This window comes from Streptomyces sp. NPDC002742, from assembly GCF_042888885.1.
Classification (GTDB): Bacteria; Actinomycetota; Actinomycetes; order Streptomycetales; family Streptomycetaceae; genus Streptomyces.
On sequence record NZ_JBIAQF010000009.1, the window covers coordinates 115,344 to 341,053 of the forward strand.

General features: G+C 71.3%; 203 protein-coding genes, 7 tRNA genes and 2 pseudogenes (2 of these 212 cut by a window edge). 64 read left to right on the plus strand and 148 right to left on the minus strand.

Going from position 1 to position 225,710, the window contains the following annotated elements:
- On the plus strand, window positions 1-65 hold the end of the coding sequence (locus ACFYW8_RS17855; RefSeq protein ID WP_389075490.1) for a GntR family transcriptional regulator. The gene continues 676 nt to the left of window position 1, outside the view; the window shows 65 of its 741 coding nt (coding positions 677-741); its start codon lies off the left edge, out of view; it ends in the stop codon at window positions 63-65.
- Window positions 66-196: 131 nt separating this feature from the next.
- On the opposite strand, the gene ACFYW8_RS17860 is transcribed toward ACFYW8_RS17855, so the two are convergent.
- The 8 genes and pseudogenes from ACFYW8_RS17860 to rpe all read right to left on the minus strand — a co-directional run bounded on the left by ACFYW8_RS17860 (window position 197) and on the right by rpe (window position 5,761).
- On the minus strand, window positions 197-649 hold the full coding sequence (locus tag ACFYW8_RS17860) for an Lrp/AsnC family transcriptional regulator (protein ID WP_015661832.1): 453 nt from the start codon (window positions 647-649) through the stop codon (window positions 197-199).
- Window positions 650-679: 30 nt separating this feature from the next.
- A pseudogene (locus ACFYW8_RS17865) lies at window positions 680-937 on the minus strand (amino acid permease C-terminal domain-containing protein); the annotation flags it as partial.
- Window positions 938-952: 15 nt separating this feature from the next.
- A complete protein-coding gene (locus tag ACFYW8_RS17870) occupies window positions 953-1,351 on the minus strand; it encodes a hypothetical protein (protein ID WP_365878836.1) in 399 nt (132 codons plus the stop codon).
- 178 nt (window positions 1,352-1,529) lie between these two features.
- The gene (locus ACFYW8_RS17875) at window positions 1,530-2,972 is read right to left on the minus strand and encodes a GuaB1 family IMP dehydrogenase-related protein (RefSeq protein ID WP_389076202.1); all 1,443 of its coding nucleotides are present in this window, start codon (window positions 2,970-2,972) and stop codon (window positions 1,530-1,532) included.
- A 107-nt stretch (window positions 2,973-3,079) separates the two neighbouring features.
- On the minus strand, window positions 3,080-3,457 hold the full coding sequence (locus tag ACFYW8_RS17880; protein ID WP_365878840.1) for a barstar family protein: 378 nt from the start codon (window positions 3,455-3,457) through the stop codon (window positions 3,080-3,082).
- Complete coding sequence (locus ACFYW8_RS17885; RefSeq protein WP_365878842.1) at window positions 3,454-3,900, minus strand: ribonuclease domain-containing protein; 447 nt, start codon at window positions 3,898-3,900, stop codon at window positions 3,454-3,456. The genes ACFYW8_RS17880 and ACFYW8_RS17885 overlap by 4 nt, the downstream gene beginning before the upstream one ends.
- A 52-nt stretch (window positions 3,901-3,952) precedes the next feature.
- Window positions 3,953-4,996, minus strand: coding sequence for a sugar-binding transcriptional regulator (locus ACFYW8_RS17890; RefSeq protein WP_261702744.1), 1,044 nt, complete (start codon window positions 4,994-4,996; stop codon window positions 3,953-3,955).
- A gap of 78 nt (window positions 4,997-5,074) precedes the next feature.
- Window positions 5,075-5,761 carry a ribulose-phosphate 3-epimerase gene (gene rpe, locus ACFYW8_RS17895; protein WP_389075506.1) on the minus strand — a complete coding sequence of 229 codons (687 nt, stop codon included), beginning with the start codon at window positions 5,759-5,761 and terminating at the stop codon, window positions 5,075-5,077.
- 134 nt (window positions 5,762-5,895) lie between these two features.
- On the opposite strand from rpe, the gene ACFYW8_RS17900 reads away from it, so the two are divergent.
- On the plus strand, window positions 5,896-8,175 hold the full coding sequence (locus tag ACFYW8_RS17900) for an MMPL family transporter (protein ID WP_389076207.1): 2,280 nt from the start codon (window positions 5,896-5,898) through the stop codon (window positions 8,173-8,175).
- 278 nt (window positions 8,176-8,453) lie between these two features.
- Here the strand turns inward: ACFYW8_RS17900 and ACFYW8_RS17905 are convergent, their stop codons facing one another.
- Together ACFYW8_RS17905 and fmt are read right to left on the minus strand one after the other, a co-directional pair.
- Window positions 8,454-9,887 carry a transcription antitermination factor NusB gene (locus ACFYW8_RS17905; protein ID WP_365878846.1) on the minus strand — a complete coding sequence of 478 codons (1,434 nt, stop codon included), beginning with the start codon at window positions 9,885-9,887 and terminating at the stop codon, window positions 8,454-8,456.
- A gap of 63 nt (window positions 9,888-9,950) precedes the next feature.
- Entirely contained in the window at window positions 9,951-10,883 is a 933-nt protein-coding gene (fmt, locus tag ACFYW8_RS17910; protein ID WP_365878848.1) for a methionyl-tRNA formyltransferase, read from the minus strand.
- 409 nt (window positions 10,884-11,292) lie between these two features.
- On the opposite strand from fmt, the gene ACFYW8_RS17915 reads away from it, so the two are divergent.
- Window positions 11,293-11,835 (plus strand): hypothetical protein, encoded by a 543-nt coding sequence (locus tag ACFYW8_RS17915; RefSeq protein ID WP_389075515.1) that lies wholly within the window; start codon window positions 11,293-11,295, stop codon window positions 11,833-11,835.
- A 258-nt stretch (window positions 11,836-12,093) separates the two neighbouring features.
- On the opposite strand, the gene ACFYW8_RS17920 is transcribed toward ACFYW8_RS17915, so the two are convergent.
- From ACFYW8_RS17920 to pyrR, 14 genes are all read right to left on the minus strand, one after another.
- On the minus strand, window positions 12,094-14,259 hold the full coding sequence (locus ACFYW8_RS17920; protein WP_389075520.1) for a primosomal protein N': 2,166 nt from the start codon (window positions 14,257-14,259) through the stop codon (window positions 12,094-12,096).
- A gap of 441 nt (window positions 14,260-14,700) precedes the next feature.
- On the minus strand, window positions 14,701-15,909 hold the full coding sequence (gene metK / locus ACFYW8_RS17925; protein WP_365879440.1) for a methionine adenosyltransferase: 1,209 nt from the start codon (window positions 15,907-15,909) through the stop codon (window positions 14,701-14,703).
- Window positions 15,910-16,147: 238 nt separating this feature from the next.
- Entirely contained in the window at window positions 16,148-17,350 is a 1,203-nt protein-coding gene (gene coaBC / locus ACFYW8_RS17930; RefSeq protein WP_389075528.1) for a bifunctional phosphopantothenoylcysteine decarboxylase/phosphopantothenate--cysteine ligase CoaBC, read from the minus strand.
- Window positions 17,351-17,441: 91 nt separating this feature from the next.
- Complete coding sequence (gene rpoZ / locus ACFYW8_RS17935; RefSeq protein WP_003982715.1) at window positions 17,442-17,714, minus strand: DNA-directed RNA polymerase subunit omega; 273 nt, start codon at window positions 17,712-17,714, stop codon at window positions 17,442-17,444.
- A 37-nt stretch (window positions 17,715-17,751) separates the two neighbouring features.
- Window positions 17,752-18,309 carry a guanylate kinase gene (gmk, locus tag ACFYW8_RS17940; protein WP_365879436.1) on the minus strand — a complete coding sequence of 186 codons (558 nt, stop codon included), beginning with the start codon at window positions 18,307-18,309 and terminating at the stop codon, window positions 17,752-17,754.
- Between the two features lie 37 nt (window positions 18,310-18,346).
- A complete protein-coding gene (locus ACFYW8_RS17945) occupies window positions 18,347-18,670 on the minus strand; it encodes an integration host factor (RefSeq protein ID WP_016638838.1) in 324 nt (107 codons plus the stop codon).
- Window positions 18,671-18,980: 310 nt separating this feature from the next.
- Window positions 18,981-19,823, minus strand: a complete 843-nt coding sequence (pyrF, locus tag ACFYW8_RS17950) for an orotidine-5'-phosphate decarboxylase (RefSeq protein ID WP_365879434.1) — start codon at window positions 19,821-19,823, stop codon at window positions 18,981-18,983.
- The gene (locus tag ACFYW8_RS17955) at window positions 19,820-20,926 is read right to left on the minus strand and encodes a quinone-dependent dihydroorotate dehydrogenase (protein ID WP_389075542.1); all 1,107 of its coding nucleotides are present in this window, start codon (window positions 20,924-20,926) and stop codon (window positions 19,820-19,822) included. Before ACFYW8_RS17955 ends, pyrF begins: the two co-directional genes overlap by 4 nt.
- A 99-nt stretch (window positions 20,927-21,025) precedes the next feature.
- Complete coding sequence (gene carB / locus ACFYW8_RS17960) at window positions 21,026-24,334, minus strand: carbamoyl-phosphate synthase large subunit (protein ID WP_389075548.1); 3,309 nt, start codon at window positions 24,332-24,334, stop codon at window positions 21,026-21,028.
- A complete protein-coding gene (carA, locus tag ACFYW8_RS17965; RefSeq protein ID WP_389075553.1) occupies window positions 24,327-25,499 on the minus strand; it encodes a glutamine-hydrolyzing carbamoyl-phosphate synthase small subunit in 1,173 nt (390 codons plus the stop codon). Before carA ends, carB begins: the two co-directional genes overlap by 8 nt.
- Window positions 25,496-26,062, minus strand: coding sequence for a hypothetical protein (locus ACFYW8_RS17970; RefSeq protein WP_365879426.1), 567 nt, complete (start codon window positions 26,060-26,062; stop codon window positions 25,496-25,498). Before ACFYW8_RS17970 ends, carA begins: the two co-directional genes overlap by 4 nt.
- Entirely contained in the window at window positions 26,059-27,372 is a 1,314-nt protein-coding gene (locus ACFYW8_RS17975) for a dihydroorotase (RefSeq protein ID WP_389075563.1), read from the minus strand. The genes ACFYW8_RS17970 and ACFYW8_RS17975 overlap by 4 nt, the downstream gene beginning before the upstream one ends.
- A 4-nt stretch (window positions 27,373-27,376) precedes the next feature.
- Entirely contained in the window at window positions 27,377-28,354 is a 978-nt protein-coding gene (locus ACFYW8_RS17980) for an aspartate carbamoyltransferase catalytic subunit (protein ID WP_389075567.1), read from the minus strand.
- A gap of 82 nt (window positions 28,355-28,436) precedes the next feature.
- Complete coding sequence (pyrR, locus tag ACFYW8_RS17985) at window positions 28,437-29,027, minus strand: bifunctional pyr operon transcriptional regulator/uracil phosphoribosyltransferase PyrR (RefSeq protein WP_261702761.1); 591 nt, start codon at window positions 29,025-29,027, stop codon at window positions 28,437-28,439.
- Window positions 29,028-29,272: 245 nt separating this feature from the next.
- Here pyrR and bldD point away from each other — a divergent pair, with 245 nt between their 5' ends.
- The gene (gene bldD, locus ACFYW8_RS17990) at window positions 29,273-29,773 is read left to right on the plus strand and encodes a transcriptional regulator BldD (RefSeq protein ID WP_037621142.1); all 501 of its coding nucleotides are present in this window, start codon (window positions 29,273-29,275) and stop codon (window positions 29,771-29,773) included.
- Window positions 29,774-30,022: 249 nt separating this feature from the next.
- On the opposite strand, the gene nusB is transcribed toward bldD, so the two are convergent.
- From nusB to ACFYW8_RS18055, 13 genes are all read right to left on the minus strand, one after another.
- Entirely contained in the window at window positions 30,023-30,457 is a 435-nt protein-coding gene (gene nusB, locus ACFYW8_RS17995) for a transcription antitermination factor NusB (RefSeq protein WP_365879419.1), read from the minus strand.
- Window positions 30,458-30,459: 2 nt separating this feature from the next.
- On the minus strand, window positions 30,460-31,026 hold the full coding sequence (gene efp, locus ACFYW8_RS18000) for an elongation factor P (protein ID WP_261702763.1): 567 nt from the start codon (window positions 31,024-31,026) through the stop codon (window positions 30,460-30,462).
- A 59-nt stretch (window positions 31,027-31,085) separates the two neighbouring features.
- Window positions 31,086-32,192 carry an aminopeptidase P family protein gene (locus tag ACFYW8_RS18005; protein ID WP_389075577.1) on the minus strand — a complete coding sequence of 369 codons (1,107 nt, stop codon included), beginning with the start codon at window positions 32,190-32,192 and terminating at the stop codon, window positions 31,086-31,088.
- Between the two features lie 174 nt (window positions 32,193-32,366).
- Window positions 32,367-33,272 carry a Pro-rich N-terminal domain-containing protein gene (locus tag ACFYW8_RS18010; protein ID WP_365879415.1) on the minus strand — a complete coding sequence of 302 codons (906 nt, stop codon included), beginning with the start codon at window positions 33,270-33,272 and terminating at the stop codon, window positions 32,367-32,369.
- A gap of 193 nt (window positions 33,273-33,465) precedes the next feature.
- On the minus strand, window positions 33,466-34,557 hold the full coding sequence (aroB, locus tag ACFYW8_RS18015; protein ID WP_365879413.1) for a 3-dehydroquinate synthase: 1,092 nt from the start codon (window positions 34,555-34,557) through the stop codon (window positions 33,466-33,468).
- Complete coding sequence (locus ACFYW8_RS18020) at window positions 34,554-35,036, minus strand: shikimate kinase (RefSeq protein ID WP_389076211.1); 483 nt, start codon at window positions 35,034-35,036, stop codon at window positions 34,554-34,556. The genes aroB and ACFYW8_RS18020 overlap by 4 nt, the downstream gene beginning before the upstream one ends.
- A gap of 29 nt (window positions 35,037-35,065) precedes the next feature.
- Window positions 35,066-36,250: a chorismate synthase gene (gene aroC / locus ACFYW8_RS18025; protein WP_389075586.1), complete on the minus strand. Its 1,185-nt coding sequence runs from the start codon at window positions 36,248-36,250 to the stop codon at window positions 35,066-35,068.
- 249 nt (window positions 36,251-36,499) lie between these two features.
- Window positions 36,500-37,339: a shikimate dehydrogenase gene (locus ACFYW8_RS18030; RefSeq protein WP_389075590.1), complete on the minus strand. Its 840-nt coding sequence runs from the start codon at window positions 37,337-37,339 to the stop codon at window positions 36,500-36,502.
- Window positions 37,320-39,206 carry an endolytic transglycosylase MltG gene (mltG, locus tag ACFYW8_RS18035; protein WP_389075594.1) on the minus strand — a complete coding sequence of 629 codons (1,887 nt, stop codon included), beginning with the start codon at window positions 39,204-39,206 and terminating at the stop codon, window positions 37,320-37,322. The genes ACFYW8_RS18030 and mltG overlap by 20 nt, the downstream gene beginning before the upstream one ends.
- A gap of 124 nt (window positions 39,207-39,330) precedes the next feature.
- Window positions 39,331-39,795 carry a Holliday junction resolvase RuvX gene (gene ruvX, locus ACFYW8_RS18040; RefSeq protein WP_365879405.1) on the minus strand — a complete coding sequence of 155 codons (465 nt, stop codon included), beginning with the start codon at window positions 39,793-39,795 and terminating at the stop codon, window positions 39,331-39,333.
- Window positions 39,796-39,806: 11 nt separating this feature from the next.
- Window positions 39,807-42,479 carry an alanine--tRNA ligase gene (alaS, locus tag ACFYW8_RS18045; protein WP_389075598.1) on the minus strand — a complete coding sequence of 891 codons (2,673 nt, stop codon included), beginning with the start codon at window positions 42,477-42,479 and terminating at the stop codon, window positions 39,807-39,809.
- A complete protein-coding gene (locus ACFYW8_RS18050; RefSeq protein ID WP_365879401.1) occupies window positions 42,479-42,850 on the minus strand; it encodes a DUF6167 family protein in 372 nt (123 codons plus the stop codon). Before ACFYW8_RS18050 ends, alaS begins: the two co-directional genes overlap by 1 nt.
- 7 nt (window positions 42,851-42,857) lie before the next feature.
- Window positions 42,858-43,292: a DUF948 domain-containing protein gene (locus ACFYW8_RS18055; RefSeq protein WP_261702773.1), complete on the minus strand. Its 435-nt coding sequence runs from the start codon at window positions 43,290-43,292 to the stop codon at window positions 42,858-42,860.
- A 162-nt stretch (window positions 43,293-43,454) separates the two neighbouring features.
- On the opposite strand from ACFYW8_RS18055, the gene ACFYW8_RS18060 reads away from it, so the two are divergent.
- Window positions 43,455-45,623: an ATP-binding protein gene (locus ACFYW8_RS18060; protein WP_389075607.1), complete on the plus strand. Its 2,169-nt coding sequence runs from the start codon at window positions 43,455-43,457 to the stop codon at window positions 45,621-45,623.
- A 39-nt stretch (window positions 45,624-45,662) separates the two neighbouring features.
- Here ACFYW8_RS18060 and rpsD read toward each other — a convergent pair whose 3' ends face one another.
- The 3 genes from rpsD to ACFYW8_RS18075 all read right to left on the minus strand — a co-directional run bounded on the left by rpsD (window position 45,663) and on the right by ACFYW8_RS18075 (window position 48,670).
- Entirely contained in the window at window positions 45,663-46,277 is a 615-nt protein-coding gene (gene rpsD / locus ACFYW8_RS18065) for a 30S ribosomal protein S4 (protein WP_054233962.1), read from the minus strand.
- Window positions 46,278-46,601: 324 nt separating this feature from the next.
- The gene (locus ACFYW8_RS18070) at window positions 46,602-47,957 is read right to left on the minus strand and encodes a replication-associated recombination protein A (RefSeq protein ID WP_389075615.1); all 1,356 of its coding nucleotides are present in this window, start codon (window positions 47,955-47,957) and stop codon (window positions 46,602-46,604) included.
- A gap of 77 nt (window positions 47,958-48,034) precedes the next feature.
- Window positions 48,035-48,670, minus strand: coding sequence for a vitamin K epoxide reductase family protein (locus ACFYW8_RS18075; protein WP_389075620.1), 636 nt, complete (start codon window positions 48,668-48,670; stop codon window positions 48,035-48,037).
- A gap of 139 nt (window positions 48,671-48,809) precedes the next feature.
- Between ACFYW8_RS18075 and ACFYW8_RS18080 the strand changes: the two genes are divergently transcribed.
- Genes ACFYW8_RS18080 through ACFYW8_RS18095 form a run of 4 tightly spaced genes read left to right on the plus strand, consistent with a single transcriptional unit; the run spans window position 48,810 to window position 52,433 of the window.
- Complete coding sequence (locus tag ACFYW8_RS18080) at window positions 48,810-49,676, plus strand: ABC transporter ATP-binding protein (protein ID WP_389075625.1); 867 nt, start codon at window positions 48,810-48,812, stop codon at window positions 49,674-49,676.
- On the plus strand, window positions 49,673-50,518 hold the full coding sequence (locus ACFYW8_RS18085) for an ABC transporter permease (RefSeq protein ID WP_365879391.1): 846 nt from the start codon (window positions 49,673-49,675) through the stop codon (window positions 50,516-50,518). Before ACFYW8_RS18080 ends, ACFYW8_RS18085 begins: the two co-directional genes overlap by 4 nt.
- A complete protein-coding gene (locus tag ACFYW8_RS18090; RefSeq protein ID WP_389075631.1) occupies window positions 50,515-51,813 on the plus strand; it encodes a sensor histidine kinase in 1,299 nt (432 codons plus the stop codon). The genes ACFYW8_RS18085 and ACFYW8_RS18090 overlap by 4 nt, the downstream gene beginning before the upstream one ends.
- The gene (locus ACFYW8_RS18095; RefSeq protein WP_389075635.1) at window positions 51,810-52,433 is read left to right on the plus strand and encodes a response regulator; all 624 of its coding nucleotides are present in this window, start codon (window positions 51,810-51,812) and stop codon (window positions 52,431-52,433) included. The genes ACFYW8_RS18090 and ACFYW8_RS18095 overlap by 4 nt, the downstream gene beginning before the upstream one ends.
- 279 nt (window positions 52,434-52,712) lie before the next feature.
- On the opposite strand, the gene hisS is transcribed toward ACFYW8_RS18095, so the two are convergent.
- Together hisS and ACFYW8_RS18105 are read right to left on the minus strand one after the other, a co-directional pair.
- Window positions 52,713-53,975: a histidine--tRNA ligase gene (hisS, locus tag ACFYW8_RS18100; protein ID WP_365879387.1), complete on the minus strand. Its 1,263-nt coding sequence runs from the start codon at window positions 53,973-53,975 to the stop codon at window positions 52,713-52,715.
- 12 nt (window positions 53,976-53,987) lie between these two features.
- On the minus strand, window positions 53,988-54,695 hold the full coding sequence (locus tag ACFYW8_RS18105; protein ID WP_365879384.1) for an MBL fold metallo-hydrolase: 708 nt from the start codon (window positions 54,693-54,695) through the stop codon (window positions 53,988-53,990).
- Between the two features lie 179 nt (window positions 54,696-54,874).
- On the opposite strand from ACFYW8_RS18105, the gene ACFYW8_RS18110 reads away from it, so the two are divergent.
- Entirely contained in the window at window positions 54,875-55,723 is an 849-nt protein-coding gene (locus ACFYW8_RS18110) for a peptidylprolyl isomerase (protein ID WP_365879382.1), read from the plus strand.
- 135 nt (window positions 55,724-55,858) lie between these two features.
- Window positions 55,859-57,088: a DUF349 domain-containing protein gene (locus ACFYW8_RS18115; protein ID WP_365879379.1), complete on the plus strand. Its 1,230-nt coding sequence runs from the start codon at window positions 55,859-55,861 to the stop codon at window positions 57,086-57,088.
- 126 nt (window positions 57,089-57,214) lie between these two features.
- On the opposite strand, the gene ACFYW8_RS18120 is transcribed toward ACFYW8_RS18115, so the two are convergent.
- From ACFYW8_RS18120 to pgsA, 15 genes are all read right to left on the minus strand, one after another.
- Window positions 57,215-59,779, minus strand: coding sequence for a RelA/SpoT family protein (locus ACFYW8_RS18120; RefSeq protein ID WP_389075645.1), 2,565 nt, complete (start codon window positions 59,777-59,779; stop codon window positions 57,215-57,217).
- Window positions 59,780-60,009: 230 nt separating this feature from the next.
- On the minus strand, window positions 60,010-60,549 hold the full coding sequence (locus ACFYW8_RS18125; protein WP_365879377.1) for an adenine phosphoribosyltransferase: 540 nt from the start codon (window positions 60,547-60,549) through the stop codon (window positions 60,010-60,012).
- Window positions 60,546-61,661, minus strand: a complete 1,116-nt coding sequence (gene secF / locus ACFYW8_RS18130; RefSeq protein ID WP_365879374.1) for a protein translocase subunit SecF — start codon at window positions 61,659-61,661, stop codon at window positions 60,546-60,548. The genes ACFYW8_RS18125 and secF overlap by 4 nt, the downstream gene beginning before the upstream one ends.
- A gap of 1 nt (window position 61,662) precedes the next feature.
- Window positions 61,663-63,414 (minus strand): protein translocase subunit SecD, encoded by a 1,752-nt coding sequence (gene secD / locus ACFYW8_RS18135; RefSeq protein WP_389075656.1) that lies wholly within the window; start codon window positions 63,412-63,414, stop codon window positions 61,663-61,665.
- A 141-nt stretch (window positions 63,415-63,555) separates the two neighbouring features.
- Window positions 63,556-64,077, minus strand: coding sequence for a preprotein translocase subunit YajC (yajC, locus tag ACFYW8_RS18140; RefSeq protein WP_389075660.1), 522 nt, complete (start codon window positions 64,075-64,077; stop codon window positions 63,556-63,558).
- 164 nt (window positions 64,078-64,241) lie between these two features.
- Entirely contained in the window at window positions 64,242-65,336 is a 1,095-nt protein-coding gene (gene ruvB / locus ACFYW8_RS18145) for a Holliday junction branch migration DNA helicase RuvB (RefSeq protein ID WP_365879368.1), read from the minus strand.
- Between the two features lie 97 nt (window positions 65,337-65,433).
- Window positions 65,434-66,045 carry a Holliday junction branch migration protein RuvA gene (gene ruvA, locus ACFYW8_RS18150; protein WP_389075668.1) on the minus strand — a complete coding sequence of 204 codons (612 nt, stop codon included), beginning with the start codon at window positions 66,043-66,045 and terminating at the stop codon, window positions 65,434-65,436.
- Window positions 66,042-66,638: a crossover junction endodeoxyribonuclease RuvC gene (gene ruvC / locus ACFYW8_RS18155; protein WP_365879364.1), complete on the minus strand. Its 597-nt coding sequence runs from the start codon at window positions 66,636-66,638 to the stop codon at window positions 66,042-66,044. Before ruvC ends, ruvA begins: the two co-directional genes overlap by 4 nt.
- Before the next feature lie 133 nt (window positions 66,639-66,771).
- Window positions 66,772-67,524: a YebC/PmpR family DNA-binding transcriptional regulator gene (locus ACFYW8_RS18160; protein WP_365879362.1), complete on the minus strand. Its 753-nt coding sequence runs from the start codon at window positions 67,522-67,524 to the stop codon at window positions 66,772-66,774.
- A 77-nt stretch (window positions 67,525-67,601) separates the two neighbouring features.
- On the minus strand, window positions 67,602-68,207 hold the full coding sequence (gene pdxT / locus ACFYW8_RS18165; RefSeq protein WP_389075677.1) for a pyridoxal 5'-phosphate synthase glutaminase subunit PdxT: 606 nt from the start codon (window positions 68,205-68,207) through the stop codon (window positions 67,602-67,604).
- 4 nt (window positions 68,208-68,211) lie between these two features.
- Entirely contained in the window at window positions 68,212-69,060 is an 849-nt protein-coding gene (gene pdxS / locus ACFYW8_RS18170; RefSeq protein WP_389076213.1) for a pyridoxal 5'-phosphate synthase lyase subunit PdxS, read from the minus strand.
- Window positions 69,061-69,256: 196 nt separating this feature from the next.
- Window positions 69,257-69,802: a hypothetical protein gene (locus tag ACFYW8_RS18175; protein WP_365879356.1), complete on the minus strand. Its 546-nt coding sequence runs from the start codon at window positions 69,800-69,802 to the stop codon at window positions 69,257-69,259.
- A gap of 773 nt (window positions 69,803-70,575) precedes the next feature.
- Window positions 70,576-71,736 (minus strand): glycosyltransferase family 4 protein, encoded by a 1,161-nt coding sequence (locus ACFYW8_RS18180; RefSeq protein WP_365879354.1) that lies wholly within the window; start codon window positions 71,734-71,736, stop codon window positions 70,576-70,578.
- The gene (locus tag ACFYW8_RS18185; protein WP_389075683.1) at window positions 71,733-72,683 is read right to left on the minus strand and encodes a phosphatidylinositol mannoside acyltransferase; all 951 of its coding nucleotides are present in this window, start codon (window positions 72,681-72,683) and stop codon (window positions 71,733-71,735) included. Before ACFYW8_RS18185 ends, ACFYW8_RS18180 begins: the two co-directional genes overlap by 4 nt.
- Complete coding sequence (gene pgsA / locus ACFYW8_RS18190) at window positions 72,680-73,402, minus strand: phosphatidylinositol phosphate synthase (RefSeq protein ID WP_365879444.1); 723 nt, start codon at window positions 73,400-73,402, stop codon at window positions 72,680-72,682. The genes ACFYW8_RS18185 and pgsA overlap by 4 nt, the downstream gene beginning before the upstream one ends.
- 245 nt (window positions 73,403-73,647) lie before the next feature.
- Between pgsA and ACFYW8_RS18195 the strand changes: the two genes are divergently transcribed.
- On the plus strand, window positions 73,648-75,843 hold the full coding sequence (locus tag ACFYW8_RS18195; RefSeq protein WP_389075687.1) for an elongation factor G-like protein EF-G2: 2,196 nt from the start codon (window positions 73,648-73,650) through the stop codon (window positions 75,841-75,843).
- A gap of 182 nt (window positions 75,844-76,025) precedes the next feature.
- The gene (locus tag ACFYW8_RS18200) at window positions 76,026-77,693 is read left to right on the plus strand and encodes a hypothetical protein (protein WP_389075689.1); all 1,668 of its coding nucleotides are present in this window, start codon (window positions 76,026-76,028) and stop codon (window positions 77,691-77,693) included.
- Window positions 77,694-77,779: 86 nt separating this feature from the next.
- Here ACFYW8_RS18200 and ACFYW8_RS18205 read toward each other — a convergent pair whose 3' ends face one another.
- Window positions 77,780-78,340 (minus strand): HIT family protein, encoded by a 561-nt coding sequence (locus ACFYW8_RS18205; protein WP_389075694.1) that lies wholly within the window; start codon window positions 78,338-78,340, stop codon window positions 77,780-77,782.
- A 67-nt stretch (window positions 78,341-78,407) separates the two neighbouring features.
- On the opposite strand from ACFYW8_RS18205, the gene ACFYW8_RS18210 reads away from it, so the two are divergent.
- Entirely contained in the window at window positions 78,408-79,064 is a 657-nt protein-coding gene (locus tag ACFYW8_RS18210) for a potassium channel family protein (protein ID WP_389075699.1), read from the plus strand.
- A 97-nt stretch (window positions 79,065-79,161) separates the two neighbouring features.
- On the opposite strand, the gene thrS is transcribed toward ACFYW8_RS18210, so the two are convergent.
- The 3 genes from thrS to ACFYW8_RS18225 form a co-directional block, all read right to left on the minus strand.
- Complete coding sequence (gene thrS, locus ACFYW8_RS18215; RefSeq protein ID WP_389075702.1) at window positions 79,162-81,138, minus strand: threonine--tRNA ligase; 1,977 nt, start codon at window positions 81,136-81,138, stop codon at window positions 79,162-79,164.
- A gap of 113 nt (window positions 81,139-81,251) precedes the next feature.
- A complete protein-coding gene (locus tag ACFYW8_RS18220) occupies window positions 81,252-82,469 on the minus strand; it encodes a hypothetical protein (protein ID WP_389075705.1) in 1,218 nt (405 codons plus the stop codon).
- Window positions 82,466-83,032 (minus strand): DUF4365 domain-containing protein, encoded by a 567-nt coding sequence (locus tag ACFYW8_RS18225; RefSeq protein WP_389075710.1) that lies wholly within the window; start codon window positions 83,030-83,032, stop codon window positions 82,466-82,468. Before ACFYW8_RS18225 ends, ACFYW8_RS18220 begins: the two co-directional genes overlap by 4 nt.
- A gap of 170 nt (window positions 83,033-83,202) precedes the next feature.
- Between ACFYW8_RS18225 and ACFYW8_RS18230 the strand changes: the two genes are divergently transcribed.
- Window positions 83,203-83,928 (plus strand): 3'-5' exonuclease, encoded by a 726-nt coding sequence (locus ACFYW8_RS18230; RefSeq protein WP_365879337.1) that lies wholly within the window; start codon window positions 83,203-83,205, stop codon window positions 83,926-83,928.
- 66 nt (window positions 83,929-83,994) lie between these two features.
- Here the strand turns inward: ACFYW8_RS18230 and ACFYW8_RS18235 are convergent.
- Window positions 83,995-84,066 (minus strand) — tRNA-Val (locus ACFYW8_RS18235).
- A 39-nt stretch (window positions 84,067-84,105) separates the two neighbouring features.
- Window positions 84,106-84,552, minus strand: a complete 447-nt coding sequence (locus ACFYW8_RS18240) for an SRPBCC family protein (RefSeq protein ID WP_365879334.1) — start codon at window positions 84,550-84,552, stop codon at window positions 84,106-84,108.
- Between the two features lie 118 nt (window positions 84,553-84,670).
- On the opposite strand from ACFYW8_RS18240, the gene ACFYW8_RS18245 reads away from it, so the two are divergent.
- Window positions 84,671-87,259, plus strand: a complete 2,589-nt coding sequence (locus ACFYW8_RS18245) for an SCO7613 C-terminal domain-containing membrane protein (RefSeq protein ID WP_389075719.1) — start codon at window positions 84,671-84,673, stop codon at window positions 87,257-87,259.
- A gap of 35 nt (window positions 87,260-87,294) precedes the next feature.
- Here the strand turns inward: ACFYW8_RS18245 and ACFYW8_RS18250 are convergent, their stop codons facing one another.
- The 7 genes from ACFYW8_RS18250 to ACFYW8_RS18280 form a co-directional block, all read right to left on the minus strand.
- Complete coding sequence (locus ACFYW8_RS18250) at window positions 87,295-90,033, minus strand: Tat pathway signal sequence domain protein (RefSeq protein WP_389075723.1); 2,739 nt, start codon at window positions 90,031-90,033, stop codon at window positions 87,295-87,297.
- Between the two features lie 101 nt (window positions 90,034-90,134).
- Window positions 90,135-90,797, minus strand: a complete 663-nt coding sequence (locus ACFYW8_RS18255) for a hypothetical protein (RefSeq protein WP_389075728.1) — start codon at window positions 90,795-90,797, stop codon at window positions 90,135-90,137.
- A 1-nt stretch (window position 90,798) separates the two neighbouring features.
- Window positions 90,799-91,704 (minus strand): carbohydrate ABC transporter permease, encoded by a 906-nt coding sequence (locus ACFYW8_RS18260; protein ID WP_365879326.1) that lies wholly within the window; start codon window positions 91,702-91,704, stop codon window positions 90,799-90,801.
- The gene (locus tag ACFYW8_RS18265; protein ID WP_389075735.1) at window positions 91,701-92,669 is read right to left on the minus strand and encodes a carbohydrate ABC transporter permease; all 969 of its coding nucleotides are present in this window, start codon (window positions 92,667-92,669) and stop codon (window positions 91,701-91,703) included. The genes ACFYW8_RS18260 and ACFYW8_RS18265 overlap by 4 nt, the downstream gene beginning before the upstream one ends.
- Window positions 92,669-93,958: an extracellular solute-binding protein gene (locus tag ACFYW8_RS18270; RefSeq protein ID WP_389075740.1), complete on the minus strand. Its 1,290-nt coding sequence runs from the start codon at window positions 93,956-93,958 to the stop codon at window positions 92,669-92,671. The genes ACFYW8_RS18265 and ACFYW8_RS18270 overlap by 1 nt, the downstream gene beginning before the upstream one ends.
- Window positions 93,959-95,252: 1,294 nt before the next feature.
- Window positions 95,253-95,324, minus strand: a tRNA-Val gene (locus ACFYW8_RS18275).
- Window positions 95,325-95,406: 82 nt separating this feature from the next.
- Window positions 95,407-95,841 carry a TIGR02611 family protein gene (locus tag ACFYW8_RS18280; protein ID WP_365879320.1) on the minus strand — a complete coding sequence of 145 codons (435 nt, stop codon included), beginning with the start codon at window positions 95,839-95,841 and terminating at the stop codon, window positions 95,407-95,409.
- Between the two features lie 191 nt (window positions 95,842-96,032).
- On the opposite strand from ACFYW8_RS18280, the gene ACFYW8_RS18285 reads away from it, so the two are divergent.
- Complete coding sequence (locus ACFYW8_RS18285; protein WP_003959770.1) at window positions 96,033-96,446, plus strand: SsgA family sporulation/cell division regulator; 414 nt, start codon at window positions 96,033-96,035, stop codon at window positions 96,444-96,446.
- Window positions 96,447-96,918: 472 nt separating this feature from the next.
- Window positions 96,919-97,476 carry a CGNR zinc finger domain-containing protein gene (locus ACFYW8_RS18290; RefSeq protein ID WP_365879318.1) on the plus strand — a complete coding sequence of 186 codons (558 nt, stop codon included), beginning with the start codon at window positions 96,919-96,921 and terminating at the stop codon, window positions 97,474-97,476.
- A gap of 161 nt (window positions 97,477-97,637) precedes the next feature.
- Here ACFYW8_RS18290 and ACFYW8_RS18295 read toward each other — a convergent pair whose 3' ends face one another.
- Both ACFYW8_RS18295 and ACFYW8_RS18300 read right to left on the minus strand, forming a co-directional pair.
- The gene (locus tag ACFYW8_RS18295) at window positions 97,638-97,790 is read right to left on the minus strand and encodes a hypothetical protein (protein ID WP_167455603.1); all 153 of its coding nucleotides are present in this window, start codon (window positions 97,788-97,790) and stop codon (window positions 97,638-97,640) included.
- A 155-nt stretch (window positions 97,791-97,945) separates the two neighbouring features.
- Complete coding sequence (locus ACFYW8_RS18300) at window positions 97,946-98,392, minus strand: hypothetical protein (RefSeq protein WP_389075748.1); 447 nt, start codon at window positions 98,390-98,392, stop codon at window positions 97,946-97,948.
- 174 nt (window positions 98,393-98,566) lie between these two features.
- Between ACFYW8_RS18300 and ACFYW8_RS18305 the strand changes: the two genes are divergently transcribed.
- Window positions 98,567-99,097, plus strand: a complete 531-nt coding sequence (locus ACFYW8_RS18305) for a DsbA family protein (RefSeq protein ID WP_389075751.1) — start codon at window positions 98,567-98,569, stop codon at window positions 99,095-99,097.
- Between the two features lie 149 nt (window positions 99,098-99,246).
- On the opposite strand, the gene ACFYW8_RS18310 is transcribed toward ACFYW8_RS18305, so the two are convergent.
- The 3 genes from ACFYW8_RS18310 to ACFYW8_RS18320 form a co-directional block, all read right to left on the minus strand.
- On the minus strand, window positions 99,247-100,068 hold the full coding sequence (locus ACFYW8_RS18310; protein ID WP_389075756.1) for a GNAT family N-acetyltransferase: 822 nt from the start codon (window positions 100,066-100,068) through the stop codon (window positions 99,247-99,249).
- 79 nt (window positions 100,069-100,147) lie between these two features.
- The gene (locus ACFYW8_RS18315; protein WP_389075759.1) at window positions 100,148-100,969 is read right to left on the minus strand and encodes an aminotransferase class IV; all 822 of its coding nucleotides are present in this window, start codon (window positions 100,967-100,969) and stop codon (window positions 100,148-100,150) included.
- Between the two features lie 256 nt (window positions 100,970-101,225).
- Window positions 101,226-102,272 carry a chorismate-binding protein gene (locus ACFYW8_RS18320; RefSeq protein ID WP_389075762.1) on the minus strand — a complete coding sequence of 349 codons (1,047 nt, stop codon included), beginning with the start codon at window positions 102,270-102,272 and terminating at the stop codon, window positions 101,226-101,228.
- 156 nt (window positions 102,273-102,428) lie between these two features.
- Between ACFYW8_RS18320 and ACFYW8_RS18325 the strand changes: the two genes are divergently transcribed.
- The 5 genes from ACFYW8_RS18325 to ACFYW8_RS18345 all read left to right on the plus strand — a co-directional run bounded on the left by ACFYW8_RS18325 (window position 102,429) and on the right by ACFYW8_RS18345 (window position 102,904).
- Window positions 102,429-102,501 (plus strand) — tRNA-Gly (locus tag ACFYW8_RS18325).
- A 38-nt stretch (window positions 102,502-102,539) separates the two neighbouring features.
- Window positions 102,540-102,613 (plus strand) — tRNA-Cys (locus ACFYW8_RS18330).
- Window position 102,614: 1 nt separating this feature from the next.
- Window positions 102,615-102,686 (plus strand) — tRNA-Val (locus ACFYW8_RS18335).
- Window positions 102,687-102,720: 34 nt separating this feature from the next.
- Window positions 102,721-102,792, plus strand: a tRNA-Val gene (locus ACFYW8_RS18340).
- A 40-nt stretch (window positions 102,793-102,832) separates the two neighbouring features.
- A tRNA-Val gene (locus tag ACFYW8_RS18345) sits at window positions 102,833-102,904 on the plus strand.
- A gap of 138 nt (window positions 102,905-103,042) precedes the next feature.
- Here the strand turns inward: ACFYW8_RS18345 and ACFYW8_RS18350 are convergent.
- From ACFYW8_RS18350 to ACFYW8_RS18365, 4 genes are all read right to left on the minus strand, one after another.
- On the minus strand, window positions 103,043-103,345 hold the full coding sequence (locus ACFYW8_RS18350) for a zf-TFIIB domain-containing protein (protein WP_389075766.1): 303 nt from the start codon (window positions 103,343-103,345) through the stop codon (window positions 103,043-103,045).
- A 74-nt stretch (window positions 103,346-103,419) separates the two neighbouring features.
- Window positions 103,420-104,388 (minus strand): phosphotransferase family protein, encoded by a 969-nt coding sequence (locus ACFYW8_RS18355; RefSeq protein WP_389075771.1) that lies wholly within the window; start codon window positions 104,386-104,388, stop codon window positions 103,420-103,422.
- Window positions 104,389-104,706: 318 nt separating this feature from the next.
- Entirely contained in the window at window positions 104,707-104,913 is a 207-nt protein-coding gene (locus ACFYW8_RS18360) for a hypothetical protein (RefSeq protein ID WP_365879303.1), read from the minus strand.
- Window positions 104,914-105,154: 241 nt separating this feature from the next.
- Window positions 105,155-105,388 carry a hypothetical protein gene (locus ACFYW8_RS18365; protein WP_261702819.1) on the minus strand — a complete coding sequence of 78 codons (234 nt, stop codon included), beginning with the start codon at window positions 105,386-105,388 and terminating at the stop codon, window positions 105,155-105,157.
- Window positions 105,389-105,584: 196 nt separating this feature from the next.
- On the opposite strand from ACFYW8_RS18365, the gene ACFYW8_RS18370 reads away from it, so the two are divergent.
- Window positions 105,585-106,871, plus strand: coding sequence for a protein kinase (locus tag ACFYW8_RS18370; RefSeq protein ID WP_389075776.1), 1,287 nt, complete (start codon window positions 105,585-105,587; stop codon window positions 106,869-106,871).
- A gap of 56 nt (window positions 106,872-106,927) precedes the next feature.
- On the opposite strand, the gene ACFYW8_RS18375 is transcribed toward ACFYW8_RS18370, so the two are convergent.
- From ACFYW8_RS18375 to ACFYW8_RS18415, 9 genes and pseudogenes are all read right to left on the minus strand, one after another.
- Window positions 106,928-107,746, minus strand: a complete 819-nt coding sequence (locus ACFYW8_RS18375) for a TrmH family RNA methyltransferase (RefSeq protein WP_389075779.1) — start codon at window positions 107,744-107,746, stop codon at window positions 106,928-106,930.
- Window positions 107,747-107,810: 64 nt separating this feature from the next.
- Window positions 107,811-109,043 (minus strand): uroporphyrinogen-III C-methyltransferase, encoded by a 1,233-nt coding sequence (gene cobA, locus ACFYW8_RS18380; protein ID WP_365879299.1) that lies wholly within the window; start codon window positions 109,041-109,043, stop codon window positions 107,811-107,813.
- A gap of 165 nt (window positions 109,044-109,208) precedes the next feature.
- A complete protein-coding gene (gene cobT, locus ACFYW8_RS18385; RefSeq protein ID WP_389075782.1) occupies window positions 109,209-112,979 on the minus strand; it encodes a nicotinate-nucleotide--dimethylbenzimidazole phosphoribosyltransferase in 3,771 nt (1,256 codons plus the stop codon).
- 345 nt (window positions 112,980-113,324) lie between these two features.
- Complete coding sequence (gene cbiE, locus ACFYW8_RS18390; protein WP_389075787.1) at window positions 113,325-114,536, minus strand: precorrin-6y C5,15-methyltransferase (decarboxylating) subunit CbiE; 1,212 nt, start codon at window positions 114,534-114,536, stop codon at window positions 113,325-113,327.
- 283 nt (window positions 114,537-114,819) lie between these two features.
- Window positions 114,820-115,458: a GNAT family N-acetyltransferase gene (locus ACFYW8_RS18395; protein ID WP_389075792.1), complete on the minus strand. Its 639-nt coding sequence runs from the start codon at window positions 115,456-115,458 to the stop codon at window positions 114,820-114,822.
- Window positions 115,459-115,633: 175 nt separating this feature from the next.
- A complete protein-coding gene (locus ACFYW8_RS18400; RefSeq protein WP_389075798.1) occupies window positions 115,634-116,473 on the minus strand; it encodes a MetQ/NlpA family ABC transporter substrate-binding protein in 840 nt (279 codons plus the stop codon).
- A gap of 102 nt (window positions 116,474-116,575) precedes the next feature.
- Window positions 116,576-117,313 (minus strand): methionine ABC transporter permease, encoded by a 738-nt coding sequence (locus ACFYW8_RS18405; protein ID WP_365879289.1) that lies wholly within the window; start codon window positions 117,311-117,313, stop codon window positions 116,576-116,578.
- Window positions 117,310-118,401, minus strand: coding sequence for a methionine ABC transporter ATP-binding protein (locus ACFYW8_RS18410; protein ID WP_389075805.1), 1,092 nt, complete (start codon window positions 118,399-118,401; stop codon window positions 117,310-117,312). Before ACFYW8_RS18410 ends, ACFYW8_RS18405 begins: the two co-directional genes overlap by 4 nt.
- Before the next feature lie 318 nt (window positions 118,402-118,719).
- A pseudogene (locus tag ACFYW8_RS18415) lies at window positions 118,720-118,979 on the minus strand (HAD family hydrolase); the annotation flags it as partial.
- 73 nt (window positions 118,980-119,052) lie between these two features.
- Here ACFYW8_RS18415 and ACFYW8_RS18420 point away from each other — a divergent pair.
- Window positions 119,053-119,412, plus strand: a complete 360-nt coding sequence (locus ACFYW8_RS18420; protein ID WP_389075809.1) for a hypothetical protein — start codon at window positions 119,053-119,055, stop codon at window positions 119,410-119,412.
- A gap of 1 nt (window position 119,413) precedes the next feature.
- The gene (locus ACFYW8_RS18425) at window positions 119,414-119,917 is read left to right on the plus strand and encodes a hypothetical protein (protein WP_389075813.1); all 504 of its coding nucleotides are present in this window, start codon (window positions 119,414-119,416) and stop codon (window positions 119,915-119,917) included.
- Between the two features lie 25 nt (window positions 119,918-119,942).
- Here the strand turns inward: ACFYW8_RS18425 and ACFYW8_RS18430 are convergent, their stop codons facing one another.
- From ACFYW8_RS18430 to ACFYW8_RS18440, 3 genes are all read right to left on the minus strand, one after another.
- Window positions 119,943-120,446 (minus strand): GNAT family N-acetyltransferase, encoded by a 504-nt coding sequence (locus ACFYW8_RS18430; protein ID WP_389075818.1) that lies wholly within the window; start codon window positions 120,444-120,446, stop codon window positions 119,943-119,945.
- A 58-nt stretch (window positions 120,447-120,504) separates the two neighbouring features.
- The gene (locus tag ACFYW8_RS18435; RefSeq protein WP_389075822.1) at window positions 120,505-121,002 is read right to left on the minus strand and encodes an RNA polymerase sigma factor; all 498 of its coding nucleotides are present in this window, start codon (window positions 121,000-121,002) and stop codon (window positions 120,505-120,507) included.
- A 145-nt stretch (window positions 121,003-121,147) separates the two neighbouring features.
- Window positions 121,148-122,311 (minus strand): glycerophosphodiester phosphodiesterase, encoded by a 1,164-nt coding sequence (locus ACFYW8_RS18440; RefSeq protein WP_389075825.1) that lies wholly within the window; start codon window positions 122,309-122,311, stop codon window positions 121,148-121,150.
- A 408-nt stretch (window positions 122,312-122,719) separates the two neighbouring features.
- Here ACFYW8_RS18440 and ACFYW8_RS18445 point away from each other — a divergent pair, with 408 nt between their 5' ends.
- Complete coding sequence (locus tag ACFYW8_RS18445) at window positions 122,720-123,391, plus strand: lysophospholipid acyltransferase family protein (RefSeq protein WP_365879442.1); 672 nt, start codon at window positions 122,720-122,722, stop codon at window positions 123,389-123,391.
- Window positions 123,392-123,561: 170 nt separating this feature from the next.
- Here the strand turns inward: ACFYW8_RS18445 and ACFYW8_RS18450 are convergent, their stop codons facing one another.
- The 5 genes from ACFYW8_RS18450 to ACFYW8_RS18470 form a co-directional block, all read right to left on the minus strand.
- Window positions 123,562-125,079 (minus strand): MFS transporter, encoded by a 1,518-nt coding sequence (locus tag ACFYW8_RS18450; protein ID WP_389075828.1) that lies wholly within the window; start codon window positions 125,077-125,079, stop codon window positions 123,562-123,564.
- Entirely contained in the window at window positions 125,076-125,627 is a 552-nt protein-coding gene (locus ACFYW8_RS18455) for a TetR/AcrR family transcriptional regulator (protein ID WP_389075832.1), read from the minus strand. Before ACFYW8_RS18455 ends, ACFYW8_RS18450 begins: the two co-directional genes overlap by 4 nt.
- A gap of 123 nt (window positions 125,628-125,750) precedes the next feature.
- Window positions 125,751-126,722 carry an aldo/keto reductase gene (locus ACFYW8_RS18460; protein ID WP_389075837.1) on the minus strand — a complete coding sequence of 324 codons (972 nt, stop codon included), beginning with the start codon at window positions 126,720-126,722 and terminating at the stop codon, window positions 125,751-125,753.
- 113 nt (window positions 126,723-126,835) lie between these two features.
- Window positions 126,836-128,269, minus strand: a complete 1,434-nt coding sequence (gene argH, locus ACFYW8_RS18465) for an argininosuccinate lyase (protein ID WP_389075841.1) — start codon at window positions 128,267-128,269, stop codon at window positions 126,836-126,838.
- 136 nt (window positions 128,270-128,405) lie between these two features.
- Window positions 128,406-129,599, minus strand: coding sequence for an argininosuccinate synthase (locus ACFYW8_RS18470; protein WP_328454405.1), 1,194 nt, complete (start codon window positions 129,597-129,599; stop codon window positions 128,406-128,408).
- A 329-nt stretch (window positions 129,600-129,928) separates the two neighbouring features.
- On the opposite strand from ACFYW8_RS18470, the gene ACFYW8_RS18475 reads away from it, so the two are divergent.
- The 3 genes from ACFYW8_RS18475 to ACFYW8_RS18485 all read left to right on the plus strand — a co-directional run bounded on the left by ACFYW8_RS18475 (window position 129,929) and on the right by ACFYW8_RS18485 (window position 132,199).
- Complete coding sequence (locus ACFYW8_RS18475; RefSeq protein ID WP_389075849.1) at window positions 129,929-130,774, plus strand: hypothetical protein; 846 nt, start codon at window positions 129,929-129,931, stop codon at window positions 130,772-130,774.
- A gap of 135 nt (window positions 130,775-130,909) precedes the next feature.
- Window positions 130,910-131,497: a pyridoxamine 5'-phosphate oxidase family protein gene (locus tag ACFYW8_RS18480; protein WP_365875320.1), complete on the plus strand. Its 588-nt coding sequence runs from the start codon at window positions 130,910-130,912 to the stop codon at window positions 131,495-131,497.
- Window positions 131,498-131,500: 3 nt separating this feature from the next.
- A complete protein-coding gene (locus ACFYW8_RS18485) occupies window positions 131,501-132,199 on the plus strand; it encodes a L,D-transpeptidase (RefSeq protein WP_389075856.1) in 699 nt (232 codons plus the stop codon).
- 191 nt (window positions 132,200-132,390) lie between these two features.
- Here the strand turns inward: ACFYW8_RS18485 and ACFYW8_RS18490 are convergent, their stop codons facing one another.
- Both ACFYW8_RS18490 and ACFYW8_RS18495 read right to left on the minus strand, forming a co-directional pair.
- A complete protein-coding gene (locus ACFYW8_RS18490; RefSeq protein WP_365875354.1) occupies window positions 132,391-133,818 on the minus strand; it encodes a HAMP domain-containing sensor histidine kinase in 1,428 nt (475 codons plus the stop codon).
- A gap of 92 nt (window positions 133,819-133,910) precedes the next feature.
- A complete protein-coding gene (locus ACFYW8_RS18495) occupies window positions 133,911-134,717 on the minus strand; it encodes a response regulator transcription factor (RefSeq protein ID WP_389075860.1) in 807 nt (268 codons plus the stop codon).
- A 264-nt stretch (window positions 134,718-134,981) separates the two neighbouring features.
- Between ACFYW8_RS18495 and ACFYW8_RS18500 the strand changes: the two genes are divergently transcribed.
- The 5 genes from ACFYW8_RS18500 (at window position 134,982) to ACFYW8_RS18520 (ending at window position 139,927) form a co-directional block, all read left to right on the plus strand.
- A complete protein-coding gene (locus tag ACFYW8_RS18500; RefSeq protein WP_389075865.1) occupies window positions 134,982-136,343 on the plus strand; it encodes a ferric reductase-like transmembrane domain-containing protein in 1,362 nt (453 codons plus the stop codon).
- A gap of 7 nt (window positions 136,344-136,350) precedes the next feature.
- Window positions 136,351-136,848 carry an FMN-binding protein gene (locus ACFYW8_RS18505; protein ID WP_365875312.1) on the plus strand — a complete coding sequence of 166 codons (498 nt, stop codon included), beginning with the start codon at window positions 136,351-136,353 and terminating at the stop codon, window positions 136,846-136,848.
- A 125-nt stretch (window positions 136,849-136,973) separates the two neighbouring features.
- The gene (locus ACFYW8_RS18510; protein ID WP_389076221.1) at window positions 136,974-138,311 is read left to right on the plus strand and encodes a ferric reductase-like transmembrane domain-containing protein; all 1,338 of its coding nucleotides are present in this window, start codon (window positions 136,974-136,976) and stop codon (window positions 138,309-138,311) included.
- Between the two features lie 19 nt (window positions 138,312-138,330).
- Entirely contained in the window at window positions 138,331-139,143 is an 813-nt protein-coding gene (locus ACFYW8_RS18515; RefSeq protein WP_389075872.1) for an FMN-binding protein, read from the plus strand.
- A gap of 46 nt (window positions 139,144-139,189) precedes the next feature.
- A complete protein-coding gene (locus ACFYW8_RS18520) occupies window positions 139,190-139,927 on the plus strand; it encodes an FAD:protein FMN transferase (protein WP_389076224.1) in 738 nt (245 codons plus the stop codon).
- 84 nt (window positions 139,928-140,011) lie between these two features.
- On the opposite strand, the gene ACFYW8_RS18525 is transcribed toward ACFYW8_RS18520, so the two are convergent.
- The 6 genes from ACFYW8_RS18525 to ACFYW8_RS18550 form a co-directional block, all read right to left on the minus strand.
- The gene (locus tag ACFYW8_RS18525) at window positions 140,012-140,548 is read right to left on the minus strand and encodes an arginine repressor (protein WP_261702846.1); all 537 of its coding nucleotides are present in this window, start codon (window positions 140,546-140,548) and stop codon (window positions 140,012-140,014) included.
- 23 nt (window positions 140,549-140,571) lie between these two features.
- Entirely contained in the window at window positions 140,572-141,780 is a 1,209-nt protein-coding gene (locus ACFYW8_RS18530; protein ID WP_389075878.1) for an acetylornithine transaminase, read from the minus strand.
- Window positions 141,777-142,691: an acetylglutamate kinase gene (gene argB / locus ACFYW8_RS18535; protein WP_389075882.1), complete on the minus strand. Its 915-nt coding sequence runs from the start codon at window positions 142,689-142,691 to the stop codon at window positions 141,777-141,779. Before argB ends, ACFYW8_RS18530 begins: the two co-directional genes overlap by 4 nt.
- On the minus strand, window positions 142,688-143,842 hold the full coding sequence (argJ, locus tag ACFYW8_RS18540; RefSeq protein ID WP_389075886.1) for a bifunctional glutamate N-acetyltransferase/amino-acid acetyltransferase ArgJ: 1,155 nt from the start codon (window positions 143,840-143,842) through the stop codon (window positions 142,688-142,690). The genes argB and argJ overlap by 4 nt, the downstream gene beginning before the upstream one ends.
- Complete coding sequence (gene argC, locus ACFYW8_RS18545) at window positions 143,839-144,867, minus strand: N-acetyl-gamma-glutamyl-phosphate reductase (RefSeq protein WP_389075891.1); 1,029 nt, start codon at window positions 144,865-144,867, stop codon at window positions 143,839-143,841. The genes argJ and argC overlap by 4 nt, the downstream gene beginning before the upstream one ends.
- 269 nt (window positions 144,868-145,136) lie before the next feature.
- A complete protein-coding gene (locus ACFYW8_RS18550) occupies window positions 145,137-146,522 on the minus strand; it encodes an MFS transporter (protein ID WP_389075896.1) in 1,386 nt (461 codons plus the stop codon).
- Between the two features lie 125 nt (window positions 146,523-146,647).
- On the opposite strand from ACFYW8_RS18550, the gene ACFYW8_RS18555 reads away from it, so the two are divergent.
- Complete coding sequence (locus ACFYW8_RS18555; RefSeq protein WP_389075900.1) at window positions 146,648-147,535, plus strand: helix-turn-helix domain-containing protein; 888 nt, start codon at window positions 146,648-146,650, stop codon at window positions 147,533-147,535.
- Between the two features lie 539 nt (window positions 147,536-148,074).
- Complete coding sequence (locus ACFYW8_RS18560) at window positions 148,075-148,455, plus strand: VOC family protein (protein WP_365875276.1); 381 nt, start codon at window positions 148,075-148,077, stop codon at window positions 148,453-148,455.
- Between the two features lie 130 nt (window positions 148,456-148,585).
- Here the strand turns inward: ACFYW8_RS18560 and ACFYW8_RS18565 are convergent, their stop codons facing one another.
- The 3 genes from ACFYW8_RS18565 to ACFYW8_RS18575 all read right to left on the minus strand — a co-directional run bounded on the left by ACFYW8_RS18565 (window position 148,586) and on the right by ACFYW8_RS18575 (window position 150,818).
- Window positions 148,586-149,830, minus strand: a complete 1,245-nt coding sequence (locus ACFYW8_RS18565; RefSeq protein WP_389075908.1) for an RNA polymerase sigma factor — start codon at window positions 149,828-149,830, stop codon at window positions 148,586-148,588.
- A complete protein-coding gene (locus tag ACFYW8_RS18570; RefSeq protein ID WP_389075913.1) occupies window positions 149,827-150,150 on the minus strand; it encodes a YciI family protein in 324 nt (107 codons plus the stop codon). The genes ACFYW8_RS18565 and ACFYW8_RS18570 overlap by 4 nt, the downstream gene beginning before the upstream one ends.
- Window positions 150,151-150,425: 275 nt before the next feature.
- The gene (locus ACFYW8_RS18575; protein ID WP_389075918.1) at window positions 150,426-150,818 is read right to left on the minus strand and encodes a DUF5997 family protein; all 393 of its coding nucleotides are present in this window, start codon (window positions 150,816-150,818) and stop codon (window positions 150,426-150,428) included.
- A gap of 81 nt (window positions 150,819-150,899) precedes the next feature.
- Between ACFYW8_RS18575 and ACFYW8_RS18580 the strand changes: the two genes are divergently transcribed.
- From ACFYW8_RS18580 to ACFYW8_RS18595, 4 genes are all read left to right on the plus strand, one after another.
- Window positions 150,900-151,724: a LysR family transcriptional regulator substrate-binding protein gene (locus ACFYW8_RS18580; protein WP_365875269.1), complete on the plus strand. Its 825-nt coding sequence runs from the start codon at window positions 150,900-150,902 to the stop codon at window positions 151,722-151,724.
- A 230-nt stretch (window positions 151,725-151,954) separates the two neighbouring features.
- The gene (locus ACFYW8_RS18585) at window positions 151,955-152,374 is read left to right on the plus strand and encodes a MerR family transcriptional regulator (RefSeq protein WP_365875267.1); all 420 of its coding nucleotides are present in this window, start codon (window positions 151,955-151,957) and stop codon (window positions 152,372-152,374) included.
- On the plus strand, window positions 152,371-152,823 hold the full coding sequence (locus ACFYW8_RS18590) for a carboxymuconolactone decarboxylase family protein (protein ID WP_389075923.1): 453 nt from the start codon (window positions 152,371-152,373) through the stop codon (window positions 152,821-152,823). Before ACFYW8_RS18585 ends, ACFYW8_RS18590 begins: the two co-directional genes overlap by 4 nt.
- A gap of 113 nt (window positions 152,824-152,936) precedes the next feature.
- On the plus strand, window positions 152,937-153,380 hold the full coding sequence (locus ACFYW8_RS18595; protein ID WP_389075928.1) for a DUF6314 family protein: 444 nt from the start codon (window positions 152,937-152,939) through the stop codon (window positions 153,378-153,380).
- Here ACFYW8_RS18595 and ACFYW8_RS18600 read toward each other — a convergent pair.
- Both ACFYW8_RS18600 and ACFYW8_RS18605 read right to left on the minus strand, forming a co-directional pair.
- Window positions 153,362-153,955, minus strand: coding sequence for a histidine phosphatase family protein (locus ACFYW8_RS18600; RefSeq protein ID WP_365875261.1), 594 nt, complete (start codon window positions 153,953-153,955; stop codon window positions 153,362-153,364). The two genes, ACFYW8_RS18595 and ACFYW8_RS18600, sit on opposite strands and share 19 nt — an antisense overlap.
- 232 nt (window positions 153,956-154,187) lie before the next feature.
- Window positions 154,188-155,624 (minus strand): PLP-dependent aminotransferase family protein, encoded by a 1,437-nt coding sequence (locus ACFYW8_RS18605; RefSeq protein WP_389075933.1) that lies wholly within the window; start codon window positions 155,622-155,624, stop codon window positions 154,188-154,190.
- Here ACFYW8_RS18605 and ACFYW8_RS18610 point away from each other — a divergent pair.
- Both ACFYW8_RS18610 and ACFYW8_RS18615 read left to right on the plus strand, forming a co-directional pair.
- Window positions 155,623-156,579, plus strand: a complete 957-nt coding sequence (locus ACFYW8_RS18610; RefSeq protein WP_389075937.1) for a DMT family transporter — start codon at window positions 155,623-155,625, stop codon at window positions 156,577-156,579. The genes ACFYW8_RS18605 and ACFYW8_RS18610 overlap by 2 nt on opposite strands.
- Window positions 156,580-156,671: 92 nt before the next feature.
- Complete coding sequence (locus ACFYW8_RS18615; protein WP_365875255.1) at window positions 156,672-156,866, plus strand: DUF1918 domain-containing protein; 195 nt, start codon at window positions 156,672-156,674, stop codon at window positions 156,864-156,866.
- Between the two features lie 36 nt (window positions 156,867-156,902).
- Here ACFYW8_RS18615 and ACFYW8_RS18620 read toward each other — a convergent pair whose 3' ends face one another.
- Window positions 156,903-158,150 carry a glycoside hydrolase family 10 protein gene (locus tag ACFYW8_RS18620; RefSeq protein WP_389075942.1) on the minus strand — a complete coding sequence of 416 codons (1,248 nt, stop codon included), beginning with the start codon at window positions 158,148-158,150 and terminating at the stop codon, window positions 156,903-156,905.
- A gap of 129 nt (window positions 158,151-158,279) precedes the next feature.
- Between ACFYW8_RS18620 and ACFYW8_RS18625 the strand changes: the two genes are divergently transcribed.
- Both ACFYW8_RS18625 and ACFYW8_RS18630 read left to right on the plus strand, forming a co-directional pair.
- Window positions 158,280-159,182 (plus strand): 3-hydroxybutyryl-CoA dehydrogenase, encoded by a 903-nt coding sequence (locus ACFYW8_RS18625; RefSeq protein ID WP_365875251.1) that lies wholly within the window; start codon window positions 158,280-158,282, stop codon window positions 159,180-159,182.
- A 203-nt stretch (window positions 159,183-159,385) separates the two neighbouring features.
- A complete protein-coding gene (locus tag ACFYW8_RS18630; RefSeq protein WP_365875249.1) occupies window positions 159,386-159,643 on the plus strand; it encodes a hypothetical protein in 258 nt (85 codons plus the stop codon).
- A 29-nt stretch (window positions 159,644-159,672) separates the two neighbouring features.
- On the opposite strand, the gene ACFYW8_RS18635 is transcribed toward ACFYW8_RS18630, so the two are convergent.
- The 10 genes from ACFYW8_RS18635 to infC all read right to left on the minus strand — a co-directional run bounded on the left by ACFYW8_RS18635 (window position 159,673) and on the right by infC (window position 171,356).
- Entirely contained in the window at window positions 159,673-160,218 is a 546-nt protein-coding gene (locus ACFYW8_RS18635; protein WP_365875247.1) for an NUDIX domain-containing protein, read from the minus strand.
- Window positions 160,219-160,382: 164 nt separating this feature from the next.
- On the minus strand, window positions 160,383-161,723 hold the full coding sequence (locus ACFYW8_RS18640; protein WP_365875245.1) for a transcriptional regulator: 1,341 nt from the start codon (window positions 161,721-161,723) through the stop codon (window positions 160,383-160,385).
- 379 nt (window positions 161,724-162,102) lie between these two features.
- Window positions 162,103-163,101 carry a PP2C family protein-serine/threonine phosphatase gene (locus ACFYW8_RS18645; protein ID WP_389076226.1) on the minus strand — a complete coding sequence of 333 codons (999 nt, stop codon included), beginning with the start codon at window positions 163,099-163,101 and terminating at the stop codon, window positions 162,103-162,105.
- 567 nt (window positions 163,102-163,668) lie between these two features.
- Complete coding sequence (pheT, locus tag ACFYW8_RS18650) at window positions 163,669-166,173, minus strand: phenylalanine--tRNA ligase subunit beta (protein WP_389075955.1); 2,505 nt, start codon at window positions 166,171-166,173, stop codon at window positions 163,669-163,671.
- Window positions 166,173-167,300 carry a phenylalanine--tRNA ligase subunit alpha gene (gene pheS, locus ACFYW8_RS18655; RefSeq protein ID WP_365875241.1) on the minus strand — a complete coding sequence of 376 codons (1,128 nt, stop codon included), beginning with the start codon at window positions 167,298-167,300 and terminating at the stop codon, window positions 166,173-166,175. The genes pheT and pheS overlap by 1 nt, the downstream gene beginning before the upstream one ends.
- A gap of 182 nt (window positions 167,301-167,482) precedes the next feature.
- Entirely contained in the window at window positions 167,483-168,655 is a 1,173-nt protein-coding gene (locus ACFYW8_RS18660; protein ID WP_389075959.1) for an ATP-binding protein, read from the minus strand.
- Window positions 168,656-168,708: 53 nt separating this feature from the next.
- Window positions 168,709-169,569 (minus strand): TrmH family RNA methyltransferase, encoded by an 861-nt coding sequence (locus tag ACFYW8_RS18665; RefSeq protein WP_389075964.1) that lies wholly within the window; start codon window positions 169,567-169,569, stop codon window positions 168,709-168,711.
- A 261-nt stretch (window positions 169,570-169,830) separates the two neighbouring features.
- On the minus strand, window positions 169,831-170,214 hold the full coding sequence (rplT, locus tag ACFYW8_RS18670; RefSeq protein ID WP_328454349.1) for a 50S ribosomal protein L20: 384 nt from the start codon (window positions 170,212-170,214) through the stop codon (window positions 169,831-169,833).
- A 94-nt stretch (window positions 170,215-170,308) separates the two neighbouring features.
- Window positions 170,309-170,503, minus strand: coding sequence for a 50S ribosomal protein L35 (rpmI, locus tag ACFYW8_RS18675; protein WP_003947156.1), 195 nt, complete (start codon window positions 170,501-170,503; stop codon window positions 170,309-170,311).
- 106 nt (window positions 170,504-170,609) lie between these two features.
- Window positions 170,610-171,356, minus strand: a complete 747-nt coding sequence (gene infC / locus ACFYW8_RS18680; protein ID WP_389076232.1) for a translation initiation factor IF-3 — start codon at window positions 171,354-171,356, stop codon at window positions 170,610-170,612.
- 447 nt (window positions 171,357-171,803) lie between these two features.
- Here infC and ACFYW8_RS18685 point away from each other — a divergent pair, with 447 nt between their 5' ends.
- Window positions 171,804-172,160: a DUF1844 domain-containing protein gene (locus ACFYW8_RS18685; protein ID WP_261702877.1), complete on the plus strand. Its 357-nt coding sequence runs from the start codon at window positions 171,804-171,806 to the stop codon at window positions 172,158-172,160.
- Between the two features lie 61 nt (window positions 172,161-172,221).
- Here ACFYW8_RS18685 and ACFYW8_RS18690 read toward each other — a convergent pair whose 3' ends face one another.
- The gene (locus ACFYW8_RS18690) at window positions 172,222-172,953 is read right to left on the minus strand and encodes an SseB family protein (protein WP_389075976.1); all 732 of its coding nucleotides are present in this window, start codon (window positions 172,951-172,953) and stop codon (window positions 172,222-172,224) included.
- A 149-nt stretch (window positions 172,954-173,102) separates the two neighbouring features.
- Between ACFYW8_RS18690 and ACFYW8_RS18695 the strand changes: the two genes are divergently transcribed.
- Complete coding sequence (locus tag ACFYW8_RS18695) at window positions 173,103-174,092, plus strand: serine hydrolase (protein ID WP_389075981.1); 990 nt, start codon at window positions 173,103-173,105, stop codon at window positions 174,090-174,092.
- 53 nt (window positions 174,093-174,145) lie between these two features.
- Here ACFYW8_RS18695 and mycP read toward each other — a convergent pair whose 3' ends face one another.
- Window positions 174,146-175,531, minus strand: coding sequence for a type VII secretion-associated serine protease mycosin (gene mycP, locus ACFYW8_RS18700; protein WP_389075985.1), 1,386 nt, complete (start codon window positions 175,529-175,531; stop codon window positions 174,146-174,148).
- Entirely contained in the window at window positions 175,528-176,361 is an 834-nt protein-coding gene (locus tag ACFYW8_RS18705; RefSeq protein WP_389075988.1) for a hypothetical protein, read from the minus strand. Before ACFYW8_RS18705 ends, mycP begins: the two co-directional genes overlap by 4 nt.
- Window positions 176,362-178,529: 2,168 nt before the next feature.
- On the opposite strand from ACFYW8_RS18705, the gene ACFYW8_RS18710 reads away from it, so the two are divergent.
- Complete coding sequence (locus tag ACFYW8_RS18710; protein ID WP_365875227.1) at window positions 178,530-179,732, plus strand: amino acid deaminase/aldolase; 1,203 nt, start codon at window positions 178,530-178,532, stop codon at window positions 179,730-179,732.
- Window positions 179,733-179,911: 179 nt separating this feature from the next.
- On the opposite strand, the gene ACFYW8_RS18715 is transcribed toward ACFYW8_RS18710, so the two are convergent.
- The 4 genes from ACFYW8_RS18715 to ACFYW8_RS18730 all read right to left on the minus strand — a co-directional run bounded on the left by ACFYW8_RS18715 (window position 179,912) and on the right by ACFYW8_RS18730 (window position 184,550).
- Entirely contained in the window at window positions 179,912-180,838 is a 927-nt protein-coding gene (locus ACFYW8_RS18715) for a DUF2510 domain-containing protein (RefSeq protein WP_389075994.1), read from the minus strand.
- A 99-nt stretch (window positions 180,839-180,937) separates the two neighbouring features.
- Window positions 180,938-181,729 carry a 3-oxoacyl-ACP reductase gene (locus ACFYW8_RS18720; RefSeq protein WP_389075998.1) on the minus strand — a complete coding sequence of 264 codons (792 nt, stop codon included), beginning with the start codon at window positions 181,727-181,729 and terminating at the stop codon, window positions 180,938-180,940.
- Complete coding sequence (locus tag ACFYW8_RS18725; RefSeq protein WP_389076237.1) at window positions 181,726-183,126, minus strand: aldehyde dehydrogenase family protein; 1,401 nt, start codon at window positions 183,124-183,126, stop codon at window positions 181,726-181,728. Before ACFYW8_RS18725 ends, ACFYW8_RS18720 begins: the two co-directional genes overlap by 4 nt.
- A gap of 53 nt (window positions 183,127-183,179) precedes the next feature.
- Window positions 183,180-184,550: a glutamine synthetase family protein gene (locus ACFYW8_RS18730; protein ID WP_389076001.1), complete on the minus strand. Its 1,371-nt coding sequence runs from the start codon at window positions 184,548-184,550 to the stop codon at window positions 183,180-183,182.
- A gap of 77 nt (window positions 184,551-184,627) precedes the next feature.
- Here ACFYW8_RS18730 and ACFYW8_RS18735 point away from each other — a divergent pair, with 77 nt between their 5' ends.
- A complete protein-coding gene (locus ACFYW8_RS18735) occupies window positions 184,628-185,365 on the plus strand; it encodes a FadR/GntR family transcriptional regulator (RefSeq protein ID WP_389076005.1) in 738 nt (245 codons plus the stop codon).
- A 134-nt stretch (window positions 185,366-185,499) separates the two neighbouring features.
- Window positions 185,500-186,180: a gamma-glutamyl-gamma-aminobutyrate hydrolase family protein gene (locus tag ACFYW8_RS18740; protein ID WP_365875215.1), complete on the plus strand. Its 681-nt coding sequence runs from the start codon at window positions 185,500-185,502 to the stop codon at window positions 186,178-186,180.
- 235 nt (window positions 186,181-186,415) lie between these two features.
- Here the strand turns inward: ACFYW8_RS18740 and ACFYW8_RS18745 are convergent, their stop codons facing one another.
- The gene (locus ACFYW8_RS18745; RefSeq protein WP_365875213.1) at window positions 186,416-187,342 is read right to left on the minus strand and encodes a LysR family transcriptional regulator; all 927 of its coding nucleotides are present in this window, start codon (window positions 187,340-187,342) and stop codon (window positions 186,416-186,418) included.
- Window positions 187,343-187,437: 95 nt separating this feature from the next.
- On the opposite strand from ACFYW8_RS18745, the gene ACFYW8_RS18750 reads away from it, so the two are divergent.
- From ACFYW8_RS18750 to ACFYW8_RS18765, 4 genes are all read left to right on the plus strand, one after another.
- Entirely contained in the window at window positions 187,438-188,595 is a 1,158-nt protein-coding gene (locus ACFYW8_RS18750; RefSeq protein WP_365875211.1) for a TDT family transporter, read from the plus strand.
- Between the two features lie 392 nt (window positions 188,596-188,987).
- Complete coding sequence (locus ACFYW8_RS18755; protein ID WP_389076018.1) at window positions 188,988-189,857, plus strand: arpA protein; 870 nt, start codon at window positions 188,988-188,990, stop codon at window positions 189,855-189,857.
- Window positions 189,858-189,944: 87 nt separating this feature from the next.
- On the plus strand, window positions 189,945-190,790 hold the full coding sequence (locus ACFYW8_RS18760) for a class I SAM-dependent methyltransferase (RefSeq protein WP_389076021.1): 846 nt from the start codon (window positions 189,945-189,947) through the stop codon (window positions 190,788-190,790).
- Window positions 190,787-192,610: a choline/carnitine O-acyltransferase gene (locus ACFYW8_RS18765; RefSeq protein ID WP_389076027.1), complete on the plus strand. Its 1,824-nt coding sequence runs from the start codon at window positions 190,787-190,789 to the stop codon at window positions 192,608-192,610. The genes ACFYW8_RS18760 and ACFYW8_RS18765 overlap by 4 nt, the downstream gene beginning before the upstream one ends.
- Before the next feature lie 94 nt (window positions 192,611-192,704).
- On the opposite strand, the gene ACFYW8_RS18770 is transcribed toward ACFYW8_RS18765, so the two are convergent.
- Both ACFYW8_RS18770 and ACFYW8_RS18775 read right to left on the minus strand, forming a co-directional pair.
- Window positions 192,705-193,421: a helical backbone metal receptor gene (locus ACFYW8_RS18770; RefSeq protein WP_365875342.1), complete on the minus strand. Its 717-nt coding sequence runs from the start codon at window positions 193,419-193,421 to the stop codon at window positions 192,705-192,707.
- A gap of 114 nt (window positions 193,422-193,535) precedes the next feature.
- A complete protein-coding gene (locus tag ACFYW8_RS18775) occupies window positions 193,536-194,117 on the minus strand; it encodes a helix-turn-helix domain-containing protein (protein ID WP_389076032.1) in 582 nt (193 codons plus the stop codon).
- Between the two features lie 732 nt (window positions 194,118-194,849).
- Here ACFYW8_RS18775 and ACFYW8_RS18780 point away from each other — a divergent pair.
- From ACFYW8_RS18780 to ACFYW8_RS18795, 4 genes are all read left to right on the plus strand, one after another.
- Window positions 194,850-195,788 carry a 5'-3' exonuclease gene (locus tag ACFYW8_RS18780; protein ID WP_365875340.1) on the plus strand — a complete coding sequence of 313 codons (939 nt, stop codon included), beginning with the start codon at window positions 194,850-194,852 and terminating at the stop codon, window positions 195,786-195,788.
- Between the two features lie 102 nt (window positions 195,789-195,890).
- Window positions 195,891-196,727 (plus strand): siderophore-interacting protein, encoded by an 837-nt coding sequence (locus ACFYW8_RS18785; RefSeq protein WP_389076037.1) that lies wholly within the window; start codon window positions 195,891-195,893, stop codon window positions 196,725-196,727.
- A gap of 265 nt (window positions 196,728-196,992) precedes the next feature.
- Window positions 196,993-198,546 (plus strand): amino acid permease, encoded by a 1,554-nt coding sequence (locus tag ACFYW8_RS18790; RefSeq protein ID WP_389076041.1) that lies wholly within the window; start codon window positions 196,993-196,995, stop codon window positions 198,544-198,546.
- Window positions 198,547-198,550: 4 nt separating this feature from the next.
- Window positions 198,551-199,510, plus strand: a complete 960-nt coding sequence (locus ACFYW8_RS18795; RefSeq protein WP_389076045.1) for an RluA family pseudouridine synthase — start codon at window positions 198,551-198,553, stop codon at window positions 199,508-199,510.
- Here the strand turns inward: ACFYW8_RS18795 and ACFYW8_RS18800 are convergent.
- The 6 genes from ACFYW8_RS18800 to ACFYW8_RS18825 form a co-directional block, all read right to left on the minus strand.
- On the minus strand, window positions 199,504-201,006 hold the full coding sequence (locus tag ACFYW8_RS18800) for a cytochrome P450 (protein ID WP_389076047.1): 1,503 nt from the start codon (window positions 201,004-201,006) through the stop codon (window positions 199,504-199,506). The genes ACFYW8_RS18795 and ACFYW8_RS18800 overlap by 7 nt on opposite strands.
- A gap of 75 nt (window positions 201,007-201,081) precedes the next feature.
- Window positions 201,082-201,702 (minus strand): ATP/GTP-binding protein, encoded by a 621-nt coding sequence (locus tag ACFYW8_RS18805; RefSeq protein WP_266756785.1) that lies wholly within the window; start codon window positions 201,700-201,702, stop codon window positions 201,082-201,084.
- Window positions 201,683-202,132, minus strand: coding sequence for a DUF742 domain-containing protein (locus ACFYW8_RS18810; RefSeq protein WP_389076051.1), 450 nt, complete (start codon window positions 202,130-202,132; stop codon window positions 201,683-201,685). The genes ACFYW8_RS18805 and ACFYW8_RS18810 overlap by 20 nt, the downstream gene beginning before the upstream one ends.
- On the minus strand, window positions 202,129-202,536 hold the full coding sequence (locus tag ACFYW8_RS18815) for a roadblock/LC7 domain-containing protein (RefSeq protein ID WP_266756789.1): 408 nt from the start codon (window positions 202,534-202,536) through the stop codon (window positions 202,129-202,131). The genes ACFYW8_RS18810 and ACFYW8_RS18815 overlap by 4 nt, the downstream gene beginning before the upstream one ends.
- Window positions 202,533-204,119, minus strand: coding sequence for a sensor histidine kinase (locus ACFYW8_RS18820; RefSeq protein WP_389076057.1), 1,587 nt, complete (start codon window positions 204,117-204,119; stop codon window positions 202,533-202,535). Before ACFYW8_RS18820 ends, ACFYW8_RS18815 begins: the two co-directional genes overlap by 4 nt.
- Window positions 204,120-204,517: 398 nt before the next feature.
- Window positions 204,518-205,144, minus strand: coding sequence for a helix-turn-helix domain-containing protein (locus ACFYW8_RS18825; RefSeq protein ID WP_365875188.1), 627 nt, complete (start codon window positions 205,142-205,144; stop codon window positions 204,518-204,520).
- 214 nt (window positions 205,145-205,358) lie between these two features.
- Here ACFYW8_RS18825 and ACFYW8_RS18830 point away from each other — a divergent pair, with 214 nt between their 5' ends.
- The 4 genes from ACFYW8_RS18830 to atzF all read left to right on the plus strand — a co-directional run bounded on the left by ACFYW8_RS18830 (window position 205,359) and on the right by atzF (window position 212,065).
- Window positions 205,359-206,183 (plus strand): urea amidolyase associated protein UAAP1, encoded by an 825-nt coding sequence (locus ACFYW8_RS18830; RefSeq protein WP_389076063.1) that lies wholly within the window; start codon window positions 205,359-205,361, stop codon window positions 206,181-206,183.
- Window positions 206,180-206,779, plus strand: a complete 600-nt coding sequence (locus ACFYW8_RS18835) for an urea amidolyase associated protein UAAP2 (RefSeq protein ID WP_389076069.1) — start codon at window positions 206,180-206,182, stop codon at window positions 206,777-206,779. Before ACFYW8_RS18830 ends, ACFYW8_RS18835 begins: the two co-directional genes overlap by 4 nt.
- Window positions 206,776-210,303: a 5-oxoprolinase/urea amidolyase family protein gene (locus tag ACFYW8_RS18840; protein ID WP_389076072.1), complete on the plus strand. Its 3,528-nt coding sequence runs from the start codon at window positions 206,776-206,778 to the stop codon at window positions 210,301-210,303. The genes ACFYW8_RS18835 and ACFYW8_RS18840 overlap by 4 nt, the downstream gene beginning before the upstream one ends.
- Before the next feature lie 94 nt (window positions 210,304-210,397).
- Entirely contained in the window at window positions 210,398-212,065 is a 1,668-nt protein-coding gene (atzF, locus tag ACFYW8_RS18845) for an allophanate hydrolase (RefSeq protein WP_389076076.1), read from the plus strand.
- Window positions 212,066-212,390: 325 nt separating this feature from the next.
- On the opposite strand, the gene ACFYW8_RS18850 is transcribed toward atzF, so the two are convergent.
- The 12 genes from ACFYW8_RS18850 to ACFYW8_RS18905 form a co-directional block, all read right to left on the minus strand.
- A complete protein-coding gene (locus tag ACFYW8_RS18850) occupies window positions 212,391-215,252 on the minus strand; it encodes a DEAD/DEAH box helicase (protein WP_389076080.1) in 2,862 nt (953 codons plus the stop codon).
- A gap of 40 nt (window positions 215,253-215,292) precedes the next feature.
- Window positions 215,293-216,183, minus strand: coding sequence for a diacylglycerol kinase (locus ACFYW8_RS18855; protein ID WP_389076085.1), 891 nt, complete (start codon window positions 216,181-216,183; stop codon window positions 215,293-215,295).
- A gap of 29 nt (window positions 216,184-216,212) precedes the next feature.
- Window positions 216,213-217,160, minus strand: coding sequence for a twin-arginine translocase subunit TatC (gene tatC, locus ACFYW8_RS18860; RefSeq protein ID WP_389076091.1), 948 nt, complete (start codon window positions 217,158-217,160; stop codon window positions 216,213-216,215).
- A 47-nt stretch (window positions 217,161-217,207) separates the two neighbouring features.
- Complete coding sequence (tatA, locus tag ACFYW8_RS18865) at window positions 217,208-217,492, minus strand: Sec-independent protein translocase subunit TatA (RefSeq protein WP_389076094.1); 285 nt, start codon at window positions 217,490-217,492, stop codon at window positions 217,208-217,210.
- A gap of 237 nt (window positions 217,493-217,729) precedes the next feature.
- A complete protein-coding gene (locus tag ACFYW8_RS18870) occupies window positions 217,730-217,924 on the minus strand; it encodes a hypothetical protein (RefSeq protein WP_389076099.1) in 195 nt (64 codons plus the stop codon).
- Window positions 217,925-217,934: 10 nt separating this feature from the next.
- Window positions 217,935-218,195, minus strand: coding sequence for a hypothetical protein (locus ACFYW8_RS18875; RefSeq protein ID WP_389076104.1), 261 nt, complete (start codon window positions 218,193-218,195; stop codon window positions 217,935-217,937).
- Between the two features lie 182 nt (window positions 218,196-218,377).
- Window positions 218,378-219,403, minus strand: coding sequence for a helix-turn-helix transcriptional regulator (locus ACFYW8_RS18880; RefSeq protein ID WP_389076108.1), 1,026 nt, complete (start codon window positions 219,401-219,403; stop codon window positions 218,378-218,380).
- 16 nt (window positions 219,404-219,419) lie between these two features.
- The gene (locus tag ACFYW8_RS18885; protein WP_365875164.1) at window positions 219,420-220,373 is read right to left on the minus strand and encodes a WYL domain-containing protein; all 954 of its coding nucleotides are present in this window, start codon (window positions 220,371-220,373) and stop codon (window positions 219,420-219,422) included.
- 223 nt (window positions 220,374-220,596) lie between these two features.
- The gene (locus ACFYW8_RS18890; RefSeq protein ID WP_365875162.1) at window positions 220,597-220,968 is read right to left on the minus strand and encodes an FKBP-type peptidyl-prolyl cis-trans isomerase; all 372 of its coding nucleotides are present in this window, start codon (window positions 220,966-220,968) and stop codon (window positions 220,597-220,599) included.
- Window positions 220,969-221,028: 60 nt separating this feature from the next.
- Window positions 221,029-222,033, minus strand: a complete 1,005-nt coding sequence (locus tag ACFYW8_RS18895; RefSeq protein ID WP_365875160.1) for an FKBP-type peptidyl-prolyl cis-trans isomerase — start codon at window positions 222,031-222,033, stop codon at window positions 221,029-221,031.
- A 128-nt stretch (window positions 222,034-222,161) separates the two neighbouring features.
- Window positions 222,162-223,523: a Pup--protein ligase gene (gene pafA, locus ACFYW8_RS18900; RefSeq protein WP_171143128.1), complete on the minus strand. Its 1,362-nt coding sequence runs from the start codon at window positions 223,521-223,523 to the stop codon at window positions 222,162-222,164.
- 9 nt (window positions 223,524-223,532) lie between these two features.
- On the minus strand, window positions 223,533-224,792 hold the full coding sequence (locus tag ACFYW8_RS18905) for an MFS transporter (RefSeq protein WP_389076124.1): 1,260 nt from the start codon (window positions 224,790-224,792) through the stop codon (window positions 223,533-223,535).
- Window positions 224,793-224,898: 106 nt separating this feature from the next.
- On the opposite strand from ACFYW8_RS18905, the gene ACFYW8_RS18910 reads away from it, so the two are divergent.
- Window positions 224,899-225,710: the 5' portion of a LacI family DNA-binding transcriptional regulator gene (locus tag ACFYW8_RS18910; protein WP_365875156.1), read on the plus strand. Its footprint extends 202 nt past the window's final position; 812 of the gene's 1,014 nt are visible here — the first part of the coding sequence; its start codon is at window positions 224,899-224,901; its stop codon lies beyond the right edge, outside the window.

The following is a 225,710-nucleotide window of genomic DNA, read 5'->3' on the forward strand; positions in this document are numbered from 1 at the left end:
CCGTGAGCTTCAGCGTCCACAACTCCATCGGCAACAACGCCTTGGCGAGGAAGACGGCGGAGTAGCGGTCAGCTCCGGGCGCGGGAGCGCCCGTCAGGGGCGCGGGGAACTGCGCGCCCAGCCACAACAATCCCGCAGCCGCGCAGAGGCAGGACCCCCACCCCCTGAGGCGCACCAGCGTTGATGGGGGCGCCGACTACGTAGGCGACCCCGAGGAAAACCTCCGCAGCAACGGCGAAAGCACCAGCACGGACTTCGTCCGCTCCACGAACGGCTCCCCCGCGATCCGTTCGAGGACCCGCTCGAAGTGCCGCATGTCAGAGGCGAAGACCTGCACCACCGCGTCCGCCTCCCCGGTGACGGTGGAGGCGGCCACGACTTCCTGATAGCGCTCCAGACCGCGCTGGATGGTCTCGGGCGAGGTGTTCCGCCGGCAGTAGATCTCGACGAAGCCCTCCGTCTCCCAGCCGAGCGCCGCCGGGTCCACCCGCACGGTGAACCCGGTGATGGCCCCGGTGGCCCGCAGCCGGTCGACCCGCCGCTTCACGGCGGGCGCGGACAGGCCGACCAGTTGCCCGATGTCCGCGTAGGAGCGACGGGCGTCCTCGGCGAGGGCGTGCACGATGCGTTCGTCGAGATCGTTCAGCACTGCGGGTGGTTCACTTTTCTGCGAGGAGTTCTACGGTTGCTCGGCGACGGGTTCCGCGGTCGCCGTACGGGACCGGCGGTAGCCGTAACTGAAGTAGAACACGAGCCCGACGGCCATCCAGACGCCGAAGACCACCCAGGTCACGGCGGAGAGACTGGCCATCATCCACACGCACAGCAGGAAGCCGATCGCGGACAGCACCGGTGCGAGCGGAACCCGGAAAGTGCGGCGCACGGCCGGGCGCGTCCGGCGCAGCACGGCGACGGCGACATCGACCGACGAGAAAGCCGAATCGACAGGGCGTCAGCTCTCGTCCGGCTCCCCCGCCACGGCTCGCGCCCGTGCCACGTCCTCCTCGTCGAAGCCCAGCCGTCCGGGCTGTCCGTACACCGCCGCCTGCGCGTCGATCCAGCGCGTATGGGCCTCCCATGCGGCCTGCTTGCTGGTGCCGAGGGCCGCGCCGATCTGGGACCAGGAGGCGCCCGCCTCACGGGCGGCGCGCACGGTGAGCTGACGGCCGTACGCCGCCTTCTGCGCCACGACCTCGCTGAGCGCGAGCAGTTCCAGGAGTCCGGCACGGTCGAGCGCCTCCGCGTCACTGCCCGCCCCGGCCAGCGAGTCGCGCACGCGCAGCTCGTCCAGCCGGGCCACGGCGGTCAGCAGGGTGTACTGCCCCTCGATGCTCTGCGGTGTCGTCGTCATGTCTCCAGCGTCACGTCAAGCAGGCTTGACGTCAAGAAGGCCTGACGGAATCGGGCCGCGAACCGGGCGGGGCACACCGGCGTCCGCCCACGCGTACGGCGACTGTTCGCGGCCGGGGCACGCGTACGGCCCCTGCTCCCGAGCGGGGAACAGGGGCCGTACGGGGAACAGGGGCGGGTCAGCTCCAGCTGGCGTGCAGAGGCTTGCCCTCGGCGTAGCCGGCCGCGCTCTGGATGCCGACGATCGCGTTCTCGGCGAACTCCTCCAGGGAGTTCGCGCCCGCGTAGGTGCAGGAGGAACGGACGCCCGCGATGACCGAGTCGATCAGGTCCTCGACGCCCGGACGGGACGGGTCGAGGAACATCCGCGAGGTGGAGATGCCCTCCTCGAACAACGCCTTGCGGGCCCGGTCGTACGCGGACTCCTCGCTGGTGCGGTTCTTCACGGCCCGCGCGGAGGCCATGCCGAACGACTCCTTGTACAGGCGCCCGTCGGCGTCCTGCTGGAGGTCGCCCGGGGACTCGTACGTACCGGCGAACCAGGAGCCGATCATGACGTTCGAGGCACCGGCGGCCAGTGCCATCGCCACGTCACGCGGGTGGCGGACACCGCCGTCGGCCCACACGTGCTTGCCGTACTTCTTGGCCTCGGCCGCGCACTCCAGGACCGCGGAGAACTGCGGCCGGCCGACGCCGGTCATCATCCGGGTGGTGCACATCGCGCCGGGGCCGACGCCGACCTTGATGATGTCGGCGCCCGCGTCGATCAGGTCCTTGACGCCCTCGGCGGCCACGATGTTGCCCGCGACGATCGGCACCTGCGGGTCGAGCGCGCGCACCGTCCTGACGGCGCTGATCATCGACTCCTGGTGACCGTGCGCCGTATCGATGACGAGCGTGTCGACGCCCGCGTCCAGGAGCTGCTTGGCCTTGCCCGCCACATCGCCGTTGATGCCGACGGCGGCGGCGATGCGCAGGCGGCCGCGCGCGTCGGTGGCCGGCGTGTACAGGGTGGCGCGCAGGGCGCCCTTGCGGGTGAGGATGCCGGCCAGCTTGCCGTCCGCGTCCACGGCTGGGGCGTAGCGGCGGTTGGCGCCGTCGAGCGTGTTGAACGCCTCGCGGGGCTCGATGTCCGCGTCGAGGAGCAGCAGGTCCTTGGACATGACCTCGGACAACTGGGTGAAGCGGTCCACACCGGTGAGGTCGGCGTCGGTGACCACACCGACCGGACGGCTGTCCTCGTCCACGACGACGCCCGCGTTGTGCGCGCGCTTGGGCAGCAGCGCCAGTGCGTCGGCGACGGTCTGGTGGGGCTCGAGGCGGATCGGGGTGTCGAGCACCAGATGGCGTCCCTTGACCCAGGAGACGACCTCGGTGATGACCTCGATCGGGATGTCCTGCGGGATGACGACAAGGCCCCCGCGGCGGGCGACGGTCTCGGCCATCCGGCGGCCCGCGATCGCCGTCATGTTGGCGACGACGAGCGGGATGGTGGTGCCCGTGCCGTCCGGAGAGCTGAGGTCCACGCCCTGGCGCGAGCCGACCGCGGAGCGGCTGGGCACCATGAAGACGTCGTCGTACGTCAGGTCGTACGGGGGCTGGATGTCGTTGAGGAAACGCACGTGCTGCACATCCCAGTCGATCAGAGGTGGCCCCCGGACAGGTCAGCCAGGGGGAAGAGCACGTACTTCATTCTCCCATGACAGCCCCCGTGCGGTCCCCGGACAGATCATCCAGGCTGGTCAGGGGGCAATTGGTCGGATCCTCCAAGGATGAGGACGACCGACAGGGTGGCGTCGAACTGCTGGTAGTGGCCGGAGGCCGACTGAAGTACCTCCTGGGCGGTCTCCCACTCGTCGGGCCGCGTGCGCGCGTAGGGTCGCCAGCCGGTCACCACGAGCAGCCTGCCCGGACTGGCCGGTCCCCAGTCGGGGTCGCCGAGGACGTCGGCGAGCGCGTCCCAGTTCCGCCCGAACCACTCCGGCAGGTCGAGGGCGCGGACACAGCGCTCCATGAACCCGGACTTGTCGAGAATCCCGGTGAGATCGAGCTCGGTGACCTGCCACCCGGCCGAACGGCACACCTGCGCGAGCGGACCGTGCGTCATCTCAGCACCGCCTTGAACGAGTCGTAGTGATCGTCGGTGTAGTAGATCTCGCCGTGCTGCCCGGTCACGATGCGCCGGGCCCCGCGGTCGCGCTCGCCCGGGGTCCGCACCGTGTACTCGTGGTAGTAACCCCTGGCGCGCCCCGGCAGTTCCCGCTCGAAATTGCCGAAGACGGCGCCGTCCTTGGCGTACGGGAAGGGGCCGCCGCCGTCGATGAGGACGAGGGTCGCCCGCGCCTCGGCGGGGAGCGCGGCCGCGGGGACGACCGGCAGGCCACCGGCCCAGGACGGGACCGCCGTGGCACCGCTCGCGGCCGTGGCCGCGGGGTCGCCCGAGCCGGTGGTGCCCGTCGACGAGCAGCCCGTCAGCAGGACCGTCAGACAGACCAGCAGTCCGGCGAACAGGCGGCCCGCGAACGCGCGAGGGGACGGCCGCAGCAGCATGACGTCGATGCTGTCACGGCCGTCCCCTCGCGGCGCGCGCTGGATGGAGACCTCAGGGCCCGTCCGGGTCCGCCCGGTTCAGGGCCGGACGCGGGGGCGGTCCAGCCGTCATCAGCGCGTCCGCGGCCGAGGTGTCCGTCACCAGGCTGGTGACGAGCCCGGACCGCAGCACCGCGTCGATGGCGGCCGCCTTGCGCTGACCGCCCGCTATGGCGACGACCTCGGGGATACGGCGCAGCCGGTCGGCCTCGACCGTGATGCAGCGCTCGCCCAGGTCACGCCCGACCCGCCGGCCCTCGGCGTCGAAGAGGTGCGCGGACATCTCGGCGGCGACACCGAGGGACGCGTAGTGCGCGCGCTCCTCGTCGCTGAGCATGTCGTGCACCGTGGAGATGCCGGGCTCCCAGGAGCCGATGGACACGCAGGCGACCGTCACCTTGTCGAAGTACTCGAAGGCGCGGGCGATCCCCGTCTGGTTGCGCAGCGCCGCCGCGGTGGCCGCGTCGGGCAGCAGCATCGGCGCGTAGATGGGGTGGGCGTCGCCGCCCGACACCTGCGCGGCACGCCGGACGGCCTCGACGGAGCCGCGCTCGGCGGTCCCGGCGTCGTACACGCCCGTCAGCTGCACCACGGTGCACGGCGGGAGCCGGTCCAGCGCCGCCGCCATGTGGATCGTGGAGCGGCCCCAGGCGAGGCCGAGAACATCGCCCTCGTTGACGAGCTCGCCGAGCAGGTCGGCGGCCACCTCACCGAGGTTCTCCGGGTCGGGCGACTCCTCGGCCTCGGCCGGTGACTCGACGACCACGGCGTGCCGCAGGCCGTAGCGGGCACGCAGCGCGTCCGAGCGCTCCGCGTCCAGCTCGGCGGGGACGCGGATCTCGATCCTCACGAGATCCCGTTCGAGAGCGGTCTCCAGGACCCGGGCCACCTTGAAGCGGCTGACGCCGAACTCCTCGGCGATCTGGATCTTGGATTTGCCCTCGAGGTAGAAGCGGCGGGCCATGGCCGCCGCCTGGACCAGCTCAGCGGGTCCCATCCGCATGGCTGACCGGCCCGCCGACATACCCGACACGGCGATCTCCTCACTTCTGTTCACACTCTGGATTCGCCGTTCATCCTTGCAGATCCGGCGCACTTGATCCGCCCTGATGGACGGCGTTCACGTTCCCTTGGTTCAGTGGTCGCACGCCCACGATGCATGGGCCGTCGCCTCCTGTGCCTGGGTGCGCAGTGCACGTACCGCCTGCGCCGGGTCCGCGGCCCCGTACACCGCCGAACCGGCGACGAACACGTCGGCCCCCGCGTCCGCGCACCGCTCGATGGTCGACGCCGAGACACCGCCGTCGATCTGGAGCCACAGTTCCAGACCGTGCTTGCTGATCAACTCGCGCGTCCGGCGGATCTTCGGGAGCATGATGTCGAGAAAGGCCTGGCCCCCGAATCCGGGCTCGACCGTCATGATCAGGAGCATGTCGAGCTCGGGCAGCAGGTCCTCGTACGGCTCGATGGGCGTCGCCGGCTTGAGCGCCATGGAGGCGCGGGCACCCTTGGCCCGGATCTCGCGTGCGAGCCGGACGGGCGCGGCGGCCGCCTCCACGTGGAAGGTGACGGAGCCGGCACCGGCTTCCACGTACTGCGGCGCCCACCGATCGGGCTCCTCGATCATCAGATGGCAGTCCAGCGGAATGTCCGTCGCACGGGCCAAAGACTCTACGACCGGCACCCCGAGCGTGAGGTTCGGTACGAAATGGTTGTCCATGACGTCGACATGGAGCCAGTCCGCGCCTTCCACCGCCTTTGCCTCCTCGGCAAGACGGGCGAAGTCGGCGGACAGGATGCTGGGGTTGATCTGCACGGCCATGCCCCAAGACTGCCATGCCTCGGGCCGGTTGCCCGCCTCGGTCCGGACCTGGGTTGTTCCGCTGATGTCCCGCGACGGTCCGGCATGCCATGCTGGGCGGCCCAGCGGCGCTGCGTCCGACCTCGGGGGTGGGCATGAAGCGGCTCGACGCCTGGAAGCGCGCGGCCATCGGGGTCGTGTGCGGACGCCGGTCCAAGTGGCTGGTCCTGGCCCTGTGGCTGCTGGTGCTCGTCTTCGTGGCACCGCTCGGAGCGAAGCTGAGCGACGCCCAGGACAACGACGCCCAGTCCTGGCTGCCGGGCTCGGCCGAGTCCACCCAAGTCCTCGACATCTCGAACGAGTTCCGGCCCGAGCAGATTCCCGCGGTCGTCGTCTACGCGCGCCCGGACGGCCTGACGCCGCAGGACCGGCGGCAGATCGCCGAGGACGTCCAGCAGGTGACGGCTCTGCGGGAACACGGCATTCGCGGGGCGGAGACCCGGGGACCGGTCTTCGACCGTCCGACCGATCCGCGCGCGGCCCAGATCTACATCCCCATCACCATGAACGCGTCCGGCTGGCAGCGGATCGGCCCCGCCGTCGACTCGATCCGGCACCAGGTGGGCAAGGGCGCCGACGGGCTCTCCGTGCACATCACCGGGCCGGGCGGTACCGCCGCGGACTCCTCCAATGCCTTCAAGGGCATCGACTCGACCCTGCTCTACGCCGCGATGGCCGTCGTCGTCGTGATGCTGCTGATCACCTTCCGCAGCCCGACCCTGCTGTTCGTCCCGCTGCTCGGCGTGGTCGTCGCCCTGTTCACGGCACAGGCGCTGATCTATCTGCTGGCGAAACACGCCGGTCTGACGGTCAACGGCCAGAGCGCGGGCATCCTCACCGTGCTCGTGTTCGGCGCGGGGACCGACTACGCGCTGCTGCTGGTCGCCCGCTACCGCGAGGAGCTGCGCCGCCACGAGGACCGCCACGAGGCGATGGCGCTCGCCATGAACCGGGCAGGGCCGGCCATCCTCGCCTCCGGCGCGACGGTCGTGCTGAGCATGCTGGTTCTCCTGGTCGCCGAGATGAACTCCACACGGGGCCTCGGCCCGGTCGCGGCGATCGGCGTGGGCGTCGCCCTGCTGACCATGCTCACGCTCTTCCCCGCCCTGCTGCTGGTCTTCGGGCGCTGGATCTTCTGGCCCGCCGTCCCGCACGTCGGCTCGCCCGATCCGACCAAGAGCGGCGTCTGGGCACGTATGGGCCGCCGGATCGCCCGTCGCCCACGGACCACCTGGGTCGCCACGGCACTCGCGCTCGCGGTGCTGTCCCTGGGCCTGATCCAGCTGCGGGCCGCGGGCATCTCCAACGCCGACCAGTTCACCGGGAAACCGGACTCGATCGTCGGCCAGCAGGTGTCGGCGCGCTACTTCCCCGCGGGCGACGGGGATCCCCTGGTCATCGTGTCCAACACGGCCCAGGGCAGGGAGGTCGGCCATGCCGTGGCCGCGGACCCGGGTGTGGTGCCGACGAGTATCGGTGTGCCGCCGGGCACCGCGCCCGTGCACGGCGGCCGGGTACTGTTCGAGGCGACCACCCGTGCCCCCGCCGACAGCGCGGCGGCGAAGGCCACGGTGGAGCGGGTACGCGACGCGGTGCACGCCGTCCCCGGTGCCGACGCGAAGGTGGGCGGCGGCTCGGCGGCCCTGCTCGACATGGAGAAGGCCCAGACGCACGACAACTACCTGGTCATCCCGCTCGTCCTGCTGGTGGTCCTGCTGGTCCTGAGCGTCCTGCTGCGGGCTCTGGTCGCCCCGCTCCTGCTGATCGGGACCGTGGTCCTGTCCCTGGCCACCGCCCTCGGGGTGAGCGCCCTGGCCTTCCGGCACGTCTTCGACTACGCGGGCGAGGACGTGGCCTTCCCGCTGTTCGTCTTCGTGTTCCTGGTGGCACTCGGTATCGACTACAACATCTTCCTGACCACCCGCATCCGCGAGGAGGCCGCGCACAAGGGCACCCGCGCCGGTGTGGTGACCGGGCTCGCCACCACCGGGGCGGTGATCACCTCGGCCGGCCTCGTCCTCGCGGGCACGTTCGCGGCGCTCGGCACCCTGCCGATCGTGGGGTTCGCGGAGATCGGCTTCGCGGTCGCCCTGGGCGTGCTCCTGGACACCTTCGTGGTGCGCTCGGTGCTCGTCACCGCGCTCTTCCTCGACGTCGGCCCGAAGGTGTGGTGGCCACACCGGCTCGCGCACGAGGACGGAGCGGACCGGCCCGCCGACGGAGCGGAGCCGGACCCTTCCGGGGTCCCCCGAGGACCCGCGGGGCCTGGAACGTCCGGGGATCCCCGGACGGCCGGAGGATCCCGAGAGCCCGGGGAGCCCGGGGAGCCCGGGGAGCCCGGGGAGCCCCCGAATCCGGCTCCGCCGCCCGGCTGACGAAGCGGATCGAAGCAAGCGGGCTCAGGGCGGGCAGGCGGGCAGCGCCGTCCATCGCGGGCCCGACCAAGCCGGGGAGCGCGACCGAGCGAAGCTGGGCGGCGCGGCTCCGCAAAAGCTGGGCGGCGCGGCCGAGCCAAGCCGGGAACGCGGTCAGCGAAACAGGGCGGCTCGGCCGAACGAAGCCAGACGGCGCGGCTCCGCAAAGCCGGGCGGCTCGGCCGAACGAAGCCAGACGGCGCGGCTCGGCCGGATGGACCAGTCGCGCCGAGAGATGGTCAGCCCGTTCGGCGGATCAGGGCCAGGTACATCGCGTCCGTCCCGTGCAGGTGCGGCCACAGCTGTACGTCGGGGCCGTCCCCCAGGGCGGGCACGCCGGGCAGCAGTGGACGGGCGTCGAGCAGCTCGGCGGAACCGTCCTCGAAGTGCTTGAGGACGTCGTCGACGACCGCGCGGGTCTCCGCGAGGTGCGGCGAACAGGTCGCGTACCCGACGACACCGCCGACCCGTACCGATTCGAGCGCCGTGCGCAGCAGCCCGCGCTGGAGCGGCGCGAAGCCTTCGAGGTCCTCGGAACGACGCCGCCAGCGGGCCTCGGGACGGCGGCGCAGCGCGCCCAGACCCGTGCAGGGCACGTCCATGAGCACCCGGTCGAAGGTGCCCGGCCGCCACGGCGGGCGGGTGCCGTCGGCGGCGATGACCTGGTAGGGGCCGGGGTTCCCGGCGAGCGCCTTGGCGACGAGCCCCGCCCGGTGCGGCTGCTTCTCGGAGGCGAGCAGCGTCGCGCCGCGCTGGGCGGCGAGGCCCGCCAGCATCGCGGCCTTGCCGCCGGGTCCGGCGCAGCCGTCCAGCCAGACCCGGTCGGGCCCGTCGAGCGGCGCGTTCGCGAGGGCGATCGCGACGAGCTGGCTGCCCTCGTCCTGGACGCCCGCACGGCCCTCGCGTACGGCGTCGATGGCGCCCGGCTCGCCGCCCTCGGTGAGCCGCACGGCATACGGCGACCAGCGCCCGGGAAGCGCGGAGTCCTCGTCGAGGGCGTCGAGGATCTCCTCGGAGGTGGAGCGTCCGGGCCGGGCGACGAGGGTCACCTCGGGCCGCTCGTTGTCGGCCTCCAGCAGGTCCTCGATACCCGCCCGGCCGCCGCCCAGCGAGTCCCACAGCGCGGAGACGACCCAGCGCGGGTGCGAGTGAACGACGGCGAGGTGGGCCTCGGGGTCCTCGTCGTACGGCGGCGCGACCTGTTCCAGCCAGGCGTCGAGGTCCTGCCGCGCGACCTTGCGCAGCACCGCGTTCACGAACTTGGCCCGGCCGTCGCCGAGCACCACCCTGGCCAGCTCGACGGAGGCGGAGACGGCGGCGTGCGTCGGGATGCGGGTGCCGAGGAGCTGGTGGACACCGAGGCTGAGCACATCGAGGACCGGCGGGTCGACCTCCCGCAGCGGCCGGTCGACACAGGCCGAGATGACGGCGTCGTACGTCCCCTGGCGGCGCAGCGTGCCGTACACCAGCTCGGTCGCGAGCGCCGCGTCCCGGGTGTCGAAGTCGCCCTTCTCGCGCGCCTTGCGCAGCAGCGGCGGCAGGACGAGGTTCGCGTACGCGTCCCGCTCGTCCACGGCCCGCAGCGCCTCGAAGGCGAGCATGCGGACCGGGTCCTTCTGGGGGCGGCGGTAGGGCTTGCCGGGCTTCTGCGGCCGACGGGGCTGCTCACTCACGAAAAAGGTGCTCCGGTATCCAGGAAAAAGATGCGCTCATCAGCGTACGCCGCAGGGCCGACGTCAGACGCCGAGGCGCTCCCCGGAGGAGATCCGCACCCCGCGGGCCCAGTCCGCCGCGCGCATCGGCTTCTTGCCCTGGGCCTGCACCCAGAGGAGCTCGACGGCGTAGGAACCGGTGCCCACGTACACGTTGTTCTTGGCGACGGACAACTCGCCCGGGGCGAGGTCCGTGCGGTCGGACACCGTCGCGACCTGGATGAGCTTGAGCCGCTCGGCGCGGAAGGCGGTCCAGGCGCCGGGGGCGGGGGTGCACCCGCGCACCATGCGGTCGACGCGCAGCGCCGGGGCGGCCCAGTCGATGTGGGCGCTCTCGACGGTGATCTTCGACGCCGTGCTGATCCCGTCGGCGGGCTGCGGTACGGCCTTGAGCGTGCCGTCCTCGATCCCGTCCATCGTCGCGGCGAGCAGTCCGGAGCCGGCGAAGGCGAGCCGCGTCAGCAGGTCACCACTGGTGTCGGTGGGGCGGATCTCCTCGGTGACGGTCCCGTAGACCGGTCCCGAGTCGAGCCCCTCCTCGATCAGGAAGGTGGTGGCGCCGGTGATCTCGTCGCCGGCCATGATCGCGTGCTGGACGGGGGCGGCGCCGCGCCAGGCCGGCAGCAGCGAGAAGTGCAGGTTGACCCAGCCCTGGGCGGGGATGTCGAGGGCGACCCGGGGCAGCAGCGCCCCGTACGCGACGACGGGACAGCAGTCCGGGCCGATCTCCCGCAGCCGGGCCAGGAACTCCTCGTCCCGGGGCTTCACCGGCTTGAGCACCTCGATCCCGGCCTCTTCCGCCCGCACGGCGACCGGACTCGCGACGAGCCGGCGCCCCCGTCCGGCCGGCGCGTCCGGCCGGGTCACGACGGCGGCCACCTCGTGCCGCCCGGAGGCGATCAGGGCGTCCAGTGCGGGAACGGCGACCTCGGGGGTACCTGCGAAGACGAGCTTCATGGGTGGCGGTTGGCCTCTCGGGCGGGAGCTCTTCCATCCCCCGCGCGCGTGCCGGTTCAGGCGGAGCACGGGGCAGCGCACCAGTCTATGCCGCGCGGGGCTCAAGGGCTCGGGGGTTCGTCAGGAGCCATGTCGTCGGGCCCGCACGGGCGGTGTCGCTGCCCGCGCGTCGGCACGAACGGTGATGGCCGGGGATCGGCACGGGTGCTGCGGCCCGCTCATCCCCAGGTGGGGCGCGTTCGCCACACGACAGGGGGCGTACAGGGCGGGACGCGCCCCGTGCGTATGGCCTCGCGCCCCCGCAGCGTGACCACTCACCCGTCTACGCGTTGGTCAAGAAAGAGTTGACCACAGCGGGCCGCACATTCGCGGCCCGATCCTTTTCAACGCCGGTTCGAGAGGCTTGTTCATGGCCGACCACGCAACCCACGACGCCCAGGCTCGGGCCAGCCTGCACTTGCTGGTGCGGGACATCGAGCGGGTCCGCCGGCAGGTGGACGCACTGCGCACGCTCACCGCCCAGTTGGGCAACGTATACCGCCCGCGCCGCTCCGGCCCCTCCACGGGCTTCGTCGTCTACGGACGCGCTCCCGCCCCGACCGTCCGTCTCGCCCAGGAACTGCGGGACAGCGTCGAGACCCTGGTCACGGCCGCCGTGGACTTCGACCGCTCGCTCGGCTTCTCCTGGGACGCGGTGGGGTCGGCCCTCGGGGTCACCAAGCAGGCGGTGCACCGTCGTTACGGCGCGCGGCGCGCCACCGCCCAGGCCGCCGCCGAGGCGGAGCGCGCCACGGAGACAGCCGACACGCACCCGGTCGCCGTCAACGCCGCTCTCCCCTCCGTGCCGACCGTCCCCGCCGCCCGCTCCATGCCGACCCAGCCGACGGCGGGCAGCCCCACCCTGCGCGACGAGGTCAGGTCCACGGCCTTCCCCGGCCCGCGCAACGGCTGACCGACCCTCTGAGACGACAGCTGCCTCCCGGCGCCAAGACCCCCGGGGGGCAGGCCCACGTCCACACCTGTCCCGTCCACACCCCGGCTTCCAGCCCGGTCCAACTCCCTGCTCCCCGCCGACCATTCACGCCCGCTCCCCATGCCCGCGGCCCATACGCACCGCTCACCCCGCGGTCCACGTCGGCGCCCGCACATCACGTGCTCCGCGACGCCCGTTCGCGCGACCTCCCCGGATCGCGGGCGGCCTCACGGGATGTCACCCGATGTCGGGCGGATCGATCCGGATCCGTACGGGCTCGCCGCCACCACGGGCCAGCCGCGCCGCCTGCGCGCTCTTCAGCGCGGCCGCCAGCGCGGCGCCGCTCCCGGGGCGTACCCGGATGAGCACCCGCTCCCCCGGCTCCCCGGGAGGCGGTCCACCGGGCCGCCGGGGCCGCCCGGCCTCGCCGGCCGGCAGCGGTACCGGCCCCAACACCTCGGCGCCCGGCGGCAGTTCGGTGGCGGCAAGGAACCCGGCGAGCGCCTCCGGCGCCCCGGACACCGCGGCCATCCGGGAGACGGGCGGAAATCCCAGCTCGGCCCGCTCTGCGAGTTCACGCACCGCGTGCCCGACGGGATCCCACCGTACGAGCGCCTGCACCGGCCGCAGGGTCGGTTCCGCGACGACCACGACCGTGCCGCCCGCTCCCTGCGGGCGGACGAGCGCGGCGGCCCCCGTCCACCGGCGCAACGCGTCCTCACCGGCCCGCAGGTCGGGCCGTCCGAGCATCGCCCAGCCGTCGAGCAGCAGGGCCGCCGCGTATCCGCCCTCGGCGACGGGTTCGGCCCCGGGGGTGCTCACCACCAGGGCGGGCGCCGCGGACACCGTGTCCAGCACCTGCTCCCGCCCGGACGTGCGCACCGGCACGGCCGGGAACGCCCGTCCCAGTTCCTCGGCGGTCCGGCGGGCGCCGACGACCTGCGCCCGCAGCCGGAACCCTCCGCACTCCTGGCAGTGCCAGGCCGTCTCGTCCCGCCCGCACCACGCGCAGCACAGTGCCTGGGCGTCCCGCGCCTCCAACGGTCCCGCGCAGTGCCGGCACCGTGCGGGCGCCCGGCACTGGGCACACGCCATCCGGGGCACATATCCCCGCCGGGGAACCTGGACCAGCACGGGCCCCTGCCGCAGCCCCTCCCTGACGATCTGCCAGGCGAGCGTGGGCAGCCGGGCGGCCCGAGCGGCCTCGTCGCGCGCGAGATCGCCGTCCCCGACGGTCCGCACCAGCGGCGCGGCGGCGCGCACCTGGTCCCGGTCGGCGGCCAGCGGCAGCGCCCATCCGCTCTCGACCAGTTGCGCCGCCTCCACCGTGCAGGTCCACCCCCCCAGCAGGAAGCCGCACTTGTCGCGCGAGGCACGCAGCTCCAGCACCTCCCGGACATGCGGGAAGGGGGCGTTGTCGTCGCTGTGTCCGTCGTCGCCGTCGTCCCAGACGACGACAAGTCCCAGATCCCGTACGGGCGCGAACATGGCGGCCCGGGTACCGACCACGGCCCGTACGGACCCCCGCCGTACGGCGAGCCACTCGCGGTAGCGCCGCTCCGGTCCGGCGTCGGCGGTCAGCACGGCGTGCTGCCCCTCCCCCAGCAAGGCCTTCAGGGCGGTGTCGACGCGGGCCGCGGGCCGCCCGGCCGGTACGACGACCAGCGCGCCGCGCCCGGAGGCGAGCGTCGCCTGCACCGCGCGGGCGATCTCCTCGGCCCACTCGGGACCGGGCAGCGCGGTCCACACGGCGCGCGGGGCACCACCGGAGGCGAGCGAGGCGAGGAAGTCCGCCCCTCTCCCGTACCGCAGCCAGGTCCCGGGGCCGGGTGCGGCGGGCGGCGGTGGTGGAGCCGGCGACTCCCGCGCCTCGGCGCGGGCGTGCCGGGGCGGCACGGCCAGTTGCAGCACGTCGGCGAGCGAACCCGCGTACCGGTCGGCGACGGCGCGGGCGAGTCCCAGCAGTTCGGGCCCGAGGACGGGCTCGGGCGAGACGACCTGGGCGAGGGCGGCCAGCGGCCCCGAGTAGTCGGACTCGGCGACCCGTTCGACGAGGTATCCGTCGATCAGACCGCCGCCCTCGCGCCGCCCCTCCCGCACATTGCGTCCGCCGGCGCCGAACCGCACCCGCACCCGTACACCCGGCTGGGCGGCCTCGTCGAGGTCCTCGGGCACGGCGTAGTCGAAGTAGCGGTCGAGGTGCAGCACGCCTTTGTCGACGAGCACGCGCGCGACGGGCAGTTCCTTCGCGAGCGCGGCTCCCCGCCAGGTCCGCGGCTTCGCCTTCGGTGCCTTGGCCCGGCGCACGGCCTCCCGGATCAGCGCAAGCTGCTCGGGCGGCGCGCCGTCGGTGCCACCCGCGCCGCGCGCACTGTCGTCGGGTCGCCCGTTCGCGCTGCTCACAGCAGTATTCCTACCAGACCGCACCGACAGCGCCGCCTGCCCGAGATCAGGCCGGCCGCGGAGCGTGAACACCCTGAGGGTGCCTTCGCCATGGATCGCTCGGCCATACCGGTCGGGGACCGGCAGCAGGATGCGAACCTGCGAGGGGCCATCGGCCCCGGAAATATCCGCGGCCGTCGCGCCGGGCGGGGCGACGTCGGTTCTCCCGAGATCAAGGCGGCAGCGGAACGTGATCCAGATTCACCGCACGCACGCCACGGGCGTACTCCACCGAAGTAACCGCGGCCATCGCACCGGGAGATCACCAGCGTACGGAGGACGGGCCGCCGGGGCGACTCCTTTTCCGCGCGGCCGTGAGGCCCTGACCCCGTTCCGAACAGCCGTGAGGCCCGGCACCCCTCGGGGTGCCGGGCCTCACGGCTCTGACGAAGCCTTCGCGGACTACAGGCCCGCGGCCTTGCGCAGGGCGTCCACGCGGTCCGTCCGCTCCCACGTGAAGTCGGGCAGCTCGCGGCCGAAGTGGCCGTACGCGGCGGTCTGCGCGTAGATCGGCCGGAGCAGGTCGAGGTCGCGGATGATGGCAGCCGGACGGAGGTCGAAGACGTCCGTGATGGCGGTCTCGATCTTCTCGGCGTCGACCTTCTCGGTACCGAAGGTCTCCACGAACAGACCGACCGGCTCGGCCTTGCCGATGGCGTAGGCGACCTGGACCTCGCAGCGCGAGGCGAGACCCGCGGCCACGACGTTCTTCGCGACCCAGCGCATCGCGTACGCGGCGGAGCGGTCGACCTTGGACGGGTCCTTGCCCGAGAAGGCGCCGCCGCCGTGCCGGGCCATGCCGCCGTACGTGTCGATGATGATCTTGCGGCCGGTGAGGCCGGCATCGCCCATCGGGCCGCCGATCTCGAAGCGGCCGGTCGGGTTCACCAGCAGGCGGTAGCCCTCGGTCTCCAGCTTGATGCCGTCGTCGAGCAGCGCCTTCAGCTCCGGCTCCACCACGAACTCGCGGATGTCGGGAGCGAGCAGGGACTCCAGGTCGATGTCCGACGCGTGCTGCGAGGAGACGACGACGGTGTCCAGACGGACCGCCTTGTCGCCGTCGTACTCGATGGTGACCTGGGTCTTGCCGTCGGGGCGCAGGTACGGGATGGTCCCGTTCTTGCGGACTTCGGACAGCCGGCGCGAGAGCCGGTGCGCGAGGTGGATCGGGAGCGGCATCAGGTTCGGGGTCTCGTCCGTCGCGTACCCGAACATCAGACCCTGGTCGCCGGCGCCCTGCCTGTCCAGCTCGTCCTCGTCGCCCTCGACCCGGGACTCGTACGCCGTGTCGACGCCCTGCGCGATGTCCGGGGACTGGGAACCGATCGACACCGACACGCCACAGGACGCCCCGTCGAAGCCCTTCTTCGACGAGTCGTAGCCGATCTCCAGGATCTTGTCGCGGACCAGCTGGGCGATCGGCGCGTACGCCTTGGTCGTGACCTCTCCGGCCACATGCACCAGGCCGGTCGTGATGAGCGTCTCCACGGCGACCCGGGATGTCGGGTCCTCGCGCAGAAGCGCGTCGAGAATGGTGTCGCTGATCTGGTCAGCGATCTTGTCGGGGTGACCCTCGGTCACGGACTCCGAGGTGAACAGGCGACGGGACACAACGCTCCCTGTGGTTGCAGCGGCTGCTGGCTGATCATTGGTGGACGGGACGGGGGCTGCGCCCGGCGTCGTCCGAGAACAGTTTATCGGTCGCACTCAGCCGCGGGACCCCTGTCTCGCCTCTCGAAACCCCTGTGACCTGCGGCACGGGCATTCTGCGCCATCGCCGTAGCTCTCCGCCAGGGTCGCCACGCCCGATTTTGCATCCTTTGGGGTGACAGATGCGATGAGCGAGCTTTCACATCAGTCGCCGTGTCACCAGGTCCCAAACGGTCTCGGCCAGCGCTTCCTTGGGTCCGTGGGGCACTGGGGTCTCACTTCCGTCGGCTCCGAGAACCACCGCCTCGTTCTCCTCCGAGCCGAAGGTCTTGCGCTCCCCCACCTCGTTCACCACCAGCAGATCGCAGCCCTTGCGCTCCAGCTTCGTCCGTCCGTTGGCGAGGACGTCGTCGGTCTCGGCGGCGAATCCGACCACCACCTGGCCGGGGCGCGCGCGGTCGGCGGAGATCTCCGCGAGGATGTCCGGATTGCGGACGAGGACGATCGGCTCCGGCTCCTGGCCGTCCTTCTTCTTGATCTTCCCGGCCGCGTACGCCTGGGGACGGAAGTCCGCCACCGCGGCCGCCATCACCACCACGTCGGCGTCCGGGGCCGCCTTCAGCACCGCCTCCCGCATCTGCACGGCGGTGCCGACCTGGACCACGTCGACCCCGGCCGGGTCCGCGAGGCCCGTGTTCGCCGCGATCAGCGTGACCCGGGCGCCTCGCGCGGCGGCGGTGCGGGCGAGCGCGTACCCCTGCTTGCCCGAGGAACGGTTGCCGAGGAAGCGGACCGGGTCGAGGGGTTCACGGGTACCGCCCGCGCTGACGACGACATGGCGGCCGGCGAGATCCGGCTCGGCGACCCCGCGGGCGAGCACGCGGCGGCAGACCTCGAAGATCTCCCCCGGGTCGGGCAGCCGCCCCTTGCCGGTGTCGGCGCCGGTCAGCCGCCCCACGGCGGGCTCGATGACCACCGCGCCGCGCCGCCGCAGGGTCGCCACGTTCTCCTGGGTCGCCGGGTGCTCCCACATCTCGGTGTGCATGGCGGGCGCGAGGACGACCGGGCAGCGGGCGGTGAGCAGGGTGTTGGTGAGGAGGTCGTCGGCCAGTCCGTGGGCGGCCTTGGCGAGCATGTCGGCGGTCGCGGGGGCGACCACGACGAGGTCGGCGTTCTGTCCGATACGGACGTGCGGGACCTCGTGGACGTCCGACCAGACCTCGGTGGAGACGGGGTGCCCCGAGAGCGCGGACCAGGTGGCGGCGCCGACGAAGTGCAGCGCGGACGCGGTGGGCACGACCCGCACGTCGTGGCCCGACTCCGTCAGTCGTCGCAGCAGCTCACAGGCCTTGTACGCGGCGATGCCACCGCTGACCCCCAGAACGACCCTCGGCTTGTCCACCGTCTCTCCCCTGCTCGGAAACGTACGAACTCCATGACACACCACAGGCCCGGCAGTCGCGCCGCCGGGCCTGGGATGAGCAGATGAACGACTACTGAGCGGGGCCTTCGACGGCCTCGGAGGTCAGCAGACCCGCGTTGATCTCGCGCAGGGCGATCGACAGCGGCTTCTCGTGGACGTGGGTGTCGACAAGCGGACCGACGTACTCGAGGAGGCCCTCGCCGAGCTGCGAGTAGTACGCGTTGATCTGGCGGGCACGCTTGGCCGCGTAGATCACCAGGCTGTACTTCGAGTCGGTGGCCTCGAGGAGCTCGTCGATCGGAGGGTTGATGATGCCCTCGGGAGCAGTGATGGAAGAGGACACGCTCTGCCTTCCGAATGGTGGAAATTGACCTGAAAGATCAAACAACTTCCACCAAGGCTAGCAGCTCACGCGCCACGTCCTCGACGGAGGTGTTGACCAGGGTGACATCGAACTCCGGCTCAGCCGCCAGTTCGATCCTGGCCGCGTCCAGCCGGCGCTCGATCACCTCGGGCGGCTCGGTGCCCCGCCCGGTGAGCCTGCGGACCAATTCCTCCCAGGAGGGCGGGGCCAGGAACACGAGCAGCGCGTCCTCCATGGACTCGCGGACCTGCCGGGCACCCTGCAGATCGATCTCCAGCAGGAGCGGTGCACCCGACTCCAGGTGCTCCAGGACGGCGGCGCGCGGAGTCCCGTAACGGTTGCCGGCGAATTCGGCCCACTCCAGGAGCTCGCCGTTGGCGATCAGCTTGTCCATCTCTTCGTCGGAGACGAAGAAGTAGTGGACACCGTGCTTCTCACCGGGGCGCGGCTTGCGGGTCGTCGCCGACACCGAGAGCCAGACCTCGGGGTGTTCCTTGCGCATATGAGCGACGACCGTGCTCTTGCCGACCCCTGAGGGGCCGGAGAGCACGGTCAGCCGCGGACGTTCACTCATGCAGCGATTATTCCAGCAATCCCGGGGTGTCCAGGACTCAGGCGCCGGAACCACCGAACTCGCGCTCCAAAGAGGCGATCTGATTCGAGCCGAGACCACGCACACGGCGGCTCTCGGAGATCCCGAGTCGCTCCATGATCTGCTTGGCGCGGACCTTGCCCACGCCCGGCAGGGACTCCAGGAGAGCGGAGACCTTCATCTTGCCGATGACGTCGTTCTCCTGACCCTGCTTGATGACCTCGTGAAGCGAGGCGCCGGAGTGCTTGAGTCGATTCTTGACCTCGGCCCGCTCCCGGCGAGCCGCGGCGGCCTTTTCGAGCGCGGCTGCGCGCTGTTCAGGGGTAAGGGGCGGAAGAGCCACGCCTACGTCACCTCGGATGTCGAACTGTCGGATACGGACCGGTGAGGAACCTAGTCGCCCCACACCTGGGAGCCACGGGCAACACGCTCGCCCGTTCTCCCCCCACCGCCTTGAGGCGATGGGAGGTGCCTCCACTCGACGGAGACTAGCGGGCAAGTGCGCCGGAGTCAGCGAGAACAGAGGAAAAGTCCTGGTCAGCCTCCCTGGGGCCCGACATTTCCGACATACCTCCCCGGATTTGAGAATGTATTCAGACTCGGGACCCCCGGAAGGCACTCGTCGGAGGACTCTCGAACGGCTGTCGGAGGACTCAGGCGGCCGCCACGGCCGCCCTGATCTCCTCCGCGAACCCCTCCGCGGACTCGCGCAGGGCCATCGCGTCGGGACCGTGACGCAGAACACCCCGGCTCACGTTCGGGACGACGTTGCGCACGGCGGATCCGAAGACACCCGCCAGATCGGCCGCCGTCGCTCCCTGGGCACCGATGCCGGGTGCCAGGAGCGGGCCGTTGATGTCCAGGTCGTAGGAGGAGAGATCGCCCAGGGTGGCGCCGACGACCGCTCCGAAGGAGCCGAGCGGCCGCTCGTCCGCGTTCTCGGCGGCGAGGTGCCCGAGCATCGTCGCCCCGACGGTGCGCCCGTCCGCGCGGACGGCGTGCTGCACCTCGCCGCCCTCCGGGTTCGAGGTGAGCGCCAGGACGAAGAGCCCGGCGCCGCTCTCGCGCGCAAGCTCCACCGCGGGCTTGAGCGAGCCGTAGCCGAGGTACGGCGAGACGGTCAGCGCGTCCGAGAAGAGCGGCGCGTCCTTGCGCAGGAAGGTCTCGGCGTACGCGGCCATGGTCGAGCCGATGTCGCCGCGCTTGGCGTCCATCACGACCAGCGCCCCGGCCGCCCGCGCCTGTTCGACCGACTTCTCCAGGACGGCGATCCCGCGCGAGCCGAACCGCTCGAAGAACGCGCTCTGCGGCTTGAGGACGGCGACCCGCTCGGCGAGCGCCTCGACGACCGTACGGCTGAAGCGCTCCAGGCCCGCGATGTCGTCGCCGAGCCCCCAGTCGGCGAGCAGGGACGCGTGCGGGTCGATGCCCACGCACAGGGGACCGCGCTCGTCCATGGCGCGGCGCAGGCGCGCGCCGAAGGGTTCCAGGCTCATTCGGACTTCCTCACGTCGGCGCCGACCGCGTCGGCGAGGGTGGCGTACGGGCTCGTCCGCAGGCGGGCGGCGAGCCCCTTGTGGATGGCGCGGCCCCAGAAGGGACCCTCGTAGACGAAGGCGCTGTAGCCCTGGACCAGCGTGGCGCCGGCCAGGACGCGCTGCCAGGCGTCCTCGGCGTTCTCGATGCCGCCGACGCCCACCAGGGTGACGCGGTCGCCCACGCGCGCGTAGAGGCGCCTCAGGACCTCCAGGGAGCGTGCCTTGAGCGGCGCGCCGGAGAGGCCACCGGTCTCCTTCACCACCGAGGGGTCGGACGTCAGACCGAGCCCCTCGCGCGCGATGGTCGTGTTCGTGGCGATGATCCCGTCGAGGCCGAGTTCTACGGCGAGATCGGCGACCGCGTCGACGTCCTCGTCGGCGAGGTCGGGCGCGATCTTGACCAGGAGCGGGACGCGCCGGCCGGTGACGGCGCGGTCGGCGGCCTCCCGGACGGCGCTGAGCAGCGGGCGCAGCGCCTCGGTGGCCTGGAGGTCGCGCAGGCCGGGGGTGTTCGGGGACGACACGTTCACGACGAGGTAGTCGGCGTGCCGGGCGAGGCGCTCGGTGGACTTCACGTAGTCGGCGACGGCCTCCGCCTCGGGAACGGCCTTGGTCTTGCCGATGTTGACGCCCACGACGGTCCTGAAGACGGGCATACGGGCCGCCAGGCGCTCGGAGACGGCCGCGGAGCCCTCGTTGTTGAATCCCATGCGGTTGATCAGCGCGCGGTCCGGCACGAGGCGGAACAGCCGCTTCTTGGGGTTGCCGGGCTGCGGCTCCCCGGTGACCGTGCCGATCTCGATGTGGTCGAAGCCCAGCATCGACATCCCGTCGATGGCCACGGCGTTCTTGTCGAAGCCCGCCGCGAGTCCGAAGGGGCCGTGCATGCGCAGCCCGAGCGCCTCGGTGCGCAGCTCCTTGTAGCGGGGTGCGAGCACGGCGGCGACGAAGGTGCGCAGGACGGGGACGCGGGCGACGAGCCGGATCCAGCGGAAGGCGAGGTGGTGGGCCTGCTCCGGGTCCATCCGCTTGAAGACGAGGTTGAAGAACAGCTTGTACATGATCATGTCCTCGAAAGTGCCCGGTGAGGGGCGCCTCTTGAAGGGGCAGGGGGCCGCATGAAGAGGGGGACACCGTTTCCGGTGTCCCCCTCAGGGCTGCTAGTCGCGCGCCGCCGTCAGATGCTCGGCGTGTTCCTGGAGCGAGCGCACGCCCACGTCGCCGTGGTTGAGCGCGTCGATGCCCTGGACGGCGGCGGCGAGCGCCTGCACCGTCGTCAGGCACGGGACCGAGCGGGCCACGGCCGCCGTGCGGATCTCGTAGCCGTCGAGGCGGCCGCCGGTGCCGTACGGGGTGTTGACGATGAGGTCGACCTCGCCGTCGTGGATGAGCTGCACGATGGTCTTCTCGCCGTTCGGGCCCTCGCCCTCGCTCTGCTTGCGCACGACCGTGGCGTTGATGCCGTTGCGCTTGAGCACCTCGGCCGTGCCGGAGGTGGCCATCAGCTCGAAGCCGTGGGCGACGAGTTCCCGCGCCGGGAAGATCATCGAGCGCTTGTCGCGGTTGGCGACCGAGATGAAGGCGCGGCCCTTGGTGGGCAGCGGGCCGTAGGCGCCGGCCTGCGACTTGGCGTACGCGGTGCCGAACACCGAGTCGATGCCCATGACCTCGCCGGTGGAGCGCATCTCCGGGCCGAGCACCGTGTCGACGCCGCGGCCGTGGATGTCGCGGAAGCGCGACCACGGCATGACGGCCTCCTTGACGGAGATCGGCGCGTCGAACGGCAGCGTTCCGCCGTCGCCGTTCGCCGGGAGCAGGCCCTCGGCGCGCAGCTCGGCGACGGTCGCGCCCAGCGAGATGCGGGCGGCGGCCTTCGCGAGCGGCACCGCGGTCGCCTTCGAGGTGAAGGGGACGGTGCGCGAGGCGCGCGGGTTGGCTTCGAGGACGTAGAGGATGTCGCCGGCCATCGCGAACTGGATGTTGATCAGACCGCGGACGCCGACGCCCTTGGCGATGGCCTCGGTGGAGGCGCGCAGCCGCTTGATGTCGAAGCCGCCGAGGGTGATCGGGGGCAGGGCGCAGGCCGAGTCGCCGGAGTGGATGCCGGCCTCCTCGATGTGCTCCATGACGCCGCCGAGGTAGAGCTCCTCGCCGTCGTACAGCGCGTCGACGTCGATCTCGATCGCGTCGTCGAGGAACCGGTCGACCAGGACCGGCCGGGTGGGGCTGATCTCGGTGGACTCGGCGATGTAGGACGACAGCCGGGTCTCGTCGTAGACGATCTCCATGCCGCGCCCGCCGAGGACGTACGAGGGGCGCACCAGGACGGGGTAGCCGATCTCGTCGGCGATGGCCTTGGCCTCGGTGAAGGTGGTGGCGGTGCCGTGCTTGGGGGCCGGCAGGCCGGCCTCCGCGAGGACGCGTCCGAAGGCGCCGCGGTCCTCGGCGGCGTGGATGGCCTCGGGCGGGGTGCCCACGATCGGCACGCCGTTGTCCTTGAGCGCCTGCGACAGACCGAGCGGGGTCTGGCCGCCGAGCTGCACGATCACACCGGCGATCGGGCCGGCCAGCGACTCCGCGTGGACGATCTCCAGCACGTCTTCGAGCGTCAGCGGCTCGAAGTACAGGCGGTCGGAGGTGTCGTAGTCCGTGGAGACGGTCTCGGGGTTGCAGTTGACCATCACGGTCTCGTAGCCCGCGTCGCTGAGCGCGAAGGAGGCGTGGACGCAGGAGTAGTCGAACTCGATGCCCTGGCCGATGCGGTTCGGGCCCGAGCCCAGGATGATCACCGCGGGCTTCTCGCGCGGCGCGACCTCGGTCTCCTCGTCGTAGGAGGAGTAGAAGTACGGCGTGTTGGCGGCGAACTCGGCGGCGCAGGTGTCGACCGTCTTGTAGACCGGGCGCACGCCCAGCGCGTGCCGCACCTCGCGGACGACGTCCTCGCGCAGCCCGCGGATCTCGGCGATCTGGGTGTCGGAGAAGCCGTGCCGCTTGGCCTCGGCGAGCAGTTCGGGGTCGAGTTTGGCGGCGGCGGCCAGGTCGTCCGCGATCTCCTTGATCAGGAACAGCTGGTCGACGAACCACGGGTCGATCTTCGTGGACTCGAAGACCTCCTCCTGTGTGGCGCCCGCGCGGATGGCCTGCATGACGGTGTTGATGCGGCCGTCGGTGGGCCGGACGGCCTCGCGCAGCAGCTCGTCCTTGTCACCGGGCTCACCCACGAAGGTGAACTGGCTGCCCTTCTTCTCCAGCGAGCGCAGCGCCTTCTGCAGCGCCTCGGTGAAGTTGCGGCCGATCGCCATGGCCTCGCCGACCGACTTCATGGTGGTCGTGAGGGTGGAGTCGGCCGACGGGAACTTCTCGAAGGCGAAGCGCGGGGCCTTCACGACGACGTAGTCGAGCGTCGGCTCGAAGGACGCCGGGGTCTTCTCGGTGATGTCGTTCGGGATCTCGTCGAGCGTGTAGCCGACGGCCAGCTTGGCGGCGATCTTGGCGATCGGGAAGCCGGTGGCCTTGGAGGCGAGCGCCGAGGACCGGGAGACGCGCGGGTTCATCTCGATGACGATGATGCGGCCGTCCTCGGGGTTGACCGCGAACTGGATGTTGCAGCCGCCGGTGTCGACGCCGACCTCGCGGATGATCGCGATGCCGATGTCGCGCAGCCGCTGGTACTCGCGGTCCGTCAGCGTCATCGCCGGGGCGACGGTGATCGAGTCACCGGTGTGGACGCCCATGGGGTCGAAGTTCTCGATGGAGCAGACGACCACGACGTTGTCGTTCTTGTCGCGCATCAGCTCCAGCTCGTACTCCTTCCAGCCGAGGATGGACTCCTCCAGGAGCACCTCGGTGGTCGGGGAGAGCGTGAGGCCCTGGCCGGCGATCCGGCGCAGCTCCTCCTCGTCGTGCGCGAAGCCGGAGCCGGCGCCGCCCATGGTGAAGGAGGGCCGGACGACGACGGGGTAGCCGCCGAGCGTGTCGACGCCGCTGATGACGTCGTCCATGGTGTGGCAGATGACGGAGCGGGCGGACTCGCCGTGCCCGATCTTCGCGCGGACGGCCTCGACGACTCCCTTGAAGAGGTCGCGGTCCTCGCCCTTGTTGATCGCCTCGATGTTGGCGCCGATCAGCTCGACGCCGTACTTCTCCAGCACACCCTGCTCGTGCATGGAGATCGCGGTGTTGAGGGCCGTCTGGCCGCCGAGGGTCGGCAGCAGGACGTCCGGGCGCTCCTTGGCGATGATCTTCTCGACGAACTCGGGGGTGATCGGCTCGACGTAGGTGGCGTCGGCGATCTCCGGGTCGGTCATGATCGTCGCCGGGTTGGAGTTGACGAGGATGACCCGCAGGCCCTCGGCGCGCAGGACGCGGCACGCCTGGGTGCCGGAGTAGTCGAACTCGGCGGCCTGGCCGATGACGATCGGGCCGGAGCCGATGACCAGGACGGACTGGATATCGGTGCGCTTAGGCACGCTGGCCCTCCATCGGGACTGTTTCCATCAAAGACGTGAAGCGGTCGAACAGGTAGGCCGCGTCGTGCGGTCCTGCCGCCGCTTCGGGGTGGTACTGGACGCTGAAGGCCGGCTGGTCGAGCAGCTGGAGGCCCTCCACCACGTTGTCGTTGAGACAGACGTGGGAGACCTCGGCGCGGCCGTAGGGGGTCTCGGAGACCTTGTCGAGCGGGGCGTCGACGGCGAAGCCGTGGTTGTGCGCGGTGACCTCGACCTTGCCGGTCGTACGGTCCTGCACGGGCTGGTTGATGCCGCGGTGGCCGTACTTCAGCTTGTACGTGCCGAAGCCGAGGGCCCGGCCGAGGATCTGGTTGCCGAAGCAGATGCCGAAGAGCGGCGTCCTGCGGGCGAGGACTTCCTTCATGACGGCGACGGGACCGTCGGCGGTCGCCGGGTCGCCGGGGCCGTTGGAGAAGAAGACGCCGTCCGGGTTCACGGCGTAGATGTCCTCGGCGGTGGCCGTCGCGGGCAGCACGTGCACCTCGATGCCGCGTTCGGCCATCCGGTGCGGGGTCATGCCCTTGATGCCCAGGTCGACGGCCGCGACGGTGAACTTCTTCTCGCCGATCGCGGGGACGACGTACGTCTCCTTGGTGGCGACCTCGGCGGCGAGGTTCGCGCCCTTCATCTCGGGCGCCTGGCGCACCTCGGCGAGCATGGTGCCCCCGTCGGGCAGCGCGTTGCCGGAGAAGATGCCGACGCGCATGGCTCCGCGCTCACGCAGATGGCGGGTGAGGGCGCGGGTGTCGATACCGCTGATGCCGACGACACCCTGGCTGCGCAGTTCCTCGTCCAGCGAGCGCCGCGAGCGCCAGTTGGAGGGCACGCGCGAGGGGTCGCGGACGACGTATCCGGCGACCCAGATCCGCTTCGACTCGGGGTCCTCGTCGTTGACGCCGGTGTTGCCGACGTGCGGGGCGGTCATCACGACGACCTGGCGGTGGTACGACGGGTCGGTCAGGGTCTCCTGGTAGCCGGTCATGCCGGTGGAGAACACGGCTTCGCCGAAGGTCACCCCCACGGCCCCGTAGGAGCGGCCGCGGAAGACCCGGCCGTCCTCCAGGACGAGCACGGCGGGAAGCGCCTTTTCCCTCTGCGAGGCGTTCCCCTGAGTGGAGGTCGTCATCGTGCGCCTTCCGTTTCCGTCTTGTTGATCATGTCGTTCAGGGTGTCGGCCCATTCGTTGTGCTCGGCCGCGCGGTCCGAGCGGAATCCGGAGTCGAGGAGCCTGTCGCCGTGCGCCCAGGTGACGACGAGGAGTCCGCCCTCGGTGAGGACCTTGCCCGCGATGCCCTTGTCGAGCCGGGCCTCGCGCAGCCGCGAGGCCGGGATGAAGAAGTCGTCCGCTCCGGGGCGTACGACGTCCAGTCCCGCGTCCGTCAGGGTGAGCTCGGCCCGGCTGCGGGTGCCCAGGCCGTGCGCCACGATGCGGTCGAGCCACTGCCCGGCGGTGGTGGAGCCGTGGTAGCGGCCGCTCATGCTCAGTTTCACCGGGCCGGGGTCTTCCGGCGCGGTGGGGAGCTCGGGCAGGTCGCCCTGGAGGGTGCCGCGCCACTTCCAGCCCTCGCGCATCAGCCAGTAGACGAGCGCGACGAAGAGGGCGAGGCCGACGAGCCAGCCGATCCGGGCGGACCAGTCGGTCACTTCCGCGGACTTCTGTGCGGCGGCGATGGAGAGGAGAGGTGTCACGCGAGCTTCCCGTCGACGAGGGTGGCCTTGCCCCGCAGCCAGGTGTGGGTGACCCGGCCCGGCAGCTCACGGCCCTCGTAGGGGGTGTTGCGGCTGCGCGAGGCGAAGCCAGCGGGGTCCACGGTCCCACGGTATGCCGTGTCGACCAGCGTGAGGTTGGCGGGCTCGCCTGCCGAGACGGGACGTCCGTGGCCCGCGGCCCGGCCGATCGCGGCGGGCTTCACGGACATGCGGTCGGCGACGCCGGCCCAGTCGAGCAGTCCGGTCTCGATCATCGTCTGCTGGACGACGGACAGCGCGGTCTCAAGGCCGACCATGCCCATGGCGGCGGCGGCCCACTCGCAGTCCTTGTCCTCGTGCGGGTGCGGCGCGTGGTCGGTGGCGACGATGTCGATCGTGCCGTCGGCGAGCGCCTCACGCAGGGCCATGACGTCGCGCTCGGTGCGCAGCGGCGGGTTGACCTTGTAGACCGGGTCGTACGACCGCACCAGTTCGTCCGTGAGGAGCAGGTGGTGCGGGGTGACCTCGGCGGTGACGTCGATGCCGCGGGACTTGGCCCAGCGGACGATCTCGACGGACCCGGCGGTCGACAGGTGGCAGATGTGGACGCGGGAGCCGACGTGCTCGGCGAGCAGGACGTCGCGGGCGATGATCGACTCCTCGGCCACCGCGGGCCAGCCGCCGAGTCCGAGCTCGGCGGAGACGACGCCCTCGTTCATCTGGGCGCCCTCGGTGAGGCGGGGCTCCTGGGCGTGCTGGGCGACGACGCCGCCGAAGGCCTTCACGTACTCCAGCGCGCGGCGCATGATCACCGCGTCGTCGACGCACTTGCCGTCGTCGGAGAAGACCGTGACGCCGGCCGCGGACTCGTGCATCGCGCCCAGCTCGGCGAGCTTCTTGCCCTCCAGGCCGACGGTGACGGCGCCGATGGGCTGCACGTCGCAGTAGCCGTGCTCCCGGCCGAGCCGGTAGACCTGCTCGACCACGCCGGCGGTGTCGGCGACGGGGAAGGTGTTGGCCATGGCGAACACGGCCGTGAAGCCGCCGCTCGCCGCCGCGCGGGTGCCGGTCAGGACGGTCTCGGAGTCCTCGCGGCCCGGCTCGCGCAGATGGGTGTGCAGGTCGACCAGGCCCGGCAGCAGCACCTTGCCGTCGGCCTCGACAATGGTCACGTCCTGCGCGCCTCCGGCACGACCGGCGCCCTCGGCGGACAGCCCGGTGCCGACGGCCTCGATGACCTCGCCGTCGATCAGGACGTCCTGCGGCTCGCCGCCGAGCACCCTCGCACCACGGATCAGGATCTTGCTCATGGTCTTACTTCTCCTCGGTACGGGTGTGGGTGACGGCGGGCTCGTTGCCGCCCAGCAGCAGATAGAGCACGGCCATGCGGATCGAGACGCCGTTGGCGACCTGCTCGACGACGGTGCACCGCTCGGAGTCGGCGACCTCGGCGGTGATCTCCATGCCGCGGACCATCGGGCCGGGGTGCATCACGATGGCGTGCTCCGGCATTCTCGCCATGCGCTCGCCGTCGAGCCCGTAGCGACGCGAGTACTCGCGCTCGGTCGGGAAGAACGCCGCGTTCATCCGCTCGCGCTGCACGCGCAGCATCATCACGGCGTCGGACTTGGAGAGGGTGCTGTCGAGGTCGTACGAGATCTCGCAGGGCCAGCTCTCCACGCCGACCGGCACCAGGGTGGGCGGCGCGACGAGGGTGACCTCGGCGCCGAGGGTGTGCAGCAGGTCGACGTTGGAGCGGGCGACACGGCTGTGCAGGACGTCGCCGACGATCGTGATGCGCTTGCCGGCCAGGTCCTGGCCGATCCCGGCGTCCCGGCCGACGAGGCGGCGGCGCATGGTGAAGGCGTCGAGCAGGGCCTGCGTGGGGTGCTGGTGGGTGCCGTCGCCCGCGTTGATGACGGCGGCGTCGATCCAGCCGGAGGTGGCGAGCCGGTAGGGGGCTCCGGAGGCGCCGTGCCGGATGACGACGGCGTCGACGCCCATGGCCTCCAGGGTCTGGGCGGTGTCCTTGAGGGACTCGCCCTTGGAGACGCTCGACCCCTTGGCGGTGAAGTTGATGACGTCCGCGGAGAGGCGCTTCTCGGCGGCCTCGAAGGAGATCCGGGTCCGGGTCGAGTCCTCGAAGAAGAGGTTGACGACGGTGCGGCCGCGCAGGGTCGGCAGCTTCTTGATCGGCCGGTCGGCGACCCGGGCCATCTCCTCGGCGGTGTCGAGGATCAGGACGGCGTCGTCGCGGGTGAGGTCGGCGGCCGAGATGAGATGACGCTGCATCTGTCAGGCTCCGTAAGGAAGTTCAGGGAGGATTCGGGCATGCGGGCGCGCGGGAGCGCACTCGGCGGCGGGGACCGGAGTGCTACTGGGGCTCGCCCGGGGAGGTCCGCTTGGCACCGAGCAGCACGGTGTCGCGACCGTCCTCCTCGGCGAGCTGGACCTTGACCGTCTCCCGCAACGACGTGGGGAGGTTCTTGCCGACGTAGTCGGCGCGGATCGGCAGTTCGCGGTGGCCCCGGTCGACGAGGACGGCGAGCTGCACGGCGCGCGGACGGCCGATGTCGTTCAGCGCGTCGAGCGCGGCGCGGATGGTGCGGCCGGAGAAGAGCACGTCGTCGACGAGGACGACGAGGCGGCCGTCGATGCCGTCACCGGGGATCTCGGTGCGGGCCAGCGCGCGCGGCGGGTGCATGCGCAGGTCGTCGCGGTACATCGTGATGTCGAGGGAGCCGACCGGGATCTTGCGGTCGGTGATCTCCTGGAGCTTCTCGGCCAGTCTGCGGGCCAGGAAGACGCCCCGGGTCGGAATGCCGAGGAGCACCACGTCGTCGGCGCCCTTGGCGCGTTCGACGATCTCGTGGGCGATGCGGGTCAGCACCCGAGCGATGTCGGGCGCCTCGAGAACGGGCCGCGCATCGGCTTCGTACTGCTGCTTGTCGTGCTGGGTGTCCATAGGAAACGGACCTCCTTCTCCGCCTCACGGGACGGATCATTAAAGGACGTCGGATTTGCGCCATCAACGGTACCAGCCCGGCAACGGACCTGATCACATCGCTTTGAGCCACACCCCGGCGACCCCGTGCGGGAGCCGGTCGAAAATCCTTCGGCTTGACGGGGGAGAGTAACGCTGCGTAACCTCACAGTGAGTCACCAGCCGCGCGGCGGAGCCGCACGTTGATACAGCGTCCGGGGAGCTATATGTCCAGCGAATACGCCAAACAGCTCGGGGCCAAGCTCCGCGCCATCCGCACCCAGCAGGGCCTTTCCCTCCATGGTGTGGAGGAGAAATCCCAGGGTCGCTGGAAGGCGGTCGTGGTCGGTTCGTACGAGCGCGGCGACCGCGCCGTCACCGTACAGCGCCTCGCCGAACTGGCGGACTTCTACGGGGTTCCGGTCCAGGAGCTGCTGCCCGGGACCACGCCTGGCGGGGCCGCCGAGCCGCCGCCGAAGCTGGTCCTCGACCTTGAGCGGCTGGCGCACGTGCCGGCCGAGAAGGCGGGCCCCCTCCAGCGCTACGCGGCGACGATCCAGTCGCAGCGCGGCGACTACAACGGCAAGGTGCTGTCGATCCGCCAGGACGACCTGCGCACCCTCGCCGTCATCTACGACCAGTCCCCCTCGGTCCTCACCGAGCAGCTGATCAGCTGGGGCGTCCTGGACGCGGACGCGCGCCGCGCGGTCGCCCACGACGAGGGCTGAATCCCTTAGGGCAGCTCAGCAGAAACGTGCCGCCGGGGGGGGGGGGGGCGCCCGCGGCGGGCGGCCCCCCCCCCCCCCGGGGCGGGGGGGCGGGGGGGGGGCGGCCGGGCCCCCCCCCCCCCCGGGCGGCCGTCTGCGGGCCTGGGGCGCCTTCGAGGTACGGGAACGCCGGAGGGCCCGCAGCGATCGTGCTGCGGGCCCTCCGGCGTTCCCTACGTCCCCTTCGGGGCGTACGGCTCGGGCTGCCGGTCAGTCCTCGTCGCGGCGGAGCGACGGCTTCAGGTCCTTCAGCCTGCCCAGCAGACCGTTCACGAACGAGGGCGACTCGTCCGTGGAGAACTCCTTCGCCAGCTGGACCGCCTCGTCGAGCACCACGGCGTCCGGGGTCTCGTCGACCCAGATCAGCTCGTAGGCACCCAGGCGCAGGATGTTGCGGTCGACGACCGGCATCCTGTCCAGCGTCCAGCCGACGGCGTACTGCGCGATGAGCTCGTCGATCCGCCTCACCTTGGTGGCGTAGCCCTCGACCAGCTGCATCGTGTACTCGCTGACCGGCGGCTGCCGGGTGTCGGACCGGGAGTGCCGGATCCAGTCCGCGAGGACCGTCAGGACGTCCACGCCGCGCTGGTCGCCCTCGAAGAGGATCTGGAAGGCGCGCTTGCGGGCCGTGTTGCGGGCAGCCACGGTTAGCTGTTCACCCGGCCGAGGTAGTCGCTGGTGCGGGTGTCGACCTTGATCTTCTCACCGGTGGTGATGAAGAGCGGGACCTGGATCTGGTGGCCGGTCTCCAGGGTGGCGGGCTTGGTGCCACCGGTGGAGCGGTCGCCCTGGACGCCCGGCTCGGTCTCCTGGATGACCAGCTCGACGGCGGCCGGCAGCTCGACGAAGAGCACCTCGCCCTCGTGCTGGGCGACGCTGGCCGTGAAGCCCTCGATGAGGAAGTTGGCAGCGTCGGCGACGGCCTTGCGGTCGACCATGAGCTGGTCGTACGTCTCCATGTCCATGAAGACGAAGTACTCGCCGTCCATGTACGAGAACTGCATGTCGCGCTTGTCGATCGTGGCCGTCTCGACCTTGACGCCGGCGTTGAACGTCTTGTCGACGACCTTGCCGGAGAGCACGTTCTTCAGCTTGGTGCGCACGAAGGCCGGGCCCTTGCCGGGCTTGACGTGCTGGAACTCGACGACGGACCAGAGCTGGCCTCCGTCGAGCTTGAGGACCAGGCCGTTCTTGAGGTCGTTCGTGGAAGCCACGGTTGCGGAATCTCCTGGACTGACGTGGACGACCCCGGCGCACGCGGGTAGCCCGGAGGCTAGAGCGCGAGCAGTTCCTTGGTCGTAATGGTGAGTAGCTCGGGTCCGCCGTCCGCCTCAGGGCGTACGACGAGCGTGTCATCGATCCTGACACCGCCCCGGCCCGGAAGGTGGACCCCCGGTTCGACGGTGACCGGCACGCAAGCGTCCAGTTTACCCATGGCCGCGGGGGCAAGCTGCGGGTCCTCGTCGATTTCGAGCCCGACACCGTGCCCCGTCAGCGGCGGAAGGCCTTCGGTATGGCCCCCGGAGTCCAGTACCTGACGGGCCGCGCGGTCCACGTCGCGGTAGGCGGCGCCCGGTGCCAGCGCCTCCCGTCCGGCGCGCTGGGCGGCGAAGACGAGGTCGTACAGCTCGATCTGCCAGTCGGCGGGCGAGGTGCCGATCACGAACGTACGACCGATCTCACACCGGTAGCCGCGATAGGTCGCGCCGAGACAGACCGAGAGGAAGTCACCCTCCTCGACGCGCCGGTCGGTGGGCCGGTGGCCGCGCCGTCCCGAGTTCGGGCCGGTGCCGACCGAGGTCGCGAAGGCCGGTCCGTCCGCGCCGTGGTCGACGAGCCGGCGCTCCAGCTCCAGGGCGAGATGGCGTTCGGTGCGGCCGACGAGAATGGATTCGAGGAGTTCACCGAGCGCCTGGTCGGCGATCTCGGCGCCGATCCGCAGACAGGAGATCTCCTCCTCGTCCTTGATCACGCGCAGCTGTTCCACCGCGCCGCCCAGGTCGGCCAGGCGCAGTCGCGGCGCGACCGAGCCGAGGGCACGGTGCCGGGTGACGGTCAGGTGGTGTTCCTCCACCGCGAGGGACTCGGCACCCTGTCCTGCCGCCAGACCGGCGGCCGCGACGGCGGGATCACCGCCGGCGCGCGGCAGGACCCGCACGGTCAGCGCCTCGTCGGGGCGCCCTTCCACGGCCTCGCCGGTCGGCGGGCCGCCGCACAGCAGTACGTCCTCGCCGCTGCCGAGCAGCAGCACCGAGCCGTGCGGGGCCGCACCGGCGAGATACCTCACATTGGCGGGGCGGGTCACCAGCGCGCTCGCGCTGCCGCCCGCCGTACTGCGTTCCCGGAGCCGCTCTCTGCGCGTCGCGTACACCTCTGACATGAACCGAGCGTACGAGCGGTGGCCGGATGTCGCCGGTTCAGAGAGCCGGACGGGTAGCCCGGCGCCCGGACGGGCGGACGCGGGGGGCCCGGACGGGCGGACGCGGGGGGCCGGACGGGCGGACGCGGGGGGCCGGACGGGCGGACGCGGGGCCCGCTCAGCCCTGCGGCCCGCTCACCACTGCGGCGGGCTGGCGATCGACCGCGCCAGAACGTCGTCCAGCACGCGGGCCGTGGCCGCCACGTCGAGCTGCGAGTTGTCGATGATCGGGAGCCCGGAGCCGTACCAGCCGGCCATCCGGCCGTGGATGCGCGCGACCTCCTCGTCGCTGAGCCTGCGGTTCCCGGAGCGCTCGGCGTTGCGCTCCAGGACCACTTCCAGGCCCGGCAGGAGCACGACCGGCAGCAGCCCTGGGCCGACGTGCCGCTTCCAGCCACCGAGGCCGACGACCGGGCGGTCCGGGAAGACGGCGTCGTCGAGGATGCACGAGATGCCGTTGGCCAGGAAGTTGCGGGCGGCGAAGCCGCAGGTGCGGCGGGCGAGACGGTACTGCGCCTCGGAATGGTCGTTCCATCCCGACTGCGGGTCGGCGAACCCCGAGCGCACCCATTCGCGTACGTCGTCGAGGCTGATGTGGGCCGTGGGCACCCGGCGGTGGTCCGCCCAGTACTTGGCGACGCTGGTCTTCCCGGCGCCCGCGGGGCCGATCAGCAGGATCGCGAGGGTGGTGGCCGCCGGATCGGGCGCGCCCGCGGCGGGCGGCGGGCTCGGCACGGCCACCGAGACCCCCGGAGGCAGCCGTACATGCCCGGTGGCGTCCTGCGCCGGCGGCACGGAAGGGTGCGGCGGGGGCTGCGCGGACGGGTGCTGCGGAGGCTGCGGGGGCACCTGGTGCGGCGGCAGGTGATGCTGCGGGGCCTGGGCGGGAGGGGCGCCGGGCGGCACCGGCGCCCCGGCGAAGCCCGGAGCGGGCGCGGGACCCTGCTGCCCCGGGTACTGACCGGCCGGCGACCATCCGGCGGCCCGTCCTTGCCCCGGCTGGTGGGGCGGCGGCAGCGGAGCCCCCACTGCGTGCTGCATCCGGTGCCACTCCGTCTCGTACAGGCGATGTGCGCTGGCTGGACGGGACGCCGGTCCCGTCGCTACCGAACGGTACCTTCCCCGGCCGCCGTTGTGTGAACGGCCGGGGAGGGTGCGAAGTGCCCGGGAGGGAGAGGCAAAACGGGTTGAGCAGGGGTCCTTCGGACCATACGTCCGCGCTGGGCGCCGCCCGCTACTCGCCGACCTCGCCGTACGCGGCGAGCAGGACCGCCGGATCCGGGCCCTCCAGGACGGTCGGCTTGGCCAGCCCGTCGAGGACGATGAAGCGCAGCAGGTCGCCGCGGGACTTCTTGTCGACCTTCATGTTCTCCACGAGCTTGGGCCACTGGTCGTAGCGGTAGCTCAGCGGGAGACCGACGGATTCCAGGATCGTGCGGTGGCGGTCTGCGGTCGCGTCGTCCAACCGGCCCGCGAGGCGGCCGAGTTCGGCGGCGAAGTGCATGCCGACGGAGACCGCCGCACCGTGCCGCCACTTGTAGCGCTCGTTCTTCTCGATGGCGTGCGCGAGCGTGTGACCGTAGTTGAGGATCTCGCGCAGCCCCGACTCCTTGAGGTCGCCGGAGACGACCTCGGCCTTGACCTTGATGGAGCGTTCGATCAGCTCGGCGGTGTGCGGGCCGGCGGGCGTCCGGGCCGCCTCGGGGTCTGACTCGATGAGCTCCAGGATCGCCGGGTCGGCGATGAAGCCGGCCTTGATGATCTCCGCGAGCCCGGAGACGTAGTCGTTGACCGGCAGCGAGTCGAGCGCCGCCAGGTCGCAGAGCACGCCCGCGGGCGGGTGGAAGGCACCGACGAGGTTCTTGCCCTCGGCGGTGTTGATGCCGGTCTTGCCGCCGACCGCCGCGTCGACCATGGCGAGCACGGTGGTGGGGACGGCGATCCAGCGAACCCCGCGCAGCCAGGTGGCAGCCACGAAACCGGCGAGGTCGGTGGTGGCGCCGCCGCCGACGCCGACGATGACGTCGGTGCGGGTGAAGCCGGACTGGCCCAGCGCCTTCCAGCAGTAGGCCGCGACCTCGGCGGTCTTGGCCTCCTCGGCGTTCGGCACCTGGATGGCGACGGTCTCGAAGCCCTGCTCGGCCAGGTCGGCGCGCAGCGCCTCGCCGGTGCCGTCGAGCGCCTCGGGGTGGATCACGGCGACACGCTTGGCCTTGCCGCCGATCAACCCGCCGAGCTCACCGAGGAGTTGACGGCCGATCAGGACCTCGTAGGGGTCGGTACCGGCGGTGCCGCCGACCTGGACACGGGTCACTGCCTCGCTCATGCTTCCTTCAACTCCACTGCGTCGAGGACCGCTTGGGCGACCTCTTGGGGGGTACGGCCGTCGGTCGCCACGACCGCTCGGGCGACTTCGGTGTACAGGTGGCGGCGTGCCTCCATCAGCTCGCGCCACTGGCGGCGGGGGTTGACGGCGAGCAGCGGCCGGGCCGCGTTCAGTCCGGTGCGCTGGACCGCCTCCTCCACGTCCATCGAGAGGTAGACGACCTGGTGGCCGGCGAGCAGCGCCCGGGTGTCCGCGTCGAGGATCGAACCGCCGCCCAGCGCCAGCACACCGTCGTGCCCGGCGAGCGCCTCGCTCACCGCCCGCTTCTCGATGGCGCGGAAGGCGGACTCGCCGTCGTCGAGGAAGATGTCGGCGATGGTGCGGCCCTCGGCGGCCACGATGTCGTCGTCCGTGTCCCGGTAGGCGCAGCCGAGCCGCTCGGCGACGAGCGCGCCCACCGTGGACTTGCCGACCCCCATCGGGCCGACCAGGACCAGCCGTGGGGCGGTCACCGGACGACCAGGTTCTCGAGGTAGCTCCGCACGTTCCGGCGGGTCTCCGGAACGCTGTCGCCGCCGAACTTCTCGGCCACGGCGTCGGCGAGGACGAGGGCGACCATGGCTTCGGCGACGATGCCGGCGGCCGGGACCGCGCAGACGTCGGAGCGCTGGTGATGGGCCTTGGCGGCCTCGCCGGTGGCGACGTCGATGGTGGCGAGCGCGCGCGGCACGGTGGCGATCGGCTTCATGGCCGCGCGTACGCGCAGCAGTTCGCCGGTGGTCAGACCGCCCTCGGTGCCGCCGGAGCGGCCGGTGGAGCGGCGGATGCCGTCCTCGGTCCGGACGATCTCGTCGTGGGCCTGCGAACCGGGCACCCGGGCCAGGTCGAAACCGTCGCCCACCTCGACGCCCTTGATGGCCTGGATGCCCATGAGCGCGGCCGCGAGCCGGGCGTCCAGACGGCGGTCCCAGTGGACGTGCGAGCCGAGGCCCACCGGTACGCCGTACGCGAGCACCTCGACGACGCCGCCGAGCGTGTCGCCGTCCTTGTGGGCCTGGTCGATCTCGGCGACCATCGCCTTCGAGGCGTCGGCGTCGAGGCAGCGCACCGGGTCGGCGTCGAGCTTCTCCACGTCGGAGGGCTTCGGGTAGACGCCGTACGGTGCCTTGGCCGCGGCCAGTTCGACTACGTGGGAGACGATCTCGATCCCGGCCGTCTCCTTCAGGTACGAGCGGGCGACCGTGCCGAGCGCGACTCGGGCCGCGGTCTCGCGGGCGGAGGCGCGCTCCAGGATCGGCCGGGCCTCGTCGAAACCGTACTTCTGCATGCCGGCGAGGTCGGCGTGGCCGGGCCGGGGGCGGGTCAGCGGGGCGTTGCGGGCGAGGTCGGCGAGGATCTCCGGGGCGACCGGGTCGGGCGCCATGACCTGGTCCCACTTGGGCCACTCGGTGTTGCCGACCATGACGGCGACCGGGGAGCCGAGGGTGAGACCGTGCCGGACGCCACCGAGGAAGGTGACCTCGTCGCGCTCGAACTTCATCCGGGCACCGCGTCCATAGCCCAGGCGCCGCCGGGCGAGGTGGTCCGCCACCATCTCCGTGGTGATCGGGACGCCGGCGGGAAGACCCTCCAGCGTCGCGACGAGTGCGGGACCGTGGGACTCCCCCGCGGTCAGCCAGCGCAACCTGCTCAACGGTGCTCCTCATGCTCGCGCCCTGGTACTGCTGCTGCGTACACGCGTCCTCGCGTACGGCGACGGCGCGACCGGGTGCGCGGCCCTGGCCCGCCGTCTCCGATCCTCCCACGTCCGGGGACGGGAACCGGCCGCAGGTCCATCAGGCGGACGCACCCGGCCGGGTCGCGCCGCTCCGCTTACGCCCCCAGGGGCGCCTCGGCGGGCCCGTGTCGGGCCGTCCGGCAACCGTCGCTGTCGGCGGTTCGCCTACCGGGCGGCGAGCGCGTGTTCGCCCGCCTTGCGCATGGCAGTGAGGGGCGCGGGCGTGCGACCGGTCATCCGCTCGACCTGGAGCACCGCCTGGTGCACGAGCAGATCGAGCCCGCCGACCACGGCCCCGCCGTACGCCGACCAGCGCGCCGCGAGGTCGGTCGGCCAGGGGTCGTACAGCACGTCGAAGAGGGTCGCGGGGCGCTCCGGGACGGCGGCGGCCAGCGCGTCCGTGGTCCCCGCCGGGGTCGTGGCGATCACCAGCGGCGCCCGCAGCGCCTGTTCGGCGTCGGCCCAGTCCTCGGTGCGCACCTCGACGCCGAGCCGCTCGCCCCACGTCCGCATCTCTGCGGCCCGCTTCTCGCTGCGGACGTACGCGACGACCTCGCCGGTGCAGATCCGCGCGAGGGCGGCCAGCGCGGAGGACGCGGTGGCGCCGGCCCCGAGGACGGCGGCCGAGTCGACCTGCCCGATCCCCCGCTCGCGCAGCGCGGCGACCATCCCGGGGATGTCGGTGTTGTCGCCGACGCGCCGTCCGTCCTCGGTGAACACGACGGTGTTGACCGCCTCGACGGACGCGGCCGTCTCGCTGATCTCGTCGACCAGCGGCATCACGGCCCGCTTGAGCGGCATGGTCAGCGAGAGCCCGGCCCACTCCGGTCCGAGACCGTCCAGGAACCCGGGCAGTGCCTCCTCGCCGACCTCGAAGCGGTCGTACGACCAGTCCCCGAGGCCCAGCTCCCGGTACGCGGCGCGGTGCAGCACCGGGGAGAGGGAGTGGGCGATCGGCGAGCCGAGCACCGCGGCCCGGCGGGCATCAGTTGCCCGAGCTGGCATTGAATTTGTCCTTGAGCTTTTGGAACTGGGCCAACGTCTTGGCGAATTCGGTGTTGTTCTGACCGTCTGTCGCCACGAAATAGAGCCAGCCGTCCTTCGTAGGGTTGAACACCGCCCTGAAAGCGTCGTCACCCGGGTTGCCGATCGGACCGGGCGGCAGACCCGCGTGAGTGTAGGTGTTGTACGGGTCCGGATTGCTGTTGATCTCGGACGAACTGATGTGAATCTTGCTCTGACCCTTCAGGTAATTGAAGGTCGAGTCGAACTGCAGTTTCTGATTGGTCTCGGTGTTGGTGCGTTTCAGCCGGTTGTAGACGACCTCGGCCATCTTCCGGTAGTCGTCGTGCGTCTTGCCCTCGGCCTGCACCAGGCTCGCGACCGTGACCACCTGGAGCGGATTGTCCAGCTTGAGAGCCTTGGCCTTCGCCACGAGTCCCAGAGCGACGTACCTCTTGTTGGCCTGCGCGACCATGCTCTTCAGGATGGCCTCGGGCTTCATGCCCTTGGCGGCGGGATACGTGAGCGGGTAGAGGAACCCTTCCAGCGGATCCTTTATGTCCTTGTCGGTGTTCGCCCAGCTCGGGAGCCCCAGGCTCTTGTACTCCTTCTTCGCGACGCCACTGGTGGTGCCGTCGGCGAGACCGAGCTTCTTGTCGATCGCCGCGTACACCTGGGCGTTGCGGAAACCGGGCGGCACGGTCACATTGTTCTGGCTCTTGGGGTCGAGGAGCAGCTCGACGGCGCTCGCGGCCGACATCTCCTTCCGCAGGAGATAGGCACCCGCCTGAATCGACTTGCCCTTGGGATTCTCCGCCTGAGCGGACACGAAAGCGTCCACGCTCTTGACGACACCGAGCGCCTTGAGCTTCTGGCCGATGACGTAGCCGCCCTCGCCCTTGGCGATGACGACGGGCACCTGTCCCGTGCCCTCGCCGCTGTAATCGGGAGCCGAGCCGAAACGATTCTGGTAGTAGTGGTAGCCGAAAACTCCGGCTGCGGCGAGACCGCCTCCGAAGACCATGACGACCACCAGACAGGCGCAGCCGCTGCGACGCTTCTTCTTGCCCGTGCCGCCGCCCCGGACCTTGCGGTCACCGCGGGCCTTGCGGCCCTTCGGGTCGTCACCGTCGCCGTCGAGGTCGTCGTCATCGTCGTCGTCGCCACCGGCGAAGAACGCGTGCTCGCCCTGGTCCGGCCCCGGGTCCCAGTCCGGCTCCGGTTCGGGCTCGGCGCGGCGCCGGGCGGGCGGCTCCGGCGGCGGATAGGCGTCGGGGGTGTTGTAGAAGTCGGGCTGCTCACCCGTGTACTGGCCGGCGTAGGGGTCGGCAGGGTCGGCGGCGTAGGACCCCTGGCCCTGTGCGCCGGGGTTCTGGCCGCCGTCGGGGTACTGCTGCTGGCCCTGGCCGGGGTACTGCTGCTGACCCTGACCCGGGTACTGCTGCTGACCCTGACCGTTGAACTGCTGCTGGCCCTGGTCGCCGTACTGCTGCTGGCCCTGGTCGCCGTACTGCTGCTGGCCCTGGTCGCCGTACTGCTGCTGGCCCTGGTCGCCGTACTGCTGCTGGCCCTGGCCGGGGTACTGCTGCTGACCCTGACCCGGGTACTGCTGCTGACCCTGGTCGCCGTACTGCTGCCCCTGGAACTGCTGCTGGTCCTGGTACTGCCCCGGCCCGCCCTGGTGGCCGTACTGCTGCTGACCCTGGCCCCAGTCGCCCTGCTGCGCCTGCTGCTGCGGATAGTGCTGCGGCTGGCCGCCGTCGTAGGCGGACTGGCCGTCGGCGGCCTGTCCGCCCCATCCGCTGTCCCCGTACAACGGGTCCTCCGGATGCCACGGTTCGGAGCCAGGGCCCCGGCCATACTCAGTCATCGATCCCCTACAGGCCGCGAGCCGGCAGCTGCCGGCTCGTGTGGCTCGGCTCCCGTCCGCCTCTTTAACTGTGCGAAGGCTGTTCGAACACCACCGCATCGGGCGGAACGTTACCGTATCGCGATCACATGACCACTTCGACGCCCTCGCCGGGCGACTTGCCTGACACCCGTTCGGATTCCAGCGCCTGCTGCAGAATGACGACGGCGGCCGCCTGGTCGATGACCGACCGGCCCTTCTTCGTTTTCACGCCCGCGGCGCGCAGGCCCTGACCCGCCGTGACTGTGGTCATCCTCTCATCCACGAGCCGCACCGGAACGGGAGTGATCCCGCCCGCGAGCTCCTGGGCGAAGGCACGGACCTTCACCGCGGCGGGGCCCTCGCCCCCCTTGAGGGAGCGAGGGAGCCCGACGACGACCTCGATCGGCTCGTACTCCTCGACGAGCTGCCTCAGCCGGCGGTGGGCGGCCGGGATGTCACGTCCCGGGACCGTCTCCACCGGTGTCGCGAGGATCCCGTCGGGGTCGCACGAGGCGACCCCGATCCGGGCGTCCCCGACGTCGATCGCGAGCCGACGTCCTCTGCGCATGTCCGCGGCCCTTACTTGGCCGTCTCGGCGACGAGGCGCTGGACCGCGTCGATGGCCTCGCCGACGGCGGCGGGGTTCTGGCCGCCGCCCTGAGCGACGTCCGGCTTGCCGCCACCGCCGCCGCCGAGGGTCTTGGCGGCCGCACGGACCAGCTCGCCGGCCTTCAGACCGCGCTCGCGGGCGGCCTCGTTGGTGGCGATGACCGTCAGCGGCTTGCCGCCCGCGACCGTGAACAGGGCCACGACGGCGGCCCGTCCGCCCTGGATGCGGCCGCGCACGTCGAGGACCAGCTTGCGCAGGTCGTCGGCGCCCGTGCCGTCCGGGACCTGACCGGTCACCAGGGCGACGCCGTTCACGTCCTTGGCGGAGTCAACGAGTCCGGCGGCGGCCTGCAGCACCTTCTCCGCGCGGAACTTCTCGATCTCCTTCTCGGCGTCCTTCAGCTTGCCGAGCATGGCGGAGATCTTCTCCGGAAGCTCCTCGGCGCGGCCCTTGACCAGCTCCTGGAGCTGGGCGACGACCGTGTGCTCACGGGCGAGGAAGTTGTACGCGTCGACGCCGACGAGGGCCTCGATGCGCCGCACGCCGGAGCCGATGGACGACTCGCCGAGCAGCTTGACCAGGCCGAGCTGGGAGGTGTTGTGCACGTGCGTGCCGCCGCACAGCTCCTTGGAGAAGTCGCCGATGGTCACGACGCGGACGCGCTCGCCGTACTTCTCGCCGAACTCGGCGATGGCGCCCTGCTTCTTGGCCTCGTCGAGGCTCAGGATCTCGGCGTGCACGTCCAGGTCGCGGGCGAGCACCTCGTTGATCTGCTGCTCGACGTCCGTCATCACGGCCGTCGGGACGGCGGACGGGGAGCCGAAGTCGAAGCGGAAGCGGCCGGGCTGGTTCTCGGAACCGGCCTGGGCGGCCGTCGGACCGAGAGCGTCGCGCAGCGCCTGGTGCGTGAGGTGCGTGGCCGAGTGGGCGCGGGCGATGGCCGTGCGACGGCGTACGTCGATGGTGGCCTGGGCCTTGGCGCCGACGGTGACCTCGCCGACCTGGACGACGCCCTTGTGGACGTACACGCCCGGGACGGGCTTCTGGCAGTCGCGGATCTCGATGACGGCACCGGTGTCGACCCGGATGCGGCCCGTGTCACCGATCTGGCCGCCGCCCTCGGCGTAGAACGGGGTGCGGTCGAGGACGATCTCGACCTCGTCGCCCTCGGTGGCGGCCGGGGAGGAGACACCGTCGACGAGGATGCCGACGACCGTCGACTCGGCCTCGGTGCGGTCGTAGCCGATGAAGTCGGTCTCTCCGGCGGCGTCGGCGATCTGACGGTACGCGCCGAGGTCGGCGTGGCCGGTCTTCTTGGCGCGGGCGTCGGCCTTGGCCTTGTCCCGCTGCTCCTTCATCAGGCGGCGGAAGCCGTCCTCGTCCACCGACAGGCCCTGTTCGGCGGCCATTTCGAGGGTGAGGTCGATCGGGAAGCCCCAGGTGTCGTGGAGCAGGAAGGCCTTGTCGCCGGCGAGGACCGTGCCGCCGGAGTCCTTGGTGTCGGTGATGGCCGTGTCGAGGATGTTCGTGCCGGCCTTCAGCGTCTTGAGGAAGGCGGCCTCCTCGGCGAGGGCCACGGTCTCGATCCGCTGCCGGTCGCTCACCAGTTCCGGGTACTGCTGACCCATCATCGCGATCACGACGTCGATGAGGTCCTTGACGACAGGGCCGGAGGCACCCAGCAGGCGCATGTTGCGGATGGCGCGGCGCATGATGCGGCGCAGCACATAGCCGCGTCCCTCGTTGCCGGGGCTCACGCCGTCGCCGATGAGCATCACGGAGGTGCGCATGTGGTCGGTGACCACGCGCAGCGAGACGTCGGAGCCCTGGGCGGCGCCGTACTCGACGCCCGTCAGCTCGGTGGCCTTCTTGATGACGGCCATGGAGGTGTCGATCTCGTACATGTTCTGCACACCCTGCAGAATCATGGCGAGGCGTTCCATGCCGAGACCGGTGTCGATGTTCTTGCTGGGCAGCTCGCCGAGGATCTCGAAGTCGTCCTTCGAGGTGCCCTCGCCGCGCTCGTACTGCATGAAGACCAGGTTCCAGATCTCCACGTACCGCTCGTCGTTGACGGCCGGGCCGCCCTCGACGCCGAACTCGGGACCGCGGTCGTAGTTGATCTCGGAACACGGTCCGCAGGGTCCGGGGACGCCCATGGACCAGTAGTTGTCCTTCTTGCCCAGGCGCTGGATGCGCTCGGCCGGGACGCCGATCTTGTCGCGCCAGATGGTCTCGGCCTCGTCGTCGTCGAGGTAGACCGTGATCCACAGACGCTCGGGGTCGAGCCCGTAACCACCCTTGTCCTGGGGCGAGGTGAGCAGCTCCCAGGCGTAGGTGATGGCGCCTTCCTTGAAGTAGTCGCCGAAGGAGAAGTTGCCGCACATCTGGAAGAACGTGCCGTGGCGGGTGGTCTTGCCGACCTCTTCGATGTCGGGTGTGCGCACGCACTTCTGCACGCTGGTGGCGCGCGGCCACGGCGGCTTGACCTCGCCGAGGAAGTACGGCTTGAAGGGGACCATGCCGGCGGGGACCAGGAGCAGAGTCGGGTCGTCCGCGATGAGCGACGCCGAAGGGACGACGGTGTGACCGCGCTCCTCGTAGAAGCTCAACCAGCGGCGGCGGATTTCAGCCGACTCCATCAGTGGTCCTCATTCCGGTTGTACGAGTACGTCGTGTTCTCGATGTACTTGATCTGCTTGTTGTTGCCGAGCTGCTTGGCGCCGGGCCGCCGGGTGTCGCCGATGGCGGCGGTACGGCGCTGCGGGGGCAGTTCGGAGTCCGGGTGCTCGTTCAGGCCGAGCACCTCGCCGAGTTCGGCCTCTCGTTGGGCCATCCCGTCGCGGACGTCGAGCGCGAACTCCTTCAGCCGATGGCCCGCGTCGATCGCCTTGTTGGCGGCCTGGGCCGCGAGGCTCTCGGGGGTCAGTTGCCTGAGCTTGCGGTTGACCTTGGTGGTGGCCCATACACCCGCGGCTGCGCCTGCGGTGAACCAGAACGTACGGCGGAACATCGCTGCGTCAGTCCTTCTTCCGCTTTCCCCGCCGCGCGGACGGGACGGTGCGGCCCACGATCACGGTACGCCGGGACGCTTTGTCGGGCACATTCTCTCGACGGCCTCCGATGGCCCGGCGCACGCCGTAGCCGAACGCCGCGACCTTGACCAGCGGGCCGCCGAACGTGGAGGCGACGGTCGTCGACAGCGCCGAGGCGTTCGACGTGACCTCCTGGACGTCCGACGCGATGGCGTCGACCCGGTCGATCTGCGTCTGCGCGGAGCGCACCGCCGCGGAGGCGTCCGCGAGGAGCGGGACGGCCTGGTCGGTCACGTCCGCCACGAGCTTGGTGGTCGCCCTGAGCGTCTGGGCCAGCCTCACCAGCGCGACGGCGAGGAAGGAGACCAGGATCGCCCAGAAGACGGCCACCAGGATCCCGGCCACCTCACCACCGGACACTGTTGCACCCGCTCCCTGACTGTGTGCCTGAACATCGAAAAGTCGTCACCCGAGCCTATCGCGCCGGGGCCGGGGCTCCGTACCGCATTTCACGGCTCCGGAGTGTGGAGTTGCGCGAAGCGATTGTACGGAGTGCTTATGGGTCAGTACGCTCCGTATCTCATGCAGCGTTCTCACCGCGCCCGGTGCTCCGGTCCTGCGACACCCGGCAATCTGCCCCTGGAACTCGACGCGTTCGTGGGGCGCGCCACCGAACTCGCGCGGCTGGCCGAGGCGCTGGAGACGGGGCGCCTGATCACCGTGACCGGTGTGGGAGGCGTCGGCAAGACACGGTTCGCGGCGCGGGCGGCGGCCAGGACGGACGTACGCGACGGGGTGTGGCGGGTGGACCTGTCCGCGGTGCACGACCCGGAACTCGTCGAGTACGCGGTGGCCGAGGCGCTCGGTCTCACGGACCACACGGCGAAGCCGCCGCGCCAGGTGCTGCTCGACCATCTGGCCGGACGCCGGCTCCTCCTGGTCCTGGACGGTTTCGAGCACCTGGTGGACGTGAGCGCCTCGCTGGTGGGCGAGTTGCTGCGGCGGGCGTCCGGGCTGCGGGTGCTGGCCGTGGGCCGCAGGCCGCTGGACGTCGGTGGCGAGCGGGTCTTCCCGCTGGCTCCGCTGGCCGCCACGGAGGCGGTGGAGCTGTTCGCGCGCCGGGCGGCGGCCCGGGTGCCCGGCTTCGCGCTGGACGAGGGGAACCGGTCCGACGTCGAGGAGTTGTGCCGGCGCCTGGACGGGATCCCGCTGGCGCTGGAACTGGCGGCGGGACGCCTGAGCGCCCTGTCGCCCGCGCAGCTCCTCGCCCGGCTGAAGGACCGTTTCCGGCTGCTGACCGGCGGCGGGCGCGACACGCCGCCGCGGCACCAGACGCTGCGGACGGCGATCGGCTGGAGCCACGAGCTGTGCACGCCGCAGGAGAGGCTGCTGTGGTCGCGGCTGTCGGTGTTCGCCGGGCAGTTCGACCTGGAGGCCGCCGAGTACGTGTGCAGCGGGGACGGACTGCACGCCGACGACGTCCTCGATGTGCTCGGCGCCCTGCTCGCACAGTCGGTGCTCGCGCGCGAGGAGTCGGCGGCGGGTGTGCGCTACCGGATGCTCGACACGGTCAGGGCGTACGGCGCGGACTGGCTGGCGGCGACGGGCGACGCGGTGCGGCTCCGGCGCCGGCACCGTGACTGGTACATGGGCCTGGCCACCTGGTGCGAGCTGGACTGGTTCTCGCCGCGGCAGGGCGAGGTGGCGGCGCGTGTCGAGACGGAGCTGCCGAATCTGCGCCGCGCGCTGGAGTACTCACTGACCGAACCGGAGGAGGCGCACCTGGGCCAGTATCTGGCGGGCGCCCTGTGGTTCTGCTGGGTCGGCTGCGGCCGGCTCTCCGAGGGCCGGCACTGGCTGGAGCGCAGTGTCGAGCTCGACGGCGACCGTGACCAGTCACGGCTGAAGGCCCTGTGGGTGCTCGGCTATGTGGCGGTCCTCCAGGGGGACTCGGTGCCCGCGCTGTCCGCGCTCCAGGAGTGCCGCGATGAGGCGGAGCGCTCCGGGAACGCCGTCGCGGTCGCCTACGCCGAACACCGCACCGGCTGCCTGGCCCTGGTCACGGACGACATGGCGCGTGCCGAGTCCCTGCTGCGCTCGGCGCTGGACCGCTATCACGAGATCGGCGAGCTGAACAGCAACGTGCTGATGGGCCAGGTCGAGCTGGCGATGGCGCTCGCCTTCCAGGGCGATCTGCCGGGCGCGGTGAAGCTGTGCGAGGACGTGCGCGGGGTCTGCGAGGACCACGGGGAGCGCTGGGCGCTGGCGTACGCGCTGTACGTCCTGGCGTACGAGGCCCAGACGGGGGGCGATCAGGCGCGGGCCCGGGATCTCCTGGAACAGGGCCTCGGTATCGCGCACAGCTTCCACGATCTGCTCGGCGCCGTCCTCGCGGTCGAGCTGCTCGCCCTGGTCACGGCGGTTGAGGGCGATCCGGCCGAGGCCGCGCTGCTCCAGGGGGCGGCGTCGCGGATGTGGCCGTCGGTGGGTCTGCCGCTGTTCGGTTCGGCGTACTACAACGCGCCGCACGAGCGGTGTGCGGCCCTTTCCCGGCAGCGGCTGGGCGACGAACGGTACGAGGAGTGCCTGCGCGCGGGGGAGCTGCTCGGGCAGGACGCGGCGGTCGCCCGGGCGCTCAAAGGGGCCGGGGCTCCGCCGCTGGGGGCGTTGCCGTCGCCGCGCGGGCTGCCCCCGGACATGCGAGAGCCCGCCGTCTCGCCCACCTCGAAGGGCGGGGGGACGACGGGCTGACACTGACGCGCAGGTGGTACCGCGTCCGCTGTAAGAAGATCAGCGGGCGTAGTACTCGACGACGAGCTGCTCGTCGCAGATCACCGGGATCTCCTTGCGGTTCGGCTCACGGTCCAGGCGGAACGCCAGGGCCGGGAGGTTCACCTGGAGGTAGCGCGGGGTCTCACCGTCGGGGGCGAAGCCACCGGCGCGGGAAACCTCGAACAGCGTCTTGCTGCGGCTGCGCTCGCGGACCATCACGACGTCGTCGGGACGGACGCGGAACGAGGGCTTGTCGACCTTCTGGCCGTTGACCTCGATGTGGCCGTGAACGACCATCTGGCGGGCCTGGTAGATCGTGCGGGCGATGCCCGAACGAAGGACCAGCGCGTCGAGACGACGCTCCAGCTCGATGATCAGGGCCTCACCGGTCTTGCCCTGGACCTTGGAGGCACGCTCGTAGGCGCGGACGAGCTGGCGCTCGGACACGTCGTACTGCGCGCGCAGACGCTGCTTCTCGAGCAGACGGACCTTGTAGTCCGAGTTCTGCTTGCGGCCACGGCCGTGCTCGCCCGGCGGGTAGGGGCGGGCCTCGAAGTACTTGACGGCCTTCGGGGTCAGCGCGATACCGAGCGCACGCGACTTCTTGACCTTGGGGCGGGACTGATTCGCCACTGTCTGTTTCTCTTTCCTTATTCCGGCTCACCCGGGTTAAAGGAGGTCGCATCCGCAGCCTGGGAAACCCTGCGGGCCCTGATGGGCCTGCCGGGCAGCCGCTCCCTGGTCTGGGCACAACGTGCAGCACACGAGTAGCCCACCGACCGTTCCCGGAAACCGGGTGGTGGTGGGCAGCCCGCGACACCTTCGACGGTGCGCGACGCTCCTGGATCCCCTCGCCCGTACGAGTACGGTGTCGGGGTTCCGGCTGCATGTCCCGTTGGGTGATGCCGACCGGAGCCGGACGCGGGACGCAGCGCTTCGAGACATGTTACAGGGTGCTCACGACCGCCCTCTACCGAGGCGCTTGCGGGTCCACTCCACCGCGTCCGCGTAGCGCGCCTCGGCGCCGTGCCGGGTCGGTGTGTAGTACTCCCGGTCCGCGAGTTCCTCGGGCGCGTACTGCTGGGCGGCGATGCCTTCGGGCAGGTCGTGCGGGTACACATAGCCCTGCGCGTGCCCGAGCTTGGCGGCGCCCTTGTAGTGCCCGTCACGCAGATGCGTCGGCACCGGACCCGCGTGGCCCTTGCGCACGTCCTCCATCGCGGCGCCGATGGCCATGGTCGCGGCGTTGGACTTCGGGGCCAGCGCCAGGGCGATGGTCGCGTGGCTGAGGGTGAGCGCGGCCTCCGGGAAGCCGATCATCGCGACGGCCTGGGCGGCGGCCACCGCTATGGGCAGCGCGTTCGGGTCGGCGAGGCCGATGTCCTCGCTCGCGGAGATCATCAGGCGGCGGGCGATGAAGCGGGGGTCCTCGCCCGCCTCGATCATCCGGGCCAGGTAGTGCAGGGCCGCGTCCACGTCGGAGCCGCGGATGGACTTGATGAGGGCGCTCGCCACGTCGTAGTGCTGGTCGCCGTCGCGGTCGTACTTCACGGCGGCGCGGTCGACCGTCTCCTCCAGCGTCTGGAGGGTGATCTCCGGCTCGCCCTTGTCGAGGGCCGCGCCGGCCGCGGCCTCCAGGGCGGTCAGGGCACGGCGGGCGTCGCCGCCGGCGATCCGCAGCAGGTGCTCCTCGGCGTCCCCGGGCAGGGCGACGGCTTCCTTCAGACCGCGCTCGGAGGTGAGTGCCCGGCGCAGCAGGCCGCGCAGGTCGTCGTCCGTGAGGGGTTCGAGGGTGAGGAGGAGGGAGCGGGAGAGCAGCGGAGAGATCACCGAGAAGTACGGGTTCTCGGTGGTCGCGGCGATCAGCGTCACCCAGCGGTTCTCCACGGCCGGGAGCAGGGAGTCCTGCTGGGCCTTGCTGAAGCGGTGGATCTCGTCCAGGAAGAGGACGGTCTCCTTGCCGTAGCCGCCGGTGGCGCGGCGGGCGCCTTCGATGACCGCACGTACTTCCTTGACGCCCGCGGTGATCGCGGAGAGCTCCACGAAGCGCTTGTCGGTGGCCTTGGAGACGACGTACGCGAGGGTCGTCTTGCCGGTGCCCGGCGGGCCCCAGAGGATCACCGAGGACGGTCCGGCCGGGCCGCCGCTCCCCTCCGCGACAAGTCTGCGCAGGGGTGAGCCCGGCTTCAGCAGATGCTGCTGCCCCACGACCTCGTCGAGGGTGCGCGGGCGCATCCGTACCGCCAGGGGACTGCTGGACGGGTCCTTCTCCTGGCGTTCTTCGGCCGCGGCGGTGAACAGGTCGGGCTCCACGTCAAGAACCCTACCGGGGGCCACTGACAATCCCCGCAGCGCCGTCGGTCAGCCGGTCCGCGATCCCCGCGGGCCGGTCAGCTGGTCCAGAAGTCCCACCAGCGGGTCAGGATCAGCATGCCGATGATGCCGATGTGCAGCGTCGGCAGGACCCAGGTGAACTCGCCGAAGAAGCTCTTGATCCAGCGCGGTGCGGGCAGGAAGCCGTTGCGGACGTTGAAGGACGTCAGGTACCAGAACATGGTGATCGTGGCGACCCAGGCGAGGCTGCACCACAGGCAGAGCGAGTTGATCCGGTACAGCGACTGGAACTGGAGCCATGTGCAGAACGCCACCCCGAAGAGCGTGCCGGCGTTGAACGTCAGCCAGTACCAGCGCGGGTAGGTGGCCCTGGCGAGCAGGCTCACACCGACGCAGATCACGATGCCGTAGGCGACGAGTCCCATCATCGGGTTCGGGAAGCCGAAGGCCGAGGCCTGGGCGCTCTTCATGATGTTGCCGCAGGAGACGACCGGGTTCAGGCTGCACCCGGGCACGAAGTTCGGGTTCTCCAGCAGCTTGAACTTGTCGATCGTGATGACCCACGCGGCGAGCAGACCGGCGGCGCCCGTGATCACCAGCAGCAGGGCGAGGGCACGGCTGCCGCCGACCGTCCGGGGAGCGGCGGGGCGTTCCTGGTCCGTCGGGGCGTCCTTGACTGTCGTCTTGCTCATCACGCCGTTTCCGTAGCTTCGAAGGGGCCTGCGGGCAGGCTCATTCTGCCGCACACGCCCGCCTGTCCACCGTTCGGTGGACATAAGAAGGTACGCAAGGCCGTCCCGGAGCGTTCGGTTCGGGGGGAAGCTCGTCGGCATGACAACACACGCGGACCAACTCGCGGTGGACGTACGGGGGCTGCGCAAGCAGTACGGGGACGTGACCGCCGTCGACGGCATCGATCTCGGCATCCGGCGGGGCGAGGTCTTCGGCCTGCTCGGACCGAACGGCGCGGGCAAGAGCACCACCGTGGAGATCCTCCAGGGCAATCGGCGGCGGGACGCGGGCGAGGTCTCGGTGCTCGGATCGGACCCGGCGACGGGCACGCGCGCGTGGCGCTCACGCGTCGGAATCGTCTGGCAGGACGAATCCGCGCCCGCCGAGTTGACGGTGGGCGAGACGGTGCGGCATTTCTCGCGTTATTACCCGAATCCCCGTGATCCCGAGGAGGTCATCGGACTGGTCGGGCTCGATGAGAAGGCGGGCAGCAGGATCAAGTCGCTGTCGGGCGGTCAGCGCCGCCGGCTCGACGTGGCCCTCGGTGTGATCGGCGGCCCCGAGCTGCTGCTCCTGGACGAGCCGACCACGGGCTTCGACCCGGCGGCGCGACGGCAGTTCTGGGAGCTGATCCGGAGGCTGGCCGACGAGGGCACCACCATCCTGCTGACCACGCACTACCTGGAGGAGGCGGAAGCCCTCGCGGACCGGCTGGCGGTCATCGCGCGGGGCCGGGTCGTCGCCGAGGGCGAACCGGCCGCACTGCGTGAGCGCTTCGGCACCGAGGCCACGGTCGAGTGGACGGAGGCCGACGGCAGCCCGCGCAGCGAGCGCACGGACACCCCCACCAGGACGGTCGCCGGGCTCACGCGGCGCTTCGACGGGGAGATCCCGGGACTCCGGGTGAGCCGCCCCACTCTGGAGGACGTCTATCTGCGACTGACCGGCCTGGAGGACGCGCGATGACCACGACCGACGCACGTCTGCGCACGAAGACCGCGGACGGCCGGCTGCCCGGCGCGTGGGGGCTGGGGCTGCGGCGCGGCGCTCTGGAGATCAGGCAGTTCTTCCGCCAGCGCGACCAGGTGGTGTTCACCTTCGCCTTCCCGGTCGTCTTCCTGTTCCTGTTCGCGTCGATCTTCAGCAACGACGTGAAGGGCGCGGGCATCACCGCCTCCCAGCTGTACGTCCCGGCGATGATGGCCGCGGGCATCATGTCGACGAGCTTCCAGTCCCTCGGCATCTCGATCGCGATCGAACGGGACGAGAAGGTGCTGCGCCGGCTGCGCGGCACCCCGATGCCGCCGGCCGCGTACTTCTTCGGAAAGATATGGCTCGTCCTCGTGACCGGCGCCCTGGAGACGGCGATCCTGCTTCTCGTCGGCACCACGCTGTACGACGTCGACCTGCCCTCGGACCCCGGCAGGTGGGCGGACTTCGGCTGGATCTTCGTCCTGGGTCTCACCGCCTGCGCCCTGCTCGGCATCGCGATCAGCTCGGTCCCGAAGACGGGCAGGAGCGCCACGTCGGTGGTCGTCCTGCCCTTCCTGGTCCTCCAGTTCATCTCCGGCGTCTACATCTCGGTCGACACCATCCCGGACTGGATGCTGAACATCGGCGCGCTGTTCCCCCTCAAGTGGATGTGCCAGGGGCTGCGCGGGGTGTTCCTGCCCGACTCCGCCAAGGTCCTCGAGCAGGCGGGCGACTGGGAGTTCGGACGGATCGCCCTGGTACTCGGGGCGTGGTGCCTCGGAGGACTGCTGCTCTGCCTGCTGACCTTCCGCTGGAAGAGCCGGCGCGACGGATGACGACTTCGGCCGCGCGCCCCGACCCGGCACCGGACGAGGCCCGAACAGGTCCGGCACCGGGCGGGGCCCGAACAGCTCCGGTGCCGGACGAGGCCCGAACAGCTCGGGTGCCGGGCGGGGCCCGTGCGTCGAACACCTGGGAGCTCTCGTTCCGGCTCTGGGACTCCTACTTCGCGATCGTGTGGGTGGCCACCCTGGTGTTCGTGCTCGGCACGGCGCACCCGGCGTGGCACGTCCGTCTCGCGGCCGGCGGGCTGCTCCTGCTGCTGATCCCCTGGTATCTGCTGGTCGGGCGCCCCGTCCTCACGGCCGATGCCCCCGACGAGCGCCGCGCCCTCGGATACATCGCGGGCGCGGTCCTGCTGTTCCTGCCGCCCGGGGTGCTGGTCGGCGAGACCCGCTTGATGACCTTCGCGCTCATCCCCCAGTGCTTCATCGCGCTACGGCTGCGCCGGGCGCTCACCGCCGCGACCGTCATCAACATCGCGCCGGTGGCGGGCTGGGCCATGCTGTGGCGGCCTTCGGGTCAGGACCTCTTCTTCAACACGGTCTTCGCCGTGGTCACGCTCGTGTTCTCGACGGCCCTGGGCAGCTGGATCATCCGCATCATGGAGCAGAGCCTGGAACGGGCCGCGCTGATCGCCGAGTTGGACGCCGGCCGCCACGAGATCGCCCGGCTCTCGGCCGCGCACGGAGCGCTGGCCGAGCGAGAACGGTTCTCCCGGGAGATCCACGACACGCTCGCGCAGGGCTTCACCAGCCTGTTGATGCTGGTCCAGGCCGTCGAGGCGGAGCTCGACCGCGACCTGCCGCAGGCCCGCCTGCATCTGGCGCTGATGGACGAGACCGCCCGGCAGAACCTCGCCGAGGCGCGGGCCCTGGTGAGCGGGGGTACGCCCGCCGACCTGGACGGCGCCACGCTGCCCGACGCGCTGCGCCGGCTGGCCGCCCGCCACGGCGCGAGCCTCGATGTGACCGGCCCGGTACGCCCGCTGCCCGCGGGCACCGAGGTGGTGATCCTCCGCTCGTGCCAGGAGGCACTGGCCAACGCCCGCAAGCACGCCGGGAGTTCCCCCGCGATCACCGTCACCCTCGCCTACACCGCCGACTCGCTGGCCCTCTCCGTACGCGACGACGGCCGGGGTTTCGACCCCGCCGTGCCGGTCGGCGGATACGGGCTGGCAGGCTTGCGCGCGCGGGCCGCCGAGGTGGGCGGTACGGCTCTGGTCCGCAGCGCGCCGGGCGACGGCACGACCGTCATCGTGTGCCTGCCCGTCCCCGGGAGTGACGCGTGATCCGGATCATCCTCGCCGACGACCATCCCGTCGTACGCGAAGGGCTGCGGGCGATGCTCAGCGCCGAACCCGATCTCGAGGTGGTCGGCGACGCGTCCAGCGGGCCGCGCGCGGAGGCGCTGGCCGCCGAACTCCGGCCCGACATCGTGCTCATGGACCTGCGGATGCCCGGGGGCGGGGGCGTCGAGGCGATCGAGCGGATGACGCGAGCCGGGCTGTCCTGCCGGGTGGTCGTGCTGACGACGTACGAGACGGACCGGGACATCCTGCGGGCCGTGGAGGCCGGGGCCGCGGGCTATCTGCTGAAGGATCTGCCGCGTGCCGAACTGGCGGACGCCGTACGGGCCGCCGCGCGGGGCGAGACCGTGCTGGCCCCGTCCGTCGCGGCCCGGCTGGTCGACCAGCTCCGCACCAGGCCGGAGCGGCCCCGGCTCTCCGAGCGGGAGACCGCGGTGCTGCGGCTGGTGGCCGAGGGCTGCACGAACGCGGAGATCGGACGTCGGCTCTTCATCGGCGAGTCCACCGTGAAGACACATCTGCTGCGGGTCTTCGGGAAGCTGGGGGTGGACGACCGGACGGCCGCGGTGACGAGCGCGATGCGCTTCGGATTGCTGGAGTGAGGCTCCCCCACCCTGTCCTGCCGCTTCCCCGAGGACGGTGGGGCTGAAGTCCCGCGGCACCACCGTCGTTCGCGGACGGGGGTCCGGGGTGAAGCCCCCGGAGCCGGGCGGACCGCGGAAAGCGTCCGCCCGGCTCCCTCGGGCCCGGTCCGCCGAGGCCAGGGCCGCCATCTCCCCGGGAGAACCCCGTCGCAGGACTCGGCCCGATATCTGAATCTGACCGGACCGGTCCGGAGACCGGCCCTGGCGGGGCGGCCGCCGAGGCGGCGGACCCGCCCCTCAGCCCAGGCGGGACCGCAGGTCGGCCACGATCTCGGCGACGCCGATCGCCGACTGCTCCCCGGACTCCATGTCCTTGAGCTGCACGACGCCCTCGGCGAGATCACGCTCGCCGGCGACGATCGTGAAGCGGGCCCCGCTGCGATTCGCGTTCTTCATCGCGCCCTTGAGCCCCTTCGCGCCGTACGAGAAGTCGGCGGCGACACCGGCCCTGCGCAGCTCCGTGACCACGCCGAAGAGCACGCGGCGGGCCTCCTCTCCGAGCGGCACCGCGAACACGCTGGTGGCCGCGGGGAGTTCGAGCTCCACGCCCTCCGCCTCCAGCGCCAGCACCGTGCGGTCGACGCCCAGCGCCCAGCCGACGGACGGCAGCGCGGGGCCGCCGATCATCTCGGACAGCCCGTCGTAGCGGCCACCGCCACCGACCGCGGACTGCGAGCCGAGACCGTCGTGCACGAACTCGAAGGTGGTCCGCGTGTAGTAGTCGAGACCGCGCACCAGCTTCGGGTCGTCCTCGAAGGAGACGCCCGCGGCCGTGATCAGGTCGCGCACCTCCTCGTGGTACGCCTTGCAGGCGTCACAGAGGTAGTCGCGCAGCAACGGCGCCCCGCCCAGCTGCTTCTGGACGTCCGGGCGCTTGTCGTCGAGCACGCGCAGCGGGTTGATCTCCGCACGCCGGAGGGTCTCCTCGTCGAGGTCCAGGCCGCGCAGGAAGTCCTGCAGTGCGGTCCGGTAGACGGGGCGGCACTCCTTGTCGCCCAGGCTGTTCAGCAGGATGCGGAAGTTCCGCAGGCCCAGCGAGCGGTACGCCTGGTCCGCCAGGATGATCAGCTCGGCGTCGAGCGCCGGGTCCTCGGCTCCGATCGCCTCGGCGCCCACCTGGGAGAAGTGGCGGTAACGGCCCTTCTGGGGACGCTCGTAGCGGTAGTACGAGCCCGAGTACCAGAGCTTGACGGGGAGGTTGCCCGCCTTGTGCAGGTTGGCCTCCAGAGCCGCGCGCAGCACCGAGGCGGTGCCCTCGGGGCGCAGGGCCAGCCTGTCGCCGCCCTTGGTCTCGAAGGCGTACATCTCCTTGGTCACGATGTCGGTGGACTCACCGACACCGCGCGCGAACAGCTCGACGTTCTCGAAACCGGGCGTCTCGATGTAGCCGTAGCCGGAGTTGCGCAGCGGCGCGGCGATGGCCTCGCGGACAGCGAGATACTTGGCGCTGTCCGGCGGAATGAGGTCGTACGTGCCCTTGGGGGCCTGGAAAGTACTCACGAAGGTCTCTCGTCACATTCCTCGTCGGGGAGCAGGCGAGGCTCCCTGGCCGGCGGCCACCTGCCGCAGATACGGGTTGGTGGCGCGCTCCTGGCCGATGGTCGTCTGGGCGCCGTGGCCGGACAGCACCACGGTCGAGTCGTCGAGCGGCAGGCACACACGGCCCAGCGAGTCGAGCATCTCGTCCATGTCGCCGCCCGGCAGGTCGGTGCGTCCGATGGAGCCGGCGAAGAGCAGATCCCCGGAGAAGAACACGGACGGGATGTCCGCGCTCTCGGGCATCCGGAACGTCACCGACCCCTTCGTATGGCCCGGCGCGTGCGCGACGGAGAGGTCGAGGCCCGCCAGCTTCAGCTCCGCGCCGTCGGTCAGCGTCCGCACGTCGTCGGGCTCCCCCACGGTCAGCTCGCCCATCAGCGGCATGCCGATGGACCGGCCGAGCGCCTTCTCGGGGTCGCTCATCATGTACCGGTCCTCGGGGTGGATCCAGGCCGGCACGTCGTGCGCCCCGCACACCGGGACGACCGAGGCGACATGGTCGATGTGGCCATGGGTGAGGATGACCGCGACGGGCTTGAGCCGATGCTTCTTGAGGGCGTCCTCGACTCCCTGGGCGGCCTGATGGCCCGGGTCGATGATCACGCACTCCTCACCCGCGGCGGGGGCGACCAGATAACAGTTGGTCCCCCAGGCCCCGGCGGGGAACCCGGCAATGAGCACGATCGTCCTTCGTGGTGGCGTACGCGCTGGTGTCGTACGGGCGGGTGGCTGTGGATCAGAGCCTACCGGCGCTGCCGATTCCTCAGCGAACCCATATACGGTACGGGTCACACGCAGGCGGTCGGCTCACGAGACGCACGCGTCCCAACCGACGTACGAGACGCACGAGGAGAAACCCGGTGGTCAGCCAGGAACAGCGGCGGCGTCAGCTCGCCCGGGAGAAGTTCTTGCGGCAGCAGCAGCGCCGCACATCGGCGCGACGCAAGACCCATACACGCAACGCGGTGATCGCGGCGGTCGTCGGCGTGGTCGTCGCGGGCGGCGCGCTGTCGTACTTGACCGGGGCCTTCAAGAGCGACGACAAGAAGGCCAACGCTGGCGCCGAGGTGACGCCGAGCGCCTCGCCGACGAGCAAGGCGCCGGATCCTTGCGAGAAGCCCGCCGCGGGCAAGGTGAAGCCGCTCACCTGGAAGAAGGAGCCGGCGGTCACCATCGACAAGTCCGCGGGCTACACGATGAAGATGGCGACGACGTGCGGTGACATAGACATCGCGCTCAAGGCCGCCGCCGCCCCGCACACGGTGAACTCGTTCGCGTTCCTCGCCGGCAAGGGCTACTTCGACCACACCAAGTGCCACCGGCTCACCACCGACGGCATCTACGTGCTCCAGTGCGGTGACCCGCAGGGCACCGGCGCCGGCGGTCCCGGCTACACGATCCCGGACGAGAACCTCAAGGACAAAAGCCTCAAGGGCAACGTGTACCCCGCGGGCACCGTTGCGATGGCGAACCAGTACAACGCCCAGACGCAGCAGGGCCGCCACACGGGCGGCAGCCAGTTCTTCCTCGTCTACCAGGACAGTCAGCTGCCGCCCGACTACGCACCGTTCGGAACAATTTCCGATGCGGGAATGAAGGCCCTCAAGAAGATCGCTGCCGCCGGTGCGCAGCCCGCCGATCCTCAGACGGGCAACACCGCGCCCAACGCGACCGTCGTCATCAACAAGCTGACCGTGACGAAATCCTGACCGCTCGCTGCTGAATTTCGGTCGCGCGGGATGCGGACAGCCGCCCCGCCGGTCGCCTATGTTGGCCGTGACGAAACTGTGGACGATGCCAGGGGGCGCTGACGCCCCTCACAGGCATCATGTGGAGGAGGCGCTGTGAGCAGCGACCCGTGGGGACGCGTCGACGAGACGGGGACCGTGTACGTGCGTACGGCCGACGGCGAGCAGGTCGTCGGTTCCTGGCAGGCCGGCTCCCCCGATGAGGCGCTGGCCTACTTCGAGCGCAAGTACGAGGGCCTGGTTGTCGAGATCGGCCTCCTCGAAAAGCGAGTGAAGACGACCGACCTGTCGGCGAAGGACGCGCAGACCGCCATCGATCACATCCGCGAGCAGGTGGTCGCCCACCACGCGGTCGGCGATCTGAACGCGCTGAAGGTGCGGCTGGACAAGCTCGTGGAGACGGTCGACGCGCGCCGTGAGGAACGCAAGGTCCAGCGGGCCAAGCAGTCCGACGAGGCGCGGCACGCCAAGGAGGCGCTGGTCGTCGAGGCCGAGGAGCTGGCGCAGAGCGACCAGTGGCGGGCGGCCGGTGAGCGGCTGCGCGCGCTGGTGGACACGTGGAAGGGGCTGCCGCGACTCGACCGCAAGTCGGACGACGAGCTGTGGCACCGCTTCTCGCATGCCCGCTCGGCGTTCTCCAAGCGGCGCAAGGCGCACTTCGCCTCGCTGGACGCGCAGCGCGAGGAGGCCCGCAAGACCAAGGAGAAGCTGGTCGCCGAGGCCGAGTCGCTGTCGGGCTCGTCTGACTGGGGCCCGACGGCGGCCCGTTACCGCGAGCTGATGGCGGACTGGAAGGCCGCGGGCCGCGCTCAGCGCGAGCACGAGGACGACCTGTGGAACCGCTTCCGCGGCGCCCAGGACGTGTTCTTCGCGGCGCGCAGCTCGGTCTTCGCGGAGCGCGACGCGGAGCAGACGGAGAACCTGAAGCTCAAGGAGGAGCTGGCCGAGGAGGCCGAGAAGCTCGTCCCGGTGCAGGACCTGAAGGCGGCCCGTGCGGCCTTCCGTTCCCTGAACGAGCGCTGGGAGGCCATCGGCCACGTGCCGCGCGACGCCCGGCCGAAGGTCGAGGGCCGGATGCAGGCGGTGGAGCGGGCCCTTCAGGAGTCGGAGGAGACCGAGTGGCGGCGGACGAACCCGGAGGCACGCGCGCGTGCCGAGGGTCTGACCGGTCAGCTGCAGGCCGCCGTGGACAAGCTCCAGGGGCAGATCGAGTCGGCGCGCTCCGCGGGCAACACCGCGAAGGCCGACAAGCTCCAGAGGGAGCTGGACGGCCGTCAGGCGCTGCTGGACCAGGCGCTGAAGGGTCTTCACGAGTTCGGCGGCTGATCGGACAACGGTTCGGCGGCTGAACCGTCGGACAGCACGCGAAGGGGCTCCCGTACGCACCGTACGGGAGCCCCTTCGCGTGGTGCCCTGCCGTGTGCCCGGCTGTTGCCGGGCAGACGGCGGGTGTCAGGCCTCGGAGGGCCTGCGGGCCGATGTCACGCGGTACACGTCATAGACGCCCTCCACGCCGCGTACGGCCTTCAGGACGTGTCCCAGGTGCTTGGGGTCGCCCATCTCGAAGGTGAAGCGGGACGTGGCGACACGGTCGCGTGAGGTCTGGACGGCCGCGGACAGGATGTTGACGTGCTGGTCGGACAGGACGCGGGTGACGTCCGACAGGAGCCGGGACCGGTCCAGGGCCTCGACCTGTATGGCGACCAGGAAGACCGAGGACTGGGTGGGCGCCCACTCGACCTCCAGGATGCGCTCGGGCTCACGCGAGAGCGAGTCGACGTTGACGCAGTCGCTGCGGTGGACAGATACGCCGCTTCCGCGGGTGACGAAACCGATGATCGGGTCACCAGGCACCGGCGTACAGCACCGGGCGAGCTTGACCCACACGTCGTCTACGCCCTTGACGACCACACCGGGGTCGTTGTTGCTGCGCCGCTTGCGGCCGCGGCCCCGCGCGGGCGGTACGGACTCGTCGATCTCCTCGGTGGCCGCCTCCTCGCCGCCGAGGGCCTGGACGAGCTTCTGGACGACGCTCTGGGCGGTGACGTGCCCCTCGCCGATCGCCGCGTACAGGGACGAGATGTCGGGGTAGCGCATCTCGTGCGCGAGGGTGACCAGGGAGTCGCCGGTGAGGATGCGCTGGATCGGCAGGTTCTGTTTGCGCATCGCGCGGGCGATGGCGTCCTTGCCGTGCTCGATCGCCTCGTCGCGGCGTTCCTTGGAGAACCAGGCGCGGATCTTGTTGCGGGCGCGCGGCGACTTCACGAAGCCCAGCCAGTCGCGGGAGGGACCCGCGCCGGCCGCCTTGGAGGTGAAGACCTCCACCAGGTCGCCGTTGTCCAGGGTGGATTCGAGCGGTACGAGCCGGCCGTTGACCCGTGCCCCTATGGTCCGGTGGCCGACCTCCGTGTGGACCGCGTACGCGAAGTCCACCGGCGTGGCGCCGGCCGGAAGCGCTATCACGTCGCCCTTCGGCGTGAAGACGAAGACCTCGTTGCGCGACAGGTCGAAGCGCAGGGACTCAAGGAACTCGCTGGGGTCCTCGGTCTCCTTCTGCCAGTCGAGCAACTGGCGCAGCCACGCCATGTCGTTGACGGTGTCCTGGCCCGCGCTGCCCTTGGCCGCCCGGGGCACGTCGGTGCGGATCTTGGAGGACCCGGCGACGGTCTCCTGCTTGTACTTCCAGTGCGCGGCGATGCCGTACTCGGCCCGGCGGTGCATGTCGAACGTACGGATCTGGAGTTCGACGGGCTTGCCGTTGGGGCCGATGACCGTCGTGTGCAGCGACTGGTACATGTTGAACTTCGGCATCGCGATGTAGTCCTTGAACCGGCCGGGGACCGGGTTCCATCGCGCGTGCACGGTGCCGAGCGCCGCGTAGCAGTCGCGGACGGTGTCCACGAGGACGCGGATGCCCACCAGGTCGTAGATCTCCGCGAAGTCACGGCCGCGGACGATCATCTTCTGGTAGACGCTGTAGTAGTGCTTCGGGCGGCCGGTGACGGTCGCCTTGATGCGGGCCGCGCGCAGGTCCGACTGGACCTCGTCGGTCACTATGGCGAGGTACTCGTCGCGCTTGGGGGCGCGCTCGGCGACCAGCCGTACGATCTCGTCGTACATCTTGGGGTAGAGGATCGCGAAGGCGAGGTCCTCCAGCTCCCACTTGATGGTGTTCATGCCCAGGCGGTGGGCGAGCGGCGCGTAGATCTCCAGGGTCTCGCGCGCCTTCTTCTCCTGCTTCTCGCGCTTGAGATAGCGCATGGTGCGCATGTTGTGCAGGCGGTCGGCGAGCTTGATGACCAGGACGCGGGGGTCCTTGGCCATCGCCACGACCATCTTGCGCACGGTCTCGGCCTGGGCGGCCTCGCCGAACTTGACCTTGTCCAGCTTGGTGACGCCGTCGACGAGCAGCCCGACCTGGTCTCCGAAGTCGCGGCGCAGGGTGTCGAGGCCGTACTCGGTGTCCTCGACCGTGTCGTGCAGGAGGCCGGCCATGAGCGTCGCCGGGTCCATGCCCAGCTCGGCGAGGATGGTGGTGACGGCGAGCGGGTGCGTGATGTACGGGTCGCCGCTCTTGCGCTTCTGGCCGCGGTGCCAGCGCTCGGCGACCTGGTACGCCTTCTCGATCTGCCGGAGCGTCGCCGTCTCGATCTTGGGGTCGTTGCTGCGCACTATCCGCAGCAGCGGTTCCAGAACCGGGTTGTACGGGTTCGAGCGCTGGACGCCGAGGCGGGCGAGCCGGGCGCGGACGCGGTTGGAGGAGCCGCCGGAGCGCGAGGGCTGACCTGCCGCGGGACGGACCGCCGGGGTGGTCGCCGGGCGCTCGGGCGAGGCCGGCTTGGGACGTGGCTGCTCGGCCGCCGTGTCCTCGGGCGCGGCCTGGGCGTGCTCGACGGGCCCGCTCGCGACGTTCCGTGCGGGCGTCCCCGCCGGGCCCGGGGCGGGCTCGGGCTGGGTGGAGGCGGTTCGCCCCAGGCGTTCCGCGCTGGGGGCGAGTGGCTGGGCCTCGTCTGGCAAGAGGGCTCCTCGTGCGCGATCCGGGTCCCCCGGTCAGGCTCCGGAAACCCCATGGTAGCGATCCTTCGCGCCGGACTCGCTGTCGGCCGCCGGGGGCGGCCTCGTACAGAGGGAACGCCAGAGGCGGGCGCCGGATTCCTCCGGGCCCGCCTCCACGGTGTCCTACGGGTGTCCCAGGCCTTTCGGGGGCCTCTACCGGGGCTGTCCCCCGGGTGGTGCGCGGACGGACCTCAGATCGTGAGGAGCGCCTGCAGGGGAGCGCCGGCCAGAGCCGGCTCCAGACGGCCGCGGCCGCCCAGGAAGCCGAGCTCCATCAGCACGGCGACGCCGGCGACCTCGGCGCCCGCCCGGCGGATGAGCTGGAGCGAGGCCTCGGCGGTGCCGCCGGTGGCGAGGACGTCGTCGACGACCAGCACGCGGTCGGCCGCGCTCAGGTCCTCGGCGTGCACCTCGATCTCGGCGGAGCCGTACTCCAGGTCGTACGCCTGCGACAGGGTCGCTCCGGGGAGCTTGCCCGCCTTGCGCACGGGGATGAAGCCGAGCCCCGCCCGGACGGCGACCGGCGCTCCGAGGATGAAGCCCCGGGCCTCCAGGCCGACGATCTTGGTGGCTCCGTTGCGCACGGCGATGTCCGCCAGGGCGCCGGTCAGCGCTCCGAACGCGGCCGGGTCGGCCAGGAGCGGGGTGATGTCCTTGAACATCACCCCCGGCTCCGGGTAGTCGGCCACGTCACGGATACGGCTGAACAGCAGCTCTTCGATGCCCGTCATCGGCGCTTCCCCGAGGGCCGGCCGCGGCCGCGGGTGCGGGACGCCGGCTGGTTGCGGGGACCGACGACCGCCGGCGTGACGTCATCCGACTCGTCGTCCGCGTACGGCTCGGTGACCCGCGGCTCCAGGGACTCGCCCTGGGCGGCCGCCTGGGCCCGCTTGGCGAGGACCCGCTTGCGCAGGGCCTTCATCTGCGGCTCGCGCTCCTTGAGGTCGGCGACGAGCGGCGTGGCGATGAAGATCGAGGAGTACGCGCCGGCCGCGAGGCCGACGAACAGCGACAGCGAGATGTCGTTGAGCGTGCCCGCGCCGAGGACGCCGCCACCGATGAACAGCAGGCCTGCGACCGGCAGCAGCGCGACCACCGTGGTGTTGATCGAACGCACCAGGGTGCTGTTGATCGAGCGGTCGGCGACGTCGCTGTACGTCCAGCGGGTCTGCTTGGTGATGTCCTTGGTCTGCTCCTTGAGGCTGTCGAAGACGACCACCGTGTCGTAGAGCGAGTAACCGAGGATCGTGAGCAGACCGATCACGGTGCCCGGGGTGACCTCGAAGCCGACCAGGGCGTAGATGCCGACCGTGATGGTGATGTCGTGGATCAGGGCGACCAGCGCGGCGATCGCCATGCGCCACTCGAAGGCGATGGCCAGGTAGATCACGACCAGGACCATGAAGATCGCCAGGCCCTCCCAGGCCTTGTTGGCGATCTGGTCACCCCAGCTGGGGCCGACCAGGTCGGCGTTGATCTGCTCGGAGTCGACCTTCAGGTCCGCGGCGAGCTTGTCCTTGATCGCGTCCGACTTGTCGGTGTCGATACCGGCGATCTGGACGCGCAGGCCGCCGTTGCCGAGCTTCTGGACGACCGCGTCGTGGCCGGAGGCGTCGCGCGCGAAGGTCTCCGCCTGACTCACCGAGACACTGGACTTGCCGGTGGTGAAGACGGCACCGCCCTGGAACTCGATGCCCATGTTCAGGCCGCGCACCGTCAGGCCGAGGATGGCCGTGATGGTGATCAGGATCGAGATGCCGTACCAGATCTTGCGCTTGCCGACGAAGTCGTAGCCGATCTCGCCGCGGTGGAGCCGGGCGCCGAGGGTGCCGAGTTTCGACATCTCACGCCTCCTTCGTGTCGACGGGGGCGGACGCGCGACGGGTGCGGCGCAGCGGCGGCTTGGCGCCCAGTCGCTTCGGGTCGAGGCCGGACCAGCTGTGGCCCTCCGCGAAGAACTTCCTGCGGGCCATGAGCGTCATCAGCGGCTTGGTGAAGAAGAACACGACGACGACGTCGAGCACGGTGGTCAGACCGAGGGTGAACGCGAAGCCCTGGACCTTTCCGACGGTGACGATGAAGAGCACCGCGGCGGCGAGGAACGACACGAAGTCGGAGACCAGGATGGTGCGCCGGGCACGCGGCCAGGCGCGCTCGACTGCGGGCCGAAGGGAGCGGCCCTCGCGGATCTCGTCCCGGATGCGTTCGAAGAAGACGATGAACGAGTCCGCCGTGATACCGATCGCGACGATCGCGCCACACACGGCCGGCAGGTTCAGCGCGAAGCCGATGGCCGGGCCGAGCAGTGCCATGAGCACGTAGGTGAGGATCGCGGAGACGCCCAGGGAGGCGATGGCGATGGCCGACAGGCCGCGGTAGTAGAGCACCAGGTAGACGATGACCAGGGCGAGGCCGATGGCGCCGGCGATCAGTCCGGCGTGCAGCTGCTCTCCACCGAGCGCGGCGGTCACCGTGGTGACGCTGGACTCCTTGAAGGTGAGCGGCAGCGCGCCGTACTTCAGCATGTTGGCCAGGTCCTGGGCCTCGGTCTGCGTGAAGCTTCCGGAGATCTCCGCGGAGCCGCTCAGCTTCTGGCCGACGGACGGGTCGGAGACGACGTCACCGTCGAGGACGACGGCGAACTGGTTCTGCGGGCGCTGGTTCTGGGCGAGCTTGCCGGTGATGTCGGCGAACTTCTTGGAGCCACCGGACGTGAAGTCCATGGTGACCTTCCAGCCCGAGGCGTTCTGCGTGTCGAAGACAGCGGCGGCCTTGCTGATGTCCGTGCCGGACACCGCGGCCGGGCCGAGCACGTACTTCTGCCACTGGCCCGAGGAGTTGCCACAGGCCACGGTCGGCTCGGTCTCCTTGGCACCGACACCGGCCTTGGCGCGGGCGGCCTTGTCGGAGCAGTCGAGCGCGGCGTACTCGGACTGCAGCTTCGCGGTCGCGGGGTCCACGCTGGCGCTGGCCGAGGGGGCGGCGCTGGAGGAGGCCGAGGAGCTCGGGGTGCTGCTCGCCGACGGCGAGGAGCCCGCCTTCAGCGCGTCGGTGACGACGCGGCCCTGGGTGGTGGCGGAGGCCGACGGCGTCACGGAGGACGAGGAGGACGGGGTCGCCTTGTCCGTGGACTTGCCGGAGGCACTGCTGGAGGCACTCGGCGACGGGCTGGCCGACGCTGCGCCCGCGGTGACCTCCGTGGCGATCACGGGACGGAAGTAGAGCTTGGCGGTGGTGCCGACCTGGTCGCGGGCCTGCTTGGAGTTCGTGCCCTTGGGGATGTTGACAATGATGTTGTCGGATCCCTGGGTCTGAACCTCGGCCTCGGAGACGCCGAGACCGTTGACACGGCGGTTCATGATGTCGACCGCGGTGTTCATGTTGGTCTTGTTGATCGCGTTGGGCTGGCCCGGCTCGTTCTTCGCCGTGAGCGTGATGCTCGTGCCGCCGGCGAGATCGATGCCGAGACGCGGAGTGGTGTGCCCGGAGGCGAACATCCCCCCGGTGAGCGCCGCGATGGCGATCAGGATCAGGGCCAGCGAGCGCCCCGGCCTGCTCTGGGCGCTCGCGCTCCGGCCCTTCTTCGGTGCTGCCACCTTCTCGTACTCCCTCTCGGGCCGCCCTGCGCCGGGTGAGCGCGTGAACGGCCATGCCATGGTGTCGGGACTCCGTGCGAGAACAGCACGTCCCGGGAGGTACTGGGCGCGAGCGGATCGCGCCGCGCTCCCGGGTCGTGACTACTTCGCGTCGGCCTCGCCGTCGGTCTTCTTCGGCTCTGCTTCGTCGACGTCCACGGCCTTGTCGGCCTTCGCCTCGACGACCTCGTCGGCCGGCTTGTCCGCCGCGTCCTTCTTGCCGAGGTCGAGGGGCTTGTCGTCGGAGGCGTCGGAAGAGGCGTCGGCGGCGGGCTCGTCGGTCTCGGTGAGGGAGGAGGCGTCATCGGGCACGACCGTGCCGTCGGCCTTCAGGTCGTGCTCGATGCCGTGGACGATGCGGTTGTACTCGTCGTCCGTGAGGACGGCACCGATCGCGTTCTTCGCGAAGAGCAGGTCAACACCCGGGGCCGCGTCGAGGAGGACCGTGTCGTCGTTGACCTCCTTGACAGTGGCGTACATACCACCGATCGTGCGCACGCCGGAGCCGGGCTGCAGCTCGTTGCGCATGGAAGCCGCCTGCTGCTGCTTCTTCTTGGCCGATCGGGTCATCAGGAACATGGCCCCGATGAGCACGATGAAGGGGAGAAGGGTGTAGGGACTCACGGGTCGGGACTTCCTTCTTCGACCGCACCAGGTGAGCGGCCTGCTGGATGGGGGTATGTATGCCGTCGACAAGGGCGGCATCGGCGGAGTCTAAGCGAGTCCGCACTCAGGGAACAACGCTCAGCATGGCACCGGGGTTCCTGCCCCGGTACGCGCCCACGCCCTCACGCCCCGAACAGGTCTTCTTGTCCGTTTCCGCCTGCTGACCGGCGGGGTGGCGTGAGGCCGAGATGTGCCCATGCCGCTGGTGTCGCCACCCGGCCACGGGGAGTGCGGGCGAGGAGTCCCTCCCGTACGAGGAAGGGCTCGGCGACCTCCTCCACCGTCTCACGCTCCTCCCCCACAGCGACAGCAAGTGTGGACAATCCGACAGGGCCGCCGCCGAACAGCTTGATCAGGGCTTCGAGGACACCGCGGTCGAGACGGTCCAGTCCCCGGGCGTCGACCTCGTAGACCTTCAGTGCCGCACCGGCGATCTCCCGGGTGACGATCCCGTCCGCTCTGACCTGCGCGTAGTCGCGTACGCGGCGCAGCAGGCGGTTGGCGATGCGGGGCGTGCCGCGGGAGCGGCCGGCGATCTCCGCGGCGCCCTCGGTGTCGATCTCGACGTCGAGGAGTCCGGCGGAGCGGTGGATGACGCGCTCCAGCTCGGCGGGCTCGTAGAACTCCATGTGCGCGGTGAACCCGAAACGGTCGCGCAGCGGCGGCGGCAGCAGTCCCGCGCGCGTGGTGGCGCCGACCAGCGTGAACGGGGGCAGCTCCAACGGGATGGCGGTGGCGCCGGGGCCCTTGCCGACGATGACGTCGACGCGGAAGTCCTCCATCGCCATGTAGAGCATCTCCTCGGCGGGCCGGGACATGCGGTGGATCTCGTCGAGGAACAGGACCTCGCCCTCCTGGAGCGAGGAGAGGATCGCGGCGAGGTCTCCGGCGTGCTGGATGGCGGGGCCGCTGGTGATCCGGATGGGGGCGCCCATCTCGGCCGCGATGATCATGGAGAGGGTGGTCTTGCCGAGCCCGGGAGCGCCGGAGAGCAGCACATGGTCGGCGGTGGCACCCCGCGCGCGGGCGGCGCGCAGGACCAGGTCGAGCTGCTCACGGACCTTCTCCTGGCCGATGAACTCGTCCAGGTCCTTGGGGCGCAGGGCGGCCTCGACGGCCTGGTCCTCGCCGTCGGCGACCGATCCGACCAACCGCTCCGCGGCGGCGCCGACGAGCCGCTCGTCGGCGGCTTCGTCTCTCGTGTCGTCCCAGTTCATCGGTGGTGCCTCGCGGTCTCGTGGTGATGGGGCGGTCGGCGGTGCGGCGGGCGCGGGCCGCACCGGGGCGCGCGCCCGGCCCGGGGGCCGGGGCCGTTCAGCGTGCTCGGTTCAGGGTCTGCAGGGCGGCCCTGAGGAGCTGCCCGACCTGCGGGGTTCCCTCTGCGGCCTCGGCCTGCGGGGCGACGGCGGAGACCGCCTCGTCGGCCTCCCGGGTCGCGTACCCGAGGCCGACGAGCGCGGCGTGCAGCTGGTCGCGCCAGCCGGTCGTGACCGCCGTGCCGATGGCCTGGCCGCCGGTGCCGAGAGGCTCGCCGAGCCGGTCCTTGAGGTCGAGCAGCAGCTTCTGGGCGCCCTTCTTGCCGATGCCGGGGACGGCGATCAGCGCCTTCTCGTCCCCACTGGACACGGCACGGCGCAGGGCGTCCGGGGTGTGCACGGCCAGCATCGCCTGGGCGAGGCGCGGGCCGACTCCGCTCGCGGTCTGGAGCAGCTCGAAGACCTGGCGCTCGTCGTCGTCGGCGAAGCCGTAGAGCGTGAGCGAGTCCTCGCGGACGACGAGGGAGGTGGCGAGTCTGGCCTGCTGTCCGGTGCGGAGCCCGGCGAGCGTGCCCGGCGTGCACTGGACGGCGATGCCGATGCCGCCGACCTCGACCACCGCTGAGTCGGGGGCGAGGGCGGCGACCGGGCCGCTGACGAAGGCGATCATGCGGTACGGCCTTTCGATGCTTGGTGCGAGGCGTGCGCGGCCGCGGCCTGCTGGAATCTGTTCTGCGCTACGGCCCGGTCGGGGCCGATCCGCGCTGCGGCCTGCTGGAGTCTGCTCTGGGCGGGGGCGCGCCAGATGTGACAGATGGCGAGCGCGAGGGCGTCCGCCGCGTCCGCCGGCTTGGGGGGCTCGGCGAGCCGGAGCAGGCGGGTGACCATCGCGCCGACCTGGGCCTTGTCGGCACGTCCGTTGCCGGTGACGGCGGCCTTGACCTCGCTCGGGGTGTGCAGGGCGACGGGGATGCCGCGCCGGGCCGCGCAGAGCATGGCCACGGCACTGGCCTGGGCGGTGCCCATCACGGTCCGGACGTTGTGCTGGCTGAACACCCGCTCCACGGCGACGCATTCGGGCTCGTACTCGTCGAGCCACCGCTCGATGCCCTGCTCGATGGCGACCAGGCGCAGGCCCAGCTCGGCGTCCGCGGGGGTACGCACGACTCCGACGCCGCGCATGGTCAGGGGCCGGCCGGCGACTCCTTCGACCACCCCGACACCGCACCGGGTCAACCCGGGGTCAACACCCAGCACCCGCAACCGAGCTCTCCTTCGATCTCCCTGGCCACTCCTGGGAGGTATCCCCAGTTCGTGCAGGCTATCGGGTGCCACTGACAGAGCGACGGGCCGACGGGTGTGTCCCGTCGGCCCGTCGCTCGGTGCAAGCCCTGGATCAGGCGTCGACCTTCTCCATGACCTCGTCGCTGACGTCGAAGTTGGCGAAGACGTTCTGGACGTCGTCGCTGTCCTCCAGGGCGTCGATCAGCTTGAAGATCTTCCGGGCGCCCTCCTCGTCGAGCTCGACCTGCATGGTCGGGACGAAGTTGGCGTCGGCGGAGTCGTAGTCGATGCCGGCCTCCTGGAGCGCGGTGCGCACCGCGACCAGGTCGGTGGCCTCGGAGAGGACCTCGAAGCTCTCACCGAGGTCGTTGACCTCCTCGGCGCCCGCCTCGAGGACGGCACCGAGGACGTCGTCCTCGGTCAGCTCACCCTTGGGAACGACGATGACGCCCTTGCGGTTGAAGAGGTACGAGACGGAGCCGGGGTCGGCCATGTTCCCGCCGTTGCGGGTCATGGCGACGCGCACGTCGGAGGCGGCGCGGTTGCGGTTGTCGGTGAGGCACTCGATGAGCACGGCGACACCGTTCGGGCCGTAACCCTCGTACATGATCGTCTCGTAGTCGGCGCCACCGGCTTCGAGACCGGCGCCGCGCTTGACCGCGGAGTCGATGTTCTTGTTCGGGACCGAGCTCTTCTTGGCCTTCTGGATGGCGTCGAACAGCGTCGGGTTGCCGGACACGTCGGCGCCACCGGTCCGGGCCGCGACCTCGATGTTCTTGATCATCTTCGCGAAGAGCTTGCCGCGCTTGGCGTCGATCACGGCCTTCTTGTGCTTCGTCGTAGCCCATTTAGAGTGGCCGGACATCTGCCTGTCTCCTTCGCGTAACCCAACCTGTACCGGACTCCCCCAGGCATCGCGAGCCTGGGAAGACCCCACAGATCCTACAAGGACGCCGGTGTCCGGTTCGCCCGCACCATCTCGACGAACAAACCGTGCACGCGGTGGTCGCCCGTCAGTTCCGGGTGGAACGACGTGGCCAGCGCGTTCCCCTGGCGCACCGCGACGATGTGGCCGCCGTGCTCGGCGAGCACCTCGGCCTCGGCACCCACGGACTCGACCCAGGGGGCGCGGATGAAGACGCCCTCCACAGGATCGCCCTCGACGCCCCGGACGTCGACCGCCGCCTCGAAGGACTCGTTCTGCCGTCCGAAGGCGTTGCGGCGCACGATCATGTCGATGCCGCCGATCGTCTCCTGGCCCGAGCGCGGGTCGAGGATCTTGTCGGCGAGCATGATCATGCCGGCGCAGGTGCCGTAGACGGGCATGCCGTCCCGCACACGCGCGCGCAGGGGCTCCATCACTCCGAAGAGGACGGCCAGTTTGGAGATGGTGGTGGACTCGCCGCCCGGGATGACCAGACCGTCCACCTCCGCGATCTCCTCGGGGCGCCGCACCGGCCTGGCCACGGCGTCCGCCGCGGCCAGGGCGATGAGGTGTTCCCGTACGTCGCCCTGGAGAGCCAGGACACCGATCACAGGAGTGCTCATGTGACTACCAGCCGCGGTTGGCGTAGCGCTCGGTCTCGGGGAGGGTGTCGCAGTTGATGCCGACCATGGCCTCGCCGAGGTTGCGGGACGCGTCCGCGATGATCTTCGGGTCGTCGTAGAAGGTGGTGGCCTTCACGATGGCGGCGGCGCGCTTGGCCGGGTCACCGGACTTGAAGATGCCGGAGCCGACGAAGACGCCCTCGGCACCGAGCTGACGCATGAGGGCGGCGTCGGCGGGGGTGGCGACACCACCGGCGGAGAACAGGACGACCGGGAGCTTGCCGAGCTCGGCGACCTCCTTGACGATCTCGTACGGGGCGCGCAGCTCCTTGGCGGCGGCGTACAGCTCGTTGTTGTCGAAACCGCGCAGCCTGGCGATCTCGTTCTTGATCTGGCGCAGGTGGCGGACGGCCTCGACGACGTTGCCGGTGCCGGCCTCACCCTTGGAGCGGATCATGGCCGCGCCCTCGGCGATCCGGCGCAGGGCCTCGCCCAGGTTGGTGGCGCCGCAGACGAAGGGGGTGGTGAACGCCCACTTGTCGGAGTGGTTGACCTCGTCGGCCGGGGTGAGGACCTCGGACTCGTCGATGTAGTCGACGCCGAGGGACTGCAGGACCTGGGCCTCGACGAAGTGGCCGATGCGGGACTTGGCCATCACCGGGATGGAGACCGCTTCGATGATCTCCTCGATCATGTTCGGGTCCGACATCCGGGCGACGCCGCCGTCCTTGCGGATGTCGGCGGGCACCCGCTCCAGGGCCATGACGGCCACGGCGCCGGCATCCTCGGCGATCTTCGCCTGCTCGGCGTTGACCACGTCCATGATCACGCCGCCCTTGAGCTGCTCGGCCATGCCGCGCTTGACGCGGGCGGTGCCGATCGCGGAGTTCTCAGCGGGCTGGGCGGAGTTGGAGAGCGTGCTGGACACGGGATGACCTCACTCGGGGAAAGAGGATTTGAGCTCTTCGAGGAAACGCGAGGCGACCAGGCCACTGCAAGGGCCAATGGGGAGGCGGTGGATCGTTTTCGTTCCCGGACACCCCCGCGGTTCAGGTCGTCGGGCGGTCCGCCAGGGCCGTCGGGGGCTCGTCGTCCATCTCGAAGGCCATCGGGAACGAGGCGTGGCCCGCGAGGCGGAACCAACGGACCTTGCGGTGGCGGCGCAGGGCGCGGGCGGCGCGTACGGCGTCGTTGTGGAAGCGCCGCGCCATCGGCACCCGGCGCACGGCCTGGGCCAGCTCGCCGGCCGCCTCCTCGCCACCGGGCACCTGGCGGACCGCCTCGACCTGCTGGGTCTCCCCGAACACCGCCCGCAGGGCCTGGCTCAGCTCGCTCTCGGCGACCTCGCGCTGCTCCTCCTCGGCCTGCCGCGCAGCGTGTGCCGCTTCGTAGAGCACGATCGAGGCGGCAGGGTCGAGGACTCCGGAGGTGGCCAGCTCCTGGGTCACGGAGGCCCGGCGCAGCAGCTGCGCGTCGAGGGCGGCACGGGCGGCGTCGATGCGAGCGTGCAGCCGGTCGAGACGCCCGGCGGTCCAGCTCAGGTAGAGGCCGATCGCGACGAGGCCGACGAGGATCCAGATGAGGGTTGCGGTCACGGGCGGCAAGGCTACCCGTGTGGGCGCGCGGGCCCTTCAGGTCCCGTACGCCGTGCGGGCCCCTCAGGTCCCGTGCGTCAGGTGGGCCGCCCTGTCGGGGCGAGGAGTCGGACGGGTTCCCGGCGGGGCCACGACGCGAGGTCCGCCGCTCGGTGTCCGCCGCGTGGTGTCCGCCGCGTGGGGCGGGGCGCCGGAGTACGGGCCGCCGCACCCCGTCGCTCGGGTCCGGGGATCCGCGGACGGCACCGCACACACCCGGATGGGCGGACCATGCCGTGTGACGCGAGGGACGGCGGGGTCCGCGGAGCAGCGGCCCGTCCCGCGCGTACCGGACGGTCGGGTTCAGGCCGTTCTCGGCTCGGGGGACCGTCGGTGTCCCGTCCCGGGAGCGGACCGGCCTGCCCGCGCGGAGGTTGCGGCTCCGCAGCGCCGCGCGCCCCGCCCGGGAGCTCGGTGCGGGGGCAGTCCGGCAGCTCGGTGCGGGGCCAGTCCGGGAGCTCGGTGCGGGGGCAGTCCGGGAGCTCGGTGCGGGGCCAGTCCGGGAGCTCGGTGCGGGGGGCTGGGAGCTCTGTGCGGGGGCCGGTCCGGGAGTTCCGTGCGGGGGCCGGACCGGTGGGCCGGACCCTTCCCGGCGCGAGCAGGACCGGCCTGCCCGGGCGCGAGGGCCCTGGTTCTACCGGGTGCCGGGTGCCGGGCCGCGCCAGGACGAACGGTCCTTCGCCACCCGGGAGTTCGGTGCGGGGGCTGCCGAGTCCGGGCGGGTACGGACTCGTTCAGTCCCGGGCCAGGCCGAAGCGGGCGCGGAGTCCTGTGCGTTCGTCCGTGGCCACCGCGGCCGCGCCGTCCGTGACGGTCTCGTACACGGAGAGAATGTCCGCGCCGACCGTCGACCAGTCGAAGCGACGCACGTGGGCGCTCCCCCGCTCGCGCAGTCCGGCCCGGCGCTCCGGGTCGGCGAGCAGGCGCACCGCGGCCGTGGCCAGGGCGTCCGCGTCCTCGTTGGCGAACAGCTCACCCGCGGAGCCCTGGTCGAGTACCTGGGCGAACGCGTCGAGATCGGCGGCGAGCACCGGCGCTCCGGCGGACATCGCCTCGACCAGGATGATCCCGAAGCTCTCACCGCCCGTGTTGGGCGCGACGTAGAGGTCGACGCTGCGCAGGAAGCGGGCCTTGTCCTCGTCGCTGATCATGCCGAGGAACTCGACGCGTGAGCGCATCTCGGCGGGCAGCGACTCCACGGCCTCCTTCTCGTCGCCGCGTCCGGCGACCAGCAGTCGCGTCTGCGGGCGCTCGGCCAGGATCTTCGGCAGGGCCTTCATGAGCACCGGCAGGCCCTTGCGCGGCTCGTCGATACGGCCGATGAAGCCGATGGTGTCGCCCTGCCACTCGGGCTTGGGCTTGGCGCGGGCGAAGAAGTCGACGTCGACGCCGTTCGGGATGACGACCGCGTCACCGCCGAGGTGTTCGACGAGGGTGCGCCGGGCGTACTCGCTCACGGCGATCCGCGCGCTGATCTTCTCCAGGGCGGCCTGGAGGATGGAGTACGCGGCGACCATCGCCCGGGAGCGCGGGTTGGAGGTGTGGAAGGTGGCGACGATGGGCCCTTGCGCGGCCCAGCACGCGAGCAGGCCGAGCGACGGCGAGGTCGGCTCGTGGATGTGGATCACGTCGAAGGTGCCGTCGTGCAGCCAGCGCCGTACCCTGGCCGCCGACAGGAAGCCGAAGTTCAGCCGGGCCACCGAGCCGTTGTACGGCACCGGGACCGCACGGCCGGCCGAGACGACGTACGGCGGCAGGGGGGTGTCGTCGTCCGCGGGGGCGAGGACGGAGACCTCGTGCCCCAGGCCGATGAGGTGCTCGGCCAGGTCGCGGATGTGGAACTGGACGCCGCCCGGGACGTCCCAGGAGTACGGGCAGACGATGCCGATCCTCACGGGGTCCTCTTCTCGGAGTCCTGCGCACTCGGCTCCTCCTGGGGAGCCTTCCCGGGGTCGAGGTCCTTGAGCCACAAACGCTGCAACATGTGCCAGTCCTCCGGGTGGTCGGCGATGCCGCTGGCGAAGGCGTCGGCCAGCGCCTGTGTCATGACAGACGTCTTCTCGGCACGGGTACCTGACTCGGGGACCTCGACGGGCGGATGCACCCGGCCCCGCATGACGGGCGAGTCGTCGTACCAGAGGGTCACGGGCAGGAGGATGGCACCGGTCTGCTGGGCCAGCAGGGCCGGCCCCGCGGGCATCCGGGTCGCCTCCCCGAAGAACTCCACCTCGACGCCCGAAGCGGACAGGTCCCGTTCGGCGACCAGGCAGATCAGTCCGCCGTCACGCAGCCGCCGGGCCAGCGTGGCGAACGCGGCACCCCCGCTGTGCGGCAGGACCTCCATACCGAGGCCCTCGCGGTAGGCGACGAAACGGTCGTACAGCGATTCGGGCCTGAGGCGCTCGGCGACGGTCGTGAACGGCGTCTTCAGACCGGTGGTGACCCAGGCGCCCGCGAGGTCCCAGTTCGCCATGTGCGGCAGCGCCAGAATGAGGCCCCGGTCCGAGGCGATCCCGTCGGTGAGGCGGTGCACGTCCTCGATCTCGAACCCGTTCCGCACCCGCTCCTCGCTCCACGCGGGAAGCCGGAACGACTCCATCCAGTAGCGCAGGTACGAGCGCATGCCGGCCCTGGAGAGCTCGGCGAGCCGCTCGGGTGTCGCGTCCGGCACCACGCGCGCGTAGTTGCTCTCCAGGCGCTGGATCCCCTTGCCGCGCTTCTTCCACGCGATGTCGGCGATCGTGCGGCCGAGGCGAACGGCGACCGGTTCGGGGAGCTTCTTGACGGTGCTCCAGCCGAGCGCGTAGGCCCCGTCGACCAGCCTGTCCCGGAGGCTGGTCACGAGGTGGCCTCACTGTTCTGGGCGGCTTCCGCGGCGTCGGCCTCGGCGGCTTCCCGGCGGACGGTGACGACCCGCTGGATCAGCGTCACGAGGCTGCCGACGGCGACGATCCACAGCGCGATGGGCAGCAGCACCTGGATGCCGGGCACGCCGAAGGTGTGCAGGCCGGCCAGACCGGCCGCGACCAGGGAGATCACCAGCCGCTCGGCGCGCTCGACGAGACCGTTGACCGCGACCGGCAGACCGATCGACTCGCCGCGGGCCTTGGTGTACGACACCACCTGGCCGCTGGCGAGGCAGAAGATCGAGACGGCGCACAGCACGTTGTCGTCGCCGTTGCCCGCGTACCAGAGCGCGAAGCCGCCGAAGATCGCGCCGTCGGCGACCCGGTCGAGCGTGGAGTCCAGGAAGGCGCCCCAGCGGCTGGAGCGGCCGAGCTGGCGCGCCATGTTCCCGTCGACCAGGTCCGAGAACACGAAGAGCGTGATGACGATCGTTCCCCAGAAGAACTCTCCCTGGGGGTAGAAGACCAGCGCGCCCGCCATGACTCCGGCCGTGCCCAGGAGGGTGACCGTGTCGGGGCTTACCCCCCGGCGGATGAGAAACGCGGCGAACGGTGTGAGGACACGCGTGAAGAATGCACGCGCGTACTTGTTCAGCATGGCCTTCCCGAGGGTCGGTGTCGCCGGACGGCCCCTGCTGGCCGTCGGCTGGCCCATCGTAGCCACGCGTGCGCTTGTGCGATGGTCGGGCACCCGCACCCCGTGTCACGACCCGATGCCGCTGGTGTCACGGCGCGATCGCGTCCACCGTATGGACGCACCATGACGCGAGTGCAAAGCTCGAAGACACCGCGGGCGTCACCGGAGCCGCCACCACTGGGGGTGCCCCCGGACGGAGTCTGGGGAAGGCCTCGGTATGTCCCGCGCCCACAGAGACCTCACCGTGCACGGGAGGCAAGGCCATGGGCGACAAGGCGAACACACACACCGGAGCCGCCGGCAGGGCTACGGCGGCCGACCACCCCGCGTCCGTACGGAATGTGGTGCTGGTCGGCCACAGCGGATCGGGCAAGACGACATTGGTGGAGGCTCTCGCTCTGACGGCGGGAGCAGTGAACCGGGCGGGCCGCGTGGAGGACGGCGGCACCGTCTCCGACTACGACGAGATCGAGCACCGGCAGCAGCGTTCGGTGCAGCTCTCCCTGGTACCCGTCGACTGGGACGGATACAAGATCAACATTCTGGACACACCCGGGTACGCCGATTTCGTCGGGGAACTGAGGGCCGGTCTGCGAGCGGCGGACGCGGCCCTTTTCGTCGTCTCGGCCTCGGACGGGGTGGACGGCTCGACCCGGATGCTGTGGGAGGAGTGCGCGGCCGTCGGCATGCCCCGGGCCATCGTCGTCACCCACCTCGAATCGGCCCGGTCGGACTTCGAGGGGATGACCCGCACCTGCGCGGAGGCGTTCGGCGGGGACGACCCCGACGCCGTACTTCCGCTGTACCTGCCGCTGCACGGCGCCGAGGCACCGGACGGGCACGCGCCCGTGACCGGCCTGATCGGACTGCTCACCCGGCAGCTGTTCGACTACTCCTCGGGGGAGCGCAAGGAGGCGGAGCCGGGACCCGAGCAGCAACCGCTCATCGAGGCGGCCCGCAACCGGCTGATCGAGGGGATCATCGCCGAGAGCGAGGACGAGACCCTCATGGACCGCTATCTCGGCGGCGAGGAGATCGACCTCAAGACACTCGTGCAGGACCTGGAACGGGCCGTGGCACGAGGGAGTTTCTTCCCCGTGCTGGCCGCGGCGCCGGCCGCCGACGGAGCCCGGCAGGGGCTCGGCACGGTCGAGCTCCTCGAACTGATCACCGGCGGTTTCCCCACCCCCCTGGAGCGCCCGGCTCCCACGGTGACCACGCCGGACGGCGCCGCGCGCGAGGTGAAGGCCTGCGACCCGGACGGGCCGCTGGTCGCGGAGGTCGTCAAGACCGCGTCCGACCCGTACGTCGGGCGCATCTCCCTGGTCCGGGTCTTCTCCGGAACCCTGCGCCCCGATGAGACGGTGCATGTCTCGGGGCACGGGCTGACCGACCGCGGACACGAGGACCACGACGTCGACGAGCGGATCGGCGCCCTGTCCGGCCCCTTCGGCAAACAGCAGCGCGCCCTCACGCACTGCATCGCGGGCGACCTCGCCTGTGTCGCGAAACTGAACCGCGCCGAGACGGGCGACACCCTTTCGGCCAAGGGCGACCCGCTGCTCATGGAACCCTGGCAGATGCCCGACCCGCTGCTCCCGCTCGCCATCGAGGCGCACAGCAAGGCGGACGAGGACAAGCTCTCGCAGGGGCTCGGCCGGCTGGTGGCCGAGGACCCCACGATGCGCCTGGAGCAGAATCCGAACACCCATCAGGTCGTCCTGTGGTGCCTGGGCGAGGCGCACGCGGACGTCGCCCTGGAACGGCTGCGCAACCGGTACGGCGTGCAGGTCGACGTGGTCCCGCACAAGGTCTCCCTGCGGGAGACGTTCGCCGACGCCTCCACCGGGCGCGGCCGCCATGTGAAGCAGTCCGGCGGGCACGGCCAGTTCGCGATCTGCGAGATCGAGGTCGAACCGCTGCCCGGCGGTTCGGGCATCGAGTTCGTCGACAAGGTCGTCGGCGGCGCCGTGCCCCGGCAGTTCATCCCGTCCGTCGAGAAGGGGGTGCGCGCCCAGGCCGCCAAGGGCGTGGCAGCGGGCTATCCGCTCATCGACGTACGGGTCACGCTGCTCGACGGCAAGGCGCACTCGGTGGACTCCTCCGACGCCGCCTTCCAGACGGCGGGCGCGCTCGCGCTGCGCGAGGCGGCCCGCGACACCAGGATCCATCTCCTGGAGCCGGTGGCCGAGGTGACCGTCCTGGTCGGCGACGACTACGTGGGCGCGGTGATGAGCGACCTGTCGGGACGGCGCGGCCGGGTCGTCGGCACCGAGCAGTCGGGCAACGGACGCACGCTCGTCCGGGCCGAGGTGCCGGAGATCGAGATCGGGCGGTACGCCGTGGACCTGCGGTCCGTCTCCCACGGCACCGCGCGCTTCGACCGGCGTTACGCGCGGCACGAGCCCATGCCTCAGCAGGTCGCCGAGCGGCTGCGCGAACAGGCCCCGGGCACCTGAAAGTCGGGGGAATCCACAGGGGACTTCGCTCGGGGCTTCATTCGTCGGTGGGCGGCTTCCGCCGTCCGCCGACGAATGTCGGCCCCGGCCGATACTCTGAGAACCTGATCAAGACGAAGACCTGATCAACAGGTGTGCGGGACACCGAAGTCGGGAAAGCCGCAGGAGCGGGTGCGGCGGCGATGGGGGCGGAAGTGGCGTTCGACGGTTTCGATTTCACTCCCGGGGCGCAGGTGCCGCTCACGGGCACCGCGGGGCAGACTGCGGCGACCTTCGCCCTGGCCTCGGCGGCGTACCGCGACAGTCCGGTGGAGGAGATCCTCAAGGCCGACAACGAATGGCACCAGTCCACGGTCAAGGCCGGGCGGATGAAGCTGTTCGCGCCGAACCTCGGCGAGGCCTTCGCGGGGGCCGTCACGGCCCGCATGCTGGGGGCGGGCCGCAAACCGCTCATCCAGTCCTTCGGAACCGAGCCGCAGGTCATCGTGGAGCACTGTCTCGCGGCGACCAACATCCGCCGGGAGCGCGACAACTGGCTGTCGGCCGTCATGGTGCTGTGCGGAATACTGTTCCTGCCCGGACTGCTGGTGTGGCTGCTCGTCTTCCAGATCCGTACGCAGATCGCCAAGCGCGCGGACAAGCGCGGTTCCGCGCTCGGCACCACACTCCTGGTCGCCGTCGGCGCGCTGGCCGTCCTCTTCCTCGTCCGTATGCCGTTCACGGGCTTCTGGGCCTGGTACGCGCGCGCCTCGGTGGTCCTGCCCGTCGTCGGCTGGCTGTGGGCGAAGCAGATCTGCGAGCGCACCGCCAGGGATCTGCGGGCGCGCTGGGACAACCTGCTGTCGGGCGGCGGAATCGGCGCCAAGATTCCCGAGGCGGTCCCCGGCAGCCCCGGTGAGACGGCGGCGGAGCGGCTGCGGCAGGCGCTCGCCCGGCTCACCGCGGAACAGCAGTCCAACTCGGTCTTCTACGCGGGCCCCAAGGGCATACTCGGCATGGGCACCCGGTGGGGCAGCTGGCAGCTGGCCGAGGACCTGGTGGCGCGGGACGCGAAGAAGGAGATCCACCCGTTCCGCAGCTGGGACGTCATCCGCAACATCCACGACCAGTTGCGCATGCTGGAGCGCGGCCCGCTCAACACCGGTGGTTTTCCGGCGCCTTCGATAAAGCACTGGATCGTCACACCGATCGGCGAGAACGCGAAGGAAGTGTCCCGGCCGGGCGGCACGGACGTCGACGCCTACACGATCAAGACGCACGCCGTGCAGGACATCTGCAACAAGCAGCAGTTCGGCAGCGGCGACCGGCACTATCTCGGGGTCCAGTGGACGCTCTGGGACGGCCAGTTGATCATCACCATGATGATCACGGTGACCGTGCTGCACCAGACGCTGCGCATCGAGGTGACCGGGCACGCGCTGGGGCCGGTGAACCCGCTCTTCACCAGCAAGCCGGAGGCCCCGACCAAGGAGGTCGCGAAGGCCGTCAAGTTCTGGGAGACCCGCAAGGTCAGTCTCCCGCTGGTCACCGCGGACGAGGTCGTGCGGCTCGCCGCACGGGCGCCCCTCACCTGGTATCCGCCGCTGCTGAACTGGCTCGGCGGGAGTCTGGCCCTGCCCGAGCCCTTCGGACTGCGGCACGCCTGGGCCGATCAGCCTTGGCGGCACCGCTTCATGGCGGACGACGCGCTGCGGGCCGCGACACCCGTGCTGCGCGTGGTGCACACGGCGGCGCTCAAGGTCCTCGATGAGAACGGCGTCGACACGGAGAAGTTCGGCAACCGCTCGGCCTTCCTCAGCACGTCGGTGCAGGACGCCTCGCCGCGCAAGGCCGACCTGTACGACGCGTAGACGCGCGGCGGGGAAGCCCGGGTGCCCGCCGTACGCGGGCGGGTCCGGCGGAGGACGGGGCGCCGCAGGAGGCGCCCCGGACCGGGCTACGCGGTCGGCCAGGCCTCGGCCAGCATCTTGCGGGTGTCCGCGAGGAGTTGGGGCAGGACCTTGGTGTGGCCGACGACCGGCATGAAGTTGGTGTCGCCGCCCCAGCGGGGCACGATGTGCTGGTGCAGATGGGCGGCGATGCCGGCGCCCGCGACCGAGCCCTGGTTCATGCCGATGTTGAAGCCATGGGCGCCGGAGGCGGTGCGCAGGGCGGTCATGGCCTGCTTGGTCAGCTCACCGAGTTCGGCGGTCTCCGGCCCGGTGAGGTCCGTGTAGTCGGCGACGTGCCGGTAGGGCACGACCATCAGGTGCCCGCCGTTGTACGGGTAGAGGTTGAGCACCGCGTACACCTGTTCGCCGCGCCTCACGATCAGCCCGTCCTCGTCGGACTTGGCCGGAATCGAGCAGAAGGGACAGCCGTCCTCGGCACCCGGACCGGTGGGCTTGTTCTCGCCCTGGATGTAGGCCATCCGGTGGGGCGTCCAAAGGCGCTGGAACGCGTCCCGCGTCCCCACTCCGATCTGCTGCTCCGGCTCACTCGTCATGTGTTGCAGCATATTGCTTCGCCCGTTCGCGGCGTGTCGGCGGGTGCCGGGCAACGGGGCCTCCGGCGAAGCTTTGGCCATGGACGACGACAGCCCGATGATCCGCTGGGAGCAGCGCACCGAGGTACCGCTGGGGGTCGCGTCGCTGCTGTTCCTCGCCGCGTACGCGGTCCATGTGCTGGCGCACGGTCTGCCCCAGGCCGGACGGGAAGCCTGCCTCGCGGTGATCGCGGTCACCTGGGCGGCGTTCCTCGTCGACTACCTGGTGCTGTGGCGGCTGAGCGGACAGGGCCCCCGCTTCGTTCACCGTCATCTGCTGGACACCGTGGTGCTCGTCCTGCCCCTCCTGCGTCCGCTGCGGGTCGTCAAGCTCTACGACGCCGTGCTGCGGCGCCGCGGAGAGCCACGGCTCCCGCTGTACGCGCGGGTGATGTTCTACGCGGGCATCGCGGTCCTGCTGCTCGGATTCTCGGGCTCCCTCGCCGTCTACCAGGCGGAGTACCAGGCACCGCACGCGACGATCGTCACCTTCGGCGACTCGGTGTGGTGGGCCGCCTCCACGCTCTCGACGGTCGGGTACGGGGACGTGACGCCGGTGACGCCGAGGGGGCGCGTGATCGCGGTCGTCATGATGGTGTGCGGTCTGGCACTGCTCGGCGCGGTGACGGGGTCGTTCTCCTCGTGGCTGCTGCAGGTGTTCCGCCGTGAGGGCGACGAAAAGCCCCCGGGGAGCTGAGCTTCCCGGGGGCTTCCCGTCATGTGCGGACAGCGGGTTCACACCTGCGCGGAGCAGACCCGCGAACCCGGCCTGCGCGGAACCGAGCCGCGGCCGATCAGACCTGCGCGCGCTCCTCGACGACCTTCGCGATCTTGGCGATGGCCTCGTCGAGGGGGATGCCGTTCTCCTGCGAGCCGTCGCGGTAGCGGAAGGAGACGGCACCGGCCGTCATGTCCTCGTCGCCCGCGATGACCATGAAGGGGACCTTCTGCTTCTGGGCGTTCCTGATCTTCTTCTGCATACGGTCCGAGGACGCGTCGACCTCGACGCGCAGACCCTTCTTGCGGGCCTCGGCGGCGAACTTCTGGAGGTACTCCACGTGCGCGTCGCCGATCGGGATGCCGATCGCCTGGACGGGCGCCAGCCACGCCGGGAACGCGCCCGCGTAGTGCTCCAGGAGCACGGCGAAGAAGCGCTCGATGGAGCCGAAGAGCGCACGGTGGATCATGACCGGGCGCTGCTTGGAGCCGTCGGGGCCGGTGTACTCCAGGTCGAAGCGCTCGGGCAGGTTGAAGTCGAGCTGCACGGTCGACATCTGCCAGGTGCGGCCGATGGCGTCCTTGGTCTGCACGGAGATCTTCGGGCCGTAGAACGCCGCGCCGCCCGGGTCCGGGACCAGCGGGAGGCCCTGCTTCTCGGCGACCTGGCGCAGCGTCTCGGTGGCCTCTTCCCAGACCTCGTCCGAGCCGACGAACTTCTCCGGGTCCTTGGTGGACAGCTCAAGGTAGAAGTCGGTGAGGCCGTAGTCGCGCAGCAGGTTCAGGACGAAGGTGAGCGTCTTGTCGAGCTCCTCCGCCATCTGCTCCTTGGTGCAGTAGATGTGCGCGTCGTCCTGCGTGAAGCCCCGGGCGCGGGTCAGGCCGTGCACGACGCCCGACTTCTCGTACCGGTACACGGTGCCGAACTCGAAGAGGCGCAGCGGCAGTTCACGGTACGAACGGCCTCGCGCGTCGAAGATCAGGTTGTGCATCGGGCAGTTCATGGGCTTGAGGTAGTAGTCCACGCCCTCGTCGAGCTGCATGGGCGGGTACATGCCGTCGGCGTACCAGTCCAGGTGGCCCGAGGTCTCGAAGAGCTTCCCCTTGGTGGCGTGCGGGGTGTAGACGAACTCGTAGCCCTCTTCCTCGTGCCGGCGGCGCGAGTAGTCCTCCATGACCCGGCGGATGACACCGCCCTTGGGGTGGAAGACGGCGAGGCCGGAGCCGATCTGGTCCGGGATGGAGAACAGGTCCAGTTCGTTGCCCAGCTTGCGGTGGTCGCGCTTCTCGGCCTCGGCGAGGAAGTCGAGGTGCGCCTTCAGCTCCTCCTTGGAGGGCCAGGCGGTGCCGTAGATGCGCTGGAGCTGCTTGTTCTTCTCGCTGCCGCGCCAGTACGCCGAAGCGTTGCGCATCAGCTTGAACGCCGGGATGTTGCGGGTGGTGGGCAGGTGGGGACCGCGGCAGAGGTCCTTCCAGCACAGCTCGCCGGTCTTGGCGTCGAGGTTGTCGTAGATGGTCAGCTCGCCGCCGCCCACCTCGACGTTCGCTCCGTCGTCCGTGGACGCGGCGCCCTTGATGCCGATGAGCTCCAGCTTGTACGGCTCGGCCGCCAGCTCCTCGCGGGCGCCCTCGTCGGTGACGACGCGGCGGGAGAAGCGCTGCCCGCGCTTCTGGATCTCCTGCATCTTCTTCTCGACGGCCTTGAGGTCCTCGGGCGTGAACGGCTTCTCGACGTCGAAGTCGTAGTAGAAGCCGTCCTTGACCGGCGGGCCGATGCCCAGCTTGGCGTCGGGGAAGAGCTCCTGCACGGCCTGGGCCATCACGTGCGCGGTGGAGTGGCGCAGGATGTTCAGGCCGTCCTCGGAGGAGATCTCGACGGGCTCGACCTCCTCGCCGTCCTGCACCTCGTACGCGAGGTCCCTCAGCTCGCCGGCGACGCGGGCCGCGATGATGGTGCGCTCGCCGGTGAAGAGGTCGGCGGCCGTAGTGCCCGTCGTCACCACGCGCTCTTCCCGCTCGGAATCGCGTTGGATGATCACACGGACGTCTGACACCGGACTCTCCTGACTGAAGGCGACTCCACACCACATACGACATGGCATGGCAATGCCCCGAATCCTACCGAGCCCGGGGTGTCCTCCGCGAAACGGTTGTGGACAGTGCGCCGTCAGTCCTCGCTGCAGGCCTCCTCGAAGAAGTCCAGGTTCTCCTGGAGCGACTTCATCAGCCGGTCCCGCTCGGCCTCGTCCACCTGTACGGGGACGACGCCGGAGGCGTCCGTGAGCCTGCGGAACCCGCCGCGGCTCTCCAGCCGCCCGTGCACCCGCACCGGCAGCCCGACCAGATGGGCCTGGCCCGCTATCCGGTACGCCTCCTCGTCGAGGGTCATCCGGACGTGCGGGACCTCGGCGCCCGCGATGACCCGCACGCGTACGGTGCCCTCCCCGCGCGGGCCCGACCTGCGCATCCGGACCACGGCGCCGGTGATCCGCACGGGCACGGAAGGTTCCTCGCGCAGATAGCGGGCCCCGGCCTCGCGCAGCACCGGCAGGTCCCCGGGCGAGAACTCGACGGGCTCGGCGGGGTTCGCGCCGCCCTCGGGAACGCCCGCGGCGGGCGACCACTCGACGGTGATCCGGGCGCCCTCGGTGCCGCGGACGAGTGCCACCAGGGCTTCCATCAGTTCATGGCTGACGCCTGCCTCGACGGCGGCGTCGAAGGCGTCCATGCCGCCGGTGGCCCGCTGGTAGTCGATGGCCTCACGGGCGGCGCACAGCGCCTCGTGCAGTCGTACGGCGAGCGGCCGGCCGGTGGTGACCGGCACGAAGGCGGTGAGGCCACGGCCGCCCGGTTCGGCGCCGACCAGGACGTTCTCCAGGGCGGCGCCGGCGGACCTGCGGTGGCGGGCGCCGTAGTAGCCGGCACGCGCGCGTGTGGCCAGCGAGCCGGCGAGCAGCATCTGGCGGGCGGCCCCGCGCAGCTGCTCCTCGACGGTCCAGGACGCCGCGCCCACCGGCCCCGTCGGCACCTCCCGCCACCAGCGGATCTCGTCGCTCGGCACGGCGAGGCCGACGAGCACGTCGCGCGCCGACGGCGAACCGCTGCGGGCGAGCGCGACGAGAGCCTCGCCGAGAAGGTCGTCACTGTCGGGGAAGGCCCGGTTCTCCGGCACCAGCAGGCTGGTGCCGCCGCCCCCGGGCCCCGGTGGGGTCCATCGGCCGTACCGTCCGGCCGCTCCCCCGCGGCGCTGCCAGCCGTGCCGCCGCAGCAGCGCGCCGAAGACGGTGGGGTCGACCTGGTCGGGCGTGGGCGGATCGTTCCAGAACGCTTCGGCGGGGTGCGGCCTGACCGGCCGCAGTACCTCGTCGGTGGGGCGGTGTGTCATGGTCTGCCTCCCGTCCCGACCCTCGTCATGATCTCGCAGAGGGCCCGGTCGTCGAAGATCCGCGCCGTCGGAATGCGGACGGTGGTCCGGCGCCGGCCGGTGATGGCGTGTCCGGCGAGGTTGATCCAGTAGCAGCAGTGCCGCAGGTCGAGCCGGTCGTGGCTGGCGCGCAGCCAGTCGTCCTGGGATCTGGGCACCAGCATCACGACCAGGATCTTGTGCACCGAGACCGGGGTGCGCGCGAGCTTCGCCAGGTGGTCGTTGTCGAGCGTGAAGGAGAAGGCGGGTCCCGGAGGGTTCGGCGGGATCTGGTACGTGCACTTGAGCTGCACCTTGATGGTGACTTCGTCGTCGACCGTGTGCCCGGGGGCGCTGTGGCTGACGTGCCAGTCGATGCCGTTGTCGGGAAACGGCTGGGACAGCGAACAGCCCGCGGCCGCCGCGACCGCGTGCAGGTAGCCGACCTGCAAGGTTTCCATGCAGGCGGTGGTGGCGAGCGATCCGCGATGGGGTGCCGTCCGCTGGGGCAGCAGCCCGCCCCGTTCGGGCTGCGCGAGTGCCATGAGTCCAACAGCCTTCCAGGCTTGATGTATCCCCGCGACGGGTCGCTGAACTGCAAAGACCCGTACCTCTGTTGTCTCCTTCCGGCGTACGGCGCAAACAGCACGGGTATCACCAAACAGGCAGAAGACGGCGCGTCAGCTGCCGTGGGTGAACGAGGAGTTGTGTACGTATGACGTGCTGGTACGAGGGCCCTTTGGCCGCGTTCGACACGGAGACCACGGGCGTGGACGTAGAGACCGACAGGATCGTGTCGGCCGCCGTCGTCGTCCAGGACGCCCCGGGTTCCCGTCCGCGGGTGACCCGATGGCTGGTGAACCCGGGAGTGCCGGTGCCCGCGGGGGCGACGGCGGTGCACGGGCTCACGGACGAACATCTGCAGCGCAACGGCCGCTGGCCGTCGCCCGTCATGGAGGAGATAGCCCGGGAGCTGAGTGAACAGGCCGCGGCGGGCCGGCCGCTCGTGGTGATGAACGCCCCGTTCGATCTGACGCTGCTGGACCGGGAGTTGCGCAGGCATCGCGCCTCGTCCCTCGACCACTGGTTCGAGTCGACCTCGCTGCGCGTGCTCGACCCCCGCGTCCTCGACAAGCACCTGGACCGCTACCGCAAGGGTCGCCGCACCCTGACCGACCTGTGCGCGCACTACGACGTGGTACTGGAGGGCGCGCACGACGCGGCGGCCGACGCGCTGGCCTCGATGGAGGTCGTCCGTGCGGTGGGACGCCGTTTCTCGGCCCGGCTGGAGCGGCTGTCGCCGTCCGAGCTGCACACGCTCCAGGCGGTGTGGCACGCGGCACAGGCGCGCGGGCTGCAGGCCTGGTTCGCACGCAGCGGTGCGCCGGAGGTGGTGGATCCGGCGTGGCCGCTGCGTCCGGATCTGCCGGCGGCCGCCTGACCGGGCGCGACGCCCGCGGGCACAACGAAAAACCGGTCCGTCGTCGACGGACCGGTCTTCCCCGGGTGGGCGATACTGGGTTCGAACCAGTGACCTCTTCGGTGTGAACGAAGCGCTCTCCCACTGAGCTAATCGCCCGGGAACGGACTGAACAATACAGGTCCCGGCGGGTGGGGTTCAAACCGCTTCGAGGCAAGCCCTCAGTCCGCGCCGTCCCGCGCGCATCATCAGGGCGTGGTTGGCACGGAAGAAGGGGCGTCCCGGCACGGCGAGCCGCCGCAGCAGCGGCGTGGTCACCCGCACTTCCTGGTCGTAACGGGCGCGGGTGCCGGGGCCGGCCGCGTCGAACGTCCAGCGCGCCCAGCCGTCGAGGTCGCCCGACATCGCGATCTCCAGGACACCGGCCGCCGGGTCCCGGCGCGCCGCACGCGCGGTGATGGTGATGTCGTACGGCAGGACCGAGCGGATCCGGATGACGCCGGTGTCGTCGTCCACGCGGGTCACCTCGCGCACCTGGGGCCACCAGCGCGGGTAGTTCTCGGCCTGTTCCAGGACGACGTACACGTCCGCGGGAGGCGCGGGCAGCTCCCACACGGTGCGAAATCGGTAGTGGGTCCAGTCCATGGACCGAGTCTGCCCACCGGCGGACCGGATGTACCGACCGCGCCCGTCCGCCGATCTGAGTACGGCGTGAGTACGCGCACTCATGCCCGGGGACGTGACCGGGACCACACTCCGGGATATGTCCCAGATCCCGTCCCCGGCCGAGGAGTTGCGCCTGCTCGACACCGAGCTGCGGCAACTCGACGCCCGCCGCGCCGTGTTGCTGAACCGCCGCGCCTGGCTGATCCACGCGCTCCAGCCGCCGGTACGGACCGCGCCCCTGGCACCCCCGGCGTTCCCGGCCCGTCGGCCGGAAGCCACGGCACCCGGTGTGCAGAACGCCCTGCTGCTCCTCGGCGGCATCCTGCTGACCATCGCAGCCGTCGCGTTCACGCTGGTCGGCTGGGGACACCTGGGGATCGCGGGGCGTTCGCTGGTGCTCGGCGCGGTGACGCTGGTCGCGCTCGGCGCGCCCGTGCTCCTGCTGCGGCGCGGGCTGCGCGCGACGGCCGAGGCGCTGGCGGGGCTCGGCCTCGCGCTGACGGTCCTGGACGCGTACGCGCTGTACGCGGTCGCGCTCCCCCGCACGGACGGCGTGGGCTACGCGGCGGTCGCTTCGGCGGCGCTGGCCGCGGTGTGGACGGCGTACGGACTCGCGGTGGGCGCGCCGGTCCGGGCGGCCGGAGCACGGGGGGCCGTCCCCGGCACCCCGGAACCGTCCCCCGCGGGCGCGGGCGAGCACCCGGCGACGGGACAGCGGGCGGCCGCCCCGAACCCCGGCGCGGACCGCGAGACCGGCGCCGTCGGCGACACAGGTGCGAACACAGGCACAGGTGTCGGCACGGGCGCGAATCGGGATGCGGCCACCGTCGCCGTACGGCCGTCGCTGCGGGTGCCCCTGCCCGCCGCCGTGGTCGCCGCGCAGTTGCCGCTGCTCCTGTGGGCGGTGGCCGCCGCCGCGGGTGCGCACACCGTCACGGCCGCCCTGCTGGTCACGGCGGCCTTCGACGCGGCGCTGGCGCTGCGTGCGCCCCTGAAGTCCGTCCGTGTCGTCGCCGCCGCCTGGGTGTTCGGGATGGGCGGCTGCGGCACCTTCGCCGCCGGCTGGCTGTCCTTGGCCGCCGCCGGCCCGAGCGCCGCCGCCCGTGCGGCGGCGCTCCTCCTCCTGTCCGCGTCGATCGCGCTGGCGGCGGCGTGGCGCGTCCCGAAGGCGGGCCTCGCGACGGGCGCGGCGACGGCCGGGGGCCTGATCTGCGTCGTCGCGTTCGGCGGGGTGCTGCGCACGTCCCTGCCGGGCGGGTGGACGGTTCCGGGTCATCTGGCCTGCGGGATCGCCCTGTTGGCCCTCGCGAGGACGGGACTGCCGACGCCGGTACGCCGCGGAGTCACCCTGGCCTCCGGCTGCGTGGGCGCACTCTCCGTGGCGTGGGCGCTGCCCGTGGTCGCGGTCACCCTGCTGGGACCGGTCGGCCTGGCGGGCTCGGTCTGGTCCGGTGCGCCCGCGAGCGCGCGGGACGCGGTGACGGCCGGCCTGCCGTGGCCCTCGCACGCGGCCGCGGCGCCGCTCGTTCTCGCGCTCGTCGCCGCGGCTCTGGTGGTGGCCGTCCGCGCCGCCGCATGGCGTCCGCACGCCGTCGTCTGTGCGCTGACGCTGACGTGGGCGACGCTGCTCATCCTCCCGGCGACCCTCGAACTCCCTTACGTGGCAGGGCTGTCCGTGCAGGGGCTCACCACGGTGGCTCTGCTCGGGTACGCCCGCCGGACGCACCCCTCGGTCACCGCGCCGGTGCTCGCCCTGCTCACCTCCCTCAGCCTCGCGTTCCTCGCGCTGGCCTCCGAGACCGCGACCCTGACCGTGCTCACCGCACTGGCCGTCCTGTTCGCGGCGGCCGCCGTACGGCCCGCCCGGCGGCCCGGCCTCGGCCCGGTCGTCGCACCCGCGTCCCTCGGGTACGCGACAGCCCTCGCCTGCGCGGCCGGCGCCTCCCTCGGCCTGCGGCCCCAGCACACCGCGTTGCTCGTACTGGTCGTACCCGTGGCCGCGGCGCTGCTCGCGGCGCGCGTCGAGGACGGACCGACGACCGTGTCGATCGAGGTCACCGGTGCCCTCGCGGGGCTGCTCGCCATCGCGCTCACGGTCACCGAACCGGCCATGCTGGCCACGGTCCTGGCCCTGTGCGCGGTGATCGCCGCGGGCACGGCCGTACGGCAGGACCGGCGCTCCGCGGGTTACGCGGCGGCCGCCCTGTTCGTGCCGGCCGCCTGGGTGCGCCTCGCGGCCTGGGGTGTCGGCTCCCCGGAGGCGTACACGCTGCCGGTGACCGTTCCGGCGCTGCTCGTGGGCGCGTTCAGGCGCCGCGCGGACACGACCGTGTCGTCGTGGACGGCGTACGCGCCGGGCCTGTCCGTGACGCTCGTGCCGAGCCTGCTCGCGGTGCGGGGCGACGCCCACTGGCTCCGCCCTCTGCTGCTGGGCTCGGCGGCGCTCGTCGTCACCCTGCTGGGTGCCCGGCACCGCCTGCAGGCTCCGCTGGTGCTGGGCGGCAGCGTGCTCGTCCTGGACGCTCTGCACGAACTCGCCCCGTACATCATTCAGTTGGTGAACGCCCTCCCGCGTTGGACGCCTCCCGCACTCGCCGGTCTGCTGCTGCTCGGGCTGGGTGCCACGTACGAGCAGCGGATTCGCGACGCACGGCGGGTGCGGGAGGTGCTGGGACGGATGGACTAGGACCTGTTGCTAGCGACCGGTCGACGAGGGGGCGCTCACGAAGGCATCCTGTCGCCCAGGAGCGCGAGGTTCTCGATGGCGGCGAGGCCGTACAACGCCGTGTCGTTCGTGTAGACCCAGTTGGCCTCGCTGCCCGGCACCAGCGTGACGGGACCGCTCAGCTTCTCCGTCTTCCACGGCGAGGACTCGGTGTAGCCGTCGGAGCTGTAGAACTTCGTCCACGCACGGGTGGCGAGGGCCGCCTCGCCGGTCTGCACGGCGGCGTACGCGTCGAGGCGCGAGTGGCCCTGGAAGAGCAGCAGGGTGCCGAAGTTGGTGCCGTACCGGGCCGCCTGTTCGGCCTTGGTGGCATTGAAGTAGCGGCAGTAGTCGAGATAGGCGCTTTTGAAGGCGGGCATGTCGACGAGATCGATGAGTTCGGCGCACAGTTCGTTCAGGCCGAAGACCGCGGAGAGGTGCGAGACGCCGACCACGGGCTCCGTGGCGACGGCGAACCGGCCGGTGTCGAGGTCGTAGAGGCCGCTGCCCTGGACGAATCCGTTGGGCTGCGCGGCGATGGTCTCCATCGTCGACAGCACGCGGGCCTTGGCCTTCTCCCACTTGGGGCCCTTGCGTTCCCACTCGGTCAGCCACGCCGAGACGAGCCCGCTCCAGTCGGTGCCGAAGCCGATCGACAGCGCGTGCCGGTCGGGCGTGTACGGCTCGGTGCGGATCTTGCGGATCGGGTCGAGCACGAGGAACGTCTCGTCGGAGTCGACGTTGGCGTGCATGAGGTCGCCGACGCGCTCGTCGGCGGTGAGGAAGTAGTAGTGGCGCCGGTAGGTGGTGTTGGCGATGCGCTGCTGTTTGGCGCTGTCGGCGTAGTGCTGCACACCGTGCCGGGTGCCGAGGCCCGCCCACTGGCCGAGGTGGTAGACGTCGACCTCGCCGGTGTGCCGGGTCATAGCCTCGGCGAAGCGGAAGATGTCCGCGCGGCCGCTGCGGAGGTACGCGAACCACAGCCAGAGGTCCGGTGACAGTTCGGAGTTGTCCCAGGCGTAGCCGCCGATGTCGTAGCGCCACTGGTGCCGGACCGGGTCGTACGAGTGCATGATGTCGCCGTAGTCCCAGAAGCCGTACCAACGGCGCATCTCCACCTGGTCCTTGTAGTAGGTGAAGAGGAAGTCGAGGTGGTCCTCGATCCTCGCCTTGGCGGGTGTGGACCGGTCGGGTTCGGAGTAGAGACCGGGGCCGAAGACCTTCGCCTTGATCAACTGCCTGGGCGGCGCGGCGAGCTGCGGCAACACGCGTACGGCGTCTACCTGTTCGGCGAGCTTCTCGGGCGTGGGTGTCGACTCGTTCGCCCAGAAGAGGAGTTCGGAGGTACGGGCGATGCCGTAGGGGGTGCCGAAGCCCGGCTCGTAGTCCTCGTAGGTGATGTTGAGGCCTTCGAGCTGTTCGGCGTACGTGTCCTGGCCCATGCCGTCGTGGTAGAAGCGCAGGTCCATGGGCCGGGCCTCGGGCGACCAGAGCCAGAGGGTGACCTCGGCCTCGTCGGTGTGGGCGTCGCGGATGTCGAGCTGGGCGGGGAACTTCTCCCAGAAGTCCCGCAGCCCGAAGGAGAATCCGCCGCTCGGCCCGCCGACGTAACCGAAGCCGGAGGCCCGCCGGCCGCCGCCGGCGCCGATCCAGCCGTACCCCTTCCTGGTGCGCTTGCGCAGGGTGAAGCCGTCGGCGGAGAGCTGGGAAAGGGTGTAGTCGCCCCACTCGGGGATGTACTGGAGCCGGGTGGTGACCCGTTGGTCCCAGGTGGCGGGGTCTGCGAGCTCCTCGCCCGCGAACTGGGCCGCCTGGACGGCGGCTCCGGGGTCGCGGCGGAGGCCGGTGATGCCCTTGACGGCCTCGCGGAGCAGGCCGGTGCCGTCGCCGCCGATGCGGATGTGGCGGTCGTAGGCGGCGTCCCGCATCGGTACGGTGAAGCGGACGCCGAGCCCGCGGACGAAGTCGCCGCTGCTCTTCCCGGGTTCCTGCTTTCCGTCGAAGGTGATCGTGTGCACCATGCGGAAGGAGTCGGCGCCCGCGTAGAAGTAGAGGCGGACCGAGAAGGGCAGCCAACTCCGTTCGCCCTTGCGGTGTTTGCCGTCGATGCGGACGACGGCCCGCACCGGGCCCTCCTGTTCGACCTCGACCCCGGAGATCGCGCTCTCGAAGCGCTCGGACTTCTCGGCGCCCTGGTCCTCGTCCTCGATCTCCGGCTGACGGATGAGGACGAGGCGGCCGTTCCTGGCGATCTCGGTCGTGCCGCGTGTCACGGACTTGACCAGCGTGGAGCCGTTCTTGCCGATCTTCGCGGTGATGACCCCGGTCGATATGTCGATGGTGCCGCCGCTCTTGTCGACGGTGACCTTCCGCTCCGGCGCGACGGGTTCCCCCGCGGTCAGCGTGAGCTTGCCCGCGTCCGGACTCACCGCGTGCGCGGTCCACTTGAGGGAGCCGTCCGGCCAGTAGGCGATCGGCCAGGACTGCACCGGGACGGCCTTGCCGTCGGCATCCGTGAGGGCGAACATCTGGTTCTGCTGGTAGGTGCCCCTCGGCCAGGGCACACCGACGGTGGAACCGGGGGCGGCGCCGAGGCCGCCGTCCTCCAGCCAGTCCAGGGTCACCGGGTCCGCGTCGGCGGCCACGGTTTCCGGGGCGGCCTGCGCGTTCGTGGCTCCGAGGGCCCAGCTGAACTGCGCGGCGGCTCCGGCGACGGCGGCCGCCTTCAGAAGGGACCTGCGGGGGATGGGAGACATGGCCTTTCCTTTCCTTACGGGACGGTCAGGGGCATGACAGACAGACAGGCAGGACGGAGACGGGCCGGGCGCTCAGTGCTCCGGCCCGTGGACGCGCGGACTCAGCGGCGTCGCCTGCGCTCCTCGACGGCGACGGCCGCCGCCGCGACGGCCCCGAGGACCGGGACCGCCAGCGGAGCGACGATCAGGGCGGAGCAGGCCACCACGGCCAGCCCGCCGACGAGCAGGAAGGATCCGGCGGGATCGAGGACCGTACGGCGTACGGCGTCGGCGAGCAGGCCGCGCCAGGCCGCCCCCGGCTCCCAGACCGCGGCCGCGCGCAGTCCCGCGACAGCTCCCCCGATCAGCGCGAGGAGCCCGACGGCTCCGACGAGTGGACCACCGGGGATTCCGGCGCGCACGGCCTGGACGTCCACCCGGACCGCCGCCGCCCCGGCCCATCCGGCGACTCCGACGAGCCAGCCGCCCCGTACGGCCGCCCGGAAGTCGGCCACGAACTCCCGCCATCCGCCGCCCTCATGAGCCGTGCGACGGCGCAGATGCCGCGCGCCGGCCGCGAACGCGGCGGGAACGGTGACGAGGGGCAGCGAGGCCACCGCGATCCACACACCGGTCAGCAGACACTCGGCGAAGACGGCGAACCTCTCGGCGATGACGGATTCCCCGGGAGTCCTGCGGGACTTGGCCGCCCCGGCCCCCCGCCCTGCGCCGCCTCGCACGGCCGTCCGGGCCCCGGCTCGGGATCTCGGCTGGGTGACGGCCATCTCAGCCCTTCAGTCCGGACGTCGCCATACCGTCGATCAGATACCGCTGGAAGGCGAGGAAGAAGAGGAGCACTGGCAGCAGCGCCACCAGGGACATCGCGATCATGCCGCCGTAGTTGGCGATCCCTTCCTGGTCGCGGAACATCATCATGCCGAGCGAGACCGTGTACTTGCCCGGCTCGTTGAGGTAGATCAGCGGGCCCATGAAGTCGTTCCAGGCGTTGATGAAGGTGAAGATCGCGCTGGTGATGAGGGCAGGACGGCACAGCGGCAGCACGATCGACCAGTAGATCCGCAGATGCCCGCAGCCGTCGAGCCGCGCCGCCTCGTCCAGTTCGCGCGGCAGGTTCCGCATGAACTGCACCATGAGGAAGACGAAGAACGCCTCGGTGGCCAGGTACTTGCCGATCAGCAGCGGCACATAGGTGTTGACCAGCCCCGCCTTCTGGAACATCACGTACTGCGGAATGAGCAGCACGTGGTACGGCAGCAGGAGCGTGCCGATCATCAGCGAGAAGAGCAGGTTCCGCCCGGCGAACCGGATCTTGGCGAAGGCGTACGCGGTGAGCGAGCAGGAGATCAGGATGCCGACGACGGAACCGAGCGCGTAGAAGAGGGAGTTCTGGAAGAACGTGGCGATCGAGATGTCGGCGATGCCGTTCGCCAGCCCCTTGAAGTTGGCGAGGATCGGGCTGGTGGGGAACAGCCGCAGGCTCCCGACGATCTCCCGGCTCGGCTTGAACGAGGCGCCGAGGACCCAGAGCACGGGATAGAGGACGACCGCGAGGACCAGCAGGGCCCCGAGGTGCCAGGCGAGCGAGCCGGCGCGCCCGCGTCCGGGAGTCCGTGCGCGTCCCGCGGCGGGGGCGGCGCCGGAGCCGACTGCCTTGCCGGTGATGCCGCTCATCGGGCGTCCTCCTCGTAGTGCACCCAGCGCTTCTGCGTCCAGAAGAGGACGGCCGTCACCAGCGCGACGGCGAGCAGCAGCATCCAGGCCATGGCGGACGCGAAGCCCATCTGGGACTCCTTGAAGCCCTTCTGGTACAGGTAGCAGGTGTAGACGAGTGTGGCGTCGGCCGGACCGCAGGTGGTGTTGGAGACCACGTACGCCGAACCGAAGATCTGGAACGAGTGGATGGTCTCCAGGAGCACGTTGAAGAACAGCACCGGGGAAATCATCGGCAGGGTGATGCTCCAGAACCTGCGCAGCGGTCCCGCGCCGTCCACCTCCGCCGCCTCGTACAGTTCCTTCGGCACCTGTTTGAGCCCGGCCAGGAAGATGACCATGGGGGCGCCGAACTGCCAGACGGTGAGCGCGACCAGGCTGTAGAGCACCCAGCCCGGGTCGCCGACCCAGCCTCCGGTGTGGAGGCCGAGGAACGACTGCGTACGGTCCACGACGGCGTCGTCGGAGAACAGCGCGCGCCAGACGAAGCCGACCGAGACGCTCGCGCCGATCAGTGAAGGGGCGTAGAACGCGGCCCGGTAGACGGCCTGGCCGCGGCGGCTCTGGGCGAGGAGCAGGGCCACGCCGAGCGCCAGCAGCAGTTTGAGCGGCGTGCCGATGACGACGTACTTGGCCGTCACCTCGACCGACTTCTGCCACCGGGGATCGTCGAACATGGTGGTGAAGTTGTCGAAGCCGATCCACCGCGGCGAATCGAAGAGGTTGTAGTCGGTGAAGGCGAAGTAGAGCGAGGCGGCCATCGGGCCCGCGGTCAGCAGCAGGAAGCCCGCGATCCACGGCGACATGAAGAGATAGCCGGCGAGATTCTCCCGGCGCCCCCGGCGCCTTTCGGCGGCGGGGGCCACGGGGCGCGTCCGCGGAGCGTCGGGCGGAGAGTCCTTGACTAGCGTCACGGCGGTTCCCATCAGGCGGCGAGGGCGGTCTTCGCCTCGGAGAAGAACTGCTTCACCGCGTCGGAGACCTTGGTGGTGCCCTGCGACATGTCGCCGCCGATGCGCAGGAAGGCGGATTCGACGGTGTCGGCGCCCGCAGGGTGCGGCGTGATCGTGCCGAGCACACCGGCCGCGGCGACATCCTGCTCGTACTGGGCGATGGCCTTGCTGGGGGCGTCGGCCGGCTGGAACGCGTCGAACTGCTCCGTTGTGGCGAGGATGCCGCGGTCGTAGCCCATGATCTTGCCGACCTCGGGGTCGTGGACCATGAAGTCGATGAACTGGGCGACTTCCTTGGGGTGCTTGGTGTGCGCGGAGGCGCTGAGCATCAGGGAGGCGAGGTACTGGCCGGTCTGCTTGCCGTCGGTCGTAGGGATCGGCGCCAGGCCGTAACTGCTGTCTCCCTCGGCCGTGTAACGGACCGTGAAGTTGTCCCAGGTGAACTCCGAGGCGGCGTGGCCCGCCGAGAGCGAGGACTTGGGCTTGTCCTGCTCGACCCGCTTGGGATCGGTGATGATGCCGGCCTTGACGCGGTTGTAGCCGTCGGTCCACCACTCCGTCAGATCGGCCTCGTCGAAACCGAGTCCGTCCTTGGTGAAGAACGCTTTGCCGTTCTGCCGGAGATAGAGGTCGTACAGGTACATGATGCTGAAGTACCCGGTGTCGCCCGCCACTTTCTGGGTGTCGTGAATCGTCTTGAGCGCCGCGAAGTACTCGTCCCAGGTCCAGCCCGCCTTCGGCTTGACGCCCGCCTTCTCGAACACCTTCTCGTCGATGACAAGTGACATGGTGTTGGACCCGACCGGAATACCGAGCTGCTTTCCGTCGACCTGCCCGACCTTCTCGACTCCCGCGCGGAAGCCTTTCAGGCTGAGATTTCCGGCGTCTATCTGAGACTTGAGGTCGAGCAGGATCCCTCGCTTGTCGTACTTCCGCAGGAATCCAACGGCGTTCTGGAATACGTCCGGCGGATTTCCGCCCGCGGCCTGGGTCTGGAACTTCTCCCAGAAGGCCACATAATCCTGGAAGTCCGTCTGCACCTTGATCTTCGGATACTTCTTCTCGAAGAGCGCGATGGACTGGTTGATCCGCTTCGCCCGCTCGTCGGCACCCCACCAGGCATAACGGATCGTCACCGTCCCGTCCCCGGCGCTGCCGCTGCCTCCGCCGCAGCCCGTCGCCGCGGCCAGCCCCAGCGTGGCCAGCGAAGCTCCGGCCGCCTTGAGGACCGTCCGCCTCTCGACACTCCCGTTGTTTCCCACTGCCGGGCCTCCCCGCAACGTCGACGCCGCCTGCATGAATCGTTTCAAGTAAGCGCTTGCTGGCACAAGGTACGGAGGGGTTTCCGGCACGTCAATGATTCGGACAGGAATTGATGTGCGGCCCTTGGATCCCGTCGCGCCGGGCCCTGCGACCAGGTCGGCGCGCACGGAGAGGAGTACGCAGGTCGGGCCCGCACGGTCGGCCTGTCGAACGTTCCCCGGGCGGCGAGGCGGACGGAGCGCGCGGCCGAAAATGTACTGCCGCCGGGGCTGTTGGCGGAGGGCGCGGAAACGGAGCGTGATGCGCGCGCGACTCCGGCGCGGCTCCGGAGCGACTCCGGCGCGGCTCCGGCGCGGCTCAAGTCGGCGTCCAGGTCCGACTGGTCGATCGGAGTCCGCCCAAGTCGGCGCCGTTCGATGCGACTCGGAGCACGCGACGCCTGTCCGCTCGACCCCGGGTCACCCGCCCCGGGCCAGCACGACTTCACCGGCTCGATCCGAGACCGTGGCTCAAGAGCCAGAGGCGAGAGCGGTGTTCGTGAAACCTGACGGACCATCCGACGCACGTCGGATGCACGTCGAACATTGAGGCGTGCGTACGCGTCGAATCGGGCCCCCGAGTCCCCCGACATCCACCCCTGGGATCAGCGCAGGTCAGGCGGTCGGCTGACGCATCCGGCGGACCACGAATCCGATACCGTACGGCGACACTCGTGCGCCGCGCCCCCAGCGCCTGCACGCCGCTCCGGACCACCGGCCCCCGGGGCCACCGACCGCACGCCGCGCCGAGGACGTCCGCGCCCCGCGCCCTCGTGCCACACAGAGGTGCCTGCTCTCCGCGCCCGCCCCGGCCGGACGACGGTCTCCGCGTTCAGCCCCAAACCACTTCGTCGGCCTCGGCGCCCTGGCGGTCCTCGCCACCCGCTCCCGCAACCGCGACATCGGCAGCACCGCGGAGCAGAGCGCTGCTCGCGCCCCGGACCGGAGGCCGGACCGGGCCGACGGCGCACCCGTGACGGAGGCCGGGACAGCGCGCCCACCCCGCGCACGCCAGGGGCCGGACAGGTGCGAGGTCCGGCGGCACCAGGCCGCGCGCGTCACACCCGAGCCCCGGCGCCGGCTTCCCGACCGGTCCGCGCCACGGCACGGTCCGCGGTCCGCACCACGGTCCGCAGTCCGCAGTCCGCAGTCCGCAGTCCGCAGTCCGACCTTCCACCAGTCCGCCCCGGCCCCGCGACGACGAAAAACGACCCCGGTCCACGGTGTCGTGGGCCGGAGCCGTCTGTCGTACGTGTGGGCGATACTGGGTTCGAACCAGTGACCTCTTCGGTGTGAACGAAGCGCTCTCCCGCTGAGCTAATCGCCCGGGCGCAGGGAGAACATTACCCCATGTCAGGGAGTGGCTTCGACCAGCGGAGACGGCTCGGAGGAGGCCCGGGCCGGCCTCGTCACTGCTTGACGTTCCACGGCATCACGAGGCCGAACTTCCACAGGTACACGCCGACCAGAACAGCGACGATCACGAGGCCGATCGCGGTGAGGATGATGTTGCGGCGCCGGACCTTGGGGTCGAGCGCCCGCTGCGTCGCCTCCGTGACCTTGCGTTTCGTCCAGCGGAGCACCAGCTGGGCCCAGACGAACTCGGTCGCCCAGATCGCCATGCCGCCGAAGATCACCAGCCAGCCGGGGCCCGGCAGCGGAAGCATGATCACGCCCGCCACGACCACCGCGAGCCCGACGATGAAAACACCCACCTGCCAGCTCACGTGCAGCGCGCGGCGCGCCTTGATGAATTCGGGCGCCCGTGAACCGAGCGCTCGCTCATTCTTCGCCCTGTCGTCCGCCATGGCGACCTCGCCCGGCTCGTCACTCCCCGTATTCATACGACCAAACCCTACCCGAGAGAAACCAGTCACCGGAATGGCCCTATCCGGAGAACGCGCCCTCGGCCGGATGAGTTACATAAAGACACGCAAAACACTCAGAGGGGTTTACAACGGCACCGTAGGTGGCATGTCGATTTCGCCGACGTGCGAATCCCCGAGCGCACACTGAGCGAAAGGCCCTGGCGCTTATGAACACCACGGTCAGCTGCGAGCTGCACCTGCGCCTCGTTGTGTCGAGCGAGTCCTCACTGCCTGTACCCGCAGGACTGCGGTATGACACGGCCGATCCCTACGCCGTGCACGCCACCTTCCACACCGGAGCCGAGGAAACCGTCGAGTGGGTGTTCGCCCGCGACCTCCTCGCCGAGGGCCTGCACCGGCCCACCGGTACCGGCGACGTCCGAGTCTGGCCGTCCCGGAGCCACGGCCAGGGCGTCGTATGCATCGCCCTGAGCTCTCCGGAGGGTGAAGCCCTGCTCGAAGCCCCTGCGAGGGCCCTGGAATCATTCCTGAAGCGAACGGACGCAGCCGTGCCGCCCGGCACGGAACACCGGCACTTCGATCTCGACACGGAGCTCTCACACATCCTGGCCGAGAGCTGACGCGTCACCACAGAGCCGCCCGGCGCCGTCCACTCGGGGAGACGGCTCGGGCTCAGACAACCGCACAGGGAAGGCACCGGCGCCGACGTCGCGGAAAGTCCGCGGCGGCGGCGCCGGTGCGCGTACACCGATGCACCCCGGGCCGGGCGCCTCCGTCCGCCCACCCACCCGACGGACCAGGCACCTCCGTCCGCCCACCCGGCCGACACAGCCGGGCGTTTCTGTCCGTCCACCTGCCCCGGGACCAGGCACCGCCCTCCGCCCCCCGGCCCACGGCCGGACTCCCCCGCCCCCCTCGTACACCGCTCTCCGGGGTGCCCCGAAGACTCGGCAGCCCACCCCGAAGGTCCTTCCGGGCACGGGCTCCCCGTTCCCCCGGCACCGCGCCCGCCTCCGCCGCGCCAGGAAGCCACTACCATCGGCCAGCATCGGGCGGGCGCCCTCGCCCGACCCCCAGGCCAGGGAGCGAAACGTGCTGATCACCCACGACACCCGGTGCGCACTCGACGCCGTGGTGGATCTGGTGAACACCGCGCCGGAGGACGAGACGGCGGACGGGCTCGCCGATGTGCCGTCCCTCGCCGATTTCGTACGAAAGCACGAGATCAGCGATGTCGGTGTGCTGTCGGAGCGTGACCTCAGGGCCGTACGCGACGTTCGTGGCCTGTTCGCCGGGATCTTCGCCGCCGACGATCCGCGGGTCGCCGCCTCGCTCATCAACGAACTGGTCGCCGCCGCCGGCACCACGCCGCGGCTGACCGACCACGACGGCTACGACTGGCATGTCCACTACTTCGCGCCGGGTGCCTCGGTCGCCGACCACCTCGCGGCCGACTGCGGGATGGCGCTGGCCTTCTTCGTGGTCGCCGGAGAGCAGGAGCGACTGCGCCGCTGCGAGGCCCCGGACTGCCGACGGGCCTTCGTCGATCTCTCCCGCAACCGCTCCCGCCGTTACTGCGACAGCCGCACCTGCGGGAACCGGCTCCACGTGGCCGCCTACCGGGCGCGCCGCAAGGAAGCCGCGGGCTGACGGGGCTGACGGGGCTGACGGGGCTGACGGGGCTGACCAGGATCGCGCACGCCCGCCCATGGGGGTCGTACGCCGTGGAGAACGAGACGGCCGGCCGACGCCCCGGAGGGGCCGGACCGACGGAGCCCTCGGCGGGTGACGCCAGGGGCTCCGTGTACAGCTCAGAGCAGCAGCAGGTCGTGCAGCGAAGCCATGAGCAGCAGACAGCCGATCACCGCAAGGAAGATCATCAGCGGCGGCTGGGAGAGCGCGAAGAGACAACCGCGCCGTTCCTCGGGCGGAGCAGCGGTGTCGCTCGTTGTTGTGTCCAGCATCTCGCGGGCGATGATGACGCAGAGGACACCGGCTTCGCGATCAACACGCCCGGAATATACGGGAGTTCGCTGGATCATGTGACGAGCGCGCTCGAACGTGAACGGTTCCGCGCGTTCCCTGCGACACGCGTGCGATCCCGTGTCGCTTCAGCCGGTCATATGCCGTGCTTCTTCAGGATCGCCTCGATGTCGCTGAAGTCGTCGCCGGAGCCCTTGGCCCTCGGTGTCGCGGCCGGCCGGGCGACGGGGCCGCCGCCCTGGCCCAGCGACGGGGCCGAAGCCGCGGGAGCCACCGTCCCGCGCTCGGCGGCGGCCTTCGCGGCCTTGCGTTCCTTCCGCGTCCCGCCACCGCGGCGCTCCACCGCGCGGGTGATCATGAACAGTGCCCAGGCGCCGCCGAGCACCACGAATCCGGCCCACGCGGTCGGGCTGAACGCGGTGTCGGCCAGCCAGCCGACCACTCCGGTCATGACCAGGCCGATCGGCACCAGCGAGTAGGCGGCTATGCGAGCGGCCTTCAGGAAACGCTTGCGGTAGGCCGTCACCGCGGCGATGCCCAGGCCGGCGACGGAAGCGGCGGAGCAGACGGTCTCTGCGATCATTCCGGTCCTCCAGGCAGGGCTCGGTGGGACGGGGTCTCGTACGTCCCTTCCATCCTGCACCGCCCCATGCCCGTTATGCCATGGTCCGGGCAGACCTCAGGGACATCTCGGGGTCGCCGTCCTCCCCAGGTCCCGGTCGAGCCGCCCCCTCAGCGGACTGGGAGACTGGATCCCATGAACGACTCCTCCGACTCCTCCACCGCACGCCCGGCCCCCGTCGTCCTGGACGTGTGGTGCGAGCTCCAGTGCACCGACTGCCGTGGCGCCCTCGTCGACCTGAGCGCGCTGCGTGCCCGCTACGGCGAGAGGCTGGAGCTGCGGCTGCGGCACTTCCCCCTGGAGAAGCACAAGCACGCCTTCGCCGCGGCGCAGGCCGCCGAGGAGGCCGCCGAACAGGGCAGCGCGTGGCCGTACATCGAGGCCGTGCTCGGTCGTGTCGAGGAGCTGGACCGCGAGGGCGAAACCTTCCTGGTCGAGGTCGCGCGGGAACTCGGTCTGGACGCCGAGGAGTTCGACACGGCCCTCATCGACGGCCGGCACATCCTGATCGTCGACGCCGACCAGGCCGAGGGCAAGGCGATCGGCGTCACCGGCACGCCGACCTACGTCATCGGCAATGAGCGCCTCGACGGCGGCAAGAGCCAGGAAGGACTGCGCGAGCGGATCGAGGAGATCGCCGACCGACTGCTCGCCGAACAGGCCTGACACCCGCGCCGATCCGCACAGCCGACCTGCCGGTCCGCACACCCGACCTGCCGACCTGCCGCGAGGATTCGTCGAGAAGCCGGGGGTCTTCGCGCAACCCAGGGTTCCGCGAGGACCTCAGGACGCTTCGAAGAGCCCGGACCCGGTTACTACAGCGTCTTGTACAGGCAGTACTCCGTCGTCCCGTAGCCGAGTGACTCGTAGAGCCGCTCGGCCGGGGCGTTCCCGGCGAAGACGTTGAGAGCGATGCGGTCGAGTCCGGCGGCCATCGCCTGTGCCTCGGCGAGCCGCATGAGCGTCCGGCCGTGGCCGCGCCCGCGCTGTTCGACGCGGACCCCGACGTCGTAGACGAAGGCACTCCCGCCCCGGCGTCCCAGCCAGAGATCGCCCACGGGGACACCCTCGTGCTCCAGGACACCGAGCCACGTGTTCGCGGTGGCCGGGCCCTGCGGCAGCGCGCCGCCGAAGTCCCGGCTCGCCTTGGCGAGCGCGTCGGCCACCGGCACCCCGCGGCTGATCCAGTCCTCGGCGTACTCCCGCCTGCCCGCCCGGTCCCAGATCTCGTACTCGTCCCGGGTCATGGGCCGGGCGGCGCTGTCCGGAGGCAGTACGGGCACGGGGCCGTCGAGCACCTTCTCCATGAGGCGGTTGCGCAGGACGTAACCGAGGGTCCTGGCGAGCTCCAGGACCCCGGCGACGGCGCCGGGAACGGTCACCTCGATCTGCCGGCAGCCCCAGCCGCGGGCCACCTCCTCGGCCGCCAGCGCGGCCACGGTGCCGCGGCCGCGGCCGCGGTCCGGCTCCTCGATGCGGAGTTCCTGGATCCGGGCGACGGACGGTCCCGAGCCCGGGACCGTCGCGAGGTGCACCCGGCCGACGGGACGGCTGTTCACGCACACGTGGTAGCGGCGTGAACGCGTCCCGTCGTCGGCGCGCTGAAGCGGCTCGGTCGGCCGCAGGGTCGTGGTCATCAGTGGTGTTGTACCCGCTGACGCGTGCGAGGTCAGCCGAATTACCCGGCGATCAGGAGCCGATGGCCCCGGAGACCCGTCAGGGATCGAGGTCGTCCCCGGCCCGCTCGTCGAAGACGCGCATCGCCTTGGCCGTCACCGGGCCGGGTACGCCCGGCAGTTCACGGTCGTCGACCCGGTGCACGGCCTGCACATCGCGCAGCGTGGAGGTCAGGAACACCTCGTCGGCGCGCTCCAGGACGTCCAACGGCAGGTCGGTCTCCTTGGCGCCGGTCCATTCGACCGTGAGCGCGCGGGTGATGCCGGCGAGGCAGCCGGAGGCGACCGGCGGGGTGTGGATCTCGCCGTCGAGGACGACGAAGACGTTCGACCCGGTGCCCTCGCAGAGTTGGCCCACCGTGTTGGCGAACAGCGCCTCGGAAGCCCCGTGTTCACGCGCGCGGGCCAGGGCGACCACGTTCTCGGCGTACGAGGTGGTCTTGACGCCGGTCAGGGCGCCGCGCTCGTTGCGGGTCCACGGGACGGTGACGACGGCCGTGGAGTCGGGGCGCGGGGCGGAGGTGCCGAGCGCGACGACGAGGGTCGGACCGTGCTCGCCGCGGTCGGAGCCGAGCGGGCCGTGGCCGCCGGTGTAGGTGATGCGGAGCCGGCCGAGGGGCATCGGGTTGGCGTCGAGGACGGCGGCGCAGGCGCGGCGCACCTCGTCGGCGTCGGGCTCGGGCAGACCGAGACCGCGTGCCGAGCGGGCCAGCCGGTCGAGGTGGCGGGTCAGCGCGAAGGGCCGGCCCTCGACCGCCTTCACGGTCTCGAAGATGCCGTCACCAACGGTCAGCCCGTGGTCGAAGACGGAGACGCGGGCGGCCTCGATGTCCTGCAGCCCGCCGTCGAGCCAAAGTTTCACTGGTCCCTACCTCGCATGCTTGATGTGCCGGACGGGTCGCCGGGCGGGCCGTTCCGGCAGCCCAGGTTCGCGGCTTGTCCCCGAAACCGGGTCGGTCCGTAGCCGGTCCCTGCTCGGTCCCTGGCCGGTCCCTGCTCGGTCCCTGGCCGGTCCGTGGCCGGTCCCTGGTCAGTCCGTGGCCGGTTCCTGGTCAGTCCGTGGCCGGTTCCTGGTCAGTCCGTGGCCGGTTCCTGGTCAGTCCGTGGCCGGTTCCTGGTCAGTCCGTGGGAGTCCCGTCACCCGCGTCGTACGCTCCCGACGCTACCGCGAGCAGCCGGGACGCCTTCAGCTCGGTCTCCCGCCACTCCCCCTCGGGGTCGGACCCCCAGGTGATGCCCGCCCCCGTACCGAAGCGCAGGACGCCCTCGGCGCGGTCGATCCAGAACGTACGGATGCCCACGGCCAGCTCACCGGTGCCACGATCGGCGTCGACCCAGCCGACGCCTCCGCAGTACGGGCCGCGCGGCGCCGTCTCCAGGGCGTCGATGATCCGCAGCGCGCTGGACTTCGGGGCGCCGGTGACGGAGCCGGGCGGGAAGGCGGCCGTGAGCAGTCCGGGCCAGCCGACGCCCTCGCGCAGTTCGCCGCTGACGGTGGAGACGAGGTGCACGAGCCCCGGGTGCTTCTCGACGACGCACAGATCGGGCACCGTCACGGTGCCGGTGGCGCAGACCTGGCCGATGTCGTTGCGGACGAGGTCCACGATCATCACGTTCTCGGCGTAGTCCTTGTCCAGGAGGTCCGCCTCGGTGCGCCCGGTGCCCTTGATCGGGCCCGACTCGACGGAGCGGCCGGCGCGGCGCACGAAGAGTTCCGGGGAGGCGGTGGCTATCTCGACGCCGTGGCGGGGCAGCCGGATCGTTCCCGCGTACGGTGCCGGGTTGCCGCGGGCCAGCAGAGCCGTCAGCGCGTCGACGTCCGCGTCCGGCGGGACGGGCGCGGAGAGCACACGGCAGAGGTTCGCCTGGTAGACCTCGCCGGCCGCGATGTGTTCCCTGATACGCCGCACACCGGCCGTGTACGCGGCGCGGTCGAGCGACGACTTCCAGTCACCGGCCGCCGGGCCGCGCCACTGTCCGGGCACCGGAGCGGGCACCGGCTCCTCTCGTACGTCCCGGAAGCGGGCGCAGGTCAGACCTCCTTCGAAGTCGGCCGAGACGGCCCAGAAGCCGGTCGAGTCCAGGGCCGCGGGATCGCTGGTGACATCGAGGAGACCGGTCGCCGCGAGGCCACCGAAGCGGGCGAGAGGAGGGAGGTCGAGCACGCAGACGAGTCTAGGGCGGGTGTCCTGCGAGTGCCCTGACCATGTCCTCGGGCGGACAGAGGGCAGCACGCTGCACAAACGCGTTTTTGTGCTGGCCCGGGAATCCGCTAGAGTTCAACTCGTCGCCGGGACGCGCAAGCGGAACGGAACCGACAAGCGGACGTAGCTCAGTTGGTAGAGCGCAACCTTGCCAAGGTTGAGGTCGCCAGTTCGAACCTGGTCGTCCGCTCGCAGGAAGTGGGGGATTCTTCCCGAACCCGCACTCCTGGTGGAGTGGCCGAGAGGCGAGGCAACGGCCTGCAAAGCCGTCTACACGGGTTCAAATCCCGTCTCCACCTCCAAGGACGATTAGCTCAGCGGGAGAGCGCTTCCCTGACACGGAAGAGGTCACTGGTTCAATCCCAGTATCGTCCACTGGTCCGCAAGGACTCGATCCGCGAGGATCCCCGCGCGATTAGCTCAGCGGGAGAGCGCTTCCCTGACACGGAAGAGGTCACTGGTTCAATCCCAGTATCGCGCACGCAAGTCCAGCAGCAAGCGTGGCTCCAGCCGCGTGACCCGCGCGATTAGCTCAGCGGGAGAGCGCTTCCCTGACACGGAAGAGGTCACTGGTTCAATCCCAGTATCGCGCACAAGCAAGCCCCCGGTCGTCTCGGCGACCGGGGGCTTCGTCGTCCCCCGGCCTGCCTGCCGGACCTGTGTGACCTGACCCACGGGGGCCTGGACACGCCGAAGGGGCCCCTCCGTTCCGGAAGGGCCCCTCGGGTGGCTCAGGACGAGAAGAGCATGTGGCCGAAGCTCTTGTGCCGGTGGTGGCTGCCGTGACCGCCGTAGTGGCCACCGCCGTGGCCACCGTGCTGCGGTGCACCCCAGGCGGGCGCCGGGGCGGACGGGTACGCCTGCGGAGCACTCGGAGGCGGCGGCGCGGGCTGGGACCACTGCGACTCCACGCGGGTCAGCGCCTCGAGCTCGCCGTAGTCGAGAAATATCCCGCGGCAGCCGCTGCACTGCTCGATCTGGACGCCATTGCGGTTGTACGTGTGCATCGGCGCATGGCATTTCGGACACTGCATGCTCGGCTCAACTCCTCGCCGGTCGGTACTGCTTCCGCCAGGACAGACACTGCCCTGCTTCGATCGGTTGCACCCTACGTCGCGCGACCTCGGGTCAACTCGGGCGGGACCGCACTCATTCGGTCACAGGCGTCGACCACCGCCTGCTGCACCTCGTCCAACGGCCGGTCCGCGGCGGCGGACTTGGCGACGGCCAGGGCCGCGGTCTGGACGGTGAGAGCGCGGGCCGCGGCGTCCAGGGCGGGCCAGGGATCGCCGTCGGCGGGAACGGCCGGGCCTCCCGCGTCCCGGTACGCGGTCAGGAAGCGGAGCCACTCGTCGGGCGGCAGCAGCCCGCAGGCGTACCAGGCGGCGGGACGGGCCAGGTCCCAGGCCGGGACGCCGACACCCAGGTCGTCGATGTCGATGAGGAGCCAGGAGCCGTCCGGGGCGGGGTGGCGTACGAGCTGGCCGAGATGCAGGTCACCGTGGCACAGGGTCGTGGCGTCCGGCATCGGGTCCTCGGCCCGCGCCCAGCCCGGCAGAGCCGCCCAGGCACGCAGCACCGGGGCGGCGGCCGGGTGCGGGCCGGCGGCCCTCAGCCGGGCGATCGCGCGGGCCGCTTTGACGGGCCCCCGCATGGACGGCAGCCCGGGCGGCGCGGGAGCCCGGTGCAGGCCGGCCAGCAGGGTCGCGGCCGCCTCCCAGGGGGCCGCGTCGGGGATGTCGGGGTCGACCGGGCCGCCGTACGGCCAGACGGTCACCCGGCGGCCGAGGAGATCGGCGGGGGTGGGGTCCAGCGGCGGCAGGAGGACGCCGCGGAGACTCGCGGCCGCACCGAGGCGGAGGGCGAGCGCGGCGGGGTCCGTGTCCGGGGCGTGGGCCTTGGCGACGAAGTCGCCGTGCCGGACCACGGTGCCGTCGTCACGGTCCGCGAGGAGCGTGTCCTCGGCACCGCAGGGGCAGCTGCCACGGGGTCCGGGCACGCTCCTCGCCGGGTGAGCCGGGTGAGCCGCGTGGCGCACCGCGGCGGTCAGCGCGGGCACCAGGCTGCCTGCGGTCACGGTTCCCCCCTGGGGCTGTACGACGGGCCTGTACGGCATCTGCCGGTGAGGGTACGCACCCGGAGGCGGGACCCGGCACGGCGACGCCCCTCGCCCGCACTCACACCGGGGCACGCTGCGCCCCGCACGGCGACGGCCGAGCCCCCGCCCCCGCCCCCAGCCCCCTGGGGCCCGGCACGCGGCACGCGGCAATAAAGATGCCCGCGCAGCTCCCCAGCTGCGCGGGCATCTTCGTGCCGTCCGCCGCACCCCCGTCCCCACGGGGTTTCATGGCCGGATGTCCCCGCCCGGACCGCTCTTCCGGGCCTGGGGCGCCGCTCAGCGCCCCAGCATCACGCCCACGGACGACGCCTGTGTGACCACCGCGTCCCAGCCGCCGAAGACGACTACGAGCAGGGCCGCCAGGGGAAGGACCATCGCTGTCGCCACCAAGGGGTGGCGCTGACCCTGGCGAGTGCCGAACGCAGCGGTGTACGCCCTGCGTCCCTGCGCGCGGAGCTCCGTCCGCGGTGCCGTCTGGGCCATGGTCCCTCTCCTGACCGAGTTTCTGTCGAGCCTGGCAGCGGCGGGTGTCTGACCTCGGGGGACGAGTGCTGCACCCGCCGCTTGACATCAAATCTAGGCGCGTGGCGACGTGGAGTCGTCATGCCCTCGTACCGATTGCCGGGCCTCCCGGAGGATGAGCGATGACCTGCTGAGTACTACCGTGGGTGGAGGCGCGGACGCAGGTCTCAGGGTCTTCCCGGAGGGGCCGCCCGAAGTGCCCCTACTGTTCCGAGCTGTCCTCCCGGGGAACCGGCTGCTCGACCAGCGCCAGCACCCGAGTCGCCATGAAGCGGGCGGTCCGTACCACTGTTCCGTTTCGAGTGACTTCGCTCACTTCTACGACACCTCGGCGCACCGCCGTCTCCACCCGGCGACCCGCCCTGCTCGCCACCACCTCATAGGTCCGCGTCGTATCCCCTGCGTCCACGACTATCTCCACGCGGTCACCCTTCACGGGATCAATCCCCCTTCTGCGATGGATGGTTGGGATCACAGGCGGCCCAAAGAGGCCCTGTTCGCACGCTCTCTGACCACCTCTCAAGTTTCCCACCCGGCACTGACAATCGATCGGAACGAGAGGGCGCGGCCTCTGCGCGCACCCGGCCGCGGAAACGTAAGCTGTGGCTCGTCAAACGGACCGGGCAGCGGGGATGGACATGGCGATGATGCGCCTGAGGCGCGAGGACCCGCGTGTCGTCGGCTCGTTCAGGCTTCACCGACGGCTCGGCGCGGGCGGTATGGGTGTTGTCTACCTGGGCTCCGACCGGCGTGGCCAGCGGGTCGCGCTGAAGGTCATCCGGCCGGATCTGGCAGAGGATCAGGAGTTCCGCTCGCGGTTCGCACGCGAGGTCTCGGCGGCACGGCGGATCAGGGGGGGCTGCACGGCCCGGCTCGTCGCCGCGGACCTGGAGGCGGACCGGCCGTGGTTCGCCACGCAGTACGTGCCCGGCCCCTCCCTGCACGACAAGGTCGCCGAGGAGGGACCGCTGTCGGCCGCCGACGTGGCCGCCGTCGGTGCCGCCCTCTCCGAGGGTCTGGTCGCGGTGCACGAGGCCGGGGTCGTCCACCGCGACCTCAAGCCGTCCAACATCCTGCTGTCCCCCAAGGGGCCGCGGATCATCGACTTCGGCATCGCGTGGGCGACCGGGGCGAGCACCCTCACGCACGTCGGCACGGCGGTCGGCTCCCCCGGCTTCCTGGCGCCGGAACAGGTGCGCGGTGCCGCCGTGACCCCGGCCACGGACGTGTTCGCGCTCGGGGCCACGCTCGCGTACGCGGCGACCCAGGACTCGCCCTTCGGACAGGGCAGTTCCGAGGTGATGCTCTACCGGGTGGTGCACGAGGAGCCGCATCTGCACGGGGTTCCGGACGCGCTCGCGCCGCTCGTCCGGGCCTGTCTGGCGAAGGATCCCGAAGAGCGGCCCAGCACTCTCCAACTGTCCTTGCGGCTCAAGGAGATCGCGGCTCGTGAGGCCCACGGCATGGCGGACGCGCGGCCGCCCGCGCCGCGCGCGGATCCGGACCGGCCCACGGGGCGCCTGGCCGAGCAGTACGCCGAGCAGCGCACCCAGCGGCGTCCGGGGACCACTCCCCCGCCGCGCACCGGCGGGACGAACGGCGGGTCACGGTCGGGATCGCGACCGGCGCCCGTCCGCAACACCGGCCGCAACACCGGCCGCACCGGGAACAGGCCCGCGCCCCGCGGCGGCACCGGACGGCCCGGTCCGCGCACGACCGGAACCGGCAGGCGGCCCGCCAATCCGCGGCTGCTGCGTCAGCGGCTCTTCGTGTTCGTGGTGGTGACGCTGCTGGTCGCGCTCGGTATCGCGGCGGCCCAGGGGTGCCAGGGGCCGTCCCGCGGACTGGACGACGGCCCGCGCGGCGGCGTACACCAGGAACAGAGAGCTCTGGGGCGCCCGGGGACGGACGGTCCGTAGGAACACCGGAGAACCGGTGTCGGACCGAAGACCGGGCGGTGCGGGGGGGGTGACCCTCAGCTCTCCGGGCGTCCCGTCGCCACCGCGTAGAAGGCGACCGCGGCCGCCGCGCCGACGTTCAGGGAGTCGACGCCGTGGGCCATCGGGATGCGGACCCATTCGTCGGCCGCCATCAGGGCCCGGGTGGACAGACCGTCGCCCTCCGCGCCGAGCATCAGCGCGACCCGGTCCATCCGGTGCGGGGCGGCCTCGTCGAGGGACCTGGCCTTCTCGTCCGGGGTGAGGGCGAGCAGGTTGAAGCCGGCGTCGCGCACCGATTCCAGGCCCTTGGGCCAGGTGTCGAGACGGGCGTACGGGACCGAGAAGACCGCGCCCATCGAGACCTTCACCGAGCGGCGGTAGAGGGGGTCGGCGCAGTCCGGGGAGAGCAGCACCGCGTCCATGCCGAGGGCGGCGGCGGAGCGGAAGATGGCGCCGATGTTGGTGTGGTCGTTGACCGACTCCATGACGACGACCCGGCGCGTGGACCTCAGCAGTTCGTCCGCCGTCGGCAGCGGCTTGCGCTGCATCGAGGCGAGCGCGCCCCGGTGCACGTGATAGCCGGTGACCTGCTCGGCGAGCTCCGGGCTGACCGCGTAGACGGGTGCCGGGAGCTCGTCGATGACGTCGCGCATGACGTCGACCCACTTGGCGGACAGGAGCATCGAACGCATCTCGTACCCGGCGTCCTTGGCCCGTCTGATGACCTTCTCGCCCTCGGCGATGAACAGGCCCTCCGCGGGTTCGCGCTTGCGGCGCAGTTCCACGTCGGTCAGGCCCGTGTAGTCGCGCAGACGCGGGTCGTCGGGGTTCTCGACGGTGATGAGATCGGCCACAGGGTGATACTGCCTTGTCCTGGGAGTGGTGCCAACGGCTGGGAACGGGTTGGGTTACCCGGGGTTACTCGGGAAGTCCGGAGCCGACGTTCACGACCTCGCCGATGACGACGACCGCGGGCGGCCGCACGTCCTCGGCCTGGACGGTCTCGGCGACGGTGGCCAGGGTGGCGTCGACCCGGCGCTGTGCCGCGGTCGTGCCCTCCTGGACGAGGGCGACGGGGGTGTCGGCCGGCCTGCCGTGGGCCACGAGCGTGTCGGCGATACTGCCGATCTTGTCGACGCCCATGAGGACGACGATGGTGCCGCGCAGCTTGGCGAGGGCGGGCCAGTCGACGAGGGAGCGCTCGTCGTCGGGGGCGACATGACCGCTGACCACGGTGAATTCGTGGGCGACACCCCGGTGGGTGACCGGGATGCCCGCCGCACCCGGCACCGAGATCGAGCTGGAGATGCCGGGGACGACCGTGCAGGGGATGCCCGCCTCGGCGAGCGCCTGTGCCTCCTCCATGCCGCGGCCGAAGACGAAGGGGTCGCCGCCCTTCAGCCGGACGACGGACTTGCCCTGCTTCGCGTGCTCGATGAGCGCGTTGTTGATGGCCTCCTGGGCCATGAACCGGCCGTACGGGATCTTCGCCGCGTCGATCACCTCGACGTGCGGCGGGAGTTCGGCGAGCAGGTCGCGGGGGCCGAGGCGGTCGGCGATGACCACGTCGGCCTCGGCGAGCAGCCTGCGGCCGCGGACCGTGATCAGGTCGGGGTCGCCGGGACCGCCGCCGACCAGGGCGACACCGGGAGTACGGGTGCGGTGGTGCGGAGCGACGAGCGTGCCGTCGCGCAGCCCCTCGACCACGGCGTCGCGGATGGCGGCGGTGTGACGGGGGTCGCGGCCCTTGGCGTTCGTGGTGAGGACGGCGACGGTCACGCCCTCGCTGTGGCCGGTGGCCGGGGTCCACGCGGTCGCCGCGTCGGCGTCGTCCGAGCGGACGCACCAGACGCGCCGGCGCTCCGCCTCGGCCGAGGCCTCGGCACTGGCCGTCGGGTCGCTGGTGGCGATGAGCGCGTACCACGCGTCGGCGAGGTCGCCCTCCTCGTACGGGCGCCTCGTCCAGGTGATCTCGCCCGCGTCCGCCATCGCCTCGACGGACGGTGTCGCCTCCGGTGACACGAGGTGGACGTCCGCGCCCGCCGCGATGAGTGCGGGGAGCCGGCGCTGGGCCACCTGGCCACCGCCGAGGACGACGACGCGACGGCCGGCGAGGCGGAGGCCTACGGGGTAGGCGGGGTGTTCGGCCATGGAGGTGCGGCTCCTCGTAAGGGCAGGCGGTGCGATGGGGGCGCGCTGCGGCTCTGGAGCGGCCCTGACGTGGAGTTCTTCGGCAGGGGCCCGGACACGGGTCCAGCCTACGGCGGGCCGGGTGGGCAGCTCGGGACGCCTGCCCACCCGCCGGTGCCGTCGGGACTACTTCTCGGTCACCCCGGCCGAGTCGAACGTCGCGACCTCGTGCATCGCCCGCGCCGCGCTCTGGACGATGGGGAGGGCCAGGAGGGCACCGGTGCCCTCGCCGAGGCGCAGGTCGAGGTCGATCAGGGGGCGCAGGCCCAGCTTGTTCAGGGCGGCCACGTGACCGGGTTCGGCGCTGCGGTGACCCGCGATGCAGGCGGCGAGGACCTCGGGGGCGATGGCGCGGGCCACCAGGGCGGCGGCACCGGCGCTGACACCGTCCAGGATCACCGGCGTGCGCAGGGACGCGCCGCCGAGGAGGAGGCCGACCATGGCGGCGTGTTCGAGGCCGCCGATCGCCGCGAGGACGCCGATCGGGTCGGCCGGGTCCGGCTGGTGGAAGTCGATGGCACGGCGGACGACCTCGGTCTTGCGGGCCAGGGTCTCGTCGTTGATGCCGGTACCGCGGCCCGTCACCTCGGCGGGGTCGGCGCCGGTGAAGACGGAGATCAGGGCCGCCGACGCGGTCGTGTTGGCGATGCCCATCTCGCCGGTCAGCAGCGCCTTGTTGCCCGCGGCCACCAGGTCGCGGGCCGTCTCGATGCCCACCTCCAGCGCCGCGATCGCCTCTTCGCGGGTCATGGCGGGGCCCATGGTCATGTCGGCGGTGCCCGGGCGGACCTTTCGCGGCAGCAGGCCCGGCGTGGCCGGGAGGTCGGAGGCGACACCCACGTCGACGACACAGACCTCGGCGCCCACCTGGTTGGCGAACGCGTTGCAGACCGCGCCGCCGCCCAGGAAGTTGGCGACCATCTGCCCGGTGACCTCCTGCGGCCAGGGCGTGACGCCCTGCGCGTGGACGCCGTGGTCGCCCGCGAAGATCGCGACGGCGGCGGGCTCCGGGATCGGCGGCGGGCACATCCGGGACAGGCCCGACAGCTGCGCGGAGATGATCTCCAGCATGCCGAGGGCGCCCGCGGGCTTGGTCATCCTCTTCTGGCGCTCCCACGCCTCACCGAGCGCCTTGGCGTCCAGCGGGCGGATGTTGGAGACCGTCTCGGCGAGCAGGTCGTGCGGCTCCTCGCCGGGCAGGGCACGGCGGCCGTACGTCTCCTCGTGCACGACCCAGGACAGGGGGCGGCGCTTGGACCAGCCGGCCTGCATCAGCTCGGGTTCCTCAGGGAACTCGTCGACGTACCCGACGCACAGGTAGGCGACGACCTCCAGGTGGTCGGGCAGGCCCAGGGCGCGGACCATCTCACGCTCGTCGAAGAAGCTGACCCAGCCGACGCCGAGACCCTCGGCGCGGGCGGCGAGCCAGAAGTTCTCCACGGCGAGCGCGGCGGAGTACGGGGCCATCTGCGGCTGGGTGTGCCGACCGAGGGTGTGGCGTCCGCCGCGGGTCGGGTCGGCGGTGACGACGACGTTCACCGGGGTGTCGAGGATGGCCTCGATCTTCATTTCCTTGAACTGCTTCGCCCGGCCCTTGGGAAGCGACTGGGCGTAGGCCTCGCGCTGGCGCTGGGCGAGTTCGTGCATGCTGCGCCGGGTCTCGGCGGAGCGGATGACGACGAAGTCCCAGGGCTGGGAGTGGCCGACGGACGGCGCGGTGTGCGCCGCCTCAAGGACGCGCAGCAGCACATCGTGCGGGATCGGGTCGTTGCGGAAGCCGTTGCGGATGTCACGGCGCTCGCGGATAACGCGCAGGACCGCCTCGCGTTCGGCGTCGTCGTAGCCGGGGGCCGCCGGACCGGTGGACTCTCGTTCGTCTTCCACCACGGCCGTGCTCTCTTCCTGGTCGGCGGCCTGCGTGTGCAGGTCCTCCGCTTGCTGTGCGGCTACGGGTTCCGGCTCCGCGGCGAGCGGTTCCGTCACGGGGACGGACACGGCCTCGGGCACGTCCTCGGGCACGGCCTCCGCTTCCCGGGGGGCGGGCACGGGCGCCTGGGCGACCGGCTCCGCCGCCGGCCCGGCGATCTCCTCGGCCGGGGCGGGTGCCATGACGGCCGCGGCCTGCGCGGACTCCTGGGCCTGCGGCTGCTCCTCGACGGGCGACGGCACGGTCATGCCGTGCGGCGGGGTCGCGGCCTGGTGCGGGACCGTCGGCACCGTGCCCTCGACGAGCACGAACCGGCCGAGGCTCTGGTCGGTCTGGGGCACGAGAGGCGCGCCCGGGAATCCGGGGGCACCCGCCGTGTCCAGGGCACTCGCGTAGTGCTGGTCCCCGTGGGCCGGGTGGAGCTGGTCCCCGTGGGCCGGGTGGTGCTGGTCGCCGTGGGAGTGGCCCGTGGCGGGGTGGGCGGCCTCCGTGTGCGCTGCCACGCCCACCGGGACGCCGTGCGGGGCCTCGGTGGTGCCCGGACCGGAGAAGGCGACGCCGTCGTGGGAGTACGCGGCGTCCTCGGAGTGGGCGGCACCGTTCTCGGCGAACGCGGGCCGGTCGTCGAACTGCTGGGCCGGGAACTCTTCGAGGCCGGCCTCCTGCCCGCCCTGCGAGGCTTCCGCCGAGCGCGCGGAGAGCGCCGACAGCGCGGACTCGGGGGCCTCGAAAGCGTGCGGGGCCGCGGCACCGACGGAGTGCTCGGTCCCCGGCAGGGACTCCTCGTCCGCGAATTGGACAGCCGGCTCCGGCATGTGGACGCCGGGCTCGGCGAACCCGGCGTGCTGGGCTCCGGGCCCGGACGGCTCGGTTCCGTACGCGTCCTGGCCGGGGGCCTGCGACGGGACCGGTGCGGCGGCGAGGTCGTCCTCGGCGGGGGCGAGGTGCTCCACGGGCACGACATGCCCGGAGTCCTCAAGGATCTGCGCCGGTGCGGTCTCGTGCGCGGACGTCTCCGCGTCACCGGCGGGCTGTCCGGCGACGTCGGTGGCGTCCGGAGCGTCGAGGGCGTGCGGGGCGTCGAGGAACTGCGGGGCGTCGAGGAACTGCGAGGCGTCGAGGACCTGGAGGGCGATCGAGCCGTCCGTCGCGGACGCGGCGGCCTCGGATGCCTGCCCGCTCTCCTGGTTCTGCGGGTGGAGCGACGCCTCGTCGGCCCCCGGCATCGGCGGCTGGGCCGCGTCGTGCGCCGGGGCCGGGTCATGGACGAAGGGTGCCGCCACGAACCCGGGCGCCTGCTCGGCCTCCGCGGCCTGCGGTACTCCGGGAAGCGGTCCGGCCTCCACGCCCGCCACGGATCCGGGCATCCGCGCCGCCTCCGGGACGACCGTTTCTGCAGCCGTGGCCTCGTCCTCCACCGACGGAGTCCCCCACGGCACGGCGCCCTGCGGCAGTGCCTCGCCGAGCCGGGGCACGTCCAGGTACTCGGGACCGACGGTCGGCGGACCGGCGTGGCGCAGGGGAGTGACGGGGCTGGCCATGGAGCCGGTGCGGGAGCCCGCGGGTCCGCGGTCGGCGAGGGAGCGCACCGGGCTGGAGGAGCCGTCCGGCGTGGGCGGGCCGAGGTGCAGCGGACGGCGCGGCGGCACGGGCTGCGCGGCGGGCTGGGGAACGGGCGCCGGGCTCGGCGCGCGGACGGCGGTGAGGTCGATCGCGCCGCTGTCCCGTCCGTCGCTCTCGTGCGGGCCGGGCTCGTCGGTGAAGGGCATCGGGGCCGGCGGCGGCACCTCGTTGCCCCAGGCACCCTGGGCACCGGGTGCGCCCGGCATCAGAAGCAGGTCGTCGTCCTCGACGGGGCTCTCGGAGGGGTCGAGGAAGGTGTACGCGCCCGGCGTGGTGTCGCCCGGCTGCTCCACCATGCCTGCGTTCTCCGGCAATCCCTCGCCCGGGACCTGGCCGGTGTCGGTCATGCGTACCCCTCGCCCATCGGTTAGTGCTTCCAAGTCCAGCTCGCCCGGAACGGCGCACCGACCGCCCCACAGTGAAGAACGAGCGTGCGTGCCCAGCGGCACGAACGACCGGCCAACAAAGACGACAAAGCCATTAACTGGCATTGTCCCGGTCATCCCGCCCTCGCGACAGCGTGATCCGCGAGTGGCCGCTGTGGACTGCGCCACGTTGCGCGTCCTCCGGTTCTGCCGTACCACACACGCCTCAAAACGGGCGGGTTTTCCGGACATTGGCCTACGAAAGGCCGACACCCCGGGAGCGGTACAACGATCGGCCAGCCTACCGCGCGCGGCAGGACGACAGGATCACGGGGCGCGATCCGGCAGACGGCCGCTGAGCAGGAACGCGACGCTCCGCTCCTTCTCCGTCCAGGCCCTTGTGTCGAGTTCGACCGACTGAATGAGGGCGCACTCGACGTCATAGCCGTGCTCGGTCAGATCGCGGCCGATGAGTTCGGCGGCGTCGCGGGTGGCGGCGTGCGCGACGATCCGCTGGGGCCGGCGGTCGGCGACGGCCGAGACGACGGCCGCTCCCCCGCCGCCGACACGGACGACATCGGGTTCGGGCAGGTCTTCCAGGATGTGCGGGGCGCTGCCGTGCACGATCTGCATCTGGACGCCGTAGCGGCGGGCCGAGTGCTCGGTGCGGGCACAGGAGCCCGGACTGCGGTCGACCGCGATGACGGCGGCACCGGTGCGGGCGGCCTCGGTGGCGAAGGCGCCGCTGCCGGCGCCGATGTCCCAGACGAGGTCGCCGACGCGGGGTCCCAGCCGGGCGAGTTGGGCCGCGCGCAGCAGATCCGACTCGCCTTCGCCGAGTGCGCCGCCGTACGCCCCGGCGGGCAGCGCCCAGCCGCGCGGCCCGCCGCCGGGCTCCCGGCCGGCGATCCAGCCGCCCCCTTCGGCGGCGGCCACGAAACCACCGATGACGATCACGACGTTCGGGTCGCGCCAGGTGTGGTCGGCCGCCTTGTCGGAGGTCAGGATCGTGACCTGTTCACGGGTGGTGCCGAGTTCCTCACAGATGACGAAGGTGCGGTGCACTCCTTCGAGAAGCAGCCCGAGTTCGGCGGGTCCGGCGCCAGGCGAGGTGAGCACAGCGACCTTGGTGTGGGCTCGACACACATTCACCGCGCGTCGCAGGGTGCGGCTGTGTGCGACGACCACCTGTGCATCGTCCCAGGGCATTCCGGCGCGGGCGAAGGCGGCGGCCACCGAGGAGACGGCGGGCACGACTTCGACCTCCAGGCCGAACTCCGGTGCGCGCAGGGTGCGTACGACGCCGAAGAATCCGGGGTCCCCGTCGGCGAGGACGACGGCGGTGCCGCGGTGGCTCGCGATCCGGCGGGCGGCGAGGGCGACACTGCCGAGCCGAACGCGTTCGGCGCCCTCGGGCACTTCGGGGAGCGCGAGATGGTGGGCCGCGCCGGCCACCAGCGTGGCGGCACCGAGAGCGGAGCGCGCCGCGACGGTCGGCGGCGAGCCGTCCCAGCCGATCACCGTGACCCGGTCGGCCATCGTCGTCAGTCTCCAGAAGGTCTTCGCAGGTCGTCAGGTGCAGCCCGGGCGGGCTCCGTGAGGGTACCTGGTGCGGCCGGGCGATGCCGTGCCGGTCGGCGTGGTGCGGAAGCGGTCCGGCCGCGTCCGGGTCACCCGTCCGATCCGGCGGACCGGGGTCCGGTGAGCCGACTCCCGTACACCCATGTGACTCGACGCGACCGTACATGACTCACCGCGACCGTTCCGCTGCGTACGCCGGTGAGGGCACGGCGCGTGGAATGCCGTACGACTGCCCGGCCGCTCAGGCCCAGTCGTTGAAGGACGTGAAGCCGCCGGTGTCGGCGAAGCGCCCGCCCATGCCCTCGAGGTCCTCCGGCACCAGACTCCATACGATGAAGTCGGTGCGCAGATCGACCCAGGCGCCGTCCTCTGTCCGGGTGCGCGCTATGCAGGCGTTGCGCAGCACGCCCTCGCTGATGCAGCCGATCTTCTGGGCGACCTGCTGCGAGGCGGTGTTGCCGGCGGCCGTGCGCAGTTCGATGCGCTCGAACTTCTGGTCGCGGAACAGCCATCGGGCGGTGGCGAGCGCGGCTTCGGACGCGTAGCCCTCGCCGCGCGCCCAGGGGGCGATGATGTAGGAGAGCTCGGTGGAGCGAACGCGCCAGTTCGTCTTGCCGAGCTGGATGATGCCGACCAGACGCTGGGTGAGGAACTCGGTGACGGCGAGGTCGAGCCCACGTCCCTCCGTGCGTTCCGTGGGCGCGTAGTCGGTGATCCAGTCGCGGGCACCGTCCTCGGTGAACGGCTGCGGGATCGACGTCCAGGCCGCCACCATCTCGTCGTTCATCATCTCGGCCAGCGGGGAGACGTCGTCCTCGTCGAGCGCACGCAGGACCAACCGCTCCGTGCTGATGGAGATGTCGGGGAAGGTGCTCGTCATGCGACGCTCCGTAACCGTCGGGGACTTCGGACCTGATATACCGTCGGGTCCGCTGAACTGCCCAGCATGCAGCATGAAACCACCGAACGGCACAACGGGGTCCACTCCGGGTAATGGAGTGGACCCCGTGCGGTGACGAGGGCGGCCGCCGGTCGTGAGCGGTCCCGTTCCAGGCCTACTTGAAGGACGGGATGACGGAGCCGGCGTACTTGTCCTCGATGAACTTCTTGACCTCGGGCGAGGTGAGGAGCTTCGCGAGCTTCTTCACGCGCGGGTCGTTCTCGTTGCCCTTCTTGACGGCGAGGAAGTTGCCGTACGGGTTGTTCGTCGCCGACTCCAGGACGAGGGCGTCCTTGGCGGGCTTGAGGTCGGCGGCGATGGCGTAGTTGCCGTTGATGACCGCCGCGTCCACGTCGTCCAGGGAGCGCGGGGTCTGCGCCGCCTCGATCTCCTTGAACTTGAGGTTCTTCGGGTTCTTCGAGATGTCCTGCGGGGTCGCCGTGCTGCCGGCGTCGTCCTTGAGGGTGATGAGCCCGTTGGACGCGAGCAGCTTCAGGGCACGCGCCTCGTTGACCGCGTCGTTCGGGACCGCGACGGTCGCTCCGCTCTTCAGGGCGTCGGCGCTCTTCACCTTGTGGGAGTAGAGGCCGAGCGGCTCCAGGTGCACCGTGACGACGGGCACTATGTGCGTGCCGCGCTTCTGGTTGAAGTCGTCCAGGTACGGCTGGTTCTGGAAGTAGTTGGCGTCCACCGAGCCGTCCTCGGTCGCCGTGTTCGGCACGATGTAGTCCTGGAACTCCTTGACCTCCAGGTCGAGGCCCGCCTTCTTCGCCAGGTGGTCCTTGATGTAGTTGAGGATCTCGGCGTGCGGGACCGGGCTGGCGGCGACGACGAGCGGGCCGCTCGTGTCGGCCGAGGAGGAGGCCGAGTCCTTGCCCGAGCCGCAGGCGGAGAGCCCGAGGGTGAGGGCTCCGGCGGCGAGGACAGCGGTGGTGATCTTGGCGGTGTTACGCACGAAAAGTGCCTTTCCTTTTGGGCGGAGCTGCCCCGTCATGGGTGAACGGGGAAATCTGCGGGAGGGAGGGCCGGGGGACCTGGGGAAGGCCGCCGGAGGTTTTCAGGCGGCCTTGCCGACCTCCGTGCCGACGGGCTCCCCGGACTTCAGGAACCGCAGCTTCGGGGTGGAGCCGGATCGCCCGCCGCGGCGGTGCAGGCCGCGGGCCGCGTAGTCGCCGGCGAACTGGATGAGCGAGATGGCGACGGCCAGGATGGCGACCGTGATCCACATCATTCCGGTCTCGAACCGCTGGTAGCCGTAGCGGATCGCGATGTCGCCGAGCCCGCCGGCGCCGACGGTGCCGGCCATCGCCGAGTAGCCGATGAGGGCGACGACCGTGGTGGTCGCGGAGGAGATCAGCGACGGCAGCGACTCGGGTACGAGGACGCGGCGTACGACGGTCCAGGTGTTGCCGCCCATCGCCTGCACGGCCTCGACGAGCCCGCCGTCCACTTCGCGGACCGAGGTCTCGACCAGCCGCGCGAAGAACGGGATCGCGCCGACGGCGAGCGGCACGATCGCCGCGTCGCGCCCGATGGTCGTTCCCGTGATCGTGCGCGTGAAGCTCATCAGCGCGACCATCAGGATGATGAAGGGCAGCGAGCGGGCGACGTTCACGACCTGCCCGACGGCCTTGTTCACGACCACGTTCTGCAGGAGTCCGCCGCGGTCGGTGAGGACGAGCAGGATGCCGAGCGGCAGACCGCCGACGATCGCGATGAGCGTGGACCAGCCGACCATGTAGAGCGTGTCCCAACACGCCTGGGACAGCAGTGGCTGCATCTCCGACCAGGTCACAGGGCACCTTCCTTCACCAGAACGGGCTCCTGGCCCTGGATGTCGATCTGCAGGCCCTGCTCGCGCAGGAAGCCGATCGGCACGACGTTCTCCTCGTAGCGGCCGGGCAGTTCGATCCGCATCCGGCCGACCTGCTTGCCCGCGACGGTGTCCATCGCGGCGCCGAGGATCGAGATGTCGATGTTGTAGGTGCGCGAGAGCTGCGAGATGACGGGCTGGGTGGCCGACTCCCCGTGGAAGGTGACGTCGATGACGGTGCGGTCGTCGCCGGAGGCCTCGCCGCTGACCGGGAAGAGCGCGGAGGCCAGCTCAGAGCCGGGCGTCGCGAGGAGTTCGCTGACGGTGCCGGACTCGACGATGCGGCCGTTGTTCATCAGCGCGGCCGAGTCGCAGACCGTCTTGACGACGTCCATCTCGTGGGTGATGAGCAGGACGGTGAGACCGAGCTGGCGGTTCAGGTCGCGCAGCAACTGGAGGATGGAGCGGGTGGTCTCCGGGTCGAGGGCGCTGGTCGCCTCGTCGGAGAGCAGCACCTTCGGGTCGCCGGCCAGCGCGCGGGCGATGCCGACGCGCTGCTTCTGGCCGCCGGAGAGCTGGGCCGGGTACGCCTTGGCCTTGTCGGACAGGCCGACCAGGTCGAGCAGTTGGAGCGCCTTGCGGCTGCGCGCCTTCCCCGAAGAGCCGAGGATCTCGAGCGGCAGCTCGACGTTGTCCTGGACCGTCCGCGACGACAGCAGGTTGAAGTGCTGGAAGACCATGCCGATCCGGCTGCGCGCCTGACGGAGCTCCCGGCCGGCGCGCGGGCCGCGCCCGGCGAGGGCGGTGAGGTCCTGGCCGGCGACGGTGACCGTGCCGGAGGTGGGACGCTCCAGGAGGTTGACGCAGCGGATGAGCGAGGACTTGCCGGCGCCTGACTGGCCGATGACGCCGTACACCTCGCCTTCGCGGACATGCAGATCGACGCCGTCGAGGGCGGTCACTTCACGGCCGCGCGAGCGGTAGACCTTGGTGAGGCCCGTTGTCGTGATCACTGGGAATTCCGTCACTGTCGAGTGCGGGGCGTGGGTGTGCGCCGGGCACGGGTGCATTCGGTCGGGAACGCGGCACGGTTCTCGCGTTGGCGATGGAACCGGAAGGAGAACGTGTGCGCGGGGCAGCCCGGTCACGTAGGCGGTACGGACGCAGGGCGCGACGGTCCCGCTTCGGGGCGCGGGATCAGGCGGTGGTGCGAGGGCCCTCTAGCAGGCGCACATTCGACACATACAACGAGCACCGGGCGTCGTGGTCGCCTCGGCCGCAAGGATGCTGCTGCTCGTCGTGGTCATGGAAAGAAGTAAAGCAGACCGGGGGCCGGGGGCCGCCACCGTTGTCCGAATAGCGGACAACGGTGGACGCGGCTCAGCCAGGACGGAGTTCTCCACTCCGGCGTCCGTCACCAGTACCGACAGGGCGGAGAGGTCATCGACCACGCGGTCCGCGTCCAGCTCCTGGGCCTGGTGTGCTGTGGCCGACGCCACGGTGGCCACGCCCGCGGAGCGACCGGCCCGGAGCCCGGCGGGGGCGTCCTCGAAGTCGACACGGCGGCCCGGTCGACGCGCGGCTCACGGGCGGCGAGCGGACAGGGCCCGGGGTCGGGCCTGCCCCGGGTGATGTCGTCGGCGGTGATCCCGCCCTCGTCCCCGCGGGGGCAGCCCGGGGGCGAGCGCATCAGGTCTTTTGGCCCGTAATAGGGTCACGGCATGTTTGTTGCCCTGACGGTCGCGACGGCCGTCGCCGCGCTCGCGCTCGCCGCCTGGTGCGGCTGGGCCGCCCACCGCGATCAGCCCACCAAGGACTGGCACTTCATCGGCATGGCCGTGGTGACCGTGCTCGCCCTGGTCCAGCTGGTGGTCGGCGTCGTCCAGCTGGCGCGCGGCGAGAAACCGGAGCAGGGCACGACGATCTTCGTGGCGTATCTGATCGGCGCCTTCGCGTGCGTTCCCGCCGCGGGGTTCATGTCACTGGCGGAGCGCACTCGCTGGGGTTCGGCCACGGTGGCGGCCGGCGGCGTCGTCCTCGCCGTGCTCGAAGTACGGCTCTACGACATCTGGGGAGGCTGAGATGACGGCCACTGAGGAGAACACGAGCGTGCCTCGCGATGAGCAGGACGAGCGCGACGAACGCGACGAGCGGGGCGGGAAGCCGTCGGCGGGGTCCGCCGACCAGAAGCGCACCCGGCTCATCAGCGGCCCCGGCATCCTGCTGCTGTGGCTGTACGGAGTGATGGTGGTCGGCGCCGTCTCGCGGTCGGCCGTGCAGATCTCCACGCAGTTCGACAAGGCACCGCTGGCCTACTCGCTCTCCGCGGTCGCCGGTCTCGTCTACGGATTCATCACGTATTCGCTCGTGCGCGGCGGTGAGACGGCGCGCAGGGCGGCGCTGGTGTGCTGCGCCGCCGAGCTCGCGGGCGTTCTGATCGTCGGGACCTGGACAGTCGTCGAGCCGTCCGCCTTCCCCGACGCGACGGTGTGGTCGGACTACGGCATGGGCTATCTCTTCATCCCGGTCCTGCTGCCGTTGTCGGCGATGTATTGGCTGCGCAAAGCGCGTACGACCGCCGACTGACGACTGCCGCCGAAGCCGGCCGCGCTCAGGCGCTGGCGGCGTACGCGCCGGTGTCGGCGCCCTTGGCCAGGGTGACCAGCGTCATGCGCTCGCCGACCTGTTCCCGCGAGACGGGCGCGTAGCCGTGCTTGAGGTAGAGGCGCAGGTTGCGCTCGCTGCGGTGGCCGGTGAACAGCTCGAAGGACTTGGCGGTTCCACCGGCGCCGAGACGGGTCTCGATGGCGTCGAGCAGGCGTCCGCCGAGTCCGTGCCGCTGCATGCGCGGATGCACGATGAGTTTGTTGATGCGGGCCGTGCCGTCGGCGTCGACGGCGCCGCGCACCGAGGCCACCACCTCGTCGCCGAGCCGGGCCACCAGTACGGTGCCGCCCGCCAGTTCCGCCCTGAGCGAGTCGAGCGGCTGCGTGAGCGGCTCGATGCCGTAGTCGCCGTACAGCTCGGCCTCGCTCTGATAGCAGAGGTACTGCAGCTTCAGGATCTGTTCCGCATCCTGCTCGGTCGCCGCCGAGATGGTCACGCTCATGCCCATGTGTGCATGCCTCCCGCTCACCTGTTCCACCGGTCGTCCCCCACTCCTATCCCCGTCGTCAGCGAGCCGCAACCTCCGTCGTCAGCAATCGACGCAGACATCCAAGACATCTGGAACGTTCCGGACCGAGACTGCCCTGTGAGATACCCAACTCATCCGCGATCTCCCGGTAGGTGAGGTCTTCCGGGGAGAGCAGGGCGGCCATCAGGCGCGGGCAGCGGCCGGGCAGCCGGCGCACGGCGTCGTGCAGTTCGCGACGGCGGGCGGCGGCCATCGCCCGCTGTTCGGGGCCGGGACCGCCGTCGTCGTCCGCGGGCTCGGTGGCGTACGGCCGCTCGACGCGTGCCGTGCGACGGCTGCGGCGGGCCTCGGAGCGCACGGCCCGGCGCACCCAGCCCTGCGGGTCGACGGGTGGCCCTGTCGTGTCCAGGCGCTCCAGCAGGCGCAGCCAGACGGCCTGTTCCAGGTCGTTCCGCTCGGCGCCGGAGGCGTGGGCCTCCGCGGATGCCTCGGCGGCGAGCAGCGGCCGCAGCGTGGAAACCAGCTCGTGGGTCATGTGCGGCACGACGCGGCCGCCCCGGCGAGAGGTTGCCGGGGCGGCCGGTTCTCATCCCATCCGGGGTGGCCTGGTCACGTGTTGACGGATACGGACACCTGTCTCGCTCCTCGGACGCGTGCGTCGACGGTCCGGTGAGGCGCGGTCATCCCTTGAGGAAGTCCGCGCGGGCCAGCACCGCGGTGTCCGCGTTGTCGGAGAAGACGCCGTCGATGCCCGTCTCGAAGTAGACCTTGAAGGCGCCGAAGGGGTCCCCGTAGGCGTCCACGGCGGTGCCCTTGCGGAAGCCCGTGGGCAGGAAGGGGTTCTCGTTGCGCATGGTGTACGGGTGCAGGATCAGGCCCGCGTGGTGCGCGTCGGCTACCAGCGTGGTCGCACTGGTGAGGTTGCCGTCCGCGTCCTTCGGGATGACCAGGTCGAGGGTGGGACCGATGCCCTGGGCGTACGAGGCGATCCACTTCAGGCCCTCGGGTGTGACGAGGTCGGCGACCGTGCGGGGGTCGCCCGCCGCGACGAAGTCCCAGGGACGGCTGTTCGCGGCGGACAGCAGGACGACGAGCGGGTTGCCGACGAGCTTGTCCAGGCGCTGGATGCTGCTCGGCTCGAAGGACTGCAGGATGACCGGCGAGTCCTTCTTGTCCTTGCCGTACTTGCGCAGCAGTTTGGCGACCCGCTCCTCCAGACCGAGGCCGAGCGCCCGGAAGTAGGTGGGGTGCTTGGTCTCGGGGTAGATCCAGACCTGCTTGCCGCGCTTGCGGGTCTGCTCGTCCTGCCAGCGGAGCACCTCTTCGAAGGTGGGGATCTCCCAGCGGCCGTCGTAGAGGGTGTTGTGCGGGCGGTTGGCGGGGATGCGTTCGACGGCGCGCAGGGTCTTGAGCTCGGCGAGGGTGAAGTCCTCGGTGAACCAGCCGGTGGTGGGAACCCCGTCGAGCGTCTTGGTGGTCCTGCGGGCGGCGAACTCGGGGTGCGCCGAGACATCCGTGGTCCCGCCGATTTCCGGCTCGTGACGGCATACGAGGTGGCCGTCCCTGGTGGGCACCAGGTCACCGGCCTCGACGACGTCGGCGCCCAGGTCGAGGGCCAGCCGGTACGAGCCGAAGGTGTGCTCCGGCCGGTAGCCGCTGGCTCCCCGGTGTCCGATCACGGTCGGTCTGGGCAGGCTCCGGTAGCCGCCGCCCCCGTGGCGTTCGTCCGCCGCCGCCGCGCCGGGCAGGCCGAGGACCGCTCCGCCCGCCCCGAGCACCGCCGCTCCGAGCAGCGCCCGCCGTGCCGTGCCCCGCTCCTGACCGTTCGACTCCTGCGCCCCCATGAGCGCTCCTCCCGCCGTAGGTGCCCCGCCTGTCGAAGCGGGACGATCGTAGGGGCCCCCGTGTGACGGGAGGGAGGCCCGCGGCGGAACAGTGGGCGACGCCGGATGTCGTACGGGATGCGGAACCTGACGGTCCGTCGGCATCGGCCGGGCGGTCGGGGGTAGGCGTGGGACTACGGCGACCGGGCGGCGATTCATGGCGGGATCACCCGTTCGCCGGTACGGCGCGCGATGTCCGTCACATCGACTCGCCCCCGCGTCCGCCGCTCACAGGCACGCAACCGCAGGTAAACGTAGGTCAACAGTGCGTATCCAGTCGGTGAACCGGATGTGCAATCATCCGGGAACCGCGAGTATCGTCCTCACCTGCACATACTCCATACCGATCCCTTGACACCGGAGGGCCTGTTGTCCCGCTTCGCGCTCATCAAGGCAGTGCTCGGACCGATCATGCGCCTGATGTTCCGCCCACAGGTGGAAGGCGTGGAGCACATCCCGGGCGAGGGCCCGGTGATCCTGGCCGGCAACCACCTCACGTTCATCGACTCGATGATCCTTCCGCTGGTCTGCGACCGGCAGGTGCTCTTCATCGGCAAGGACGAGTACGTCACGGGCAAGGGCCTCAAGGGCCGCCTGATGGCGTGGTTCTTCACCGGCGTCGGCATGATCCCGGTGGACCGGGACGGCGCCAACGGTGGCGTGGCCGCGCTGATGACCGGCCGCCGCGTCCTGGAGGAGGGCAAGGTCTTCGGGATCTACCCCGAGGGCACCCGCTCCCCCGACGGCCGTCTGTACCGCGGCCGCACCGGCATCGCCCGGCTCACCATGATGACCGGCTCCCCGGTCGTCCCGTTCGCGATGATCGGCACGGACAAGCTCCAGCCGGGCGGCGCGGGCATCCCGCGGCCGGGCAAGGTCACCGTCCGCTTCGGTCCCGCCATGGAGTTCTCGCGCTACGAGGGCATGGACCGCGACCGGTACGTGCTGCGCGCCGTGACCGACTCCGTGATGACCGAGGTCATGCGGCTCTCCGGCCAGGAGTACGTCGACATGTACGCCACCAAGGCGAAGGCCGCCTAGCACCTCGGCCACGCGCCGAAGGGCACCCGGCTCTTCGCCGGGTCCCGCGACATCGCACAGGGGTGGCCCCGATCGGCGATCACCGATCGGGGCCACCCCTTTTGCGACCCCGGCCGATCGGCGGACCGTGCCGGGCCCCGGCCGGGGCCCGGAGCGTCCGAACGGCGTTCCTACGTCTCCAGTTTCTGGCCGCGCAGCAGGAACCACGCCGCCACCGCCGTGGCGAGCAGGACAGCCGCGCCCGCGCCGGAGGCGAGCGCCAGGCCGTCCACGAAGGACTCCCTGGCCGCTGTGAGCATGGTCTCGGCGGTGTGCTCGGGCAGACTCCCGGCGGCCTCCATCGCGCCGCCCAGCGAGTCGTGCGCCTCGGCCGGGGTGCCCGCGGGGCCGGTGAAGCCCGCGTAGACGCCGGTCACGACGGAGCCGAGCAGGGCGATGCCGAGAGCCGCGCCGAGTTCGTACGCCGTCTCGGAGACGGCGGACGCGGCGCCCGCCTGGTCCTTGGGCACGGCGGAGAGGATGACGTCGGCGGTGACGGTGAACGAGAAGCCCGCGCCGATGCCGACGACCAGCAGTGCGGCGCCCAGCAGCGGATAGCCGGTGGACCGGTCGAGCGCGGTGAGCGTGCCGAGCGCGAGGCCCACCGCGGCGAGTCCGGCGGACACGACGGTCCGCACGGAGTACCGCCGCGCGACCCGTCCCGCGACCAGACCCGCCGCCACCGCGCCCACGGCGGCGGGGACTTCGGCGAGTCCCGCCTCGAACGGGCCCCGCCCCTGCACGAGTTGCAGATACTGGGAGAGGAAGAACACGAGTCCGGACATCCCGAGCACGGTGAACAGGTCGGCGAGCACGGCTCCGGAGAAGCCCCGGTTGCGGAACAGTCGGACGTCCAGCAGCGGGACGGGAAGCGTCAGTTGGCGGCGCACGAACCACAGGAGCGCGCCGGCGCCCAGCAGGCCCGAGGCGAACGCCTCGCCGCTCGGTCCGTGCGCGGCGAGCTCCTTCACCGCGTACACCAGCCCGATCACGCCGACGAGCGAGAGCGTGACGCTGATCAGGTCCCAGGGTCCGGGGTCCGGGCTCTTCGACTCGGGGAGCAGCTTCCGGCCGACGAGGACGAGCACCACCATCACCGGAAGGTTGATGAGGAAGACCGAGCCCCACCAGAAGTGTTCGAGGAGGAAGCCGCCGACGACGGGACCGACCGCCGTGCCCGCGGAGGCCGTCGCGCCCCAGATGCCGATGGCGAGGCTGCGCTCGCGCGGGTCGTGGAAGATGTTGCGGATCAGGGCGAGGGTGGCGGGCATCAGGGTCGCGCCCGCGACACCGAGCAGCGCCCGCGCCAGGATCATCAACTCGGGCGTCGTGGCATAGGCGTTGAGCACGGATATCAGGCCGAACGCCGTCGCGCCGACGAGCAGCAGCCTCTTGCGGCCGATGCGGTCACCGAGACTGCCCATGGAGACGAGCAGACCGGCGATGACGAAGGAGTAGACGTCACCGATCCACAGGAGCTGGGTGCCGGAGGGCTTGAGATCCTCACTGATGTACGGGGTCGCGAGGCCGAGGACGGTCGCGTCGACGGCCACCAGCAGCACGGCGAGGACGAGGACGCAGAGCGCGAGCCAACGGCCCGGGCGCTTGCGCACCTCCGTCACGAGTGCCGGCTGCAGGGTGCTGGTCATGGTTCCTCTCTCCTGAGCGCGCCGCCGAGCAGCAGCTCGACGATCATGTGGTGGAAGTCCTTGGCGGCGACCCGGCCCTCGGCCACGGCCCAGGCCGCAGAGGCCATCAGCCCGTAGAGCGCCTCGGTGAGCCAGGCCGGGGTGAGGTCGATGCGGAACTCGCCGCTCTGCTGGCCGCGCCGGAACAGCGCGGCCATCCGGGCGTCGAGCCGGGCCCAGCCCTCGTGCTGCCCGTCACCTTCGAAGAGCTGGTTCTCCGTGTAGAGGAAGGCGAGCAGTCCGGCCACCTTCTCCAGCTCCCTCACCAGGCGGCGCACGGCTTCCTGGGCGGTGCCTTCGTCGAGGCGGGCCGCGTCCAGAGCGGCCTCGCACTCCTCGATGCCGAGCGCCTCCAGCGCGCGTACGAGCGCGTCGCGGCCGGCGAACTGACGGTGCAGTGTGGCCCGGCTGATCCCGGCGGCCTTGGCGACCTCGTCCATGGTCGCGGTGGATTTCCGGGTGAGCAGGGCGGCTGCGCTGCGCAGCACGTGGTCACGGTCGACAGCCATGAGACAACCATACTGCAGATGAGACAACAATGTCTCAAAAGGGGCGTGCGTGTCTCACGCCCGTACTGTTGAAGGGGTTCTCAAGACGGTCTCGAAGCCCTGCTTACGTACCTCCTGGCTCGCTCAGTGCCAGGGCAGCTCCCCGCGTCGCTCCCAGTACGCCCGCGGTTCCTCCACGAGGACGGCGAGCCGGGACAGCTGGTCGTCGTCGAGGTCGACGACCGCGGCGTGCAGGTTCGAGGCGAGCTGGTTGGCGGTGGCCGCCCCCGACAGCACGACACCCGCCCAGGGCTGCCGCAGGATCAGCGCGAGGGCGACCGCGTCGCAGCCGAGGGAGATCTCCGCGGCGACGGCGCGCAAGGCGTCCGGCGCATGGGGCGCGGCGAGCCGGCCGTTGGCCATGCCCTCCTTGACGATCACCGTGAGTCCGGCGTCGTGGGCCTCGGCGAGCGCCGGGCCGGCCGAGGTCTCCAGAAGGTTGTACGTGGACTGGACCGTACGGAAGAGCGGCTCGCCGTCGACCGTGACGGCGAGCGCGGCGCGGATCGTCTCCGCCTGCGCGGGCCCGCTGGTGGAGAAGCCGATCGACAAGCCTCCCGCGGCCGCTTCGGCGAGTGCCGAGTGCAGCTCCTTGTCGGTGAGGGCCGGGCTGTCCGGGGTCACGGAGTGGATCTGGTAGAGGTCGAGCCGGTCGCCGAGCAACTGCGCGGTCTCGGCGCGCTGCCGCTGGTACATGGCGAGGCCGTGGTCCTTCACCTCGTGCGCCTCGGCGTCGGTGCGCCAGTCCGCCGTGTACCGGTAGCCCCACTTGCTGCCGACGACGATGTCGTCGATGTCGGGGCGGCCGCTCAGCCAGTCGGCGAGGAACTCCTCGGAACGGCCGTAGGAGCGGGCGACGTCGAAGTAGCGCACGCCCTGGGCGTAGGCGGCTTCGAGGAGTTCATGGGTGCGCTCGCGCAGGGCGTCGACACTGCGGTCGGCCGGGAGGTCCTCCTCGCGCCCGAGGTTGATGTAACCGGGACGGCCGACGGCGGCGAGCCCCAGGCCGAGGTGGGCGGTGGGAGTCGTGGCTGAGGCGAGACGTGCGAAGGGCATCGCGGCTCCGTTCGGTCGGCTCCTTTACGGCTCCCGGCCAACGTAACCCGCGACGCCCTCCGTCGTACGGCACCCGCCCCCGCTCACGGGCCGTGTCCGCTCCTCCGAACGGGCTACTTCTTGTGCTTCGCCACGGCCCACACCTGCTGGGCGGCGACGTCCGTCTTGATCTCGGCGAGCTGGACGGCGACCGCGCTCGGCGCCGTACCGCCGCGGCCGTCGCGGGAGGCGAGGGCGCCCGGGACATTGAGGACGGACCGCACCTCGGGCGTCAGACGCGCCGAGATCTTCGCGAACTGCTCGTCGGTCAGCTCGTCCAGTTCCTTGCCGTCCGCCTCGGCGACCTTCACGCACTCACCGGCGACCTCGTGCGCCACACGGAACGGCACACCCTGCTTGACCAGCCACTCGGCGATGTCGGTGGCGAGCGAGAAACCGGCCGGGGCCAGTTCCTCCATGCGCTCGCGGTGGACCGTCAGCGTGGCCATCATGCCGGTGAAGGCGGGGAGGAGGACCTCCAGCTGGTCGCAGGAGTCGAAGACCGGCTCCTTGTCCTCCTGGAGATCGCGGTTGTACGCGAGGGGCAGCGCCTTGAGCGTGGCCATCAGCCCGGTCAGATTGCCGATCAGCCGGCCCGACTTGCCACGCGCGAGTTCGGCGATGTCCGGGTTCTTCTTCTGCGGCATGATCGACGAGCCCGTGGAGAACGCGTCGTGGAGGGTGACGAAGGAGAACTCCTTCGTGTTCCAGATGATGACCTCCTCGGCGATCCGGGAGAGGTTCACGCCGATCATCGCGGTGATGAAGGCGAACTCCGCCACGAAGTCGCGGGAGGCCGTGCCGTCGATGGAGTTGGCGACGCTGCCGTGCTCGAAGCCGAGGTCCCTGGCCACCGCCTCCGGGTCCAGGCCGAGGGAGGAACCGGCCAGGGCGCCGGAGCCGTACGGCGAGACGGCCGTCCGCTCGTCCCACTGGCGCAGCCGCTCCGCGTCCCGGGACAGCGACTGGACATGGGCCAGGACGTGGTGCGCGAACAGCACGGGCTGGGCGTGCTGGAGGTGCGTGCGACCGGGCATCGCCACGTCCGGGTGCGCCTCGGCCAGGCCGATCAGCGCCTCCTGGAGATCGGCGATCAGACCGCCGATGATCCGGGCGTGGTCGCGCAGGTACATCCGGAAGAGCGTGGCCACCTGGTCGTTGCGGGAGCGGCCGGCGCGCAGCTTGCCGCCGAGGTCGGGGCCGAGACGCTCCAACAGGCCGCGCTCCAGGGCGGTATGGACGTCCTCGTCGGCGATCGTGCCCACGAAGGAGCCGTCGGCGACAGCCGACTCCAGCAGGTCGAGGCCCTCGATCATCCGGGTGAGCTCGTCCTCGGTGAGCAGGCCCGCACCGTGCAGGACGCGCGCGTGGGCACGCGAACCGGCGATGTCGTACGGCGCCAGGCGCCAGTCGAAGTGGACCGACGCGGACAGCTTGGCCAGGGCCTCGGCGGGACCGTCGGCGAAACGTCCGCCCCAGAGCCGGACGTCACCGCTGTTGCTGCTCACTTGCGTTACTCCTCGAAAGGTGTGGATGTGCCACCGCCTCCCCACGCGCGAGTGAGGAGGCGGCTGTCAGGCTAGTGCGGTCGGGAGGCTTCGAGGCGGCGGACACGACCACCGCCCGCACCAAGTCCCGTACGGCTTACGCCAGATCCCGCTTGGCGGCGATCTTCGACGACAGGCTGTAGATGTCGATGAAGCCCTTGGCCGCGGCCTGGTCGAAGGTGTCGCCCGTGTCGTACGTCGCGAGGTCGAAGTCGTAGAGCGAGGTGTCGGAGCGCCGGCCCGTGACGACCGCGCGGCCGCCGTGCAGGGTCATCCGGATGTCTCCGTTGACGTGCTGGTTGGCCTCGTCGATGAAGCCGTCCAGGGCGCGCTTGAGCGGAGAGAACCACTGGCCGTCGTAGACCAGTTCGCCCCAGCGCTGCTCGACCTGCCGCTTGTAGCGGGCGAGTTCACGCTCGACCGTGACGTTCTCCAGCTCCTGGTGCGCGGTGATCAGCGCGATCGCGCCCGGAGCCTCGTACACCTCACGGGACTTGATGCCCACGAGCCGGTCCTCGACCATGTCGATCCGGCCGATGCCCTGGGCCCCGGCACGCTCGTTGAGCTGCTGGATCGCCTGGAGCACGCTGACGGGCTTGCCGTCGATCGCGACCGGGACGCCCTGCTTGAAGGTGATGATCACCTCGTCGGCCTCGCGGTGCTCGGCCGGGTTCGAGGTGTACTCGTAGATGTCCTCGATCGGCGCGTTCCAGATGTCCTCCAGGAAGCCCGTCTCGACCGCGCGCCCGAAGACGTTCTGGTCGATGGAGTACGGGGACTTCTTGGTGGTGGCGATCGGGAGCTGCTTCTCCTCGCAGAACGCGATCGCCTTGTCCCGGGTCATGGCGTAGTCACGGACCGGGGCGATGCACTTGAGGTCGGGGGCGAGGGCGACGATGCCGGCCTCGAACCGCACCTGGTCGTTGCCCTTGCCGGTGCAGCCGTGGGCGACCGTGGTGGCGCCGTGCTTCTGGGCGGCGGCGACGAGGTGCTTGACGATCGTCGGCCGGGAGAGGGCGGAGACCAGCGGATAGCGGTCCATGTAGAGGGCGTTGGCCTTGATCGCCGGGAGGCAGTACTCGTCGGCGAACTCGTCCTTGGCGTCCGCGACCTCGGCCTCGACGGCGCCGCAGGCGAGCGCGCGCTTACGGATGACGTCCAGGTCCTCGCCGCCCTGGCCGACGTCGACCGCTACGGCGATGACCTCGGCGCCCGTCTCCTCGGCGATCCAGCCGATGGCGACGGAGGTGTCCAGACCGCCTGAGTAGGCGAGTACGACGCGCTCGGTCACGGGATTCTCCTCACAGTGCATTCGCTGACATGCATGAGTATGCAGCACTCTGCATGGTTCGTCAATCGCGGCCCGCGCGGCGGCGCCGGCTTCCGGACGCCGGGCGAGAGAGTTCCGGGCGCCCGGGACGGGGGCTCTCCGTCGCCGGGGGACGGAATCTCCTGGCCCCCCGGCGACGGAATCTTCCGGTCGCTTGAACACCCGAAACCGCTTTCGCGTATCTCCCGCTGAACGCAGGCGCCGCGTTCGCGTACGGCAGGCACACGAACGACGACCGACCGGACGAACACCGGGCGGTCGTCAGCCCCCGACCCGAGTGAGGATTCCGCATGTCCAGGGCCCTTCCGAAGTACAACAAGCGGCGCGTCGTGATGATCGGCGGAGCCTCCGCCGTGGTGCTGTCCGCCGCCGTGATCGCCGGCAGCGCACTGGCGGGCGAGACGCACGGGAACGGCGCGCAGAACGCCACGACGAAGGCCGCCTCGGCGGGCACGGTGAACTGCCCGGCCGTCGCACCGAGCCTGCCCGCGATCCCCGCCACCGCGAAGGCCGAGGTCGACCGCAACCTCACCCTGCTGAACACCCAGATCGCGGAGGCGGACAAGCGGCTGGTCGACACCGTCGGGCAGGGCGGTCCGAACTTCGTCCAGAACGCGATCCTCGGCCCCCTCAAGGACAAGCGCGTCGCCACCATCAACCGCATCGCGACGGCCATCGGACGCACGGCCGCCAAGCCGCAGGGCCTGGACTCGCTCGCGCCCTGCACGCTCAACGGCGTAGGCGCCGCCGCGGGCGGTGCGGCCACCGGCGCCGCAGCGCCCAGCGCGACGGCCACCGCACCGGCGGGCGGGGCCACCGGCGGGACAGGCGCCGCCACCGCGGCCGGCACCATCACCTGCCCTGACGTCGCGTCCCGGCTGCCCGCCGTCCCGGCCTCCGCGAAGGCCGAGGTCGACCGCAATCTGGCACTGCTGAACACCCAGATCGGCGAGGCCAACACCCGGCTGGCCAACACCGTCGGGCAGGGCGGACCCAACTTCGTCCAGAACGCGATCCTCGGCCCCCTCAAGGACAAGCGGACCTCCACGATCGACCGCATCGCGATCTCCATCGGCCGCACCGCCGCCAAGCCGACCGGACTGGACACCCTCGCCACCTGCACGCTCACCCAGTGATCCGGCAGGCTCCCCGGCCGTTGCGCCGATGCCGGCCGGGGAGCCTGCCACGGGTTCCGGCGGTGCCCCTGAACGATGCCGCCGGAACCGCAATTCCTTAGACAGGCGAAAGGCTTTCCCTGATAATCGTTAGACATGGGAAAGACCTATGAGCGCATCGACGGCCGCCTCCGTACCTTCATCGAGGCACAGCCCCTCTTCTTCACCGCGACCGCACCGCTGTCCGAGGACGGCACGATCAACCTCTCCCCCAAAGGGCTCAGCGGTTCGTTCGCCGTACTCGACGAGCGGACCGTGGCCTATCTGGACTTCGCCGGGAGCAACGCGGAGACGATCGCGCATCTGCGCGAGAACGGCCGGATCACCCTCATGTGGTGCGCCTTCCAGGGCCCGCCCAACATCGTCCGGGTGCACGGCCGCGGCGAACCGGTCTTCCGCGACGACCCGCGCTTCAAGGAACTCCTCACCCGCTTCACCACCATCGACCCGACGTCGCACGGGCTGCGCGCGATCATCGTCGTGACCGCCGAACTCGTCCGCGACACCTGCGGCTACGCGGTCCCCTTCATGTCGTACGACGAGGACCGCGATCTTCACGCGAGGCGCTTCGCGCGCGAGGACGACGCCTCACTGAGCGAGTACTTCACCAAGAAGGAGCACATCGCGACGAGCCTGGACGGACTGCCCGGGCTGCCGCTTCCGTTGCCCCCCAGTACGGTCTGAGCCATGCGCCTCGGAGCCGCCGCCCTCGCGTCCGCGTCCCTGCTCGCCCTGGCCCCGGGCGGGCCGCCGCCCCCTGCCGAGCTTCCCGCGCGGCTGGCCGACACCGGCGGCGGAACCCAGCTGATCACCGCCGAGGCACCGCGCGAGGACACGACGGCCGGGACGCTCACCTGGTGGGACCTGCGGAACGGACGATGGGTGCGGGCCGGCTCCGCCCCCGCCCGGTTCGGGGCGCGCGGACTGGTCGAGGGCCGGGCGCGGCGCCAGGGCACGAACACCACACCCACCGGGCTGTACGAGCTGCCGTACGCGTTCGGGACCGCGGCGGCGCCCGCCGGGACCTCGATGCCGTACCGCCGGGTGGGCCGGGACTCCTGGTGGTGCCAGGACAACGCGTCCCGGTCGTACAACCGGTGGACCGAGCCGCGCCCCGCGGACTGCCGGGCCGGGGAGTCCGAGCATCTGATCGCCTACGAGAAGCAGTACGCGTACGCCTTCGTCATCGGGTTCAACTACGACCGGCCGGTGCGCGGGCGCGGCGCGGGGATCTTCCTGCACGTCAACGGGAGCGGGCCCACGGCCGGTTGTGTGTCCGTGCCGGCGGACGCGATGCGGCGGATCCTCGCGTGGGCCGATCCGGCGCGCGGGCCGCGCATCGCCATCGGCACGACGAACGGGGCGACGGCGGTCACCCGGTACTGACGGACCGGATGCCACCGAGCGCCACCGGATGACACCGACCGGATGACACCGGATGACACCGAGGGGCCGCCGGACTGAGGGACCCTCGGCCCGGCAGACTCTCGAACCGCCGAACCGCCGAACCGCCGAACCGCCGAACCGGCGGACCGGCAGACCGGCAGACCGGCAGACGACTGACCGGCGGCCCCGGTTCAGGCCGCGGGGAGCCGGACCGTGAACGTGGTCGCTCCCGGGCGGCTCTCCAGGGTGACCGTGCCGTTGTGTGCCTCGACCACGGCCGCCACGATCGACAGGCCGAGCCCGGCCCCGGCTCCGGCGCCGTCCGCGCGGCGGCGGTCCGCCCGGGTGAAGCGTTCGAAGACACCGGGCCGGACGTCCTCGGGAACCCCGGGCCCGTCGTCGTGGACCTTCAGCACGGCCTCCGTGCCGACACTCTCCAGGGACACCGCCACCCGGGTGCCGACAGGTGTGTGCACTCGGGCGTTGGCCAACAGGTTGGCCAGCACCTGCTGGAGCCGGTGGGCGTCGCCCGCGACCGTCACCGGCTCCTCGGCCAGCTCCAGGACCCAGCGGTGGCCGGGGCCCACCGCGCGGGCGTCGGTGACCGCGTCGAGGACGAGGTGGGTGAGGTCGACGGGCAGCCGTTCCAGGGGGCGCCCGGCGTCGAGGCGGGCGAGCAGCAGCAGCTCGTCGACCATCTCGCCCATGCGCGCCGACTCGGCGGCGATCCGTTCGAGGGCGCGGGTCACTTTCGGGGGTACCGGGCCGGGGTGCAGCAGCGCGAGCTCGGCATGGCCGCGGACCGAGGCGACCGGGGTGCGCAGTTCGTGGCTGGCGTCGGCGGCGAAGGTGCGCAGCCGTTCCTCGCTCGCGTGCCGCTTGGTGAGCGCGTCCTCGACATGGCCGAGCATGCGGTTGAAGGCGCTGGCGACACGGCCCACCTCGCTGCGCGGGTCGGATTCGGGCGCCCGTGGGGGCAGCGCCACCTCGCCGCTGGCGAGCGGGAGTTCACTGACCCGGGTGGCGGTCGCGGCGACCCGGTTCAGCGGGCGGAGCGACCAGCGCACCCACAGGGCCCCGGCGACTCCGGCGACCACGAGGGCCAGGCCGAGGACCAGGGAGGCGACAAGTTCGAGGCGGTGGACGGCCGCGTCGACCGGCTCCGTCGGCAGCCCGGTGATCATCACGTCACCGTCCTTGCCGGGCGTCGCCAGCACGCGGTAGTCGCCCAGAGCGGACAGGCAGACGGTGTGGGCACGTCCGTCCGCCGGGACCGCGGCCAGCCGCGCCTCGTCGCGGGCGGTCAGACGCACGTTCCGGACGGCCGTGCCAGCACCGGGCGGCACGACCGCGGCGTTGGTGACGTCCTCGCCGACCAGACGCGCTCCGAAGGTGCCGGTGCTCTGCCGACGGGTGTCGCCGTGTTCGTCGCCGTCGTGGTCGGGCGGCTTCGTCGAGCTGTGTTCCAGGCTCGCCGGGAACCGCGCCCCGGCCTCCTGCAACTGCTGGTCGAGGCGGCCGGTCAGGAAGCCGTCCAGTTCGTACACCGCGGCCACGCCGACGGCCGCGCAGCTGACGGCGAGCAGCACCACGAGCCCGGCGGTGAGGCGGGCGCGCATCGTGCGCGGTCGCGGCAGCGCGCGCAGGGCCGCCGCCGACCGGAGCCACCAGCGCCTGCCCAGCGCGCCGGCCCTGGCCCGCATGCTCGCGCTCACCGGCCCGCCGCGGGCTTGATGACGTACCCGGCGCCCCGGACCGTGTGGATCATCGGCTCGCGGCCCGCGTCGACCTTCTTGCGCAGGTAGGAGATGTAGAGCTCGACGACATGGGCCTGGCCCCCGAAGTCGTAGGACCAGACACGGTCGAGGATCTGCGCCTTGCTGAGCACGCGGCGCGGATTGCGCATCAGGAAGCGCAGCAGCTCGAACTCGGTCGGCGACAGCTCGATCAGGTCACCGCACCGGGTCACCTCGCGGGCCTCCTCGTCCATCGCCAGGTCCCCGACGACGAGCCGCGGGCCCTCGTCGGTCCGGCGGGCCATGCCGGCGCGGCGCAGCAGTCCGCGCAGCCGGGCGACGACCTCCTCCAGGCTGAACGGCTTGGTGACGTAGTCGTCGCCGCCGGCCGTGATGCCGGCGATGCGGTCCTCCACGGCGTCCCGGGCGGTGAGGAAGAGGACGCAGACCTCCGGCAGCACGGTGTGCAGGTCGCGCAGCACGGCGAAGCCGTCGGTGTCCGGGAGCATCACGTCGAGGACGACGGCGTCGGGCAGCAGCTCGCGCGCCTCGGCGGCCGCCGAGGCGCCGTCGCCCGCGGTACGGACCTCCCAGCCCTCGTAGCGCAGGGCACCGGAGAGGACCTCGGCCAGGTCCGGATCGTCGTCGACGACGAGGACGCGCACCGGGGTGCCGTCGGGCCGGGTGAGCGAGGGCGGCCTTCCGGTCCCTCGGGACGGGACAGCACCGGTGCCGGTGTCCAGGTCGCCGGAGGTGCCGGGGTCTGGGGTGGGAGTGTTCATGTCGCCTTCCAGCATCGCCCCTCCCGACGGCCGCACCTTGCCACACGGCCTCTGAGTTTCCTCTGAGTCACCTCTCCTCCGAGTCACCTCTCCTCGGAGGACCCTGTTTCCTCGTTTCCTCGTTTCCTCGGTCTTCCCTTCCTCCTCCCCTTCCCCGTGGCTCTCAGTTCGCTGTGAGTCCGCTCCGAACGGGCCGGTTCAGAGCCTCCTCAGAGGTTCCGGACGCAGAGTTTCCTCCCGGAGTGCCGGACGAAGGACGGAAACATGACCACGGTGTACGAGCGGGCGGCGGACCCGCGCACGACACGAGGACGCGGGCGACCGCGGCCCTCGCCCGCCGGACCACTGCTGGCCCTGCTGTGGGCGGGAGCGGCCGCGGTCCTCGCCCTGTGGTGGACCGACACACAGTCGGTGGTGGGCCCGGCCGGCTGGCTGACGGACGCCGGGCGGATCGCCGGGCTGCTGTGCGGCTACAGCTGCGCCGTCCTGGTGGCGCTGATGGCCAGGGTCCCGCTCCTGGAGCGGCGCATCGGCTCCGACCGGGTGGCCCGCTGGCACGCCATGGCCGGCCGCTACACGATCTGCCTGCTGGTCGCGCACGTCACCCTGATCCTCTTCGGCTACGCCGCCCAGGACGGGACGGGCATCGTGCACGAGACGCTGAGTGTGGTGTTCGACTACCCGGACATGCTCATGGCGACGGCCGGCACGGTCATCCTGTTCGCCGTCGGGATCACCTCGGCGCGCCTCGCCCGCCGCCGGATCAGCCACGAGTTCTGGTACTACGTGCATCTGCTGACGTACGTGGCGGTCTTCCTGGCCTTCTTCCACCAGCTCGCGCTCGGCTCCGACCTCGTCGGCAACCGGGCGGCGCAGGCCGCCTGGTACGCGCTCTACCTCGGTACGGCCGCGCTCGTCGTATGGTTCCGGCTGCTGGCCCCGGTACGGCTCAACCTGCGCCACCGGCTGCGCGTCGAGTCCGTGTACCGGGAGTCCCCCGGGGTCTTCTCCGTCGTGATCCGCGGGGAGGGTCTGGACGAGCTGAACGCGCGGGCGGGCCAGTTCTTCCGCTGGCGGTTCCTCGCGGACGGGATGCGGTGGACCTCGACGCCGTACTCGCTGTCCGCGCCGCCCCGGCCGGACCGGATGCGGATCACCGTGAAGGCGCTCGGCGACCACAGCGCGGCCGTCGGGCTGCTGCGTCCCGGCACCCGGGTGTGGGCGGAGGGGCCCTACGGCTCGCTGACCGCAGACCGGAGCACGGCGTCGAAGGCCCTGCTGATCGCGGGCGGCGTCGGCATCACGCCGCTGCGCGCCCTGTTCGAGACGCTGCCCGGCCGGGTCACGCTCCTCTACCGGGCACGCACGGCCGAGGATCTGGCGCTGGGCGGCGAGCTGGACGACATCGCACGCTGGCGCGGGGCCCGCGTCCTGTACGCGGTCAACGCCGCCGACGGCTCGCGCCCGCGGCTCACCGCCGAGTCGCTGCGCGAGGCCGTGCCGGACATCGCCGAGCACGACGTCTACCTCTGCGGACCACCCGCGATGGCGCGGGACCTGTACGGGGCACTGCGCACCGCGGGTGTCCCCGACCGTCGTATCCACCACGAGTCGTTCGAGCTGTGAGGCCGCCGTGCACGCCCTGAAGAAGAACCGTCCGCTGCGCCGGATGACGCTGGCCGCCGCCACCACGGTCACCGGTTTCGTCCTGCTGCTCTCGCTGAAGCCGCACACACCGCCGACACCGGCCTCGGCCTCCTCGTCCGTGAGTCATTCGCCCTCCTCCTCGGAGAGCTCGTCGGGGAGCTCCTCGGGAAGTTCCTCGGGCACGTCCGGGGGTTCGAGGAGCACGGGGACCAAGACCGTCACCGGGGATACGGTGCAGACCCGTTGGGGTCCGGTCCAGGTGCGGATCACGCTGAAGGACGGCAGGATCACGGATGCCGCCGCGGTCGCCTATCCTTCGGACAATCCCAAGGACCAGGAGATCAACAGTTACGCGATTCCCCAGCTCAGGCGTGAGACGCTGGCCGCGCAGAGTGCCCAGATCGACTCGGTGTCCGGTGCCACTTACACCAGCGGCGGATACAAGCAGTCGCTCCAGTCCGCACTCGACTCGGCGGGCTTCTGAACGCACGGGCGTCGTGGACCGTATCTCTGGGCCAGGGGGCCACTCCCCTCACCCCGTCTCTCCAGGACGAACACGGAGGAACCGTGTCCACGATCGCCGGTGGTCGCGCCGCGCGGCGCCAGACCATGCGCCGAATCCGCCCTCGCCGCTCGCCCGCCGTCCCGTTGCTGCTCGCCGTCTGGGCCGGCGCCGCCGCGGTCATCTGGCTGTGGTGGATGGATACCCCGTCCATCGCGGACAACAACAGCAGGATCCTCAACGCCGGCCGGATCACCGGGCTGCTCGCCGGGTATCTGATGGCGCTCGTGGTGCTGCAGATGGCCCGCGTCCCCGCCCTGGAACGCCGGGTGGGATCCGACCGGGTGGCGCGCTGGCACGCCATGACCGGCCGTTACACCATCTGCCTGGTCCTCGCCCACCTCTTCCTGACGATGTGGGGCTACGCCCTGCAGGCCGGCAAGGGGCTCGGCCAGATCGTGCAGCAGACCATCGACTCGGTGAACCAGCTGCCCGACATGGGCAAGGCCGCGATCGGCACGGGCCTGCTCGTGCTCATCGGGTTCATCTCCGTCGGCTGGCTCCGTCGGCTGATCCCGTACGACACCTGGTACCACGTCCACCTGCTGACGTACGCCGCGGTGTTCCTGACGTTCTGGCACCAGCTTTCCACCGGCAACGACTTCGCGGTGGAACCCGTCGCCAAGACCGTCTGGTACGGGCTCTACGGATCGGTGACCGCGCTGGTCATCTGGTACCGAATCCTTTCTCCCATCCGGCTGAACCTGAAGCACCGCATGCGGGTGCAGGCGGTCATCGAGGAGACGCCGGGCATCGTGTCGGTGCTCATCAGCGGGCGCAAGCTGCACCGGATGGGCGCGGAGGCCGGACAGTTCTTCCGCTGGCGTTTCCTCGCGCCCGGGATGCGTTTCAGCTCCCACCCGTACTCGCTCTCGGCGGCGCCCCGCCCCAACATGCTGCGCATCACCGTGAAGGCGATCGGCGACCACAGCGCCGCCCTGCGTGACCTGGAGCCGGGCACCCGGGTCTGGGCCGAGGGCCCCTACGGCGCGCTGACCGCCGGCAAGCGCAGTCGGGGCAAGGTGCTCCTGGTGGCCGGCGGTGTCGGCATCACGCCGATGCGGGCGCTGTTCGAGACCCTGCCCGGCGCGTCCGGCGACCTGACGCTGCTCTACCGCGCCAACACCACCCAGGACCTCGCTCTGTGGGACGAGCTCGCCGCCATCTCCAAGGAGCGCGGGGCGCGGCTGATGTACGCGGTGAACAGCCCCGAGGGCGAGCGGCCGGACATCTCGGCGGAGTCCCTGCGCCGCAAGCTGCCCGACATAGACCACCACGACGTCTTCATGTGCGGGCCGCCCGGGTTCGCCCAGGAGGTGTACGCGGCACTGCGCGGCGCGGGGGTCCCCGCCCGCCGCATCCATCACGAGTCGTTCGAGATGTGAGCGACGGGAGTCAGGAACGATGAAGAAGAATCACCCCATTCGGCGGTTCGTGCTCGCGAGCGCCGCCACCGTGTCCGGAATCGTGCTGCTGCTGGCCCTCAAACCGGCCTCCGACCCGGCGGCCGCGTCGGCGCAGGCCGGTGCGGCGCCCCAGCAGACGGCGGCCGCGCAGGGTGCGGCGCAGGGCGGCACCGCCCAGCAGTCGGGTACCAGCACCGTCCTCGGTGACGTGGTGCGGACCGAGTACGGGCCGGTCCAGGTGCGGCTGACCATGAGCGGCGGGAAGATAACCGAGGCGGACGCGGTCCAGGCCCCCAAGGGCGGAACCAGCGACCAGAAGACCGCCCTCTCGGTGCCCAAGCTCAACCAGGAAACCGTCACGGCACAGAGCGCCGAGATCGACGCCGTCTCGGGGGCGACCTACACCAGCGGGGGCTACAAGAAGTCCCTGCAGTCGGCCCTGGACAAGGCGAAGGCCGCCGGCGGCACGTCGGGGTCCGCAGGATCCACCGGGTCCTCGGGCAAGGCCGGGGCGTCCTCGGCGGCACCCGCCGCGCAGGCGCGCGTCGTCACCGGGACCGTGTCCGACACCCAGTACGGCCCCGTCCAGGTCCGGCTCACCCTCGACGGCAAGAAGATCACCAAGGCCGAGGCGGTCCAGGCCCCCAAGGGCGGCATCAGCGACCAGAAGACCGCCCTCTCGGTGCCCAAGCTCAACCAGGAGGCCGTCGCGGCGGGCAGTGCCCAGATCGACACCGTCTCCGGCGCGACCTACACGAGCGAGGGCTACAAGAAGTCCCTGCAGTCGGCCCTGGACAAGGCCGGTGTCTGAGCCCGCGCCGGACGCACCGCGGGAACTGCGCCACGCCGAGGAAGTGATGGGCACCGTCTTCTCCTTCGACGTGCGCGGCGGGGAACCCGAGCTCGTGCGAGCGGCGTTGGAGGAGGCGATCGCCCAACTCCACCGTGTGGACGAGGTGTTCAGCACCTACCGCGAGGACAGCCAGATCTCGCGGCTGGTGCGCGGGGAGCTCACCGTCGAGGAGTGCGACCCCGAGGTCGCCGAGGTGCTCGGTCTGGGCGCCGAGGCGGAACGCGTCAGCGACGGCTGGTTCAGCACACGGTACGAGGGACAGCTCGACCCGACGGGCATCGTCAAGGGCTGGGCGGCCGAACGCGCGGCCCTGCACCTCGCCGCGGCCGGGGCGAGCGGGGTGAGTGTCAACGGCGGCGGCGACGTCCAGCTGTGCGGCATCCCCGGACCGCACCGCCCCTGGCGGGTGGGCGTGTCCGACCCGCTCCGTCCGGGCTCGCTCGCCGCGGTGGTCTCCGCGGCCGGGGTGGACGAGCTGGCCGTCGCGACCTCCGGCACCGCCGAACGCGGCGCCCACATCGTCGACCCGCGCACCGGCAGGTCCGCGGTCACCGACCTGCTCGCGGTGACCGTGGTGGGCCCCCGTCTGACCTGGGTGGACGCCTGGGCGACCGCGGCCTTCGCGATGGGCTCGCGGGCGGGCCTCGACTGGCTGGAGTCGCTCCCCGACGTGGAGGCGCTGCTCATCACGGCCGGCGACGAGGTCAGATGCACGGGAGGGCTCGCCCAGCGTCTGGGCTGACCTGCGCGGACCCCACCGCACCCCTGGTGTACGACGGTGGGGGCGCGCCCCGGACGGGGTGCGCCCCCACCGTCGTACACCGGGTCAGTGGTCGTTCTGAGCGAGCCGCAGCAGATGGTCGGCCAGTGCCTGCCCGCCCGTCGGACCGCGGCTGATGAGCAGCAGGGTGTCGTCCCCCGCGATCGTCCCCAGGATGTCGTGCAGCTCCGCCTGGTCGATCGCCGAGGCGAGGAACTGCGCGGCCCCCGGCGGGGTGCGCAGGACCACGAGATTGGCCGAGGCCTCCGCGGAGATCAGCAGCTCCGAGGAGAGCCTGCGCATCCGCTCCTCCTTCGCCGACTCCCCCAGCGGCGCGCGCGGGGTGCGGAACCCGCCCTCGCTCGGCACCGCGTAGATGAGGTCGCCGTCGTTGTTGCGGATCTTCACCGCGTTCAGCTCGTCGAGGTCCCGGGAGAGCGTCGCCTGTGTGACGTTCAGCCCGTCGTCGGCGAGAAGCTTCGCCAACTGGCTCTGCGAGCGCACCGGTTGCCGGTTGAGGATGTCCACGATCCGGCGGTGGCGTGCGGTGCGGGTCTGCGGCACGGCAGGCCCTGCGTGCTCGTGGTCCTGCGCCTGACTCATCGTCGTCGTCCCATTTCCCGGGATCATCCGTCCCCGTTGGCTGCGTCGAGGATGCCGGGAAGGGCCCGGAGGAACGCGTCCACTTCGTCATCGCCGAGATTCAGCGGCGGCATCAGCCGTACGACATCGGGGGCGGGCGCGTTCACCAGGAAACCGGCGTCCTGAGCCGCCTGCTGCACCTGGGGCGCGAGCGGCTCGGTGAGCACGATACCCAGGAGCAGCCCCGCACCCCGGACATGGTCGATCAACGGATGGCCGGAACCGTCACCGGCGCCCTCGATTCCGTCCCGCAGTTTCTCGCCGGCACGCTTCACGTTGTCCAGGAGTCCCTCGGACTCGATCGTGTCGAGCACGGCGAGTCCGGCGGCGCAGACGACCGGGTTGCCGCCGAAGGTCGTGCCGTGGTGGCCGGGCTTCAGCAGCCCGGCGGCGCGGCCGAAGGCGACGGTGGCGCCGAGCGGCAGTCCGCCGCCGAGACCCTTGGCGAGCGTGACGATGTCGGGCAGGACGCCTTCGTGGGCCTGGTACTCGAACCAGTGGCCGGTGCGGCCGATGCCGGTCTGCACCTCGTCCAGGACGAGCAGGGCGCCGGTGGCCGCGGTGATCGCGCGGGCGGCCTTGAGGTAGCCGGGAGGCGGTACGACCACACCGTTCTCGCCCTGGATCGGCTCGATGATCACCAGTGCGGTGTCCTCGGTGACCGCCTGGGCGAGGGCCTGCGCGTCGCCGTACGGAACATGCGTGACGTCACCGGGCAGCGGCAGGAAGGGCTCCTGCTTGGCGGGCTGGCCGGTGAGCGCGAGGGCGCCCATGGTCCGGCCGTGGAAGCCGCCGGTGGTGGCGACCATGTGGGTCCGGCCGGTCAGCCGGCCGATCTTGAAGGCGCCCTCGTTGGCCTCGGCGCCCGAGTTGCAGAAGTACACCCGGCCCTCGCGCCCGAAGAGCTGGAGCAGTCGTTCGGCGAGGGCGACGGGCGGTTCGGCGACGAAGAGGTTCGAGACATGGCCGAGGGAGCGGATCTGCCGGCTCACGGCTTCGACGATCGCGGGATGGCCGTGTCCGAGCGCGTTGACCGCGATGCCGCCGACGAAGTCGAGGTACTCGTTGCCGTCGGCGTCCCACAGCTTCGTTCCGGCGCCGCGGACGAGGGGCAGTCGCGGGGTGCCGTAGTTGTCCATGAGCGCGCCCTGCCACCGCTGGGTGAGCTCCGCGTTGGTCGCGGTGCCGGTCATGCGACGTCCCCCGTTTCCTCTTCGTCCGGCACGACCATCGTGCCGATGCCTTCGTCGGTGAAGATCTCCAGCAGGATCGAGTGCTGGACCCGGCCGTCGATGACCCGGGCGGTGGTGACGCCGTTGCGCACGGCGTGCAGACAGCCCTCCATCTTCGGCACCATGCCGCTGGCCAGCTCGGGAAGGAGTTTCTCCAGCTGGGTGGCGGTGAGGCGGCTGATCACCTCGTCGCTGTTCGGCCAGTCCTCGTAGAGGCCCTCGACGTCCGTGAGGACCATGAGGGTCTCGGCGTCCAGCGCGGCAGCGAGTGCCGCAGCCGCCGTATCAGCATTGACGTTGTAGACATGTCCGTCGTCCTGGCTCCGGGCGATCGAGGAGACGACCGGGATCCGGCCGTCGGCGAGCAGAGCCTCGATCGCGCCCGTGTCGATCGCGGTGATCTCGCCCACCCGCCCGATGTCGACCAACTGGCCGTCGATCGTGGGCTGGTGCTTGGTGGCGGTGATGGTGTGCGCGTCCTCGCCGGTAAGGCCCACGGCGAGGGGTCCGTGCTCGTTGAGGAGCCCGACCAGCTCGCGCTGGACCTGTCCGGCCAGCACCATGCGGACGACGTCCATCGCGTCCTCGGTGGTGACCCGCAGGCCCGCCTTGAACTCGCTGACGATGCCGTGCCGGTCGAGGGCGGCGCTGATCTGCGGACCGCCGCCGTGCACGACGACCGGCTTGAGGCCCGCGTGGTGCAGGAACACGATGTCCTGGGCGAAGGCGGCCTTCAACTCGCTGTCGATCATGGCGTTGCCGCCGAACTTGACGACGACGGTCTTGCCGCGGTGCCGGGTCAGCCAGGGCAGCGCCTCGATGAGGATCTGCGCCTTGGGCAGAGCGGTGTGCTTGCGGGTCACATTGCTCATGAGGAATACGCGCTGTTCTCGTGGACGTAGTCGGCGGTGAGGTCGTTGGTCCAGATCGTGGCGGTCGCGTCGCCCGCGGCGAGGTCGGCGACGATGTGGACCTCGCGGTAGCGCATGTCGACGAGTTCGCGGTCCTCGCCGACCCCGCCGTTCTTGCAGACCCGGACGCCGTTGATGGCGACGTTGAGCCGGTCCGGTTCGAAGGCGGCCTTCGTGGTGCCGATCGCGGACAACACCCGCCCCCAGTTGGGGTCCTCGCCGTGGATGGCGCACTTGAGGAGGTTGTTGCGGGCGATGGAACGGCCCACCTCGACGGCGTCGTCCTCGGTCTCGGCGTTGATCACCTCGACCTTGATGTCCTTGCTGGCGCCCTCGGCGTCGCGGATCAGCTGCTGACCGAGGTCGTCGCAGACCGCGCGGACCGCCTCGGCGAACTGCGCGTACTCCGGGGTGACTTCACTGGCTCCCGAGGCGAGCAGCAGCACGGTGTCGTTGGTGGACATGCAGCCGTCGGAGTCGACGCGGTCGAAGGTCGTACGGGTGGCGTCGCGCAGCGCCCGGTCGAGAGTCCCGCTGTCCACGTCCGCGTCGGTGGTGAGTACGACGAGCATGGTGGCGAGGCCGGGGGCGAGCATGCCCGCGCCCTTGGCCATGCCGCCGACGGTCCAGCCGGCCCGTGTCACGACCGAGGTCTTGTGCACGGAGTCGGTGGTCTTGATGGCGATGGCGGCCTTCTCGCCGCCGTGCGGGCCGAGTTGGGCCACCGCCAGGTCGATGCCGGGAAGCAGCTTGTCCATCGGCAGCAGCACGCCGATGAGGCCGGTGGAGCACACGGCGACGCTGCCCGCGCCGATGTCACCGAGCGCCTCGGCGACCTTCTCGGCGGTGGCGTGGGTGTCCTGGAAGCCCTTGGGACCCGTACAGGCGTTGGCGCCACCCGAGTTGAGGACGACGGCGGTCAGCTCGCCGCTCTTGAGGACCTGCTCGGACCACAGGACCGGCGCGGCCTTCACGCGGTTGGAGGTGAAGACGCCCGCGGCGGCGCGGCGGGGCCCGTTGTTGACCACGAGGGCCAGGTCCGGGTTGCCGTTCGCCTTGATCCCAGCGGCGACTCCGGCCGCGGTGAATCCCTGTGCTGCCGTGACGCTCACGGTGCGACTCCGATCGTGGAAAGTCCCAGCTCCTCGGGGAGGCCGAGGGCGAGGTTCATGCTCTGGACGGCACCGCCCGCGGTGCCCTTGGTCAGGTTGTCGATGGCGCTGATCGCGATGATGCGGTGCGCGGCGGCGTCGTACGCGACCTGGACCTGAACGGCGTTGGAACCGTAGACGGACGCCGTGGCGGGCCACTGCCCCTCGGGGAGGAGGTGGACGAAGGGCTCGTCGGCGAAGGCCTTCTCGTAGGCGGCCCGTACGGACGCGCCGGTGACTTCGGGCTTCGCCTTGGCGCTGCACGTGGCGAGGATGCCGCGGGGCATGGGCGCGAGGGTGGGCGTGAAGGAGACGGTGACGGGCTCTCCGGCGGCCGCGCTGAGGTTCTGGATCATCTCGGGGGTGTGCCGGTGGGCACCGCCGACGCCGTACGGGGTCATCGACCCCATGACCTCGCTGCCGAGCAGGTGCGCCTTGGGCGCCTTGCCCGCACCGGAGGTGCCGGAGGCGGCGACGATCACGGCCTCGGGCTCCGCCAGCCCGGCCGTGTACGCCGGGAAGAGGGCCAGCGAGGCGGCCGTCGGGTAGCAACCGGGCACCGCGATGCGCTTGGACCCCTCCAGCGCGGCGCGGGCACCCGGCAGTTCGGGAAGGCCGTAGGGCCAGGTCCCGGCGTGCGCGGAGGCGTAGAACCGCTCCCAGTCGGCCGGGTCCTTCAGCCGGAAGTCGGCACCCATGTCGACCACGAGGACCTCGGGGCCGAGCTGCTCCGCGACCGCGGCCGACTGCCCGTGGGGCAGCGCGAGGAACACCACGTCGTGACCGGCCAGCGCCTCGGGGGTGGTCTCCGTCAGGACGCGGTCCGCGAGCGGCAGCAGATGGGGCTGGAGCGCGCCGAGCAGCCCGCCCGCGTTGGAGTTGCCGGTCAGGGTGCCGATCTCGATCTCGGGGTGCGCCAGGAGCAGACGCAGCAGTTCCCCGCCCGCGTACCCACTCGCTCCCGCCACCGCCGCGCGCATCGCCATGGAACCCTCCTCCTAGATGGCATGACTATACGTTTCGCTGCACGTTTATGCAATCACCCGTCCCGCGGCGGAAGCGGGCGCAGCCGTGACCGAGACTTTTAGTTGGCGGTGAGCGCGTTAGTTGGCGGGTGAGCGCGTCAGTTGGCGGATCTTGATCCCGTAACGCCCTGTTGCGATCAGTTCCATGGGGTGGGGTTGCCGGGATGCCGGCTGGAAGGTGCCGACCTCGGCTACCGGGCCCCGCGCCAGACATCCGCGTCACCGTCCCGTCAGCTACGGCCGCGCGGCAGCATGAGGGCCGCGGCCGTGGTGGCCATCAGCATCACAGCCGCGACGCACAAGGCGACCCGCAGACCCACAATGAACTCACCCCGGTCCGCGACCAAGGCTCCGCAGACGGCCACGGCGAGCGCGCCGCCCGTCTGCCGGAAGGAGTTCAGGATCCCGGCGGCCATTCCGGCCCGATCTGCGGCGATGTCGTTCAGCAGGATGGCGGTCAGGGAAGGTACGAAGAAACCTAGGCCGAGGCCGACCGGGATGAGCATCGCCGCGATCACTGGTCTGCTGGTGCCCTCGTCGATCCAGAGCAGGCCGAACATCGCCAGCGCGAGGATCGCTTGTCCCATGGCGATCGGCATCCGCGGCCCAAAGCGTGCCGCAGCCCTGGCCGAGGCCAGGTTGGCTCCGGCGATCACGGCCATCATCGGTAGGAACATCAGCCCCGCGGCCATGACGGACAGGTTCAGAACGTCCTGAAAGAACAGGCTCAGCACGAACACCAGCCCGTAGAACGCGGCATTGACGACGAAGCCGATCGCGACCGAAACCGTCACCGTGCGCGAACGGAAGAGGTCGAGCGGGACCAACGGCGCGGCGGTACGTGCCTCGATCATGATGAACGCGGCCGTCGCCACTGCGGCGAGCCCCAGGCAGCCCAGCACCACGGGCTCGCCGAAACCGTTCTCCCCTCCGTCGATCACCGCGAAGGTGAGCGCCGCGAGCGCGACGATCGCCGTGAGCTGGCCGTACGGATCGAGCGGCGCGGCACGGCGCGGCGAGCGCTCCGCGCGGGTCAGCACCGCGAGGGTGGCGATGCCGACGGGCAGGTTGACGACGAAGATCGCCCGCCAGCTCAGAGTGCTGGACAGCACCCCGCCGGCCACCGGGCCGGCGGCAACCGCGACGGCTCCGCCAACGGTCCACAGCGCGATGGCCCGTGCCCGTTCGGCCGCGTCCGGGAATGCCTGCCGGACGAGGGCCAGCGAGGAGGGCAGCATGATCGCCGCCGCGCTCCCCTGGATCAGGCGGGCGGCGATCAGCTCGCCCAGCCCCGGCGCCAGTCCGCAGGCCGCCGAGGCGACCGTGAAGACCGCGACGCCGGCGCCGAACGCGCGGCTCGCCCCGATGCGGTCGGAGAGCGTGCCCGCGGAAAGCAGGAGTGCGGCGAACATCAGCGTGTAGGCGTCCACGATCCATTGCAGTCCCGCCGTGCTGCCGCCGAAGGTCCGCCCGATCCCGGGCAGCGCCACGTTCAGCGCCATGGTGTTGAGGTTGAGCATAAAGATGCCCATGAACGTGGTCGCCAGGATCAGCTTCGGCGCGGCCGTGCGTTGCCGGGCATCCTGTGACGCGCGGGCTGGTTCAAGAGTGGTCATCCGTCCAGACTGGTGAGGCTCGCGAGGGCGAGGCAGACCGTGATCTTCCGGGGTGCGCCACAGGTGGGTGTAACAGGGCCAGGCTCCGGGCCGGCCCCCTGATCACACGCTGACAGAATGACGGCATGACCGAGTTCGGAAAGTTTCTGCGGGCTCGCCGTGGCGACGTACGCCCGGCAGACGTCGGACTGCCCGCCGGAACCGGCACGCGCCGTACGCCGGGTCTGCGCCGGGAGGAGCTGGCGGCGCTGGCCGGTGTGAGCATCGACTACTACATACGTCTGGAACGCGGCAAGGAGACCCATCCGAGCCCCTCCGTGGTCGAGGCGCTGGCCGACGCGCTCCGCCTCAACCAGGAGGAGAGCGGCTTCCTGCACGAGCTGGCGGCGCGGGCGGCGCGGCGTGCGCCCGAGCCCCGTCCCCTGCCGTCACGGCGGGTCCGTCCGACCGTCACGCAGCTTCTGGAGACGCTCCGGCCCAACCCGGCGTACGTCGTGAGCCGCACCAACGACCTGCTGGCGGCCAATCCCGGCGGGCTGCGGCTGCTCCACGGCATCGCCGACTGGCCGGAGCGCCAGCGGAACACCGTCCGGTACACCTTCCTGCACCCAGCTGCCCGCGAGCTGTGGGCGGACTGGGAACAGAAGGCCAAGGGGTGCGTCGCCCAGTTGCGGGCGATCGCCGGCACCGATCCGGATGCCCCGGATCTCGCCGCACTCGTAGGTGAGCTGATCGTCAAGAGCCCCGACTTCAACCGGCTCTGGGAGCGGTACGAGGTGCACACGATCGGCGACGGCGAGAAGACGCTCCGACACCCGGAGGTCGGCACGATGACGCTCTCGCACGAAGGGCTGTCCCTCAACCGCGCACAAGGCCAGCGCCTCATCATCTACATGGCGCCGCCAGGCAGCCCGGACCACGACAAGATGACGCTCCTCGACCTCGCCGCCTCCGGCCCGTCCGTCGGTTCCGGTGAGACGGCGCCCGTCCCACCCTCCCGGAGACAGGGCTAGGCGCTTACGAAATCCCGCCTACAGGACAGCTCGCTGATCTGGGCGGTGTGATGGCAGCGGGGAGGTTCTCGCAAATCGCGCCTGGCAGACGGGTCGCACTCAATGGCGTCGAGTGGACGATCGAAGACATCCACGGTCAGTTCGGCCGACTCGGCCTCTCCCTTGCCCGGCGCCGTTATGCGAAGTACAGCCGGATCCTGCGGGCGGCCGGTGTGCAATGGCCTCCGAGTACAGCGCTGACGTGATGTCTCACGTTCCGGGGCACCCGCCACCTGGCGGGTTCAACTCCCCGAAAACGTGGACTTCACCGAGGCGCGTGCCGCTTCGGGCGGCGGAGTCGGCCCGCGTCACAGCCGTCCCGTCGCCGGGCCGCGCGATCTGCGGCCCCCGGCCCGCGACTTGGCCGGACGAGTGCCTGAATTCCATTCGACCTGGCAGGCCTCGCCGGGTACCGTCGCGAGGCTGTTCTCACTGCCGGGGCCCATGAGATCCGTGGGGCGCCACCCCGGCAGTTCCCACACCGAGAGTAGGTTTCGTCAATGGCATGCCGTATCAGTGAGATCGTCCTCAAGTGCCACGACCCCGAGGTGCTGGCGCGGTTCTGGTGCGAGGTCCTGGACTTCGTGGAGCTCGATCGCGAAGCGGAGGGCTGCATCGAGATAGGTCCGCGCGAAGGGTTCGGCGGTCCGCAGCCGACGATCTTCCTCATCCGCGACGACAAGCCGGGGAACGGACCGGCCCGGCTGCACATCGACGTCAACCCGACGGACCGCGATCAGGACGCCGAGCTTGAGCGCCTCCTGGCCGCCGGGGCCGAACTCGTCGACATCGGTCAGCCCGCGGAAGCATCCTGGCACGTCCTCGCCGATCCGGAAGGCAACGAGTTCTGCCTGCTCAAGCGCCGCCTCGATCCCGTCTGATCGATCCTCGCCCGAACGGCCGACGCAGCCCTCGCCCCTCAGCGCCGCCACCGTTCGAGGTACCGGTGCCCCGTCCGGCCGGTGCCCCGTCCGGCCGGCGGCCGGGAGTGCCCGCCGCCCCGTCGCGGGGTCACCGGGAAGGGCGCTGCCCCAACTGGTCGCGGCGGCGCGTCAGATGGGCGGTCTCGGCGGTGTTGCCCGCCAGCTCGATGGCTTTGTCGTAGGCCGCGCGCGACTTCTGGCTGCGGCCCAGCCGACGCAGCAGGTCGGCGCGGGTCGCGTGGAAGGCGTGATAACCGGCCAACTCGTCCTCCAGGCGGTCGACGGACGACAGTGCCACCTCCGGGCCGTCGAGCTCGGCGATCGCGATGGCCCGGTTGAGGGCGACGACCGGCGAGGGGTCGATGCGGACGAGCTGGTCGTAGAGGGCGACGACCTGCGACCAGTCGGTGTCGCGTGCATCGCGGGCGCAGGTGTGCACGGCGTTGATCGCCGCGAGGATCTGGTACCGGCCGGGCGGCTCGCCGGCGGCCAGGCGCTCACGCACCAGTCGATGGCCCTGGGCGATCAGTGCCGCGTCCCAGGACCCGCGGTCCTGCTCGCCGAGGGCGATCAGTTCGCCGCTCGGCGAGACCCTGGCGGTACGGCGGGCCTCGGTGAGAAGCATCAGGGCCAGCAGCCCGGCCACCTCGCCGTCCTGCGGCATGAGGGCGCGAATCAGGCGCGTGAGCCGGATGGCCTCGGCGGTCAGCTCGTGGCGTACGGGATCGGTGTCGGGGCCGGTCGCCAGGTAGCCCTCGTTGAAGACGAGAAAGAGCACGGCCAGTACGCCGGTGACGCGTCCCGGAAGATCCTCCTCGCACGGCACCCGATAGGGAATGCGAGCCGCCTTGATCTTGGCCTTCGCGCGGGTGATCCGCTGCGCCATGGCGCTCTCCCGCACCAGGAAGGCGCGGGCGATCTCGGCCATGGTCAGACCGCCGACCATGCGCAGCGTCAGCGCGACACGGGCCTCCATCGCGAGAGCCGGGTGACAGCAGGTGAAGATCAGCCGGAGCCGCTCGTCCTCGATCGGGCCGAGGGGCTCGGGCCGGTCGTCGTACGACATCTGAGCCTCCCGCTGCTTGTCACCGCGCTTCTTCTCGCGCCGGACACGGTCGATGGCCTTGCGGTGGGCGGTCGTGGTCAGCCAGGCGCCCGGACAGGGCGGTACCCCGTCGGCCGGCCACCGCTCGACGGCGGTCGCGAACGCCTCGGCCGCCGCGTCCTCGGCGATGTCGAGGTCACCGAAACGACTGGCCAGGGCGGCGACCACCCGCGCCCACTCCTCGTGGTGAGCCCGGGTGATCACCTTCTGGACGTCGGTCACGCTCACAGGAACGGCCGCACCTCGACCCTCCGATTGCAGGCCTTCGACCCCTCGGCCGCCAGCTTGAGCGCCACGTCGAGGTCGGGGGCCTCAAGGACCCAGAAGCCGACGAGGTACTCCTTCGACTCCAGGAAGGGTCCGTCGGTGAACAACGCCTCGCCACCGCGGTTGTCGATCACCGTGGCCGTGTCGGGCCCCCCGAGGCCGCCGGCGAAGACCCAGTGCCCCTCGGCCACGAGCCGGTCGTTGAAAACGTCGATCGCAGCCATCTCGTCAGGGGTGGCGAGGTCCGCCTTGGTATTGATCACGGAAACCAGGTACTGCATCTCGGATCGTCTCCTGTGCTCCGGGGACACCCCTCGCGGGCGACCTCTCACCCGTACCACGAACAGCCCCGCCCCGATCCGACACCGTCCCCCAGATCCTTTTCGAGGATCCCCCGGCCCGTTCCCGCGACCCGCACACCGCCGACTCGGCTCCGGGGCGCTCCCGGCCCCACTGCCCCTCACCGGCGACGGGCGGCTCCCCGTCCGACCCGACCGGCTCCCACGGGCACGGCGCCCCGGGGACCGACGGCCGGGATCCCGGCGGGCGCCCCGAATCAGGAACGCTTGGCGTCCCGCTCCGCCTTCTTCTCCTTGATGCGTACCGCTTCCTTGCGGGTTTCGGCCTGGGTGGCGCGTTCACGGCGCAGCCAGCTGGGCTCCTCCGTCTTCAGCGCCTCGATCTGCTCGGTGGTGAGAGCCTCGCTGACGCCGCCGCGGGCGAGCCCGGCGATGGACACGCCGAGCCTGGCCGCGACGACCGGCCGCGGGTGCGGGCCGGTGCGGCGCAGCTCCTGGAGCCACTCGGGCGGGTCGGTCTGCAGCGCGTTCAGCTCGGCACGGGAGACAACACCCTCCTGGAACTCGGCGGGGGTGGCCTCGAGGTACACACCCAGCTTCTTCGCCGCTGTGGCGGGCTTCATCGTCTGGGCGGTCTGGTGCGAACTCATGGGTCAAGGGTATCGAGCGCCCGGGCACTCGCCGACCATCGCGGGTGCGGCGCCCATGACCACCCCGGGTAATCTGACGTGGTGACCGGCTCCGAAGCACCCCCCTCGTTCAGGCTCGCCTACGTTCCGGGGGTGACGCCCTCGAAGTGGGTGCGGATCTGGAACGAACGGCTGCCGGACGTACCCCTGGCCCTCGTCCCGGTGTCCGCCGCCGAGGTGTACGACGTCCTGCGGCGCGGCGACGCCGACGCCGGCTTCGTCCGGCTGCCGGTCGACCGGGCCGACCTCAGCGCGATCCCCCTCTACACCGAGACGACCGTCGTCGTGGTCCCCAGGGATCACATCGTGTCGGCGGTCGAGCAGGTCTCCGGCGAGGACCTCGCCGACGACATCGTGCTGCACCCCCTGGACGACCCGCTGGACTGGGAGCGCCTGCCGGGCAAGCCCGCGCTGGAACGGCCCGCCAGCACGGAGGACGCCGTCGAGCTCGTCGCGGCGGGCATCGGGGTCGTCGTGGTTCCGCAGTCGCTCGCCCGCCTCCACCACCGCAAGGACCTGACGTACCGGACCGTCACGGACGCCCCCGAGTCACGCGTCGCGCTGGCCTGGCCGGAGGACCGGACCACCGATCTGGTGGAGGACTTCATCGGCATCGTGCGCGGCCGCACGGTGAACAGCACACGAGGGCGTTCCCAGACCCCGGCGGGGGCGCAGCAGAAGGACCGGGGCGCGGCCAGGTCCACGACCGGGAAGTCGGACCCTGGCGGCGCCGCACGGCGCAAGCCCGCGCCCGGCAAGGGCGGCGGCAAGGGCGGCGGCAAGGCCACGGGCAGGAACCCCCGCAGCGGCGGTACCGGCGGGCCGAAGGGCGGCGCGAAGCGCGGCAGGCCCCGCCGCAGCTCCTGATCCGGTCCGGGACCCCTGGTCCCGGGTTCCTGGTCCCGGGCCCTGGGCCCCTGATCCCGGGGTTCCCGGGGCCCCGGTTCCCGGTTCGGGCAGCGGGCGTCCGGTCGGGTGTGGTCGTGCGGCTCGGGCACGCCTCGCGCGGTGATCTCGGGGCCCGTCGGCCGGGCTCACGAAGCGCATCCCCCGGCGGGGCTTGACCTGGAGCGCGCTCCAGGTTCTACGGTTTCTCCATGACCAGCGGACAGCCACTCCCGCACAACGCGGAACCGACCCTCACGATCGCCCAGGTCGTCGACCGCACCGGCCTCTCGCACGACACGTTGCGCTACTACGAGAAGGCCGGCCTGATCGAACGTGTCGGCCGCACCACCGGGAACCAGCGTCGTTACCTGGCGGCGGACCTGGCCTGGCTGGAGTTCCTGATCCGGCTGCGGGAGACCGGCATGTCGATCGCCGACATGCAGCGGTTCGCCGAGCTGCGCTCCCGGGGCGACGCGACGGTCCCCGACCGGCTGGCGATGCTCCGGGAACACCGCGACGACCTCAAGGAGCGGATCCGGGCGCTGCGGCGGAACGCGTCCGCGCTCGACGACAAGATCGACCACTACGTACGGCTGCTGGAGCGGCCGGGATCGGACGACCGAACATGAGCGACACCGTGAAGGACACCGGGTCCACCACCCGCGAGGAGCGTTTCGAGCACGGCCTGAAGGTTCTCGACCAGGTGGACGGCGAGGCCGGCCGGCGGGTGGTCGCCGCGCTCGGTGACATCAACCCCGAGCTGGGCCACCAGATCGTCGCCTGGGGCTTCGGGGACGTCTACGACCGGCCCGGACTCGCCCCGCGCGACCGCCAGTTGGTGACCCTCGGCATGCTCACCGCGCTCGGCGGCTGCGAGACCCAGCTGGAGGTGCACGTCAGCGCGTCGCTGAACGTGGGGCTCTCCCCGGAGCAGATCGTCGAGGCACTGCTGCACTCCGCCGTCTACTGCGGCATACCGAAGGCGATGAACGCGACCCTGGTCGCCAAGAAGGTGTTCGCCGAGCGCGGGCTGCTTCCGGTCGGGCAACAGCCCACGGCCGGCCCCGCCGCCGCCTGAGACGCATCGTTCGAGACACTGGATACCGGCCGGTGATCCGAACGGCAGGACGGGGAGGGGCTGGAGCGCGTCATCGGGTCGCGCGGCTCCGGACGGGACGGGAGCGGGACGGTATGGGCGAGTTCTGGCCGGTGCGGGACGTACTGACGTACCTGACCGGGAGCTGGCGCGTGGAGCGCACCGTGCGGGACCGCGCGAGCGACGCGGAGGGACGCTTCACCGGCACGACGGTCTTCGGACCGCTGGAGGACGAGGGGCTGCTCCACCACGAGTCGGGCACCTTCGTGTGGCAGGGCGTCCCGCGGCCCGCCGAACGGACCCTGCGGTTCCTGCCGGGACAGGACCTCGCGACCGCTGTCGTCCGCTTCTCCGACGGCCGCCCGTTCCACGAACTGGATCTGACGAGCGGACGGTACGTCGCCGACCATCCGTGCGCGGCGGACCTCTACCGCGGCGAGTTCACCGTCCAGGACGAGCGGCGATGGCGGTCCGTCTGGCGGGTGCGCGGGCCCGCGAAGGATCTGGTGCTCACCACCGGCTACACACGCCTGGGCTGAGGGACCGCTCCGTCGAAGCGCAGATTCCAGCGTCCCGACCGGCCCGTCACGGTGATCGCGGACAAGGGGCGGACATCGATGTTCCAGTACGTCGACGGCGGCGCCTTCAGCGCGTAGACCAGCGCGGCCCGGACCACCGACGGCTCGGCCACCGCGACGATGCTGCCGCCGTCGTCCCCCGGCCGGGTGTCGAGCCAGGCGCCGACGCGGGCGATGAAGGACAGCAGGCTCTCGCCGCCGTGCGCCGTGGAGCGCGGGTCGGCAAGCCAGGAGTCCACGGCCTCGGGCTCGCGGGCCATGGCCTCGCCCAGGGTGAAGCCCCGCCAGCGGCCCATGTCGCAGTCGCGCAGCGCGAGCTGGACCAGGGGGGCGTAGCCGAGGACGTCACCGGTGGCCCGGCTGCGTGGCGTCGGCGCGCAGTAGCGCAGCTCGGCCGCCGCCAGCGGCAGCAGTCCGGCGGCGGCGCGCTGCGCTTCTTCCCATCCCGCCTGGTCCAGCGGCCGGTCGTCCTCGAAGCGCTCCGCGAGCAGCGAGGAGCTGCGCGCGGCGGCGACGAACGTGACCCGAAGATGCATGGGCAGATCGTGGAGCGCGGGACTCCGCAGGTCAAGGGAGTTACACAGAGTATCCGAATATTCACTGGCGCATCAGCTTCCGGCATGTGCTCCAGGTGTCCGGGCGTCATGGATCCGAATCTTGCCGCCGCCTTCTCGCCGAAGCGGCCGGGGTGAACGGGCCAGGCACGGCGCGAGTGCCCCGCGACCTGCGGTGCGGCCCGGGGCACACGAGGTGGGAAGTCCGCCCGGCTCAGGCCCGCACCTCGTCGTACGCCGCCGCCAGTCTCCGTACGCCCTGGGTGATCTCCTCCGTCCCCGCCACCGCCGCGAAGCTCAACCGGATCCGGGGGGCCGGGGGTTCGGCACTGTAGTAGGGGCGGCCGGGGGTCACGGCCACGCCCGCGCGCAGGGCGGCGGCGACGAGCGCGGACTCGTCGGTGCCGTCGGGCAGCCCGGCCCACAGGTGGTAGCCGCCGAACGGGATGTGGGGGAGGGTCAGTTCGGGGAGCCGTAGCCGCAGTGCGGCGGTCATGGTGTCGCGCCGGGCCTTCAACTCGGCCGAAACAGCGCGCAGATGGCGCGGCCAGGCCGGCGAGCCGACGAGTTCGAGAGCGGCCTCCTGGAGCGGGCGCGGTACGAAGAAGGTGTCGACGACCTGGATGGCGCGCAGCCGTTCCAGCACCGGACCGCGCGCGGCCAGTGCGCTCACCCGGAAGCTCGGCGAGGTCGCCTTGGTCAGGGAACCGACGTGCACCACGACGCCGTCCGGGTCCTCGGCGGCCAGCGGACGCGGCAGCGGGCCCGCGTCCTCGTGCACCAGGCGGCGTACGAAGTCGTCCTCGACGACGAAGGCTCCGGCGTCCCGCGCGATACGCAGTACCTCGCCGCGCCGATCGGGCGCGAGCACGGCACCGGTCGGATTCTGGAACAGCGGCTGGCAGACGAAGACCCGGGCGCCACTCGCCCTGAAGGCGTCGGCGAGGAGCTCGGGCTTCACCCCGTCGGCGTCCACCGGGACCGGAACGGGGCGAAGGCCGGCAGCTCGGGCGATGGCCAGCATCCCGGGATACGTGGGTGACTCGACCAGGACCGGGGCGCCGGGCGGCGCGAGCGCGCGCAGGGCGGTCGTCAGTGCGGACTGGCCGCCCGCCGCGACCAGTACCTCGGCGGCGCCGATCGCCCCGCCGATCCCGCGCGCGAACCACTCCCGCAGTTCGGGCAGACCTTCCATGGGCGGCCGGGACCAGGCGCCGGGGCGGCGGCCGGCCCGGGAGAGGGCCGCGCCCATCGCCCGTTCCGGCTGGAGCGAGGGGTGCAGATAGCCGCCGTTGAACTCGACGACACCGGGCGGTGGCGCGGCCAGCGAGGCGAGGACGCCGGACGCGTCCACCGTGCGGGGGACGACCTCTGCCGCGGTGTCCGCGCTGAGCGCGACCTCCTGCCAGGAGGTGTCCCCGGTGGACGTGACGGCGGCCCGGGGCCGCGCCCGGAAGGCGCCCGCACCGGGCCGGGTGACCACGAGCCCCTCGGCGGCCAGTTGCGCCAGCGCCCGTGAAACAGTCACCGGACTCACGTGGAACCGTTCGACGAGTGCGCGGCTCGACGGCAGCTTTCCCCCTGGAGAGTAGCGGTTCAGTTCCTGTCGCAGCTGATTCGCGAGATCACCCACACTGCTACGCTCTTGCATGAGAGTAGAGAGTAGCGCTATCGAACGGACCGGGATAGCGGTCAGCACCGACACCGAGCCCGCGGCCGGCCTCCCGCCCAGGAGCGCCGCGGCGAGGTACCGCCGCTCGGGCACCCTCCAGGCGGCCCTCGGCGTCACCGCCTTCTCCCTCACCTTTCCCGCCACCGCCTGGGGCCTGGAGGGCTTCGGCCCCTGGTCGCTGGTGGCCGTGCGCTGCGTCCTCGCGGCGGTCGTCGCGGGCGGCTGCCTCCTCGCGCTGCGGGTCCCCCGACCGGACCGGCGGCACCTGGCGGGCCTCGCCGTCGTGGCCGCCGGTGTCGTGCTCGGCTTCCCGCTGCTGACGACACTCGCCCTGCGGACCTCGACCACCGCCCACGCCGCCGTGGTCGTCGGGCTGCTGCCGCTCACGACCGCGCTGTTCTCGTCCCTGCGCACCGGCGCGCGGCCCTCACGGAAGTTCTGGCTGGCGGCCTGCGCGGGCGCGGCCGCGGTGATCGCGTTCACCGTGCGGCAGAGCGGTGGCGCCCTGACGGGTGCGGACGCCTATCTGTTCGGGGCGCTGCTGATCTGCGCGGCGGGATACACCGAGGGCGGCCGGCTGGCCCGGGTGATGCCGGGCTGGCAGGTCATCGGCTGGGCCCTGGTCCTGTGTCTGCCGCTCAGCGTGCCGGGCGCGCTGGTGGCGCTGTCGTACGAGCCGGTGCGGCTTACGGCGCACAGCGTGACCGGGCTGCTGTGGGTCGCGGCCGGTTCGCAGTTCCTCGGCCTGGTCGTCTGGTACCGGGGGATGGCGTCGATCGGCATCCCGAAGGCCAGCCAGTTGCAGCTGGCCCAGCCCCTGCTCACACTGGTGTGGTCGGTACTGCTCCTGGGCGAGCGGCTCACCCCGGCGGCACCCCTGACGGCGGCCGCCGTCCTCGTCTGTATCGCTCTCACGCAGCGGGCGCGGAGCTGACCCGCACGCACGGGCCGGGCCAACCCGCTCCCCCGGCCGTAGACTTGAGGCCACGAACCGTTACTCCCGTACAGGACGAGGAGACCGTTCAGATGCACGCATCCAAAGGCGACCAGTTGGTGCAGCACGGCAGGACCGTCGGCCAGCACGACAAGGTCGCGGAGATCACCGAGGTCATGGGAGCCGAAGGCTCTCCCCCCTACCGCGTGCGGTTCCAGGACGGTCACGAAGCCGTGTGCTCGCCGGGCCCGGACTCCGTGATCCGCCACCGGGACATGCCGCAGTAGGAAGAACGGGACGGACGCCGGGAGGCCGGCGAGCCCTCAGCCCGGGGGCTTCGCCGGCTGCCGGTAGTGGTCGGCGACGACCCGTGCCATGGCGCCGACGCGGTCGGCGCCGGCCTCCTTGGCGGCGAAGAAGACGTGGCCCCGCACCTCGGGATACTTCGCGGCCAGCGTGAGATGGCGGGAGAGTTCGGCCGGGTCCTGCCAGGGCGCGGGCTGCGCCGGGTCGCCCGCCTTGTAGAGCGCCTCACCCGCGTACAGCCGCACGCCTGTCCCCCGGACCGTCCGCGCCCACCAGGTCAGCAGCTTCGCGTAGTCGGCGGCGCCGAAGCCGATGCTCCAGTACAGCTGAGGGCAGATGTAGTCGATCCAGCGCTCCCTGACCCACTTCCTGGTGTCGGCGTACAGATCGTCGTACGTCTCGACGCCGGCCCTGGTCGGCGAACCGAGCGGGTCGGTCGACGCGTTGCGCCAGACACCGAAGGGGCTGATCCCGAAGCGGACCCCGGGACGGACCTTCTTGACGCCCTCCGCCATCTCCAGCACCAGCCGGTCGATGTTGTGGCGCCGCCAGGCCGCTCTGCCCGGGAAGCCCGCGCCGTGTTCGGCGTACGCCGCGTCGTCGTCGAAGTGCTCGCCGGCCACCGGGTACGGATAGAAGTAGTCGTCCCAGTGCACACCGTCGACCGGGTACCGGCGCACCGCGTCGAGCATCGCGGCCACGACGAACGTCCGGACCGGGGGCAGCCCGGGGTTGTAGTAGAGCTTCCCGCCGTACCGCACGATCCAGTCCGGGTGGACGCGGGCCGGGTGCGAGGAGGCGAGCCTGCCGGGGTCCGGCTGTCCCGAGACGCGGTACGGGTTGAACCAGGCGTGCAGTTCCAGGCCACGGGCGTGGGCTTCCCGCACCGCGGTGCCCAGCGGGTCCCAGCCGGGGTCCTCGCCCTGGACGCCGGTCAGGTACTGGGACCACGGCTCGTACGGCGAGGGCCACAGCGCGTCGGCGGCGGGACGGACCTGGAAGATCACGGTGTTGAGGCGCAGCCGTACCGCCGTGTCGAGATGCGCGAGCAGTTCGGCGCGCTGGCGCGCGGGGCTCAGGCCGGTACGGGAGGGCCAGTCGCGGTGCGAGGCGGTCGCCAGCCACATGCCCCGCACGGCACGCGGGGCGGCCGTGCGGCGCCGGGAGGACGGGCCGTGGGCGGCCACGGCGTCCCCCGCCGCGCCGAACCCCGACAAGGTCGCGAGCGCGGCCACCGCGAACGCCCGCCGTGGCAGTGGCCCCATCGCCGTACCCCCTACGCTGCGGATCCGTCCGGTCACGGACCGTCTCGTGGCCCAGCATGCACCACCCCGACGATCGATCATCGATACTTGGGAGTAACGTGCACGTTCGGAGCAGGGACCGAACAACGGATGACCTGCCAGGCAGTGCGTATCAGCGAAGGGGACGATGTGACCGACATCGAACGCGTCGGAGTGGTGGGCTGCGGCCAGATGGGAGCGGGCATTGCCGAGGTGTGCGCCCGCGCCGGCCTGGACGTCAAGGTCGCCGAGACCACCGGCGAAGCCCTGGAGTTCGGCCGGACCCGGCTCTTCACCTCGCTCTCCAAGGCGGCCGAGCGCGGAAAGATCTCCGCGGACGAGCTCAAGGCCACTCAGGACCGGCTGAGTTTCACCACGGACCTCGGCGAGTTCGCCGACCGCGACCTGGTGATCGAGGCCGTCGTCGAGAACGAGCAGGTGAAGACCGAGATCTTCCAGGTGCTCGACCAGGTGATGACCAGGCCGGACGCGATCCTCGCCTCCAACACCTCCTCGATCCCGCTGGTGAGGCTGGCCGTCGCGACCTCGCGTCCCGACCAGGTCATCGGCATCCACTTCTTCAACCCGGCCCCGGTGCAGCAGCTCGTGGAGCTGATCCCGGCGCTGACCACCTCCGAGGGCACCATCAGCCGCGCCCAGCTGTTCGCCGAGAAGGTGCTCGGCAAGCACGCGATCCGCGCCCAGGACCGCTCGGGCTTCGTCGTCAACGCGCTGCTGATCCCGTATCTCCTGTCCGCGATCCGGATGTTCGAGTCGGGTATCGCGAGCCGGGAGGACATCGACAACGGCATGGAGATGGGCTGCGCCCACCCGATGGGCCCGCTCAAGCTGTCCGACCTGATCGGTCTCGACACGGTGGCCTCGGTGGCGTACTCGATGTACGAGGAGTACAAGGAGCCGCTGTACGCCGCTCCCCCGCTGCTCCAGCGCATGGTGGACGCCGGACGCCTCGGCCGGAAGTCCGGCTCGGGGTTCTACACCTACGGCCAGTAATAGCGGAACGCGGGCTCCGTTCACCGGAGTTCGGGCGGGCGCGGGCCCGGCACCTTTTCCGGTGCCGGGCCCGCGCCGTTCACACGCCGTGTGCGCGCCGGGCCCGCATATGCCCGGCGCACACGCTCCCCACACGCCCACCAGGCGAGTTGACTTTCCGTGCACGGACAGGGGATGTGCCGACCACGGAAAGGAGCGGACTCGTGACCGCCAACCCCGAGCATCCCGTGGCACCGAAGGAACTCGCGGAGTTACGCCGGTCTCTCGAAGTGGGGTTCACCCGCATCGAGGGAGGACTGGCACTGCTCACTCAGCGCGACGACCAGACGGCCAAGGATCTCGATGACCTCAGCACCCGGATCGTCGCGCTCGAACACACCCGCTGGCCACTGCCCACCGTCGCCGTCGTCGCGGCCGTGGGCGCACTGGCCGTCGCGGTCTGGCAGGCTCTGGGCCGCTAGGCACCAGGGGACCGCGAGGGGGGAAGCGATCAGGGCAACGCGTCATGCCCGAGCCTGAGATGGTGCAGGAGGAGCAGCGCGGCCGCCATGTTGGCGGCCGGCACCTCACCGCGGGCGACCATGTCGGGAACGAGTTTCAGGGGAACCCATTCACGGCGGTCGGACTCGAAGTCGTCGACAGGGTGCCCGATATAGGCACCCTCGTCGGCCCAGTAGATGTGATGCCTCGCGTCGGTGAGCCCGTTGGAGGGCTCGACGCTCATCAGATGCCGCAGAGGTCCCGGCCGCCACCCGGTCTCCTCCTCCAGTTCGCGGGCCGCCGCCGCGGCGATGTCCTCGCCGTCCTCCACGACACCCGCGGCGAGTTCCCATCCCCAGCTGTCCGTGATGAACCGGTGCCGCCACAGGAGCAGCACCTCGTTGGCATCGTTCACCACGGTGGCCACGGCGACGGGCCTGAGCCGGATCAGGAAGTGATCGAGATGCCGCCCGTCCGGCAGCTCCACATCCGCGAGATTGACACTGAACCAGCGGTTTTCATACACAGTTTGTTCGTTCTGTTTCGTCCACTGCACGGTTCTGCCACCTTCCGCCGAGTAGATGGCAATATCGCAGCAGCGGCGTCCTGGCAGCAGGGCTCACAGGGGTCGGTGCGCAGCGCGGTGGCGCTGAACACGGCCCGGCGGAACGGAGACCGGCGTTCCGGCGAGGTTCGTGAAGCGGCTCTCCGGGGTGCTCTCTACAGCGGTACGCGCAGTGCGCCGTCGATGAGTTCGGCGGCCTCGGTCGTGCCCGCACAACCGCTGCGCACCAGATGCTCGCGTACCGCGCGAAGTCTGTCGCGCAGCCGCTGGGACTCCATCCCCCGTGCCTGCTCCGCCATTTGCACGGCCGTCGCCACCGCTTTGTCGGCGTTGCCCTGGCGCAGCTCGATCTGGCTGAGCATGGCCAGCCGGTGCACGCGCCCGCGGTCGTGCGCCGGGGTGTCGACGGCGGCCGCGGCGTGCTCCGCAGCCGCCACGAGGTCGCCGAGGCTGAGCAACGCCTCCGCCACCTGTACGTTGACCAGCCCCGGCTGGACATAGCCGGTCTCGTCGGGCTCGTATCCGCGCCGGATGCGCTCGGCGGCCTGCTCGGCACGCCGTATGCAGGACAGCGCGCTGCTGCCGTCGCCGAGGTGCGCGTACGCCTTGGCCTGCATGGCGTAGAGGTCGGAGGCCAGCGCCGGAGTGATGTGGCGCCCCGCGGCACGCAGCGCGGCCTCGGCGAAGGCGACCGCCTGCCGGTACTCGCGCATGAACAGCGACTGGTTGACGAGCAGAGCTATGACGTACGCCCCGAGTCCCCTGTCCCCACTGGCCTTCGCCAGACGCAGCGCCTGGTGGAAGTAGCGCTGGGCGAGTCCGTGCGCGTCGGAGTCGTAGGCGCAGATGCCCGCGATGGCCACCAACCCGCCCGTGGCGCGGTGGAGTTGGCGGCCGGTGGCGTCGGTGTAGCCGCCGCGCAGCAGGGGCGCGGTCTCGGAGTTGAGGAAGCCGACGATCCGGGTGCGGGTCGCGATTCCCCCGGCCTTGCGGTACATCTGCTCGTAGTGGGCCCGTGCCGCGCGCAGCATGTCTATGTCGGCCATGCTGACGTGGTGGCGGCCGCCGCGTGAGACGTCCACGTCCTCGGGCGGGTTCTCCCACTCCCACACGGGCATCACCGCGGGGGTGCCGGTGACGGCGGGGGCGCCGAGGATGTGCGGGCGCTGCTGTTCGTCGGATCGCCACAGTGCGGTGGCTCGTTCGACGAAGCCGGAGAGCGTGCCCGCGTGCGGGGTCGAGGGTTCACCGGGTACGCCGAGGCCGATGTCGTCGAGCGTGACGGGCCGGTGCAGTCGTCCCGCGAGCACCTCGCAGATCAGGTCGGGCACCTGGCCGCGCGGTCGCTGGCCCTTCAACCACCTTGCCACGGCGGTGTGTTCGTAGCGCAGCGCCAGACCGCGCGCCCGCCCCGCCTGGTTGACGTGGGCGGCGAGTCCCGCGTGCGAGATGCCTGCCTCGTCGAGGATCGCGTCGAGCAGGGTATTGGGCTGCATGGGAGGCCCCCGAGTGGCTCGTTGCCGACGACGCCGATCGTGCCCGACCGCACCAGAGAGAGTAGTGCGTCCCCTTTCACACGGGGTGTGATGGGAATGCCCGTATCCGCGTTGTACGCGCGCTGTCGCGGAGAGTTTCGTACCGGTTGACTGAAATGCCTCGCAAGAGGCCGGCCGGGCCGCCGGCTCCCCCTCGTACAGTACGGCGGCCCGCTCCGCGCCGTCCGTCCGGCCGCCTGCCCGACACTCCGTGGCCGGGCGGACGGCAGAGCCGGCCCGGCCGGGGCGACCGCGGGACCCCGGTCGTCCGGGTGCGGGTCCCGTGGCCGGTCACCTTCCGGGAGCACGAAGCCGCGCACCGCCGCGTCCAGGACCCTTCCTAGCGAGGTACGTGATGGGACAAGCGGCCCTGTTTCAGGGCGACGGGCCGGCGGTCGTTGTGCAGCACCAGCAGCGCCACGTCGTCGTCGGGCCGGCCGCCGGTGTGGCGCAGCAGGCCGGTGAAGACCGCGCGCAGCACGGCCTGCGGTACGACGGGCCCGTCACGGACGGCCGCCGCGAGCGCCGGGAGCAGCGGAAAGAAATGGCCCCGGGTGTCCCGCGCGTCCTCGACTCCGTCGGTGTGCAGGAAGAGACCCTCACCGGGCCGGAGTCGGCCGCAGGGCTCGGCGGGGAGTCCGGCCGGGAGCGGGAACGGCCCGAGCGGGGGCAGCGGTTCGGCGCGGACGAGGGGCCTGACGCAGCCCCTGCCGAGCAGATACGGCCAGGGATGGCCGCAGTTGAGGGCGTGCACCTCGCCGTCACCGCGGATCTCCAGCAGCAACACGGTCACGAACTCCTCGGCGGCCGGGCTGTCGGGGTCGAGCCCGGCCGAGAGATGTTCGGCCCGGTCCCGCTCGCGCAGATGCCGGGCCAGTGCCCGCTCCAGTCTTCTGAGGACGCCGCCGAGTTCGGGTTCGTCGTGCGCGGCCTCACGGAAACTGCCGAGGACGGCGGCGACGGTCCCGATGGCACCGAGCCCGTGCCCGCGGACGTCCCCCATCACGACCCGCACTCCGTGTTCGGTGGCGATCGCCTCGTACAGATCGCCGCCGATGATCGCGCCGCGGTCCGCGGAGAGCTGGACCGCGGCGATGTCCAGCCCGTCGATGCGCGGTGGCAGCGGGCGCAGCAGGACGTTCTGCGCGGCTCCCGCGACCTTGCGGATCTGCCGGAGCTCGCGCAGCAGTGCTCTTCTGACGTGGAGTATCAGACCGGCGCCGACCGCGAAGAAGACGGCGCTGGTGACGACGCGGGCACCGAGCCCGTTCTGCTGCGCGAGCGGACAGGCCATCTTGTACGAGATCGCCAGCGCGCCCCAGACCCCGGGCAGCCCCATGTTCACCGCCCGGCGCAGCGGCGCCCGGTCGGCGGTGCGGCGGACCCGGTGGCCGAGGCGCGTGCCGCCTCCGCACTCCTCACGGGTGAACCGGGTACGGGGTCTGCGGCCGCGCACCGCGCGGGCGAATCCGTCCCTCAGCCGGTCACGCCGACGTCGCGGCCCCAGGACCGCCCTGGCCGGGTTCCGCGAATGCGTCCGGAGCGTCGCCCTGCGGGGAGCCCCAGCCTTGATTCGGATCATGCCGATTGGCCCCCCAATAGGCACTGACAGCGCAGACGGCCTCGGAGAGACCGGTCCGATTCTGTCGATCGCCCGACCGTGCCGGGCTGACCTCCCGGACATGTCACCCGAATGAGTGAGGTGTCTTCGGACACGCGCATTTATGCAGGCCGGAGCCGGGGAAGGCCTGGGCAGAAGCCGGGGAAGGCCTGGGCAGAAGCTTCGGGAACCCTGGGCAGGAGCCGGGGAACCCCCGGAAAAGGGAGCGGGGAACCGCGCGCCCGGCCACGAACGATCCGCGGCCACCGAACGGCGCACAGTTCCCCGGCACAACCGGTGGAGCTTCTAGGCTCCGCGCAATACCGCTCCCGTGCGCTCGGCGGCCAGCGCCACCGCCGCGTCGCGGGCCGCGGAGGCCTCGTCGACGGTCAGCGTGCGGTCGGCCGCACGGAAGCGCAGCGCGTACGCGAGGGACTTCTTGTCCTCGCCGAGCTGCTCGCTCTCGTACTCGTCGAACAGCCGGATGGACTCCAGGAGTTCACCCGCGCCCTCGTGCAGCGCCGCCTCGACGTCCGTGTGCGGGACGCTCTTGTCGACGACCAGCGCGACATCCTGCGTGGCGACCGGGAAGGTCGAGATCTTCGGGCCCTTGGGGTGGCCCGAGCTCGCCCGCTCCAGCGCGTCCAGGTCGAGCTCCATCGCGCAGGTGCGCGCGGGCAGGCCCAGCGTCTTCAGCACACCGGGGTGCAGCTCACCGGCGTACCCGACGACCTGCTCCGCGCCGTCCACGACGACCGCGAGCTCGGCGCAGCGGCCCGGGTGCCACGGCCCGTACTGGCCGGAGCGGACGAGGAGTTCGGTCCCCGCCTCGCGGGCCAGGCTCCGCGCGGCCTCGATCGCGTCGGCCCAGTCGGCCGGGCGGCCCTTGCCCCACCAGCCGGCCTGCTCGCGGGCGCCCGCGAGGACGACGGCGGCGTGCCGGGGCTGGGCGGGAAGCGCGGCCGTCAGGGACGCGATCTCCTCGTCGGTGGGACGGCGGTCGACGGGCAGCCGCCCGGCGACGCGCAGTTCCCCGCGCGGGTGGAAGACCAGGCCGGTCTCGAAGAGGGCCAGGTCGTGGCTGCCGCGTCCGTCGTTGCGGCGCAGGGCCTGGAGCAGGCCCGGCAGCAGCGTGGTGCGGAGCGCGGGCTCCTCGTCGGAGAGCGGGTTGACCAGCTTGACGACCTTGCGCTTCGGGTCGTCGTCGGCGAGGCCGAACTGGTCGAAGACGTGCTCACCGATGAACGGGTAGTTGGGCGCCTCGACGTATCCGGCACCGGCCAGCGCGCGGCCGATCCGGCGGTGCAGCCGCTGCCGGTCGGTGAGGCCGAGGCCCGCCGGCGGCTTGGGCAGCGTGGAGGGCAGGTTCTCGTAGCCCTCCAGCCGGATGACCTCTTCCGCGAGGTCGTTCGGGTCCGTCAGGTCCGGCCGCCAGGACGGCACGCTGACGATCAGCTCGTCCTGGCCGTAGACGTCACAGCCGACCTGCTGGAGGCGGCGGACGACGGTCTCGCGGCCGTAGTCGACACCGGCCACCCTGTCCGGGTGGTTCGCCGGGATGGTGATGGTGTGCGGCGCGGACGGCGCGATCACCTCGGTGACCCCGGCGTCGGCGGTGCCGCCCGCGAGGAGCACGAGCAGGTCGACGGTCCGCTGGGCCGCGGCGGACGCGGCCTCGGGGTCGGCGCCGCGCTCGAAGCGCTTGGACGCCTCGGAGGCCAGCTTGTGACGGCGGGCCGTGCGCGCGATCGAGATCGCGTCGAAGTGCGCGGCCTCGATGACGACCTCGGTCGTGGTGCCCTCGGTGTCGTCGATCTCGGTGTGGGCGCCGCCCATGACGCCCGCGAGGCCGATGGGGCCGCGGTCGTCGGTGATCACCAGGTCGCCGGCGTCGAGAGTGCGCTTGACGCCGTCGAGGGTGGTGAGCTTCTCGCCCTGCTCGGCCCGGCGCACGCCGATCGTGCCCTCGACCCGGCCGCGGTCGTAGGCGTGCAGCGGCTGGCCGAGCTCCAGCATCACGTAGTTGGTGATGTCGACGGCGAGCGAGACCGGGCGCATGCCCGCCTTCTGCAGACGGCGCCGCAGCCAGATCGGGGACTTGGCGTCGGGGTCGAGGCCGGTCACCGTGCGCGCGGTGAAGCGGTCACAGCCCATCGGGTCGAGGACCTGCACCGGGTGGCCGAACGCGTTCGGGGCCGGTACGTCGAGCAGGGCGGGGTCGCGCAGCGGCAGGTCGTACGCGATGGCGGCCTCGCGGGCCACACCGCGCATCGACAGGGCGTAGCCGCGGTCGGGCGTGACGGCGATGTCGAGGACCTCGTCGACGAGCTGGAGCAGCTCGATCGCGTCGGTGCCGGGCTCCATCTCCGGCGGCAGCACGATGATGCCGCCGCTGCCGTCGTCGCCCATGCCCAGCTCGTCGCCGGAGCAGATCATGCCGTGCGAGGTCTTGCCGTACGTCTTGCGCGCGGCGATCGCGAAGTCGCCGGGCAGCACGGCGCCGGGCAGGACCACGACGACCTTGTCGCCGACGGCGAAGTTGCGGGCGCCGCAGACGATCTCCTGGGGCTCACCGGTGCCGTTGGCGGTACCGACGTCGACGGTGCAGAAGCGGATGGGCTTCTTGAACTCCGTCAGTTCCTCGATGGTGAGCACCTGGCCGACGACCAGGGGCCCCTTGAGGTCGGCGCCGAGCGGCTCGACCGTCTCGACCTCGAGGCCTGCCGAAATGAGCTTGGCCTGGACGTCACGCCCGGTCTCCGTCGCCGGCAGGTCGACGTACTCCCGCAGCCAAGAAAGCGGGACCCGCATCAGATCTCCATCCCGAACGGCCGGGTGAACCGGACGTCACCCTCGACCATGTCTCGCATGTCTTCTACGTTGTGACGGAACATCAGCATCCGTTCGATGCCGAACCCGAAGGCGAACCCGCTGTACTTCTCCGGGTCGACGCCACAGGCGACGAGCACCCGCGGGTTGACCATGCCGCAGCCGCCGAGCTCGATCCAGCCCTCGGAGGAGCAGGTCCGGCAGGGGCGGTCGGGGTTGCCGACGGACTCGCCCTTGCAGACGTAGCAGAGCATGTCCATCTCGGCGGACGGCTCGGTGAAGGGGAAGTAGTTCGGGCGCAGCCGGGTCTTCATGTCCGAGCCGAAGAGCGACTGGACCATGTGGTCCAGGGTGCCCTTGAGGTCGGCCATGGTCAGGCCCTCGTCGACGGCCAGCAGCTCGATCTGGTGGAAGACCGGGGTGTGCGTGGCGTCGAGCTCGTCCGTGCGGTACACGCGGCCGGGGCACACGACGTAGACGGGCGGCTCCCGGTCGAGCAGGGCGCGGGCCTGCACCGGCGAGGTGTGGGTGCGCAGCACGACACCGGACTCGTCGCCTTCAGTGCCCTCGGGGCCCTGGACGAAGAAGGTGTCCTGCATCTGCCGGGCCGGGTGGTCGGGCGTGAAGTTGAGGGCGTCGAAGTTGAACCACTCCGCCTCGACCTCGGGGCCCTCGGCGACCTCGTATCCCATGGACACGAAGACGTCCGCGACCCGCTCCATCATGGTGGTCAGCGGGTGCCGGGCGCCAGCCGGTACGCGGTCGTAGGGCAGTGTGACGTCCACCGCCTCCTCGACCAGTACACGGGCGTCGCGGTCGGCTTCCAGCTCGGTCTGGCGGGCGGCGAGGGCCTTGTTCACGGCGCCGCGGGCCTGGCCGACGAGCTTGCCGGCCGCGGCCTTGGCCTGCGGGGGCAGTGCGCCGATCTCGCGGTTGGCGAGGGCCAGCGGAGAGGTGCCGCCGGTGTGGGCGACCTTGGCCTCCTGGAGCGCGTCGAGGTCGCCGGCGGCCGCGAAGGCGGCGAGCGCCTCGTCCCGCATGCGCTCGATCTCTTCCGGTTTCAAGGCCTCGACCTCTACAGGGTCGTACGACTTATTAGGTGCCGACATCTCTTCCCGTGCTTCCGGTTGGCTGGCTGAGGGTCCCCGTCACCGACCCGGAGACGAATCGTCCGCAGATGAGAGGACGCAAAGGTGCCAAGGTCCGAGTCTATCGGGGGTGGGGGCCTGCCCAGGACTGGGCGTCCTCGCGGTGCTCCCGTGCGGATGCGCCCGTGGCGGCCGCTGCGGCGTCAGAGGAGATACGCCGGGGTGGCCACGGGCAACGTAAATCGGAACTCGGCTCCCCCGCCGGGGGCGCGGCCGACCGTGATGGTGCCGCCGTGGGCTTCGACGATGCCCTTGACGATGTAGAGCCCGAGGCCGGTGCCACCGCGCTTGCTGCCCCGCCAGAAGCGGGTGAAGACGCGGTTCATGGACTCCTCCGGGATTCCGGTGCCCTCGTCGCTCACGGTGACCGACGTGACGGCGTTCGTGCCCTCGTCGTCCGAACGCTCACGCGGGGAGACCGAGGGTGCCACGTCAATGGTGACGGTTCCCTCGCCGTGCCGCACCGCATTTTCGATCAGGTTGCTGAGCACCTGGTCGATCTTGTCCGGGTCGGCCCACAGGGCGGGCAGGGGCTGCTCGATGCGCAGCAGGAAACGGTCGGCGGGCTGGCCCGAGGCGACGTACGCCTGGATGTGCCGGCCGACGGCCGCGCCGATGTCGACGGGCTGGCGGTGCACTTCGAGGCGCCCGGAGTCGATGCGGGAGATGTCGAGGAGCTCGGCGATGAGCCGGGTGACGCGGTTCGCGTCGGCGTCGACGGTCTCCAGCATCAGCTTCTTCTGGTCGTCGGTGAAGCGTTCCCACTTGGCGAGCAGGGTCGCCGTGAAGCCCTTGACGGAGGTGAGCGGCGAGCGCAGTTCGTGGGCGACCGTGGCGATCAGCTCGGCGTGGCTGCGCTCGGTGCGGCGGCGGGCCTCGGTGTCGCGCAGACATACGACGACCCGGCGGACCGGTCCGGTGGGCCGGGTCCGCACATAGCGCGCGGAGACGAGGACCTCACGGCCGCCGGGCAGCAGCAGGTTCCGCTCGGGCTGGCTGTTGCGGATGGCGAGTCCGCCGTAGGGGTCGGTCAGCTGCCACCAGCGGCGGCCTTCCAGGTCCTCCAGGGGGAGCGCCGATTCGAGCCGGCGGCCGAGGGCCTTGGCTGCGGGGACGGCCGTGATCCGGGCGGCGGCGGCGTTGAAGCAGATGACCCGGCCGTGTTCGTCGGCGACGACGATCCCGTCGGGCAGGTCGTCGGGGTCCACGCCAAGACCGGGACCGGCTCCGGCGGTGTCATCGTGCCGGGACGCGGATGCGCCGCGCGCGTCCCGTGCTCGCAGCGCGCTCTGGGCACCGCCCGTGCCGACACTCATCCCCGTACCCCACCTCTCGTCCGGCGCAGAGGGCCCCCGAGCCCGTCACCCTACTAGCTGCCGGTGACGGAGCGGCACCCTGTGGAGGCTCGCTGTGCACGGGCTGACGCGTAGAGACATACGGCCGCGGCCGTGGCCAGGTTCAGGCTCTCGGCCTTTCCGTGGATCGGAACGCGCACGACAGCGTCGGCCAGCGCTCGCGTCTCCTCCGGAAGCCCCCAGGCCTCGTTGCCGAAGACCCAGGCGGTGGGGCCGCCCATCGTCCCCTTGTCGAGTTCGTCGTCGAGGTCGTCCCCGCCCGCGCCGTCGGCGGCGAGGATGCGGACGCCCGCGTCCTTGAGTCCCGCCACGGCCTGCTCCACGGGCACGCCGACGGCGACCGGCAGATGGAACAGGGATCCGACGGAGGCCCGTACGGCCTTGGGGTTGTAGAGGTCGACGGACGCGTCGGTGAGGACGACGGCGTCGGCGCCCGCGGCGTCGGCGCAGCGCAGCACGGTCCCGGCGTTCCCGGGGTCGCGGACGTGCGCGAGGACGGCGACGAGCTTGGGTCCTGCCTTGAGGATCTCCTCGAAGGGGGTGTCGAGGAAGCGGCAGATCCCGACGAGACCCTGCGGGGTCACGGTGGTGGAGATGTCGGCGATGACCTGCTCCTCGGCGAGGTGCACACGCGCGCCGGCCTGGCGGGCGTCGCCGATGATGTCGGCGTAGCGCTCAGCGGCGTCGACCGTGGCGAACAGTTCCACGAGGGTGGCGGTGCCGTCGGAGCGGTGCGCGGCGGCCTCCCGGACGGCCTGCGGCCCCTCGGCGAGGAACAGCCGGTCCTTGCCCCGGAAGTTCCGCCTGGCGAGCCGCCGGGCGGCCAGGACACGCGGCGAGCGCGGGGAGATCAGCTCGGGGTCGACGGGGGGCATGTTCTGGTTCACCTTCGGTATCTGTGCGGCTCGCACGGCAGCGGGGGCGACTCCGACCCCCCAGGGGCGCGGGGCCCTGTCGATCTGCGGCTCCGCCGCGATGGGGGTCCCCCCTGTTCGAGCGGAGCCGAGAACTCGGGGGAGCGACCGGCCCCCGACGGCCCGCACCCGAACGACTACCCGTCGGGTCAGCAGCAAAGGACCCGCAGGTCTGAAAACCTGCGGGTCCTTTCGTCACATCGGCTCAGAGCCAGCGCAGCGTCACGCGGCCTTCGGCGCGTTGACGTCCGACGGCAGCGCCTTCTTCGCGACCTCGACCAGCGAGGTGAACGCGTTGGCGTCGTTGACGGCCAGCTCCGCGAGGATCTTGCGGTCCACCTCGATGTTGGCGGCCTTCAGACCCTGGATGAGGCGGTTGTACGTCATGCCGTTCTGGCGGGCCGCAGCGTTGATGCGCTGGATCCACAGCTGACGGAAGTCGCCCTTGCGCTTCTTGCGGTCGTTGTAGTTGTAGACCAGCGAGTGGGTGACCTGCTCCTTGGCCTTGCGGTACAGGCGCGAACGCTGACCGCGGTAGCCGGAGGCCGCCTCGAGGATTGCCCGGCGCTTCTTGTGGGCGTTTACTGCCCGCTTGACGCGTGCCACTTTTTAACTCCTTGTAGCGGGGCCGTGGTTGGACTCACACGACCCGAAATCGATTGGGTCCCGGTTCTGACGTGCGGCGCTGGGCGCCGGTACGTCACTTGCCGAGAAGCTTCTTGATCTTCTTGGCGTCGCCCGGGGCCATCTCGGCGTTGCCGGTGAGACGACGCGTCAGACGAGACGACTTGTGCTCGAGCAGGTGGCGCTTGCCGGCGCGCTCACGGAGCACCTTGCCGGAGCCGGTGATCTTGAAGCGCTTGCTGGCACCGCTGTGCGACTTGTTCTTCGGCATAGCGCCGTTCTCTCCTCGTCAGTGGCGTTCCGGTGCCCGGTCGCTGGACCGGGCACGATGGAACGTCATATGTATGGATTGACATCCCGGGGCAGCAGCCCTGGGATCAGGCCTCGGCTGATGCCTCGGCCGGGGCCTCGGCGGACTCCGCCTCGGTGGACTCGCCCTCGGCGGCCTCGTCCTCGGTGATCTCACCGTCAGCGATCTCACCGTCGGCGATGTCGTCATCGGCGGCGTTCTGCGAGCGACCCGGGTTGGCCTTCGCTTCCGCCTTGCGAGCCGCCTGAGCCTCACGGGCTTCGGCCATCGCCTCGGTCTTCTTCTTGTGCGGACCGAGAACCATGATCATGTTTCGGCCGTCCTGCTTCGGGTTCGACTCGATGAACCCGAGGTCCTCGACGTCCGTGGCGAGACGCTGCAGCAGTCGGTAGCCGAGCTCCGGCCTGGACTGCTCGCGACCACGGAACATGATCGTGATCTTGACCTTGTCGCCCTGCTTGAGGAACCGGACGACGTGACCCTTTTTGGTGTCGTAGTCGTGCGGGTCGATCTTCGGCCGGAGCTTCATTTCCTTGATGACCGTGTGCGCCTGGTTCTTGCGCGCCTCACGGGCCTTCATGGCCGACTCGTACTTGAACTTCCCGTAGTCCATGAGCTTGCAGACGGGCGGGCGAGCACTCGCCGCCACCTCGACCAGGTCGAGGTCGTACTCCTGAGCAAGCTCAAGGGCCTTGGCAAGCGGAACAATCCCGACCTGCTCGCCGCTGGGACCGACAAGTCGCACTTCGGGAACGCGAATCCGGTCGTTGATGCGGGGCTCGGTGCTGATGGATCCTCCTCGGTAGCACCACACGGCGGTCTGGCGGACAGCCGCGTATGTCTCTGATGACATGTGGACCAACCACCGCAGGGCACGAAAAATGCCCCGGACGGGACACAGGCGGGGCTCCATGGGTAACCGGAGCACCGCCGCGGTCAACCGCGGGGCGCGCATTCGGGCGACTCCACCGTCCGTACGGAACGGTGGGGGCCGCCTGACCGGGTGACCCGCCGTCCCGGAGGACAGTCGGGTGGGAGATCGGAGCCTCCACTTGTGGGCCGGGCACATGTGTCCGGCCGGTCGTTACACAAGGTTAGCAGTTCCGCCGGGTACGCGCTAACCGGCGGCCTCCCCGCCGCCGCTCGCCCGACGCAAGCACCCGACGCAAGCACCCGGCAGAAGGCCCGGCGCAATACCCGGGGACCCTGCGGAAGGCTCCCGCGGACGGGGACGCGCGCGTCGGGGCCTATCGTGTGAGGCATGAGTGACACCCCTCCCCAGAACCCCGACTACGACACCATGACCCGCGACATCGCCGAGGTCCCCGCGGTCGAGGTCATCGTGACCGTCGCCGTGAACCTGATGAGCGCCGCCGCCGTGAAGCTCGGTCTCACCGAGGAGGGCGACGCGTACAAGGACCTGGACGAGGCGCGCAAGCTGGTCACCGCGCTCGCCGGGCTGCTCGACGCGAGCGCGACCGAGATCAGCTCCTTCCACGCGGCACCGCTGCGCGACGGTCTGAAGTCGCTCCAGCTCGCCTTCCGTGAGGCCTCGCTCGTCCCGGACGAGCCCGGCCAGGGCCCCGGCGAGAAGTACACGGGCCCCGTCTACGGCTGACCCGATCCGTACGCCGTACGGACGGACACGGACCTGTTCGCGTCCGTCCGTACTCGCATACCTACCCGCGTACGTACAGGGGCTCGCCCGGAGGCGTCGCCTCGGCCGGCAGAAGTGCCAGGTCGAGGCCGCGCACCAGGCGGGCCCTCAGTGTTTCGTCGGCCGCGAGCCGCTGGGCCACCGCGCGGGCGGTCTCGGCGGGGGCGGCCGACGGGTCGAGCACCAGGGCGAGGGTGCCGTCCGCCGGACCGGGGCCGAGATGGGCGCGGACCACCAGGGGCTCGGCGGCGACCGCGGCCCGTACCGCCTCGACCACGGCGGGATCGGCGAGCGGGTCGGCGGTCGTTCGTCCCTCGGCGAGCGCCAGCAGGGCGGAACCCGTGAGCTCGTAGGACACGGGCCCGGCCAGGTCCAGCACGATCGTGTCGGCCTTCTCGTGCGCCGCGGCCTCCAGTACCTGATGCAGGCGTGCGGCGACGGGACGGGCCTCGGGATCCCAGCGGGCCAGCGAGTCCGTGGACGTGAAGGCGGGCAGAGCCGTACGGTTCCCCGCCTTGAGCGTGGGCACCGCCATGTCACTGGTCTTCTCGCGGCGCAGCCCGTTCTCGTCCTCCTCGACCTCGCCGAGAATCGCCACGACGGGCACGAGCAGCCGGGCGCTCCTGAGCGCCTCCAGGACCGGCGGTACGGCGGTGCGGTCCGCGGACCAGGCGGCGAGCGCCTCGCTCAGCCGGGGGTCGGCGGATCCGTCGTCGTCGGGGAAGCCGGGGTCGGGAATGTTCTTGTTCGCCACGGTCCCCGACCCTATCGGGGGGATGCTCCTGCGCTTGTGCGGCCCCTGAAACCCGGAGTTGACGGAACTCATGAGTTTCTCAGTGTCTCCTGACATGCCTCTAACACGCGTCTAACCGCGGACACAGCCCAACCGTCCAGCATCACCGAATGGACCGTCACAGAGCACGCGGGCGTCGCGCCCGACCCTCCCGACGCAAGCCTCTCCTCTACACCGCGCTGGCCTCCGCGGTACTCGTCGGAGCCACGGCGGCCGGGACCGTGTACATGAAGGCACAGGCGCACGACGGCCCGGCCGCCGTATCGTCGGCGGCATCGGCATCGGCATCGGCATCCGCATCGGCGTCGCCCTCTTCGTCGCCGGCGGCGAGCGAGGAGGCATCGGTGGAACCCGTGGCGGAGCCCTCCGTGGACAGGGACGCACTGCTCGCGAAGGCGCTGAAGACGGTGCCGGTGGCGGACGGCACGCGGACCTCTGTCGCCGTCCTCGACGTCGGCTCCGGTGAGAGCGCCGCCTACGGTGACGCCGCCTTCGACACCGCGAGCATCGTCAAGGTGAACATCCTGGCAGCGCTGCTCCTCCAGGCGCAGGACACGGACCGTCATCTCACCGCGCAGGAGAAGACGTACGCCACCGCGATGATCGAGAACAGCGACAACGCGTCGGCGACCGCGCTGTGGGCCGCGATCGGCCGGGCCGACGGACTCGACACCGCGAACAAGCGCTTCGGCCTGACGGACACACAGGGTGGCGACGGCGAGCTGTGGGGCCTCACCCAGACCACCGCGATCGACCAACTGACCTTGCTGCGCCAGGTGTTCGGCGACGAATCGAAACTCAGCGGGACCTCGCGGTCCTATCTCCAGGGGCTCATGGGCGAGATCGAGACCGACCAGCAGTGGGGGGTGTCGGCAGCGGCCGACGACGGCTCTCAATGGGCCCTGAAGAACGGGTGGTTGGCGCGCAGCACCACCGGGCTGTGGGACGTCAACAGCATCGGGCGGATCTCGGTCGACGGCCGCGCCTATCTGGTGGCGACGCTGTCGAACGGGAACTCCACGCAGGCCAAGGGTATTTCGCTGGTGGAAGCGGTGTCGAAGGCCGCGCTGTCCGCGTTCCAGGACACCACCGAGGACTGAGAGCGCGGGCTCACGGGGATCCGCGCGGCAAAGAGTGCGGGGGCGGACAGGTACTAAGGACGGTCGAAGGGGCTCGGATTCCTGCGGCCGCGCCACAGGAACACCGCCCCCCCGAGCAGGGCCAGGCCCAGGGCGCCCGCGAGGGGACCGGCCCAGTCGGCGGAACTGCCGCCGTTGTCGGGCGCGTCGGGGCCCGTGCCGAAGTACTTCTGGCCGTACGCCGCCGACTTGAGGCCCTGCGGCTTGAGCCGGCCGGCCGCCTCGATGGCGGCGGCGGGGTCGATGAAGCCGAAGCCGCGGGAGTCGTCACGGCCGCCGGAGGGAACGTTGCGGGCGGTGTCCTCGAGGAGCTGCTTGATCTGGGCCGGGGACAGACCCGGGTGGGCGGCCTCGATGAGCGCGACCGCGCCGGAGACGAACGCGGACGCCGCGCTGGTGCCCCAGCCCTCGTAGTACCGGTCGTCCGGGTCGGCGATGACGACATCGACGCCCGGGGCGCTGACGGTCGCGTACCAGCGGCGGGTGGAGAAGGAGGCGTGGGTTCCGTAGCGGTCGACGGCGGTCGCCGCGATCACACCGGGGTAAGCGGCCGGGTAGGAGATATGGTCGCCCTTCTCCCCGCCGTTGCCCGCCGAGGCGACGACGACGGCGCCCTTCTTCAGCGCGTACTGGACGGCTTCGTCCTCGGCCGGCTCGGGGTGGGCGGACTTGGAGTCGTCGCCCAGGGAGAGGTTGATGACGTCGGCGCCGTGGTCGGTGGCCCAGCGGATGCCCTCCGCGAGAGCGTTGCCACGGGTGTTGCGGGCCTTGGAGCGCGCCGGGTCCTTGTCTTCGAGAATGACACGGACGGGCAGGATCTTCGCCTCCGGGGCGATACCCATGACGCCGTCGGCGTGACCCGGCCCGTGGCCGTGCCCTGCGATGATGCCCGCCATGGCGGTGCCGTGCCGCGCCCAGGGCCGGTCACCGCGGCTCGCGCCGAAACCGACCAGGTCCTTGTCCGCGAGCACGTTGCCCTTGAGATCCGGGTGCAGGGCGTCGACGCCGGTGTCGAGGACGGCGACGGTGATGCCCTTGCCCTTGGTCGTACGCCACGCCTGCTGTGTGTGCATCGCGTCCAGGCCCCACTGCTGGGCGCGTATCCCGTCGGCGTGCGCCGCGGTCGAGGGCACCAGGGCGAGAGAAGCGGCGAGAACGGCGGCGAGGGCGCCGGACCTGCGGGAGAGCAGGGGCCCGCGGACCGCCGGGGCCGTGCGCTGAGGCCGGGCGCCGTCGGCGGCGGGGACCCTGCGGAGCAGTCCTGACATCGGACTCCGCCGGACCGGGGCGCGCTCCACGGCTGCGGTCGCGGTCGTCGCGCCCGTCGCACTGGTCGCACCAAAGGCTCCGGTGGCACCGGTCTGCTGGATACGGCCGACGGGGCCGACGTCGTGGGTCATGACGGCTGCTCCGTGGCCGAGGTGACGGTCTTGCGGAGGCCTCGCTCGACCCGGTCGGCGAGGCCCTGCGCCTCGTGGCCGAGGCCCGCCTGGGCCACGGCCGTGGTCGAGTCCGGCCTCATCGCCTCGGCGGCGGGCTGCGGGGTGGCGACCGCGCGCCCGTCGGCGAATCCGGAGACCGCGTACACGACGACCGGTGCGTCCGTGAGGACCGCCTCGGTCCAGGAAGCGCGCTGTGCCTTGCCGAAGCCCTCGGCGGCGGTGCCCTTCGCCGCGTAGGGACGGGGCATCAGGTCGCTACGCCGGTCCAGGCCCTCCTTGCGGAAGCGGGCCTTCAGGGAGGTCATGCCCGCCGCGTCGGCCTTCGTGAACAGCAGGCCGACAGTGGTGACATGGCTCCGGGTCGCGTCCACGTAGGTGGCGCGCAGCAGCCGCAGGCAGCCGACGGGGGCGAGCGCCTGGCGCAGCAGTGGGTCGAAGGCGTCCTTGCAGCCGGTGTCCGGGGCGACGGCGATCCGGGTCCAGGTGCGGTCGGAGCCGCCGGGGCCCGCTCCGTCGCCGCGCACGGTCGGCGGGAACAGCTCGTCCACCGGCACGCTGTGCCAAAGTCCTCCGGCCGCCGTGAAGGCACCGGGCGAACCGGGTCCGTCCGCGGTGTCGCCGGTGAGCCAACTCCCGGTCACCGCACCGCCGATGAGCCCGAGCCCGAGGACGACACAGGCCGCGGCGGCCGCGGTACGGGGCCGGGCCCGCCCACGGAAGAGACGCACCCCCGCGAGGTCGCCGCCGTACGTCTCGGGCTTCGCGAAGGACACGAAGGGGCGCCGCACGCCCTGGACCCCCTCGGCAGGCGCTCCCGGCGGGGGCGGGGGCGGGGTGAACGAGGGCGTGGCCACGGAGGACGGAGCGGGCTCTTCGATCCGTCCGGACCACAGCCCACTGCTCGTCTCGGTGATCCGCTCCCCCGACACGGCGGCCCGGCCCGGCCCTCCGGTCCACGACGACGGCGCGGACTCGGACGGATACGGAGTCCTGGAGGGCCGCGAGAGGTCGGAGGACCGCGAAGGTTCGAAGGGGCGCGAAGGCCCGGAGGCGAGTGGGGGCTCCGACGGACGCGGAAACTCCGGGGGATGGGTGGACGCGGATGGCCGCGAGGGGGCGAAGGGGCGCGCCGGGTCGGAGGACCGCGAGGGCTCGGACAGCGGCGAGGAATCGGAGGGGCGCGGGGGCTCGAAGGCGCGCCGAGGCTCGGACGGGCGCTGCGGCGCGGCGGGGTGGGACAGCCGGTCGGGGCGCTGTCCAGGACGCTGCGTTCCGCCGGGCCGCGAAGGTCCGGCGGGTGCGGAGTGCGGGGCCCCGTCGGGACGCGTCGGCTCGGCCGACGCGGGCGGCGCGTCCGGGAAGCGCGCGGAGGCCGCGGGGGGCGGCGGGGTCGGCGACCCCGGCCGCGCCTCGGGGCGCAGGTGGGGGAAGCGCCGGGCCTCCGGCCGGGAACCGGACGCGGGACCCGGTGCGGTGGCGTCCGACGCGGACCGCTGCGTAGTGGCCGACGGCGGGGCCGGACGCTCCGAAGGGGATGCCTCGGAGCCGTACGGGACGGCTTCCGACGCGGGGCGCGGGCCGGTGGACGCCGTTGCCGGGCGCTCCGCGCCGGACGGTGAGGTACCGGTCGACGCGGACCGTGGCGTGTCGCCCCCCTGAGCACGGGAGGGGGGTGACCCCGCAGAGGCGGAGGCGGAAGCGGAAGCGGACCACGGCCTACCGGGGGAGACGGACGTGGGCGCGGCGGGCGAGGCGGCCCCCGGGGCACCGGACGCTGCGGACCTCGGCGCGACGCGCGAGACCGAGCCGGGCGGACCGGGCGCCGCGGATGTCGGCCTGCCGAGCGCGGCGGAACCCGGCGTACCCGCCGAAGCCGACCCCGGCGCCCCGGGCGAGGCTGACGTCGACGTACCGGACGATGCCGGACCCGAGGCCTGCTCGGAAGGGGTCGCAGGACTCGGGGAATTCGCGGTGCCGGACGTTTCGTCCGATTCCGTCGAGGTGTCGAAGAAGTCGAAGGAACGCGGCGGTGAAGGCACCCGCGAGGCCTGTACGGGTACCGGCGCGGAATGCGGCCCCGAGGCGGGCGCCGAAGGGGAGGCGGCGGCCGCATTCGGCGCGGAACCGTCGCCGAAGGACCGGAACCCTCCTCCGTCCGTGGACGGCCGGCCCGGCGAACCGGGCCACTCCCGCGTCGACGGCGGCCCGACGGGCTGGGGCGGCACGGCCGGAACCACGCCGCGGGGCGGCCCCGCGGGGCGCGGCGGGACCGTCGGGGCGGCATCGGCCGCGGCGTACGCGGACCCTGACCCGGACGCGAACCCTGACCCGAACTCGGACCCGGACGCGAACCCGGACTGGGACCCGGAGTCGGCCCCGGACCCGGACGCGAACCCGGACCCCCGCGAGGTCGGCGGGGGATCCTCGGCGGACCAGTCCTCCCCGCCCGACAGGGACGGCTCAGGCGACCGGGCCGGCTTCGGGGGAGTCGATCCGGCGGATGAAGTCGTCCGACCGGCTCGGGCCCCCGCAGCCGGAGGAGTCTGCGGAACCGGGGGATGGGCCGGAGCAGCCGGCGCCGGTGGGCCCGTCGGGGCCGGAGGGGTCTGGGAGGCCGCCGGGGCTCCGGCGGGTGGGGCGGTGGGGCGCCGGGGATTCGAGGCACGCCGCGCTTCCGTACTCATGCACCCCCCGTTTCCTCGTACCGGGCTGTCGGCCGCCCCGGAGCTCGGCGAGCCGTCTCGTCATGTGCGAGAAGAGGATCGCCACGGGCACGCATACCCGCGCCGGTGGACCGTCACCCCGGGCAGGGCCCGCCGGGGCAAGGTCGTTCCTCCCTGCGTCCGCGTCACTCTACGGGTTGACGCGCGTCCCGCGGGAACCAGTACGAGCCCTCGGGGCATCTGCCCGGAACGTCCCCCTACCCTGCGGTAATGGAGTCTGGCAGTCTTCGCTCATGACTGCCCGTGCCGCCGACAGGGCCCGCTATGACCGGGCCACCGCTCACCTCGACGCCCCCGTCGCGATCGTGGACCTGGAGGCCTTCGACGCGAACGCGGACGACCTCGTCCGCAGGGCCGGCGGCAAGCCGATCCGTGTCGCCAGCAAGTCCGTCCGCTGCCGCACCCTCCTGGAACGCGTCCTGGACCGGGACGGCTTCGCGGGGATCATGTCCTTCACCCTCGCCGAGTCTCTGTGGCTGGCCAGGTCCGGTTTCGACGACGTCCTGCTCGCCTATCCGTCGGCCGACCGCAAGAGCTACGCCGAGCTGACCGGCGACCCCAAGCTCGCCGCCGCGGTGACCGTCATGGTCGACGACCCGGCGCAGCTCCGGCTGATCGACGAGGCACGACAGGGTGGCACCGAGGTCGTACGGGTCTGCCTGGAGCTGGACACCTCGCTCAAGCTGCTCGGCGGCCGGGTGCGGGTCGGAGCGCTGCGCTCGCCGCTGCACTCCCCCGCCCAGGTGGCGGAGATGGCCCGCGCCGTCAAACGCGCCCCGGGGTTCAAGCTGGTGGGGATCATGGCGTACGAGGGCCACATAGCGGGCGTCGGCGACGCGATCTCGGGACGGCCCCTGCGCTCGCGTGCCGTGCGGCTGATGCAGGCCACCGCCCGCAAGGAGCTCGCCCAGCGGCGCGCGGAGGTCGTCCGGGCGGTACGGGCCATCGAGCCGGACCTCGAATTCGTCAACGGCGGTGGCACAGGCAGCGTCCAGCACACGGCCGCCGAGGACGCCGTCACGGAGATCGCGGCCGGTTCGGGGCTCTATGTCCCTAGGCTCTTCGACAACTACACGTCCTTCAGCGGACGCCCCGCCGCGCTGTTCGCCCAGCCCGTCGTGCGTCGGCCGGGCGTGGGTGTGGTGACCGTGCTGGGCGGTGGATACCCCGCGTCCGGGGCCGCGGGCGCGGACCGGCTGCCCGTCCCGTATCTGCCGGAGGGGCTGTCGTACGACCCCCAGGAGGGTCCCGGCGAGGTGCAGACCCCGCTGCTCGGCTCCCCGGCGGACGATCTGCTCATCGGCGACAAGGTGTGGTTCCGGCACGCGAAGGCGGGTGAGCTGTGCGAGCGGTTCGACACCCTGCAGCTCGTCGAGGGCGACACGGTCACGGCCGCCGTCCCGACCTATCGCGGAGAGGGCCACACCTTCCTCTGATCCGGTGAGGGCCGCGCCTCCGCCGATCCGGCGGGGGCGGCCCGCTCCCCGTAACCGGGTGGCCGCATAGCCGGATCACCGGATCACCGGATCACCGGATCGCCGCCGGATGTCCGGACTGCAAGGTGTCCGGACAGAGGGTGGCCGGGACGCCGGTCACCCGGGCGGGTGGTCACCGTTCAATCGGACGGGCCGATGCTGCTGCCCACACCTCCGCCGGCGCCCTTGTCGCCGACCGAGCGGATCCCCTTGGTGATCCGGTCCATGTCGGACAGCGGCGGCCCGTCGGCACCGGCGTCGAAGGCGAAACGGACGATGACCGGGGACTGCGAGCCCACGCTGGACGAGAAGGCCAGCGACTCGACGTAACCCCCGGGTCCCACACCGGTATCGACCTTCCAGCGCACGAAGTACCCGGCGCGCCCGGCGACGGCGACCGAGCCGGACTTCACCAGCCGGTGGGAGGTGACGCCCCGGAAGGGACGGCTGCCGACGACGTCGTGGTCGTACGCGCTGTCCACGGCGTCCTTGATGTCCCCCTCGGCGAGCGCCTTCGGGGACCTCTCGTCGGTGGCCGTGGCCGTAAGCGAATCAACCCGGCCGTGCCGGCACAGACCGGAGTCTCCAGGGCAGTCGTAGGTGCCCGGGGTCGTCAGCACCATGTCGTGGTCGACGACGTACTGAGGTCGTGCCCAGCCGTCGAGGATCGGGAAGGTGATGCCGTCGAGTTCGTCCACGACGACGGACGGGTCCCCTGCCGACGGCGAGGGACCGGCCGATGACGGGGACGGGCCGTCGGCCCCGGTGGGAGAGGCGACGGCCGGCGTGGTCCGCGTCGCGGCCTCGTCGCCGCTGTCGTCGCGGCGCAGGAGCACGGCGCCCGTGACGATCGCGGCGACGAGGACGACGGCGGCCGTCACGAGCGCGACGGCCTTGGCCCGGCCGGAGCCGGCGCCGGCGCCGCTGGGCGACGGGGTCGGTATCAGGGGCTGCTGGGGGGCCTCGGGTTGACGCCGGTGGTCGGTCCACGCGGTCCCGTCCCACCAGCGCTCGACGAGCGGGTACGAGGGGTCGCGGTACCAGCCGGGCGGAGGCGTCATGCTCATCCCGGCACTCTAGGACGTGCCCGGACGGGCGGTACACGGGGGCCACGAGGCCGGGTGCGACCGGTCCGTCCCGGCCGCGGCCCGTACCCGGCGGCCGGCCTACAAAGGCGTGACGTACGCGCCCGAAATGCCTCCGTCCACCAGGAAGTCGGTGGCGTTCACGAAGGAGGAGTCGTCGCTGGCGAGGAACGCGACGGCCGCCGCGATCTCGTCCGCCTCGGCGAACCGCCCGACCGGGATGTGCACCAGCCGGCGCGCGGCCCGCTCGGGGTCCTTGGCGAACAGCTCCTGGAGCAGCGGGGTGTTGACCGGGCCGGGGCACAGGGCGTTGACCCGGATGCCCTCGCGGGCGAACTGGACGCCCAGTTCGCGGGACATGGCCAGCACCCCGCCCTTGGAGGCCGTGTACGAGATCTGGGAGGTCGCCGCGCCCATCCGGGCCACGAAGGACGCCGTGTTGATGATGGAGCCCCTGCCCTGGCGGCGCATGTAGGGGATGGCGGCCTTGCAGCACAGGTAGACGGAGGTGAGGTTGACCTCCTGGACGCGCTTCCAGGCCTCCAGGCCCGTGTCCAGGATGGAGTCGTCGTCCGGCGGCGAGATGCCCGCGTTGTTGAAGGCGATGTCGACCGAGCCGTACGTGTCGTACGCCGTCCTGAAGAGCGTGTCGACCTGCTCGGGGTCGGTCACGTCGACCTTGACGAAGGTCCCGCCGACCTCCTCGGCCACGGCCTTGCCGTGCTGCTCGTCGATGTCGCCGCAGACGACGTGGGCGCCCTCGGAGGCGAGCCGGCGCGCGGTGGCGAGGCCGATGCCGCTGGCGGCGCCGGTGATGACGGCGGTGCGGCCGACCAGTCGGCGGCAGATGGTCTCAGGGGTGTCTGAAGTCACTGTGCGGGACCCTCCGTGCTGATGAAGACGTTCTTGGTCTCGGTGAAGGCGGTGAGGGCGTCCGGGCCGAGTTCACGGCCGATTCCCGACTGCTTGAAGCCGCCGAAAGGGGTCCAGTAGCGGACGCTGGAATGGGAGTTGACGGACAGGTTGCCGGCGCGGACGGCCTGCGAGACGCGCAGGGCGCGGCCGATGTCGCGGGTCCAGATGGAACCGGACAGGCCGTAGTCGGTGGCGTTGGCGAGCCGGATCGCGTCGGCCTCGTCGTCGAAGGGCAGCACGACGGCGACGGGGCCGAAGACCTCCTCGACGGCCACGCGCGCACCGGGGTCGACGCCGGTCAGGACGGTGGGCGGGAACCAGAAGCCGGGGCCCTCGGGGGCCTTGCCCCGGATGCCGGGCGCCTCGGCGTCGACGTAGGACCGTACGCGCTCCAGCTGGGCCCTGGAGATCAGCGGGCCCATCTGGGTCCGCTCGTCGGACGGGTCGCCGACGACGACCGACTCGACCGCCGGGGCGAGGAGTTCGAGGAAGCGGTCGTGGACGGAGCGCTGGACGAGGATGCGGGTGCGGGCGCAGCAGTCCTGGCCGGAGTTGTCGAGGAACGACATGGGGGCGGCCGCCGCGGCGGCCTCGATGTCGGCGTCGGCGAAGACGATGTTGGGGCTCTTGCCGCCGAGTTCGAGGGTGACGCGCTTGAGGAGGGCGGAGCCCTTCGCCAGCACCTGCTTGCCCACGGCCGTCGACCCGGTGAAGACGATCTTCGCGACTCCGGGGTGTTCGACGAGCGCGGCGCCCGCGACGGGTCCCGCGCCCGGCAGCACCTGGAGGAGGTGTTCGGGCAGCCCGGCCTCCAGGGCGAGTTCGGCCAGTCGCATCGCCGTCAGCGGGGTCGTCTCAGCGGGTTTGAGGATGACGGCGTTGCCCGCGGCGAGTGCCGGTGCGGTGCCCCAGGCGGCGATGGGCAGGGGGAAGTTCCAGGGGGCGATGACCCCGACGACGCCGAGCGGTTCGAGGAGGGTGATGTCGAGGCCGCCCGCGACGGGGATCTGGCGGCCGGTCAGCCGTTCCACTCCCCCGGCCGCGTAGTCGAGCAGATCGCGGACGTTGCCGGCCTCCCAGCGGGCGTTGCCGAGGGTGTGGCCGGCCTCGCGGACCTCCAGGCGGGCCAGTTCCTCGATGTGGCCGTCGACGACGGCCGCGAAGCGGCGCAGCAGCCGGGCCCGGTCGCCCGGCGCGAGGGCGGCCCAGCTGACCTGCGCCTTCGCGGCCCGTACGACGGCGTCCCCGACGTCCTGGGCGGTGGCCGCCGGGACGGTGGCGACGACCTCTTCGGTGGCGGGGTCGAGTACCTGGAGTTCGTGGTCGTACGGGGGCGGGGTGGACGGGGACGACACGTGCGGGTGCGAGGTGGACGGGTGCGAGGTGGACGGGTGCGGCAAGGGGGTCCTCACATGCGTTCGAAGGAGCGGCGGAGCTCCCAGTCGGTCACCGCGGCGTCGAAGGCCTCCAGCTCGACGCGGGCCATGTTGCGGTAGTGCTCGACCACCTCGTCACCGAAGGCGGCTCGGGCGATCGCGCTGTTCTCCCAGAGCTCGGCGGCCTCGCGCAGGGTGGTGGGGACGTGCGCGTACCCGGCGGTGTAGGCGTTGCCGGAGCACGCCTCGGGCAGCTCCAGCTTCTGTTCGATGCCGTACAGGCCGGCCGCGACGAGTCCGGCGACGGCCAGGTGCGGGTTGACGTCGCCGCCGGGCAGCCGGTTCTCGAAGCGCATCGAGCGGCCGTGGCCGACGACCCGGAGCGAGCAGGTGCGGTTGTCGTACCCCCAGGCCACGGCGGTCGGCGCGAAGGAGCCGGGCTGGAAGCGCTTGTACGAGTTGATGTTGGGCGCGTACAGGAGCGAGAAGTCGCGCAGGGCGGCCAGTTGCCCGGCGAGGAAGTGGCGCATGACCTCCGACATGCCTCCCGGATCGGTGGCGGAGCCGGCCATCACGTTGGTGCCGTCGGCGTCGGCGAGCGAGAGGTGGATGTGGCAGGAGTTGCCCTCGCGCTCGTTGTACTTCGCCATGAACGTGAGCGAGACGCCCTCCTGGGAGGCGATCTCCTTGGCGCCGGTCTTGTAGACGGCGTGCTGGTCGCAGGTGACGAGGGCCTCGTCGTACTTGAAGGCGATCTCGTGCTGGCCGGGGTTGCACTCGCCCTTGGCGGACTCGACGGTGAGGCCGGCGGCCTGCATCTCGTTGCGGATACGGCGCAGCAGGGGCTCGATGCGTCCGGTCCCGAGGACGGAGTAGTCGATGTTGTACTGGTTGGCGGGGGTCAGTCCCCGGTAGGCGGTGTCCCAGGCCTGCTCGTAGGTGTCCTTGAAGACGATGAACTCCAGCTCGGTGCCGACCTGGGCGGTGTAGCCGAGCCGGGCGAGCCGTTCGAGCTGGCGGCGCAGGATCTGGCGGGGCGCGGCCACCACCGGGGAGCCGTCGTTCCAGGCGAGGTCGGCGATGAGCAGGGCGGTGCCCTCGTTCCAGGGGACGCGCCGCAGGGTGCCGAGGTCGGGGTGCATGGCGAAGTCGCCGTAGCCCCGGTCCCAGGAGGACATGGCGTATCCGTCGACGGTGTTCATGTCGGTGTCGACGGCGAGGAGGTAGTTGCAGCCCTCGGTGCCGTGCTCCAGCACCTCGTCGAGGAAGAAGGCCGCGGCGAACCGCTTGCCCTGGAGCCGCCCCTGCATGTCGGGAAAGGCCAGGACGACCGTGTCGATGTCCCCGGACTCGACGAGACGGCGCAGTTCTTCGACGGAGAGCGGGGGTGTGCGGTCTGCCACCGGAAAAGCCTCCTTGGGTCAGCCGAGAGCCATAAGGTATTGCGGAGAACCATTGCTTGGGAAGGGGGCGCGACCGGATGACGAGGGAGGAACCCGACCGTGGCACGGACGACCGGCTGACGCCGGTGCTGCGGCCGGTGCGGGCGGGCAACGGATTCGAGGAGGCGCTGGAGCAGATCCTCCAGATCGTCCGGCTCGGCCTGGTGCTAGGCGGTGAACGGCTGCCCGCGGAGCGGGAGTTGGCGGAGCGGCTCGGCATCAGCCGGGTGACGCTGCGCGAGGTCCTGAAGGTGCTGCAGGACCAGGGTCTGGTCGAGTCGCGGCGCGGCCGGTACGGCGGCACCTTCGTACTGGCGCGCACCGCCACACCGGGCGAGCACGAGCTGCGCCGCCGGGTCGCCGGCGTCGACATCGAGGACGTACTGCGTTTCCGCGAGGTCCTGGAGGTGGGTGCCGCCGGGCTGTGCGCGACGCACGGGCTCGACGCGGAGCAGGCCGGCCGGCTGCGCGAGGCGCTGACCCGGACGAACGACGCCCCGCTGGCCGACTACCGGCGGCTGGACACCATGCTCCATCTCACCCTCGCGGAGCTGTGCGGCTCCCCCTCCCTCACCGCGCGGTACGCGGCCGTCCGCGCCTCCGTCAACGACCTGCTCGACTGCATCCCGCTCCTCGTCCGCAATCTGGAGCACTCGCAGCGCCAGCACACCGCCCTCGTCGAGGCGGTCCTCGACGGGGACGCGGACGGCGCGCGGGAGATCATGCGGGAGCACTGTGCGGGCACGGCGGCGTTGCTGCGCGGGTTCCTGGCCTGAGCGGACGGGGCGTGCGGGGCGCGTGACGTCTTCCGTCCCCACCACCCAAAGGTATGAGATCTTTCCATTGACGTTCCATTGACGTTCCATGGCCTCTGTGGCGCCGTGGCGACCCGGATCCGAGGGAGAAGCGCGTGGGCAGGCCGCTGATCGGTGTGAGTACGTATCTGGAGGCCGGAGCCCGCTGGGGCGTGTGGGAGCTGGAGGCCGCGCTGTTGCCGGCCGGCTATCCACGGCTCGTGCAGCGAGCGGGCGGACTCGCCGTCATGCTCCCTCCGGACGATCCCGCCCTGGCTCCCGAGACCGTCGCCCGGCTCGACGCGGTGGTCGTGGCGGGCGGCCCCGACGTCGACCCCGCCCGCTACGGAGCCGAGCGCTCCCCGCGTACGGGCCCGCCCGCTCCCGAGCGCGACCTCTGGGAACTCGCCCTGATCCGGGCCGCGTTGGACTCCGGTACGCCGCTCCTGGGCATCTGCCGGGGCCACCAGCTCCTCAACGTGGCCATGGGCGGCACGCTCGTCCAGCACCTCGACGGGCACGTGAAGGACATCGGGGTCGTCGGGCACCACGAGGTGATGCCCGTACCCGGGACGCGGTACGCGGGTCTGGTTCCGGAGCCGAGCGCGGTGCCGACGTACCACCACCAGGCGGTGGACCGCCTCGGAGCCGACCTCCTGGTCTGCGCGCACGCGGCCGACGGCACCGTGGAGGCGATCGAACTCCCGGGCCCGGCCTGGGTGTTGGGGGTCCAGTGGCACCCGGAGATGGGCGACGACCTACGGGTGATGCGGGGCCTGGTCGCGGCGGCGTCCTGAACCCAGGGATTCACCCTTCCGCCGTTCGAGAATCCGGCGTCCAGGTTCAGCCCCTCCGGCGATTGAGGAGCGGGGGTCCGGGGACAGCGCCCCGGCGTACGGGACGGGTGGGGGCGGAGGGGGCGAGAAGGGCCTGTGCGGCCGGGGTGGCACCCCGTGCCCCCATGCGGTCAGGCGTCGCCCGTGTCGCCGTGCGGTCGGGCGGGTCGGGCGGCACCACCCGCCTCCCGTGCGGTCAGGCGGCACCCTGCGTCAGGGAGAGCAGGTCGCGGGCCGGGCCCGTGGGGCGGTGTCCGGTCGGCCAGACGGCCCGCAGGGCTCGGGCCAGCCGGACGTCGGCGAGCGGGATGCTCACCAGACGGTGGGCGGAGAGTTCCTCGCCGAGGGCGAGTTCACTCAGGACGGCGGGTCCGGCGCCGCTGACGGCGGAGGCCTTGACCGCCGTCGTCGAGGACAGTTCGATCAGCGGGCGGGCGAGCCCGCCGAGCGCGGTGTCGAGGACCTGACGCGTGCCCGATCCCTCCTCCCGCAGGATGAGCGGCGTGGCGGCCAGCTCCGCCGCGGCGAGCGGCGTACGGCGACGCGCCCAGGGGTGTCCGGGCGCTGTCACCACGATCAGCCGGTCGTGGGCGATGACGGTCGCGTCGAGACCGGACGGCACCGAGAGCCCCTCGACGAAGCCGAGGTCCGCCTCGCCGGAAAGGAGCCGCTCCGCGACGCCGGCGGAGTTCCCGGCGAGCAGTGAGACGGCCGTGTCGGGGCGCTGCGCGCGCAGCGCGATCAGCCAGCCGGGCAGCAGATACTCGGCGATGGTCATGCTCGCGGCCACCCTCAGCCGTGAGTCGCGCCGGTCCCGCAGCGCCTGCGCCCCCGCGTCGAACGCCTCGGCCGCGTCCACCACCCGCCGTGCCCAGTCCGTCACGAGGGCTCCCTCACGGGTGAGCCGGGATCCGCGCGGCGAACGGTCGACGAGCGCCACCCCGAGCAGCCGCTCCATGGACCGGACACGACTGCTGGCCGCCGGCTGGGTGATCCCCAGCTCGCGCGCGGCACGTCCGAGACTGCCGAGGCGCGCCACCGCCAGCAGCAGTTCCAGCGCGCCCAGATCGGGTACCCGGTGCGCGATCCCGGCACCGGGCCGATCCTCGGCACCGCTACTCATGCCGATCCTCAGCGCTACTGCTCATAAAGCCAGCTTATGCCGTCATAGGCGCGCACTCCCTGGTGGGGAGACGACGGGACCGCGACCGTGGTGCCATGGTCACCGCAGCCCAGCCCCTGTCCGCCCATCAGGCGGGAACCGTCCCCGACACGAAGACCCCCCGTGTCCCGGGGAGCCGCGCCATCGCCGCGGTCCGGCATCTCGGCCCGAACTGGTACGCCTCCGTGATGGGCACCGCGATCGTGGCCACGGCGGGGGCCGGACTGCCCGGAGACGTGCCGGGCCTGCGCACCGCCTGCGCCGTCGTGTGGGCCCTCTCGCTCACCCTGCTGGTGTCGCTGCTCACCGCCCGCGCCCTGCACTGGACGTACCACCGCGACCAGGCCCGCGCCCACCTCCTCGACCCGGCCATGGCCCCCTTCTACGGCTGCCTCTCGATGGCCATGCTCGCCGTGGGCGCCGGCACCCTGCTGGTCGGCCGGGACTGGATCGGGATGCAGGCGGCGGTCGCCGTGGACACCGTCCTGTTCGTCACCGGGACGGTGATCGGACTCGCCGCCGCCGTGGCCGTCCCGTACCTCATGGTCGTACGGCACCGGATCGAGCCCGCACAGGCGTCACCCGTGTGGCTGCTGCCGATCGTCGCCCCCATGGTGTCGGCCGCGCTCGGCGCCCTCCTCGTTCCCCACCTCCCGGCCGGGCAGCCCAGGGAGACGCTGCTCCTCGCCTGCCTCGCGATGTTCGGGATGAGCCTGCTGACCGTCTTCGTGATGCTGCCGATGATCTTCGCCCGGCTCGTCACCGGGGGTCCGCTGCCGCTCGCGCTCACCCCGACGCTCTTCCTCGTGCTCGGTCCGCTGGGCCAGTCGACGACCGCGGTGAGCAAGTTCGCGGACGCCGCGCCCGGTGTGGTGCCCGCCCCGTACGACCAGGGCTTCGCGCTCCTCGCCGTCCTCTACGGCGTCCCCGTGCTGGGTTTCGCGCTGCTGTGGCTCGCGCTGGCCGTCGCGATGGTCGTACGGGCCCGCCGCCAGGGCATGGGATTCGCGATGACCTGGTGGGCGTTCACCTTCCCGGTGGGGACCTGCGTGACCGGCGCGGAGGGCCTCGCCCGGCACACCGGCCTGGTCGCCTTCGACGTGCTCGCCGTCGCCCTGTACGCCCTGCTGGTGGCCGCGTGGTCGGTGGCCGCCGCCCGCACGGCGCACGGCCTGATCACCGGCAAGCTGCTCGCGGCGCCTTCGCGGACGTAGCCTCCCGCGGCTGCCTTGCCGTGCCCTTGGACCAACCCCTGCCCTTCGGATCGCGAGGATCCGAAGGGCAGGGGTTCCTGTGGGTCGCATCGAAGTACTCGTCCGGGTTCCGGGCGGATGTCGTCGCGCCGTACCACGCCGGTCCGGGTGGAACGTATACGTCGGTGGCCAGGATCTGCTCACAGTTGGGCAGTGTGACGCGTCACAGACAACACGGCACCGCTGTGGGAACTTCAAGTGCCCTTCCTGCCAGCCGAGTTAGCGAAGAGTCGAGAGTGAGGTCCGGCCGACCACACGGTTTGCGTCGCTCGCCCCGTGGATGGGTAGGAGGCGGAACCGCGGGCCGGTGAGGGAACCCACGAGAGGGGCGGCCCGCATGTGGAGAGGATCGAATGCGCCCTTTGGAATCCCTGACGCCTGATCAGTTGGTGGACACTGCTCGCTATCCCCTGTCGGAACTCGCGAGCGCCCGGGGACAGGCCGTTGTCTCCCGTGCCCGGCGCGAACTGTCGGCCCTCGGCTGCACCGTGCTGCCGGACTTCGTCCGCCCGTCGCTGCGCGACGTGCTGCGTCAGGAGTGCTCGGCGATCGCCCCCCGGGCGCACCACGACGTCGAGACGGTGAACGTCTACAACATCGCGGTGGACTCGGCACTGCCGGAGGACCATCCCGGCCGGAGGACCTTCGAGCGGGGGAACGCGTTCGTCGCGCGGGACCGCGTCCCCGCGGACTCCCTCATCAGCCGGCTCTACTCCGACCTGGACTTCCGGCACTTCATCGCCCGCTGCTTCGAGCTGCCGGAACTGCACGAGCTGGCGGACCCGTTCTCCGGGCTGGTCCTCAACGTCGTCGCGCCCGGCATGGAGCACCCCTGGCACTTCGACACCAATGAGTTCACCGTGAGCATGCTCACCCAACAGGCGCAGGCAGGCGGCGTCTTCGAGTACTGCCCGAACATCCGGACCGCGCGGGACGAGAACTTCGACGACGTCCGGGACGTGGTGGACGGCCGAGGCGAACGATTGACCCGGCGCCTCCCCCTGCAACCGGGTGACCTGCAGCTGTTCAAAGGGCGCTACTCGCTGCACCGGGTGAGTCCGGTGCGCGGCGAGGTCGCGCGCCACTCCGCGATATTCGCCTACAGCGAGCGCCCCGGCGTCATAGGGAGCGTGGAACGGACCCGGCAGCTCTTCGGCCGGGTGCTGCCCGAGCACCTGGCGGCCGAGGGCCGGGCCGTCCGAGGCGACCGGCTCCTGGACTAGCGGGCGGCGAGAACGCGTAGCCGCCGTAGCCCGTTTCGTTCCGCTTCCCCCTGCTTCCCCTGCGCGATCCACGGAGGAGTAAGCCCTGTGCGTTTCGACGTGACCGGAAAAGTCTCACTCGACCACATCTACGACCAGCCCGATCCGCGAGCCTATTTCAGGGCGCTGCGCCCGCTCGACTACGGCGTTCCGCAGCAGGCCAAGCCCTACTTCGCCAAGATCATCAAGGAGTACCGGGAGTCCCGGAACGTCGCGGTTCCGAAGGTGCTGGACATCGGCTGCTCGTACGGGATCAACGCCGCCCTGCTGAAGTACGACGCGACCATGGACGAGCTGTACGCGCGCTACGGCGACGAGGAGCGTGCGGGTGAGAGCCGCGAGGCCCTGCTGGCCCGCGACCGGGAGCTGGCCCGGTCGCGCCGACCCCCGCAGGCGATGCGCTTCGTCGGCCTCGACACCTCCGGCAGCGCGTTGTCCTACGCCCTTGAGGCCGGGTTCCTCGACGACGTGGTGCACGCCGACCTGGAGGAGTACGAGCCCACACCGCGACAGCGCGCCCAGCTCTCGGGGACGGACCTGGTGATCTCGACGGGCTGCGTCGGCTACGTCACCGAGCGGACGCTCACGAGAGTCGTCCGGGCGCAGGGCGTCCGCCGGCCCTGGATGGCGCACTTCGTGCTGCGGATGTTCCCGTTCGACTCCGTCGAGCGCGAGTTGGCGGGTCTGGGCTACCGGACCGTCCGCGTAGACGAGGTTTTCAGACAGCGGCGGTTCATCTCCGCGCAGGAGCAGGCGCTCGTGCTCGACGGCATGGCGGCCGCGGGGGTGGATCCACGGGGCCTGGAGGCGGAAGGCTGGCTGTACGCACAGCTCCACGTTTCCCGGCCCTACGACATCGCAGGTAACGACGATCCGAATCGAGAACAGAGTTGAAGACCAGTCAGGACGAGTCGGGCAACGCGACCTTCGCCCAGGAGGACAGCCTCCCGCGCGTCACGCTGCCTGCCCTGGAAGCGAGCTGCGAGAGGTTTCTCGCCTGGTGTACGCCGCTGCTGACCCCCGACGAGCGTGCGGCGACCGAGGCGGAGGTCGCCGCCTTCCTCCGGCCCGGCGGCCCCGGCCGGGTGCTGCACGCGGCGCTGGAGGAATACGACGCCACGGAGGGCGTGCACAGCTGGCTCGACACCTTCTGGCCGTACCGGTACCTGGGCCGCCGGGACCGGATCGCCCTCAACGCCAACTTCTTCTTCCTGTTCAAGGACTCCGGCCAGGCGCAGGTGGAACGGGCGGCCGGGCTCGTCGCCGGGGCCCTCAACTACAAGCGGCAGCTCGATCAGGGGCTGATTCCGCCGGTGGTGCAGCGCGGAGCACCCCAGTCGATGGTGCAGAACAAGTTCCTGTTCTCCAGCACCCGTATCCCCGGCGTGCGGCAGGACACCGTCCGCGCCCCCTACACGGAGGAGTGGCCGGGCCCGTCCGAGGCCCGGCACGTCGTGGTGTTCTTCCGGGGCGGCATGTTCCGGCTGGACGTGCTGGGTCCGGACGGCGTCCCGCACAGCCTGGACGAAATCGAGGCGGGGCTGCGCGCCGTGCTGAAGACCGACCCGTCCGGCGCGGACACCTCGGTGGGACACCTCACCACCATGGCCCGCGCGGAGTGGGCGGCCGCCCGGGAGTCCCTTCTCGCCTGCCACCCCCGCAACGCCGACGCCCTCGACGATGTCGAGACCGCGCTGTTCTGCGTCGCTCTGGAGGACTTCGCCCCCGCGGACGTCCAGGACGCCTGTGACCAGCTGCTGTACGGCGACCGCGGCAACCGCTGGTTCGACAAGGCCGTGTCGTTCGTCGTCTTCGCCGACGGACGGGCGGGCATCAACGTCGAACACTGCGAGTTGGACGGGACCACGATCCTCACCTTCACCGACGCCCTGCTCAACACCCCGGCCGAGGAGCAGTCCCGGCTGTCCGGAGCCCGCTCCCAGGGGCTGCCGGCACTGGAACCGATCGTGTTCGAACTGGACGACGCGCTGCGGGAACAGGCACGCGCCGCCGCCGACGCGTTCGCGGCGTACGGGGAGAGCACCGCCACGAGCACGTTGTCGTTCACGGACTTCGGCAGCGGCGCGGCCAAGGCGCTGGGAGTCTCGCCGGACGCGTTCGTCCAGGCCGCCTACCAGCTCGCCCACCAGCGCGCCAAGGGGCATCTGGGCGCCACGTACGAGTCGATCGCCACCCGGCAGTACCGGCACGGGCGGACCGAGGCGATGCGCGTCGTCACCGACGAGATGGTGGCTTTCGTGGCGGCGATGGAGGACCCGGCAGCGGACGCGGACGCCCGGCGCGCCGCGTTCGGAGCGGCCACGGAGGCCCATGTGGCACGCGCGAAGGCGTGTCAGGCCGGGCGGGCGCCCGAGCAGCACCTGTGGGAGCTGGAGCTGATCCAGCGTCGGCGTGGGGCGGAGCTCGGGGTGACCGAGCAGCCCGCGCTGTACCGGACGCCGGGCTGGTCGATCATGCGGGACGACTATCTGAGCACGAGCTCCGCGCCGTCCGTCAACATCCAGTACTTCGGCTTCGGGTCGACCAGCAGCCAGTGCATCGGTGTCGCCTATGTACTGCTTCCCGAGCGGTTCAACCTCTATCTGAGCACGCCGCTGGCGGTCGCCGCGCAGATGCGGACGTTCGCCGACCGGCTCCGGGAGGCTGTGGACGAACTCCGGGAGCTGCTGGCGCCCGAGCGGCCCGAGGACTGAACGAAACCCCGCCGCCGGACCGGAGCTCCCGGTCGCGGACAGCGGTCCGGCGGCCGGACGGCTTCAACGACCGGCCCTCTCGGCCGCCCGGCCATCAGCCGGCGGGGCGCAGCGCCTCGCCGAGCCGTGCGGGCGCCTCCGCCAGCGAAGGTCCGTACCAGGTCAGCAGGCGACCGTCGACGAGGGCGCAGGGTACCGCGGGGAAGGCCTCGGGCCCGTCGTCGGCGGTGAAGCGGTACGGCTCGTCGGGCAGCACCACGAGGTCGGGGGCCGCCGCGGTCAGCTCGGCGAGCGGGATGCGGGGGTAGCGCTCCTCGTGGTCCGCGTAGACGTTGTCGACGCCGAGTCTGGCCAGGACGTCTCCGGCGAAGGTGTCCCGGCCCAGCACCATCCAGGGCCGCCGCCAGATCGGCACGACCGCGGTCCTGCGGCGGGCGGCCGCGGGCGGCTTCGCCCAGGCGGCCTCCGCCGCGTCCAGCCAGCGCGGACGACCGCGCGCGCCGCACGCGTCGAGCACCCGGTCCAGTTCGCGAAGGGCCCCGGGCACGTCCCGCACCTCGGTGACCAGTACCTCGATCCCGGCCTCCCGCAACGCGGTCAGATCGGGCCGCCGGTTCTCCTCCTCGTTGGCGACGACGAGGTCGGGCGCGAGCCGTACGACGGCGTCGACGTCGGGGTTCTTGGTACCCCCGATCCGTATGACGTCGAGGTCCGCGGGGTGGCTGCACCAGTCGGTCGCGCCGACCAGCACGGCGGGCACGGACACGGCGACGGCCTCCGTGAGCGAGGGCACGAGGGACACCACCCGCATACCCGTCCGCCTCTCCCGCGCCGTCGTCTCTCCCGCCATCCTCTCGCGCGCCGTCCTCCCGCGCCTCGTTCCCGCCCGCGCCGGCTCCGCCCGCACCCTCCTCGGCCGCGCCGCTCAGCGCTTGCCGAAGGTGTGCCGGTCCTCCACCGGGTCGATGTGGTCGGCGACCTCGACGACGACCACCCGGGTGTCCGGCACGGTGGCGCGCCAGCGGTGCCGCACCCCGCCCGTCAGATAGAGCGTGTCACCGCGCCCGAGGCGATGGGCACGCCCTTCCGCCTCGACCTCGACGGCGCCGTCGGCGACGTACATCAACTTGTCGTTGCGGTGCTGGAGTTCGCGTCCCTCTTCGTGGTCGCCGGTGAACTCGGTGGCGTGCAGCTGATGGTGACCGCGCACCAGAGGGCGCGCGTGGGCTTCGGGGGTGAACTCGGCACCGGCGTCGGCGCGCACGACGTCGACACTGCACGCCGGGTCGGCGGCGGCGAGCAGTTCGACGGCGGTGGTGCCGAGGGCATCGGCGACTCTCTCCAGGGAACTTCTGCTGGGGCGCGCCCGCTCGTTCTCCACCTGGCTGAGAAAGGGCACCGACAAACCACTGCGCTCGGCCACGACGGCAAGGGTGAGCCGCAGTGCCCGACGCCGTCGCCGTACGGCCGCGCCCACCCGAAGGGGCTGTTCTTTGTGGTCGCCCATGGCTCCGGCTCCCTCCCTCGCGTCGTCGGTCCGCGAACCGCCCGGATTTCCGGTCCGCCGCTTCTGATGAGTTGTTTGCACCCTACGCATGTTCGGCAAACCGTTTCATGGACCCGTCACATCGCTGTCACATCGAGGGAGTGTGAGGGTTACAGTTCGCGCCACCGCGCGAGCCGTCGCGCGCCCGGCGCCGCGGAGCCCTCGCGCGAGACGAAATGGCCGATCACCAGGGCGGGATGCCCGTCCGGACCCGCCGGCCGGCGAATCGGATCCTGAAGTCCGTTCTCCCGGTGCCCAGTTGACCGTCCGCGCCGCCCCGCGGCCCGCGGTGGCCGATGTGTTCGGCCGTGCCGCCGGACACGGAGCTGATGTGCGGCGGGCCCTCGGAGCGGTGCGCGGGCGGCCGGCAGGTCGAGCGCGCGGTCGACGCAGCGGACCGAAAACGCTTCGGGAGGGCGCGGTCACGGACCGCGTCACGGTTGTCCGGATCTCTCTCGTACGCCAGTACGTGACCACCGGCGTCGTCGGCCGCGCGTGCGGACCGGCGTCCGCCCGGACGGGGAGAGTCCGCGCGCCGGGAGGGGTGGCCCGCGCCGCACGGGTCAAAGGAACCCGTACGACGAGAACCCCCCTCGGAGTGAACCGTTCAGCACGCTCGGAGCGGCGGGCCACCCCCGCTACGCGGAGCGAACACGGGAGTGGTCCAGGTCACTGTCAGTGGTGTACGGCATGATGCGGAGCGTGACACTGCAGACGCGACGACTCATGCTTCTCGACACCGCCTCGCTGTACTTCCGCGCGTATTTCGGCGTGCCGGAGTCCGTGAAGGCCCCGGACGGCACACCGGTGAACGCCGTGCGCGGGCTGCTGGAGTTCATCGACCGCCTGGTCAAGGACCACCGCCCGGACGATCTGGTGGCCTGCATGGACGCGGACTGGCGCCCGCAGTGGCGGGTCGACCTGATCCCGTCGTACAAGGCGCACCGGGTCGCGGTGGAGACCGAGACCGGCCCGGACGAGGAGGAGGTGCCGGACACGCTCTCCCCGCAGGTGCCCGTCATCGAGGACGTCCTGGACGCGCTGGGCATCGCGCGCGTTGGGGTCGAGAGATACGAGGCGGACGACGTGATCGGCACGTTCACGGGACGCGCCACCGGCCCGGTCGACATCGTCACCGGAGACCGCGACCTGTATCAACTGGTCGACGACAAGCGGGGGGTGCGCGTGCTGTACCCCCTCAAGGGCGTCGGCACGCTCCAGCTCACCGACGAGGCCTGGCTGCGCGAGAAGTACGGCGTGGACGGTCCGGGGTACGCGGACCTGGCACTGCTGCGCGGCGACCCGAGCGACGGGCTGCCCGGAGTGCCGGGCATCGGGGAGAAGACGGCCGCCAAACTGCTCGCCGAGTTCGGCGACCTGGCCGGGATCATGGCCGCGGTCGACGACCCGAAGGCCAGGTTGACGCCTTCTCAGCGCAAGCGGCTCGACGAGTCGCGGCCGTACCTCGCCGTGGCGCCGACCGTCGTCAAGGTGGCCGGGGACGTTCCGCTGCCCGAGGTGGAGACGGCGCTGCCGCACGCTCCGCGCCATCCGGCCGCGCTGGACGAACTGGCCGAGCGCTGGGGCCTGGGCGGCTCGTTGCACCGCCTGCTCACGACGCTGCAGGCGTAACCCCAACGCCTCTGACACGACTGATACCACTTCATGCCTAGGTACCGCAGGGGAAGGGGTGCTAACTTAGGTAAGCCTAAGCATGCGAATCAGGAGGCAGTCATGGCAGAGCGCCCGGAACGCAAGCCCCGGAAGCCCCACTCCGCGAAGGTCGTGCGGACCGAGCGGCTGACCCCCCACATGCAACGGGTGGTGCTGGGAGGCGACACCCTTGCCGGCTTCGCCACGGGCACGAGCACCGACCATTACGTGAAGCTGCTGTTCGGCGCCCCGGGCGTCACGTATCCCGAGCCCTTCGACCTGGAGAGCATCCGCGAGGAGTTCCCGCGCGAGCAGTGGCCGGTGACCCGGACGTACACCGTGCGCTCCTGGGACCCCGAAGTGCGCGAGCTGACCCTGGACTTCGTGGTGCACGGCGACGAGGGGCTCGCCGGACCGTGGGCCCTTCGGGTGCAGCCGGGCGAGGTCGTCCGGTTCATGGGGCCCGGTGGCGCCTACGCTCCCGACCACGGCGCCGACTGGCATCTGCTCGCCGGTGACGAGAGCGCGCTGCCCGCGATCGCCGTCGCCCTGGAGTCGCTGCCCGACGGCGCCGTCGTGCGCGCCTTCGTCGAGGTCTCCGGGCCCGCGGAGGAGCAGAAGATCGACTCCGACGCGGAGGTCGTCTGGCTGCACCGCGGTGACCGGCCCGTCGGCGCGGCTCTGGTGGAGGCCGTACGGGCCCTGGAGTTCCCGGAGGGCCGGGTGCACGCGTTCGTGCACGGCGAGGCGGGGTTCGTGAAGGAGCTGCGGGCGCTGCTGCGGGTCGAGCGCGGGATTCCGCGCGACGACCTGTCCATCTCCGGCTACTGGCGTCTCGGTCACAACGAGGACGGCTGGCAGGCGGCGAAGCGCGCGTGGAACGCCCAGGTGGAGGCGGAGCAGGAGGCGTCGGCCTGACACCGGCTCACCACCCCGTACGTCATCAGGAGGCGGACCCGCGTCGCGCGGGCCGCCTCCTGACGTATGCGCCGAGAGGCCGGTCCGCCCGTGGCGCGGGACCGGCCTCTCGGCCATGGGCGGCGGGGGCCGCGAGGGCGTGAGGACTTCGGCCCGTCGCCGACACGGCCACGTCACGCGGGTGAAACAGGGGCTCCCTAATTTCTGTCACCCGACAGGAATTCCGGGAATCCCTCTCCCTTCCGCGCCGAAGGCAGGTGCCGCCGTGACCACCACCGCCCCCTCCGAGGTACGCCCCGATCCGCCCGAGACCCCCGACGACCGGTCCCTGACCGAGTTCGGCTACCGCCAGGAGCTGCACCGCAGCCTCGGCCGGTACGCGTCGTTCGCCGCCGGATTCTCCTTCATCTCCGTCCTCACGACGGTCTTCCAGTTCTTCGCCTTCGGGTACGCCTTCGGCGGCCCGGTCTTCTTCTGGACCTGGCCGGCCGTGCTGATCGGCCAGCTCGCGGTCGCCGCGTGCTTCGCGGAACTGGCCGCGCGCTACCCGATCTCCGGCGCGATCTACCAGTGGTCCTCGCGTCTGTCGAACCTGTCCTTCGGCTGGTTCGCCGGCTGGATCATGGTGATCGGACAGATCGTCGTGGTCGCCGCGGCGGCTCTCGCCCTGCAGATGGTGCTTCCCGCGATCTGGTCCGGCTTCCAGCTGGTGGGCAGCGATCCGGCGCCCACCAGCCCCGACGGCGCCGCCAACGCGGCCGTCCTCGGCGTCGTCCTGCTCGTCCTGACCACGCTGGTGAACGTCCTCGACAACCGCGTGATGTCCGCGGTCAACCGGATCGGCGTCACCGCCGAGATCATCGGCGCCGTCCTGATCATCGTGCTGCTGCTCACCCACTCCGAGCGCTCCCCCGGCATCACCTTCCACACCGGCGAAGGCACCGGCAGCGGTCTGTTCGGGGCACTCATGGTGGGCTCGTTCATGGCCGCGTACGTGATGATCGGCTTCGACAGCGCCGGCGAGATGAGCGAGGAGACCCACCACCCGCGGCGCACCGCGCCCCGTACGATCCTCACCGCGCTCGGCGCGGCCGGCCTGCTCGGCGGACTGATCGTGCTCGGCGGGCTGCTGGCCGCCCCGAGCCTGACCGACGGCCGCCTCGGTGTCGACGGCCTGAGCTACGTCCTGACCAGCAGCCTCGGCGACGGGGTCGGCCGGGCTCTGCTCGCCGACGTGGTGGTGGCCATCGCGGTGGCGACCCTGGCGATCCAGACCGCCGCCTGCCGCATGCTCTTCTCGATGGCCCGCGACAACCAGCTCCCCTTCTCCGGACGTCTCGCGAAGGTCGACCCGCGCACCGGTGTGCCGAGCGCCCCCGCCCTGGTCGTCGGCGTCCTCTCGGCCGCTCTGCTGCTCCTGAACTTCGCCTCGCCGGACGCGTTCCTGGCGATCGGCACCACCTGCATCGTGATGCTGTACCTCGCCTACGCGATGGTCACCGGGCCGCTGCTGGTACGCCGGCTGCGCGGGCGGTTCACCGCGGACGGCACCGACGAGACGGGCGCCCCGCTCTTCTCCCTCGGCCGCTGGGGCATCCCCGTCAACGCGCTCGCCCTCGTCTACGGCCTCTTCATGACCGTCAACCTCGCGTGGCCGCGCGCCGCGGTGTACGACCCGGCGGGCGGACACTGGTACTTCCGCTGGTTCACCCTGCTGTTCCTCGGTGTGACGCTGGTCGCGGGCGCCGGGTACCGGGCCTTCAGGACGCGGGCCGCGGCGGCGACGGCTCCCGAGGTCGTCCCGGCCTCGTACGCTTGACCGGGTGAGACGCAAGCCCCGGATCCCGCCCTCCCCCCTCCCGCAGCGCCACGGGGTCGACCCCGTGCGGATCAGACTGCCGCGGGAGGGGAGTTCGGCCACGGTTCGGGAGTATCTGGTGGAGCGGCTCGCGGCGGGCGACGGGGTCATCGACGCGATGATCGACGAGGGGCTGATCGTCGGCGAGGACGGACGGCCGCTGACCGCCGAAGCGGCCTACGCGCCGGGGATGTTCGTGTGGTTCCACCGGGAGCTGCCCGACGAGGAGCCGGTGCCGTTCCCGCTCGACGTGGTGTACCGGGACGAGCACATCGTCGTCGCCGACAAGCCGCACTTCCTCGCCACCACACCCCGCGGCAGCCATGTCGCCGAGACGGCCCTCGCCCGGCTGCGCCGGGAGCTGGCCCTGCCGGAGCTGGGCGCCGCTCACCGCCTCGACCGGCTGACCGCCGGGCTCGTACTGTTCACCGTACGGCCCGGGGAACGCGGCGCGTACCAGTCGCTGTTCCGCGACCGGCTGGTCGACAAGGAGTACGAGGCCGTGGCGCCTTACGACTCCGGTCTCGGGCTGCCGCGCACGGTCACCAGCCGCATCCTCAAGGAGCGCGGGGTGATGGCCGCGCGGGAGGTGGCGGGCGAGCCGAACGCGGTCACCGGGATCGAACTGGTGGAACGCCGGAACGGGCTGGGGCGCTACCGGCTGACGCCCCGTACCGGCCAGACCCATCAACTCCGGGTGCACATGAGCGCGTTGGGCGTGCCCATCCTCGGCGATCCGCTGTACCCGGTGGTGACCGGTCCGGTGCCGGCCGGTGACTTCCGGCGTCCGCTGCAACTGCTGGCGCGGACGCTGGAGTTCACCGATCCGGTCACCGGAGAGGCTCATCGGTTCGTGAGCGAACGGGTGCTTCAGGCGTGGGCCTCGTACGACGTCTGGTCGGCCCGGACCGCCGGGGATCAGTAGCCGCGCCACCAGCGCAGGAAGCGCTGCCAGGCGCTCTGCCCGCGGGCGGCTCCGGGAGCGGCCGGGACGGGTTCGGGGGCCACCGGCCGCGGCGCGGCGGGCGAGGCCGGTGCCTCGGTGTCCGTCGTGACCTGCCAGTGGGACCGCTGGGCGGGCAGCGCGCGGACGGAGGGCCGGCCCTTGACGTCCTGCGTCGGCTTGGGCTCGAATCGCACGGGCAGATCCACGAGGTGGCGCGACGACATGGAGCCCCGCCAGCGCAGGTCGCTCTCGTCGCAGTCGAGTTCGACGTCCGGCAGCCGTAGCAGCAGCGCGTCGACGCCGACATCGGCGATGGCACGGCCGATGTCCTGCCCCGGGCACTCGTGGGGACCGCCGCCGAAGGCGAGGTGGGAGCGGTTGCCCTGCATGCTGGCGGCCAGGTCGGGCCGGATCCGGGGGTCGACGTTTCCCGGCGCGATCCCGAACAGCAGTCCGTCGCCCTTGCGGATGCGCTGACCGCCGAGCTCCGTATCCTGCTTGGCGAAGTAGCCGAGGACGGCGCTGAACGGCGGCTCGTTCCACAGCGACTGCTCGACCGCCTCGGGAACGGTCATCTGCCCGCCGTTCAACTGGGCCCGGAAGCGCGGGTCGGTGAGCACCATGCGCAGCACATTGGCGATGAGGTTGGCGGTCGCCTCGTACGCGGCGAGCAGAACGAGCCGCAGGTGCTGGGCGACCTCGTCGTCGGTGAGCCGGGCCGGGTGGTTGATGAGATGGCTGGTGAAGTCCTCCTCGGGCTCGGCACGGCGTCGCAGGGTGTGCTGCGTCAGTACGCTCATGACGTACTCGTTGCTGGCGATCGCGGTTTCGGTTCCCTTGAGCAGGTCGCGGGTGGCCTGCACCATGCGGTCGTTGTAGTCCTCGGGCATGCCGATGATCTCGCAGAGCACGGACATCGGCAGATGCTCGGCGAACTGCCCCACCAGATCGGCCTCGCCCAGCTCGCAGAACGCGTTGACCAGGCGCTGCGTCGCGCGGTTGATGTAGCGGCGCAGGCTGCGGAAGTCGATGGTCGACATGGCGCCGGTGACGGCTCCGCGCAGCCGCAGGTGCTCGTCGCCCTCGGCGTGGGAGCAGATGGGCTGCCAGGCGATGTGCGGGGCGAGGGGATGGTCGGCGCCCGCCGTGCCGTCCTTGACGGCGGTCCACAGCCGGCTGTCGCGCGCGTAGTGGGAGGGCGTGCTGACCATGTGCAGGTTCTCGGCATGGCCGAGGACCACCCAGATCGGCACGTCGTTGTGCAGCAGCACGGGTGCGACGGATCCGTGTTCGGCACGGAGCTTCTCGTACAGCGCACCCAGGTCCTCCGCCTCCGGCCCGTACAGGCGGCGCAGACCGCCGGGACCCACGCCCGGACCGACGCCGGGGCCGGTCGCATGGGCGGGGCAGCCTGGGGGCGGGCCGCCCAACGCGGGTTGTCCGGTACCGGCCGGGGAGTGGGATTCGGTCGTCACAGTGATCGCTCCGAAGCTCAAATACGTTCTATGAATGGGGAGTTGGCGAGCGGATGCCGTTTCACGGTACGGCGTTCAGACGCGCGCCGACGTCATCGCCAGGGAATGCAGGAACCGCATCAGGGTCATCAGGGTGTCGCGGCTGGAGGCTCTGCGGCGGGCGTCGCACTTCACGATCGGGATCTCCTCCGCCAGGTCGAGCGCGGCCCTCAGGTCCTCGACCGGGTACCGGGGCGCGTCGGGGAAGTCGTTTATCGCGACGACGAACGGAACGCCGCGCTCCTCCAGGCGGCCGATGACGTCGAAGCTGACTTCCAGACGGCGGGTGTCGATCAGGACGACCGCGCCGAGCGCTCCCTCGAACAGGCCGTTCCACAGGAACCAGAAGCGCTCCTGGCCCGGAGTGCCGAACAGGTAGAGCACCAGTTGGTCCGTGATGGAGATCCGGCCGAAGTCCATGGCCACGGTGGTGGCCGTCTTGGTCTCGGACCCGTAGTTGTCGTCGACTCCGATGCCGGCCTGCGTCATGGTCTCCTCGGTCGTCAGCGGCTTGATCTCGCTGACGGAGCCCACCATGGTCGTCTTGCCGACTCCGAAACCGCCCACGATCACGATCTTCACCGCCGCCTGCGCGGTGTGCGGCAGGTGGTCCTCGGCGCGAGGGCCCGTGATGGTGTCAGAGCTTTTGAAGTCCATGCATCACCGCTTCGAGGAGGGAACGGTCGGGGAGCGCCTGCCGGACGATCGGGGCGCGCGCCTGTACCAGTTCGGCCGCCAGCAGCTCGGTGAGCAGGACGGTCACCACGCTGTACGGCAGATTGAGATAGGCCGAGATCTCGGCCACGGACAGAGGTGCCTTGCACAGCCGCAGCAGGGCGGACTGCTCCGGCTGGGTGGCGGGGGGCGGTGACTCGGCGCGCGCCACGACGAGGGTGACGAGGTCGAGTTCGGCCCGGTCGGTGCCCTCACCACCGCCCGTGAGCACGTACAGCCGCTCGGGGTTCTTGGGTTTGCCCTGGCCCCCCTCCCCCTCGCGGTCTTCCGGGTCCGCGAGGGGGAGGCTTGTCGCGGGGGGTTCCGGGGGCCGCTCCTTGGGTCGGCGCCGCCGGCGTTGCGGAGGAGTCATACGGTCTGCCCGTTGCGCCGCGGCGGGCTCGTGAGATGGGCACCGATCCGTACGACGAGGTCACGCATGCGGTTGCTCATCAGCCCCGGTTCCGCGGTCTGGTTGGCGAGCACCGCGAGGTAGGCGTTGGCTCCCGCCGACATCAGGTAGAAGTAGCCGCCGTTGATCTCGATGATGACCATCCGCATCCGGCCGTCGCTCTTGGGGATCTCGCCCGCGACGGCCCCGGCCAGGCTCTGCAGGCCCGCACAGGCCGCGGCGACCCGGTCGGCCGCGTCCGGATCGCCGCCGTAGCGGGCGATGCGCAGTCCGTCGGCGGAGAGCACCACGATCTGCTGGATGCCCGGCACTCCGTCGGCGAGATCCTTGAGCATCCAGTCGAAGTTGGCTCGCTGCTGGATCACTTGAGGTCCCCCTCGTCGTCGGCCTCGGCAGGGGCCGGCTGGTTGTCCGTGCTGGACGCGGTCGGGTCCGGGTCACCCTTGAGTCCGTTCATGAACGCCTCGACCCACAGTCCGGGTTCGGGCTCCTTCTCCTGTGGTTCGGGGTCGGGTTCCCACGACGCCGTGGCGCCGGCGGCCTCGGCGGCCTCCTGCTCGGCACGCGCCTCGGCGTACCGTTGGCTGAGCGGGACCTTGACCCGGCTGCGGCGCTGCGGCAGACCGCCCGGCGTCCACTCCGTGACCACCGGGACGTCGTCCTCGCGGAGGTCGCCGCTCGACGAGGGGATGCGGGGGCCCGTGGTCGGCCGGCGCTTCTTGGGCTTGCGCGCCGGGCCCTCGACCCCGCCGTTGTCGATGCCGGTCACGGAGGTGGCTCCGATGCCGTGCGCGAGACCGGGGGCGAAGTCGGTGGTGAGCATGGCGCGCGGGGCGACGAGGACGGCGCGGACACCGCCGTACGCGGACTGCCGCAGCGAGATCTGCATGCTGTACATCTGCGCGAGTCGTCCGACGACGGCCATGCCGAGCCGGGGCGCCTGGCCCATGACGTTCGGGTCGACGCCCTCCGCGGCCAGCCGGAGCAGCTCCTCGATCTTGCCGCGGGCCTCGTCGCTGAGACTGACGCCGCCGTCCTCGATCTCGATGGCGATGCCGGTCTGCACCTCGATGGCGGTGACGTGGACCTTGGTGTGCGGCGGCGAGTACCGGGTGGCGTTGTCCAGGAGCTCGGCCAGGGCGTGGATGAGCGGTTCGACGGACACGCCGTCGACGGCGATGTCGACGATGTTGTGCAGCTCGATGCGCCGGTACTCCAGGATGCGCGACATCGCGCCGCGCAGCACGCTGAACAGCGGTACGGGCTCCGGCCATTGGCGTCCGGGGCGGCCGCCGCCCAGTACGGCGATGGAGTCGGCGAGCCGCCCGATCAGCGCGGTGCCGTGGTCGATGCGCAGCAGGTCGTCGAAGACCTCGGGGTTGCGCCCGTGGTCCTCCTCCATCTCGCGGAGTTCGTTGTTCTGCTGGTGGACGATGGCCTGGACGCGCCGGGCGATATTGACGAAGGAGCGCTGCGCGGCGTCGCGCATCGACTCCTCGGTGTCGATGATCTTGAGCAGCTTCTTCAGCAAGTCCTTCTGGGACTTGGGGATTTCACGGAGGTCCGGGTCGTCGCGACCCAGGGTGCGAAGCACTTCCGAGGGGGAATCCCCGTCGTGCAGCCGGTCGATCGCGTACGGCAGGACCTCCCGGGTGAACCGCACGATCTCCTGATCGTGCGCGGCGACGCGCTGTTCCAGGGAGGCGGTGCGGCGCGCGAAGTCGGCCCGCAGGTCACGGGCGAGGCGGCCGCGCCGGACGGCTTCGCCGCCGATCGCGATGACCAGCAGTGTGGCGAAGCCACCGCACAGGGCGACCGCGCCCCGGGCAGGCTCCGTCACCGCGGCGACCGCGGCGCCGGTGGCCACCGCCATCAGTATGGCCGGCAGCAACAGCACGCGCGCGTAGGGAAGTTCACTGTCACCGGGAGGCGATTGAACACTCACCATGTATGCCCTCTGAGACAAGTCGGCTGGGGGTGGGGGAGGTTTGTGGGGGAAACGGCATGCATCGGCATGACCCAAACGAGATCTTCGGAACTTTTGGGAACAAGCGCACGATTACATCCCAACTCGGTGCGCTGCGGGCGAGCTTAGTCCGACCGGATCATCGCTGTGTCATATTCAGCAAGCACCTGAAATCGCCCATAAGACTGGAGTACCCTCAGCCCCATTTGCACGCTGCGCCTCCATGCGCACACGGTGTGTGATGGCGTGCGGGTGTGCGAGACCCCGTCTCACCGGGGGTGATGACGGCCCGGTCGCGCCGAAGCGGCGACAGCGTGGCGGCGGCGTAGCGGCGGCGGGGAAGCTGGTGGCGAGGCGACGGGAAAAGCGGCGGCGAGGACTCAGATTCCGGCGATGCGCAGCGCCGCGTCCGCCGTGGCCTCGGCGAAGGCGGACACCGGGCGCTGCGGATCGGAGCGGTGCACGAGGATGACTCCCTCGATCAGCCCGAACAGCAGATCCGTCCGCAGATCCAGCTCGCTCTTGGCGAGCGCGCCCCCTGCCGCCGTCGCGGCGAGCAACTGACGGTAGGTGTCCTTGAGTTCGGCGCGTACGGCGTGGAAGCCGGCGAAGCGTTCGGTGCGCACCTCGGGCAGCAGATAGAGACCGCCGAGGTTGTGCGGGCCCCCGCAGAGCACCTGCACGTCGGTGCGGCACAGCTCCCACAGCCGGCCCTCCGCCGGCGCCGTGTCATCGGCGAGGAGCTCGCGGGCGAACGCCAGCGACGGCGTGACCGTGGACTCCAGGAGCTCGGCGAGCAGCTCCTCCTTGCCGGACACGTAGTGGTACATGGACGCCTGGCGCATGCCCGCCCGCTCGGCGACGGCACGCGTGGTGGTGGCCGCGTATCCCCGCGTCGTGAACAACTCGGCCGCCGCGTCGAGCAGTTCGGCGCGCGGTGTGAGCCCGCTGTCCGGCCGCTGCGCGGCCCGAGGCCTGCCGACCCGTCGCCCGCCACCCGTTCCCATGCGTTCGATCCTCGCACACACGACGTGCGCCGACGGGGCGCCGCGAGGTGCGCGGCACACACCGGGCGACGGCTCCCGGACCCGGCCGCCCCGGCGGCGAACCCTCCGTGAGGGACAGGTAACCGCGCGGCAACACACGGGACACGGCCGCGACCCACCCCGCCTCTAATTTCTGTCGGGCGACAGAAATTGCCCAGGAGCCGGAGGACCCGCGATGGCGACAGCGACCACCCACGGAGCACGCGACCACGCCCGCGCCCAGGAGGGGGCCCGCGCCGAGGCCATGCCCGTGGTCCCTGCGGGCGACTGGCCGGCGCCGCCCTGCGAGGCGGGCCATCTGGTGTGGGCGGAGACCGTGGCGGGCGGCAACTACACGCACAAGGTGCTGGCCCGGGGCACCGAACTGCGCCTGACCGACCTCACCGGCGACGCCTGCGCGCACCTGCTGCTGTACGTCGCGGACCGCCCGTGGGAGCGCCTGAACGTCGCCGACACCGTCAAGGTGCAGTGGAACGCCTATCTGAGGCAGGGGCAGCTGCTCCTCTCCGACCAGGGCCGGGTGCTGGTCTCGGTGGTCGCCGACTCCTCCGGACGGCACGACGCGCTGTGCGGCACCTCCACGCTCGTACGCAACACCGAGCGGTACGGGGACGGCACTCCGCAGTCCGCGTCCCCGGCCGGACGCGAACTGTTCAAGCTGGCCGCCGCCAAGAACGGACTCGGACCCCGCGATCTGCCGCCCTCGCTCTCCTTCTTCCAGGGCGTGGAGATCCGCGACGACGGCTCACTCGACTTCACCGGCTCGGCCGGCGCCGGCGGCACCGTCACCCTGCGCGCCGAGCAGGACGTCACCGTGCTGATCGCGAACGTGCCGCACCCGGCCGATCCGCGCCCGGACTACACGAGCACCCCCCTGGAGGTGCTGGCCTGGCGCGCGCGGGCCACGACGGCGGGCGACCCGCTGTGGGAGGCCACCCCGGAGGGCCGCCGCGCCTTCCTCAACACCGCCGAATTCCTTGCCACGAGGGGGCTCGCATGACGCACGTCACCGTCCCGGCCAGGGCCACCTGGTCCGCCGTCGTCCGCACCGGCCAGACGCTCACCGTCACCGATCTGCACGGCAACCAGGCCGTCGACTTCCTGGTGTACGCCGCCGAGGACACCGCCGTCCGCTACAGCGCGCCCGACACCATCCAGGCGCAGGGCAACATCTTCCTGACCACGGGCAGCGTGCTGATGTCCAACGAGCACACCCCGCTGATGACGGTCGTCGAGGACGAGGTCGGCCGGCACGACACGGTCGGCGGCGCCTGCTCCAAGGAGTCGAACACCCTGCGCTACGGGCACCACACCTGGTCCCAGCACGCCTGCGTGGACAACTTCCTCGCGGAGGGCGCCCGTCACGGCCTCGGCAAGCGCGATCTCGTCTCGAACATCAACTGGTACATGAACGTGCCGGTCGAGAAGGACGGCACCCTCGGCATCGTCGACGGCATCTCCGCGCCCGGACTGCGGCTGACCCTGCGCGCCGAACGCGATGTGATCGTGCTCGTCTCCAACTGCCCGCAGATCAACAACCCGTGCAACGGCTTCGAACCGACGGCGGTCGCGATGACGATCGGGGCGTCCGCATGACCTTCGACACCCTGCTGATCGCCAACCGCGGCGAGATCGCCGTCCGGATCATCCGGACGGCCCGCGAACTGGGCCTGCGCACGGTCGCCGTGTACTCCGACGCCGACCGCGCGGCGCCCCACGTCCGGCTCGCCGACGAGGCCGTACGCCTCGGCCCGGCTCCCGCGAAGGAGTCCTACCTCGACGGCGACCTGGTCCTGAAGGCGGCCAAGGACACCGGGGCCGGGGCCATCCACCCCGGGTACGGCTTCCTGTCCGAGGACGCCGCGTTCGCGCGGCGCTGCGAGGACGCCGGGATCGTGTTCGTCGGGCCGACACCGCAGCAGCTGGAGCTGTTCGGCGCCAAGCACACGGCACGGGCGGCGGCCGAGGCCGCGGGGGTGCCGCTGGCGCCGGGCACCGGGCTGCTCGCCGGGCTTCCCGAGGCCCTGGAGGCGGCCGGTCGCATCGGCTACCCGGTCATGCTCAAGGCCACCGGCGGTGGCGGCGGCATCGGCATGTCGGCATGTCGATCCGCCGGTGACCTGACCGAGGCCTGGGACCGGGTGCAGCGCGTCGCGGCGGCCTCCTTCTCCTCGGCCGGGGTCTTCCTCGAACGCCTGGTCGAGCACGCCCGTCATGTCGAGGTGCAGGTCTTCGGTGACGGCCGGGGCCGGGTCGTCACCTTCGGCGACCGCGACTGCTCCCTCCAGCGCCGCAACCAGAAGGTCCTGGAGGAGGCGCCCGCCCCCGGCCTGCCCTCTCGCGTGCGCGCCGAACTCGCCTCCGCCGCACGCGAGTTGTGCGCCTCCGTCGGCTACCGCTCCGCCGGGACGGTCGAGTTCGTCTACGACGCCGCCCGCGAGGAGGCGTACTTCCTGGAGGTCAACACCCGTCTCCAGGTGGAGCATCCGGTCACCGAGGAGATCTACGGTGTCGACCTGGTCGGCTGGATGCTGCGCCTGGCCCGGGGCGAGTCCGAGGTCGTACGGGATCCGGGGGCGCCCCGCGGTCACGCCGTCGAGGCACGGGTGTACGCCGAGGATCCCTCGCGCGAACACCGGCCGAGCGCGGGCCTGTTGACGCGGGTGGAGTTCCCCGGCGGCGTCCGCGTGGACGGCTGGGTCGAGACGGGCACCGAGGTGACCACGTCGTACGACCCGATGCTCGCGAAGATCATCGCGTACGGGCCGGACCGGGCGCACGCCCTGGAGCGGCTCGACGAGGCACTGGCCAGAACCCGGGTGGACGGCATCGAGACCAACCTCGGTCTGGTGCGGGCCGCGCTCGCCGAACCGTCCTTCCGGCGGGCCGAGCACTCGACCGCCACCCTCGCGGGTGTCACCGATCCCACCCCGCGTGTCGAGGTCGTGTCCGGCGGCACGCTCACCACCGTGCAGGACTGGCCCGGCCGCACCGGCTACTGGCAGGTCGGGGTACCGCCGTGCGGCCCGATGGACGACCTCTCCTTCCGGCTCGGCAACCGCGCCCTCGGCAACCCCGAGGGCGCGCCGGGCCTCGAATGCACCCTGCGGGGACCGGCGTTGAGGTTCACCCACGCCACGACGGTCTGCGTCACAGGGGCCCACGCGCCGGTCACGATGGACGGCTCGCCCGTCGCCCAGTGGGAGCCGGTGACCGTGCCGGCCGGGGCGGTGCTGGAGGTCGGCGCGCCCACCGGGCACGGTCTGCGCACCTATGTACTGTTCGCGGGCGGCGGCCTGGACGTGCCCGCGTTCCTCGGCAGCGCCTCCACCTTCACGCTCGGCCGGTTCGGCGGCCACGGGGGCCGGACCCTGCGGACCGGCGACGTACTGCACGGCGGCGCGGTCACGGCACACGGGGCACCCGTGCCACCCGGCGACCGTCCCGGCTTCACGGCCGAGTGGCGGGTCGGCGCCCTCGAAGGCCCGCACGCCGCACCGGAGTTCTTCACCGAGGACGACATCCACGACTTCTACGCCGCCGACTGGAAGGTCCACTTCAACTCGGCCCGCACCGGCGTCCGGCTCGTCGGCCCGAAACCCCGCTGGGCCCGCACGGACGGCGGCGAGGCCGGACTGCACCCGTCCAACATCCACGACACGCCCTACTCGGTCGGGGCCGTCGACTACACCGGCGACATGCCGGTGCTGCTCGGCCCGGACGGCCCCTCCCTCGGCGGCTTCGTCTGCCCGGCGACCGTCGTCAGCACCGAGCGCTGGAAGCTCGGCCAGCTCCGCCCCGGCGACACCGTGCGCTTCGCCCCGCTCGCCGACGACGGTTCGGCACGGCCCGCGATCGTCGACGGCGGGGTGCTGGCCAGGGACGGCGACGTGACCTACCGCCGCAGCGGCGACGACAACCTGCTCGTCGAGTTCGGGCCCATGCAACTCGACCTGGCCCTGCGCATGCGGGTCCACGCACTCATGGAGGCGGTGACGGAAGCGGATCTCGACGGCGTCACCGACCTGACGCCGGGCATCCGCTCGCTCCAGATCCAGGCGGACCCGCGTCGGCTGCCCCAGCGCGAACTCCTGGAAGCCGTACGGCGGACGGTCCGCGCGCTGCCGCCGAGCGACCAGCTCGTCGTGCCCTCCAGGACCGTCCACCTCCCGCTGTCCTGGGACGACCCGGCCACCCGCGAGGCCATCGCCCGCTACATGGCCGGGGTCCGCGACGACGCTCCCTGGTGCCCGTGGAACATCGAGTTCATCCGCCGCGTGAACGGCCTGGACTCGGTGGACGACGTGTACCGCACGGTGTTCGACGCGGAGTACCTCGTCCTCGGCCTCGGCGATGTCTACCTGGGCGCACCGGTGGCCACCCCCCTGGACCCCCGCCACCGCCTGGTGACCACCAAGTACAACCCGGCGCGCACCTGGACCGCCGAGAACTCGGTCGGCATCGGAGGCGCCTACCTCTGCGTCTACGGCATGGAGGGCCCCGGCGGCTACCAGTTCGTCGGCCGTACGACCCAGGTGTGGTCGGGCTGGCAGCAGCGCGGCGCGTTCGAGCCGGGCTCGCCCTGGCTGCTGCGCTTCTTCGACCGGATCAAGTGGTATCCGGTGGACGCGGACGAACTCCTGGAGCTGCGGGCCGACATCATCTCCGGCCGCTTCGTGCCGCGCGTCGAGGAGGGCACGTTCTCGCTCGCCGCGTACGAGGACTTCCTCGCCGAGAACGCCCAGTCCATCGCGGAGTTCCGGTCCCGGCAGGGCGGCGCGTTCTCCACCGAGCGCGACGCCTGGGAGGCGGCTGGCGAGTTCACCCGCGCGGACGCGGCGGGAGCCCCGTCGGCGCCGGCCGTCGAGGTGAGCGTCCCGGAGGGCGGCAGGCTGATCGAGGCGGAGTTCGCCGCGTCGGTGTGGCAGCTGAACGTGGAGCCCGGTGAGCGGGTGACGGCGGGGCAGCCGTTGCTCGCCCTGGAGGCGATGAAGATGGAGTCACGCGTCCCCGCCCCGGTCGACGGCGTGGTCCAGCGGATCCTCGCCAAACCGGGCGACCAGGTGGAGGCGGGCACTGCCCTGCTGGTGCTCGCGCCCCCGGAACCGCCGGCACCCTGACCCTCCGCCGGTCCCTGGCACTCCCCCGCCACCCGCACGAGCCACGCCGCCACGGCACCGGGTCCCGCACCCGTACCCAGCACAAGGAGTTCCGATGTCCGCCCTCACCCGAGTCCGCATGGCGTACGCCCGTATCGAGGCCGTGGACCGCCCCGAGATCTGGATCGACCTGCGCCCCCGGGCGGAAGCCGAGAACGAAGCCCGTGCCGTGGACGCCCGCATCGCCGCCGGCGAGCGCCTCCCGCTCGCCGGCACGCTCCTCGCCGTGAAGGGCAACATCGACGTCAAGGGCCTGCCCACCACCGCCGGCTGCCCGGCCTACGCGTACACCCCGCAGGCCGACGCCCCCGCGGTCGCCCGCCTGCGCGCGGCCGGGGCCGTCGTCCTCGGCACGACGAACCTCGACCAGTTCGCCACCGGCCTGGTCGGCACCCGCTCACCGCACGGCGCCGTCCGGAACGCCCTGGACCCGGAACGGATCAGCGGCGGCTCCAGCTCGGGATCCGCCGTGGCGGTGGCCCTCGGCATCGTCGACCTCGCACTCGGCACGGACACCGCCGGCTCCGGCCGCGTCCCCGCCGCGTTCAACGGCATCGTCGGCCTCAAGCCGACCCGCGGCCTGGTGCCCACGACCGGCGTCGTCCCGGCCTGCGCCTCCCTGGACTGCGTGACCGTGTTCGCCCGCACCCTTCCCGAGGCCGAACAGGCCCTCTCCCACCTGGTCTCCCCCTCCGGACGCGAGCTTCCGCCCCTCGCGCGGCGCGCGCCCGGCCCCTGGCGCGTCGCCGTCCCGCCGACGGCACAGCTCGGCGAGCTGGACGAGGGCTGGGCAGAGGCGTACGAGGCCGCCGTGCACCGGCTCGTCGCGGCGGGGGCCGAGGTGCGCACTCTCGACCTCACCCCGTTCACGGAGGCCGCCGCGATGCTCTACGAGGGCGCGTTCGTCGCCGAGCGCTACACGGCGGTGGGGAGCTTTGTCGACAAGCTGACCGCCGAGGGGAGTGCCGGTCTCGACCCGACCGTCGCGGGGATCATCACCCGTGCCCGGGACATCCCGGCCCACCGCCTGTACGCCGACCAGGAGCGGCTGGCCTGCCTGCGCGCCCGCGCGCTCGCCGAACTGGCCGACGCGGACGCGCTGCTCCTGCCCACGGCGCCCGGCCATCCCACGCTCGCCGAGGTGGCCGCCGACCCGCTGGGCGCCAACGCCCGGCTGGGCCGCTTCACCAACTCCACGAACCTCTTCGACCTGGCGGCCGTCGCCGTCCCCGCCGGGCGGACTCCCGCCGGACTCCCCTTCGGCGTGATGCTGATCGGCCCGGCGTTCACCGACGAACGGCTGGCACGGATCGCCCGCTCGCTGGAGCCGGAGACGCGCCTCGCCGTGGTGGGGGCGCATCTGTCCGGCCAGCCGCTGAACACGCAACTGCTGTCCCTGGGCGCCCGCCTCGACCGTACGACCACCACCGCCGCCGTGTACCGACTGCACGCCCTGGCCACCAGCCCGCCGAAGCCGGGTCTCGTCCATGTCGGCCCGAGCGGCGGCGCCGCCGTCGAGACCGAGGTGTGGACCCTCCCGGCGGACGGCCTCGGACGCCTGCTGGCGGCGCTACCCCGCCCGATGACGCTGGGCAGCGTCGAACTGGCCGACGGCAGCTGCGTGCCCGGATTCCTCTGCGAACCCGGCGCGCTGGACGGCGCGCCCGACATCACGGAGTACGGCGGCTGGCGCGCGTACGTGAGCCGCCACCCGGCCCGCTGACCCACCGGGGTCCCCGACAGCACGCGCGCGACTCGGGCGCGGAGCCGTGCGCCGCACCCCGCCGAAAACGTGCGCCGGTGGAGTCGGCTGCCGAACAGACGGCCGCCGGACGAACGTCATGCCAGGGCCGCCCTGCCCGCGAACGCCGTCGGCCGACGCGACCGCCTCCACGGGCGACAGGCGCCGGGGCGCCCGTGCCCCCGGTCACCGGGACACGTGGGCGCCGGGCCGCGCCCGTCGCCCACGTCGTCCGTCGCCGGGTAGGGGCCGGCGGCCAGTCGTGCGCCGCCCCCGGAGGGATGACGGCGCACAGCCGGGGCGGGCCTCAGCCCACCGACGAGTAGGCCACCACCCCGCGCAGCAGGGCGTCGACCGCCTTGCGCGCGTTCTTCGCGACCGTCGAATTCCCGCCGCCCGAGACGGGCGCGGCGGCCGCGATCTGGCCGAGGACGTCGATGACCTGCTTGCACCAGCGCACGAAGTCACCGGCCGGCATCTCGGCCTCACGCAGCACCTCGTCGAGGCCCTTGCCGGACGCCCACTCATGGGCGGCCCAGGCGAAACCGAGGTCCGGCTCACGCTGGCCGACGCCCTCGGTCTGGTTGATCCCGAAGTCCTCCTCCAGCGCGTCGAGACGGCCCCAGATGCGCACCATCTCGGCGAGCGCGGCCTTCGCCTTGCCGGACGGCACCTTCGGCGCCATCGCGTCGTCGGCGACCCGGGACTCGTACACCAACGCCGAGACACAGGCGGCGAGTTCGGCCGGGGAGAGCCCGTCCCAGATACCGGCGCGCAGGCATTCGCTGGCCAGCAGGTCGAGTTCGCCGTAGAGCCGGGCGAGCCGCTTGCCGTGCTCCGTGACCTCGTCGGAACGCAGATAGTCCAACTCGGTGAGCAGGGCGACGATCCGGTCGAAGGTGCGGGCGATGGTGTTCGTCCGGCCCTCGATCCGGCGTTCCAGCTGCGTGGTGTCGCGCTGCAGACGGTGGTAGCGCTCGGCCCAACGGGCGTGGTCCTCGCGGTCGTTGCACCCGTGGCAGGGGTGCGCGCGGATCGCCGTGCGCAGCCGGGCGATCTCACGGTCGTCGGCGGCCTCGGCGCGCTTCCTGCGGTGCCGGTCCGGGACGATGTGCCCGGCCTTGGTCCGCAGCGCGGACGCCAGGTCCCGACGGGACTGCGGCGAACGCGCGTTGAACGACTTGGGGATCCGCATCCGGTCGAGCGCCTCCACCGGCACCGGGAAGTCCATCGAGGCCAGCCTCTTCACCTGGCGCTCGGCGGTGAGCACCAGCGGGCGCGGGCCGTCGTGCTGCTCGAAGCCCCGGTGGCCGTTGGACCGGCCGGCGGGCAGCCCGGGGTCCAGCACCAGCGCCAGTCCCGCGTACTTGCCGGTCGGCACGTGGATCACGTCACCCGGCTTCAGTTTCTCCAGGGCGACGGCCGCCTCGGCACGGCGCTCCGTCATGCCCTGCCGGGCCAGCTCGGTCTCGCGGTCCTTGAGCTCGCGGCGCAGCTCCATGTACGCGTCGAAGTCCCCGAGATGGCAGGTCATCGACTCCTTGTAGCCTTCGAGACCCTCCTCGTTGCGCTGCACCTGCCGGGAGATCCCGACGACCGACTTGTCGGCCTGGAACTGCGCGAAGGACGTCTCAAGCAGCTCGCGCGAGCGGTGCCGCCCGAACTGCTCGACCAGGTTCACCGCCATGTTGTACGACGGCTTGAAGCTGGAGCGCAGCGGATAGGTGCGGGTGCCCGCGAGGCCCGCGAGGTGCTCCGGGCTGAAGCCGCGCTGCCACAGCACGACCGCGTGGCCCTCCACGTCGATGCCGCGGCGGCCGGCCCGGCCGGTCAGCTGGGTGTACTCGCCGGGAGTGATGTCGGCGTGCTGCTCGCCGTTCCACTTGACGAGCTTCTCCAACACCACCGAGCGGGCGGGCATGTTGATGCCCAGCGCGAGGGTCTCCGTCGCGAAGACCGCCTTCACGAGGCCCCGGACGAACAGCTCCTCGACGACCTCCTTGAAGGTGGGCAGCATGCCCGCGTGGTGCGCCGCGATGCCGCGCTCCAGGCCCTCCAGCCATTCGAAGTAGCCGAGGACGTGCAGGTCCTCGTCCGGAATGGAGGCGGTGCGCTCCTCGACGAGTTCACGCACGCGCACGCGCGCCGCGTCGTCGTTCAGCCGCAGACCGGCGTGGAGGCACTGCTGCACGGCGGCCTCGCAGGCCGCGCGGCTGAAGATGAACGTGATGGCGGGCAGCAGCCCTTCGGTCTCCAGCCGCTCGATCACCTCGGGGCGGCCGGGCGTCCAGATGCGCGAGCGCTGTCTGCGCTCCCGCTCCCGGTCCGCCTCGCGCATCGCGCGGCCCCGTTTGCGGTCCTGGTACGACGGACGGCTCGCCTCCATGCGCGCCATGCGCGTGAGGTCGGGGTTGACGGCCTTGCGCTGGCCCTCGCCCTCCTCGAAGAGGTCGTACATCCGCCGTCCGGCCAGCACATGCTGGAACAGCGGGACGGGCCGGTGCTCGGAGACGATCACCTGGGTGTCGCCGCGCACGGTGTCCAGCCAGTCGCCGAACTCCTCCGCGTTCGACACGGTCGCCGACAGTGACACCAGGGTCACGGACTCGGGGAGGTGAATGATCACTTCCTCCCAGACGGCGCCGCGGAAGCGGTCGGAGAGGTAGTGCACCTCGTCCATCACCACATAACCGAGGCCCAGAAGGGTCCCCGAGCCCGCGTACAGCATGTTCCGCAGGACCTCGGTGGTCATGACGACCACCGGGGCCTCGGAGTTGACGCTGTTGTCGCCGGTGAGCAGGCCGACCTTGTCCGCGCCGTAACGGCGGCACAGGTCGGCGTACTTCTGGTTGGAGAGTGCCTTGATCGGAGTCGTGTAGAAGCACTTCTTGCCCTGCTGCAGGGCGAGGTGGACGGCGAACTCGCCGACGATCGTCTTGCCCGAGCCGGTGGGCGCCGCCACCAGCACGCCCTTGCCCGCTTCGAGCGCCCGGCAGGCCTCGATCTGGAAGGGGTCGAGGCCGAAGTCGTACATCTCGCGGAAGGAGGCGAGCGCGGTGGCCTGCTCGACAGCGCGCCTGCGTGCTGCCGCATACCGCTCGGCCGGTGAGAGGTCCTCTGTCATCGTGCTTTCGAGACTACCGGGAGCCACTGACATGAGGACGATCATTATCCGTATCAGATGCTGTGAAACATCGGATCCCCGCAGCTCAGGGAAGTGCGACGCGTACGGCCGCCGGTACGCACTCCGCTGTGAGCGGCAGCGGCCCGAGCGGCTCCCCGTCCGCGTAGCCGGTGATGCCGTCGGCGAGGAGTTCGACCCGGGCCGCCCGGTACACGCTCACCAAGGGATGGTCGACGTGGGTACCCCGGTAGACCCTCGGGAAGATCTTGAGGAGCGTCGTGCGGGTGCAGTCCCCGACCACGGTGATGTCGAACAGCCCGTCCCCGAGGTCCGCGCCGGGACAGATCCTCATGCCACCCCCGTACGACGATCCGTTCCCGACGGCCACGAGCGTCGCCTCGATCTCCCGGGTCCCGCCGTCGTCCAGCGTGATGCGGTACGAGAAGGGCCGGAAGGCGGCCAGTTCGGCGAGCATGGCGACGTCGTACTTGAAGCGGCCGACAGGCAGGCGCATCCGGTTCCCGCGGTCGTTGACCCGGGAGTCGAACCCGGAGGCGAGGACGGTGCCGAACCAGGTGCCGTTCACCCGGCCCAGGTCGACGTCCGTCAGCCGGTCGTTCTTGAGGGCTTCGGCGATCAGGCGTCCCGAGGCCGCCGGGTCGCCCACCGGCAGGCCGAGGGCGCGCGCGAAGTCGTTGCCCGTCCCGGCGGCGACCAGTCCGAACGGGGTACGGGTCCCGGCGACGGCCTGGAGGGCGAGGTTCGCCATGCCGTCGCCGCCGACCGCGACGAGGGCACCGGTGCCGCCCGTGACCGCCTCGCGGGCCCGCGCCAGGCCGTCCGCCGCGTCCTCGCCGAGGACCGTCCGGACGGAGAATCCCGCGGCCCGCAACGCGGAAGCGGCCGGCTGCGCCGCGCGGGCGCCCCGGCCGCGGCCCGCGGTGGGGTTGACGAAGAGGGTGATCTCGCTGGTCACAGGCTGACCCTACGAGGTCCCGGGCTTCGTCAGGTCACGTCGTCATAACCGTTGACCCGGTCCGTGCTGGCCTGCTCCGGAAGAGTCGGTCCGGCCGTCACGTTCTCGATGTCTCCGATGTACTCGGGAGTGAGGTCGAGGTCGGAGGCCTCGTCGTCACCCGGTCCGGACTCGTCGCGCCGACGCTTGCGCCGGTCGTTGAGCAGCGAGAAGACGACCGCGCCGAAGTACAGGATCCAGATCGGCCCGGCGAGCGCCATCATGGTCAGCGGGTCGGTGCTGGGAGTGGCGACGGCGGCGAAGACCGTGATGCCGATGATCATGCCGCGCCACCAACCGAGCATGCGCTGACCGGTGATGATGCCCGTGAGGTTGAGCATCACCAGGAGCAGCGGCAGCTCGAAGGAGAGACCGAAGACCACCACCATGCGCGTGACCAGGTCGAGCAGGTCGTCCAGCGGCAGGAGGTTCTTCACGCCGCTCGGCGTGAACTGCATCAGCACCTTCGCCGTGGTGGGGAGCACCTTGTAGGCGAAGAAGGCGCCGCCGAAGAACAGCGGGACCCCGGTGCCGACGAACGCGTACGCGTACTTCTTCTCGCTCTTGTGCAGACCCGGCGCGACGAACGCCCAGAGCTGGTAGAGCCAGACCGGCGAGGCGAGCACGACGCCCGCCATCAGGGAGACCTTCAGCGCCAGGGTGAACGGGGCGAGCAGACCGTTGATGGTGATCTGCGCGCACTGGTGGTTCTTGGGCTGCTTCGCCAGCTCGGCGAAGGTCTCCGGACACCCGATGGAGTCCAGGACCGGCTTGGTGAAGAAGTTGATGATGTTGTTGTAGTAGAAGGCCGCGACGATCGTCACCAGGACGATGGCCAGCACCGCCTTCGCGAGCCGGTTGCGGAGCTCGCGAAGATGGTCCGCGAGAGGCATGCGCCCCTCGGGATCCCTCTCCGTGTTGCGGGCAGACTTGAGCAACCCACATCCTCATCTCATGCGGCGGGCCGGAGATCACCGGCCCTGCGTCAGCGCTGGGTCGTGTCCGTCGGCTCGTTGACCGGGCGCGAGCTGGTCACGTCGCCGGGAGCGGCCTGGATGGTGCGCTGAGAGGGGGTCTGCTCGTCGGTGCCGGGCGGGCCGGCCGGGGCCGGGGTGCTGCCCTCTTCCTTCATCGCCTTCGCCTCGCTCTTGAGGATCCGGGCGGACTTGCCGAGGGAGCGCGCCATGTCCGGAAGCTTCTTCGCGCCGAACAGCAGGATGATGACGACGAGGATGAGAATGATCTCGGGAGCTCCGAGCCTTCCGAACATAAGTCTTTACCTTCTCACCGAGGCTGCATGGTCGGGGTGCCGTCCGATGGATCGGACATGTGTCCGATCCTCGTGTTGTCAGCGATCGTAACGCTCAGGGGTGAACGTGGGGCAATCCCTGTGCGTACGCCCAGTTCGCGGCCCGCGCCTCATTCTCCGGGCTGCGACCCTGAGCGTACCCGGCCCCGGCAGGAAGTTGACAGGCTGGCGTGACTCATTGCGCATCCATGGAACGACTCATACCGCGTCCACAGAGCGTGCGGCCCCGACAGCGGCCCGTTCCAGGTCCTCGGAGGCTGTGCCGATGCGCCGCGCGGAGTCGGCGACCTGTCGGCCCAGACGCTCCGCTTCCAGGAAGACACGGACGGCGAGCACTCCGAGAACCGTGATTCCCAGGAAACCCGCGGCGATCGCAAACATCGGCCAGAACATGACGACGACCTTAGAGGGTGGAGTGCAGCCGCAGCGTACGGACCCCGCCCCCGGTGAGCAGTTCGACGATGCGTTCCCCCGCGGGCTTGCGGACGGCGGAACCGCACGCGGGGCAGGTGAACGAGTAGAACGTGGTGCGGCTGCTGGCGCCGATGGCCAGGCGCAGGGCGCCCGGCGTGAGCTCGAAGCCGGACCGGCAGTCGGGGCAGGCGGCCTTGAACATCACCTCGACCACCCTTCGCATCCCGACGAAGGCCGTCCCGACCGACATCTCCGGCGTACCCGAGGGCGACCCCGTCCGTCCCGGCACCCCAGGTGCCACCGAGGGCGACCCGGTCCGGCCGGGCGTACCCGAGGGCACCCCGGTGCGTCCCGGCGTCCCCGCCCTCCGCACGGCACCCGGCTTCTCCGAGGTGCCCGGCCCTCCCGGCGCACCAGACATCGACGACGTGCTCAAAGCCCTCGCTCCCGCCCCTCGTACGGCCTGCCTCCGACCCCTTCGAGCCCGTCCGGCGCGTCGTAGGCGGCGAGCGCCTCGCGGGCCGCGCTCCGCGCGCTGTCCGCGAGGTCCTGCGGCGAGACGATCCGGCCGTCACCGCCGAGGCGCAGGGCCAGCCGCCGCAGCGACGTGGGATCGGGGGTCCGCAAGGTAATACGCAGCCCGCCGTCCGGCAGCTCATCCGCGCTGTCGTGCGGGTAGTACTCGGCGACCCAGCGCCCGCCGGGACCGACCTCGACGACCACCTCGGGATCCTCGGCCGCGGGCTGCACCAGCCCCTCGGACAGGTCCCGCAGCTCGATCTCGGGCGGAGCGGACGGCTCGTCCAGGATGCGGATCTCGGCGACCCGGTCGAGCCGGAAGGTGCGGCGCGCCTCCGAGCGGCGGCACCAGGCCTCCACATACGTGTGACCCACGCTGACCAGGCGGATCGGATCGATCTCGCGTTCGCTCAGCTCGTCCCGCGAGGGCGAGTAATAGCGGATCCACAGCCGGCGCCGCTCGGAGATCGCCCGGTCGACGTCGGCGAAGACACCGCCCTCGGACTCGAAGGTCACCGACAGCCGGGAGCTGGCACCCGCCGCCTCGCCCGAGGCGGCCTCCACCTTGGCGGTGGCCCGCAGCAGCGCCTGCCGGTCGCCCTCGCGCAGACCGGGCAGCGTGGACACCGCGCGGGCGGCCACCAGCAGCGCGGTCGCCTCGTCGGCTGCGATCCGCAGCGGCTCGGCGACGTCGTCGGGGTTGTGCCACCAGATCCGGTCACCGTCGGTGTCGATGTCGAGCAGATCCCCGCCGCGGAAGCTGGTCCCGCACAGCGGCAGCACATCGAGGTCGGAGATCAGCTCGTCCTCGGTGATCCCGAAGGCACGGGCGACATCGCCGACGCGCGCGCCGGGGCGCTCACGCAGATACGTCACCAGGGAGAGCATCCGCCGGGTCTGGTCGATCGCGTTCGTGGGCCTGGCCGGTTTTCCTGCCACTTTCTTACGTTTCCCCTCAGCCCTTGGCCACGGCGCGCAGCCGGTCGACCACATCGGCCCGCAGTTCGGTGGGCTCAACGACCACCACGTCCGGCCCGAACTCGACGAGCCAGGCGTCCAGTCCGTGCCCGTACGGAATCTCCAACTCGTCCCAGCCGCCGCCCAGTTCCCGTACCGAGACGGCCTTGGCCCGCAGCGGGTAGCCCGCGCCGGAACGCAGCCGGATCAGCGCCGAGCGGTCGGTGATCTCCCCCGCCCAGCCGGCGACCGTCTCGCGCACGGTGACGACATCGGGCACCTCGGCCGTGTACTTGCCCGCACGCGCACGGACCTTTCCGGTGATCCGGGAGAGCCGGAAGACGCGCTCGGCGGCCCGGTCGCGGTCCCAGCCCGCGAGATACCAGTGGCCGCGCCAGCACTCAAGGGCCCAGGGCTCGACCTGCCGGGTCTCGGGGTGCGCGGCGGTGGCCTTGCGGTAGTCGAAGACGACCGGGCGCCGGTCACGGCAGGCGAGCATCAGAGGTTCGAAGGCGGCCTCGTGGACAGGGATGTGCGGCTCCAGGGCGCCGTGCGACCCGTACGGGTCCACGTCCTCGGGCAGACCGGCGGCGCGCAGCTTCTGCAGCGCGCCGCTCGCGGCACCGGCCAGCCGGGCCTGCTGCCAGACCTTGGCGGCCAGACCGAGGGCGGCGGCCTCCTCGGCGTCGAGGGTGATCGGCGGCAGGCGGTTGCTGTCGCGGCGGGCGAGATAGCCGACCTCGCCGTCGAGGTTCTCCACCGTCTCGATGACCAGGCCCAGTTCGCGCAGATCGTCCTTGTCCCGCTCGAACATCCGGTTGAAACTGTCGTCCGACCCGGCTTCCAGATAGGCCTCGATGGACTCGCGGAGTTCGCGCTTGCTGAGCGGCCGCCGCGTCCCGAGCAGACACAGTGCGAGGTTCATCAGCCGCTCGGCCTTGGCAATGGCCATCGACGCCCTTCCTATGGTGCTTCCGACCGATGACCGTACCGCTCCGGAGGGCCGCGGCAAAAGCCGAGGGCCCATGCCCGGACAGGCATGGGCCCAGATGATCGGATCCGGTCAGACCCTGATCACGCGGCGTACGAAGATCGGACCGGACCCTTGTCCATGATCCGCCCTTCATGATCCGTACCTCCCGACGACCGGACCGGAGTACGGTCCGGTGCCGGTCTCAGACCGCGACCAGGTCGCAGACGAAGATCAGCGTCTCGCCGGGGGCGATGGCGCCGCCCGCGCCGCGGTCGCCGTACGCGAGGTGCGCCGGGATGACCAGCTGACGACGACCGCCGACCTTCATGCCCTGCACGCCCTTGTCCCAGCCACTGATGACCTGGCCGACACCGAGCTTGAACTCCAGCGGGGCGCCGCGGTTCCAGGAGGCGTCGAACTCCTCGCCGGTGGAGAAGGCCACGCCCACGTAGTGGACCTTGACGAAGTCGCCAGCCTTGGCGACGGCGCCGTCGCCCTCCCAGATGTCCTTGATCTCAAGGTCCGCCGGCGGCTGGCCCTCAGGGAAATCGATCTCGGGCTTCTCGATGCTCACGTCTTTGCTCCTGCTTGTGTACGTATGGGCAACGCGGACAGTCTTACATCACCGAGGGCGTCACATCTTCGCCAGGATGTCGACCGAGAAGACGAGCGTGGAGTCCTTCTCGATACCGCTGCCGGCCGGCGGCTTGTCGCCGTAGCCCAGCTTCGGCGGGATCACGATCAGAACGCGGCTGCCCACCTTCTTGCCGGTCAGCCCCTGCGCCCAGCCCTTGACGACCTGCTGGAGCCCGAACGACGTCAGCTGACCCCGCTGGTACGTGGAGTCGAACTCCTTGCCGGTGTCCCAGAGCACACCCTCGTACTGCACCAGGACCGTGCTGTCGGCCTTGACCTCGTCGCCATCGCCCTCGATCACATAGTTCGCAACGAGCGCCGTCGGAGGTTTCGACTTCGGTACCGTGATCTTGGGAGCACTGCCGTCCGTGTTGGTGCCGACCTTCGGCAGCGCCGCGTCGCTCTGCGCGGCGTTCTTGCCCTTGGCCGAGCTCTTCGAGTTGAACGTGTTCTCGATGTCGACGACGAACACCAGCGTGTCCGTGCCCTTGATACCCGCCTGCGCGTTGCCCTGCGGGCCGTAGCCCCAGGTCGGGGGGACCGACATCTCGACCCGGCTGCCGGCCTTCTTGCCCACCAGGGCGTAGCGCCAGCCGTCGATGATGCCGCCCTGCGCCAGCTGGATGACCAGCGGCGTCTTGCGGTCGTAGGAGTTGTCGAAGACCTTCGCCGTGGCCCAGATCTGACCCAGGTAGTTGGCCTGGATGTAGTCGTTCTCCGCGACCGTCTGGCCGCCGCCCGCGATGACCGTCCTGACCGCCAGGTCCTTCGACGGCTCCCCGGTCCCCTTGGCGACGGTCGGCTTCTCACCGAACTTCGTACCGGCGGTGATCGCCGGCAGCGGGCCGTCGACGATCTTCGGCGGGGGCGGCGCGGAGGCCGCGGCCGAGGCCGAGGGCGACGGGCTGCTGGACTTGGCCGTGTCTGACTTGCCGTTGTCACCGCATCCGGCGAGTGTGACCAGTCCAGCGGGTACGGAGAGAAGGAGTGAGCGTCGGCGCACGGTGGGGGCCTCGTATCGGTCGATCTTGGTTGATGGCGTGCGCGCAACTCTACGACGTGAGCGGAGCGCCGTACGGATAACGTACGGCGCCCCGCGTTGCGTTCCGCGTCACCCGCGGAACTCCCGGCTCACATTCCGGCGATGAGCTTCTCCACCCGGTCGTCCACCGAACGGAACGGGTCCTTGCACAACACCGTGCGCTGCGCCTGATCGTTGAGCTTCAGGTGGACCCAGTCGACCGTGAAGTCCCGGCGCTGCTCCTGAGCGCGCCGGATGAAGTCGCCGCGCAACCGCGCCCGAGTCGTCTGCGGCGGCACCGACTTGCCCTCGAAGATCTTCAAGTCGTTGCAGATCCGCGCGGCTTGCCCCTTCCTCTCCAACAGGTAGTAGAGGCCACGACGACGGTGGATGTCGTGGTAGGCGAGGTCTATCTGCGCGACCCGGGGGTGCGACATGGTCATGTTGTGCTTGGCCCGGTACCGCTCGATGAGCTGGTACTTCATGACCCAGTCGATCTCGGTGCCGATCCGGTCGAGGTCCTCGGCCTCGATCGAGTCGAGCACCCGACCCCACAGTTCGAGGACCTGCTCGACGGTTCCCGTACGGATACCGCGGCGCTCGACGAAGTCCACGGCCTTCTCGTAGTACTCGCGCTGCACCTCGAGCGCGGAGGCCTCACGGCCGCTGGCCAGGCGCACCTTGCGCCGGCCCGTGATGTCGTGGCTCACCTCACGGATCGCCCGGATGGGGTTCTCCAGGGTGAGGTCCCGCATGACGGTGCCCGCCTCGATCATGCGCAGCACGAGGTCGGTGGCACCGACCTTGAGGAGCATGGTCGTCTCGGACATGTTCGAGTCACCGACGATGACGTGCAACCGGCGATAGCGCTCGGCGTCCGCGTGCGGCTCGTCACGCGTGTTGATGATGGGCCGGGAGCGGGTCGTCGCGGAACTGACGCCCTCCCAGATGTGCTCGGCCCGCTGGCTGACGCAGTACACGGCACCGCGCGGAGTCTGCAGCACCTTGCCGGCGCCGCACAGCAGCTGCCTCGTGACGAGGAACGGAATGAGGATGTCCGCGAGCCGGGAGAACTCCCCGTGCCGGGCCACCAGATAGTTCTCGTGGCATCCGTAGGAGTTGCCTGCCGAGTCGGTGTTGTTCTTGAAAAGATAGACGTCGCCCGCGATTCCTTCCTCGTGCAGGCGTCGTTCGGCGTCCACCAGGAGTCCTTCGAGAATGCGCTCGCCGGCCTTGTCGTGGGTGACGAGCTCCGTCACGTTGTCACATTCGGGTGTCGCGTATTCCGGATGTGATCCCACGTCGAGATAAAGGCGGGCACCGTTCCGCAGAAAGACATTGCTGCTGCGGCCCCATGACACGACACGGCGGAAGAGGTACCGCGCCACCTCGTCGGGAGACAGGCGGCGCTGTCCCCTGAACGTACACGTGACGCCGTACTCGTTCTCCAGCCCGAAAATGCGGCGGTCCATGACTGAACATTACGCCCGATCCCCTGAGCTGAAACGGGGTTCGACGGCTCGGTTTGGATCATTTTCCGATGAGACCGCAACGACCGCGCCCCTCCCGGTAGCTGCGAGGACCCGGCCCGTGGCCAGCAGAACCACCAGCGCGGCCGCGCCCGCGACCCCCGGAACGGCGAAGCCCCGGGCCGCCCCGCCCCACTCGACGACGGGCCCGGCGAGGCCCGTTCCGACCGACGCGCCCACGGTGAACGTCGTCACGAGCCAGGAGAAGGCCTCGGTGACGGTACCGGCCGGAGCATGCCGGTCCACCAGGACGAAGGCGCAGGCGATGCAGGGCGCGAGGAACACCCCGGCGAGGGTGGCCAGAGCCGTCATGGCGACCGGCCCGGGCACCAGCATCAGCGGGACGTAACAGACCGCCAGAAGGGCCACGAGCACCCGCAGTCGCCGCTCCGGCGCCCCGCCCCACCGACGCGCGCCGTAGACCAGGCCGCCGAGCAGCGCGCCGAGGCCGATACCCGCCATCAGCCAGCCGTACACCGCGTCCCCGCCGTGCCCGTCGGCGTACGACACCGCGGCGACCGTGATCGAGCCGAGCGCCATCCCGATGAACAGGAACGCGCCGAGCAGGGCCACCAGCCCCGGTGAGCGCAGGGCGCCGAGCCAGTGCGCCTCGCGCGGGGCCGACCGCCACGCGCGCGAGGGCGGCGAGACGACCACGGAGAGGGCCCCCAGGACACCGATGACGCTCAGGATCAGCAGCGCGGCCCGGGCGGACCAGAGCGAGACGCACAGCGTCACGAACAACGGCCCGACGGTGAACATCACTTCCTGCGCCACGGCGTCCATCGCGTACGCGGTGTGCACCTGCTCCTCCCTGCGCAGGACGGAGGGCCACAGCGCCCGCAGACCGCCCTCCAGGGGAGGCGTGAAGAGACCGGCCACGGCCATCGCGGCACAGGCGAGGCCCGGCCGGTCCGTCCCGACGAAGGCGAAGACGCCCATCCCGAAGGCCGAGACGACCGCCGCGGGCAGCTGTACCCGCGGTTGCCCGTAGAGGTCCACGAGCCTGCCGAGCAGGGGCTGTCCCACCGCGTTGGCCACCCCGTACACGGCGGCGAGCGCGCCCGCCAGGCTGTACGTGCCGCCCTCGGCCCGCACGAACAGCACGACCGCGATGGCCGCGGTGGCGTTCGGCAGCCGCCCCACGAGCGTGCCGACGAGCAGCCGGGTGGCGTGCCTCGCCCTGAGGATCTCCAGGTATCCCGCGGCCATGGCTTGCCCTTCCGTAGTACGCGACGCTCAGGTGTTACGTATAACGTCTCACTCCATACGTACCATGTGCGCTGTCCGGGAGTCCAGACGAAGGAGCAGGCCGACGGTGGCAAGAGGTAGTACGCGCCCCACGAGCCGGGACGTCGCCGAGGCCGCCGGGGTCTCCCAGGCGGCCGTCTCCCTCGTACTGGGTGACAAGTGGCGCGGCCGCGTCTCCGCCGCGACCGCGGAACGCGTCCGGGACGCCGCCCAGGAGCTCGGCTACCGCCCGAACCTGGCCGCCCGCAACCTCCGCCTCGGCCGCACCCGCACCGTCCTCCTGGTGGTCCCCGCGCTCACCACCGAGTTCTTCGCGGGCGTCTACACCGGCGCGGCCCGCGTGGCCGCCGAACACGGCTTCGGCGTCGTCCTCTACCCCTCCCCCGAAGGCATCGGCCCCGCCCGCGACCCCTTCGGCTCCGCCCAGGCAGCCCTCGACGGCGTGATCGCCTCCTCCATGGCCGCCGACGCCCTCACCGCGATCCGCGGCGACCAGCTCCCCCTGGTCATGCTCGACAGCGACCCGGCCGGCAGCCAGGGCGCGGCGACCGTCAACCTCGACATCGCGGACGCCGTACGCCAGGTCACCGCCCATCTGCTCGAACTGGGCCACCGCCGCTTCCTGCACCTGGCCGCCGACATCCCGTCCTGGACCTTCGAGGTCCGCGCCCGGGAGGTGGCCTCCTGCCTCGTCGAGGTCCCCGGAACCAGCCTGCGCGTCGCCCGGGCACCCATCTCCTTCGAGGACGCCTTGGCTGCGGCCCAGACAGCCCTCTCCGCCCCGGGACCCCGCCCCACGGCCGTGATCTGCGACGACGACAAACTGGCCGCGGGCGCCTACAAGGCCGCCCGCCGCCTCGGCCTGCGCATCCCCGAGGA

Excerpts from the sequence above, each read along its gene's own strand:
- ACFYW8_RS18295 (WP_167455603.1), bottom strand. The coding sequence starts at position 97,790 with ATGCTGGACACAACAACGAGCGACACCGCTGCTCCGCCCGAGGAACGG.
- ACFYW8_RS18160 (WP_365879362.1), bottom strand. The coding sequence starts at position 67,524 with ATGTCCGGCCACTCTAAATGGGCTACGACGAAGCACAAGAAGGCCGTG.
- ACFYW8_RS18780 (WP_365875340.1), top strand. The coding sequence starts at position 194,850 with ATGCGGAGCGTGACACTGCAGACGCGACGACTCATGCTTCTCGACACC.
- ACFYW8_RS18425 (WP_389075813.1), top strand. The coding sequence starts at position 119,414 with ATGACGGCCACTGAGGAGAACACGAGCGTGCCTCGCGATGAGCAGGAC.
- ACFYW8_RS18715 (WP_389075994.1), bottom strand. The coding sequence starts at position 180,838 with ATGAGCATGACGCCTCCGCCCGGCTGGTACCGCGACCCCTCGTACCCG.
- carA (WP_389075553.1), bottom strand. The coding sequence starts at position 25,499 with ATGACGACCTCCACTCAGGGGAACGCCTCGCAGAGGGAAAAGGCGCTT.
- ACFYW8_RS18480 (WP_365875320.1), top strand. The coding sequence starts at position 130,910 with ATGGGAAAGACCTATGAGCGCATCGACGGCCGCCTCCGTACCTTCATC.
- ACFYW8_RS18735 (WP_389076005.1), top strand. The coding sequence starts at position 184,628 with ATGACGAGGGAGGAACCCGACCGTGGCACGGACGACCGGCTGACGCCG.
- ACFYW8_RS18745 (WP_365875213.1), bottom strand. The coding sequence starts at position 187,342 with ATGAGTAGCGGTGCCGAGGATCGGCCCGGTGCCGGGATCGCGCACCGG.
- ACFYW8_RS18005 (WP_389075577.1), bottom strand. The coding sequence starts at position 32,192 with ATGTCAGAGGTGTACGCGACGCGCAGAGAGCGGCTCCGGGAACGCAGT.
- ACFYW8_RS18520 (WP_389076224.1), top strand. The coding sequence starts at position 139,190 with ATGGGCACCGTCTTCTCCTTCGACGTGCGCGGCGGGGAACCCGAGCTC.
- ACFYW8_RS17975 (WP_389075563.1), bottom strand. The coding sequence starts at position 27,372 with ATGAGCAAGATCCTGATCCGTGGTGCGAGGGTGCTCGGCGGCGAGCCG.
- ACFYW8_RS18515 (WP_389075872.1), top strand. The coding sequence starts at position 138,331 with ATGAAGAAGAATCACCCCATTCGGCGGTTCGTGCTCGCGAGCGCCGCC.
- ACFYW8_RS17885 (WP_365878842.1), bottom strand. The coding sequence starts at position 3,900 with ATGCTGCTGCGGCCGTCCCCTCGCGCGTTCGCGGGCCGCCTGTTCGCC.
- ACFYW8_RS18510 (WP_389076221.1), top strand. The coding sequence starts at position 136,974 with ATGCGCCGAATCCGCCCTCGCCGCTCGCCCGCCGTCCCGTTGCTGCTC.
- pyrF (WP_365879434.1), bottom strand. The coding sequence starts at position 19,823 with ATGAGCCTGGAACCCTTCGGCGCGCGCCTGCGCCGCGCCATGGACGAG.
- ACFYW8_RS18685 (WP_261702877.1), top strand. The coding sequence starts at position 171,804 with ATGAGTGACACCCCTCCCCAGAACCCCGACTACGACACCATGACCCGC.
- ruvX (WP_365879405.1), bottom strand. The coding sequence starts at position 39,795 with ATGCGCAGAGGACGTCGGCTCGCGATCGACGTCGGGGACGCCCGGATC.
- ACFYW8_RS18300 (WP_389075748.1), bottom strand. The coding sequence starts at position 98,392 with ATGATCGCAGAGACCGTCTGCTCCGCCGCTTCCGTCGCCGGCCTGGGC.
- ACFYW8_RS18500 (WP_389075865.1), top strand. The coding sequence starts at position 134,982 with ATGACCACGGTGTACGAGCGGGCGGCGGACCCGCGCACGACACGAGGA.
- ACFYW8_RS18085 (WP_365879391.1), top strand. The coding sequence starts at position 49,673 with ATGACCACGACCGACGCACGTCTGCGCACGAAGACCGCGGACGGCCGG.
- ACFYW8_RS18495 (WP_389075860.1), bottom strand. The coding sequence starts at position 134,717 with ATGAACACTCCCACCCCAGACCCCGGCACCTCCGGCGACCTGGACACC.
- bldD (WP_037621142.1), top strand. The coding sequence starts at position 29,273 with ATGTCCAGCGAATACGCCAAACAGCTCGGGGCCAAGCTCCGCGCCATC.
- ACFYW8_RS18080 (WP_389075625.1), top strand. The coding sequence starts at position 48,810 with ATGACAACACACGCGGACCAACTCGCGGTGGACGTACGGGGGCTGCGC.
- ACFYW8_RS18695 (WP_389075981.1), top strand. The coding sequence starts at position 173,103 with ATGGACCGTCACAGAGCACGCGGGCGTCGCGCCCGACCCTCCCGACGC.
- ACFYW8_RS18810 (WP_389076051.1), bottom strand. The coding sequence starts at position 202,132 with ATGACTCCTCCGCAACGCCGGCGGCGCCGACCCAAGGAGCGGCCCCCG.
- ACFYW8_RS18835 (WP_389076069.1), top strand. The coding sequence starts at position 206,180 with ATGACGCACGTCACCGTCCCGGCCAGGGCCACCTGGTCCGCCGTCGTC.
- ACFYW8_RS18770 (WP_365875342.1), bottom strand. The coding sequence starts at position 193,421 with ATGCGGGTGGTGTCCCTCGTGCCCTCGCTCACGGAGGCCGTCGCCGTG.
- rpmI (WP_003947156.1), bottom strand. The coding sequence starts at position 170,503 with ATGCCGAAGAACAAGTCGCACAGCGGTGCCAGCAAGCGCTTCAAGATC.
- ACFYW8_RS18360 (WP_365879303.1), bottom strand. The coding sequence starts at position 104,913 with ATGGCCCAGACGGCACCGCGGACGGAGCTCCGCGCGCAGGGACGCAGG.
- ACFYW8_RS18475 (WP_389075849.1), top strand. The coding sequence starts at position 129,929 with ATGTCCAGGGCCCTTCCGAAGTACAACAAGCGGCGCGTCGTGATGATC.
- ACFYW8_RS18640 (WP_365875245.1), bottom strand. The coding sequence starts at position 161,723 with ATGCAGCCCAATACCCTGCTCGACGCGATCCTCGACGAGGCAGGCATC.
- ACFYW8_RS18710 (WP_365875227.1), top strand. The coding sequence starts at position 178,530 with ATGACTGCCCGTGCCGCCGACAGGGCCCGCTATGACCGGGCCACCGCT.
- ACFYW8_RS17870 (WP_365878836.1), bottom strand. The coding sequence starts at position 1,351 with ATGACGACGACACCGCAGAGCATCGAGGGGCAGTACACCCTGCTGACC.
- ACFYW8_RS18050 (WP_365879401.1), bottom strand. The coding sequence starts at position 42,850 with ATGTTCCGCCGTACGTTCTGGTTCACCGCAGGCGCAGCCGCGGGTGTA.
- mycP (WP_389075985.1), bottom strand. The coding sequence starts at position 175,531 with ATGACCCACGACGTCGGCCCCGTCGGCCGTATCCAGCAGACCGGTGCC.
- argB (WP_389075882.1), bottom strand. The coding sequence starts at position 142,691 with ATGAGCAATGTGACCCGCAAGCACACCGCTCTGCCCAAGGCGCAGATC.
- ACFYW8_RS18555 (WP_389075900.1), top strand. The coding sequence starts at position 146,648 with ATGACCGAGTTCGGAAAGTTTCTGCGGGCTCGCCGTGGCGACGTACGC.
- alaS (WP_389075598.1), bottom strand. The coding sequence starts at position 42,479 with ATGGAGTCGGCTGAAATCCGCCGCCGCTGGTTGAGCTTCTACGAGGAG.
- ACFYW8_RS18350 (WP_389075766.1), bottom strand. The coding sequence starts at position 103,345 with ATGCAGTGTCCGAAATGCCATGCGCCGATGCACACGTACAACCGCAAT.
- ACFYW8_RS18750 (WP_365875211.1), top strand. The coding sequence starts at position 187,438 with ATGGTCACCGCAGCCCAGCCCCTGTCCGCCCATCAGGCGGGAACCGTC.
- ACFYW8_RS18450 (WP_389075828.1), bottom strand. The coding sequence starts at position 125,079 with ATGACCAGCACCCTGCAGCCGGCACTCGTGACGGAGGTGCGCAAGCGC.
- ACFYW8_RS18435 (WP_389075822.1), bottom strand. The coding sequence starts at position 121,002 with ATGACCCACGAGCTGGTTTCCACGCTGCGGCCGCTGCTCGCCGCCGAG.
- pgsA (WP_365879444.1), bottom strand. The coding sequence starts at position 73,402 with ATGGGCCAGCCGACGGCCAGCAGGGGCCGTCCGGCGACACCGACCCTC.
- ACFYW8_RS18410 (WP_389075805.1), bottom strand. The coding sequence starts at position 118,401 with ATGCACCCGTGCCCGGCGCACACCCACGCCCCGCACTCGACAGTGACG.
- atzF (WP_389076076.1), top strand. The coding sequence starts at position 210,398 with ATGTCCGCCCTCACCCGAGTCCGCATGGCGTACGCCCGTATCGAGGCC.
- ACFYW8_RS18820 (WP_389076057.1), bottom strand. The coding sequence starts at position 204,119 with ATGGTGAGTGTTCAATCGCCTCCCGGTGACAGTGAACTTCCCTACGCG.
- mltG (WP_389075594.1), bottom strand. The coding sequence starts at position 39,206 with ATGACTGAGTATGGCCGGGGCCCTGGCTCCGAACCGTGGCATCCGGAG.
- ACFYW8_RS18310 (WP_389075756.1), bottom strand. The coding sequence starts at position 100,068 with ATGACCACGACCCTGCGGCCGACCGAGCCGCTTCAGCGCGCCGACGAC.
- ACFYW8_RS18245 (WP_389075719.1), top strand. The coding sequence starts at position 84,671 with ATGTCCCAGATCCCGTCCCCGGCCGAGGAGTTGCGCCTGCTCGACACC.
- ACFYW8_RS18755 (WP_389076018.1), top strand. The coding sequence starts at position 188,988 with ATGCGCCCTTTGGAATCCCTGACGCCTGATCAGTTGGTGGACACTGCT.
- cobT (WP_389075782.1), bottom strand. The coding sequence starts at position 112,979 with ATGACCGACACCGGCCAGGTCCCGGGCGAGGGATTGCCGGAGAACGCA.
- fmt (WP_365878848.1), bottom strand. The coding sequence starts at position 10,883 with ATGAAGCTCGTCTTCGCAGGTACCCCCGAGGTCGCCGTTCCCGCACTG.
- ACFYW8_RS18395 (WP_389075792.1), bottom strand. The coding sequence starts at position 115,458 with ATGACGAGCACCTTCCCCGACATCTCCATCAGCACGGAGCGGTTGGTC.
- ACFYW8_RS18265 (WP_389075735.1), bottom strand. The coding sequence starts at position 92,669 with ATGGGAACCGCCGTGACGCTAGTCAAGGACTCTCCGCCCGACGCTCCG.
- pafA (WP_171143128.1), bottom strand. The coding sequence starts at position 223,523 with ATGGACCGCCGCATTTTCGGGCTGGAGAACGAGTACGGCGTCACGTGT.
- ACFYW8_RS17980 (WP_389075567.1), bottom strand. The coding sequence starts at position 28,354 with ATGCAGCGTCATCTCATCTCGGCCGCCGACCTCACCCGCGACGACGCC.
- ACFYW8_RS18125 (WP_365879377.1), bottom strand. The coding sequence starts at position 60,549 with ATGACGGGCATCGAAGAGCTGCTGTTCAGCCGTATCCGTGACGTGGCC.
- argC (WP_389075891.1), bottom strand. The coding sequence starts at position 144,867 with ATGGCGATGCGCGCGGCGGTGGCGGGAGCGAGTGGGTACGCGGGCGGG.
- ACFYW8_RS18665 (WP_389075964.1), bottom strand. The coding sequence starts at position 169,569 with ATGCCCCCCGTCGACCCCGAGCTGATCTCCCCGCGCTCGCCGCGTGTC.
- ACFYW8_RS18525 (WP_261702846.1), bottom strand. The coding sequence starts at position 140,548 with ATGAGTCAGGCGCAGGACCACGAGCACGCAGGGCCTGCCGTGCCGCAG.
- ACFYW8_RS18645 (WP_389076226.1), bottom strand. The coding sequence starts at position 163,101 with ATGGGGCTGCCCGGGGTCTGGGGCGCGCTGGCGATCTCGTACAAGATG.
- ACFYW8_RS18490 (WP_365875354.1), bottom strand. The coding sequence starts at position 133,818 with ATGCGCGCCCGCCTCACCGCCGGGCTCGTGGTGCTGCTCGCCGTCAGC.
- ACFYW8_RS18240 (WP_365879334.1), bottom strand. The coding sequence starts at position 84,552 with ATGGACTGGACCCACTACCGATTTCGCACCGTGTGGGAGCTGCCCGCG.
- ACFYW8_RS18575 (WP_389075918.1), bottom strand. The coding sequence starts at position 150,818 with ATGAGTTCGCACCAGACCGCCCAGACGATGAAGCCCGCCACAGCGGCG.
- pdxT (WP_389075677.1), bottom strand. The coding sequence starts at position 68,207 with ATGAGCACTCCTGTGATCGGTGTCCTGGCTCTCCAGGGCGACGTACGG.
- ACFYW8_RS18255 (WP_389075728.1), bottom strand. The coding sequence starts at position 90,797 with ATGGCCGTCACCCAGCCGAGATCCCGAGCCGGGGCCCGGACGGCCGTG.
- ACFYW8_RS17900 (WP_389076207.1), top strand. The coding sequence starts at position 5,896 with ATGAAGCGGCTCGACGCCTGGAAGCGCGCGGCCATCGGGGTCGTGTGC.
- ACFYW8_RS17880 (WP_365878840.1), bottom strand. The coding sequence starts at position 3,457 with ATGACGCACGGTCCGCTCGCGCAGGTGTGCCGTTCGGCCGGGTGGCAG.
- ACFYW8_RS18090 (WP_389075631.1), top strand. The coding sequence starts at position 50,515 with ATGACGACTTCGGCCGCGCGCCCCGACCCGGCACCGGACGAGGCCCGA.
- ACFYW8_RS18430 (WP_389075818.1), bottom strand. The coding sequence starts at position 120,446 with ATGGGCATGAGCGTGACCATCTCGGCGGCGACCGAGCAGGATGCGGAA.
- ACFYW8_RS18615 (WP_365875255.1), top strand. The coding sequence starts at position 156,672 with ATGCACGCATCCAAAGGCGACCAGTTGGTGCAGCACGGCAGGACCGTC.
- ACFYW8_RS18030 (WP_389075590.1), bottom strand. The coding sequence starts at position 37,339 with ATGCCAGCTCGGGCAACTGATGCCCGCCGGGCCGCGGTGCTCGGCTCG.
- cobA (WP_365879299.1), bottom strand. The coding sequence starts at position 109,043 with ATGGCCGAACACCCCGCCTACCCCGTAGGCCTCCGCCTCGCCGGCCGT.
- ACFYW8_RS18595 (WP_389075928.1), top strand. The coding sequence starts at position 152,937 with ATGGGCGAGTTCTGGCCGGTGCGGGACGTACTGACGTACCTGACCGGG.
- ACFYW8_RS18305 (WP_389075751.1), top strand. The coding sequence starts at position 98,567 with ATGAACGACTCCTCCGACTCCTCCACCGCACGCCCGGCCCCCGTCGTC.
- ACFYW8_RS18420 (WP_389075809.1), top strand. The coding sequence starts at position 119,053 with ATGTTTGTTGCCCTGACGGTCGCGACGGCCGTCGCCGCGCTCGCGCTC.
- tatA (WP_389076094.1), bottom strand. The coding sequence starts at position 217,492 with ATGTTCGGAAGGCTCGGAGCTCCCGAGATCATTCTCATCCTCGTCGTC.
- pyrR (WP_261702761.1), bottom strand. The coding sequence starts at position 29,027 with ATGGACACCCAGCACGACAAGCAGCAGTACGAAGCCGATGCGCGGCCC.
- ACFYW8_RS18280 (WP_365879320.1), bottom strand. The coding sequence starts at position 95,841 with ATGAATACGGGGAGTGACGAGCCGGGCGAGGTCGCCATGGCGGACGAC.
- ACFYW8_RS18775 (WP_389076032.1), bottom strand. The coding sequence starts at position 194,117 with ATGGGCGACCACAAAGAACAGCCCCTTCGGGTGGGCGCGGCCGTACGG.
- pheT (WP_389075955.1), bottom strand. The coding sequence starts at position 166,173 with ATGCGGGTCCCGCTTTCTTGGCTGCGGGAGTACGTCGACCTGCCGGCG.
- ACFYW8_RS18260 (WP_365879326.1), bottom strand. The coding sequence starts at position 91,704 with ATGAGCGGCATCACCGGCAAGGCAGTCGGCTCCGGCGCCGCCCCCGCC.
- ACFYW8_RS18455 (WP_389075832.1), bottom strand. The coding sequence starts at position 125,627 with ATGGCTGTCGACCGTGACCACGTGCTGCGCAGCGCAGCCGCCCTGCTC.
- ACFYW8_RS18805 (WP_266756785.1), bottom strand. The coding sequence starts at position 201,702 with ATGGACTTCAAAAGCTCTGACACCATCACGGGCCCTCGCGCCGAGGAC.
- ACFYW8_RS18850 (WP_389076080.1), bottom strand. The coding sequence starts at position 215,252 with ATGATCGTCCTCATGTCAGTGGCTCCCGGTAGTCTCGAAAGCACGATG.
- ACFYW8_RS18440 (WP_389075825.1), bottom strand. The coding sequence starts at position 122,311 with ATGGGGGCGCAGGAGTCGAACGGTCAGGAGCGGGGCACGGCACGGCGG.
- ACFYW8_RS18560 (WP_365875276.1), top strand. The coding sequence starts at position 148,075 with ATGGCATGCCGTATCAGTGAGATCGTCCTCAAGTGCCACGACCCCGAG.
- ACFYW8_RS18075 (WP_389075620.1), bottom strand. The coding sequence starts at position 48,670 with ATGAGCAAGACGACAGTCAAGGACGCCCCGACGGACCAGGAACGCCCC.
- ACFYW8_RS18550 (WP_389075896.1), bottom strand. The coding sequence starts at position 146,522 with ATGACCACTCTTGAACCAGCCCGCGCGTCACAGGATGCCCGGCAACGC.
- ruvA (WP_389075668.1), bottom strand. The coding sequence starts at position 66,045 with ATGATCGCCTTCGTCAGCGGCCCGGTCGCCGCCCTCGCCCCCGACTCA.
- ACFYW8_RS17955 (WP_389075542.1), bottom strand. The coding sequence starts at position 20,926 with ATGTACAAGCTGTTCTTCAACCTCGTCTTCAAGCGGATGGACCCGGAG.
- ACFYW8_RS18210 (WP_389075699.1), top strand. The coding sequence starts at position 78,408 with ATGGACGACGACAGCCCGATGATCCGCTGGGAGCAGCGCACCGAGGTA.
- ACFYW8_RS17915 (WP_389075515.1), top strand. The coding sequence starts at position 11,293 with ATGGCCGACCACGCAACCCACGACGCCCAGGCTCGGGCCAGCCTGCAC.
- ACFYW8_RS18605 (WP_389075933.1), bottom strand. The coding sequence starts at position 155,624 with ATGCAAGAGCGTAGCAGTGTGGGTGATCTCGCGAATCAGCTGCGACAG.
- gmk (WP_365879436.1), bottom strand. The coding sequence starts at position 18,309 with ATGAGTGAACGTCCGCGGCTGACCGTGCTCTCCGGCCCCTCAGGGGTC.
- ACFYW8_RS18205 (WP_389075694.1), bottom strand. The coding sequence starts at position 78,340 with ATGCTGCAACACATGACGAGTGAGCCGGAGCAGCAGATCGGAGTGGGG.
- ACFYW8_RS18370 (WP_389075776.1), top strand. The coding sequence starts at position 105,585 with ATGGACATGGCGATGATGCGCCTGAGGCGCGAGGACCCGCGTGTCGTC.
- ACFYW8_RS18870 (WP_389076099.1), bottom strand. The coding sequence starts at position 217,924 with ATGTTCTGGCCGATGTTTGCGATCGCCGCGGGTTTCCTGGGAATCACG.
- ACFYW8_RS18610 (WP_389075937.1), top strand. The coding sequence starts at position 155,623 with ATGAGAGTAGAGAGTAGCGCTATCGAACGGACCGGGATAGCGGTCAGC.
- ACFYW8_RS18200 (WP_389075689.1), top strand. The coding sequence starts at position 76,026 with ATGGGGGCGGAAGTGGCGTTCGACGGTTTCGATTTCACTCCCGGGGCG.
- secF (WP_365879374.1), bottom strand. The coding sequence starts at position 61,661 with ATGTCGAAACTCGGCACCCTCGGCGCCCGGCTCCACCGCGGCGAGATC.
- ACFYW8_RS18020 (WP_389076211.1), bottom strand. The coding sequence starts at position 35,036 with ATGGGGGTCGGCAAGTCCACGGTGGGCGCGCTCGTCGCCGAGCGGCTC.
- ACFYW8_RS18600 (WP_365875261.1), bottom strand. The coding sequence starts at position 153,955 with ATGCATCTTCGGGTCACGTTCGTCGCCGCCGCGCGCAGCTCCTCGCTG.
- ACFYW8_RS18660 (WP_389075959.1), bottom strand. The coding sequence starts at position 168,655 with ATGAGTGTCGGCACGGGCGGTGCCCAGAGCGCGCTGCGAGCACGGGAC.
- ACFYW8_RS18250 (WP_389075723.1), bottom strand. The coding sequence starts at position 90,033 with ATGTCTCCCATCCCCCGCAGGTCCCTTCTGAAGGCGGCCGCCGTCGCC.
- ACFYW8_RS18220 (WP_389075705.1), bottom strand. The coding sequence starts at position 82,469 with ATGACACACCGCCCCACCGACGAGGTACTGCGGCCGGTCAGGCCGCAC.
- pheS (WP_365875241.1), bottom strand. The coding sequence starts at position 167,300 with ATGTCGGCACCTAATAAGTCGTACGACCCTGTAGAGGTCGAGGCCTTG.
- ACFYW8_RS18620 (WP_389075942.1), bottom strand. The coding sequence starts at position 158,150 with ATGGGGCCACTGCCACGGCGGGCGTTCGCGGTGGCCGCGCTCGCGACC.
- cbiE (WP_389075787.1), bottom strand. The coding sequence starts at position 114,536 with ATGGCCGACCGGGTCACGGTGATCGGCTGGGACGGCTCGCCGCCGACC.
- ACFYW8_RS18285 (WP_003959770.1), top strand. The coding sequence starts at position 96,033 with ATGAACACCACGGTCAGCTGCGAGCTGCACCTGCGCCTCGTTGTGTCG.
- ACFYW8_RS18590 (WP_389075923.1), top strand. The coding sequence starts at position 152,371 with ATGAGCGACACCGTGAAGGACACCGGGTCCACCACCCGCGAGGAGCGT.
- rpe (WP_389075506.1), bottom strand. The coding sequence starts at position 5,761 with ATGGCCGTGCAGATCAACCCCAGCATCCTGTCCGCCGACTTCGCCCGT.
- ACFYW8_RS18485 (WP_389075856.1), top strand. The coding sequence starts at position 131,501 with ATGCGCCTCGGAGCCGCCGCCCTCGCGTCCGCGTCCCTGCTCGCCCTG.
- ACFYW8_RS18830 (WP_389076063.1), top strand. The coding sequence starts at position 205,359 with ATGGCGACAGCGACCACCCACGGAGCACGCGACCACGCCCGCGCCCAG.
- ACFYW8_RS18570 (WP_389075913.1), bottom strand. The coding sequence starts at position 150,150 with ATGCAGTACCTGGTTTCCGTGATCAATACCAAGGCGGACCTCGCCACC.
- ACFYW8_RS18460 (WP_389075837.1), bottom strand. The coding sequence starts at position 126,722 with ATGCCCTTCGCACGTCTCGCCTCAGCCACGACTCCCACCGCCCACCTC.
- ACFYW8_RS18230 (WP_365879337.1), top strand. The coding sequence starts at position 83,203 with ATGACGTGCTGGTACGAGGGCCCTTTGGCCGCGTTCGACACGGAGACC.
- ACFYW8_RS18905 (WP_389076124.1), bottom strand. The coding sequence starts at position 224,792 with ATGGCCGCGGGATACCTGGAGATCCTCAGGGCGAGGCACGCCACCCGG.
- ACFYW8_RS18530 (WP_389075878.1), bottom strand. The coding sequence starts at position 141,780 with ATGACCGGCACCGCGACCAACGCGGAGCTCACCCAGCGGTGGCAGGGC.
- pdxS (WP_389076213.1), bottom strand. The coding sequence starts at position 69,060 with ATGGCCGAGCAGCTCAAGGGCGGCGTGATCATGGACGTGGTCAACGCC.
- ACFYW8_RS18225 (WP_389075710.1), bottom strand. The coding sequence starts at position 83,032 with ATGGCACTCGCGCAGCCCGAACGGGGCGGGCTGCTGCCCCAGCGGACG.
- ruvB (WP_365879368.1), bottom strand. The coding sequence starts at position 65,336 with ATGAACTGGGACGACACGAGAGACGAAGCCGCCGACGAGCGGCTCGTC.
- ACFYW8_RS18060 (WP_389075607.1), top strand. The coding sequence starts at position 43,455 with ATGCAGCGTTCTCACCGCGCCCGGTGCTCCGGTCCTGCGACACCCGGC.
- ACFYW8_RS18840 (WP_389076072.1), top strand. The coding sequence starts at position 206,776 with ATGACCTTCGACACCCTGCTGATCGCCAACCGCGGCGAGATCGCCGTC.
- ACFYW8_RS18785 (WP_389076037.1), top strand. The coding sequence starts at position 195,891 with ATGGCAGAGCGCCCGGAACGCAAGCCCCGGAAGCCCCACTCCGCGAAG.
- ACFYW8_RS18825 (WP_365875188.1), bottom strand. The coding sequence starts at position 205,144 with ATGGGAACGGGTGGCGGGCGACGGGTCGGCAGGCCTCGGGCCGCGCAG.
- ACFYW8_RS18010 (WP_365879415.1), bottom strand. The coding sequence starts at position 33,272 with ATGCAGCACGCAGTGGGGGCTCCGCTGCCGCCGCCCCACCAGCCGGGG.
- aroB (WP_365879413.1), bottom strand. The coding sequence starts at position 34,557 with ATGAGCGAGGCAGTGACCCGTGTCCAGGTCGGCGGCACCGCCGGTACC.
- ACFYW8_RS18875 (WP_389076104.1), bottom strand. The coding sequence starts at position 218,195 with ATGTCGGTCGGGACGGCCTTCGTCGGGATGCGAAGGGTGGTCGAGGTG.
- ACFYW8_RS18585 (WP_365875267.1), top strand. The coding sequence starts at position 151,955 with ATGACCAGCGGACAGCCACTCCCGCACAACGCGGAACCGACCCTCACG.
- ACFYW8_RS18195 (WP_389075687.1), top strand. The coding sequence starts at position 73,648 with ATGGGCGACAAGGCGAACACACACACCGGAGCCGCCGGCAGGGCTACG.
- ACFYW8_RS18625 (WP_365875251.1), top strand. The coding sequence starts at position 158,280 with ATGACCTGCCAGGCAGTGCGTATCAGCGAAGGGGACGATGTGACCGAC.
- ACFYW8_RS18885 (WP_365875164.1), bottom strand. The coding sequence starts at position 220,373 with ATGGCCATTGCCAAGGCCGAGCGGCTGATGAACCTCGCACTGTGTCTG.